This window comes from Acinetobacter portensis (genome assembly GCF_023158935.1).
GTDB classification, from domain to species: Bacteria; Pseudomonadota; Gammaproteobacteria; order Pseudomonadales; family Moraxellaceae; genus Acinetobacter; species Acinetobacter faecalis.
In genome coordinates, this window is sequence record NZ_CP096120.1 from 1,496,972 (window position 1) to 1,727,657 (window position 230,686).

Annotated in this window: 228 protein-coding genes, 9 tRNA genes, 12 pseudogenes and 1 other annotated feature (2 of these 250 cut by a window edge); of the genes and pseudogenes, 107 read left to right on the forward strand and 142 right to left on the reverse strand. The window is 35.9% G+C overall.

Annotation, left to right across the window (positions count from 1 at the left end):
• Together MZO21_RS07465 and MZO21_RS07470 are read left to right on the forward strand one after the other, a co-directional pair.
• A protein-coding gene (locus tag MZO21_RS07465; protein WP_154772794.1) for an LPS-assembly protein LptD crosses the window boundary here: on the forward strand, nucleotides 1-122 show its end. Its footprint begins 2,314 nt before the window's first position; 122 of the gene's 2,436 nt are visible here — the last part of the coding sequence; its start codon lies off the left edge, out of view; the stop codon is at nucleotides 120-122.
• Nucleotides 122-1,429 carry a peptidylprolyl isomerase gene (locus MZO21_RS07470; protein WP_154772793.1) on the forward strand — a complete coding sequence of 436 codons (1,308 nt, stop codon included), beginning with the start codon at nucleotides 122-124 and terminating at the stop codon, nucleotides 1,427-1,429. The genes MZO21_RS07465 and MZO21_RS07470 overlap by 1 nt, the downstream gene beginning before the upstream one ends.
• A gap of 105 nt (nucleotides 1,430-1,534) precedes the next feature.
• Here MZO21_RS07470 and MZO21_RS07475 read toward each other — a convergent pair whose 3' ends face one another.
• From MZO21_RS07475 to tsaE, 5 genes are all read right to left on the reverse strand, one after another.
• Nucleotides 1,535-2,839, reverse strand: a complete 1,305-nt coding sequence (locus tag MZO21_RS07475; RefSeq protein WP_248104251.1) for an IS4 family transposase — start codon at nucleotides 2,837-2,839, stop codon at nucleotides 1,535-1,537.
• Between the two features lie 105 nt (nucleotides 2,840-2,944).
• Nucleotides 2,945-3,460 (reverse strand): RNA chaperone Hfq, encoded by a 516-nt coding sequence (gene hfq, locus MZO21_RS07480; RefSeq protein ID WP_154772792.1) that lies wholly within the window; start codon nucleotides 3,458-3,460, stop codon nucleotides 2,945-2,947.
• A gap of 94 nt (nucleotides 3,461-3,554) precedes the next feature.
• Complete coding sequence (miaA, locus tag MZO21_RS07485) at nucleotides 3,555-4,499, reverse strand: tRNA (adenosine(37)-N6)-dimethylallyltransferase MiaA (RefSeq protein ID WP_154772791.1); 945 nt, start codon at nucleotides 4,497-4,499, stop codon at nucleotides 3,555-3,557.
• Nucleotides 4,500-4,505: 6 nt separating this feature from the next.
• Entirely contained in the window at nucleotides 4,506-6,449 is a 1,944-nt protein-coding gene (gene mutL / locus MZO21_RS07490) for a DNA mismatch repair endonuclease MutL (protein WP_154772790.1), read from the reverse strand.
• The gene (tsaE, locus tag MZO21_RS07495; protein ID WP_154772789.1) at nucleotides 6,442-6,918 is read right to left on the reverse strand and encodes a tRNA (adenosine(37)-N6)-threonylcarbamoyltransferase complex ATPase subunit type 1 TsaE; all 477 of its coding nucleotides are present in this window, start codon (nucleotides 6,916-6,918) and stop codon (nucleotides 6,442-6,444) included. Before tsaE ends, mutL begins: the two co-directional genes overlap by 8 nt.
• A gap of 130 nt (nucleotides 6,919-7,048) precedes the next feature.
• Between tsaE and MZO21_RS07500 the strand changes: the two genes are divergently transcribed.
• Nucleotides 7,049-7,957, forward strand: coding sequence for a pseudouridine synthase (locus MZO21_RS07500; RefSeq protein WP_248103522.1), 909 nt, complete (start codon nucleotides 7,049-7,051; stop codon nucleotides 7,955-7,957).
• Nucleotides 7,958-8,068: 111 nt separating this feature from the next.
• Nucleotides 8,069-8,404: a type II toxin-antitoxin system RelB/DinJ family antitoxin gene (locus tag MZO21_RS07505; protein ID WP_154772787.1), complete on the forward strand. Its 336-nt coding sequence runs from the start codon at nucleotides 8,069-8,071 to the stop codon at nucleotides 8,402-8,404.
• Between the two features lie 171 nt (nucleotides 8,405-8,575).
• Here MZO21_RS07505 and MZO21_RS07510 read toward each other — a convergent pair whose 3' ends face one another.
• A complete protein-coding gene (locus MZO21_RS07510; protein WP_154772786.1) occupies nucleotides 8,576-9,283 on the reverse strand; it encodes a pseudouridine synthase in 708 nt (235 codons plus the stop codon).
• 148 nt (nucleotides 9,284-9,431) lie between these two features.
• On the opposite strand from MZO21_RS07510, the gene MZO21_RS07515 reads away from it, so the two are divergent.
• Nucleotides 9,432-9,884: a DUF441 domain-containing protein gene (locus tag MZO21_RS07515; protein WP_407060865.1), complete on the forward strand. Its 453-nt coding sequence runs from the start codon at nucleotides 9,432-9,434 to the stop codon at nucleotides 9,882-9,884.
• 42 nt (nucleotides 9,885-9,926) lie between these two features.
• On the opposite strand, the gene MZO21_RS07520 is transcribed toward MZO21_RS07515, so the two are convergent.
• Together MZO21_RS07520 and MZO21_RS07525 are read right to left on the reverse strand one after the other, a co-directional pair.
• The gene (locus tag MZO21_RS07520; protein WP_154772784.1) at nucleotides 9,927-10,847 is read right to left on the reverse strand and encodes a LysR family transcriptional regulator; all 921 of its coding nucleotides are present in this window, start codon (nucleotides 10,845-10,847) and stop codon (nucleotides 9,927-9,929) included.
• 207 nt (nucleotides 10,848-11,054) lie between these two features.
• The gene (locus tag MZO21_RS07525) at nucleotides 11,055-13,256 is read right to left on the reverse strand and encodes an OsmC domain/YcaO domain-containing protein (RefSeq protein ID WP_154772783.1); all 2,202 of its coding nucleotides are present in this window, start codon (nucleotides 13,254-13,256) and stop codon (nucleotides 11,055-11,057) included.
• A 413-nt stretch (nucleotides 13,257-13,669) separates the two neighbouring features.
• Between MZO21_RS07525 and MZO21_RS07530 the strand changes: the two genes are divergently transcribed.
• The 3 genes from MZO21_RS07530 to MZO21_RS07540 are packed head-to-tail and all read left to right on the forward strand — an operon-like array spanning nucleotide 13,670 to nucleotide 15,422.
• Nucleotides 13,670-14,248 (forward strand): nuclear transport factor 2 family protein, encoded by a 579-nt coding sequence (locus MZO21_RS07530; RefSeq protein ID WP_248103525.1) that lies wholly within the window; start codon nucleotides 13,670-13,672, stop codon nucleotides 14,246-14,248.
• Entirely contained in the window at nucleotides 14,218-14,718 is a 501-nt protein-coding gene (locus MZO21_RS07535) for a chalcone isomerase family protein (RefSeq protein ID WP_154772781.1), read from the forward strand. The genes MZO21_RS07530 and MZO21_RS07535 overlap by 31 nt, the downstream gene beginning before the upstream one ends.
• A gap of 17 nt (nucleotides 14,719-14,735) precedes the next feature.
• Complete coding sequence (locus tag MZO21_RS07540; RefSeq protein WP_154772780.1) at nucleotides 14,736-15,422, forward strand: response regulator transcription factor; 687 nt, start codon at nucleotides 14,736-14,738, stop codon at nucleotides 15,420-15,422.
• Between the two features lie 44 nt (nucleotides 15,423-15,466).
• Here the strand turns inward: MZO21_RS07540 and MZO21_RS07545 are convergent, their stop codons facing one another.
• From MZO21_RS07545 to MZO21_RS07580, 8 genes are all read right to left on the reverse strand, one after another.
• Nucleotides 15,467-16,792 (reverse strand): sensor histidine kinase, encoded by a 1,326-nt coding sequence (locus MZO21_RS07545; RefSeq protein ID WP_248103528.1) that lies wholly within the window; start codon nucleotides 16,790-16,792, stop codon nucleotides 15,467-15,469.
• A 42-nt stretch (nucleotides 16,793-16,834) separates the two neighbouring features.
• Nucleotides 16,835-17,884: an SAM-dependent methyltransferase gene (locus MZO21_RS07550; protein WP_248103531.1), complete on the reverse strand. Its 1,050-nt coding sequence runs from the start codon at nucleotides 17,882-17,884 to the stop codon at nucleotides 16,835-16,837.
• An 8-nt stretch (nucleotides 17,885-17,892) separates the two neighbouring features.
• Nucleotides 17,893-18,672 (reverse strand): DUF1295 domain-containing protein, encoded by a 780-nt coding sequence (locus MZO21_RS07555; protein ID WP_248103534.1) that lies wholly within the window; start codon nucleotides 18,670-18,672, stop codon nucleotides 17,893-17,895.
• A gap of 35 nt (nucleotides 18,673-18,707) precedes the next feature.
• Nucleotides 18,708-19,904 carry an SAM-dependent methyltransferase gene (locus MZO21_RS07560; protein ID WP_248103537.1) on the reverse strand — a complete coding sequence of 399 codons (1,197 nt, stop codon included), beginning with the start codon at nucleotides 19,902-19,904 and terminating at the stop codon, nucleotides 18,708-18,710.
• On the reverse strand, nucleotides 19,901-20,695 hold the full coding sequence (locus MZO21_RS07565) for a DUF1365 domain-containing protein (RefSeq protein WP_248103540.1): 795 nt from the start codon (nucleotides 20,693-20,695) through the stop codon (nucleotides 19,901-19,903). Before MZO21_RS07565 ends, MZO21_RS07560 begins: the two co-directional genes overlap by 4 nt.
• Before the next feature lie 9 nt (nucleotides 20,696-20,704).
• Entirely contained in the window at nucleotides 20,705-21,991 is a 1,287-nt protein-coding gene (locus tag MZO21_RS07570; RefSeq protein ID WP_248103543.1) for an NAD(P)/FAD-dependent oxidoreductase, read from the reverse strand.
• A complete protein-coding gene (locus tag MZO21_RS07575; RefSeq protein WP_248103546.1) occupies nucleotides 21,991-22,971 on the reverse strand; it encodes an acyl-CoA desaturase in 981 nt (326 codons plus the stop codon). Before MZO21_RS07575 ends, MZO21_RS07570 begins: the two co-directional genes overlap by 1 nt.
• A gap of 145 nt (nucleotides 22,972-23,116) precedes the next feature.
• Nucleotides 23,117-23,677, reverse strand: a complete 561-nt coding sequence (locus MZO21_RS07580) for a lipocalin family protein (protein WP_154772772.1) — start codon at nucleotides 23,675-23,677, stop codon at nucleotides 23,117-23,119.
• A 204-nt stretch (nucleotides 23,678-23,881) separates the two neighbouring features.
• Between MZO21_RS07580 and MZO21_RS07585 the strand changes: the two genes are divergently transcribed.
• Together MZO21_RS07585 and MZO21_RS07590 are read left to right on the forward strand one after the other, a co-directional pair.
• Nucleotides 23,882-24,115, forward strand: a complete 234-nt coding sequence (locus MZO21_RS07585) for a TIGR03643 family protein (protein ID WP_248103548.1) — start codon at nucleotides 23,882-23,884, stop codon at nucleotides 24,113-24,115.
• A gap of 332 nt (nucleotides 24,116-24,447) precedes the next feature.
• The gene (locus tag MZO21_RS07590) at nucleotides 24,448-25,257 is read left to right on the forward strand and encodes a phytanoyl-CoA dioxygenase family protein (RefSeq protein WP_248103551.1); all 810 of its coding nucleotides are present in this window, start codon (nucleotides 24,448-24,450) and stop codon (nucleotides 25,255-25,257) included.
• On the opposite strand, the gene MZO21_RS07595 is transcribed toward MZO21_RS07590, so the two are convergent.
• Together MZO21_RS07595 and MZO21_RS07600 are read right to left on the reverse strand one after the other, a co-directional pair.
• Nucleotides 25,199-26,289, reverse strand: a protein-coding gene (locus tag MZO21_RS07595; RefSeq protein ID WP_085940648.1) for an IS4-like element ISAba1 family transposase whose coding sequence is annotated in 2 segments (ribosomal slippage) — nucleotides 25,199-25,749 and nucleotides 25,749-26,289 — 1,092 coding nt in all. Because the reading frame shifts where the segments join, the coding sequence is not laid out codon by codon here. The genes MZO21_RS07590 and MZO21_RS07595 overlap by 59 nt on opposite strands.
• 296 nt (nucleotides 26,290-26,585) lie before the next feature.
• Complete coding sequence (locus MZO21_RS07600) at nucleotides 26,586-27,701, reverse strand: S-(hydroxymethyl)glutathione dehydrogenase/class III alcohol dehydrogenase (protein ID WP_248104198.1); 1,116 nt, start codon at nucleotides 27,699-27,701, stop codon at nucleotides 26,586-26,588.
• A 316-nt stretch (nucleotides 27,702-28,017) separates the two neighbouring features.
• On the opposite strand from MZO21_RS07600, the gene MZO21_RS07605 reads away from it, so the two are divergent.
• The 3 genes and pseudogenes from MZO21_RS07605 to MZO21_RS07615 form a co-directional block, all read left to right on the forward strand.
• Complete coding sequence (locus MZO21_RS07605; protein ID WP_248104195.1) at nucleotides 28,018-29,292, forward strand: flavin-containing monooxygenase; 1,275 nt, start codon at nucleotides 28,018-28,020, stop codon at nucleotides 29,290-29,292.
• 87 nt (nucleotides 29,293-29,379) lie between these two features.
• Nucleotides 29,380-30,372, forward strand: a complete 993-nt coding sequence (locus MZO21_RS07610; RefSeq protein WP_248104193.1) for a TauD/TfdA family dioxygenase — start codon at nucleotides 29,380-29,382, stop codon at nucleotides 30,370-30,372.
• Between the two features lie 259 nt (nucleotides 30,373-30,631).
• A pseudogene (locus MZO21_RS07615) lies at nucleotides 30,632-31,177 on the forward strand (IS1 family transposase); the annotation flags it as partial.
• A gap of 131 nt (nucleotides 31,178-31,308) precedes the next feature.
• Here the strand turns inward: MZO21_RS07615 and MZO21_RS07620 are convergent.
• Both MZO21_RS07620 and MZO21_RS07625 read right to left on the reverse strand, forming a co-directional pair.
• Entirely contained in the window at nucleotides 31,309-32,433 is a 1,125-nt protein-coding gene (locus tag MZO21_RS07620) for a hypothetical protein (protein WP_248102667.1), read from the reverse strand.
• Nucleotides 32,434-32,538: 105 nt separating this feature from the next.
• Nucleotides 32,539-33,387, reverse strand: a complete 849-nt coding sequence (locus tag MZO21_RS07625) for an ABC transporter substrate-binding protein (RefSeq protein WP_248102670.1) — start codon at nucleotides 33,385-33,387, stop codon at nucleotides 32,539-32,541.
• Between the two features lie 163 nt (nucleotides 33,388-33,550).
• Between MZO21_RS07625 and MZO21_RS07630 the strand changes: the two genes are divergently transcribed.
• On the forward strand, nucleotides 33,551-34,276 hold the full coding sequence (locus MZO21_RS07630; RefSeq protein ID WP_248102673.1) for a class II aldolase and adducin N-terminal domain-containing protein: 726 nt from the start codon (nucleotides 33,551-33,553) through the stop codon (nucleotides 34,274-34,276).
• Between the two features lie 89 nt (nucleotides 34,277-34,365).
• Here MZO21_RS07630 and MZO21_RS07635 read toward each other — a convergent pair whose 3' ends face one another.
• From MZO21_RS07635 to MZO21_RS07710, 15 genes are all read right to left on the reverse strand, one after another.
• Entirely contained in the window at nucleotides 34,366-35,235 is an 870-nt protein-coding gene (locus tag MZO21_RS07635; RefSeq protein WP_248102676.1) for a phytanoyl-CoA dioxygenase family protein, read from the reverse strand.
• A gap of 24 nt (nucleotides 35,236-35,259) precedes the next feature.
• Nucleotides 35,260-36,096: an ABC transporter substrate-binding protein gene (locus MZO21_RS07640; protein ID WP_248102679.1), complete on the reverse strand. Its 837-nt coding sequence runs from the start codon at nucleotides 36,094-36,096 to the stop codon at nucleotides 35,260-35,262.
• A 189-nt stretch (nucleotides 36,097-36,285) separates the two neighbouring features.
• Entirely contained in the window at nucleotides 36,286-37,794 is a 1,509-nt protein-coding gene (locus MZO21_RS15095; protein ID WP_282441532.1) for an amino acid ABC transporter permease/ATP-binding protein, read from the reverse strand.
• 250 nt (nucleotides 37,795-38,044) lie between these two features.
• Entirely contained in the window at nucleotides 38,045-39,181 is a 1,137-nt protein-coding gene (gene argE, locus MZO21_RS07655) for an acetylornithine deacetylase (protein ID WP_248102682.1), read from the reverse strand.
• A 4-nt stretch (nucleotides 39,182-39,185) separates the two neighbouring features.
• Nucleotides 39,186-40,166, reverse strand: a complete 981-nt coding sequence (locus MZO21_RS07660) for a LysR family transcriptional regulator (protein WP_248102684.1) — start codon at nucleotides 40,164-40,166, stop codon at nucleotides 39,186-39,188.
• A 32-nt stretch (nucleotides 40,167-40,198) separates the two neighbouring features.
• Entirely contained in the window at nucleotides 40,199-40,870 is a 672-nt protein-coding gene (locus tag MZO21_RS07665) for a DUF1028 domain-containing protein (RefSeq protein WP_248102687.1), read from the reverse strand.
• An 18-nt stretch (nucleotides 40,871-40,888) separates the two neighbouring features.
• Nucleotides 40,889-41,305 (reverse strand): RidA family protein, encoded by a 417-nt coding sequence (locus MZO21_RS07670; protein WP_248102690.1) that lies wholly within the window; start codon nucleotides 41,303-41,305, stop codon nucleotides 40,889-40,891.
• 286 nt (nucleotides 41,306-41,591) lie between these two features.
• Nucleotides 41,592-42,401 carry a phosphonoacetaldehyde hydrolase gene (gene phnX, locus MZO21_RS07675; RefSeq protein ID WP_248102693.1) on the reverse strand — a complete coding sequence of 270 codons (810 nt, stop codon included), beginning with the start codon at nucleotides 42,399-42,401 and terminating at the stop codon, nucleotides 41,592-41,594.
• Nucleotides 42,402-42,438: 37 nt separating this feature from the next.
• Nucleotides 42,439-43,551, reverse strand: coding sequence for a 2-aminoethylphosphonate--pyruvate transaminase (gene phnW, locus MZO21_RS07680; RefSeq protein ID WP_248102696.1), 1,113 nt, complete (start codon nucleotides 43,549-43,551; stop codon nucleotides 42,439-42,441).
• Between the two features lie 17 nt (nucleotides 43,552-43,568).
• Nucleotides 43,569-44,711 carry an FAD-dependent oxidoreductase gene (locus MZO21_RS07685; RefSeq protein ID WP_407061170.1) on the reverse strand — a complete coding sequence of 381 codons (1,143 nt, stop codon included), beginning with the start codon at nucleotides 44,709-44,711 and terminating at the stop codon, nucleotides 43,569-43,571.
• A 57-nt stretch (nucleotides 44,712-44,768) separates the two neighbouring features.
• Nucleotides 44,769-46,481: a putative 2-aminoethylphosphonate ABC transporter permease subunit gene (locus tag MZO21_RS07690; RefSeq protein ID WP_248102701.1), complete on the reverse strand. Its 1,713-nt coding sequence runs from the start codon at nucleotides 46,479-46,481 to the stop codon at nucleotides 44,769-44,771.
• Nucleotides 46,475-47,638: an ABC transporter ATP-binding protein gene (locus MZO21_RS07695; RefSeq protein ID WP_248102704.1), complete on the reverse strand. Its 1,164-nt coding sequence runs from the start codon at nucleotides 47,636-47,638 to the stop codon at nucleotides 46,475-46,477. The genes MZO21_RS07690 and MZO21_RS07695 overlap by 7 nt, the downstream gene beginning before the upstream one ends.
• A gap of 22 nt (nucleotides 47,639-47,660) precedes the next feature.
• Nucleotides 47,661-48,704: a putative 2-aminoethylphosphonate ABC transporter substrate-binding protein gene (locus MZO21_RS07700; RefSeq protein WP_248102708.1), complete on the reverse strand. Its 1,044-nt coding sequence runs from the start codon at nucleotides 48,702-48,704 to the stop codon at nucleotides 47,661-47,663.
• Between the two features lie 86 nt (nucleotides 48,705-48,790).
• Complete coding sequence (locus MZO21_RS07705) at nucleotides 48,791-49,519, reverse strand: UTRA domain-containing protein (RefSeq protein WP_248102711.1); 729 nt, start codon at nucleotides 49,517-49,519, stop codon at nucleotides 48,791-48,793.
• Nucleotides 49,520-49,741: 222 nt separating this feature from the next.
• Nucleotides 49,742-49,818 (reverse strand) — tRNA-Ile (locus MZO21_RS07710).
• 670 nt (nucleotides 49,819-50,488) lie between these two features.
• On the opposite strand from MZO21_RS07710, the gene MZO21_RS07715 reads away from it, so the two are divergent.
• Together MZO21_RS07715 and MZO21_RS07720 are read left to right on the forward strand one after the other, a co-directional pair.
• Nucleotides 50,489-51,049 (forward strand): 1-acyl-sn-glycerol-3-phosphate acyltransferase, encoded by a 561-nt coding sequence (locus MZO21_RS07715; protein ID WP_154773364.1) that lies wholly within the window; start codon nucleotides 50,489-50,491, stop codon nucleotides 51,047-51,049.
• 231 nt (nucleotides 51,050-51,280) lie between these two features.
• Nucleotides 51,281-52,030: a YebC/PmpR family DNA-binding transcriptional regulator gene (locus tag MZO21_RS07720; RefSeq protein ID WP_154773362.1), complete on the forward strand. Its 750-nt coding sequence runs from the start codon at nucleotides 51,281-51,283 to the stop codon at nucleotides 52,028-52,030.
• A 421-nt stretch (nucleotides 52,031-52,451) separates the two neighbouring features.
• Here the strand turns inward: MZO21_RS07720 and MZO21_RS07725 are convergent, their stop codons facing one another.
• The gene (locus MZO21_RS07725) at nucleotides 52,452-52,922 is read right to left on the reverse strand and encodes an Lrp/AsnC family transcriptional regulator (RefSeq protein WP_152873408.1); all 471 of its coding nucleotides are present in this window, start codon (nucleotides 52,920-52,922) and stop codon (nucleotides 52,452-52,454) included.
• Nucleotides 52,923-53,132: 210 nt separating this feature from the next.
• Nucleotides 53,133-53,897: a glutathione S-transferase family protein gene (locus MZO21_RS07730; RefSeq protein WP_154773360.1), complete on the reverse strand. Its 765-nt coding sequence runs from the start codon at nucleotides 53,895-53,897 to the stop codon at nucleotides 53,133-53,135.
• A 305-nt stretch (nucleotides 53,898-54,202) separates the two neighbouring features.
• Here MZO21_RS07730 and ychF point away from each other — a divergent pair, with 305 nt between their 5' ends.
• Complete coding sequence (ychF, locus tag MZO21_RS07735; RefSeq protein WP_154773359.1) at nucleotides 54,203-55,294, forward strand: redox-regulated ATPase YchF; 1,092 nt, start codon at nucleotides 54,203-54,205, stop codon at nucleotides 55,292-55,294.
• Between the two features lie 181 nt (nucleotides 55,295-55,475).
• Nucleotides 55,476-56,099: a superoxide dismutase gene (locus MZO21_RS07740; protein ID WP_248102714.1), complete on the forward strand. Its 624-nt coding sequence runs from the start codon at nucleotides 55,476-55,478 to the stop codon at nucleotides 56,097-56,099.
• 183 nt (nucleotides 56,100-56,282) lie between these two features.
• Here the strand turns inward: MZO21_RS07740 and MZO21_RS07745 are convergent, their stop codons facing one another.
• A complete protein-coding gene (locus tag MZO21_RS07745) occupies nucleotides 56,283-56,825 on the reverse strand; it encodes a DUF962 domain-containing protein (protein WP_248102717.1) in 543 nt (180 codons plus the stop codon).
• Nucleotides 56,826-56,925: 100 nt separating this feature from the next.
• Between MZO21_RS07745 and MZO21_RS07750 the strand changes: the two genes are divergently transcribed.
• Nucleotides 56,926-57,624 carry a Crp/Fnr family transcriptional regulator gene (locus tag MZO21_RS07750; protein ID WP_248102720.1) on the forward strand — a complete coding sequence of 233 codons (699 nt, stop codon included), beginning with the start codon at nucleotides 56,926-56,928 and terminating at the stop codon, nucleotides 57,622-57,624.
• Nucleotides 57,625-57,668: 44 nt separating this feature from the next.
• On the opposite strand, the gene MZO21_RS07755 is transcribed toward MZO21_RS07750, so the two are convergent.
• Nucleotides 57,669-58,148, reverse strand: coding sequence for a hypothetical protein (locus MZO21_RS07755; protein WP_248102723.1), 480 nt, complete (start codon nucleotides 58,146-58,148; stop codon nucleotides 57,669-57,671).
• Nucleotides 58,149-58,271: 123 nt separating this feature from the next.
• On the opposite strand from MZO21_RS07755, the gene MZO21_RS07760 reads away from it, so the two are divergent.
• The 5 genes from MZO21_RS07760 (at nucleotide 58,272) to dapC (ending at nucleotide 64,600) form a co-directional block, all read left to right on the forward strand.
• Nucleotides 58,272-59,009 (forward strand): AzlC family ABC transporter permease, encoded by a 738-nt coding sequence (locus MZO21_RS07760; RefSeq protein WP_171501332.1) that lies wholly within the window; start codon nucleotides 58,272-58,274, stop codon nucleotides 59,007-59,009.
• Nucleotides 58,999-59,346: an L-valine transporter subunit YgaH gene (gene ygaH / locus MZO21_RS07765; protein ID WP_154773354.1), complete on the forward strand. Its 348-nt coding sequence runs from the start codon at nucleotides 58,999-59,001 to the stop codon at nucleotides 59,344-59,346. Before MZO21_RS07760 ends, ygaH begins: the two co-directional genes overlap by 11 nt.
• Nucleotides 59,347-59,501: 155 nt before the next feature.
• Entirely contained in the window at nucleotides 59,502-60,716 is a 1,215-nt protein-coding gene (gene purT, locus MZO21_RS07770) for a formate-dependent phosphoribosylglycinamide formyltransferase (RefSeq protein ID WP_171501330.1), read from the forward strand.
• A gap of 28 nt (nucleotides 60,717-60,744) precedes the next feature.
• Nucleotides 60,745-63,411: a [protein-PII] uridylyltransferase gene (gene glnD, locus MZO21_RS07775; RefSeq protein WP_154773352.1), complete on the forward strand. Its 2,667-nt coding sequence runs from the start codon at nucleotides 60,745-60,747 to the stop codon at nucleotides 63,409-63,411.
• Between the two features lie 19 nt (nucleotides 63,412-63,430).
• Nucleotides 63,431-64,600, forward strand: coding sequence for a succinyldiaminopimelate transaminase (dapC, locus tag MZO21_RS07780; protein WP_154773351.1), 1,170 nt, complete (start codon nucleotides 63,431-63,433; stop codon nucleotides 64,598-64,600).
• Nucleotides 64,601-64,633: 33 nt separating this feature from the next.
• Here the strand turns inward: dapC and MZO21_RS07785 are convergent, their stop codons facing one another.
• Genes MZO21_RS07785 through msrB form a run of 3 tightly spaced genes read right to left on the reverse strand, consistent with a single transcriptional unit; the run spans nucleotide 64,634 to nucleotide 66,028 of the window.
• A complete protein-coding gene (locus MZO21_RS07785; RefSeq protein ID WP_248102726.1) occupies nucleotides 64,634-65,080 on the reverse strand; it encodes an energy transducer TonB in 447 nt (148 codons plus the stop codon).
• Between the two features lie 52 nt (nucleotides 65,081-65,132).
• Entirely contained in the window at nucleotides 65,133-65,612 is a 480-nt protein-coding gene (locus MZO21_RS07790; protein ID WP_154773349.1) for a glutathione peroxidase, read from the reverse strand.
• A complete protein-coding gene (msrB, locus tag MZO21_RS07795) occupies nucleotides 65,609-66,028 on the reverse strand; it encodes a peptide-methionine (R)-S-oxide reductase MsrB (RefSeq protein ID WP_248102729.1) in 420 nt (139 codons plus the stop codon). Before msrB ends, MZO21_RS07790 begins: the two co-directional genes overlap by 4 nt.
• A 226-nt stretch (nucleotides 66,029-66,254) precedes the next feature.
• Here msrB and MZO21_RS07800 point away from each other — a divergent pair, with 226 nt between their 5' ends.
• The 5 genes and pseudogenes from MZO21_RS07800 (at nucleotide 66,255) to gloB (ending at nucleotide 70,731) form a co-directional block, all read left to right on the forward strand.
• Entirely contained in the window at nucleotides 66,255-67,685 is a 1,431-nt protein-coding gene (locus tag MZO21_RS07800; RefSeq protein WP_154773347.1) for a pyridoxal phosphate-dependent aminotransferase, read from the forward strand.
• A gap of 193 nt (nucleotides 67,686-67,878) precedes the next feature.
• Entirely contained in the window at nucleotides 67,879-68,937 is a 1,059-nt protein-coding gene (locus MZO21_RS07805; RefSeq protein ID WP_154773346.1) for an asparaginase, read from the forward strand.
• Between the two features lie 100 nt (nucleotides 68,938-69,037).
• Entirely contained in the window at nucleotides 69,038-69,442 is a 405-nt protein-coding gene (locus MZO21_RS07810; protein WP_152872730.1) for a transposase family protein, read from the forward strand.
• A gap of 37 nt (nucleotides 69,443-69,479) precedes the next feature.
• Nucleotides 69,480-69,890, forward strand: a pseudogene (locus MZO21_RS07815) (transposase family protein); the annotation flags it as partial.
• A gap of 109 nt (nucleotides 69,891-69,999) precedes the next feature.
• Nucleotides 70,000-70,731 (forward strand): hydroxyacylglutathione hydrolase, encoded by a 732-nt coding sequence (gloB, locus tag MZO21_RS07820; protein ID WP_248104011.1) that lies wholly within the window; start codon nucleotides 70,000-70,002, stop codon nucleotides 70,729-70,731.
• 11 nt (nucleotides 70,732-70,742) lie between these two features.
• Here the strand turns inward: gloB and MZO21_RS07825 are convergent, their stop codons facing one another.
• The gene (locus tag MZO21_RS07825; protein ID WP_248104008.1) at nucleotides 70,743-71,015 is read right to left on the reverse strand and encodes a hypothetical protein; all 273 of its coding nucleotides are present in this window, start codon (nucleotides 71,013-71,015) and stop codon (nucleotides 70,743-70,745) included.
• Nucleotides 71,016-71,392: 377 nt separating this feature from the next.
• Here MZO21_RS07825 and MZO21_RS07830 point away from each other — a divergent pair, with 377 nt between their 5' ends.
• Nucleotides 71,393-71,596, forward strand: coding sequence for a hypothetical protein (locus MZO21_RS07830; protein WP_171501329.1), 204 nt, complete (start codon nucleotides 71,393-71,395; stop codon nucleotides 71,594-71,596).
• A gap of 161 nt (nucleotides 71,597-71,757) precedes the next feature.
• Here the strand turns inward: MZO21_RS07830 and MZO21_RS07835 are convergent.
• The 5 genes from MZO21_RS07835 to MZO21_RS07855 all read right to left on the reverse strand — a co-directional run bounded on the left by MZO21_RS07835 (nucleotide 71,758) and on the right by MZO21_RS07855 (nucleotide 74,493).
• Nucleotides 71,758-71,842 (reverse strand) — tRNA-Leu (locus MZO21_RS07835).
• A 35-nt stretch (nucleotides 71,843-71,877) separates the two neighbouring features.
• Nucleotides 71,878-71,951, reverse strand: a tRNA-Trp gene (locus MZO21_RS07840).
• A 33-nt stretch (nucleotides 71,952-71,984) separates the two neighbouring features.
• A tRNA-Leu gene (locus MZO21_RS07845) sits at nucleotides 71,985-72,069 on the reverse strand.
• Between the two features lie 107 nt (nucleotides 72,070-72,176).
• Entirely contained in the window at nucleotides 72,177-73,007 is an 831-nt protein-coding gene (locus MZO21_RS07850) for a protein kinase domain-containing protein (RefSeq protein ID WP_248104005.1), read from the reverse strand.
• The gene (locus MZO21_RS07855) at nucleotides 72,979-74,493 is read right to left on the reverse strand and encodes a DUF3336 domain-containing protein (protein ID WP_248104002.1); all 1,515 of its coding nucleotides are present in this window, start codon (nucleotides 74,491-74,493) and stop codon (nucleotides 72,979-72,981) included. Before MZO21_RS07855 ends, MZO21_RS07850 begins: the two co-directional genes overlap by 29 nt.
• A gap of 167 nt (nucleotides 74,494-74,660) precedes the next feature.
• Here MZO21_RS07855 and MZO21_RS07860 point away from each other — a divergent pair, with 167 nt between their 5' ends.
• From MZO21_RS07860 to MZO21_RS07875, 4 genes are all read left to right on the forward strand, one after another.
• The gene (locus MZO21_RS07860) at nucleotides 74,661-75,533 is read left to right on the forward strand and encodes an ATP-binding protein (RefSeq protein ID WP_248103999.1); all 873 of its coding nucleotides are present in this window, start codon (nucleotides 74,661-74,663) and stop codon (nucleotides 75,531-75,533) included.
• Nucleotides 75,534-75,748: 215 nt separating this feature from the next.
• Nucleotides 75,749-76,072 (forward strand): ferredoxin FdxA, encoded by a 324-nt coding sequence (gene fdxA, locus MZO21_RS07865; RefSeq protein ID WP_152873250.1) that lies wholly within the window; start codon nucleotides 75,749-75,751, stop codon nucleotides 76,070-76,072.
• A 134-nt stretch (nucleotides 76,073-76,206) separates the two neighbouring features.
• Nucleotides 76,207-76,920, forward strand: coding sequence for a D-Ala-D-Ala carboxypeptidase family metallohydrolase (locus MZO21_RS07870; RefSeq protein ID WP_154773340.1), 714 nt, complete (start codon nucleotides 76,207-76,209; stop codon nucleotides 76,918-76,920).
• A 128-nt stretch (nucleotides 76,921-77,048) separates the two neighbouring features.
• Nucleotides 77,049-77,714 (forward strand): O-methyltransferase, encoded by a 666-nt coding sequence (locus MZO21_RS07875; RefSeq protein WP_154773339.1) that lies wholly within the window; start codon nucleotides 77,049-77,051, stop codon nucleotides 77,712-77,714.
• A gap of 155 nt (nucleotides 77,715-77,869) precedes the next feature.
• Here the strand turns inward: MZO21_RS07875 and MZO21_RS07880 are convergent, their stop codons facing one another.
• The 4 genes and pseudogenes from MZO21_RS07880 to MZO21_RS07895 form a co-directional block, all read right to left on the reverse strand.
• Entirely contained in the window at nucleotides 77,870-78,712 is an 843-nt protein-coding gene (locus tag MZO21_RS07880; protein WP_154773338.1) for a universal stress protein, read from the reverse strand.
• Between the two features lie 105 nt (nucleotides 78,713-78,817).
• A complete protein-coding gene (locus MZO21_RS07885) occupies nucleotides 78,818-79,435 on the reverse strand; it encodes an acyltransferase (RefSeq protein WP_248103996.1) in 618 nt (205 codons plus the stop codon).
• On the reverse strand, nucleotides 79,428-80,027 hold the full coding sequence (locus MZO21_RS07890; protein ID WP_248103993.1) for an IMPACT family protein: 600 nt from the start codon (nucleotides 80,025-80,027) through the stop codon (nucleotides 79,428-79,430). Before MZO21_RS07890 ends, MZO21_RS07885 begins: the two co-directional genes overlap by 8 nt.
• Nucleotides 80,028-80,127: 100 nt before the next feature.
• Nucleotides 80,128-81,285, reverse strand: a pseudogene (locus MZO21_RS07895) (HlyD family type I secretion periplasmic adaptor subunit).
• Between the two features lie 81 nt (nucleotides 81,286-81,366).
• On the opposite strand from MZO21_RS07895, the gene MZO21_RS07900 reads away from it, so the two are divergent.
• A complete protein-coding gene (locus MZO21_RS07900) occupies nucleotides 81,367-82,068 on the forward strand; it encodes an IS1 family transposase (protein WP_152874006.1) in 702 nt (233 codons plus the stop codon).
• 231 nt (nucleotides 82,069-82,299) lie between these two features.
• Here the strand turns inward: MZO21_RS07900 and MZO21_RS07905 are convergent, their stop codons facing one another.
• From MZO21_RS07905 to MZO21_RS07930, 6 genes are all read right to left on the reverse strand, one after another.
• Nucleotides 82,300-83,163 carry an IS982 family transposase gene (locus MZO21_RS07905; protein WP_248129630.1) on the reverse strand — a complete coding sequence of 288 codons (864 nt, stop codon included), beginning with the start codon at nucleotides 83,161-83,163 and terminating at the stop codon, nucleotides 82,300-82,302.
• A gap of 1,238 nt (nucleotides 83,164-84,401) precedes the next feature.
• Complete coding sequence (gene lptB / locus MZO21_RS07910; RefSeq protein ID WP_248104183.1) at nucleotides 84,402-85,145, reverse strand: LPS export ABC transporter ATP-binding protein; 744 nt, start codon at nucleotides 85,143-85,145, stop codon at nucleotides 84,402-84,404.
• Nucleotides 85,145-85,711 carry a lipopolysaccharide transport periplasmic protein LptA gene (gene lptA, locus MZO21_RS07915; RefSeq protein ID WP_154773774.1) on the reverse strand — a complete coding sequence of 189 codons (567 nt, stop codon included), beginning with the start codon at nucleotides 85,709-85,711 and terminating at the stop codon, nucleotides 85,145-85,147. The genes lptB and lptA overlap by 1 nt, the downstream gene beginning before the upstream one ends.
• Nucleotides 85,701-86,246 carry an LPS export ABC transporter periplasmic protein LptC gene (gene lptC / locus MZO21_RS07920; protein WP_154773775.1) on the reverse strand — a complete coding sequence of 182 codons (546 nt, stop codon included), beginning with the start codon at nucleotides 86,244-86,246 and terminating at the stop codon, nucleotides 85,701-85,703. Before lptC ends, lptA begins: the two co-directional genes overlap by 11 nt.
• 39 nt (nucleotides 86,247-86,285) lie before the next feature.
• Complete coding sequence (locus MZO21_RS07925) at nucleotides 86,286-86,825, reverse strand: KdsC family phosphatase (RefSeq protein WP_248104185.1); 540 nt, start codon at nucleotides 86,823-86,825, stop codon at nucleotides 86,286-86,288.
• 3 nt (nucleotides 86,826-86,828) lie between these two features.
• Nucleotides 86,829-87,806, reverse strand: a complete 978-nt coding sequence (locus tag MZO21_RS07930; protein WP_248104187.1) for a KpsF/GutQ family sugar-phosphate isomerase — start codon at nucleotides 87,804-87,806, stop codon at nucleotides 86,829-86,831.
• 238 nt (nucleotides 87,807-88,044) lie between these two features.
• Between MZO21_RS07930 and MZO21_RS07935 the strand changes: the two genes are divergently transcribed.
• Nucleotides 88,045-88,707, forward strand: coding sequence for an IS1595 family transposase (locus MZO21_RS07935; RefSeq protein WP_152875444.1), 663 nt, complete (start codon nucleotides 88,045-88,047; stop codon nucleotides 88,705-88,707).
• Between the two features lie 107 nt (nucleotides 88,708-88,814).
• On the opposite strand, the gene MZO21_RS07940 is transcribed toward MZO21_RS07935, so the two are convergent.
• The 3 genes from MZO21_RS07940 to MZO21_RS07950 form a co-directional block, all read right to left on the reverse strand.
• A tRNA-Gly gene (locus tag MZO21_RS07940) sits at nucleotides 88,815-88,890 on the reverse strand.
• Nucleotides 88,891-88,952: 62 nt separating this feature from the next.
• On the reverse strand, nucleotides 88,953-90,374 hold the full coding sequence (gene cysS, locus MZO21_RS07945; RefSeq protein WP_248104234.1) for a cysteine--tRNA ligase: 1,422 nt from the start codon (nucleotides 90,372-90,374) through the stop codon (nucleotides 88,953-88,955).
• 148 nt (nucleotides 90,375-90,522) lie between these two features.
• The gene (locus MZO21_RS07950; RefSeq protein WP_248104232.1) at nucleotides 90,523-90,678 is read right to left on the reverse strand and encodes a hypothetical protein; all 156 of its coding nucleotides are present in this window, start codon (nucleotides 90,676-90,678) and stop codon (nucleotides 90,523-90,525) included.
• A gap of 20 nt (nucleotides 90,679-90,698) precedes the next feature.
• Here MZO21_RS07950 and MZO21_RS07955 point away from each other — a divergent pair.
• Nucleotides 90,699-91,932: pseudogene (locus MZO21_RS07955) on the forward strand (IS3 family transposase).
• Nucleotides 90,974-91,090: a sequence feature (AL1L pseudoknot), on the forward strand. (Overlaps the previous pseudogene by 117 nt.)
• A gap of 415 nt (nucleotides 91,933-92,347) precedes the next feature.
• On the opposite strand, the gene MZO21_RS07960 reads toward MZO21_RS07955, so the two are convergent.
• The 4 genes from MZO21_RS07960 to MZO21_RS07975 form a co-directional block, all read right to left on the reverse strand.
• On the reverse strand, nucleotides 92,348-93,457 hold the full coding sequence (locus MZO21_RS07960; protein WP_248104137.1) for a beta-ketoacyl-ACP synthase III: 1,110 nt from the start codon (nucleotides 93,455-93,457) through the stop codon (nucleotides 92,348-92,350).
• Between the two features lie 30 nt (nucleotides 93,458-93,487).
• Nucleotides 93,488-97,408, reverse strand: coding sequence for a DUF3418 domain-containing protein (locus MZO21_RS07965; protein WP_248104140.1), 3,921 nt, complete (start codon nucleotides 97,406-97,408; stop codon nucleotides 93,488-93,490).
• A 155-nt stretch (nucleotides 97,409-97,563) separates the two neighbouring features.
• Nucleotides 97,564-98,049 carry a hypothetical protein gene (locus tag MZO21_RS07970; RefSeq protein WP_248104134.1) on the reverse strand — a complete coding sequence of 162 codons (486 nt, stop codon included), beginning with the start codon at nucleotides 98,047-98,049 and terminating at the stop codon, nucleotides 97,564-97,566.
• A gap of 76 nt (nucleotides 98,050-98,125) precedes the next feature.
• Nucleotides 98,126-98,989, reverse strand: coding sequence for an IS982 family transposase (locus tag MZO21_RS07975; RefSeq protein WP_004679438.1), 864 nt, complete (start codon nucleotides 98,987-98,989; stop codon nucleotides 98,126-98,128).
• Nucleotides 98,990-99,366: 377 nt separating this feature from the next.
• Between MZO21_RS07975 and ahpC the strand changes: the two genes are divergently transcribed.
• Entirely contained in the window at nucleotides 99,367-99,930 is a 564-nt protein-coding gene (gene ahpC / locus MZO21_RS07980) for an alkyl hydroperoxide reductase subunit C (protein WP_154773664.1), read from the forward strand.
• Nucleotides 99,931-100,139: 209 nt separating this feature from the next.
• Nucleotides 100,140-100,346 carry a KTSC domain-containing protein gene (locus MZO21_RS07985; RefSeq protein WP_248104125.1) on the forward strand — a complete coding sequence of 69 codons (207 nt, stop codon included), beginning with the start codon at nucleotides 100,140-100,142 and terminating at the stop codon, nucleotides 100,344-100,346.
• Between the two features lie 58 nt (nucleotides 100,347-100,404).
• On the opposite strand, the gene MZO21_RS07990 is transcribed toward MZO21_RS07985, so the two are convergent.
• On the reverse strand, nucleotides 100,405-100,989 hold the full coding sequence (locus tag MZO21_RS07990) for an O-methyltransferase (protein ID WP_248104122.1): 585 nt from the start codon (nucleotides 100,987-100,989) through the stop codon (nucleotides 100,405-100,407).
• Between the two features lie 31 nt (nucleotides 100,990-101,020).
• Entirely contained in the window at nucleotides 101,021-101,242 is a 222-nt protein-coding gene (locus tag MZO21_RS07995; RefSeq protein WP_152874403.1) for a DUF1653 domain-containing protein, read from the reverse strand.
• 288 nt (nucleotides 101,243-101,530) lie between these two features.
• Between MZO21_RS07995 and ahpF the strand changes: the two genes are divergently transcribed.
• The 4 genes from ahpF to MZO21_RS08015 all read left to right on the forward strand — a co-directional run bounded on the left by ahpF (nucleotide 101,531) and on the right by MZO21_RS08015 (nucleotide 105,818).
• Complete coding sequence (gene ahpF, locus MZO21_RS08000; protein WP_248109648.1) at nucleotides 101,531-103,096, forward strand: alkyl hydroperoxide reductase subunit F; 1,566 nt, start codon at nucleotides 101,531-101,533, stop codon at nucleotides 103,094-103,096.
• A 183-nt stretch (nucleotides 103,097-103,279) separates the two neighbouring features.
• Nucleotides 103,280-103,624 carry a hypothetical protein gene (locus MZO21_RS08005; RefSeq protein ID WP_154773668.1) on the forward strand — a complete coding sequence of 115 codons (345 nt, stop codon included), beginning with the start codon at nucleotides 103,280-103,282 and terminating at the stop codon, nucleotides 103,622-103,624.
• A 138-nt stretch (nucleotides 103,625-103,762) separates the two neighbouring features.
• Entirely contained in the window at nucleotides 103,763-104,464 is a 702-nt protein-coding gene (locus MZO21_RS08010; protein ID WP_154773669.1) for a VIT1/CCC1 transporter family protein, read from the forward strand.
• A 142-nt stretch (nucleotides 104,465-104,606) separates the two neighbouring features.
• The gene (locus MZO21_RS08015) at nucleotides 104,607-105,818 is read left to right on the forward strand and encodes a YeeE/YedE family protein (protein WP_248104116.1); all 1,212 of its coding nucleotides are present in this window, start codon (nucleotides 104,607-104,609) and stop codon (nucleotides 105,816-105,818) included.
• 46 nt (nucleotides 105,819-105,864) lie between these two features.
• Here MZO21_RS08015 and MZO21_RS08020 read toward each other — a convergent pair.
• A pseudogene (locus tag MZO21_RS08020) lies at nucleotides 105,865-106,050 on the reverse strand (GNAT family N-acetyltransferase); the annotation flags it as partial.
• Nucleotides 106,051-106,100: 50 nt separating this feature from the next.
• Nucleotides 106,101-106,616, reverse strand: a pseudogene (locus tag MZO21_RS08025) (IS1595 family transposase); the annotation flags it as partial.
• 56 nt (nucleotides 106,617-106,672) lie between these two features.
• Here MZO21_RS08025 and MZO21_RS08030 point away from each other — a divergent pair.
• Nucleotides 106,673-107,698, forward strand: coding sequence for an IS30-like element ISAba125 family transposase (locus MZO21_RS08030; protein ID WP_432613349.1), 1,026 nt, complete (start codon nucleotides 106,673-106,675; stop codon nucleotides 107,696-107,698).
• Between the two features lie 11 nt (nucleotides 107,699-107,709).
• On the opposite strand, the pseudogene MZO21_RS08035 reads toward MZO21_RS08030, so the two are convergent.
• The 7 genes and pseudogenes from MZO21_RS08035 to MZO21_RS08065 all read right to left on the reverse strand — a co-directional run.
• A pseudogene (locus MZO21_RS08035) lies at nucleotides 107,710-107,853 on the reverse strand (IS1595 family transposase); the annotation flags it as partial.
• Nucleotides 107,854-108,019: 166 nt separating this feature from the next.
• A pseudogene (locus MZO21_RS08040) lies at nucleotides 108,020-108,412 on the reverse strand (transposase family protein); the annotation flags it as partial.
• A 37-nt stretch (nucleotides 108,413-108,449) separates the two neighbouring features.
• Nucleotides 108,450-108,854 (reverse strand): transposase family protein, encoded by a 405-nt coding sequence (locus MZO21_RS08045; protein WP_152872730.1) that lies wholly within the window; start codon nucleotides 108,852-108,854, stop codon nucleotides 108,450-108,452.
• A 369-nt stretch (nucleotides 108,855-109,223) separates the two neighbouring features.
• Nucleotides 109,224-110,516: a dicarboxylate/amino acid:cation symporter gene (locus tag MZO21_RS08050; protein WP_248103309.1), complete on the reverse strand. Its 1,293-nt coding sequence runs from the start codon at nucleotides 110,514-110,516 to the stop codon at nucleotides 109,224-109,226.
• A gap of 586 nt (nucleotides 110,517-111,102) precedes the next feature.
• Complete coding sequence (locus tag MZO21_RS08055; protein ID WP_154773455.1) at nucleotides 111,103-111,621, reverse strand: hypothetical protein; 519 nt, start codon at nucleotides 111,619-111,621, stop codon at nucleotides 111,103-111,105.
• 71 nt (nucleotides 111,622-111,692) lie between these two features.
• Nucleotides 111,693-112,472, reverse strand: a complete 780-nt coding sequence (locus tag MZO21_RS08060) for a TIGR03915 family putative DNA repair protein (RefSeq protein ID WP_248103311.1) — start codon at nucleotides 112,470-112,472, stop codon at nucleotides 111,693-111,695.
• Nucleotides 112,472-113,731 (reverse strand): putative DNA modification/repair radical SAM protein, encoded by a 1,260-nt coding sequence (locus MZO21_RS08065; protein ID WP_248103314.1) that lies wholly within the window; start codon nucleotides 113,729-113,731, stop codon nucleotides 112,472-112,474. Before MZO21_RS08065 ends, MZO21_RS08060 begins: the two co-directional genes overlap by 1 nt.
• Nucleotides 113,732-113,934: 203 nt before the next feature.
• Here MZO21_RS08065 and MZO21_RS08070 point away from each other — a divergent pair, with 203 nt between their 5' ends.
• Nucleotides 113,935-114,978: an NAD(P)H-dependent flavin oxidoreductase gene (locus tag MZO21_RS08070; protein ID WP_154773452.1), complete on the forward strand. Its 1,044-nt coding sequence runs from the start codon at nucleotides 113,935-113,937 to the stop codon at nucleotides 114,976-114,978.
• 41 nt (nucleotides 114,979-115,019) lie between these two features.
• Here MZO21_RS08070 and dusB read toward each other — a convergent pair whose 3' ends face one another.
• Nucleotides 115,020-116,045: a tRNA dihydrouridine synthase DusB gene (gene dusB / locus MZO21_RS08075; RefSeq protein WP_154773451.1), complete on the reverse strand. Its 1,026-nt coding sequence runs from the start codon at nucleotides 116,043-116,045 to the stop codon at nucleotides 115,020-115,022.
• A gap of 82 nt (nucleotides 116,046-116,127) precedes the next feature.
• Between dusB and MZO21_RS08080 the strand changes: the two genes are divergently transcribed.
• Both MZO21_RS08080 and MZO21_RS08085 read left to right on the forward strand, forming a co-directional pair.
• Nucleotides 116,128-117,330 carry a DUF1615 family protein gene (locus MZO21_RS08080; protein WP_154773450.1) on the forward strand — a complete coding sequence of 401 codons (1,203 nt, stop codon included), beginning with the start codon at nucleotides 116,128-116,130 and terminating at the stop codon, nucleotides 117,328-117,330.
• Entirely contained in the window at nucleotides 117,297-117,944 is a 648-nt protein-coding gene (locus tag MZO21_RS08085; RefSeq protein ID WP_248103317.1) for an HAD family hydrolase, read from the forward strand. Before MZO21_RS08080 ends, MZO21_RS08085 begins: the two co-directional genes overlap by 34 nt.
• Before the next feature lie 55 nt (nucleotides 117,945-117,999).
• On the opposite strand, the gene MZO21_RS08090 is transcribed toward MZO21_RS08085, so the two are convergent.
• Together MZO21_RS08090 and MZO21_RS08095 are read right to left on the reverse strand one after the other, a co-directional pair.
• Nucleotides 118,000-119,094, reverse strand: a complete 1,095-nt coding sequence (locus MZO21_RS08090) for a fatty acid desaturase family protein (RefSeq protein WP_248103320.1) — start codon at nucleotides 119,092-119,094, stop codon at nucleotides 118,000-118,002.
• A gap of 14 nt (nucleotides 119,095-119,108) precedes the next feature.
• Entirely contained in the window at nucleotides 119,109-120,179 is a 1,071-nt protein-coding gene (locus MZO21_RS08095) for a flavin reductase family protein (RefSeq protein ID WP_248103323.1), read from the reverse strand.
• A 155-nt stretch (nucleotides 120,180-120,334) separates the two neighbouring features.
• Here MZO21_RS08095 and fabR point away from each other — a divergent pair, with 155 nt between their 5' ends.
• Together fabR and MZO21_RS08105 are read left to right on the forward strand one after the other, a co-directional pair.
• Nucleotides 120,335-121,015 (forward strand): HTH-type transcriptional repressor FabR, encoded by a 681-nt coding sequence (fabR, locus tag MZO21_RS08100; protein ID WP_248103326.1) that lies wholly within the window; start codon nucleotides 120,335-120,337, stop codon nucleotides 121,013-121,015.
• A 184-nt stretch (nucleotides 121,016-121,199) separates the two neighbouring features.
• Complete coding sequence (locus MZO21_RS08105; RefSeq protein ID WP_154773445.1) at nucleotides 121,200-121,445, forward strand: hypothetical protein; 246 nt, start codon at nucleotides 121,200-121,202, stop codon at nucleotides 121,443-121,445.
• A gap of 135 nt (nucleotides 121,446-121,580) precedes the next feature.
• Here MZO21_RS08105 and MZO21_RS08110 read toward each other — a convergent pair whose 3' ends face one another.
• The gene (locus MZO21_RS08110; RefSeq protein WP_248103329.1) at nucleotides 121,581-122,033 is read right to left on the reverse strand and encodes a hypothetical protein; all 453 of its coding nucleotides are present in this window, start codon (nucleotides 122,031-122,033) and stop codon (nucleotides 121,581-121,583) included.
• Between the two features lie 251 nt (nucleotides 122,034-122,284).
• Between MZO21_RS08110 and MZO21_RS08115 the strand changes: the two genes are divergently transcribed.
• Nucleotides 122,285-122,360, forward strand: a tRNA-Asn gene (locus MZO21_RS08115).
• A gap of 109 nt (nucleotides 122,361-122,469) precedes the next feature.
• On the opposite strand, the gene MZO21_RS08120 is transcribed toward MZO21_RS08115, so the two are convergent.
• From MZO21_RS08120 to lepA, 9 genes are read right to left on the reverse strand one after another with little or no spacing between them, the layout of a single operon-like run.
• Nucleotides 122,470-123,123: a tRNA-(ms[2]io[6]A)-hydroxylase gene (locus MZO21_RS08120; RefSeq protein ID WP_248103332.1), complete on the reverse strand. Its 654-nt coding sequence runs from the start codon at nucleotides 123,121-123,123 to the stop codon at nucleotides 122,470-122,472.
• 3 nt (nucleotides 123,124-123,126) lie between these two features.
• A complete protein-coding gene (gene pdxJ / locus MZO21_RS08125) occupies nucleotides 123,127-123,855 on the reverse strand; it encodes a pyridoxine 5'-phosphate synthase (protein WP_248103334.1) in 729 nt (242 codons plus the stop codon).
• Between the two features lie 9 nt (nucleotides 123,856-123,864).
• Nucleotides 123,865-124,578, reverse strand: coding sequence for a DNA repair protein RecO (gene recO / locus MZO21_RS08130; protein ID WP_248103336.1), 714 nt, complete (start codon nucleotides 124,576-124,578; stop codon nucleotides 123,865-123,867).
• Between the two features lie 23 nt (nucleotides 124,579-124,601).
• Nucleotides 124,602-124,805 carry an NF038104 family lipoprotein gene (locus MZO21_RS08135; protein ID WP_248103338.1) on the reverse strand — a complete coding sequence of 68 codons (204 nt, stop codon included), beginning with the start codon at nucleotides 124,803-124,805 and terminating at the stop codon, nucleotides 124,602-124,604.
• 30 nt (nucleotides 124,806-124,835) lie between these two features.
• The gene (gene era / locus MZO21_RS08140) at nucleotides 124,836-125,867 is read right to left on the reverse strand and encodes a GTPase Era (RefSeq protein WP_248103340.1); all 1,032 of its coding nucleotides are present in this window, start codon (nucleotides 125,865-125,867) and stop codon (nucleotides 124,836-124,838) included.
• Nucleotides 125,867-126,565: a ribonuclease III gene (gene rnc / locus MZO21_RS08145; protein WP_154773438.1), complete on the reverse strand. Its 699-nt coding sequence runs from the start codon at nucleotides 126,563-126,565 to the stop codon at nucleotides 125,867-125,869. The genes era and rnc overlap by 1 nt, the downstream gene beginning before the upstream one ends.
• Nucleotides 126,537-126,908 carry a DUF4845 domain-containing protein gene (locus tag MZO21_RS08150; protein ID WP_154773437.1) on the reverse strand — a complete coding sequence of 124 codons (372 nt, stop codon included), beginning with the start codon at nucleotides 126,906-126,908 and terminating at the stop codon, nucleotides 126,537-126,539. Before MZO21_RS08150 ends, rnc begins: the two co-directional genes overlap by 29 nt.
• A gap of 18 nt (nucleotides 126,909-126,926) precedes the next feature.
• Complete coding sequence (lepB, locus tag MZO21_RS08155; RefSeq protein ID WP_154773436.1) at nucleotides 126,927-127,754, reverse strand: signal peptidase I; 828 nt, start codon at nucleotides 127,752-127,754, stop codon at nucleotides 126,927-126,929.
• Nucleotides 127,755-127,775: 21 nt separating this feature from the next.
• Nucleotides 127,776-129,593 carry a translation elongation factor 4 gene (lepA, locus tag MZO21_RS08160; RefSeq protein WP_248103343.1) on the reverse strand — a complete coding sequence of 606 codons (1,818 nt, stop codon included), beginning with the start codon at nucleotides 129,591-129,593 and terminating at the stop codon, nucleotides 127,776-127,778.
• Between the two features lie 380 nt (nucleotides 129,594-129,973).
• On the opposite strand from lepA, the gene MZO21_RS08165 reads away from it, so the two are divergent.
• A complete protein-coding gene (locus tag MZO21_RS08165) occupies nucleotides 129,974-130,201 on the forward strand; it encodes a DUF1090 family protein (protein WP_248103346.1) in 228 nt (75 codons plus the stop codon).
• 82 nt (nucleotides 130,202-130,283) lie between these two features.
• On the opposite strand, the gene MZO21_RS08170 is transcribed toward MZO21_RS08165, so the two are convergent.
• Both MZO21_RS08170 and MZO21_RS08175 read right to left on the reverse strand, forming a co-directional pair.
• A complete protein-coding gene (locus tag MZO21_RS08170; protein WP_248103348.1) occupies nucleotides 130,284-130,736 on the reverse strand; it encodes an acyl-CoA thioesterase in 453 nt (150 codons plus the stop codon).
• 133 nt (nucleotides 130,737-130,869) lie between these two features.
• The gene (locus MZO21_RS08175) at nucleotides 130,870-132,255 is read right to left on the reverse strand and encodes a Do family serine endopeptidase (RefSeq protein ID WP_154773432.1); all 1,386 of its coding nucleotides are present in this window, start codon (nucleotides 132,253-132,255) and stop codon (nucleotides 130,870-130,872) included.
• A gap of 227 nt (nucleotides 132,256-132,482) precedes the next feature.
• On the opposite strand from MZO21_RS08175, the gene nadB reads away from it, so the two are divergent.
• Nucleotides 132,483-134,117 (forward strand): L-aspartate oxidase, encoded by a 1,635-nt coding sequence (nadB, locus tag MZO21_RS08180; RefSeq protein WP_248103351.1) that lies wholly within the window; start codon nucleotides 132,483-132,485, stop codon nucleotides 134,115-134,117.
• A gap of 50 nt (nucleotides 134,118-134,167) precedes the next feature.
• On the opposite strand, the pseudogene MZO21_RS08185 reads toward nadB, so the two are convergent.
• A pseudogene (locus tag MZO21_RS08185) lies at nucleotides 134,168-135,043 on the reverse strand (histone deacetylase).
• An 11-nt stretch (nucleotides 135,044-135,054) separates the two neighbouring features.
• A pseudogene (locus tag MZO21_RS08190) lies at nucleotides 135,055-136,020 on the reverse strand (hypothetical protein).
• Between the two features lie 301 nt (nucleotides 136,021-136,321).
• On the opposite strand from MZO21_RS08190, the gene MZO21_RS08195 reads away from it, so the two are divergent.
• From MZO21_RS08195 to MZO21_RS08205, 3 genes are all read left to right on the forward strand, one after another.
• Nucleotides 136,322-136,726, forward strand: coding sequence for a transposase family protein (locus tag MZO21_RS08195; protein WP_152872730.1), 405 nt, complete (start codon nucleotides 136,322-136,324; stop codon nucleotides 136,724-136,726).
• A 148-nt stretch (nucleotides 136,727-136,874) separates the two neighbouring features.
• Nucleotides 136,875-137,537: an IS1595 family transposase gene (locus MZO21_RS08200; RefSeq protein WP_152875444.1), complete on the forward strand. Its 663-nt coding sequence runs from the start codon at nucleotides 136,875-136,877 to the stop codon at nucleotides 137,535-137,537.
• A 49-nt stretch (nucleotides 137,538-137,586) separates the two neighbouring features.
• Nucleotides 137,587-137,913 carry a transposase family protein gene (locus tag MZO21_RS08205; protein WP_178927752.1) on the forward strand — a complete coding sequence of 109 codons (327 nt, stop codon included), beginning with the start codon at nucleotides 137,587-137,589 and terminating at the stop codon, nucleotides 137,911-137,913.
• Between the two features lie 106 nt (nucleotides 137,914-138,019).
• Here the strand turns inward: MZO21_RS08205 and MZO21_RS08210 are convergent, their stop codons facing one another.
• From MZO21_RS08210 to pabC, 4 genes are all read right to left on the reverse strand, one after another.
• Nucleotides 138,020-138,427, reverse strand: a complete 408-nt coding sequence (locus MZO21_RS08210) for a PaaI family thioesterase (protein WP_248103764.1) — start codon at nucleotides 138,425-138,427, stop codon at nucleotides 138,020-138,022.
• A gap of 72 nt (nucleotides 138,428-138,499) precedes the next feature.
• Complete coding sequence (gene tmk / locus MZO21_RS08215; RefSeq protein ID WP_248103767.1) at nucleotides 138,500-139,105, reverse strand: dTMP kinase; 606 nt, start codon at nucleotides 139,103-139,105, stop codon at nucleotides 138,500-138,502.
• Between the two features lie 12 nt (nucleotides 139,106-139,117).
• Nucleotides 139,118-140,170 (reverse strand): endolytic transglycosylase MltG, encoded by a 1,053-nt coding sequence (gene mltG / locus MZO21_RS08220; RefSeq protein WP_407061073.1) that lies wholly within the window; start codon nucleotides 140,168-140,170, stop codon nucleotides 139,118-139,120.
• A 1-nt stretch (nucleotide 140,171) separates the two neighbouring features.
• The gene (pabC, locus tag MZO21_RS08225; RefSeq protein WP_248103770.1) at nucleotides 140,172-140,984 is read right to left on the reverse strand and encodes an aminodeoxychorismate lyase; all 813 of its coding nucleotides are present in this window, start codon (nucleotides 140,982-140,984) and stop codon (nucleotides 140,172-140,174) included.
• 261 nt (nucleotides 140,985-141,245) lie between these two features.
• Between pabC and MZO21_RS08230 the strand changes: the two genes are divergently transcribed.
• The 6 genes from MZO21_RS08230 to MZO21_RS08255 all read left to right on the forward strand — a co-directional run bounded on the left by MZO21_RS08230 (nucleotide 141,246) and on the right by MZO21_RS08255 (nucleotide 146,733).
• A complete protein-coding gene (locus MZO21_RS08230) occupies nucleotides 141,246-142,259 on the forward strand; it encodes a sulfate ABC transporter substrate-binding protein (RefSeq protein ID WP_248103773.1) in 1,014 nt (337 codons plus the stop codon).
• A gap of 24 nt (nucleotides 142,260-142,283) precedes the next feature.
• Complete coding sequence (locus tag MZO21_RS08235) at nucleotides 142,284-142,892, forward strand: alpha/beta hydrolase (protein WP_154773597.1); 609 nt, start codon at nucleotides 142,284-142,286, stop codon at nucleotides 142,890-142,892.
• Nucleotides 142,893-142,972: 80 nt separating this feature from the next.
• Complete coding sequence (gene cysT, locus MZO21_RS08240) at nucleotides 142,973-143,806, forward strand: sulfate ABC transporter permease subunit CysT (RefSeq protein WP_248103776.1); 834 nt, start codon at nucleotides 142,973-142,975, stop codon at nucleotides 143,804-143,806.
• Complete coding sequence (gene cysW / locus MZO21_RS08245; protein ID WP_248103779.1) at nucleotides 143,803-144,687, forward strand: sulfate ABC transporter permease subunit CysW; 885 nt, start codon at nucleotides 143,803-143,805, stop codon at nucleotides 144,685-144,687. Before cysT ends, cysW begins: the two co-directional genes overlap by 4 nt.
• A gap of 11 nt (nucleotides 144,688-144,698) precedes the next feature.
• A complete protein-coding gene (locus MZO21_RS08250) occupies nucleotides 144,699-145,760 on the forward strand; it encodes a sulfate/molybdate ABC transporter ATP-binding protein (protein WP_248103782.1) in 1,062 nt (353 codons plus the stop codon).
• A 49-nt stretch (nucleotides 145,761-145,809) separates the two neighbouring features.
• On the forward strand, nucleotides 145,810-146,733 hold the full coding sequence (locus tag MZO21_RS08255) for a CysB family HTH-type transcriptional regulator (RefSeq protein WP_154773601.1): 924 nt from the start codon (nucleotides 145,810-145,812) through the stop codon (nucleotides 146,731-146,733).
• Between the two features lie 66 nt (nucleotides 146,734-146,799).
• Here MZO21_RS08255 and carO read toward each other — a convergent pair whose 3' ends face one another.
• Nucleotides 146,800-147,531, reverse strand: coding sequence for an ornithine uptake porin CarO (gene carO, locus MZO21_RS08260; RefSeq protein WP_248103784.1), 732 nt, complete (start codon nucleotides 147,529-147,531; stop codon nucleotides 146,800-146,802).
• Nucleotides 147,532-147,834: 303 nt separating this feature from the next.
• Here carO and dapD point away from each other — a divergent pair, with 303 nt between their 5' ends.
• The 5 genes from dapD (at nucleotide 147,835) to MZO21_RS08285 (ending at nucleotide 151,291) form a co-directional block, all read left to right on the forward strand.
• The gene (gene dapD, locus MZO21_RS08265) at nucleotides 147,835-148,656 is read left to right on the forward strand and encodes a 2,3,4,5-tetrahydropyridine-2,6-dicarboxylate N-succinyltransferase (protein ID WP_248103787.1); all 822 of its coding nucleotides are present in this window, start codon (nucleotides 147,835-147,837) and stop codon (nucleotides 148,654-148,656) included.
• Between the two features lie 113 nt (nucleotides 148,657-148,769).
• Nucleotides 148,770-149,480, forward strand: coding sequence for a 7-carboxy-7-deazaguanine synthase QueE (queE, locus tag MZO21_RS08270; RefSeq protein ID WP_154773604.1), 711 nt, complete (start codon nucleotides 148,770-148,772; stop codon nucleotides 149,478-149,480).
• A 110-nt stretch (nucleotides 149,481-149,590) separates the two neighbouring features.
• Entirely contained in the window at nucleotides 149,591-150,262 is a 672-nt protein-coding gene (gene queC, locus MZO21_RS08275; RefSeq protein WP_248103790.1) for a 7-cyano-7-deazaguanine synthase QueC, read from the forward strand.
• A gap of 16 nt (nucleotides 150,263-150,278) precedes the next feature.
• Nucleotides 150,279-150,689: a hypothetical protein gene (locus MZO21_RS08280; protein WP_248103793.1), complete on the forward strand. Its 411-nt coding sequence runs from the start codon at nucleotides 150,279-150,281 to the stop codon at nucleotides 150,687-150,689.
• A gap of 143 nt (nucleotides 150,690-150,832) precedes the next feature.
• A complete protein-coding gene (locus MZO21_RS08285) occupies nucleotides 150,833-151,291 on the forward strand; it encodes a peroxiredoxin (RefSeq protein WP_248103795.1) in 459 nt (152 codons plus the stop codon).
• A 56-nt stretch (nucleotides 151,292-151,347) separates the two neighbouring features.
• On the opposite strand, the gene MZO21_RS08290 is transcribed toward MZO21_RS08285, so the two are convergent.
• Nucleotides 151,348-151,947, reverse strand: coding sequence for a LysE/ArgO family amino acid transporter (locus tag MZO21_RS08290; protein ID WP_154773608.1), 600 nt, complete (start codon nucleotides 151,945-151,947; stop codon nucleotides 151,348-151,350).
• Between the two features lie 106 nt (nucleotides 151,948-152,053).
• On the opposite strand from MZO21_RS08290, the gene MZO21_RS08295 reads away from it, so the two are divergent.
• Nucleotides 152,054-152,950 carry a LysR family transcriptional regulator ArgP gene (locus tag MZO21_RS08295; RefSeq protein WP_248103797.1) on the forward strand — a complete coding sequence of 299 codons (897 nt, stop codon included), beginning with the start codon at nucleotides 152,054-152,056 and terminating at the stop codon, nucleotides 152,948-152,950.
• Nucleotides 152,951-152,992: 42 nt separating this feature from the next.
• On the opposite strand, the gene MZO21_RS08300 is transcribed toward MZO21_RS08295, so the two are convergent.
• Nucleotides 152,993-153,565, reverse strand: coding sequence for a nicotinate-nicotinamide nucleotide adenylyltransferase (locus tag MZO21_RS08300; protein ID WP_154773610.1), 573 nt, complete (start codon nucleotides 153,563-153,565; stop codon nucleotides 152,993-152,995).
• A 101-nt stretch (nucleotides 153,566-153,666) separates the two neighbouring features.
• Here MZO21_RS08300 and MZO21_RS08305 point away from each other — a divergent pair, with 101 nt between their 5' ends.
• The 6 genes and pseudogenes from MZO21_RS08305 to MZO21_RS08330 all read left to right on the forward strand — a co-directional run bounded on the left by MZO21_RS08305 (nucleotide 153,667) and on the right by MZO21_RS08330 (nucleotide 157,781).
• Nucleotides 153,667-154,467, forward strand: coding sequence for an enoyl-CoA hydratase (locus MZO21_RS08305; RefSeq protein ID WP_154773611.1), 801 nt, complete (start codon nucleotides 153,667-153,669; stop codon nucleotides 154,465-154,467).
• Between the two features lie 63 nt (nucleotides 154,468-154,530).
• Nucleotides 154,531-155,283, forward strand: coding sequence for a nitroreductase family protein (locus MZO21_RS08310; protein ID WP_154773612.1), 753 nt, complete (start codon nucleotides 154,531-154,533; stop codon nucleotides 155,281-155,283).
• A gap of 226 nt (nucleotides 155,284-155,509) precedes the next feature.
• Nucleotides 155,510-155,815, forward strand: coding sequence for an IS630 transposase-related protein (locus MZO21_RS08315; protein ID WP_087547287.1), 306 nt, complete (start codon nucleotides 155,510-155,512; stop codon nucleotides 155,813-155,815).
• Between the two features lie 47 nt (nucleotides 155,816-155,862).
• Nucleotides 155,863-156,348: a transposase gene (locus tag MZO21_RS08320; RefSeq protein WP_227557093.1), complete on the forward strand. Its 486-nt coding sequence runs from the start codon at nucleotides 155,863-155,865 to the stop codon at nucleotides 156,346-156,348.
• 4 nt (nucleotides 156,349-156,352) lie between these two features.
• Nucleotides 156,353-156,667: pseudogene (locus tag MZO21_RS08325) on the forward strand (tripartite tricarboxylate transporter permease); the annotation flags it as partial.
• Between the two features lie 67 nt (nucleotides 156,668-156,734).
• Nucleotides 156,735-157,781: an AbrB family transcriptional regulator gene (locus MZO21_RS08330; RefSeq protein ID WP_154772763.1), complete on the forward strand. Its 1,047-nt coding sequence runs from the start codon at nucleotides 156,735-156,737 to the stop codon at nucleotides 157,779-157,781.
• A 2-nt stretch (nucleotides 157,782-157,783) separates the two neighbouring features.
• On the opposite strand, the gene MZO21_RS08335 is transcribed toward MZO21_RS08330, so the two are convergent.
• Nucleotides 157,784-158,098 carry an NGG1p interacting factor NIF3 gene (locus MZO21_RS08335; RefSeq protein WP_154772770.1) on the reverse strand — a complete coding sequence of 105 codons (315 nt, stop codon included), beginning with the start codon at nucleotides 158,096-158,098 and terminating at the stop codon, nucleotides 157,784-157,786.
• Between the two features lie 20 nt (nucleotides 158,099-158,118).
• The gene (locus MZO21_RS08340; protein ID WP_154772762.1) at nucleotides 158,119-158,997 is read right to left on the reverse strand and encodes a LysR family transcriptional regulator; all 879 of its coding nucleotides are present in this window, start codon (nucleotides 158,995-158,997) and stop codon (nucleotides 158,119-158,121) included.
• Between the two features lie 153 nt (nucleotides 158,998-159,150).
• Here MZO21_RS08340 and MZO21_RS08345 point away from each other — a divergent pair, with 153 nt between their 5' ends.
• Nucleotides 159,151-160,893, forward strand: a complete 1,743-nt coding sequence (locus MZO21_RS08345) for an FAD-dependent oxidoreductase (RefSeq protein WP_154772761.1) — start codon at nucleotides 159,151-159,153, stop codon at nucleotides 160,891-160,893.
• Nucleotides 160,894-160,996: 103 nt separating this feature from the next.
• On the opposite strand, the gene MZO21_RS15100 is transcribed toward MZO21_RS08345, so the two are convergent.
• From MZO21_RS15100 to MZO21_RS08355, 3 genes are all read right to left on the reverse strand, one after another.
• A complete protein-coding gene (locus tag MZO21_RS15100; RefSeq protein ID WP_266095563.1) occupies nucleotides 160,997-161,125 on the reverse strand; it encodes a KGW motif small protein in 129 nt (42 codons plus the stop codon).
• 220 nt (nucleotides 161,126-161,345) lie between these two features.
• Nucleotides 161,346-165,182 carry a phosphoribosylformylglycinamidine synthase gene (purL, locus tag MZO21_RS08350; RefSeq protein WP_248102428.1) on the reverse strand — a complete coding sequence of 1,279 codons (3,837 nt, stop codon included), beginning with the start codon at nucleotides 165,180-165,182 and terminating at the stop codon, nucleotides 161,346-161,348.
• A gap of 312 nt (nucleotides 165,183-165,494) precedes the next feature.
• Entirely contained in the window at nucleotides 165,495-166,517 is a 1,023-nt protein-coding gene (locus tag MZO21_RS08355) for a M20/M25/M40 family metallo-hydrolase (protein ID WP_248102425.1), read from the reverse strand.
• A gap of 187 nt (nucleotides 166,518-166,704) precedes the next feature.
• On the opposite strand from MZO21_RS08355, the gene MZO21_RS08360 reads away from it, so the two are divergent.
• From MZO21_RS08360 to ruvB, 3 genes are all read left to right on the forward strand, one after another.
• Nucleotides 166,705-168,045, forward strand: a complete 1,341-nt coding sequence (locus tag MZO21_RS08360; protein WP_154772759.1) for a deoxyguanosinetriphosphate triphosphohydrolase — start codon at nucleotides 166,705-166,707, stop codon at nucleotides 168,043-168,045.
• A 124-nt stretch (nucleotides 168,046-168,169) separates the two neighbouring features.
• A complete protein-coding gene (ruvA, locus tag MZO21_RS08365; RefSeq protein ID WP_154772758.1) occupies nucleotides 168,170-168,772 on the forward strand; it encodes a Holliday junction branch migration protein RuvA in 603 nt (200 codons plus the stop codon).
• Between the two features lie 28 nt (nucleotides 168,773-168,800).
• Nucleotides 168,801-169,808 carry a Holliday junction branch migration DNA helicase RuvB gene (gene ruvB, locus MZO21_RS08370; RefSeq protein ID WP_154772757.1) on the forward strand — a complete coding sequence of 336 codons (1,008 nt, stop codon included), beginning with the start codon at nucleotides 168,801-168,803 and terminating at the stop codon, nucleotides 169,806-169,808.
• A gap of 14 nt (nucleotides 169,809-169,822) precedes the next feature.
• On the opposite strand, the gene MZO21_RS08375 is transcribed toward ruvB, so the two are convergent.
• Complete coding sequence (locus MZO21_RS08375) at nucleotides 169,823-170,530, reverse strand: hypothetical protein (protein WP_248102423.1); 708 nt, start codon at nucleotides 170,528-170,530, stop codon at nucleotides 169,823-169,825.
• 293 nt (nucleotides 170,531-170,823) lie between these two features.
• Between MZO21_RS08375 and MZO21_RS08380 the strand changes: the two genes are divergently transcribed.
• The 7 genes from MZO21_RS08380 (at nucleotide 170,824) to pal (ending at nucleotide 176,457) form a co-directional block, all read left to right on the forward strand.
• Nucleotides 170,824-171,210: a hypothetical protein gene (locus tag MZO21_RS08380; protein WP_154772755.1), complete on the forward strand. Its 387-nt coding sequence runs from the start codon at nucleotides 170,824-170,826 to the stop codon at nucleotides 171,208-171,210.
• Between the two features lie 343 nt (nucleotides 171,211-171,553).
• On the forward strand, nucleotides 171,554-171,961 hold the full coding sequence (gene ybgC, locus MZO21_RS08385; protein WP_154772754.1) for a tol-pal system-associated acyl-CoA thioesterase: 408 nt from the start codon (nucleotides 171,554-171,556) through the stop codon (nucleotides 171,959-171,961).
• A gap of 26 nt (nucleotides 171,962-171,987) precedes the next feature.
• Nucleotides 171,988-172,686: a protein TolQ gene (tolQ, locus tag MZO21_RS08390; protein ID WP_154772753.1), complete on the forward strand. Its 699-nt coding sequence runs from the start codon at nucleotides 171,988-171,990 to the stop codon at nucleotides 172,684-172,686.
• A complete protein-coding gene (gene tolR, locus MZO21_RS08395) occupies nucleotides 172,686-173,138 on the forward strand; it encodes a protein TolR (RefSeq protein WP_154772752.1) in 453 nt (150 codons plus the stop codon). Before tolQ ends, tolR begins: the two co-directional genes overlap by 1 nt.
• Before the next feature lie 3 nt (nucleotides 173,139-173,141).
• Complete coding sequence (gene tolA / locus MZO21_RS08400) at nucleotides 173,142-174,362, forward strand: cell envelope integrity protein TolA (protein WP_248129631.1); 1,221 nt, start codon at nucleotides 173,142-173,144, stop codon at nucleotides 174,360-174,362.
• A 201-nt stretch (nucleotides 174,363-174,563) separates the two neighbouring features.
• Nucleotides 174,564-175,847 carry a Tol-Pal system beta propeller repeat protein TolB gene (gene tolB, locus MZO21_RS08405; RefSeq protein ID WP_171501275.1) on the forward strand — a complete coding sequence of 428 codons (1,284 nt, stop codon included), beginning with the start codon at nucleotides 174,564-174,566 and terminating at the stop codon, nucleotides 175,845-175,847.
• A 40-nt stretch (nucleotides 175,848-175,887) separates the two neighbouring features.
• Complete coding sequence (gene pal / locus MZO21_RS08410; RefSeq protein ID WP_154772749.1) at nucleotides 175,888-176,457, forward strand: peptidoglycan-associated lipoprotein Pal; 570 nt, start codon at nucleotides 175,888-175,890, stop codon at nucleotides 176,455-176,457.
• 87 nt (nucleotides 176,458-176,544) lie between these two features.
• Here the strand turns inward: pal and MZO21_RS08415 are convergent, their stop codons facing one another.
• Nucleotides 176,545-176,727, reverse strand: coding sequence for an NF038105 family protein (locus MZO21_RS08415; protein ID WP_154772748.1), 183 nt, complete (start codon nucleotides 176,725-176,727; stop codon nucleotides 176,545-176,547).
• Between the two features lie 181 nt (nucleotides 176,728-176,908).
• On the opposite strand from MZO21_RS08415, the gene MZO21_RS08420 reads away from it, so the two are divergent.
• The 5 genes from MZO21_RS08420 (at nucleotide 176,909) to MZO21_RS08440 (ending at nucleotide 180,210) form a co-directional block, all read left to right on the forward strand.
• A complete protein-coding gene (locus MZO21_RS08420) occupies nucleotides 176,909-177,883 on the forward strand; it encodes a class 1 fructose-bisphosphatase (protein ID WP_154772747.1) in 975 nt (324 codons plus the stop codon).
• Nucleotides 177,884-177,944: 61 nt separating this feature from the next.
• Nucleotides 177,945-178,721, forward strand: coding sequence for a TrmH family RNA methyltransferase (locus tag MZO21_RS08425; RefSeq protein ID WP_154772746.1), 777 nt, complete (start codon nucleotides 177,945-177,947; stop codon nucleotides 178,719-178,721).
• Between the two features lie 163 nt (nucleotides 178,722-178,884).
• On the forward strand, nucleotides 178,885-179,499 hold the full coding sequence (locus tag MZO21_RS08430) for an RNA polymerase sigma factor (RefSeq protein ID WP_154772769.1): 615 nt from the start codon (nucleotides 178,885-178,887) through the stop codon (nucleotides 179,497-179,499).
• Nucleotides 179,496-179,816 carry a hypothetical protein gene (locus MZO21_RS08435; RefSeq protein ID WP_154772745.1) on the forward strand — a complete coding sequence of 107 codons (321 nt, stop codon included), beginning with the start codon at nucleotides 179,496-179,498 and terminating at the stop codon, nucleotides 179,814-179,816. Before MZO21_RS08430 ends, MZO21_RS08435 begins: the two co-directional genes overlap by 4 nt.
• A complete protein-coding gene (locus MZO21_RS08440; protein WP_154772744.1) occupies nucleotides 179,806-180,210 on the forward strand; it encodes a DUF3106 domain-containing protein in 405 nt (134 codons plus the stop codon). The genes MZO21_RS08435 and MZO21_RS08440 overlap by 11 nt, the downstream gene beginning before the upstream one ends.
• A 65-nt stretch (nucleotides 180,211-180,275) precedes the next feature.
• Here the strand turns inward: MZO21_RS08440 and hda are convergent, their stop codons facing one another.
• Together hda and cxpE are read right to left on the reverse strand one after the other, a co-directional pair.
• Nucleotides 180,276-180,983, reverse strand: coding sequence for a DnaA regulatory inactivator Hda (gene hda / locus MZO21_RS08445; RefSeq protein WP_154772743.1), 708 nt, complete (start codon nucleotides 180,981-180,983; stop codon nucleotides 180,276-180,278).
• 15 nt (nucleotides 180,984-180,998) lie between these two features.
• A complete protein-coding gene (gene cxpE, locus MZO21_RS08450) occupies nucleotides 180,999-182,219 on the reverse strand; it encodes a chloramphenicol efflux transporter CxpE (RefSeq protein ID WP_154772742.1) in 1,221 nt (406 codons plus the stop codon).
• 136 nt (nucleotides 182,220-182,355) lie between these two features.
• Here cxpE and purM point away from each other — a divergent pair, with 136 nt between their 5' ends.
• Together purM and purN are read left to right on the forward strand one after the other, a co-directional pair.
• Entirely contained in the window at nucleotides 182,356-183,426 is a 1,071-nt protein-coding gene (purM, locus tag MZO21_RS08455; protein WP_154772741.1) for a phosphoribosylformylglycinamidine cyclo-ligase, read from the forward strand.
• Nucleotides 183,427-183,436: 10 nt separating this feature from the next.
• The gene (gene purN / locus MZO21_RS08460) at nucleotides 183,437-184,066 is read left to right on the forward strand and encodes a phosphoribosylglycinamide formyltransferase (protein WP_154772740.1); all 630 of its coding nucleotides are present in this window, start codon (nucleotides 183,437-183,439) and stop codon (nucleotides 184,064-184,066) included.
• Between the two features lie 52 nt (nucleotides 184,067-184,118).
• On the opposite strand, the gene MZO21_RS08465 is transcribed toward purN, so the two are convergent.
• Nucleotides 184,119-184,919 carry an alpha/beta fold hydrolase gene (locus MZO21_RS08465; RefSeq protein WP_154772739.1) on the reverse strand — a complete coding sequence of 267 codons (801 nt, stop codon included), beginning with the start codon at nucleotides 184,917-184,919 and terminating at the stop codon, nucleotides 184,119-184,121.
• A complete protein-coding gene (sppA, locus tag MZO21_RS08470) occupies nucleotides 184,916-185,929 on the reverse strand; it encodes a signal peptide peptidase SppA (protein WP_154772738.1) in 1,014 nt (337 codons plus the stop codon). The genes MZO21_RS08465 and sppA overlap by 4 nt, the downstream gene beginning before the upstream one ends.
• A gap of 135 nt (nucleotides 185,930-186,064) precedes the next feature.
• Between sppA and MZO21_RS08475 the strand changes: the two genes are divergently transcribed.
• Nucleotides 186,065-187,006: a lysophospholipid acyltransferase family protein gene (locus tag MZO21_RS08475; RefSeq protein ID WP_154772737.1), complete on the forward strand. Its 942-nt coding sequence runs from the start codon at nucleotides 186,065-186,067 to the stop codon at nucleotides 187,004-187,006.
• On the opposite strand, the gene MZO21_RS15105 is transcribed toward MZO21_RS08475, so the two are convergent.
• The 4 genes from MZO21_RS15105 to MZO21_RS08490 form a co-directional block, all read right to left on the reverse strand.
• Nucleotides 186,996-188,423: a DNA internalization-related competence protein ComEC/Rec2 gene (locus MZO21_RS15105; protein ID WP_282455472.1), complete on the reverse strand. Its 1,428-nt coding sequence runs from the start codon at nucleotides 188,421-188,423 to the stop codon at nucleotides 186,996-186,998. The genes MZO21_RS08475 and MZO21_RS15105 overlap by 11 nt on opposite strands.
• Nucleotides 188,424-188,452: 29 nt before the next feature.
• A complete protein-coding gene (locus MZO21_RS15110) occupies nucleotides 188,453-189,343 on the reverse strand; it encodes a ComEC/Rec2 family competence protein (RefSeq protein WP_282441541.1) in 891 nt (296 codons plus the stop codon).
• 84 nt (nucleotides 189,344-189,427) lie between these two features.
• Nucleotides 189,428-190,111 (reverse strand): ABC transporter ATP-binding protein, encoded by a 684-nt coding sequence (locus MZO21_RS08485; RefSeq protein WP_154772735.1) that lies wholly within the window; start codon nucleotides 190,109-190,111, stop codon nucleotides 189,428-189,430.
• Nucleotides 190,104-191,339, reverse strand: coding sequence for a lipoprotein-releasing ABC transporter permease subunit (locus MZO21_RS08490; protein ID WP_154772734.1), 1,236 nt, complete (start codon nucleotides 191,337-191,339; stop codon nucleotides 190,104-190,106). The genes MZO21_RS08485 and MZO21_RS08490 overlap by 8 nt, the downstream gene beginning before the upstream one ends.
• A gap of 23 nt (nucleotides 191,340-191,362) precedes the next feature.
• Between MZO21_RS08490 and MZO21_RS08495 the strand changes: the two genes are divergently transcribed.
• Complete coding sequence (locus MZO21_RS08495) at nucleotides 191,363-191,935, forward strand: PilZ domain-containing protein (protein ID WP_154772733.1); 573 nt, start codon at nucleotides 191,363-191,365, stop codon at nucleotides 191,933-191,935.
• Between the two features lies 1 nt (nucleotide 191,936).
• Here MZO21_RS08495 and MZO21_RS08500 read toward each other — a convergent pair whose 3' ends face one another.
• Nucleotides 191,937-192,845 (reverse strand): DMT family transporter, encoded by a 909-nt coding sequence (locus MZO21_RS08500; RefSeq protein WP_171501274.1) that lies wholly within the window; start codon nucleotides 192,843-192,845, stop codon nucleotides 191,937-191,939.
• A 9-nt stretch (nucleotides 192,846-192,854) separates the two neighbouring features.
• Complete coding sequence (locus tag MZO21_RS08505; protein WP_171501273.1) at nucleotides 192,855-193,322, reverse strand: YaiI/YqxD family protein; 468 nt, start codon at nucleotides 193,320-193,322, stop codon at nucleotides 192,855-192,857.
• A 249-nt stretch (nucleotides 193,323-193,571) separates the two neighbouring features.
• Between MZO21_RS08505 and MZO21_RS08510 the strand changes: the two genes are divergently transcribed.
• Nucleotides 193,572-194,501: a hypothetical protein gene (locus MZO21_RS08510; RefSeq protein WP_154772731.1), complete on the forward strand. Its 930-nt coding sequence runs from the start codon at nucleotides 193,572-193,574 to the stop codon at nucleotides 194,499-194,501.
• Between the two features lie 646 nt (nucleotides 194,502-195,147).
• Here the strand turns inward: MZO21_RS08510 and serC are convergent.
• On the reverse strand, nucleotides 195,148-196,227 hold the full coding sequence (gene serC, locus MZO21_RS08515) for a 3-phosphoserine/phosphohydroxythreonine transaminase (RefSeq protein ID WP_154772730.1): 1,080 nt from the start codon (nucleotides 196,225-196,227) through the stop codon (nucleotides 195,148-195,150).
• A 193-nt stretch (nucleotides 196,228-196,420) separates the two neighbouring features.
• Nucleotides 196,421-197,836: an aspartate ammonia-lyase gene (locus MZO21_RS08520; RefSeq protein WP_154772729.1), complete on the reverse strand. Its 1,416-nt coding sequence runs from the start codon at nucleotides 197,834-197,836 to the stop codon at nucleotides 196,421-196,423.
• A 149-nt stretch (nucleotides 197,837-197,985) separates the two neighbouring features.
• Here MZO21_RS08520 and MZO21_RS08525 point away from each other — a divergent pair, with 149 nt between their 5' ends.
• Nucleotides 197,986-198,867 carry a LysR substrate-binding domain-containing protein gene (locus MZO21_RS08525; RefSeq protein ID WP_154772728.1) on the forward strand — a complete coding sequence of 294 codons (882 nt, stop codon included), beginning with the start codon at nucleotides 197,986-197,988 and terminating at the stop codon, nucleotides 198,865-198,867.
• 142 nt (nucleotides 198,868-199,009) lie between these two features.
• Here the strand turns inward: MZO21_RS08525 and MZO21_RS08530 are convergent, their stop codons facing one another.
• Nucleotides 199,010-200,311, reverse strand: coding sequence for a dicarboxylate/amino acid:cation symporter (locus tag MZO21_RS08530; RefSeq protein WP_154772727.1), 1,302 nt, complete (start codon nucleotides 200,309-200,311; stop codon nucleotides 199,010-199,012).
• 863 nt (nucleotides 200,312-201,174) lie between these two features.
• On the opposite strand from MZO21_RS08530, the gene gltP reads away from it, so the two are divergent.
• Nucleotides 201,175-202,464, forward strand: coding sequence for a glutamate/aspartate:proton symporter GltP (gene gltP / locus MZO21_RS08535; protein ID WP_154772726.1), 1,290 nt, complete (start codon nucleotides 201,175-201,177; stop codon nucleotides 202,462-202,464).
• A 301-nt stretch (nucleotides 202,465-202,765) separates the two neighbouring features.
• Here the strand turns inward: gltP and MZO21_RS08540 are convergent, their stop codons facing one another.
• The 7 genes from MZO21_RS08540 to MZO21_RS08570 form a co-directional block, all read right to left on the reverse strand.
• The gene (locus tag MZO21_RS08540; protein WP_248104258.1) at nucleotides 202,766-203,917 is read right to left on the reverse strand and encodes an IS4 family transposase; all 1,152 of its coding nucleotides are present in this window, start codon (nucleotides 203,915-203,917) and stop codon (nucleotides 202,766-202,768) included.
• Between the two features lie 133 nt (nucleotides 203,918-204,050).
• The gene (locus tag MZO21_RS08545) at nucleotides 204,051-204,491 is read right to left on the reverse strand and encodes a DUF3887 domain-containing protein (protein ID WP_154772767.1); all 441 of its coding nucleotides are present in this window, start codon (nucleotides 204,489-204,491) and stop codon (nucleotides 204,051-204,053) included.
• An 81-nt stretch (nucleotides 204,492-204,572) separates the two neighbouring features.
• Nucleotides 204,573-207,539 carry a DNA gyrase subunit A gene (gyrA, locus tag MZO21_RS08550; protein WP_248103299.1) on the reverse strand — a complete coding sequence of 989 codons (2,967 nt, stop codon included), beginning with the start codon at nucleotides 207,537-207,539 and terminating at the stop codon, nucleotides 204,573-204,575.
• Between the two features lie 305 nt (nucleotides 207,540-207,844).
• The gene (locus tag MZO21_RS08555; protein WP_228273445.1) at nucleotides 207,845-208,405 is read right to left on the reverse strand and encodes a hypothetical protein; all 561 of its coding nucleotides are present in this window, start codon (nucleotides 208,403-208,405) and stop codon (nucleotides 207,845-207,847) included.
• A gap of 437 nt (nucleotides 208,406-208,842) precedes the next feature.
• Complete coding sequence (locus MZO21_RS08560; protein ID WP_154772723.1) at nucleotides 208,843-209,775, reverse strand: FAD-binding protein; 933 nt, start codon at nucleotides 209,773-209,775, stop codon at nucleotides 208,843-208,845.
• Nucleotides 209,776-209,793: 18 nt separating this feature from the next.
• Nucleotides 209,794-210,546: an electron transfer flavoprotein subunit beta/FixA family protein gene (locus MZO21_RS08565; RefSeq protein ID WP_154772722.1), complete on the reverse strand. Its 753-nt coding sequence runs from the start codon at nucleotides 210,544-210,546 to the stop codon at nucleotides 209,794-209,796.
• Between the two features lie 504 nt (nucleotides 210,547-211,050).
• The gene (locus MZO21_RS08570) at nucleotides 211,051-211,656 is read right to left on the reverse strand and encodes a LysE family translocator (protein WP_154772721.1); all 606 of its coding nucleotides are present in this window, start codon (nucleotides 211,654-211,656) and stop codon (nucleotides 211,051-211,053) included.
• Between the two features lie 113 nt (nucleotides 211,657-211,769).
• On the opposite strand from MZO21_RS08570, the gene MZO21_RS08575 reads away from it, so the two are divergent.
• Nucleotides 211,770-212,264, forward strand: a complete 495-nt coding sequence (locus MZO21_RS08575; RefSeq protein WP_154772720.1) for an Lrp/AsnC family transcriptional regulator — start codon at nucleotides 211,770-211,772, stop codon at nucleotides 212,262-212,264.
• 79 nt (nucleotides 212,265-212,343) lie between these two features.
• Here MZO21_RS08575 and MZO21_RS08580 read toward each other — a convergent pair whose 3' ends face one another.
• The 6 genes from MZO21_RS08580 to MZO21_RS08605 form a co-directional block, all read right to left on the reverse strand.
• A complete protein-coding gene (locus MZO21_RS08580; RefSeq protein ID WP_154773536.1) occupies nucleotides 212,344-212,715 on the reverse strand; it encodes a hypothetical protein in 372 nt (123 codons plus the stop codon).
• Between the two features lie 215 nt (nucleotides 212,716-212,930).
• The gene (xerA, locus tag MZO21_RS08585; RefSeq protein WP_248103302.1) at nucleotides 212,931-213,851 is read right to left on the reverse strand and encodes a site-specific tyrosine recombinase/integron integrase; all 921 of its coding nucleotides are present in this window, start codon (nucleotides 213,849-213,851) and stop codon (nucleotides 212,931-212,933) included.
• 122 nt (nucleotides 213,852-213,973) lie between these two features.
• Nucleotides 213,974-214,819: a diaminopimelate epimerase gene (gene dapF, locus MZO21_RS08590; RefSeq protein ID WP_154773538.1), complete on the reverse strand. Its 846-nt coding sequence runs from the start codon at nucleotides 214,817-214,819 to the stop codon at nucleotides 213,974-213,976.
• Nucleotides 214,820-214,832: 13 nt separating this feature from the next.
• A complete protein-coding gene (lysA, locus tag MZO21_RS08595; RefSeq protein WP_154773539.1) occupies nucleotides 214,833-216,077 on the reverse strand; it encodes a diaminopimelate decarboxylase in 1,245 nt (414 codons plus the stop codon).
• A 24-nt stretch (nucleotides 216,078-216,101) separates the two neighbouring features.
• Nucleotides 216,102-216,329 carry an LPS translocon maturation chaperone LptM gene (gene lptM / locus MZO21_RS08600; protein WP_154773540.1) on the reverse strand — a complete coding sequence of 76 codons (228 nt, stop codon included), beginning with the start codon at nucleotides 216,327-216,329 and terminating at the stop codon, nucleotides 216,102-216,104.
• A gap of 131 nt (nucleotides 216,330-216,460) precedes the next feature.
• Nucleotides 216,461-217,867, reverse strand: coding sequence for an amino acid permease (locus tag MZO21_RS08605; protein WP_154773541.1), 1,407 nt, complete (start codon nucleotides 217,865-217,867; stop codon nucleotides 216,461-216,463).
• A 310-nt stretch (nucleotides 217,868-218,177) separates the two neighbouring features.
• Between MZO21_RS08605 and MZO21_RS08610 the strand changes: the two genes are divergently transcribed.
• The gene (locus MZO21_RS08610) at nucleotides 218,178-219,536 is read left to right on the forward strand and encodes an alanine/glycine:cation symporter family protein (RefSeq protein ID WP_154773542.1); all 1,359 of its coding nucleotides are present in this window, start codon (nucleotides 218,178-218,180) and stop codon (nucleotides 219,534-219,536) included.
• A gap of 69 nt (nucleotides 219,537-219,605) precedes the next feature.
• Here MZO21_RS08610 and MZO21_RS08615 read toward each other — a convergent pair whose 3' ends face one another.
• Both MZO21_RS08615 and MZO21_RS08620 read right to left on the reverse strand, forming a co-directional pair.
• Nucleotides 219,606-220,022 carry a hypothetical protein gene (locus MZO21_RS08615; protein WP_154773543.1) on the reverse strand — a complete coding sequence of 139 codons (417 nt, stop codon included), beginning with the start codon at nucleotides 220,020-220,022 and terminating at the stop codon, nucleotides 219,606-219,608.
• Between the two features lie 35 nt (nucleotides 220,023-220,057).
• On the reverse strand, nucleotides 220,058-220,207 hold the full coding sequence (locus MZO21_RS08620) for a hypothetical protein (protein ID WP_248103305.1): 150 nt from the start codon (nucleotides 220,205-220,207) through the stop codon (nucleotides 220,058-220,060).
• A gap of 4 nt (nucleotides 220,208-220,211) precedes the next feature.
• On the opposite strand from MZO21_RS08620, the gene radA reads away from it, so the two are divergent.
• Nucleotides 220,212-221,597, forward strand: a complete 1,386-nt coding sequence (gene radA / locus MZO21_RS08625; protein ID WP_154773544.1) for a DNA repair protein RadA — start codon at nucleotides 220,212-220,214, stop codon at nucleotides 221,595-221,597.
• 119 nt (nucleotides 221,598-221,716) lie between these two features.
• The gene (locus tag MZO21_RS08630) at nucleotides 221,717-222,727 is read left to right on the forward strand and encodes a Tim44 domain-containing protein (protein ID WP_154773545.1); all 1,011 of its coding nucleotides are present in this window, start codon (nucleotides 221,717-221,719) and stop codon (nucleotides 222,725-222,727) included.
• A 32-nt stretch (nucleotides 222,728-222,759) separates the two neighbouring features.
• On the opposite strand, the pseudogene MZO21_RS08635 reads toward MZO21_RS08630, so the two are convergent.
• Nucleotides 222,760-223,443: pseudogene (locus MZO21_RS08635) on the reverse strand (aspartate/glutamate racemase family protein).
• A 120-nt stretch (nucleotides 223,444-223,563) separates the two neighbouring features.
• The gene (locus MZO21_RS08640; RefSeq protein WP_171501356.1) at nucleotides 223,564-224,748 is read right to left on the reverse strand and encodes a trypsin-like peptidase domain-containing protein; all 1,185 of its coding nucleotides are present in this window, start codon (nucleotides 224,746-224,748) and stop codon (nucleotides 223,564-223,566) included.
• A gap of 168 nt (nucleotides 224,749-224,916) precedes the next feature.
• Here MZO21_RS08640 and MZO21_RS08645 point away from each other — a divergent pair, with 168 nt between their 5' ends.
• From MZO21_RS08645 to MZO21_RS08675, 7 genes are all read left to right on the forward strand, one after another.
• The gene (locus MZO21_RS08645) at nucleotides 224,917-225,675 is read left to right on the forward strand and encodes a Nif3-like dinuclear metal center hexameric protein (RefSeq protein WP_154773546.1); all 759 of its coding nucleotides are present in this window, start codon (nucleotides 224,917-224,919) and stop codon (nucleotides 225,673-225,675) included.
• Between the two features lie 161 nt (nucleotides 225,676-225,836).
• Nucleotides 225,837-226,463 carry a superoxide dismutase gene (locus MZO21_RS08650; RefSeq protein WP_154773547.1) on the forward strand — a complete coding sequence of 209 codons (627 nt, stop codon included), beginning with the start codon at nucleotides 225,837-225,839 and terminating at the stop codon, nucleotides 226,461-226,463.
• A 157-nt stretch (nucleotides 226,464-226,620) separates the two neighbouring features.
• A tRNA-Asn gene (locus MZO21_RS08655) sits at nucleotides 226,621-226,696 on the forward strand.
• A gap of 5 nt (nucleotides 226,697-226,701) precedes the next feature.
• Nucleotides 226,702-226,777 (forward strand) — tRNA-Asn (locus MZO21_RS08660).
• Nucleotides 226,778-227,037: 260 nt separating this feature from the next.
• On the forward strand, nucleotides 227,038-227,229 hold the full coding sequence (locus tag MZO21_RS08665; protein WP_228273469.1) for a hypothetical protein: 192 nt from the start codon (nucleotides 227,038-227,040) through the stop codon (nucleotides 227,227-227,229).
• A gap of 113 nt (nucleotides 227,230-227,342) precedes the next feature.
• Nucleotides 227,343-227,418 (forward strand) — tRNA-Asn (locus MZO21_RS08670).
• 56 nt (nucleotides 227,419-227,474) lie between these two features.
• Complete coding sequence (locus MZO21_RS08675) at nucleotides 227,475-227,927, forward strand: DUF2726 domain-containing protein (protein ID WP_171501357.1); 453 nt, start codon at nucleotides 227,475-227,477, stop codon at nucleotides 227,925-227,927.
• A 58-nt stretch (nucleotides 227,928-227,985) separates the two neighbouring features.
• Here the strand turns inward: MZO21_RS08675 and MZO21_RS08680 are convergent, their stop codons facing one another.
• From MZO21_RS08680 to glnA, 5 genes are all read right to left on the reverse strand, one after another.
• On the reverse strand, nucleotides 227,986-228,210 hold the full coding sequence (locus MZO21_RS08680; RefSeq protein WP_154773549.1) for a hypothetical protein: 225 nt from the start codon (nucleotides 228,208-228,210) through the stop codon (nucleotides 227,986-227,988).
• A gap of 109 nt (nucleotides 228,211-228,319) precedes the next feature.
• Nucleotides 228,320-229,198 (reverse strand): 4-hydroxybenzoate octaprenyltransferase, encoded by an 879-nt coding sequence (gene ubiA / locus MZO21_RS08685; protein WP_154773550.1) that lies wholly within the window; start codon nucleotides 229,196-229,198, stop codon nucleotides 228,320-228,322.
• A gap of 9 nt (nucleotides 229,199-229,207) precedes the next feature.
• Complete coding sequence (locus MZO21_RS08690) at nucleotides 229,208-229,699, reverse strand: chorismate--pyruvate lyase family protein (RefSeq protein ID WP_154773551.1); 492 nt, start codon at nucleotides 229,697-229,699, stop codon at nucleotides 229,208-229,210.
• A gap of 77 nt (nucleotides 229,700-229,776) precedes the next feature.
• The gene (locus MZO21_RS08695; protein WP_154773552.1) at nucleotides 229,777-230,055 is read right to left on the reverse strand and encodes a hypothetical protein; all 279 of its coding nucleotides are present in this window, start codon (nucleotides 230,053-230,055) and stop codon (nucleotides 229,777-229,779) included.
• A gap of 97 nt (nucleotides 230,056-230,152) precedes the next feature.
• On the reverse strand, nucleotides 230,153-230,686 hold the end of the coding sequence (gene glnA / locus MZO21_RS08700) for a type I glutamate--ammonia ligase (protein ID WP_171501358.1). Its footprint extends 882 nt past the window's final position; the window shows 534 of its 1,416 coding nt (coding positions 883-1,416); its start codon lies beyond the right edge, outside the window; the stop codon is at nucleotides 230,153-230,155.

Here is a 230,686-nt window from a genome sequence, read left to right on the forward strand (position 1 = left end):
GTGCTGTTATGGCAGAATTTACATTTAAAGGTTTAGGTGGTTTCAATAATAAACTTGCATCTTTATTAGAAAACCGTATTTTAGGATTTAATAAAGTAAATCAATCGTGGACACAACGTTAATGAAGACGACACAAATAAAATTATTATGTAAAGCAAGTGTTCTTGCGCTGAGCATTTCATTCGCAGCACCCGTATTTGCTCAAAACTCAAATGAAGTTGTGGCTGTCGTTGACAACAATGTAATTCTAAAAAGTGATTTAGCTCAGAGTGTGGCTGAAATTCAGCGTCGCTTCCAAGCACAAAAACAAGAATTACCACCGCAACAAATTCTTGAGCAGCAAGCTTTAGAGCAACTTATTATCCGCCAAGCACAACTTGAACAAGTTGCACGCTTTAATGTTAAGCCTGATGAAAAAGCATTAAATGATGCAGTTCTTAGCGTTGCAAGCCAATCTGGTATTAAAAGCTTAGCAGCATTTCAACAAAAGTTAGATGCTCAACAACCTGGTACCTATGCAGCTGTTCGTAGTCGTATAGCAGAAGACTTGGCAATTAACCGCTTACGTCAACAAGTAGTAATGTCACGTATTAAAATTAGTGACAAAGATGTTGCAAACTTCTTAAAAACACCTCAAGGTCAAGCAGCTCTTGGCAACCAAGTACATGTACTTCACATCCGTGTATCGGGTTCTGGTGATATTCAAACCACTGCTCAACAAATACGTAAAGAGTTCAGCAATAATAATGATGTAAAGGCACTTGCTAAACAGTTTTCATCAAATGATGTAAAAGTTGACGGTGCAGATATGGGCTTTAGAAGCTTATCGAATATCCCTGCTGAACTAGCTGCACGTGTAAGCCCTCTTGACGTTGGTCAAACAACTGACCTTATTACTGTTCCAGATGGTATTCACATTTTAAAACTTATTGATCGCAAATCTAGCGAACAAAAAGCAATTGTTCCACAATATCAAACTCGTCATATTTTAATTCAACCTTCGGAGGTTGTTAGCCCTGAAAATGCAAAACAAACAATTGATAGCATTTATAAGCGCTTAAAAGCTGGTGAAGATTTTGCGGTACTTGCATCAACATTCTCCAACGATACTGGTTCTGCACGTGATGGTGGTAGCCTTGGCTGGGTAACTCCCGGTGTAATGGTACCTGAGTTCGAAGCAAAGATGAAAAGTACAGCCGAGGGACAAATTAGTGAACCATTCCAATCTCAATTCGGATGGCACATTCTAGAGGTTACCGACACACGTCAACAAGATATGACAAGCCAATATCAAGAACGTATGGCACGTCAAATTCTTGGAGAACGTCAATTTGATACTGAACTTGACAGCTGGTTAAGAGAAGTTCGAAATAATGCTTTTGTTGAAATTAAAGACCCAAGTTTAGATCGTAAAAACAACGGTAAATAAACTTCAATTATTCTTAAAAAAAGAGCTTCTATATAGAAGCTCTTTTTTTAAATTGAGCTTTTCTCAAATATAAAAAAGCCTCTCAATTGAGATAATGCCAGTCAGTTAAGAAATTGACTGGCATTTTCTTGGATATTTTTGTGCTTTAATTTTCACTACTCGCGGACATTGCCTTTGCCTTTTTTCAGGTAATACAAATATTTTAGATTGTTCAAATAATTGCGCTAAATGTTTGGGTAGGTTTCCTGCTGATTCTAAAGGTGTGTGCCTTAAGATATTGATAATACTCATGGATGCAATATGGAAACTGATCCTTAAAGGACTCACCTTTGCATGTTCAGCGATAAACCTCATCTGTCTTCTTAAGATATTATATGCAATAAATACCCCCCACAATTCTTGATAGACCAAATCAGGTTGTTTGCTTCTTAAAATCCTTGCATCCTGTAAATCACTTTTAATTTCCCGATAACACATTTCTATTTCCCAACGCTGGATATAAAGCATTGCAAGGTCTTTGAATGGATAAACTTTAGAATCTGTTAATGATGTAATGTAACATCTTATTTTCCCTGCATATTCAACTTCAATTAAACGTGCTTCCCAATAGTCACCCAATGACGGATTTATCTTTTTTGCTCTTGCTGAAACAGGCATTTTGATCTGAAAGTCATGGGCCGCATTATGATGAATCACTTCATAACGCAGGTTGTCCTTTGCTCGCATCAACCAATGACTCTCTTCTGCCTGAGATTGCCAACTCACTAAAAAATCAGCAGAGAAGTAAGCACGATCAAATAGGGTAATACTGCGAACTGGTGCTTTTAATTGACTGGCTAAGGTTAATTCACCTTGATCCATACTGCCAATTTGGGCATCAATCATTTCATGTGTATTGGTATTCACTAGGCAAGTCGCTCTGACTTGTGGGTAAGGGGCAGCTGCTGTTTTGCCTTTGGATGAACCAAAGTGCTTAAAGTTTTCTTCTGTATGAGGCATAGACCAAACCACACCATCTACAGCACAAACGCATAGACCGTGAAAGTTGCTATATTGTTGTTGTGAGTCTTTAAACCATGCCTGACTTAATGTCGAAAATAAAGCACTCATGGGTTCTAATCCTAAGCGCTGTCTTGCTTGTACGGATGCACTCGGTACACAGTATTCTGCCGTACCGAAAACAAGTTGCAATTGTTGAACCACATACCAAATCGGCTGATTTCGAAATAGAGCAAGTCCGATCACCAGCCAAACAACATGTTCAGCAGGCAGTTTTCTTTTTCGAATTGATGCTTTACCTGTTTGGTTTAAGCAATCTTCAATCCAGTTTAAATCAATCAATTCACTGAATTGTGAAAGTGAAGGTAGGGTTTGTTTTAATGTTAAATCTAGATTCTGAGATAAATTCATAAAAAAAGAGCGTATTTACATACGCTCTTTTTACAGCATTTTAACTTTTTTTGCTTAACTGACTGGCATTATCTCAATTGAGAGGCTTTTTTGAGTATTCAAAAATTAACGATTATTTTCGTCTTCTTGAACATCATCAAATTTAGTTTCGCCAGCTTCAAAGCCACCTTGACCACCAAAGCCACCTTGACCACCGAAGCCACCTTGTTGACCAAAGCCGCCTTGTTGACCGCCAAAGCCGCCTTGTTGACCACCGAAGCCACCTTGACCACCGAAGCCACCTTGACCACCGAAGCCACCTTGACCACCGAAGCCACCTTGACCACCGAAGCCACCAGCTTGACCACCAAAACCAGCGCCTTGTTGACCACCAAAACCAGCAGCGCCTTGAGCACCAGCAGGAGCACCAGCAGGACGTGGATTACGTGCAGGAACAACAGTTGAAATTGCATGCTTGTAAACCATTTGGCTTACTGTGTTTTTCAATAAAACAACGTATTGGTCAAATGACTCAATATGACCTTGCAACTTAATACCGTTTACAAGAAAAATAGAAACTGGAATACGTTCTTTACGGAGAGAATTTAAGAACGGATCTTGTAACGTTTGACCTTTAGACATGTTATAACTCCAAAAATTTTAAAAATATCAGCGCAAAAACTATCTTTATTTTTCAATTAAAAATTATCAAAAAGACAGTGGTGTAAATTCTGCTTTAATCGTAAAAGTTTCGCAAGTCTTCTTGTGCTTGCTTTACTGTACAGAATGTTTGAATTGTATGCGTTTTTTGCAAAGATCTTAACCAAGTATATTGACGTTTTGCAAGTTGTCGTGTTGCAAATAAAGCTTTGTCTTCCATCTCTGCTATCTTATTGTGAGATCTATCACCATTTTTAAGAAAATCTAACACTTGGCGGTAACCAACTGAGCGCATTGATGGCAAATTTTCGTTTAAATCGTATTTTTCAATCAAGGACTCAACCTCACTCAAAAAACCGATATCCCACATTATTTTTAGTCGTTGCTCTATTCGCTTGTGCAATTCTACACGATCAGGCATCAATGCGTAGTTATGAAATTTGTAACGATATGGTAAGTTTTTAGGCTGTTCTGCTTGTAATTGTGTAATTGGCTGCCCTGTTAACTTATAAACTTCTAATGCACGAATAATACGCTGCTTATCACTTACATTAAATTTTTGCCCTGCCAATGGATCTATAGCACATAAATCTGCATAAACAACATCCCAACCTTCACTTTCTGCTTTTGCTTCAATTTCATCACGAATAGCTTGGTCTGCATTTGGTAAATTACTTGAAAGACCTTCGAGCAAAGCTTTGAAATACAGCATTGTTCCCCCCACCAAAATCGGTGTTTTTCCCTTCGCATGTATTTGATCAATCAATAAAGATGCATCATCTACAAATTGCGCAGCGGAATAAACTTCAAGAGGTGAAATAATATCAATCAAATGATGCGGATATAGCTCCTGCTCGGCTTTTGTAGGTTTTGCAGTACCAATGTCCATATCTTTATAAACAAGCGCAGAATCGACTGAAATAAGCTCAAAACCACCCTTTTCATATAGCTCACATGCCAAAGCGGTTTTACCACTTGCAGTTGGCCCCATTAAATTGATGACCGGCAATTGATTTGACATGTACAGCTACTCTCCTCGAGCAAAAAGTTTATCTAGTTGAGCCAATGGAAATGCTCGCCAAGTTGGTCGACCATGATTACATTGACTTGCAAATTCTGTTTGCTCCATTTGACGAAGCAATGCATTCATTTCAGACAGGCTTAACAATCGATGCGCGCGTACTGCACTATGACATGCCATTCCTGCCAAAATTTGATCTCGTTTTTGCAATAAAGCTTGGGCTTCATCATTTGGATCTAAATCATTTAAAAGTTCAGGAACAAGTGATTCAAAATCTGCCTTATGCAAAATTGCAGGTACGCCACGTACAATCACTTGATCATCACCATATTGGTCTATTTCAAGCCCCAAACGTGCCAATTGATCTTTTAATTCATCAATACGCATGGCTTGCATACGACTAATATTTATAACTTTAGGAATTAACAATTGTTGCGAAGTCCAAAATTCAGGTTTATCCCAAGCAGATTTCATTTGTTGCAATACAATTCGCTCATGTGCTGCATGCATATCAACAATAATTAAGCCTTCGGTATTTTGCGCAAGAATATAAATACCATGTAGTTGCGCAATCGCAATACCTAAAGGATGCTCATCGACCTTTGGTGCTGCATCAAAAGTACTTAATTCATGATCTGAAGATGTTTGATCTACATTTTCACGCAAAGGTGCTAAATAAGTTTTAAGCACATTATTGAGTTGCTGTGAACCCGCATACGAATTTCGATTTTGCTGAGCATAATGAACAGTAGGCTGACTGGCATTAAATTCGGTTAATAATTCCGTTGATACTTGTGATTCTTGCTCTGATGCCACTTGTTCTTTATGTAATTGGAACTGCTCTTGATAACGTGGTTGTGCTTGATAAGGTTGCGCTTGTTCCGCAACATCCAGCTTCATTGCAGATGATAAATCTGCTGTCGCGGTTTGAAATTGAGCTAATGTATTTTTTGCATAGTGACGAACAAACTCATGAACTTCACGTTGATTTAAAAAACGAATTTCATGTTTAGTCGGATGTACGTTTACATCAATATTTTCAGGTTCAACTTCTAAAAACAACAAATATGCTGCATGTTGATGTCCATGTAAAATACCATCATAAGCCATACGTAGCGCATGAGAGATAGTTTTGTCTTTCACAATACGACCATTCACATAAACATATTGTACGTCTGCTTGTGAACGTGCGTCTGAAGGATGACCAAGCCAACCTGTTAAACGCATAGAAATACTATCGGAATCTATCCAATATGCATTTTCTGTAAAAGCACGTCCCAATAATTGCTGAACGCGCTGATAACGAAGCTCGCCACTATCTGCAATAGGCAAATTGAGCTTTATTGTGCCATTGTGCTCAAGCACGAATCGAATATCAAAATGAGTAAGCGCTAAACGTCGAACTATTTCTTCAATATGACCAAATTCTGTGCCTGGTTTTTTTAAGAATTTACGACGCGCAGGTACATTAAAAAATAAATCTTGCACACGAATATGTGTGCCTTTTGGCGTTGCAACAGCTTGAATTTCTTGACGATCAAATGCTGTTCCATTTACTTCAACCTGATAACCAATACCTTCATCATTTTGGCTACTGGTTAAGGTTAAACGAGAGACTGCTGCAATTGATGCAAGCGCTTCACCACGAAAACCCAAACTTACAATCGCGTGTAAATCTTCAGAAGTTTGAATTTTACTAGTTGCATGGCGCATAACAGCCAAAGATAAATCATTAGGATGAATACCTTTACCGTTATCCATAATTTCTATAAGCGTACTTCCGCCCTGTTCAACACGAATAATGAGTTCGGTTGCACCTGCATCAATTGAGTTTTCAAGTAATTCCTTGACCACAGATGCAGGACGTTCAATTACTTCACCTGCTGCAATTTGGTTGGCTAATGCAGCATCAAGTGTTCGAATACGACGTACGCTTAATTCATCACGCATGCTTAAAAGCACTCTCTAAGGCTTGTTGTAATTCAGAAGATGAAGATGTAAGTGTCACAATACGTGTTAATTCATCTTCAGATTTTTCAATATTAATAATCAATTCTGCTTCAGGAATTTCTTCACCACCTTTCGATGGCCATTCAAATAAAAATAAAGCATTTTCAGTTTCTAAATAATCACGAATACCCATAAGTTCTAGCTCATAAGGATCGTTTAAGCGATATAAATCGAAATGAAAAATATCTTTACCTGAAATATTGTAAGGCTCAACCAATGTATACGTTGGACTTTTCACAGAACCTTGATGTCCCATACTTTGTAGTAAGTATCTGGTAAGTGTAGTTTTTCCTGCACCCAAATCACCAATCAAATAAACCACACCTTTGTTGAAATGTGTTGCCAAAACCTGAGCTAAATTTTGGGTATCATTTTCACTATTAAGCTGTAAATTAAATGAATACTGCATAATACTCACGATATGAAACAAAAGAATAATTATGATAGCATCGCACCGCTTTAAAGCCTATGTAAACGTAGCGAAATGTATAATTTTAATACGTGAAATTTTGACTGAAACACAACAGTTTGATGCCTAAATGATGAATACTCTCGAATTTTCACCACCAATGATTAATGGCGTGAGCGCAAGCAAGGTTTTTTTAGCAAAAATTACCACTGCACCAAGTAGCGTATTCGAATATTTATGTCAGGAATTCCACCATATTTCATCTAATGAATGGCAACAACGCTTTGAAGATGGCTTAATTTATGACGCTTTGGGAAATCGATTAACCATACAATCTGCTTATATTGCAGAATCACATGTGTTTTATTACCGCTTTTTAGCACATGAAATTCACGTGCCATTTGAACATCATATTTTATTTGAAAATGAACATTTACTTGTGGTCGATAAACCACATTTTTTAACCATGAGTCCTACAGGACAATATGTACAAGAAACGCTTTTAGTTCGATTAAAAAAACAAACCAATAATGAATTTTTAACACCAATTCATCGACTAGATAGAGAAACAGCAGGTGTTGTTTTATTTTCTAAAAAAGTTGAAAGTCGTGGGATCTATCAACAAATGTTTGCAGAACGTAATGTTCAAAAAACTTATCATGCAATTGCACCTTATAAAAAAGAACTTAATTTTCCTTTCAATATTCAACTACGAATGGAAAAAGGTGAACCTTTTTATATAATGAAAATTGTAGATGGCACTCCCAATAGCGAAACGGAAATCCAACTTTTAGAACATAACAACACTTGGGCAAAGTATTTATTAAACCCCAAAACAGGTAAGCAACATCAACTTAGAGTTCACTTAAATTCACTTGATATTGCAATTAAAAACGACCCTTTTTACCCAATTCTAAAACATAAAGATGATGCTGACTTTTCACAGCCATTACAGCTTTTAGCAAAAGAAATATCATTTACAGATCCTTTACTATTCACACAAATGCAGTTTAAATCTCAATTTGAATTGACACTGTAATTTCATCGTAATTACAGTGTGTGAAAATAAATACTGTATATTTATTGAAATTACGTTAAGTTCCTTTACAATAAACGCATAAAATTTAAGTAATTTGCCGTTATAAAAATCATGAGAAAAACTGAAGTTTATCAAGTCCGTTTGGACTCACAAGAAAAGAAACAAGCCTTTGCTGTATTCAAACAGCTAGGGATCACACCTGCTCAAGCTGTGCGATTGTTTTTTAAGCAAGTTGTGCTCACGAAATCAATCCCCTTTTCCATTGAAAATCAGAACATCAATCTTGAACAACTGATTAAATTAAGAAAGCTTAAACAAGAACAAAAAGGTTCAGATAATGAATCGGCAAATACATCGGTAAGTAATCATGAACTCATGTTGGATGATGATGACAGCGATTTATTTGAAGAATTAAATGCTTTATTAGGTGATTCTGACAAAGTTTAATATCTAAACTTCATCTAATTTTCTCATATATTTTTATTGTGCTTCATATATGAAATTCTATACATGGAGTAATTTAGAATCCGTCTAAATTACTCCATGTTTTTATTATTAGATTTTAAAACTTCTAAGCATGTTTTAAATCTAGTTTCAAATAACAATACAATTTACAGATTATTCATCTCTTTGCTTAGCGAGTTGAATTTGCTCTTCAGTTAAATAAATCCATTCACCTTCTGCAATATCACCCAAATCAAATTGCCCAATTTGTTGACGATGTAAACTTTCAACTTTATTTCCAACAGCAGCAATCATTCGCTTCACTTGATGATAAACACCTTGATGAACCGTCATTTGTAATTCATTTGAACTTAAACGAGTGACATCTGTTGCTGCAAAAATACCAGTTTCGTTACGCAGCTCTACGCCTGCTTCTAATTGCTGAACTTGCTCATCTGTTATTTCATCAGCCGTAAGCATTTTATAAACTTTAGGGACATGCTTTTTGGGATGTGTTAATGCTTGAAGAAATTGACCATCATCGGTTAACAGCAGCAAACCTGTCGTATCTTGATCTAAACGTCCAACACATTGAATACCACGGTTCATTAAAATGTCATCAAATAAATCGAACACACTAAAATGATGTGTCGCTTGATGTGAACATTCATAACCTTTTGGCTTGTTCAGCGCGATATATACTTTCTCTCGGTAAGTATATTTCTCTTGGTAAACTTCAAACTCTAAATCATCTAGTTTTAATTTTTCTTTAGGATTATCTACAACAACACCATTAATACTTACAGCGCCATTTTTGATCAGTTGCTGACAATGTTTTCGCGCACCAAAACCCTGTGACTGCAACATTTTTTCTAAAAACATAATCAACACCTAAAAGCACATCAACATAAAAATCATGTGCATTCTATACCGAAAAACTTAATTATTCTTATGTTTCCATATCACCACAACATCAACACTAAAAACAGCTACAATTCACTTTAATTTTAACGCCTAAGCCACATTTATGATGTCCAATTTAGATCTGAATTTAATTGTCTTACTTGTATTATTAGCATGTGGAATATTCAGCCACAATACTGCTGTTACAATTGCTGCGGGTGTTTTAATTGTATTTAGAATCACCCCTTTAAGTGAGTTCTTTCCTTACTTGCAAGCACATGGTTTAAATATTGGCATTATTATTTTAACCATTGGCGTTTTAACTCCTATTGCGAGTGGAAAAATTTCAGGCGAAGCGATTATAAATTCTTTTATGAGTTGGAAATCTTTATTTGCTATTGGAGTTGGACTTTTTGTAGCTTGGTTAGGTGGTCGTGGCGTAACATTAATGACGCATCAACCCAATGTTGTTGCAGGCTTACTCATTGGCACTATTGCAGGCGTTGCTTTATTACGTGGCGTTCCTGTAGGACCACTCATTGCAGCAGGTATACTTTCATTGCTCATTGGTAAATCATAAATTTATGATTTACCAACTGAAACGCATCATTTAAAACAAAAATTAAGATGAATAATAAGAACTACGTTTTTGTGAAAATTTCTCAAGATGCTTTAAGAAACCTTCGAAATAATTTTTATCTTTTTCTTCAGTTCTAAAACCTGCATACAGTGTACGGCGTAAACCAATTGGTGAAACACAACTTAAACGCTTAGATGTCACCCATCCCTTTTGTTCATATTCATTGACCACCCAATCTGGTAAAGCAGCAATCCCTCGACCACTTGCAACAAGCTGAATTAACATTTGCGTTAAATCTGTTGTACGAACAGACTTTGGCATAATGTTCGCTGGCAAAAATAGCTTTGCCATAATATCTAAACGGTGCTTATCTACAGGATAAGTAATTAAAGTTTCTTCTGCTAATTCTTTCACGGTAATGTTTTCTGCACGAACCAAAGGATGCGTATTTGAAAGAACTAAGCGAGATTCATATTCAAAAATTGGGAAATATTCAATTCCCTTTAACGCAATTGGATCTGCGGTAATAAGTAAATCAAATTCTGAATTTTGTAATAATTCATGCGGATTTGCTTCAAAGCCTGATGCAAAGTCTAAATCTACATCTGGATATTGATGTCTATACTGATTTAACAAAGGCATTAACCAATCAAAACAACTATGACATTCTGACGAGAAAATAATTCGTCCCGTTTGCCCATGCACAATTCGAGTAATATCAGACTGTGCAAGTTGAATTTGCGGCAAAATATCATCTGCCAACTTTAGTAATCTTTGCCCAACATTTGAAAACGTCACAGGACGACTACGTCTATTTACAACCTCAACACCATACCAATGATCTAATTCTTTTAATTGATGTGAAATTGCAGATGGCGTTAAACATAAGTCACTTGCTGCAGCAACCAATGAACCATGCTCTCTTAAAGCAATAAGCGTTTTTAAATGACGAATTTCTAACATAAAGCAATCCAATTTATCTTGAAGATAAAAAGTTATAAATGAATTTAATTCATCTTATCATATTTTTGGTTATTTTTATTCACAGTAAAATTCACCTGTTGAAATTTGGCTCATTTATTCATTTTCATTCATATTTCCTTATAAGTTTAAGAAATAAAAAAGCCCCTTTTCAGGAGCTTTTTTATTAATCTTTTTACAATTTAAAAATTAAGATACAGCGACAAACTTTGCACGTGCTGCATGTAGTTTTTTATAACTATCAATTAAACGTAAATGACGATCTAAACCTTCAAGTTGCATATTTGTTTCAGTTAAACCATAGAAACGAATGCTTCCATCCATTGAACCAATTACAGCATCCATACGTTCATCACCAAACATACGGCGGAAATTAAGCTCAAAATCATTTAAGTCTAATTCATCATCTAACTCTACTTCTAAAACAACATTCAGACATTGATAGAACAAACCACGTTCAACTGTATTGGTGTTGTATTGAAGGAAAGTTTCTACCAATTCTTTTGCTTCTTCAAATTGTTGTAATGCAATGTAAATTAACAATTTTAATTCAAGAATTGTAAGCTGTCCCCATTCGGTATTTTCATCAAACTCAATACCTATGAGTGTTTTGATTTCAGTGTAATCGTCTACTTCAACTTCTTCTAAACGCTCAACTAAAGCTTCAAGTTGCTCTTCATCTAAACGGTGAATATTTAAAATGTCTTCACGGAATAAAAGTGCTTTGTTGGTGTTATCCCAAACTAAATCTTCTACAAGATAAACTTCAGAATAATCTGGCACTAAAATACGACAAGCCGTTGCACCTAAATGTTGATACACCGCCATATAGCTTTCTTTGCCTAATTCTTCAAGAATTGAGAATAATGTAGCCGCTTCTTCTTCATTGGCATTTTTGCCTTCGCTTGAGAAGTCCCACTCTACAAATTCGTAATCCGAATTTGAACTAAAGAAATGCCAAGACACTACACCGCTAGAATCAATAAAATGTTCTACATAGTTATTTGGCTCAGTTACTGCATTTGAGCTAAAGGTTGGTTTTGGTAAATCGTTTAAGCCTTCGAAACTACGGCCTTGTAGCAATTCCGTTAAGCTACGCTCTAAAGCAACTTCAAGTTTAGGATGTGCGCCAAATGAAGCGAATACACCGCCTGTACGTGGATTCATCAGCGTTACACACATGACAGGGAATTGACCACCTAAAGATGCATCTTTCACTAATACAGGGAAACCTTGCTCTTCTAAGCCTTTAATACCTGCAACAATACCTGGATACTTCGCTAGAACTTCTTCAGGAACATCTGGAAGTGTAAGTTCACCCTGTAAAATTTCACGTTTTACAGCACGTTCAAAGATTTCAGATAAACACTGAACTTGTGCTTCCGCTAATGTGTTCCCTGCACTCATACCATTTGAAAGGTATAAGTTTTCAATTAAGTTCGATGGGAAATAAACCGTTTCACCGTCTGATTGACGTACAAATGGCAAAGAACAAATACCACGTGCCGTATTACCCGAATTGGTGTCGTATAAATGCGTACCTAAAAGTTCATCTTCAGGGTTATAAATTTCTAAAGTGTATTCATCTAAAATTTCTTTTGGTAATTCGCCATTTGGACCTGGTTGGAACCATTTTTCATCTGGATAATGTACGAATTCTGCATTGGCAATATCTTCCCCCCAGAATTGATCGTTATAGAAGAAGTTACAATTCAAACGCTCAATAAATTCGCCCAAAGCCGAAGCCAAAGCACTTTCTTTTGTTGAACCTTTACCATTGGTAAAGCACATTGGAGATTGTGCATCACGAATATGAAGTGACCACACATTTGGCACAATATTACGCCAAGATGCGATTTCAATTTTCATGCCTAAACCTGCCAAAATTGCAGACATATTGGCAATGGTTTCTTCAAGCGGTTTATCTTTACCTAAAATATATGTGCATTTTTCAGAAGCTAGGCTTGGCATAAGTAAAGCTTGAGCATCAGCATCAATGCTTTCTACTTCTTCAATAACAAACTCAGGCCCTGTTTGAATCACTTTTTTAACCGTACAACGGTCAATTGAACGCAAAATCCCTTGGCGGTCTTTTTCTGAAATATCCGCAGGCAATTCGACCTGAATTTTAAAAATTTGTTTATAACGATTTTCAGGATCTACAATATTATTTTGAGATAGACGAATATTGTCTGTTGGAATATCACGTGCAGCACAATAAACTTTTACAAAATATGCAGCGCAAAGTGCAGATGAAGCAAGAAAATAATCGAATGGACCCGGTGCAGAACCATCACCTTTATAGCGAATTGGCTGATCGGCGATTACTGTAAAATCATCGAACTTTGCTTCTTGTCGAAGATTGTCGAGATAATTAACCTTTATTTCCATGCATGCACCTAAATATTCCTATATGTCTGCATCGACATATAAAAATCTAAATTTTGTAACCTAAGCCGTTTCAAATAGATGAGTTTGACTTAAAAAGATGTGACTTATGCGAAATTCAGTTGATTCACCAAATTTAGCATTCGTAATAATGATCGCTATTATAAAGGGATTTGAAGATATATATAACCGTTGTCTGAGAATGAATGTTGTCTATAACTTATGAATCTTAAACTGCCATTTAATCTACAGCTGATACTTTTTATAATACGAACAAAATATGACTTAAATAAAAATGATAAATTTCAATTAAAAAAACAATTTCCATCTTATTTCTTTATTCCAAAACTCTTCACACTCTATTCACACATGCCTACTTAGAATCTTAAAAACAAGCTTAAATGTGGAATATTAAGATGAAACATACAAAGAAAATTGTACTCGCTGCACTGACCATACCCGTACTTTGGCTATCAGGCTGTAAAAGCATTCCAAGTTATTCATCGGACTATCAACAAGCAAGAACTACTATACAAGGCGTAATGTTAGATGATCAAAAAGCCTTTGATATTGGTGCACGTTTCACAACAACATTTGACACTTTAGGTACACCCAATTTCGTTGAAAATGCCACTAACTTGTATGAAGAAAAACTATTTATAAATGACACACTCTCACAGTTTTCTTCACGTGAAAATTTAGTAGAACATTTCAAAGGCATGAACAACCGAGTTAGCAATGTAACGGTTACGCTTCTCAACACTTCATATTATCAAGATTCAGCGTACGTACATTGGTCTATGGCGTATGATTTCAAAATTTTTGGTACAACTCGCACTATGGCATCTCATGGTATTAGCGAAATGAAGATTAATGAAAATAATAAAATTATTTTCCAACAAGATTTTTGGGATCCAGCTGATGGCTTATACCGTTCATTACCATATGTAGGAGGTACTTACTCATGGTTACTCCCTTTCAAAAAATTACCTTAATTTCCAGCATACTGATAGCCTCTGCTATCAGTATGCCTAGCTTTGCCAAAACTGAAAAACAGTGTGGTAATGGTGAATTACTTGTGAGTAAAAAAATTGTAGGTACAGCAACTTACGCAGCTGAAAATTGCAATAAGCCTTGGTTAGGACAGAATATTCAGATGGAATTTAACTATACTGAAAATATTCCTGAATGGGCTTTTAAACGTGCCGCAACACATTTTCTGAAAAGAAATATGAATAACTTAAAAGATGATTCCGCACTTCACCAAGTTACGGCACTTTATCGACCTGTAAAAAAAGGTGATGTATATAAATTATCTTATGTTCATGCAAATCAAACATTAACCTTATCTTTAAATAATCGTGTTTTGGGTAAAGTTAAAGATCCACAAATCCAGCAATATTTCGTAATTTGGCTAGGCAAAGCGCCATTTAGTGCTAAATTGAAACAACAATTGTTAAATTAAGTGCAGAAGCAAAATTTATGTCAAAGCATTTTATTCTTATGGTCGAAGATCATCACGAATTAGCATCTACATTATGTGAATTTTTAGAAGAACATGATTTTGTGGTCGATCATGCACGTAATTTAGATGCAGCACGTAATTTACTAAAACAACGTCCCTATCACATGCTCCTTCTAGACATTAACCTACCTGACGGTTCTGGCTATGATTTGTGTGAATGGTTACGTAATCAAGAAAGTATGGATATTCCTGTATTAATGCTCACAGCACGTGACACCTTAGATGACAAACTGAAAGGTTTTAAATCTGGTACAGATGATTACTTAGTTAAGCCTTTTGACTTTAATGAATTAGTGATGCGTGTTAAAGCTTTAATTAAACGCTCATTAGGCGAAGTTTCAAACCGTGAACTCAGAATTTCAGATTTAGTTTTAGACCCTGGACGCCAATATGTAAGTCGAGCTGGGCAAGCAATTGAGTTACCACCTATTCAGTTCAAATTGCTTAAACTGCTTGTACGAAATGCACCAAATGTCTTAACTAAACAAGAAATAATGATGGAACTTTGGGGCGATGAAGAACCTGAAAGTGATGCTTTACGAAGTCATATTTATAATCTTCGTAAAATGATTGATAAACCTTTTGAGCAAAAATTGATTCAGACCGTTTCGGGTGTTGGATTAAAAATTTCTACAGAAACTTAAATTTAAAGCTGATTAAATCGGTAGACCACTTCAAAGATGATCTTTTATTGATTCAAATACACCACCACAATTAAACCTGTGGTGTTTTCTAAATCTAAATCATGATGTGTATGTAAATAATATTGACGATCAAACAATTCAACACGCCAGCCTAGTTGCTTACAAAGCTTTTGTACCAACTGTAAACCAATTCCATGACCTTTAACTTCTAATTGCAATTGAAGTCCAGATAACTCCTGCACTTTTGCATCATTTGGTAATGGAATACCAATGCCATTATCTGCAATAAGAACTTTATTCTTTTGTAAAATAACGTCTATTTGTGAACCTTGAGAATAATTTAAGGCATTACGCAAAATATTTCCAAACACCATTTTGCTCATAGATGGATAAATTTTACGGAGCTTTTCATCTTCATCACTTTTCAAATTAATTTGAATTCCTTTTAGCTGACTTGAAGAATTTAAATCTTGAACTAGATCATTTAAAAAATCTGAAAGTCTTGCTTCTTCAGCCACCAATGTATTTGTTGTATTTCGTGCAATTGCTAAAAGTGTGTCTACCAATAATTGCATATCTTCAATTGTATTATGCAACCGTGTAAACGATTTGGTTTCGCCATAACGCGTCTGACACAACTGCACATTACCTTTTAAAATGGTCAGCGGTGTTCTAAGCTCGTGACTTACATCTCCCGTAAATTCACGCTCACGGTTAATAAACTCACTTAAAACTTGATGATATTTTTCTAAAGCTTGTTTCAAATATTCAGCCTCCATATTGGAGTCTGTACTAATACCCTGAAATGGAGATGCTTCTTTATTTTGATGTTCCCAATCAATATTATCTAAAGCATTGGCTAAACGTGTAATTGGAGAAAAATAGCGTCTTGCTCTACGGTTCCACCACCAAAGCAAGCTATATAAAACAAATAAGCTGACCATAAGTGGGGCAAGACCAAATAACCAAACAAGCTTATTAACGTTGCTTTCACCAAAGACTAAAAAAACATGCTGACCATTACGTTCGCCATACACAGTCATACGGTCTTTACCATCAATAAAATGACGACTTACACCATAATTTAAATGCATGTTTTGAAACTTAACGGGTACGTCTTTTTCCCAACGATACCCGTATAAATTTTTAGTATCGGGTAAATCTGCATTCGGATTACGCTCCAAACGCTCCCAATAATGCGCCATTTCCTGTTCTAAGGCAGTTTTTAGTAATGTTCCTTTTATCACCCATGCACTACAGGTAATACCAATCACCACCGAAAGTGCAATAAATCCTATTTGTAGCCAGTAATATCTATTAAAAACCTCACCTAAAGGATGAGCGCGTTTGTCGCGAAATAGCTTCAACATAAACTCATCTCTCCAGTGGTTTTTAATAAAAATATTTAATGATTATACGGCTTTATTCTTAAACAAGAAGTGACCAATTACCCATTCGCGACCTTGATCTAAACCGAATAATTCAGCACATGCCATAAAGAAAATACGCCAACGCTGCCACCAAGCCGCAGCATCTTTACCGTAAGTCATTTCAAATAGCGGTTTAAGACTTTGTTCTTGCTGATCCATATTGTCTAACCAAGCATTTGCTGTTCGCTCATATGCTTGACCCGACCATTGCCAGTGCTGTTCAAGCTGTAAATGATCTTGAAAATGCAAGAAGGTAGATGCTGATGGCATTAGACCTCCACTAAAGAAGTACTTAGACATCCAATCATATTCATTTTTAATTTCAAATGGATAATGTAAAAAACGATGGCAGAAAATATGACACCAAAGCAATCCATCTGGTTTTAACCAAGTGCTAATTTTTTCAAATAACTTTTGATAATTACGTACATGCTCAAACATTTCAACCGATACAACACGATCAAAAGAGGCTTGATCAAGTTCTAAAACATTTACATCGCAAGTAATTACGGTCAAATTATTAAAGTTCTTCAGGCGTGCCTGTTCTTGAATATGAGCACGCTGTGTTGCAGAGTTTGAAACAACGGTAATCTTCGCATTTGGATAATGCTCCGCCATCCATAAACTGAGCGAACCCCATCCACAACCAATTTCTAAAATCGCTTGCCCATCTTGTAATTGTGCACGCTCACAATACGTTGCTAAAGCAAATTCTTCTGCTTCATCTAAGGTTGTAGATGCCTTATTAAATAAACTTGCGCTATATTTTAAACGCTTACCCAAAACTGCTTGGAAAAATTCAGTTGGCAATTCGTAGTGCTGTTCATTGGCTTTATCTGTTTCTATGGCAATTTCACTGCTTTTAAGCATGTGTAAAACGTCCATATATCGCTTTGCAGCCAGTTGAGGATCATAACGACCTTCTTGAGTAAGACGCTTTTTACTTAATGCACGAATTGCAGCGCGAATTGCTTGATCTGGAATTTTTCCACTTTCAATTAGCTTTAAACTTTGTTGAATCATAAAGTCCATTTGTTTACCTACTCTTTGGGTTGCCACGGAATAAAAATAGAAGTACGTCTTTGATAATCTTTGTAATTGTCACCACGATGTTGCAAAGCTTGTTGTTCACTAAATGGAATGCCTGTCACATAATATAAAAACAAGAACATTAGAATTGGGTAAATCCAAAGACTATACACACCAGCCGCTAAACCAATAATTGGATAAGCAAACCAATGTAACCATTCAAAAAAATAATTAGGATGGCGTGAATAACGCCATAATCCTTGATCCATTGTTTTCGCTTTATTTTCAGGATTTTGTTTAAAGCGATACAATTGTTCATCTGCCAAACTTTCACCCCAAAATGCCACCAACATAATGATTGCAGCAACTACAAGATAAATTATGGTTGATGAACCCCATTGCTCCATTGGTATATTTAACAATGCCAACATTGGATAAGAAAAAAGAACAATTAGCCCTGCTTGAAATAAAAAGAAAGCTAAAAAACCAAGATGTTGATATTTACCCATAGCACGGCGCATGTTGGCATAACGGGTGTCTTCTTCAGTTTCATGACAATAACGACGTAATAAATGCCATGCTAATCGAAGAAACCATATTCCGCTTGCAACAGCTAGAAACACTCGAACCATAAGCGGTGCTGTTTCAAATATTAGCGATGCTAAAATTACATTGAGCGCAATACCAAATGCCCAAATTACATCAACTAAACCTGCACGTTTGTTATAGCTCACCCATAACCAAGCACAAAGCATCAGAAAAACATTGAGCCATATAAAATTAATAAACATGTGCTACTCCCGATTCATCTGATTTAGCCAATGTATTAATAAGAACTTGCCTCAAATAGCAAGTGAACATCACTAATCACACCTTCTTTAAAGCCACCTTCGCAGTAGCACAGGTAAAAATCCCACATGCGAATAAAGTCTTCATCAAAACCGAGTGCTAAAACTTGTTCACGTTGTGCAAGGAATGCATCACGCCAATAATGCAATGTTTGTGCATAACTTTGACCAATATCTTCTAAATGTTTTAAACGTAATTTTTGTTCAGATGCTGCTTGAGTCATCACGCTAATGCATGGAATAAAGCTGCCTGGGAAAATATAACGCTTAATATAATCAATGGTTTTTAGCGCTTTTTCATAACGAGCATCTTCAATGGTAATAGCTTGAATAAGGGCAAGACCATTTGATTTGAGCAGTTGACGACACTGTTTGAAATAGGTTGATAAATACTGTTCTCCAACGGCTTCAATCATTTCAATGGAAACTAATTTGTCGTATTTGCCTTCTAACAAACGATAATCTTTAAGCTGAATTTCAACACGATGTGAAAGACCCGCTTCTTCTACACGTTTAACAGCTTCATCGTATTGTGCTTGCGAAATGGTAATAGTCGTTACTTTGCAGCCATAATGCTGTGCAGCATAAATTGCAAAGCCGCCCCAACCACTGCCAATTTCAACCACATGATCGAGTGGTTTTAGTTGAAGTTTCTGACAAATAAGTTCTTTTTTATAATCTGAAGCCTGTTCCAAAGTCATCTCTGGATCTTTAAAAACAGCGCTTGAATACATCATGCTTGGATCTAAAAATAATTTGAAAAAATCATTACTTAAATCATAATGATCTGCGATATTTTTACGACTTCCCTCAATTGAGTTTTTACGACTGCTATACCAAGCCTTCAAAAATAATTGACTTACTTTAGAAAATACATTTTGATTCATTCGATCAAGCACATCTCTATTTCGTGCCAAAATCTGAACCACTTCAACTAAGTTTTCGCTTGTCCAATATCCCGAAATAAAACCTTCTGTTGCACCTAACACACCATTACGAAACAACAATTCAATCAATTTTTTATCGTGAACATGAATAACAGCTTTTAAATCACTTTGTTCACCAACCGTGCCATTCCAAACCCCTTTAAATATGATTTGACCATGACGTAATTTAAGCAAATGACGTAAAACAACTGGTAGTGAATCTGATTCACCCATAACAAGTGTCTTCATAGTTTAATCTTTCCATTATCTTTTTTAGGGTGCCGATAAAAAGGAATTTTCTTCTTCCATAAACGAAAGGCATTTATATAAATTCCTATCACCATTTTGAACGGCTCCAGTACACTTGAAATAGCATAATGCGTCTGTTGTGAAGGAAATGTGATGGGCTGTAATGAAAACCGCATAGTTGCATCAAACTGCAAAACACCTGTTTGAAACAACTGCATATGAATAATGGTCTGTTCATCTGAAAAGCTAAATTGCCAACGGTAATCTAAATCCATAGGCATAAATGGCGAAACATGAAACTCTTTTTTAAACTCGAATTGATGACTTTGATAAGATGACTTCTGCACCGCATTTTCACGACAGTCATGAATATAAACTTTACGTTCATTCCAAGGCGTATTGGTAATTTCACTCAATACAAAACATGGGGTTTTGGCATTATCAAAGACTACATAAAACACAACAGAATTAAAGCGAAAGCCGAGCGTTCTAGGCAAAGCTACAACTCGAATTTCCATATCTGGCTTAACAATGAAATCCTTTTTTTTAAGTAAAATTCGTTGAACTTTTTGACGAATATTCCCCGATTCCATATTTAAAAAATCATGTTTATTTATGGTCAACAAATTCCATCGCTTTGTTGACCATAAGTATGATTTTTGACTGAATTCCTCAATTTTATCTGGGTCAAAGCATAGATATTTGAGCTGCGCAGAAAACTCATGTGAATTAGGCAAATAACGTCTATGCCTAATATGACTGTGTGCAATTGCGAGACTATATCTATGCATGTGATGCTCCTATGCTACAACTTGTGTGGTTTTAAGAATGTCATCTACCACCCAAGAAGCACTACGCGCCCCATCTTCATGGAAGCCCCAACCCCAATATGCGCCACAAAATGAACTTCGATTTTGCCCATTAATTTCCATCCAACGTGACTGAGCATCTATAGCTTTTGCATCAAATACAGGATGTCGATAATGTCTTTCTACAAAAATATATTTCGCATCTATATCGAAGTTTGGATTTAGCGTTGAGAAGATTTGTGTTTTGCACTTTAAATTTTGTAGCTTATTCATCCAATAACTAAAACCATAATGGATATTTGAGTTTTGGAATGGCGTTTGCTCTAACGATTTACTTTGAGTCACATGAACATGCCAACTTGCCCACTGTCGCTTAGATTTCGGCATAATATTCGTATCGCAATGTACAACCATACGATTATTTTGATATTTAAAATGTCCAAGAACATCTTGTTCAAGTTCTGTCGCATCTTGCATTAAAGCAAGCGTGTCATCTGCATGACTGGCAAAAACAACCCAATCAAATTGTTCCGTTGCATTATCTGTTTGTATTAACACTTCATCTTTTAAACGTGTAACTGAATTCACACCAAATTGTTTAAACTTAATATTTTTACATTGTGCTTGTATTGCACGAACATAGGTTGAAGAGCCACCTTTCACGGTTTGCCATAAAGGTCTATCTTTAAGTTGCAACATTCTATGGTGCTGAAAAAAGCTCACAACAAATTTATATGGGATATTTCCTGCTTGCTCAGGTGGACAAGACCAAAGTGCACCACACATTGGATACAAATGTTCTTGACGAAATGCTTCGCTATAAGCATTTTCATTTAAATATTCTTCAATACTTAAATCGGCATCGTAACTGCTTACATCAAGGTCTTTATTCGCTGCATAAAATTTAAATAAATCCGACAACATATTGCGGAAATTGGCATTGAGAAAATTTTGTGGACGACACAATAAAGAAAACTTTTTTGAAGGATTATATTGCAAACCCGTCACTTGATTATTTACAGAAAACCCCATATCACTGCTTTGCGCTTCAACACCAAGCTCTGCAATCATTTGGCTAAACAACGGATAATTATGATAATTGAAAACAATAAATCCGCTATCTACAGAAACTTTTTCACCGTTAATATTGAGTTCATGCGTATCTGTATGCCCACCCAAATATGAGTTTTTTTCAAACACCGTGACTTCATGTTTTTGGCTTAATTTCCAAGCGGCATACAATCCAGAAATTCCTGAACCAATAATGGCAATTTTCATCATACTTCCCCAGATTCATTGTTTTTGATGCTTGTCATGTCTTTTTTAAGTCTTCGTTTTTGAGAAATCTTACTTACTTCATAAATTCGTACAGGAATTGGTTTCATTCCCCAAACAAGCCCGAACCAAGACATAATTTTTAAAATGTAATAGGTCACATCAATTTGCCACCAATAGAAACCTTGGCGTGTACTTCCCGCATAAAAATGATGATTGTTATGCCAACCTTCGCCTAAGGTAATAATGGATAAAAATAAATTGTTTCTGCTCTGATCTTGAGTATCAAAATCACGGCGACCATAAAGATGCGCCAAAGAATTAATACATAAAGTTGCATGAATCAGCAGAACTGTAGATACAACAAAACCCCAAACCAGAAGTTGTAAGCCCGATGTTCCCAACTGAGGATGTGCAACAAACAACCACTCACCCAATAGATAAATTGAGCCTGCAGTCAGTATCACCACAATCATACTAAACCGATCTAACCAAATAAGTTCTGGATATTTCAACCAATCTTTAATCACTTCTTTACGCGTGGCAAAGTTATAGTCATTTAAGAACCACCCCACATGACTGTACCAAAAACCATGTGTCGATGAATGTGGATCCTGCTCTGTGTCTGTAAAACGATGATGATAGCGATGATGTGCTGCCCACCACAAAGGGCCACGCTGTGCGCTCATTGTTCCTATTAGGACAAATATAAATTGAATAAGGCGAGAGGTTTGAAAAGTTTTATGCGATAAATATCGGTGGAAAAATGCGGTAATTGAAAACATACGAATGATGTAAAACGCTAGCATGAATAATACTGCAAACCACGATACGCCTACCCAAAACACAGCCAAACAAGCCAAATGCAGTAAAATAAATGGAATAATTCTGACCCATTGAATTTTTGCATTTTCGGCTGAAGTGGTTTGTATAGATGTAGGTATCGACCAACTATCTATCCATCGCATCAGACTATTCAACATGAATCATTCCTAGTTCAAATTGTTGTGTTCATTTTCATAAGTTTAGCGATGAAAAGATGAATTTTATGTGAAGCTAAATTTAGAAATAAAAAAAAGCCGAACTAAAAAAGCATAAGTTCGGCCTATAAAGAGAAAATTATACAAATTAAGGTTGTTGTGGAGTTCTAATCAATTTCTCAACATCATAACCATATTGTTTTGCAGTATTTAAATAAGACTGATATGTCGCATCATCAATTTGAGCATCACGCGACAAAATCCATAAATATTTATCACTTGGCCCGCCAACAAGCGCAACTTTATACTCAGGGTCTATACGAAGAACCCAATAATGACCTTTGGTAAATGGCATCCATCTTAAGCCTTTAGGTAAAAAACTCACTTTCAGTTTGCTATTCCCTTCATTTTGAGAATAAGCCACGCCTTCCGAGCTAATTTTTCCACCATCTTTCGTACTACAACTGTTTAATACAGTCATAGTTTTGTCAGGATTCACGGTATATTGTGCTTTGGTGTTTGCAACACATTTACGTTGAAAATACATAGGTAAATGGGCAATTTCGTGCCATTGACCTGCATAACGCTGAATATCAACTTTATCGACTGCTTGCGGTGTAACTGTCTGGGCTTGTGTAGCTATGGAAATAGCTAAGCCACTTAAAGCCAATGCTGTACCAGCAAAAATTGATTTTATTGCTATTTTCATATTGTTATACCTGTAAATAATATTAGATGACTTTTCCATCTTCAATGTAAAGTTACTGTTGTGAATAAAGTGTGAAGTTACTGAATTTAAATTATTTTAATTAGACTAGCCTTTAAAAATTCACATAATTTTGACGTGCTTCCTATTATTTTTAGTTCAAGTTTATTGTGAATACATATTTTGAATGAAATATAAGGACGAAGAATGTCACAGTCTCAAAAAATATTAGATGCTGATACATCACGTATTATAGAAATGGCTTGGGAAGATCACATTCCTTTTGAAGCAATTGAACGTGAATATCATCTTAATGAATCTGCCGTTATTCAGCTCATGCGTAAAGAGTTAAAATTAAGTAGTTTTAAAATGTGGAGAAAGCGTGTAACAGGACGCAAGGCTAAACACTTAAAATTAAAACAAGATGTAGATGTTGCATAGTATTTATATAAGCTTTGAAAATTAAAAAAGCACTTAGAGCTTTAACCTAAGTGCTTTAAAAATTGGTGTGTCATACAAAAATAAGCATCTAATTTATTGTTTTAAAATTAGTTTATAAAAAATTAAAACACATACATCGAATCTTATTATTTAAATAAATATCAAGTTATTACCTATATTTATCACACTACTTATTAAATCTCTTTTTACTTTAAAAAAAACGAATTAGTACTTCTTAAATTGCGTATTTCTTCGCGCCTACTTTGGTGCTTATATTCTCTTTAACATCAAAACTTAAAGTCCAATGTAAACCTCATTTAGGAGCAGTAAGCATGTTGAAAAATGAACATGAATTATTTGAGCGAGATGGTGTGGTTATCATCCGTGGATTATTTAAAGACTGGATTCCTCTGCTTGAAACGGGTGTAAAAGAAAATGAACAAAATCCAGGACAGTGGTTTCGTGACTACACCCCCGCGCAAACCGAAGGTAAATTTTGGGCTGATTATTGTAATTGGCAACGAATTCATGCTTTCAACACATTTGTAAAAGATAGTCCTGCTGCTGAAATTGTAAAAGCCATTATGGGCTCTCAATCTGTTCGAATGTTTCATGAACATGTATTGTTCAAAGGTGTAGGCTCAGCTAAAGTCACACCTTGGCATCATGATGCTCCTTATTATCCTGTAGATGCCAAACAAACACTTAGTCTATGGATTCCACTCGATCCTATTTCACGTGAATCTGCTATTGAGTTTATTGCGGGTTCACATTTATGGGGTAAACATTTCAAACCACAAAGTTTTAATGGTGAATACTACAATCATGCAGGTTCTAAACAAGAAATGTTACCCGATATAGACAACCATCGAGAAGATTACAATATTTTAGGTTGGGCGCTTGAACCTGGTGATGCAATTGCTTTTAATTATTTAACTATTCACGGCGCGCCTGGAAATTTATCGAAAGAACATTCGCGTCGTGCTGTGTCTTTTCGTTGGTTAGGTGATGACGCTGTTTATATGAATAGAGGTGGAAAAACATCTCCGCAGTATCCTCATTTAACTCTGTACACGACAAATTTCACAGAACCCTTATCCTATCAGGATTCTGCTTTCTTAAAATTGCCAAAATTTCCTTAAACTCTTCTTTTTTCCCAAAACCAATTAAACGCTGAATCGCCATTTGAACATAGTCTAAACCATAGCGAAATAAACTCATTGAGAGTCGTCCATGCTTCTTTATTTTTATCGCTTTTTTTTGATTATGTTGCCATTCACCCGTTAAGTAACACCAACAGAAGCTTATAGCTAACACCGCAATCAATTTTTTCACTCGTCTAGGGTCTGTCAAGCGCGTATTTTCAAGATTAAACCCGCGTCCTTTGAGACAACTGAATAAGGTTTCAATTTCCCAGCGTAATGCATAATCCTGAATAGCATTGGCATTAAACTGAGGAGAAACGACGAGTAAAAGCTCTCCATTTTCTAACTGTAGTGCACTTATATATAGTTTCACCCGACCAACCAAAATCCGTCGTTTACGACATTCAATTTGACCAACTTTAAGATGGCGAAATAAATCACTAATTTTATGATTCTTTCCTAAATGATTGGTGACAATGAAGTTTTTTTAACACGAATGCAGAAGTTGATGTCTTGTTCAATTAACCATGTAAACCACTGCTCACCGATAAACTCTCTGTCTGCGAACACATTCACAATACGGTCTTTACCAAAAATGGCTATAAAGCGTTGAATCAAAGCAATACGCTCTTTCGTATCTGAATTTCCACGTTTATTAAGCAATGTCCAAAGGATAGGTATCGCTATTCCACGATAAACGATTGCGAGCATCAGGATATTAATATTTCGTTTTCCCCATTTCCAATTGGTTCTATCTAAAGTCAGTTGCACTTGGTCGAATGAAAACATATTGAAAATCAACTGAGAAATTTGACGATAATCAAAATACTGACCTGCAAAGAAGCGCTGCATACGTCGATAAAATGATTGTGGTAAACACTTGATGGGCAAGGCTTTAGATGCAGAAGAAAGATTACATGTTTGCTTTAAAATAATCACAAGCATGATGAGCGCAAAGCACTTTAAATGTGACTTGTTCCATTTTAGAGATTTGTTTAAGATAAGATATAACTCATTGAGATGTGTCATAGTATTCGTCGTTAGAAAACAATTATTGTGACATTATTTCAATGAGTTATCTATTTTTGTCGTGTACAGAGCTCATTTAATTAATTTTTTAACAACAGGTGACCCATTACCTGAAGATGAATTTCCTTTTGTCGCTTAGTTATTTTTAAATTTTTTAAGCAAACTTTCCTCCATTTGCTTTCACCAATGTTCTCCCATTTAGAGCATTGGTTTTTTTATATCTGCTATTTTCAATGAAATATTGAGGTAATAAAAAGCCCCAATATTTGAGGCTTTTTAGTTTTATACATAGATGATTAATCTTTAAAATTAATGACAGTACGAATAGATTTACCTTCATGCATTAAGTCGAATGCTTCGTTAATTCTATCTAACCCCATAGTATGCGTTACAAATGGCTCTAGTTGAATTTCACCTTTCATGGCATCTTCCACCATTTTAGGTAACTGTGTACGTCCTTTTACACCACCAAATGCGGTACCTTTCCAAGTTCGACCTGTAACAAGTTGAAACGGACGTGTTGAAATTTCCTGACTTGCACCTGCAACACCAATAATAATCGATTGCCCCCAACCACGATGAGCAGACTCAAGCGCAGAACGCATAACATTTACATTACCAATACATTCAAAGGAATGATCTACGCCCCAACCTGTCATTTCAACAATGACTTCTTGAACAGGTTTATCAAAATCTTTTGGATTCACAAAGTCTGTTGCACCAAATTCTTTCGCAAGCTTAAATTTATCAGGGTTAGTATCTACCACAATAATACGTCCTGCTTTTGCCTGACGCGCCCCCTGTACAACAGCTAAGCCAATACCACCTAAACCAAACACAGCAACAGAGTCACCTTCTTGAACTTTTGCTGTGTTGTGTACTGCTCCAATACCTGTTGTTACACCACAACCTAATAAACATACATGCTCAGGATTTGCTTCAGGATTTACTTTTGCTAATGAAACTTCTGCAACAACAGTATATTCAGAAAATGTTGAACAACCCATGTAATGATAAATTAGCTGTCCATTATAAGAAAAACGCGTTGTACCATCAGGCATTACACCTTTACCTTGCGTTGCACGAACAGAAACACAAAGATTGGTTTTTCCAGATTTACAGAATAAGCATTCACCACATTCTGCTGTATAAAGCGGAATTACATGATCACCCACTTGAACACTTGTCACACCTTCGCCTACTTCTACAACAATACCCGAACCTTCATGTCCTAATACCGCAGGAAAAATCCCCTCAGGATCTGAACCAGACAAAGTAAAAGCATCTGTATGACAAACGCCAGTATGTGTGATTTTTACCAATACTTCGCCTTTCTTTGGCGCTTCTACATCAAGTTCAACAATTTGTAATGGTTCGCCTGGGGCAAATGCAACTGCCGCACGTGATTTCATGTCATATCCTTTTTTATAAAATGACTTTATTGCTGATGCATTGAATAGCGAAGTAAAAATCTTTATTCACTACTCAAATTAGAACAAACAATAAATTTTTAAGCTAAAAAATCTCTTCACTTTTATATGAATTTCAAGCGCCTTAAGCAATTCGGTTTTTTTGATGCAAGCGTTCCGCTTATATGATTTTCACTATTCAATATAGCTATTTATATTGAATCCATCGAAACAGATTTTTAATTTTTGAAGTTTAAATATTTCAAAAAGATAAAACAGCGAATTTAGTTAGCAAGCTTTGGCAAGAAGGATTTATAAAATGAAATTAGATAATTTAAATGTCGATACTGTTGTTGTGGGTGCAGGTCAAGCGGGCGTCGCAATGAGTGAACATCTAACCACTTTAGGTATTTCACATGTTGTACTTGAAAAAAATAGAATTGCTGAAGCTTGGCGTACACGTCGTTGGGATTCTTTAGTGGCAAATGGTCCTTGCTGGCATGACCGCTTTCCAGGTTTAGAATTTAATGCAGATCCTGATAGTTTTGTCCATCACGATAAAGTTGCAGACTATTTTGAAGATTATGCTAAAAAATTTAACTTACCTATTCATACAGGTGTTTCAGTAAATAAAGCTTACAAAGCAGATAAACGATTAGGTTTTACCGTAGAAACGTCAGAAGGAACAATTTATACACAACGCATTGTGTCCGCTACAGGTGCTTTTCAAAAAGCAGTTATTCCACCTGTTGCAGCAAAAGATCCTTCTTTTTATCAAATTCATTCAGATCAATATAAAAACCCACAACAATTACCTGAAGGTGCGGTATTAGTTATTGGTGCAGGTTCATCTGGTGTTCAAATTGCAGATGAAATTAACCGCTCAGGCAAAAAAGTTTATCTATCTGTTGGTCAACATGAACGTCCACCTCGTACTTATCGTAACCGTGACAATGTTTGGTGGTTAGGTGTTTTAGGTGGATGGGACTTTATGCGTACAGACAATGGCCCATTAAAAGGTTTGGCTGTGAGTGGTGCGCATGGCGGTATTAATATCGATTTTCGTGCCCTAGAAAAACAAGGCATTACCTTAGTTGGTATGACAGAATCTTTCGATAACAACATCATCAAATTTAAGGATGATTTAAAGAAAAATTTAGAAGATGGTGATGCCGCGCTTATGGCATTTTATGATGAAGCAGATAATTATGTAGCGAAAAACGGGTTAGATTTACCCACAGAACCACAAGCAAGACATCAATTACCAAACCCCGAATGTGTGCTAAATCCAATTTTAGAACTAGATATGGCTGAAGCAAATATCACCTCTGTGATTTGGGCTTCAGGCTTTAGTTATGATTTTAATTGGCTACAAGTAAATGCTTTCGATGAATTTAACAAACCAAAACACAAACAAGGAATTTCACCAGAGCGTGGCGTGTATTTCTTAGGTTTACCCTATTTAACAGGTCGTGGTTCTAGCTTTATTTGGGGCGTTTGGCACGATGCAAAACATATTGCTGAACATATCGATATTCAACGTAAATATCTTGAATACACAACTGATAAAAACTTACTCAAAAATACAGCCTAAACCTTAATTCAATATGCACATATCTACCTTGGTGATATGTGCATTTTTATGCACGACAAACAAATACATTCATGAGGATTGGGGAAAATGAATACAATATTAAAAGAAAAAATTACCGAAAAATGTGCATGGATTGGTAGCGAAATAGCGAATAAGACCAATTGGATTTACCACCTTAGCCCACATGTTTTAAATATTCTTGATGCCGCTCAAGCAAAATTAGAAGCGAATAATTTAGTTGCGCCTCATTTTGTGAAAGAAGATGCATTAATTGAAGACCCAGAATTTTTATTCCAAATAGATTACATTTCAAATGAACTTGAAAATGGTTATGGCTTTATTGTTATACGCGGCTTAGATGCCAATAAATACAACGAAAACCAACTTGCAAATATCTACTATATTTTAGGTTTGCATATGGGTAATTCGGTTACTCAAAATACTCGCGGTGATTTAATTGGTTATGTTGAAAACATTGGCGATAAAACACAAAAAATGACCCGTGTTTATGAAACCAATGACTATTTACCCTACCATGCAGATTTAAGTGATGTAGTAGGTTTGCTTTCAATTCGTAAGGCTAAACAAGGTGGACTCAGCAGTATTGTCAGTTCATCTACAGTATATAACCGCATATTAGAAGACTATCCTGAATATTTAGGTTATTTCTACCATCCTGCTTGGTACGACCATTTAGGTGAAATTGAACCGTCTTTATCGCCTATTTTTAGTTATTTTGAAGGCAAGTTAGCATGCCGATATTTACGTTATTATATTGAACTTGGACATGACCGCCGTCAAATTCCACTTTCTCAAGTGCAAATAGATGCTTTAAATATTTTTGATAAAGTAAGCCAAGAATCTAGTCTTAGACTTGATATGATGCTTGAACCTGGTGATATTCAATTCTGTAATAATTATTGTGTTATGCACTCACGCTCTTCTTTTGAAGATTATGATGAGGTTGAAAAGCGTCGTAAATTATTGCGTTTATGGTTACAAATGCCGAATGCGCGAAAACTCGCAAAAGACTTCCCAGGTCGTAACGGTATTCCAAAAGGATTAGGTCAAGCAGCTTAAATTTTAAGTACAAAAAAGAGGCTTAATGCCTCTTTTTTAACTACTTAAGTTGTCTAAGTCTGCTTTTGGCGAACCCACCAAAACCATAACTGATAAGACAATATTGTATAAGTAAAGAGATAGCTATACTTACAAACAAAATCCATAATGGAAGTGTTGCAAGCAATGAATTTATTAGCTCTTTTACAACATCAAAATTAGGTGGTGTTTCAAAAAGTATGCTGAAAAAAAACAGGTTGGCTTTTGATAAAATAGTGAGATGCAAATAACACTAGAAATCAAATGTCCAACCTGTCGAAGTGACAGTATAAAGAAAAATGGCTTCAAACTAAATGGTAAGCAAAACTATCAATGTAAAAACTGCAAGCGTCAGTTTATTGGGGATCATGCTCTTAGTTACCGAGGTTGTCATTCTGGTATAACAAATAAAATACTCCACCTGATGGTTAGAGGGGGTGGTATAAGAGATATTGCAGAAACCGAGCGTGTCAGCATAGGTAAGGTTTTACGAACATTAAGTAAATCCACTTATAAAATTCGCCCTAAGCAAAATTATTATGAATCTATTGAGGTTGATGAGTTTTGGACTTTTGTAGGAAATAAAAAGAATAAACAATGGCTTATTTACGCATACCATAGAGAAACAGGTGAAATTGTTGCTTATGTTTGGGGTAAACGAGATCTGGCGACAGTCCAACGATTGAAGGCAAAGTTAAAGCAATTAGGTGTTCACTACACCCGAATTTCAAGTGATCACTGGGATAGTTTTGTGACTGCCTTTAAAAACTGTAAGCAAAGTATTGGTTTGCACATTAATAACCCTCTTTTAGGGATGCCTGTTCCGCAAGACTTAAATTATTGGGATAGGTTTAAAACCTAAAAAAACACCGCGTAAATTCCTTTTACACGGTGTCTAATATAAAACTAAATAAAAACTTAGAAGTTATAATACAGCTGTAAGTTCAATAATTTCTCTGTGCCGTCGTTGGTGCCTTCAGCATAAGAATTGCTTGGACCGCCAATCAAGAAATCATTTTTACCCATAATATATTCAGCAACAAACGTTATATCTTTATAGTAAGCAGCCATACCTACTAAATTACGAGAAGAAGTTTTAAAGCCTGCTTCATCTTTATCGTAACTACTGTACATCGCATAAGTACTAATAGAGTCAAATTTACCTACATTTTTGAAGCTGTATGAAACATCTGCTGTATAGAATGTTCCTTTGTTTGCGACAAAGTAATTATCATCAAAAGACCCCATTAACGACGTTATCGAATTGTTTGGGTCTTTATTATCAACATCATTCTGACCGACTGTAACAGCCAGTGCTAAATCGTTATAAGCAAGGTTACCAAATAGTGCCCAAGCTTTACGATCACCTGTTGTGTTGTAAGTTTTATTATCAATATCTGAATACCAATAAGATGCACCTACATTAGAACTTAATCCTTCAGGCAATCCACCAATATCTTGTTGCACACGAGCAACGAACATATTGGTTTCATCTAAATACGTATGATCTGTATTTTCAGGTTTTACATAGTTAGATGTATAACGGCTCGCATCCTTTGAATATGGACCGCCATAAGTACCGCCATCATTCGAGAAATAGCCCAATTCAACTTTGGTACCTGAATCAAATTTACCTTGATATTTCACACCCACGTTGTGAGCATCTTCCAGACCAATTTGAGTGACTACCCCACCATAATAATTGCTTTCCCAAAAGCGCCCCGGACCAAATGGAACTGCTTGCAAACCCGCTTGAATGAGATGTTTATCGTTGATGTTATAACCTGCGTATGCATCTACAAGTGTAGAAAAATCACATAATTCATCAAACTGATAGCAACGATATTCAATATGACCAAATATCTTTGGAGACTTATAATCGACATTGATTTTAGCTGCATCAAATGTCAATTTATTATCAGACGTACTGTCCCAGCTTTTATCTTGAAATTTTGCACGCAAGAAGCCAGAAACTGATAACTCACCCAAATCTGTTTCTGGATTACCAATTTTCAAATCTGCTGCAACTGCTGGTGTCCCCACACACCCAAGAACCACGAGTGCGACACATATATTTAACGCTTTTTTTTGCATAATAATGTTCTCATTTAAGAGCGGATTAAAAACTTATGTAAAGGTGAATTAATATTATTTAGGCATATATTTCTGAACTTCTTCGTCAGACGGTGCTTGCAAGTTATATTTCGCAATAAGCTTGTCGTACTCCCCAGATTTTTTCATTGCTTCTAAGCCTGACTTCACTTTTTCAAGCATTTCAGTATTGCCTTTTGGTACTGCAATACCACCAAGTACAGGGAAGAATGGCTCTGTAGAACTAATTTGGACACGTCCCTTTAATTTATCTACCGTACTTTTCGCCACGCTTGCATCGTCATAATGTGCATCTACAGCTTTTGACAATAATGCTTGTACAGATTCAGGTGATGTATCAAATTCACGAACTGTAATTGCCTTTTTACCTTTGGCAACACAGCTTTCCGCAGACATGTCATGTAATTGTTTTGGGAACATTGATCCTTTTTGCGCAGAAATTGTTTTTCCACACAAATCATCACGTGTTTTAGGTTGATAAGGAGAATCTGAAAGTGCAATTAATGCTTCCGTTGTCATGTAATACGGAACCATATCTACTTTTTCTAAACGCTCTTTGGTGATGTAAAGCGCAGACATGACTAAATCGAATTTTTTCGCTTCTAATCCTGTAATTAAGTTAGAAAAGCGACTATCAATAAACTTCGCAGACTCACCTGAATTTGCAAAAATTCCATTGGCAATATCAATGTCAAAACCAACAGGTTGATCATTTTCAATTGATTCAAATGGAGGAAAAGTCATATCACTACCAATTTGATAAACCTTTGCTGAAGCTTCAGCTTTAACATCATCCTTTGATTCAGTTTTGTCGCTACATGCAGTTAAGCCCCAAACTAAACATACTGCTGCAACTAGTGGTTTCATCTTTAACATTGCATACATTTTGAAACTCCCATGACACATTTTTAATTGGCTTAAAAATGTTATACGTGAGTTTTTTTAATAAAGTAATTTTGAATTTCCGTGCTAGTAATCTAAAAAAAACGATGCAAAATTCAACATAAAACCAATTAGACTTTTCTTATATTTCAATGAGATAAGTTAAATGAAAAATGAATCACAAATACGCATAGATTTAGCAGCTTCGCTTCGTTTAAGTGCGAAATTGGGCATGCATGAGGCTGTAGCAAACCACTTTAGTGCAGCAGTTTCTGAAGATGGCAAATCATTTTTATTGAACCCTAAATGGGTGCATTTTTCTAAGGTCAAAGCGAGCGATTTAATTTTGGTAAATGCCAATGATGCAGCAAGTTTTGAGAAAGGAAAAATAGATTCAACCGCTTGGGCAATTCATGGACAAATCCATAAATTACGCCCAGACATAAAAGTCATTATGCATTTGCACCCTATTTATGCGACTTCATTATCTTGCTTAAAAAATCCAAGCATGTTGCCTATTGAACAAAATAGTGCACGTTATTTTAATCGTGTTTCTTACGATTCAAATTATAGTGGTATGGCTGATCAAATTGCAGAAGGTCAGCGACTTGCAACATTGCTTCAAAATAATTCAAGACTATTAATGGGAAATCACGGTATTTTAATTGGTTCACACAATATTGGCATTGCTTTTGATGATATGTACACCTTTGAACGCGCAAGCCAAATTTTAATTAATGCATATTCAACAGGACAAACGCTGAATATTTTAGGTGATGATGTTGCTGAAAAAACAGCTCAAGATTGGGAAAAAATCGAAGATTTCAGCATTGCCCATTTTGAAGAAATGAAAGAAATTCTCGCGCAAGAAGACCCAAGTTTTATGGATTAAAATTTTCTCCATTTTATGTAATTAACACGTAAAAAAAGAGCTTCAATTGAAGCTCTTTTTCTTAGAGAACTTTGTATAAACTCTATGGCTTAAGCCATTTCTAAACCTGCTTGTTGTACAAAGAAAGAGGCACCTTTAGGTTTTTGTGGCAGTTTTAATTGATTTACAGACATACGTACTTGACCACTTTCCACGCCATAAACCAATTGCCCTTGATGTACGCTTGGTAATGGATTATCTGACAATGCCACTGCATCTTCCGCAGCATAAACCGTAATAAACAAATAGCGCGGTAACTCGGTATTATTTGCACCTGAAGCATGTAGTAAACGCGTATGCATGAAGCAAACAGAACCTGCTGAACCTACGCATGAAACATAATTTTGGCATTGTTCTGCTTCTACAGAATCTTCAACTTTTCCTGTGAATCGTCCATCTTGCCAATGGTTATAAAGTTCACCTTTATGACTACCTGGAATAACCTGCAAAGGACCATTATCTGCTGTTACTTCACCCACCATAAGCAATGCGGTAATCATGTCGTCATTGGTATGTGGAGTAAATGGAAAATCTTGATGCCATTTTACCGTAGTTGCAGTATGTGGAAGTTTTGCATTCACTTTACTGTGGTGAAAACGTGTTCCACTTCCACCAATAAGCTGACCAGCCATTTCAGCCATACTTGAATGAATTGCTGTTTCAAAATAAGCATCTGAAATTTCAGTTGGTGAACTTACACGTCGTAAAGCAGGATGATCTGTACTATGGTCACTCGGGTCTACATCAAAGCGTGAACGGCCATCAATTGTTTCACCATAAGCTTCTGTATAATCTCTGCTTTCATCTACCCAAGATTCAAGTTGTGCTCTTAAACCTGATAATTCATCTTGGCTTAAAACATTTTCAACAACTAAAAAGCCATCTTTATGAAATTGTTCTATTTGCGCTTGGTTTAGCATTTTAGATTCCTTATCACTTAAAAATTATTTATTCATCACTGCCGCAATATCTTCATCTGTTGGTGCTTTTAAACCATAAGATGCTAAGATTTTTTCAAAATCACCAGATGCTTTAATTTTATTAATACCTTCTTCAACTAATTTATAAGTTTCTGTGTCGCCTTTACGAATACCAATACCACCCACTGTTGGGAAAAACTCTTCCGTAGATGTGATTTTAACTTTACCTGCCAAATTGCTTTCAGCCGCTTTAAGTACCGCAGCATCGTCATATTGAATTTCTACGGCATGTGCAAGTAATGCTTGAGTTGTTTGTGGCGATGTTTCAAATTCACGAATTTTGATTGCGGGTTTACCTTCAGCAACACAACGTTCTTTTGAAATTTCATGAACTTGTGCTGAAAATGCTGTGCCTTTCATTGCACCTACAGTATGACCACACAAATCATTTGGCCCTTTTGGATTTAACATAGAATCGTTTAATACCAACAGTGAAATATCTGTTTTGTAGTATGGAATCATGTCAATTTGTTCAAGGCGTTCTTTGGTGATATACATTGATGAAAATAAAATATCGAATTTTTCACCTTTCAAACCAGGAATTAAATTTGCCCAACGCGTATCTACCCATTCAGCTTTATACGTGCCATCTACTTCAGCAATTTTTTCCATAATTTCAACACTAACACCACTTGGCACGCCATCTTTCAAATACTCATATGGAGGAAATGTTAAATCTGAACCTACAGTGACAGATTTTTTAACAGTCGATTCAGTTGAAGCGGCTTCATCTTTTTTTGCACATGCTGTTAAAAATAGGCTACTCACAAGTGCACTAACTAAAATTGATTTATTTTTCATAACATTACCCCAAAGTTAAGTATTCATTTATTCTGTAATTAAAATATAGAGCATTATTTTTAATAATCCGATTAGGCTTTTTTAATGCAAAGCTTTATAAAAATAAAACTCAAAAAACCAAATATAAAAATACAAATATTAAAAAATTAAAAGCAGCTCTATAGCTGCTTTTAATAAAATAAGGAGCATTTATTCTTTCGAAATAAATCTTTGGAAGCGTTCATTATCTGATTTTTCCAATACTTCAGGAGCATCATTTAAAATAACATGTCCACCTTCCATAAATACCACACGATCTGAAACTTTAAACGCAAAGCGCATTTCATGCGTCACAATAATCATCGTTAGACCTTCACTTGCTAGCTCTTCAATCACTTTTAATACTTCATTTACCAGCTCTGGATCTAATGCAGACGTTGGTTCATCAAATAAGATAATTGAAGGTTGCATTGCCAAAGCTCGAGCAATTGCGACACGTTGTTGTTGCCCTCCCGAAAGTTGGTGCGGATATTTATTGGCATGTTGCTTCATGCCTACTTTTTCAAGCATCGCAAGTGCTGTAATTTTGCTGTCTAACACTGTTCCTAAGTTATGATACAAAGGCGCAAGCATCACATTTTCTAGAATTGTTTTATGCGGAAATAAATTGAAGCTTTGGAAAACCATTCCTACATGAATAATTTGTTTTTTATATTCAGGTGAATGTTCTGTAATTTCCTGATCTTTTAAAAATGCTTGCCCGAGTAAATTTACAGTCCCCTTATTTAACGTTTCTAAACCATTTAAAGTACGAATAAGTGTCGTTTTCCCTGAACCAGATGGCCCAATAATTGAAATAACTTCGCCCCATTTCACATTTAAATTAATCCCTTTTAGAACTTCTTGGTTTCCATAAGATTTATGAATATCTGTTGCTTCGAGTGCATATTCACCAACTTGCTCTGTTGAAATTTCTTTACGTGCACGTACCGATGCAATAGGAAGCATATTTAAAGGATCATTTTCCTCTAACAAACCTGGTTTACGATTAGTAATATCAATTTTTCGTTCAAACCAACCAAGTAACCAACCAAATAAAGTCACAATTAAGACATAGTAAAAGGCAACTGCAAGCATTGTTTCCATCACAAGAAAGTTTTGCGTATATAAACGTTGCCCAACCAATAAAATTTCAGTTAAAGAAATAACAGAAACTAAAGATGTTAATTTCACAATTGAAACATACTCATTTCCAAGCGATGGTAATGCAACACGAAATGCTTGTGGAATAACAATAAGACGTTGAATACCTGAATATTTAATACCTAATGCTTTACCTGCTTCAATTTGACCTTTATGAATTGCTGTTAAACCACCTCTGTGAATTTCTGCAATGTATGCAGCTTCGCTTAAGGTCATCGCAATTAAGCCAGCAATAAATGGCGATGCTAAAACAATGCTAGATGCAGGAAAAATTTGCGGTAAATTATATGTAAATACAAGCAATACTAATAACGGCAGGCTTCTAAAAAACCATATATATAAATCACTTGCCCATGCTACAGCTTTGAATTTGGATTGTTTTGCAAAAGCTAAAATAAAACCTAAAACAATACCAATAACCCAGACTAAAACACTAAGCTCGATCACTGTCCACGTTGCAAGCCAAAAACTTTTATGTGAAAACAAACTGAATGTGTATGCCCAATTAAAATCCATTCAAAACCCCACTTACATGATTCTTATCTCTTACCTTTGTTATATCGGAATTTATGAAAATAAGTAATTTTGAAAAATTGATGCATTAATATTGTTTTTTTTAAGCAATAAAAAAGACCAATATAATAATTGGTCTTTCACTTTATAATATAAAATATAATTCAATAATACTTAAAAATTAATTTAAATATAATATTTTTCAATATTTATACAGATAAACATTTATATATACAAGCACTATTTTAAATAATCATAATTTTAAGCTTATTAATAATTTCTCCAAGAAAGCATCGCATAAATTTAATTGCTCTATAGATACATACTCATCGGGTTTATGCGCAACTGCGATATCTCCAGGCCCACAAACCACCACAGGACAATTTAAAGCACCTTGTAACAAACCGCCTTCTGTACCAAATGAAATATTTCCAACAGACGTATTTTCAGGTAATAGTTTTTGAATAAATTGAACGGCTTCAATGGTTGAGGATGTTTTTAATCCTGGATACTGATTCACTTCTTCAACATCAATATGCACTTTAAAATCTTGCTTAATATTTTCAATGATTTGTTGTTGAATATCTTGGCTGCTATCTTGTGCTAAATGCCGAATTTCATAATCTACAACACAGGCGTTTGGCACAATATTTAATGCCGTTCCCCCTGCAATTTTCCCGACATGTACCGTGGTGTATGGAATATCATAGCCTGTGTCCTGTTGCCCCTGCTCTCTTAAATATTGCTGAACATTTTGTAAAGACTCTACCAACTTACTTGCTACATGAATGGCATTCACATAATTAGGTGCTAAAGCCGAATGTCCTTCTTCTCCACAACATTGTGCTCTAAAGACTGTTTTTCCTTTATGCGCCAATGCAAGTTGCATCATCGTTGGTTCGCCAATCACACACATAATTGGAGAAAGAATGGTGGATGCAAGTTGATCTAAAATTCCACGCACCCCAATACAACCAATTTCCTCATCATAAGAAATACATAAATGGAGAGCTCTTTTTAATTCTATTTTTGAAGCTTTTAGCATGGTAATCACAGCACATGCCAAAAAACCTTTCATATCTGCTGTGCCACGACCGTAAATGTTGCCATCTTTTTGCGTAGCTTCAAATGCAGGTGTATTCCACTGTTGCCCTTCTACAGGCACAACATCTGAATGTCCCGATAATAAAATTCCTGCTTGATCTATGGGACCAACACTTGCCAATAAATTTGCTTTATTTCGTTCCGAATTAAAATTTAACTCAACAGCAATCTGATTTTGCTCGAACAATTCTTTAATAAATAAAATGAAATCTAAATTGCTCTTATAAGATGTGGTATCAAATGCTATAAGCTTGGACAAAAGAGCAATACTGTTCAAATCGTTCATCAATTTAAACCTCCTCTGCTACACGCTTCATGCGCACATGCGGATCGAAGAAATGTGCATCTCCCATTCCAGGAATATATTGATTAGATAAAAATGCCCGACAACGGCTAATAAATGCCTGACATACTGTATTTAAAGTTGCATTTTTTGCTGTGGCTAATCCTATTTTCATAGGACGATGTTCACCTGCTAAACGCAAACGAACAAGCCGTTTTCCATCGAGTGAATAATTATTTTTTGGACGTACATTTAAAATGGTATAACCCAAATTATTCGCAACCATTGAACGTACAACATCTACATGTCGAGATGAATGTGCAACCTGCGGACTTAATTTGTGATTACGAAACAGCGAAATAAAATAGTCATTACTAAATGGCATATCTAGCAACACCATTGGATGTTCCGCTAACTCTTCCAAAGTTACCGCAACATTTTTTGCAAGTGGATGTGCTTCACTGACCAATACATGCGGTGGTAAAACAGCTAAAGATTCAAAATTCACTAAGTCATGATCAATATTTAAATCGTAAGTTAAAACGACATCCAACTCATTTCGAACCAAGCTATTTAATAAAACTTGTTGATCATCTTCACATAATTCTAAATTGACACTTTTATATAAATTCGTAAAACCATGAATAATTTCTGCATAAATCATTGGAGAAAATGCACTAAAACATCCTAGTTTTAATGGTCCACGAATAGACCCTGAAAAGTCTGCTGCTAAAGAATATAAGTTCCCCGCCTGACTTAAAATGTATTTGCATTCCTGCATAACTTTTTCGCCAATTGCTGTAACGCTTAAACCTTTAGCATGTTGACGAATAAAAAGCTGAACCTGTAATTCCGATTCTATATGTGCAATTGCGGCTGAAATAGAAGGTGAAGAAACATGTATTTTCTCTGAAGCAATAATAATGCTACCGCTTTCAGCGGTAGCAACGAAATATTGCATTTGACGTAATGAAATTCTGTTTAGCACTGTTGCATCCTTAATAAACACTCAGTGAAGAATTATTCGTCGCCTGGTACTCCATAACTTGGAGAACTTAATGGATTTAATGCCCGAACAACATAATCTTCAACTTGTGGTTCATAAACTTTCCAAAGTTGATACAAGTCTTCAATTGGAGTTTCCGACCAATCAACTCGTAAATTAATTACAGGCCATTCAAGTTTATCGACCACTAAAAGACCTGCAGAATGAACTGGACCCGCTTCTCCACCTACTGCCAAACCTGCTTGTAGCGCAATCATCAAACGTTCAGCCAAACTTCCCGTCGCTTGATGAAAGGCATCTACCATTGCTTTTGGAACATCTTCATTTTCAAGAAGATTTCCTGCACCAACAGCATGTTCACCAATGCACTGCGAATGAACACCTAATGTATGCTTGCCACTAAATGCGGCAGGTTTTTCGTTTGAATTGATCACTGAAAGCTGACGATACTCAATAAAGTCAGTATTTTTGACCAATTCTGCAATAGATTCTTCTGGAGCCAGATCATACTTGATCATATCTAGCAAAATGTTTGCCAAGTATGGATCTGTAATGTTCTGAGATGTAGCAACACCTACACCTGCTTTTGCCTGAATGCACCGCGCTGCAACAGCTGGAGAGGAAGAGCTAATCGCTCCTCCAAATTGCCCCGTTTTATGGCAACGGGCAATAATTGAAAATGTCATCGACAACTTCCTTTATTTTTATTTGTCTGGAATCACTGCTGTTGCATCAATTTCGACCAACCATTCAGGTCGAGCGAGTGCTGAAACCACAATTCCTGTTGATACTGGGAAAACACCTTTCAACCATTTTCCTACAACACGGTAAACATCTTCACGGTAACGAGGGTCAATAATATAAATTGTGATTTTGCAAATATCTTCTAATTCGCCACCAGCTTCTTCGAGTAACATTTTAATGTTGTACATCGCTTGCTCAGCTTGACCTGCCACATCACCAATACACACGCTTTCTGATGTATCTAAATTTTGACCAATTTGTCCGCGTAAAAATACCGTACTGCCTCGTGCTACAACAGCTTGGCATAAATCGTTATCTAAGTTTTGTTCTGGGTAAGTTACTTTTGTATTGAAAGTTCTAATGCGTGTATGTTTCATTTGAGATGTTCCTCTTTTCGGTACAATCTCAGTATGAATTAAAGATGAATTAAGGCAATTTCCCTTTTCCGTGGCATTAATTCAAGTTTTCCTTATTAATATTTATTATCACGCCTAATACGTAAATGACTCGAATATCGTTTATTTAAATGGTTTTTAAAATGCAAAAAGCACTGAGAAGTTATTCTTCTAAGTGCTTGAAAAAAATGAGCTACACGATATAGCTCATTTTTTTTAAAGATAAAGTTATAGAATTACATCAATCAATAATTTTAAAATCTTTGTATTAAGGTTTTTCACCTTTATTTAAACGTGCTTCAATTTGATCAAGTACTTTTGGTAAATCAGCGATTGTGTCAATTACATAATGTGCGCCGCTACTTTGCATTTTGCTATACGCTGTTACTTTAAGTTGCTCTTGTTCTTCGCTTGAACAGTTCTGCCAATCTTGATATGACAAGCCTACTTCATTACCGCTCACCGCAAGTCCAACCGTCCAACAACCTGCATTAAGTCCTTCATGAATTCCCACAACCGTATCATCCACTTTCACTACAGTTTTAATATCAGATACATTCAATTGAATAAGATTTTTCCATAACATATCTGGATATGGACGACCACGTGTTACATCACTCGCTGTCACAATACAATCTGGCACATAACCTTGTTGCGCAGCTTTTTCAATTAATTCTGGCATCATCATGCTTGCATAACCTGTATTACTACCAATTTTAATATTACGCGCACGTAAATCTTTAAAGGTTTCTAATGCACCCGGAATTAAATCTGAACATTGTGGAACAGCCTTAAGTTGATAAGGAATAAAGTCTTGATACAAGCGGTCAATATCTGCTTCATTTGCAGGCTGACCATGCACGACTTTCCATGCTTCAGCAATACGTGGCATGTTTAATAACGCTGCAATATGATCACGTTTTTCCAAACCCATTGGCGCACGTGCTTCACTCACTTCAATTTCAACACCTTGATCTAAAAACAAACGCTGAAATGCTAAAATTGGCGCACAAGAACCAAAATCAACAGTAGTACCAGCCCAGTCAAAAATAATAGCTGTGATAGGTGATGTATTCATGTTTTTTCTCTTTAAATTAAATATGGATAAGTTGGGCTTAGACGTTTGCGCGATAGCGTGTAATGGCTTGTAAAAGGCGTTCAATATCATCAAGATAAACTTCACCAATATTACCTATACGGAAGCATGCTAAATCACTGATTTTTCCCGGATAAATTACAAATCCTGTGCTTTTCAGATGGTAATAAAATGCCTCAAAACTAAAATCATCTTCAGGGTATAAAAAAGTAGTGATAATTGGAGATTGATATTTGTTTTGTTCAATCACACACTTAAACCCTAGCGCTTGCATACCTTTCGCTAAAGTATTTTGACTTGTTAAATAGCGTTGGTAACGTGCAGCAATGCCACCTTCTTGTTCTAATTCTAATAAAGCATAATGAAAAGCATGAACCACATGCGTTGGTGATGTAAAACGCCATTTTCCTTGTTGCTGTTCCATCGTGAACCATTGATCGTACAAATCTAAGCTCACTGAACGTGCCTGACCTTGGCACTTTTCTAGCTGTTCACGTTTTGCCAATACAAAACCAAAACCAGGTACGCCTTGAATACATTTATTTGCGCTTGAAATAAGGAAATCAATGTTCCAATCGGCAATATCAAGTGGTACACCGCCAAATGAACTCATAGCATCAACAATCCAAACTTTGCCTTGAGCTTTAACTAAAGCACCAATCTCTTGAATTGGATTAAGCATGCCTGTTGTCGTTTCACAGTGTACACATGCCACATGGGTAATGCTTGTATCAGATAAAGTCGTAGCAATTTCATCTAAATTTGGAACTTCGGTTTCCGCATAGGCTAATTCAACCACATTAAGCTTTAAACGCTTAGCCATTTGCACCATACGTGCGCCATATGCACCATTATTAATAATTAAAATTTTGCCATTTTCAGGTACACAAGTACCCAAAACCGCTTCTACTGAAAAGCTACCACTGCCTTGCATCAACACGGCTGTGTAGGCATCAACCTGAGTAGTCGCAAGCGCAACTAAGCGTTGACGAATATCTTGAACTAACTGATTGTATTCTTGATCCCACGTACACCAATCACGTTGCATAGCACTACGTACACCACGTGAGGTAGATAAAGGACCTGGCGTCAGTAATAAATATTGGTTCTCTAGCTCAATTTTTGCGTTCATGATTGATTATTCCTAAATTAAAAAATATGTTGTTGTAATTGATGTTTGATCCAACCGGGACCTGTAGTCATCCCTTTCCCTGCAATGGCATTTGCCAAATAAATATTCGATTCTGCTTCTAAGAAACAGGCTGATTGTTCAGGATGAGATAAATACTGCCCTTGCCAACGCTTAAGTAATGGTGGCAATTTAAATCCGAGTTGATCAGCACAATAAGTCTGAATAAATTGATAAATCTGTTCTTGCTGCTCAAATAATGCAGCTTCATCTAATGCGGTATATTCATGACTATCGCCAACAATAATTTGCCCAAGATGGTTTTGTTTGAGTAAGACGTGAATGCCATAGCGTTTCACAATTTCATCTTGTGGCTCAGCTAATAAATCTTGAAAACTTGGACAAATTGAAAATCCAGGATAGCGTGCAATCGATAAACCTGAATAAATTGAAGCATTTAATTGATACGGAAGTGCTTCCGTAATTGCCATATTTAAATGGCAACGTTGTACACCTAAATTTTGTAATGCTTTTGGATAAAGAATCTCAGTGGTTGCCCCATGACAAATCAGTAATTTTTTTGCCTCAAAGCATTCGCCTGTCGCCAATTGAATCTGAGTCGTTCCATGATCTGAATATGCTTTCACTACACAAGCACTTTGGTAAACCTCAACGCCAATTTGCTTGGCATAATCCGTTAAGCGCAAAGCGGCTTGGTCTGGCTCTAAGCTATATTCATCGTCTAAGGTTAATGCACCATATAGCGCTGCATCTGCATTCAAGTAAGAATATCGTTCTAACAAAGTCTCTCGATTAAGATATTTTGCATGAATATTGTATTGCGCTGCTTCTTGTTGAAATTCCTGTAAAACTTTTGCTTGTAAACTATTCGTTGCTAAATATAAGCCTGTACGTTTATTGCAGGAAATATCCATCTGATTTTGAATCGAGTTATAAAATTCCAAACTGTCTTTGGCATAGACATTCCAACAATCATCAGGACGACTGAGCGTTGCACTTCCTAATATTCCAAAATTACGTCGTGTTGCACCAATTGGCGTTGGATCTTTTTCAAAAAGTTTAACGCTTAAACCCTGTTGTTTTGCTTGAATTGCGGCTGAGAGTCCTAAAATCCCTCCGCCAACAATATGTAAATCAGTCATCATAATTATGTTCTAACTTCAATTAATCTATCTAAATATCTAAGGGTTGAGTCTTTTTTATGCGGAGTTACGTTCGCGCCAACGCTCTGTACGGCTTAAATACTTTTTACTAAAAGCCCAATGCAGTAACTTCACTAAGCAAGATGTCAATAGAATCACTACGCTTAAAGCCACAGCAGAAACGGTATCTCCAGCATCATCCATATTTAAAATATCGACAGCAGCTAAACTGGTTTCTGGTGAATATAGAAAAATAGCAGCAGATACAGTGGTCATTGCATTAACAAACAAGTACACCCAAACATCACCTAAAGCAGGCAACATGATTGGAATATAAACTTTAGACAATAATTTAAAACGTGATGCACCCAAAGTCGCAGCAGCATGATCAAGTTGTTGCGGAATTTGTTGCATGCTTTGAGTTAAGGTTAAATGTGGCACAGTGTAGTAATGCATTAAGGTTGAAATGACTAACAACGTCATCGTACCGTAAAGCACCGCCAAAGGATTCGCAGGATTATTAAAAAATAGAATATATGCGATACCTAATACTAAGCCCGGAATGGCAAGTGGTAATAAAGCCAACATGCGAACATACTGTTTTAATTGTGCAGATGTATTAAGACGTTCAATTGACCATACTGTTATAAAAATCAAGAACGTTCCTACTACACTCGTCCAAAAGGCCAGTTGTAAAGAATTCCAATAACTGCTCCAACCGCCATTCACATATTCAAAACGATAGTGAATTAAAGTTAGCGACAAATCATACGGCCAGTAGCGAATTAGAGATGCCAAAATTGCAGTAATCAAAATAAGTAAGATGCTTCCCGCAACAACACTACAAAATCCTAATAAAAACTTATCAAAAATTGGATGCTTCGGCATTTGGTAAGGTTCAGCGATATTTTGCTGACGAAGTTGTTGACGGCTGGCTTGATAACGATCAATAAAAAAGGCAAATAAGGCAGGACATAGCAGTAAAATTGAAATTACCGCGCCCATATTTAAATTTTGTTGCCCAATAATTTGCTTATAAACATCAAGTGCCATCATATTAAATGAGCCACCAATGACTTTTGGAATACCAAAGTCAGTAACTACATAAGTGAATGCAACTAAGCTTGCACTTACAATACCGTACTGAATTGCTGGGCGTGTCACATGCCAATGGGTCTGCATGGTATTTTTACCAAGTGTTTGCGAAGCTTCAATTAAACGGCGATCCACTTGACGAAATGCACCCAACATCAAAATGAATACGGCGGGAAATAACCAAAAGCAATAACTAATTAAAATACCAATTGGGCCGTAAATATTAATATCACCTAAGATATCTTTGAGCACACCTTGTTGCCCAAATAAGTACACCAAAGCTAAAGCAGGTAAAATTGACGGTGCTAAAATTGGTAAAAAGGCAATTGCTTTAAACCATGCTTTCCCTGGCATTTGAGTGTTACTAATTGCAAAGGCATAAATACCTGCCACAGGCACAGTAATTAAAATAGCAAGTACCGCAATCCATAGAGAATTGCCAATTGATGACATCAAAGCTGGATTAGAAAAATAATTACTAAAATTATCCCAACCAATAAAATTGGCATCTGCATCTAAAAAAGCACCGCGTAACAATAAAAGCAATGGAACAAGCAAGCACAAGGTAAAAATTGTTGCGACTACGCCTAACAACACATTGGCACGTAATGAAAAATAACTGCGTTTATATGTGCCATTTTTAAGAATCGAAGTCGCTGTATTTGTAGTTAGCATCTAACACGCCCCGCTTCATCAAAAAGATATAAATGATGTGAAGCAACACTCAACCACATGTCATTATTCAAACTACTGGTATTTTGATGTTCTAAATCGACTTGTAAGTCAATTGCTTGACCATTGCCTGTTTGCATTTGACAAAATACACGTTTTTTCGCACCTAAAAATTCTGTATGAATAGGACGAACTTTAATAACTAGACCTTGAAAATCTACAGGACGCTCTAGACTTAACGTGGCATTTTCAGGTCTGAAACCCACTTCAAATGCAGCTCCTAATGGCATACGATGCTGACGAGTCACAACAGACTCAGACTCAAGCAATTTCAGCGTATGATTTTGTTCAACTTTGCCCGCTAAAAAACTCATATTGCCAATAAATGCAGCAACAAAACGTGTTTGTGGCGCATAGTAAATATTATGCGGAGTATCGAGTTGCTCAATTTTTCCTGCATACATCACAGCAATACGATCAGATATGCTTAAGGCTTCTTCTTGATCATGCGTCACTAAAATTGTTGGAATATTGAGTTGGCGTTGAATTAAACGAATATTTTGTCGTAGTTTGACCCGAACTACTGCATCGAGTGCAGATAATGGTTCATCTAATAACAACAAGTCTGGCTTTGCCGCCAAAGCACGCGCAAGTGCCACACGTTGTTGCTGTCCACCCGATAATTGATAAGGATAACGTGCAGAAATATCAGGTAATTCAATTAAATCTAACAGCTCATTAACACGTTCTGCTTTTTGAGCCTTTGACCATTTTTGATCATTTAAGCCAAATGCAATATTGTCTGCGATGGTTAAATTTGGAAACAGTGCATAGTTTTGAAATACCACACCACACTGACGTTTAGCAGACTTTAAACGAGTTATATCCTGCCCTTTTTTAACAATTTTTCCATAATCTGGTTGTTCTAAACCCGCAATAATGCGTAAAAGTGTGGTCTTACCACAGCCAGATGGACCTAGAAAACTGATCAATTCACCGGCTTTTAAATCTAAATTAATATGCTCCAATACACGCTTATCTTGATAAGCTTTTTGAATATCGGCAATTTCTAAAATGGCTTTCCCCTGCTCGATGACATAGGTACTCAATTGTGATTTGCCATGTTCACTGACATGCTGTAAAGCTGATGGAATATTCATAATATTATCATTTAAGTCAAAATTAATGTTCAAATTGAGCAGACCAGCGTTTTAAAATACTGTCTCGTTGTTGTGCTGCCCAATCAAAATTGTGTGGAATTAATTTTTCTTCGAGATCTACAGGCATCCCCTTATGTTGAGGTTTGACCTTTTGATGCGCGACTAGTCCAAAGTTTTGTGCATAAAGTTCATTCGCTTCTTCACTCACTGTCCAATCAATGAATTTTTGTGCACTACTTAAATGTTTTGTACCTTTTACAATCGCAGAAGCTTCCATCTCCCAACCTAAACCTTCTTTAGGATAAACCAGCTCTAATGGAGCACCTTGTGCTTGAAGCTTTAAGCCTGGATATCCAAATGAAATACCAATTACAGCTTCGCCTTGAGCTGCCATTTTGCATGGCTTAGAACCTGAGTGGACATATTGGGAAATATTGCGGTCTAGATCTTTCATATATGGCCAAGCTTTCTGCTCACCAAAAATTTGAATCCATGCAGTAACATCTAAATAGCCTGTGCCACTTGATGCTGGATTAGGCATGACAATCAAATCTTTGTATTGTGCTTTGGTTAGATCTTGCCAAGATTGCGGTACAGGTAAATTACGTTTTTTTAATTCAACCGTATTTACACATAATGCAGATTCCCAAGCAGTCATGCCTGTCCACGTTGGAATAGTTTTTTGACTATAAAAGTTCGGTTTTAATGCTTCTATATTTTTAGGTCGATAAGGATGAAGTAAGTTCTCTTGATCCATAACCAAAAGACTAGTTAAGGCTAACCCCATAACCACATCAGCTTGTGGTTTATTTTTTTCAGCTAAAAGTTTTGCGGTCACGATTCCTGTTGAATCACGTACCCATTTAATTTTAAGTTCAGGATGGGCTTTTTTTAGTGCCCATTGATAGCGGCTAAGCTGATCTGTTTCTACAGCGGTATATACGGTTAATTCTTCTTGCTTTTGACTCACGCTATTGGTGGTACAACCAGAAAGTAACAATGAACTTAATAGTGGTACTACACAGAACCAACCGTATTTTTTTTGATTTAACTTGTTCAGACGCATGGCACATTCCCGATGAATGTAATTCTCTTATGCGTCTAATTTAATCAGTAATTTATGACAGTTTAATTAATCTGGTTTAAACCAGTTTATTGTGCTTCGAAATGTAAATCTAAAATATCATGTAACCAATATTCTTGATTAACATCAGTAATTACACCAAATTGATCACGATTTGTTCTTGAAATATATAATCCCATACTACCTACATTTACATGTAAGGCTCTAGCCTGTTGCTCGGCCAATGCAGCAGGATACAAATGTATATGTGCTCGTGTTAAATATCTTTGGTAATTCTTCGCCATTAATTCAGTCATGGATTGGCTTAAATCATGCGTGAATAAATCAGGAAAAATTTGCGTTTTAATTCGCAAATGCTCCACCACAACAGGGCGACCATTAATACATCTTTTACGCCAAATTGAATAAATATCTTGACCTAAATCTACATCAAGATGTTGTGCATCCCATTCTGTAGCAGGTAAACGTTGCATGGAGAGCACTTCTGTACTTGGTAATGCACCTTGTTCAGTGACGTATTGATTAAAGCTTTTTGTCGATTGAGGGCTATAAATAATGCGTGGTGAACGCACAAACCAACCTCTACGATCTAAACGGTAAATGAGCCCTTCCATCTCCAACATTAATAAGGCTTCTCTAACCGCAACACGTGTGGTTGCTAGCGTTTCAGATAATACACGTTCTGAAGGTAACTTTTCATTGCTTTGCCGTTGACCTGATTCTATTTGATGAGCAAGAGCATCGCGAATAGGCATGTATTTGGGGATACGTTGCAAAGGTGAAGTTAAGTCAGACATAAATTATCTGTAAATTAAAATAAAAGTGATGATAACAAAATATATTGACGTGAATATGACTTTTCTGGATTAGATCTAAAGTCTGAGTGCTTTATTTTTATAATTTTGCGAACATTTTTAGCATGAAAGATATCGTTTAATAAGCCTGCTTACATAGTGCTTACATGGATTTTACTATAAAAAAAGCACCTAAGAGAATCGCTCTTAAGTGCTTCATAAATTTGGTGGGCCCAGACAGACTTGAACTGTCGACCAACGGATTATGAGTCCGCTGCTCTAACCAACTGAGCTATAGGCCCTATATATTGAGTTTATTGATACAATAAGTTCAATCGCCAAGAATACTAACCAAGTAAAATACAAAATACAAGTAATTTAGAAAACAAGTGAATATTAATAGAACAATAATAAGATCATGAATTTAAATGATTTGTTTGTTTTTCAAGCACACCATTTTAAAAATATAATTATTAAAAAATTTAAATAATTGAACAATCAATTTACAGAGAAAAAATAATAAGTAACATCAATATGTTAAAAAATAAACTCCAAAAAATTAAATCTCTTTAGAATCTAAAAACTCTTCTTTTTTACGCTGTAGAGTAAATTCAACAACAGACCATAGCACCACTATAGAAAACATTACCATAATAAATAGTGAAAAATATGTCATCTGCGACTCCAAAGTCTAATTTAAGATAAATAACCAAGAGTTTTAATTTGCGACGAAAGTCTAATAACTATTTCTAATTTTGGATAGTATTAAACCAAAATTTTTTAATATTTATTTCTTATCAAACAATACTTTAATTATCTTAATTATAATTTTCTTCATAAAAAATCACATTCCAACCTTTCTTTAATTCTAATTTTCAAATCAATCTAAGCACCTTTTATAAATTTAATGTTGACTGTTTTTAATAATAAGTAGAAATTAGGCATGTTAAATTTATGTGTTATTTCCCTATTATGCTTAAAAAATTTATTGGTGATGCTGCTTTCAAAGTATCAGGTTGGACATACAAAGTTGAAGAAAATGTACTTGAAGATAAACAAGTTATTGTCGGCTTTGAACATACGTCTATGATGGATGCTGTACTTTCTATTGCACTATTCCAAATTTACGATTTGAAAATTCACACTCTAATAAAAAAAGAATTATTCAAAGGGCCTTTTAAGCCACTTTTAGATGCTGTTGGTGGTATTCCTGTAGACCGTAAATCTAGTAAAGATATCGTGTCACAAATGGTTGAGCTTTTTGAAAAAAATGACAAGTTCAACTTAGTCATTGCACCTGAAGCAACACGTGCGAAAAATGGTGAAGAACGTCGCCCTATTCGTACAGGTTTTTGGCATATTGCAAAAGCTGCAAATGTTCCAATTGTTTTAATGTATGCAGATTCTAAAAATAAACGTGGCGGTATTTTAGGAAAAATTTATCCTACAGAAATCAACCACGATTTGGCGCTACTAAAACAGCTTTATAAAGATAACGTTGGTTTAGATATTGTTATTCCAGAAGCTAAATAATAAATAAGGGATATAACGTTTATATCCCTTTTTAATTTTGTATTTTTAAATGCTTTAAATCTAGAAATAACCTTTGATATTTTCTATTTTGTTACAAAGGCACATATTTCAAAAAAAAGTTTAACCAAACTGAACAAATCTTGATTTTAAACTCTTTATCCGAAAAAACGGCTTATGGTAGAATTTGCACAATTCGATCGGCATACAGCCAATCTACAAGGAGCATTTCGCATGGCGGGTCATTCCAAGTGGGCCAATATTAAGCATCGTAAAGCAAAACAAGATGCTAGCCGAGGTAAACTTTTTACCAAATACATCCGTGAATTAACAACTGCTGCAAAACTCGGCGGCCCAGATGCAGGAAGTAACCCTCGTCTACGTGCTGTTGTGGAAAAAGCATTGTCTGTAAATATGACACGTGATGTCATTAACCGTGCTATTCAACGCGGTGCTGGTGGCGATGACAACGACGATTTAAAAGAAGTAACTTACGAAGGTTACGGTGTTGGTGGCGTAGCAGTTATTGTTGAAACAATGACAGACAATCTAAACCGTACTGTTCCAGATGTTCGTCACTGCTTCTCTAAAACTGATGGTAACTTAGGTACTAACGGTTCTGTTGCATTCTTATTCACAAAACGTGGTGAGATTACTTTTGAAGATGTTTCTTTAGAAGATCAAATCATGGAAGTTGCATTAGAAGCTGGCGCAGAAGACATTGAAGTTGATGAAGATCAAATCTTAGTCATTACAACACCTGAAGCATTTGGTGATGTTCAAGATGCTTTATCTGCTGCTGGTCTTAAATCAGACAATGCAGAAGTTGTGATGAGCCCTTCTACAAAAGCTGAAATCACAGATATCGAACAAGCGAAAAAAATCTTAAAAATGATTGATATGTTTGAAGATCTTGATGATGTTCAAAACGTTTATACAAACGTTGAATTCTCTGATGAAGTTCTTGCAGAATTAGATGCATAATCTCTTTAAGTAAAAAAACGCACCTGTAGGTGCGTTTTTTATGCTTTTTGAAATACAGTGATACATTCCAATGCCTTATAACGGCCATTCCATCGCAACATGAAAACTCAATGTAATAACTAAATAAATTGGCAAAGTAATCGCCCAAAGAATAAAAGCAGTGAATAGTCTAAATCCATATTTTTTGATTGTTATATGCTGTTTAAATAATACTAAACTTCCCCACAGCCATAATAAATACGTCAACGCATACCAAAGTAAATCTAAATATTTTGAATATATATACGGCACTTTAAAGTGGACATAAAAAGCATCTAGCCCTATCCACAAGAAGGCAATTAAAATACCTATACAGAAAAATCGAATAAAGAATTTCATCTATTAGATGTTACCTGAATTTAACAATGAAATTTAGCCAAAGCTAAACTCCACTGAGCAATCCACTACAATTAAATACGTTATATTCTTTAATCACAAAGCTCGAATGTAGCGCAACAACGTGTTCTATTTTTCCAATTCTACGCAGCAACACTTCACTATAATTTTCCATGTCTTTTGCAATCACTTCGACAATAAAATCTGCCGATTGCCCCGTCACTAAAAAGGCATTAATTACTTCAGGAATACTTTCAAGTTCTTCTAAGAATTTTGCAAAAGTATCTGTGTCATGTTTACTGAGCGAAACTTGTAGTAAAACATGTAAACTAAAACCTAATTTTTGGTAGTTAATATCACGTTTTAAACCTGAAATAACTTTAGTATCTATTAAATTTTTAATACGTCGATGTACCGAGCTGACAGATAGATTAATACGCTCAGACAGTTCATTTAGATTGACATCTTCATTGGTTAGAATTTCCAATATATGCTTATCGTAACGATCTAATTCCATCATATCCTCCTGTTATTTTTTATGTTTTGCACAATTCGATAAGATTGACATTAGGTATAACATAGTTAATTGAAAAACTTTTCATTTAAATTACTTTTCAGCGTATTTTTTTTGATCATTAAACTATATTTATAAAAAAATCCGTACTTTTTTTCAAAAATACGGAATTATTCTAAGAATGAATTATGAAAATTTGAAGACTTTAAAAATTTAAACGCCTCGCCAATCTACTCGAGCGTTACGTTCAGTTTGATAAATTCGAAGCACATATTGCCCCAAGGGCATATCCGTTAAAATTGCTTTAAATTTTCTAAACTCTTCAGATGATATTTCACCATATTCTTTTTCCCAAGGCGTCGCTTCAATTTCTAAAATTGGTGCAAGCATTGAACAAACAGCAATATCGGCTAAACCCAATCGATCTCCGACAAAATAGCGCCCTTGTTGATCAATTAGTTTTTGATTTAAGGTATTTACCAAATCATCCATTTTAAGTTTTGAAGCTTGTATTTCTGCTTCATCTAACTTTAAACCTTTAGAAACTAAGCTTTTCATAATGGGTTTTGAATATTTTTCAAATTGACGTAAATAGCCTTTTTCACCAATTAAAAGATCCAAAGATTCTTCATCTTTTGATAATGCATGTGCCATTGTCCAACGGCGGACATGACGTCCTAATTCATTTGCCAAATCATTAATTTCTAAAGCTTCGGTTCGTTGTAATTTTTCTGCACGTAATAATGTTCTTTCTGGGTATATCTCATCTAAATACAAAGCAATTTCTGTACTGTCTGCAATCCATCTTTCCTGATCATGCAAAATAGGCAGTTTATATTGCCCTGTTTTTAATTTGGCAAATGCACGATGCACAATTGGGACTAAATTATGCGCCACATATTCCAGTTCTTTATGATCAAGCATCCAACGTGCTTTTTCACAAAAATGTGATAAAGGAAACTGGTACAAAGTTCGCATAAATTCTCCGTAATCATAAAATACAACTTGTTCTTATGTTCACTACTTTAGACATAGCCTTTATAAAATACAATGTCCAAATAATTTGTATTGGCGATTACCACTTCATCAAACCTCAATTTATATAAATTAAAAATATGAACTCATTTGAAGGTAAATCATTTTCTTGCTTTTAGATAAACGGAAAATATAAAAGTCTTTATTCATCACACTTTGCAAAAAAGCGACCAGCCATGACCTGACTTTGTCATGGCTTTCATGTAAAATCATTCACAATTTTTATATAACACTTTGTGAGTCATTTCATGGGTTTTAATTGCGGTATTGTCGGCTTGCCGAACGTTGGTAAATCTACTCTTTTCAATGCATTGACTAAAGCTGCTATTGCTGCAGAAAACTTCCCATTCTGTACTATTGAACCAAACACAGGTATTGTTCCTGTTCCAGATCCACGTTTAGACAAACTTTCTGCAATTGTAAATCCACAACGCGTACTTCCAACAACAATGGAATTTGTGGATATCGCAGGTTTAGTTGCTGGTGCATCTAAAGGCGAAGGCTTGGGTAACCAATTCCTTGCTAACATTCGTGAAACAGATGCAATTGCACACGTAGTTCGTTGTTTTGAAGACGAAAACGTAATTCACGTAAATGGTAAAATTGACCCGTTAGATGATATCGCAACTATTAACACTGAACTTGCACTTGCAGACTTAGAAACAGTAACTAAAGCAGTCACTCGTTTAGCTAAATCTGCAAAAAGTGGCGACAAAGAAGCTGTTGCAACCAAAGCCGTTTTAGACAAAATTCTTCCATTATTAGATGAAGGCAAACCTGCTCGTGCAGCTGACCTTGATGATGACGAACGTAAACTTGTACGTGGTTTTGGTTTAATGACTTTGAAACCAACAATGTACATTGCTAACGTTGCTGAAGATGGTTTCGAAAACAACCCTCATTTAGAAGCTGTTAAAAAATTAGCTGCTGAAGAAAATGCGATTGTTGTTCCACTTTGCAACCAAATTGAAGCAGAAATTTCTCTACTTGAAGATGAAGATCGTGCTGAATTTTTAGAAGCAATGGGCATGGAAGAACCTGGTCTTAACGTAGTTATTCGTGCGGGTTATTCACTTTTAGGTCTGCAAACTTACTTCACAGCAGGCGTACAAGAAGTTCGCGCTTGGACTGTTAAAGTAGGTGCTACAGCACCTCAAGCAGCTGGTGTAATTCACACAGATTTCGAAAAAGGCTTTATTCGTGCTGAATGTATTGCTTACGATGATTTCGTTCAATACAACGGTGAAGCTGGCGCGAAAGAAGCTGGTAAATGGCGCTTAGAAGGTAAAACTTACATCGTTCAAGATGGTGACGTTTTACACTTCCGTTTCAATGTATAAATTATATTGAACAAAAAGCCCCGACTCGGGGCTTTTTATTATCTAAAACTTATTACCTATGCCAAATAGCCAAATAAAAATAAATCTCAAACAATAATAATTATCATTAGTGTTTACACAGCAATAAGATTCCCCTAAACTCATTCCAACTAAAATACCAAACTATAAATAGGATGAATCCATGGCTTATTCTCTACCCGCTTTGCCTTATGCATATAACGCACTTGAACCAAATTTAGATACTAAGACAATGGAAATTCATCACACAAAACATCATCAAACTTATATCAACAATATAAATGCAGCAATTGAAGGCACTGAGTGGGAAAAGCTTTCTGTTGAAGAGTTGGTTTCAAAAGTAAATGAAGTTACTGCTGAGTTAAAAAATACTGTTATTAATAATGCGGGCGGTCATGCCAACCACTCTCTATTTTGGACAGTTATGAGCTCAGATGGTGGTGGTCATCCTTTTGGACAAGTGTCACTTGCAATTGAACAAGAACTTGGTGGCTTTGAAAATTTTAAAGATGCTTTTACAAAAGCTGCAATCAGCCGTTTTGGCAGTGGTTGGGCTTGGCTAAGCGTAACACCTGAAAAGAAACTAATTGTAGAAAGCAGTGCCAATCAAGACTCGCCTCTCATGCATGGCAATACTCCTATTTTAGGCTTAGACGTTTGGGAACATGCCTATTACTTGCAATATCAAAACCGCAGACCTGAATATATTGCAGCTTTTTATAACGTTGTGAATTGGCAAGAAGTGAACCGTCGCTATTTAGCAGCAATGCAATCAAATCAACAATGACAAATACGCTTATGCCGCCCTTAAAAGTCATTCGATTTTATATAGGAATATTCATTTTATTATTTGGATCTTTTCTACTTTTAAAATCTATTTGAGACATCTTGCAACATCTTTCATATTCAAAATAAAAGCTCCAAATTTGGAGCTTTTATTTCTATAAAAGATATTCATAAATACAGAATATTAATCTGCATTTACAACTTTAATAGATTTTTGATCCATCTCTGAACGCAACCTTTTAGCCTCTGCTAACATTCTTTCTTCAAGTGATTTTCTTAAACCAATTAAGAAAACCAATTCAGCCAATACGAACAATGGCCCTACTGCTAAACCTACAATATCATCCATAAATGCGGGTTTTTTCTTTTCATAAAAATGACCAATGAACTGAAAAACCCACCCTATTACAAAAGTTGCAATGCTAAATGTAAACCAATGCATCATAGACATTTCTGTAATAATTAATGCATATGGGTAAGCAATTGCAAAAATTGCTGCCATCACCACACCAAATATCACATCCAAACTTAAGTAATAAATCACGCTAACAACAATAATTAGTAATGCCAATGTAACTGGAAAACCTGCCACAACAAATCCTGCTTTTGCAGTTAAACAAATAATTGCAAACACAATAAGTGGGATGCCAATAAAATGCGTCAATATATTTTTACGATCTAAATGATAAGCTGCATATTGGCTTAATAATTTTTCTAATTTAGTCATAGCAATCTCCTTGCTTATATTCTTCTTACAATATATAAGATAATAAACAAGCAAGTTGTCGGTTACCCGACATTTAAAATTATAAGAAAAAGGACGTTTTATGTTAGATGCACTCTATGTAAAACAATTAGAAAATAACGTATGGTTTTCTGAACTTCCCTCTATTTTTCAAAACTTTATTTTAGATAAAGCCCAACTTTTACATATTAAAAAAGATCAAAATATTTTTCTTTCAGGCGATACATTTAATGGTATTTATGCGGTTTTAGAAGGAACAATTAGATTAGGCTATATTAATATTCAGGGAAAAGAAGCTGTTGCAGCAATTGTTGAACCTATTATGTGGTTTGGCGAAATTTCATTGGTCGATCAACAACCTCGTTCACATGATGCTATTGCAGTAAGAAGTGCAATTATTTTACATATTCATGCACAAGATTTAATTCAGCTTTTAGAACAACATTCACAGTTTTGGTTTTATATTGCAAAACTTACAACTCAGAAATTACGTTTCGCATTTTTAGAACTCATTTCTATTCAAACGCAAACGATTTATCAACGACTTGCGCAGCGCTTAATCACCATTCTTGGTGGATATGGAAATTTACTACATATTGAAAATAACATCATTCATTTATCTCAAGAACAACTTGCACAAATGCTTGTATGCTCCAGACAAACCATTAATCAAGAGTTACACAACTTAGAAAAAGAAGGCATTATTCAAGTTTCATTTAAGAAAATAGAAGTAATTGATTATCAAAAACTTCAAAATATTGCTTACAACCTAAATGATTAAGAAGCAGAACCTTATGTTCTGCTTTTTTTGAAGTTACTTAGAAATTAAACACCAATTTTTTTCGGGTCTGTATTACCTAGTTCAGGATTATCAATTGCACCCTTACACTGTGCTTTATCTCGTTCATAATCTGCTTTTTTCTGAGCAACATCACTTGATTGATCAATCGTTTCACGTGCCCAAATTTCTAAACTAGTCAATGCTTTACGACATAAAGCATATTTACCTTCAGTCACAGAATCTGTCATTTTTACATTAATGCGCCAATCTGTACTTAATTTACGTGCAGGTTTACGTACTTGTTCTTCTAATTGATCAACCTTATTTGCATAAATAAGTGGATCAACTTGATTTATAAATTCCCACGCAGCATGTGCATAAGTGGTTGCATCATTGGTTAACTTAGGTGCAGCCTTAATTTCAACTGTTTGATCTTTCGATTCATTATTGCCACACGCTTGTAATAAGAACCCACTGCTCAACAAAGAAACTATTAATAAAGAACGAACATTAAACTTCAACATTTTACGCATGCTACCCAAAACAATCAGGCACTATGCTAGTAAATTCGGCTAGAATACTCAATCTACATTTATTTATTTGTTTAATACTTTGTAAGGTGTAATGTGTCTTTGGGAAAAACAACAATTTTAAAACCCGCAGGATTTTGGCAAGGTGCTAAAGATAGCCAAGCCATTATTTTTACCTATCTTCCTGTTTCATTTGCATTTGGTGTTTCTGCTACGCAATTTGGCTTTACCGCGTGGGAAGCACTATTTCTGTCATGCTCTATGTATGCAGGTGCAAGTCAGTTTTTAGTTGTCGCACTTTTAGGAAGCGGAACATCTATTTGGATGACTGCCCTGACCGTTATTGCCTTAGATATTCGCCATCTTTTATATGGCCCAGCCTTACAAAACTTAATTCAAGATAAACTCAATTTAAAGAAAACAGCCATTTGGTCTTGGGGTTTAACAGACGAAGTTTTTGCTTCAGGTATGATTAAACTATCACAGCGTCGTCAAGAATGGTCTGAATCTTGGATGTTGGGTTTAAGTTTATTTAGTTGGATGTCTTGGGCTTTAGGTTCTTTTTTAGGTGGTTTATTTGCAGATCAAGTCAGTAACTTACCGCAATTTTTACAAGCCGCTTTAGATTTCTTACTACCTGCACTATTCCTTAGTTTCTTATTGGCAGCTTTTGAGCGTAAACATACATTTGTGGTTGCAATCACCATTATTGTTTCTGCAATTTCGTGTTATTTCATCGACCTTTCAGCAGCAATTTTTATTGGTATTACATCAGGTATTTTAGCTGGTTTATTTAAACACTATATTTTAAAGCAACCCGATGCAGCACTTGTAGGAGATCATCATGAGTCTTGAGATTATTCTTGTTGGTATTCTTGTTGGTATTGCGAACTTTATTTCTCGTTTTGGACCATTTTACGTTATTCAAAAACGCCAAGAAGGCTCACAAAAACGTGGTTCACTTTGGATTAAAATTGCCTTAGGTAGTATTGGTATTGCTGCTATTAGCTCAATGCTTGTGGTTGCAACATTGCCACCACTATTAGAAACCCCAAACAAAAGCTTTGCAATGCTTGTGGGCTTTACCGTACTTACAGGCTTATATTTCAAATTTAAGCAAATTGTACCCGCAACGCTAACGGCTGCCTTAGCATATGGCTTGGTTTATACATATTATCCAATGCCTTTTTAAATGCTTCTGAATTAAAAAAATCATATATTTTAAAGATGATATTGTTTAATAAACTTATAAAAAAAATTGTTAGACAATATCATTATTTTATGTGAATCCGCGCTTAATACTTGTTCTAGTTCTGCTATGCTAAAAGTCCATAAAATCAAGCATGGATGATTTACATGAGCGTGACTATTGGTACCCCACTTCAATCTTCTGCTGTTAAAGTTTTACTTTTAGGTTCTGGTGAACTGGGTAAAGAAGTGGTGATTTCACTACAACGATTAGGCGTAGAAGTACATGCAGCAGACCGCTATGACAATGCACCTGCAATGCAAGTCGCACATCATGCTTATACAATTAATATGGCAGATGCCGAAGAATTAAAAAAACTCATCCAGCAAGTAAAACCCCATTTAATTATTCCTGAAATTGAAGCAATTGCGACGGAAGTTCTTGTTGAAGTAGAAGAACAAAATATTGCAACAGTCATCCCTTCTGCTAAAGCTGTAAACCTCACAATGAACCGTGAAGGAATTCGTCGCCTTGCGGCAGAAGAACTTGGCTTACCTACTTCAGCTTACCGTTTTGCCAACACCTTAGAATCTTTCCGTGCTGCATGTGATGACATTGGTTATCCAAATTTTGTTAAGCCTGTAATGTCATCTTCAGGTAAAGGACAATCTCGCGTAAAAAGCTTTAGTGAAGTCGATGCTGCTTGGGAATATGCGCAAACAGGCGGTCGAGTGAATCAAGGTACGATTATTGTTGAATCACAAATTGATTTCGATTTTGAAATTACTTTATTAACAGTACGCTCTAAAAATCCAGAAACAGGTGTAATTGAGACTTCTTTCTGCGACCCAATTGGACATCTTCAAGATTCAGGCGATTATGTAGAAAGCTGGCAGCCTCAAGCCATGACGCCTGCCGCTTTAGAAGAAGCAAAACGCATTGCACATAAAGTGACTGCAGCCCTTGGTGGATGCGGGATTTTTGGCGTTGAGCTGTTTGTAAAAGCAGAAAAAGTATGGTTTAGTGAAGTATCTCCTCGCCCGCATGATACAGGCTTAGTTACGCTTGCTTCACAATTCCAAAGCGAATTTGAATTACATGCTCGTGCCATTTTAGGTTTACCTGTAAATACTGCTCGACATAGTGCCGCAGCAAGTGCTGTAATTTATGCAGGTGTTGATGACCACAATTTGTCTTTTTCTGGCTTAAATCTTGCTTTATCAAATCCTAATACAGACTTAAGATTATTTGGTAAACCAGAAGGCTTTAAACGTCGTCGTATGGGTGTTGCAACAGCTCGTGCAGAATCTACAGATCAAGCACGTGAACTTGCAAAAACCACAGCAAGTTTAGTCACTGTAAACAAAAATTAAGTTAGAGATACAACAACGGATACTGTTCATGATCAATACTTTACCTTTAGAAAATTACGTTAAAAGTAACCACGATATTAAAGCGATTAATCAATGGCGTTCAGACGTGGAAAATCAGCTTCAAGCGTATTTTGATCAAGGACAGTCTATCCGCGAAGTAATTCTTGCGCGTTCTAACTTAATTGATGAAGCACTGAAATTTTTATGGCAACATGCCGAACTTCAAACCACTAACTTAGGCTTATTTGCCGTAGGTGGTTATGGACGTCGTGAAATGTTGCCGTATTCAGATGTCGACATCATGATTCTATCTGAACAAGAAATTTCAACAGAACAAGAACAACTTATTTCGACGTTTATTTCATCTTTATGGGATGTCGGAAATTTTAAACCTGCTATTAGCGTTCGTACCATTCAAGATTGCGTAACTCAAGCAACAAATGACTTAACCGTTGCAACTGCGCTTATTGAAGCACGCCTCATTACAGGAAATGCACAATTAGCAAAATGGCCACGACGCATTGTTTCGCAGTCTTGGACAGATAAAACTTTTTTTGATGCCAAAATGGAAGAGCAAGCAAAACGCTATGCTCAACATAACCACACAGAAAGCAATTTAGAACCTGATATTAAAAATGCACCCGGTGGTATTCGAGACATTAACCAAATTGGTTGGATTGCAAAACGACATTTCCGTGTAAATCGTATTTACGATTTAGTGCATTTAGGTTTTATTTCAGAATTTGAACTCAGTGTTTTAGAAGAAGCTGAATGTTTCCTTTGGGAAATCCGTCATTATTTACACCTAATGACCAAACGAGATGAAAACCGTTTATTGTTCGATTATCAACGTGATATTGCAGCAATATTTGGCTATGAGCGTGCAGAAGATCAATCGGCAAATTATCCTATTGAACAATTCATGAAACGCTACTACAGAACAGCGCAGCAAGTTACAACGCTCAATGAAATACTTTTAGCTTATTTTAACGAATCTGTTATTACTCCTCGCTTGCCAGATTACGAACGTAAAATTGAAGAAATTAACGAAAATTTCAAAATTGTAGATGGTAAATTAGCGGTTCAACATCACAAAGTTTTCTCTGAAAACCCAAGTGCAATTTTAGAAATTTTCTATTTATTGGCAAATAGACCAAATATTGAAGGAATTCGAGCACGAACGTTAAGATTGCTCACACTTTCATCTAAATATATCGATCAAAATTTCCGAGATAATCCTGCACACCAAGCATTGTTTATGTCAATTATCCGATCTCCAGATCGTTTATACGAAACAATGAATGCAATGAAACGTTACGGCGTTTTAGGTAATTATATTCCTGCATTTGGGCAAATTATGGGGCTTATGCAATATGACCTGTTCCATATTTATACGGTAGATGCGCACACATTATTATTATTACGTAACTTAAATCGTTTTAAAGATCCTGAATTTACAAAGGATTTCCCTGTTGTAAGCTCTGTTTTCCAACGTCTTGCAAGACGTGACATTGTTTATCTTGCTGCCATTTTCCACGACATTGCAAAAGGTCGAGGTGGTGATCATAGTGAACTTGGCGCATCCGATGCCATTTCATTCTGCCGTGCACATGGCTTAACAGAACGTGAATGTAATTTAGTGGCTTGGTTGGTGAAAAACCATTTAGGTATGTCTGTTACAGCGCAAAAGCGTGATATTTCCGATCCTGACATCGTAAAACTTTTCGCTGAAAAAATGGGAGATATGGAGCACTTAGATTATTTATATGTGCTCACAGTTGCCGATATTAATGCAACAAATCCTACGCTCTGGAACACTTGGCGTGCCTCGCTCATGCGTCAACTTTATACTCACGCACGTGATGTTATTCGCTCAGGTTTAGGTCGCCCTGTCGATTATCAAATGCTTATTGAAGACACCAAATTTGAAGCAAGTGAATTATTAGTCAATGACTTTTCATTGTTTGATGTTGAAAAAGTTTGGCAAGAATTGGGCGATGAATATTTCCTAAAAGAATCTGCCGATGAAATTGCATGGCATACACGTGCAATTTTACAACATGGCGATAACGCATCACCACTTGTATTAATGCGTGCGCACCGTAAATATGCACAAGATGCTGTGCAAATCTTTATTTACACGCAAGATCAACCCAATCTTTTTGCAACAACGGTGGCAATTTTAGACCGCATGAATTTGGATGTTCAAGATGCCCGTATTATTACAGCAAGTACAGCATTCAGCTTAGATACTTATGTAGTGCTTGACCGATTTGGCACATTGCTCACAGACCCTGAGCGTGAAGAAACAGTGGTAGAGGCATTGGTTAAAGCACTTAGCCAGTCAGATAAATACCCTGGTTTAATGCAACGTCGAATTCCACGCCAATTACGTCACTTTGACATTGAAAATAAAGTCGAAATTACTTTCAATGAAGCACTCAATCAAAATATGGTTGAAATTGCGACACTCGATCATCCAGGTTTACTCGCTAAAGTTGGTGGTCTATTTATGATGCAAGGCTTAGATATTCATTCTGCAAAAATTGCGACCCTTGGTGAACGTGCGGAAGATATTTTCTATGTGACCAAAAAAGATAGCATCCCAATGACAGATGAAGAATCTCAAACTTTTGCTGCACAACTTAAAGCAGCACTAGACGAAGCTTCTCATCAAGTTTGTATACAACATTAATTTAATCGGTATTCGCTCCATGAACTCTAGTTTGTCTTTATTACACCCTTATCCATTTGAAAAATTAAATAAACTTTTTCAGGATGTAAAAACTGCCGATTTACCGTTAATTCCTCTGTCTATTGGTGAACCAAAACACCCTGCACCAGAATTTGTAAAACAAGCAATCATTGATAATTTTCACCATCTTTCTACCTATCCAAATAGCAAAGGCTTACCTGAATTACGTGAAAGTATTGCACAATGGTTAAGTCGTCGTTTTAAACTCAATAGCATTAGCGCAGAAACTCACGTACTCCCTGTTTCAGGTACACGTGAAGCGATCTTCTCTTTTGTTCAAGCTTTAGTAAAACGTGAAGATGCACCTTATGTAGTCATGCCAAATCCGTTTTATCAAATTTATGAAGGTGCAACACTACTTGCAGGCGCAAAGCCTTACTTCATCAATTGCACAGAAGAAAATAATTATTTAGGCGATTTTGATGCCGTTCCTGTCGAAGTTTGGGAAAAAACAGCGCTTCTTTTTGTATGCACACCGGGAAATCCGACAGGTGCTGTTCTTTCAAAAGAACAGTTGAAAAAGCTAATTGCACTTTCAGATAAATATAACTTTGTCATTGCATCTGACGAATGTTATTCAGAACTTTGGTTTGACGAAACACCTGTTGGATTACTTGAAGTTTGTGCTGAAATAGGACGTGATGACTACAAAAATTGCGTGGTTTTCCATTCACTTTCTAAGCGCTCAAACTTGCCAGGTATGCGTTCAGGTTTTGTTGCAGGCGATGCAAACTTACTTAAACCCTATTTGCAATATCGTACTTATCACGGTGCTGCAATGCCTGTACAACATCAACTTGCTTCTATTGCTGCTTGGGATGATGAAGCACACGTAGAAGAAAACCGTAAACTTTACCGTGCGAAATTTGAATTATTCCAAAATGAGTTAGGCCATTTACTTCCATTACAAAAACCAGATGCAGGTTTCTACTATTGGTTAAAAGTAGATAATGATGAAACTTTTGCTAAATTATTAATGGAAAAAGCGCATATTAAAGTTTTACCTGGTCGTTATTTATCTCGTGATACAGAGCAAGGAAATCCAGGTGAAAATCATGTACGTCTTGCATTGGTTGCAGATATTGCTCAATGCGAAGAAGTCGTAAAACGTCTTAAAGCGATTCTTTAAGCTGAAATAATACGCATTAAAAAACCACTGTTCTTACAGTGGTTTTTTAATTTCAAAATCATGTATCAACTGATAAGTAACGGTTTTATCAACATGTGGAATTTTACTTAAACGAGCCAGTTTTACAGCATCGAGTACTTTTATATCTATAACTTGAGAGCCTGAACTTTTTAGCACAACAGCATCTGCAATATAGCCAGTACTTGCAATCACCGTCATTTTTACTTTTATTGACGATTTATACGCTTTAAATTCTTGTGCTGTAATCTTAAATTGAGGATGGGATGCCCAATCTACCTCATACTCGTTTTTATATAATTTAGGATCAATTTTATAATCATCTTTGGGAACTTCATATTGAGCTTGTGGCGTTTCTAATGCTTTTAAAAGTTGCTCGTACTTGTCTTCAGCATAAACAGATGAAAAAGAAATGAATCCTCCCAAACTTAGGATTAGAAATACACGAGAAATATTTTGCATTATTCAACCACCAATAATTTAAGGCAATCTTTCGATTGCCTTATTGAATCATCTATTTCAACGCTTTTTCAATTTCCTCTTCCAACGCTTCAGGTTTTGTCGTTGGAGCAAATCGATCTAGCACAGTGCCATCTTTTCCAATGAGAAATTTCGTGAAATTCCACTTAATTCCATTACCTAAAACACCTTTGCTATTATTGGTTAAATAGCGAAATAGCACATGTGCTTCTGCACCTTTTACATCTACTTTGGCAAACATCGGAAATGTTACACCATAGTTTTTTTGGCAAAAACTTTCAATTTCTTCATTAGAACCAGGATCTTGCCCACCAAATTGGTTGCAAGGAAATCCTAAAATTAGAAATCCTTGATCTTTATATTTTTGGTAAAGCTTTTCTAGCCCCGAAAATTGTGGCGTAAAACCACATTTACTTGCTGTGTTAACAATCAATAAAACCTTGCCTTCATAGTCAGCAAAAGATTTATTTTGACCATTTAACAACTCAGCATCGAATTGATAAACATTTGTCATGGATAAGTATCCTCATCATTTTTTTCTTGTGTTTTTAATTCTAATGATGCCGAATTTACGCAATAGCGTAGTCCTGTCGGCTCTGGTCCATCTGGAAAAACATGCCCTAAATGCGCATCACAATGATGACAAAGAATTTCTGTTCTTAGCATGCCATGTGACGTATCTTCTTGTTCTTCAATTACAGAAGTCGTAATTGGCTTATAAAAGCTAGGCCAACCACAACCACTATCAAATTTAGTTTCTGAAGCAAATAATGCTTCACCACAACAACGGCAATAATAAGTCCCTTCTTGCTTAGTATTCCAATATTTACCCGTAAAAGGTGCTTCCGTGCCTTTTTGACGTGTTATACGAAATTCCTCAGGTGATAACTCTCTTTGCCATTCTCTGTCTGTTTTATTGAGTTTTCCCATGATTACGTACCTTTCCAACAAACTATTTTAAATAGGATAAACCTATATTTACGTGATTCATCTTTAAATTTCTAGTCTTTATTCAACATTTTACAAAAGATATAAAATCCTAAAAAGCAAAAAGTAAGCAAATAACCCAAATAAAGTAAGCAAATTTAGTAACAATCACTTTTTTGTAAGCAAAATTAGTGTTAATCTTGATCACATTCTTGTATAGGATACAAAAATGTCGCAAAAGAAAAGCGTTCTGTTTAAAAATCTATTGCCTGTGATCAAACAATATCAACAAGCAGGATTTACGCATGAAAAAATAGTGACCCTACTGAAAGATGAACACCATCTTGATTTAGTGAGCACAGAGACATTTAAAAGCTATTTATACCGTTATGCAAAAGTGACTACCACTCATTCCGAGAACATCAAAATGTCTAACACATTACAAACCCGTCGCGAAATTAAAAAATCATCTAAACTCGAGCACGTATGCTACGACATTCGCGGACCTGTGTTACGAGCGGCCAATGAGATGGAAGAAGCAGGTCACAAAATTATAAAATTAAATATTGGTAACCCTGCTCCTTTTGGTTTTGAAGCACCGCAAGAAATTATTAACGATGTTGCATTAAACCTACCAAATGCAGTTGGCTATACCGATTCAAAAGGTATTTTCCCTGCGCGCAAAGCCATTTGTCAGTACTACCAACAAAAAGGCATTTTAAATATGCATGTCAACGACGTGTATATTGGCAATGGTGTCTCTGAATTAATTGTAATGGCAATGCAAGGTTTATTGGACGATGGCGATGAAATGCTTGTTCCTATGCCTGACTATCCACTTTGGACAGCAGCAGTCAACTTATCTGGTGGTACAGCAATTCATTATAAATGTGATGAAGAAAATCACTGGTATCCTGATATTGTAGATATGGAAAGTAAAATCACACCAAGCACACGCGGTATTGTGATTATTAACCCAAACAACCCAACAGGTTCTGTATATCCACGCCACGTTTTAGAGCAAATTGTTGCACTTGCTAAAAAACACGACCTTATTTTGTTCGCAGATGAAATTTACGACAAAATTATTTACGATGGAATTGAACACGTTTCAGTTGCAGCACTTGCAGGCGATCAACTTTGTGTCTCTTTTAATGGTCTATCAAAAGCATATCGTATTGCAGGCTACCGCTCTGGTTGGATGGCAATTACAGGCGATAGATCACGTGCTTTAGACTACATTGAAGGTCTAGATATGTTGGCATCTATGCGCTTATGTGCAAACCATCAAGCACAATACGCAATTCAAACAGCGTTGGGTGGCTACCAATCCATTAATGACTTAATTCGTCCTGGCGGTCGTTTATACGAACAACGCAATATTGCATGGGAAATGCTAAACGAAATTCCAGGCGTGTCTTGTGTGAAGCCTGAAGGCGCAATGTATTGCTTCCCTAAACTTGATCCGAATGTTTACCCTATTCAAGATGACGAACAACTTATGCTTGATTTATTGAAAGCTGAAAAAGTTCTGCTTGTTCAAGGTACAGGTTTCAACTGGCCAACTCCAGATCATTTCCGTGTTGTGTTCTTACCTGCCGAAAATGAATTACGTGAAGCAATTACGCGCTTAGGTCGTTTCTTATCAAAAATGCGTTAATCATCATTTAAAAAAGATTAAGCCAAGTGTTCGCACTTGGCTTTTTTATTGCATTGCCTTTGATATCAATATTCATCATTTCAAATGATGATTATTAATTTGATATTTAGATTTGACTATATCCTGAATAGATTTCTTTCGTTAAGTTAATTGCTCAGGATGTTTTACAAATGACAACAAACAAGGAAATGTAATGAAAAAAACTTTTACCACCTTAGCGCTTTCTTTAAGCTTACTTATTCCAATTTCATCTTTTGCAAAAAACAATGTTGTCGTTGTTGCAACGGGCGGTACCATTGCAGGTGCTGGTGCAAGTTCAACCAATAGTGCAACCTATACAGCTGCCAAAGTTCCTGTTGATGATTTATTAAATGCTGTTCCGCAAATTCAGAATTTAGCCAATGTAACAGGTGTTCAAGCCCTCCAGATTGCCTCTGAAAGCATTACAGACAAAGAACTTTTAAGCATTGCACGCCAAGTAAATGACTTAGTGAAAAAGCCATCTGTGAATGGCGTTGTCATTACACATGGTACAGATACTGTAGAAGAAACTGCCTTTTTCCTCAGCCTCGTTATTAAAACAGATAAACCAATTGTGCTTGTCGCTTCTATGCGTCCACCTTCAGCGCTTTCAGCAGATGGCCCACTGAACTTATATAGTGCTGTTGCACTTGCAGCTTCAGATAGTGCAAAAGGTAAAGGCGTAATGATTCTAATGAATGATGGTATTTTTGCAGCACGTGATGTGACCAAATCTATTAACATTCATACAAATGCATTTACAAGCCAATGGGGTGCTTTAGGTACTCTTGTTGAAGGCAAACCATATTGGTTCCGTAATGTCGCAAAACGCTTCAATAATGCCTCAGAATTTAATATTGAAAACATTAAAGGTGATGCTTTACCACTTGTACAAATAGTTTATGGTTCAACAAATATGTTGCCTGATGCTTATCTTGCTTATCAAAAAGCAGGTGCAAAGGCGATTATTCATGCAGGTACAGGTAATGGCTCTGTAGCGAAATACATTGTACCTACACTTAATCAATTACAAGCAGATGGCGTACAAATTATCCGCTCATCACGTGTCCCGCATGGTTTTGTGTTACGTAATGCAGAACAACCAGATGATAAATACGGTTGGGTTGTTGCACATGACTTAAATCCACAAAAAGCAAAAATTCTAGCAGCCTTGGCTTTAACAAAAACCAAAGATGCAAAAGAAATTCAACGCATGTTCTGGGAATATTAATTTAATGATTCAATAGACTTCCGTCATAAATCAAAAACGTACAATTTATTTGATCTTAAATTAATCAGCAAAATTATTTAATCCAAGGGATAATCCTTGGATGAAATTCAAAGATATTCAAAAATTATCAGACGTTAAGTTTCGTAGGCTTACCGGTGTTAGTTGGGCTACATTTAACCTCATGTTGGCCGAGCTAAATAAGGAGTTACCTTGTCATATTGGTAAAGGACGACCACATAAATTACCGTTGGAAGATCGTTTGCTCTTATGTATAGAATATTGGAGAGAATATCGAACATTTTTCCATCTTGGTATGAGTTACGGTGTATCTGAAACGAGTGCAATTCGTATCACACGCGTTATTGAAGATACCTTAATCCGTTCTGGAAAATTTAACTTGCCAAAACAACTTCCTAATCGAGATGAAGTGGATTGGGAAGTTGTTGTGATTGATGCAACTGAAATATTAGTTCAACGTCCAAAAAAAACAGAAGAAATGGTATAGCGGTAAAAAAAAGCGACATACCTTTAAATTTCAGCTATCTATGCACTATACAACAGGTGAAATACTGAGTGTATGTGGAAGTCATGGAAGCATGCATGATTTTAAAATATTTAAAAAAAGCATGAGGAAATTAAAATTTAAGCCCTTTTTTATCGTTGATAAGGGGTATTTAGGGATAAAGAAATTGGGTTTTGGATGCCTCATGCCATCTAAAGCAAAGAAAACTGAAAAACTAGATTCTGAATTAAAAAAGTTAAATAAAGAGATTGGTCGTAGACGAATTCAAGTAGAGCATGTATTTGGAAGGATGAAATGTTTTAAGATTTTATCTTGTGTATATAGAAATCGTCGTAAACGATTAAACCTGCGGTTTAATTTACTTGCTGGCATATACAATTTAGATTGGGTGAAAGATAAACAATTAAATTGGTTGAAAAATGATTTATGAAGGAAGTCTAATAAAAATGCGCCTTTTATGGCGCATTTTTTTAATACACATACCATCTTTAAAAAGGTACTATTAATGCGAAGATATTTCTCAATTCTGGTGAGTGCATATGACCTATAAAGTTCATTTTATTGATGTTAAAAATCAGCTTCAGAACTATATATGGTTAATTGAACACACACCGTCACAAGAAATCATTTGTGTTGATCCTACTGATGCCAAGCTTGTAGAAAGCTTTTGCACAGAACATCAATTAACACTCTCTCAAATATGGCTAACACATTGGCATAAAGACCATATAGGCGGTGTTCCTGCATTATTAGCAGTTAGAAACATTCCTGTTTATGGCCCGCGTGATGAACTCAGTAAAATTCCTTTTATCACTCACCCACTTTCACATGAAAATCATTTTAAATTTCACGACTTGAAAATAGATATTATTGCTGTTCCTGGTCATACACTCGGACACATTATCTTTTTTGCAGATGCAATTGATAGCCTATTTTGTGGTGATACTTTATTTGCGATGGGTTGTGGACGCGTATTTGAAGGTACATTTGAGCAAATGTATCATTCACTTAATCGACTTTCTGCATTACCTCCACATACCAAAGTCTATTGCACACACGAATACACACTCTCCAATGCTAAATTTGCGTTACACGTAGAACCCAACAACCTAGAAATAAGTCAACGTGCACAAGAAATTGAAGATTTAAGACTGTTGAACAAATGTACGTTACCAAGCACCATTGAACTAGAACTTAAAACAAATCCTTTTTTAAGAGCTAATTCAGTCAGCGAGTTTCAAAAATTACGTGAGTTAAAAGATAATTTCTAACGTAAAAACAATTACAGAATTTGATGTGTTGCTGCAAATGCATCAAGTTCTGCTTGTGTAACGACACGCACACAATTCATCTCATCAACACGCACCAGCAATAAGCCACCTAAAGCAGGCTGATAACGTCTTGCACTACCAAATGGCGTATACGAAACTTTAGATTGCTCAGAAAATACTAACCAGTCTTCATGACCAATAAATACAGCTACAGGAACTTGACCTTGTTTTTGCATTTTTTCAATAGTTTGAGTTACGTATACTTCTATTGTTTGTTCAGTCATAGTGAATATCTAAGTCGAAGATTGAGTTAAATATTAATAGAAATTTCATTGTTTTACATAAGTTCAGCTTTCTTATGCTTATATTCCAACCAACTATTCTTCAATACTAACGCCCCACATTGAATGTTTACAAAATATTTCCACTTTACACAAAATAACTTTTATATTCCCAATCTCAATAATTAATATATTTATTATTCATATTAAATTTCAATAATTTATTTCATGTTTTATTTTTCAATATGTAGAAAATGTCCTTAATTTTTCGGTTTAGATATAAAGAAAAATCTACATATTTAAAAATTATTTAATTTTATCCTTTAAAAAATTCGAACTATCCCTATTATTATATTTAGGGATAAACAAGGAGCTTTCTCGTGAAAAAAGTTGTTAAGGCAAAAAATTTAATTGCATTTCGTATTTGGTTAGAAAAGTTAGGCTATTCAGTCAAAAACTTAACAGATAACCGTGGTTTTACATTTAGCTTTAAAAAAGAATATGGTTTAGTGACTTGTGAACTTGCAGGTAATGCCCTTGCAGTTCAATTAGGTGAGGAGTTTGAAGACCACTTAAAAGCTTAGTGTAAAACTTAAGTCCTTACTCGATAAAGTGAAAACGGATTTTCATGTGCCCATTTTTTAATGGGCATTTTTATACCTAAAATTTTATTTCATTTATAATTCTATATTTACTAAATTTCAGGCAATAAAAAAGCAAGGACAATACCTTGCTTTAATATTGATGGTGGGGACGGAGAGACTCGAACTCTCACACCTCGCGGCGCTGGAACCTAAATCCAGTGCGTCTACCAATTTCGCCACGTCCCCATCATAGGGTACTAACATAGTGTTAGATTTCAAGTTGGCAGAGGATCAAGGACTCGAACCTTGACGAACGGTTTTGGAGACCGTCATGCTACCATTACACCAATCCTCTATTGCCTAATTACCAATATTACTTAGTAATTATTGGTGGGGACGGAGAGACTCGAACTCTCACGCCTCGCGGCGCTGGAACCTAAATCCAGTGCGTCTACCAATTTCGCCACGTCCCCAATGGCTGTGTATATTATAGAGATCACTTGATGATGACAAGCCCTTTTTATTAAAAAACACATCGATTGTTTAAATATAAAACAAAACCATATTTTTTGGTTTTTTCTTATACATTTTCAGTAATTAAGCCTATTTTCAATGCCGAAATATCGCTCAACCTAAGTTTTTTTTGCTTATGTAACATCTCATTTAATGTTGATTTGAAGCATAAATATGCTTCTGGCAATTCAATTTCTAACTTTTGGCAATGTAAAACAGCCCAATCATAATAATTATTTGCAAAAAGTCGTTCTTGTTTTAACCATTCATAAAAAATAATACCTAAAGCGTAAATATCACTTTCAATACTTTTAGCCTCTGCATGGAATAATTCAGGTGCCATATAGCGTGGAGTAGCATTTAAAGCTTTCGTATTTTGCACATCTTCTATTTTTATACTTTGCTCAAAATCAATAAGTTTTGCATATGAATTATCTTCAACAAAATGTTCTGCTTTTAAATCTGCATGCAGCCACCCTGCTTTGTGCAAGTTTTCTAATACAGAAAGTACCTGAATCATCTTATGTTTAATTTGATCAATACTGAGTGTTTGTGGGCTTTCTACAAATAGACATTTTGCATGTGGCAAAACTAACAAAGGCATGGCGATATTAAAATGATTTATTTCCGCTGAATGGCTCAAGATTTGATAAGGTAACGTAATATTTTTAGCTTGTTGATGCGTTAAAGATAAATAAAATTCAAGCTCGTTCTGAAACGAATCTTCTAATACTTTTTCACTTTTTAACGTTTGCGTTTTCAACCAATATTGTTGATGCTCTTCAAACCAATAAAATACACGGCGACCTAAAGCCAAACTTTTTGGCTTTGTTGCACAAATGAGTTTTTTTGAGCATAAATCTTCAAGATTAAACTTGAATGAATTCTGAACCTGCATGTTGGGCTTTGTCTTGCTGATAAGTGAGTAGCTCTAAACAGTGTTGAATGGTTTTACCCACACGTGCATGAACTTCAATAGATGAAATTTTTGGCCATGTTGCACGCTCGCCTTCTCGTTGCAACATCTTAAATAAATGCTCTTTAGGATTTTGTAGCATATAACTATAATGTCGCAAATTAAAATGACCTACAATATTCACATTACCATAGTAGCGTTGATCTATTACACCATAACCATGATCGAGCAAACGTCTAACCGCAGGAACACTTCCCACACGCTCACGGGCAAAATCCATCATACCTCTTGAAATAACCTTTCCTTGTCGGCGAACAATACGTTCAGGCCAACTGAGCATATCTTTACGGAAACGCTCTTCATCACTTTGCATAAAAGGTACAACGTGTGGATTCACCTGACTCGCAATGGTGTAATTTAAATTATATAAGCGCGCCATTTTCTCTTGTGGGAAATCACTACGCACACTTCCATCTACCCAAGTTGTTGTTGCCATATACGGTGTATATTTTCCATCAAGGCGCTTACTGGTTAAACGTACAGGTGGAAACAACACAGGAACAGCACAAGAAGCCAATACCGCACTCCAAACCAATAAGTCTGGCGCTGTATAGGTATTCATAATACGCGCATCTTGTGAGGCATCATAAGGTGCTACAGCAACATTAATGTGCAAGCCAGATTGGGCATAAGCTTCTGCAAATGTTAAATCACCTAAATTTTTCTTTAAAAATTGTTTGAGGAACTTAACATCTGCAATACCACCATTGCCTTTAATAATTTCACGCCAATCTCTAAATTTAAAAGCTTCGTTAAAGAAACTATCACCATTCAAAATTTGTTGTATTTCTGAAGGTTTAGAAACGCCAAGCATGGCAGTCATAATTGCACCTGCACTCGAACCTGACATTACTTTTGGCATTAAATCTTGCTCTAATAGCGCTTTACATACACCTGTATGAAACAAACCTAATGTTGCACCACCAGAAAACATTAAAGCAGGTTGACCATAGGCTTTTTGGCAAGATTGGAAAAATGTGATTTTTTCTTCGTGAGGAATACTCTGGCATTCTTCAGATGCTACAAAAGCCAAACTGTTACTGACTTCTGAAACATAGTCTTCAATTATTTTTTTTGTGCCAACCAAAGTTGCAGTAAACAACATTGGATGTGCAATATTGGCAATATCGTAAGTTAAGCCTTCACGTAATATATGCATTAAATCTAAAATACGGTTTTGCGTTCTATAACGACGTAACAACGTTAAACGATGCGTAATAATAGCAGCATCGAAATACGGAGATGAATTGTCATACTTCCAACTTTGCGCACCTGTTTCTTCGTCTATTTTTAGTGCTAAGTGTTTCCATTCCTCATAAGATTCAGCATGTTCTATCTCTTTTTTTAATGTTTTAATCCGTTTAGATTGATGCGGATTCATGCTATTTCCAAAATCTTTGAACAACATTATGTTCCTCTGCTGTCATTTTTATCTTTTACATTTTCACTATGCAGAACTTCTGTAAATAGTTCAATGACTAAAACGTGTTTTAGTTGGCAATGTATTATCGTTTGGTATACATTCTTTTAAGCAACATCTCGCCTCTTCTGTTTGGAAATATAAGCTGAAAAATCATGGCACTAATTGATTTACCTGAAAATATTCTTAATTTAATGACCACTGTACTTCAACAAGTACAACAATCTTTACCTGAGCTTCAAAAAAGTCCTGACTTTTCGGCTGCTGCTTATAAATGGCAAAACAAACAGTTAAAGCCCATTGCTCAAGCCAAAAAAATATATTTAGATGACTTAAAAGGTATTGAACGTCAAAAAGAAAAAATCATTCAAAACACTTTGCAATTCTTAAAAGGCTTACCTGCAAATGATGTTCTTTTAACAGGCTCTCGCGGTACAGGAAAATCATCTATTGTGCGTGCCCTACTTACAGAATATGAATCTCAAGGTTTAAGACTGATTGAAATTGAACGTGATGATTTATCTGACTTACCTTTAATTCAGGACATTATTAAAGATCGACCTGAAAAATTTATTGTGTATTGTGATGACCTTGCTTTTAATGCAGAAGATGAAAATTATCGTAGTTTAAAAAGCGTATTAGATGGTTCATTACAATCTGGTTCAGGTAATTTTATTATTTATGCGACCAGTAACCGTCGTCATTTATTGCCTGAATTTATGCATGAGAACACACCTATCATGCGAGCAGATGTTCCTCAACATAAAGAATTGCATCCTCAAGAAGCAATTGAAGAAAAAATTTCTTTATCTGACCGTTTTGGTTTATGGCTTTCTTTCTATCCAATGGATCAAAATCTTTATTTAGAAATTGTAGAAAGTTATTTAAATAAAGCCAACATGGAACTTAATACAGAAGCACGCGCAGAAGCTCTCAGATGGTGCCAAGCACGTGGACAACGTTCAGGTCGAGCTGCTTATCAATTTTCAAAACATTGGATTGGCTCTCAACAGCTTAAAAATAGTTAATTTTTTAAACTCACTTCGCGATATTGAACTTTATATACCTTATAAATCGATATCGCTAAGTGATATTAATTATCATTTATCAAGAAAAATCATATCATTTCCCCTTTTCATAGATTTAAATAATAAATATCAATAAAAGGAATTGTTTGTTTGATGTGTTTTTGCCTAAAATACATCATTAGTTATTAGACCAAATTTTTTAGGTAGCCGTCGCCATGACATTTGTTGTCACAGAAAATTGTATTAAATGTAAGTATCAAGACTGCGTTGAAGTTTGTCCTGTTGATTGTTTCTACGAAGGTCCAAACTTCCTTGTTATCAATCCAGATGAATGTATTGACTGTGCGCTATGTGAACCAGAGTGCCCTGCAAATGCAATTTTCTCTGAAGATGAGTTACCTGCAGGTCAAGAAGTGTTTATTGAGCTAAATGCAGAGCTTTCTCAAACATGGCCAAATATCACGCAAATTGGTGATCAACCTGCTGACCGTGAAGAATGGAACGGTAAAGAAGATAAATTACAATATCTTGAAAAATAAGTTTTAAAAAAAAGATCAGCAAATGCTGATCTTTTTTTATCCACAAAAGACACATTTCATTTCAATATTTTCTCATTAATTATCATTTTTTAGATTATGATGTTTCTGATTTTAATAAACTTCTGATTTAAATAATGAAGCATTTTTTGAAAGCATTGCTTTCGTTTAGTTTTATTCCACTTGTTATGGTTGGATGTTCGTCTAATCCTAATCAAGGTTCAGGTTCTCATCCGGGTAAAAGAATTTTTATCCCTCATGAAAATGTTACTTTTGATCGCAAGGTTCCGCCTAAAGTTATTCCTTATGCGTATAACTCTTGGACTGCCGTAAGTGATAATTTAAAACAAATACGTGATTATGAAATATTCTTAGAAAAAAATGGCGTAGGAAATATTATTCCAAGCTATGAATTATTACGTACAGCACGAGATTGGCAAAAATGTGGTCGCTCTGAATACATGGTGCCAAGTCGTGAATTGTGGGCAAACCAAGTTCCTACTTTAAAAATATTTAAATATCTTATTGCCTCTAAAGTGCTTACAGACTTTACCGTAACTTCGGTTTATCGCGATTTATCTTTAAATCAATGCGCTGGTGGTGCAAGTTCATCTCGTCATTTATTTAACTCTGCAATTGATTTTCGTATTGGTCCTGCTACTCCGCAACCAGAAGATTATGCATATATTGAATACACAAAATTCAAACTCTGCCAATTCTGGTCACAATACGGCAGCAGCTTAAATATGGGCTTAGGCTTGTATTCTTCAGGTCAAATTCACATAGATTCTCAAGGTTTCCGCACATGGGGACCTAATTTATCTCGTAGTTCTTCTATGTGTAATTACTAAATTAAAATATTAAAAAAAGAGGTCAATTGACCTCTTTTTTACATCTAAAATTTATTTTTTATCTTTTAAAATTGCAGTCTGAGCATAAAGGTATAAAATGCACGCAACGCAACAAAGGTAAATGAACTATGCAACAAATGTGGACAGAAATTGATAGTTATATCGAGTCACATTTAATTCCTGAAGATCCTATTTTGACTCAGACTTTAAAAAATACTGACGATAAAGGTTTTCCAGATCATCTTGCTGTTGCGCCAAACCAAGGCATGCTTTTGCAAATGTTAATTCAAATGAATAACTGTAAACGCATTCTTGAACTTGGAACTTTTGCTGCTTACAGCACAATGTGGTTAGCACGCGCGCTTCCTGAAGATGGCTACATTTTAACAATGGAAGGTCGTGATACTCACGCTGCTTTAGGTCAAGAAAATATTGATAATGCGAAACTTAAGCCAACTGTAGAACTTAAATGTGGTCGTGCAGCAGATATTTTACGTGCATTACCCGAAGATACAGAACCTTTCGATTTTATTTTCATTGATGCAGACAAACAAAGTTACCCTGAATATTTAGAATTAAGCTTAGGTCTTTCACGCTCGGGTACAATTATTTTCTTAGATAATGTGATTCGTGCTGGTGAAATTTTAAATCCTGAAAATCAAAAACCAAGTATTGTTGGCCTTCGAGATATGTTTAAAGCGATGCAAAATCATCCTAAAATTCTATCTTGCACAGCACTTCAAACTATTGGCAGTAAAGGACACGATGGCTTCGCTTTGGCAATTGTTAAATAATCTTTTAACACTGCCCAAAAAACAACCTTAGTTTTTTACTTTTTATTTTTTATATAGTTACACATACTATCCATATAGTTATCCACAATAAATGAGGATAACTATGGATAGAAATAAATCAGTTTAAATCATCAAGCTAAACAATAACTTCAGCCTTATTTCACAACGAGCAATGGTACCGTTGAGTTTCTAAAAATAGCGGTGGTAATGCTACCTAAAAAGAATTGCTTAATTTTACTGTGGCTAAATGCGCCCAATAAAATGAGCTGAATTCCATGCTCTTTTTGATATTCCAAAATATTCTCTGAAACATCGCCATATCTATATTCAGTAACTACATCTAAACCTGCTTGCTTTAAGAACTGTTCAGGATCTTTAAGCACTTCAGGATGATCCCCTACATACAGTAAGTGACATTGTAATATTCGAAGTAAATCACTTTGCGCAATTCGATGCATCATTTTCACGCAAGTTGGTGAATATTCATATGCAAAAATGAAACGTGTTGGTGGCTTGAAGGTATCACCTACGGTCATTACTGTACAATTTGCGCTACGAATAAAGTTTTCAACATTACTACCTATTGGTTTTTTACGTTCGGCAGAACGTTCACCCAAACGTCCAATAAGTGCAATATCATCTTCATGAAGAACACTTAAACTTTGTTCTAAAAAGTCGCCTTTTTCTTGAATACGTGTAGGGACTATTCCGTGTTTTTCTTGAATTAATTCTGAAATATGATTGAGTAAATTATTACTATAATCGAGTGCTAATTCACTTTGTTTTTGCTCAAGTTCAGCAAGCTCTTTTAACAGCATTGCATTACTTTCAAAGCCAATTACACCACTAATTTCCCCCAAATGATAACTTGCTGGGTAATAATCTAGAACTTGCAAAAGCACCAACTCACGGTTGGTTTTCTTTGCAATCCAAGCAGCCGCTTCTGCGAGTGCATTAATACAAGGGGATGAATCAATACAAGCTACTACACGTTTCATAAAGCCCTCCTTTTATCCCACATTTTTAATTCATTGTTGTTATTTTTAAATTAGCACATCTTTATTATAGTTTTCATCAAAATATGTAAGTTAAAACATTATCCTTTATTTTCTATAACGTATTAACTTTGCAGGATTTCCTGCGACAATTTCATTTTCTTCGACATTTTTTGTCACCATACTGTTCATACCAACTACAGCATGATTGGCAATTTTCACCCCATCTTTAACACCAACATGCGCACCTAACCAAACATCCTTACCAATTTCGATGCCTTGTGAACGTACAGGTTGTTGATAAATCGGCGTATCTAATTCCATGCCATGATCAAAGGCATATAAATGACAATAAGCCGCAATTCGAACTTGATCATGCAATTTAATACCTACTCTGCCACCATCTAAAATACAGTGATGATTAATCGCAACTTCATCACCAATTTCTAAAGGTCCGTGCAAAGTGCAATCGGCAGCAATAAAAGTATTATCGCCAATAATAATTTTACGGCCAGGTTCTGCAAAAATATGAGCCAAGGGTGAAATAAAACAGTTTTCACCTATTTCAACCGTTTCCATAGACATCAAATACTCTTGGTATTCTTTTTGCCACTGTTCTGCCCAAACACGATTTTTCGGCTTAAGTGACCAATATAACCAAGGCATGTAATTTAGACGACGTTTATGCTGTTCACGATATTTTAATAATGGATCTATATCAGTCATTATTAGGCTCCTCAATAATTTTGAGTTGTTCACGCCCTCGGGTTAAATCTTGAATTTTATTGGCTAAAGGTTCAATTTGATGAACTTGTACAAGCGCATTTACATGAACGCCTTCTACTGTATAACTTTCTTTATATTCAATTTCGTTTTGTTTTAGTTCATATTGTAAAATTGACCATTCATTGAATAAGCATTCAAAATAGATTTTTTGCTTTTTAATAAGTTCTATTTTTTCAGCAAGTAATAGACATTGCCCTGCACAGCCACCATAAGCACGTACTAATCCACCTGTACCCAGCTTTACACCGCCATACCAACGATTCACCAATACAAGTACATTTGTAAGCTCATTGCCCTCAATAGTTGCAAGTATTGGACGCCCTGCTGTGCCTGAAGGCTCGCCATCATCGTTAAAACGTACATCATGTCCAATTTTCCACGCCCAACATTGATGTGTTGTAGTGTGATCTTTATTGGCTTCTAAAAAATCTTTAACTGCTTGTTCATTTTCAACAGGCACAGCAATCACCTGAAAACGGCTTTTCTTTATATCTTCTTCAAACTGTACAGATTCAGCAATGGTAAATGGCATAAACAAAAAAACATAAGCAATTGACTAATTATAACGTGTTTTAAGGCTAAATTTGGCAATAAAAAACCTCTTCGAAAAGAGGTTTTTACTTCAAACTGATTTAACGTTCACGTAAAGCTTCACTTGCTTTATTAAATGGTTTAACCAAATATTCAAGCACAGTTTTCGAGCCGGTTTTAATATCAACAGTTGCTACCATACCTGGAGTAATACTAAATTGCGTACCTTCTTTATTGGTGAGCTTATCGGTATTAGTACGGATATAAACACGATAATAGAACTGATCTTGCTTCACTTCATCACGTGTTGTATCTGGTGAAATAACCGCAACTTTACCTTCTAAACCACCATAAATTGCATAGTCATAAGCTGTGACCTTAACCAATGCATCTTGTCCAGGATGAATAAATGCAATATCTCTTGGTGATATACGCGCTTCAATCAACAGCTGATCATCTAAAGGAACAATGGTCATGATTTTACCATTTTGAGGAATAACCCCGCCAATCGTCATGACATCAATTTCTTTCACAATACCACGCACAGGCGACTTAAAAACTGTACGGCTTAATGTGTCAGATTTACCTTTTACGACCTGTTGCTGCGTTTCAATATCCGTATTGGCTTTCGCTAATTCTTCTCGAGCTTTCACATGATATTGATTTTTTATATCGTTCATTTGATTAAGTAAATCATTCGCTTCACGCTTTAAACGAAGTACTTCAACATCACTTGCTGCACCTTTAGCAACCAATGGCTCAGTCATGCTTAATTCTTGCTTCACCAAACTTAAAGCTTGCTGTAAACCCGCCAATGATTCTTCTAAATTTGCACGTCTTGAATTATAGAGTGCTGTTTCTTCAGCTACTAATTTTGTCTCTTTCAAAACTTCAGCAGGAAATGACAATGGCGTACCACTCACTTCTGCACGTAAACGAGCGGCTGTAGCTTTAGATGACATGAGCAATGAAGCCGTCTCACCCACATTCGACTCAAATCGTGTTGGGTCTAATTGTGCAAGTGTTTGACCTCTATTTACAATTTGACCTTCTTTCACATGAATCTTAGTCAAAATACCACCATCTAAAGACTGTACAATTTGCTCTTTGGATGTTGGTACAACTTTACCTGTGCCTGTTGAAACTTCTTCAAGCTTAAAAAACCAAGCCCATACAAGTAAAACCAAAAGCCCAACACAAACAATTCAAATCAGCTTACTTGCGCTTGGTAATGGCGGCTCAAGCTCAGTTACAGTCATATTACTTTTTAGATTAATCTTTGGTGGTGTTTCAAAAAGTATGCTGAAAAAAAACAGGTTGGCTTTTGATAAAATAGTGAGATGCAAATAACACTAGAAATCAAATGTCCAACCTGTCGAAGTGACAGTATAAAGAAAAATGGCTTCAAACTAAATGGTAAGCAAAACTATCAATGTAAAAACTGCAAGCGTCAGTTTATTGGGGATCATGCTCTTAGTTACCGAGGTTGTCATTCTGGTATAACAAATAAAATACTCCACCTGATGGTTAGAGGGGGTGGTATAAGAGATATTGCAGAAACCGAGCGTGTCAGCATAGGTAAGGTTTTACGAACATTAAGTAAATCCACTTATAAAATTCGCCCTAAGCAAAATTATTATGAATCTATTGAGGTTGATGAGTTTTGGACTTTTGTAGGAAATAAAAAGAATAAACAATGGCTTATTTACGCATACCATAGAGAAACAGGTGAAATTGTTGCTTATGTTTGGGGTAAACGAGATCTGGCGACAGTCCAACGATTGAAGGCAAAGTTAAAGCAATTAGGTGTTCACTACACCCGAATTTCAAGTGATCACTGGGATAGTTTTGTGACTGCCTTTAAAAACTGTAAGCAAAGTATTGGTAAGTTTTTTACTGTAGGTATTGAAGGAAATAATTGTAAAATAAGGCATCGAATTAGACGTAGTTTTAGGAAAAGTTGTAATTTTTCGAAAAAGCTTGAAAACCATTTTAAAGCCTTCGACTTAACCTTCTTTTATATCAATAATGGCTTCATTTAATTTCAGCATACTTTTGGAAACACCACCGAATATGTAAGAGTAGAGTCATTCTGCTCATGTATGCGTATGAGTAATATTGAGGACACAAAAGAAAAATCTAATTATTGCGCTAATCGAGCTAGTAGATAAATTTTTGAGAGTTTTCTAAGTTTAAACACCTTTTTAGGGTGTTTTTTTGTGCCATTGAAAAAATGGTAAATACTAATGTAACCTGAGTTCGATGAAATCCACTTAACCTTTTAGCATATTTTGGAAAGTTGGCTTATTGGGGTTCAAACAATAAGCCACTACAGCAGCCATGATATTCACCATGAAGTTATTTACCGAACGATGACGTGAATGTTCAAGTTGATGTAAATTTTTTAATTGATCATTCACTGTTTCGATCAATCCTCTTCTGCAAAGTAATTGTTTTTCTTCTTCAGTTTGGATGGGTTTATTTTTCATATTCCGACGTGATGGGGTCAATATTTTCAGTCCTCTTGCTGCTAAAGCTTCGGCTTTTGCTTTGCTCAAATAGCCTTTGTCTCCGAGTAGGATCCCTTTTAATTCTTGAGTTAAAGATTCTAATATAGCAACATCATGAACATTTCCCGATGTCAGCTTGAGATTAATAATTTCACCTAAATTATTGATAACGAGATGTAATTTAAAACCATAAAACCAACCCGTGCTACTTTTTCCACGACCGGCCAAGCCTTTAAATACACGATGCCTTTTAATCCGAAGATTATGGCAAACTACCAATTTAGTGGAGTCAATGATACTGATTCCCGTATCTTTTCCTTTCACCTGATGGAAGAAACTACTCAGAGCTTGCAAACAACGGAGCATGATTTCAATAAATCGGTTGTAGCTAAGCAGTTTAGGAAAAGCAGATTTCCAGAATGGAACGATCATTTGGCAATAAAAATATTTGAAGAATCTAAAACCGGATTGATGAAATAAAATGACAATGGTCATTGCTTCAGACAAGCATAAAGCTGACTTTTTCAACCTGGTTTTTTGATTAGAAATTAAAGCTTTCTCTAAAGATTCATTAAATTTTTTGCAGAAATCATCCAAAATACAAAATAATTCGGTAATATGATCCATTGAGAAGCCTTGTTTTATAACATTTTGTCTTGAGAACCAATATGTTACAAAAACAGGGCTTTTTTTCTACTCTTTTTTTATATCGAACTCAGGTTAATGTAGGCCACCTTTCGGTAGGCTTTTTAATTGAAAAGTAAACTATATTTGATTAATTATTGTTCGTTATATATATTAATAATGTTATTTTATGAAAATAAATAACAATAATCTTAGTCAGCGCAAAGTTAAGATTACCCCCGTAGTGATACGGGGGTATTATGATTAATTGAAGTGTAAAAACAAAAAAATAAGGAGAATAATGTGACTCCAACAGAAACACTTATTATTATTTTTTCAGCTTTAATTCTAACATTTATTGTCTATGAATTAGGGTATATCACAATGTCGTTTTAAGTTAAAACTAACTCTAAATAAAAGCTCAAGATTATGTCTTGGGCTTTTTTGTTGTCTGAAGAAAACTAAAAACTCAACTCATAGGTGATCTTATGAAATAACGTCAGCCGATTGGCAACTTGGATTTGTGAAGCTAGATAATTCGTTGTTTAGCTAAAAGCGCAAACGGTGTGATGCAGAAACCAGCCGTATAAGTGGTTTGAATCCAGTGTGATTTCGTCACACACTGAATGAGCCTTAGAGTAAATTACAAAATTAGGGGTGACACCCCGACCTTGAAACGATTGAAAACCAATAAATCAAATTGATAGCTCATTGCGAGATGATGGATTGGTGAGTAGCGGTAGATCAGTTGCCGAGCTGGTTAATATCGTAATCTAAGGCTAGCGACTTCCTTTTCATCTCGAATCATAATTTCTATGACTTTGTCTTTAAAATCTTTTGAATATCCCATATCTCTATTGTTCTATAGTTTTTAGGATTTGGCTATAGTTCATTGATATTGACCTGATTAAACTCAGTCTTACTTTTGGGAATTATGATATTTTTAAAAGATTGCTTAGTGGAATTAAATGACTCTTGTAAATCTATATTTTGCGCTTGAACACTTCCACTGCCATGAACAACAATAATAAAGGATCCGAAACCTTTCAAAAAACTAAATTTATTTAATTTTGCATTTACCATTATTCAAACCAGAGCTAATGAGCGGCTTCATATAATGTAAAGTATTTTAATAGGATTTAGTTGAAAAATATTTTATTTCGCATAGTTTTGTTATTAAATTTATCAATTTACATTTCATGCAAATATTCACGTTAGATATTTGCATGAAATGAATAACTCTATACCTTAAAGTCATCGCCCAAATAAACTTGGCGCACAGTTTCATTGGCTAAAACATCTTCAGGAGAGCCTTCTGCAATGACTGAACCTTCGCTCACTATGTAAGCTCTTTCACAAATTGCCAATGTTTCACGGACATTATGGTCTGTAATAAGTACACCTATACCACGGTTTTTAAGCGTACTAATAATATCTTTAATATCACCTACTGAAATTGGGTCTACACCTGCAAAAGGTTCATCAAGTAGCATGAACTTAGGATCAGCCGCTAAAGCACGTGCAATCTCTGCACGACGTCGCTCACCACCAGACACACTCATACCCAATGAATCTTTAATATGCGTAATTTTAAAATCTGCCAATAATTCAGCTAAGCGTTTTTTACGTTGTTCTTTGTTTAAATCTTTACGAGTCTCAAGAATTGCCATGATATTGTCGGCAATTGTCAGCTTTCTAAAAATAGACGCTTCTTGCGGTAAATAACCAATACCTTTTTGCGCACGCTCGTGCATGGCTAAATCGGATAAATCCAAATCATCTAAATGAATTTCGCCTTTATCCATACGCACAAGACCAACAACCATATAGAAACTTGTAGTTTTACCTGCACCATTTGGCCCAAGTAAACCTACAATTTCACCACTTTGCATGGTAAAAGATACGTCTTTTACTACCCAACGTTTATTGTAGTTTTTCGCTAAATGCTTAATGCATAAAGTTTGTGGTTTTTGCTGTTGATCCATTAATCACGTGCTCCTGGGAAAGACTTAGAGCTTGTTGGTGGAATCACAATTTTCACACGGCCATCTGAACCAGAACTATTTGGAGTACCAATCGCTTCAACATCGCCTTTATTCATGCTGTATCTTAATGTTGCACCACGAATACTTGAACCATCTTGTTCTAACAGTGCATTACCTGTAAGCGTGATGATTCCTGTTTGTGCGTTATACACAATTTTTTGTGCCTGCCCCTTTGCTAGACCTTTTGCAGTATCAAGCTGTTGCTGAAATTTTGCAGGGCTACCATTTGCAGTAATAACACTAATTTGTTTATTCGCATCGAGATTTGCAACAATTGAGCTTGCTTGAAGCTTCATTGTTCCTTGCTCAATAATGACATTACCTGAATAAGTCGTAACACCTGTTTTTTCATTAAACGTTGCTCTATCTGCAAGCAATGAAAGTGGTTTTTGACGATCTGATGGTAATGCATATACAGCACTTGAAAATACAACAGCTAAACTAGCAACCAATACCGATTTTCTAGCTAAAAATTTTAATGTATTAATCTTAGAATTATCGTTCATAGATGCCTCGAATATTAAAGAATTCGTATTGTCCGTTGTTAAAGTTTGCTTTCATTCCACGGCTCATGAAGTTAGCTTGTGGAGATTCAACGGTAATTTGCTTATCTGTTTGCAACTCTCGTGTTTTCGGATAGCCCGTTAGCTCGGTCGTCTTAAACACCATTTTTTCACCATTTTCTAACAAACGTGTAGCAACAACCTCATCAGACATAATCACTTTTGTGTTGTCATCATATGAATTTGCTACTTTTGCATAGAAAGTTCCATCGGGTCTCGAATTTTGAAAAGTATAAGCATGTAAGTTATCTAAACGAGAGGTCTGCTTTTGCATATCTTGTTCCAGACGATCTGCTTGTGCCTTTAAAGATACCAAACCCTTTTCATCTGTTCGTGTCAAATTAATTACTTCAGCAGAATAGGTCATACTTCTAGAAGAATCGACTTCTAACTTCTTACTTTTTCCGCCAAAATAATAATAGCCACTACTTATAGCTACAATAATTAAAGCTGTGACATATAACTTTTTTGTATCCATAAGTGTGATTTCAACTCAAGCTTTTGAATGTATATAACATTATTTTGGAGCAGTTACGTATTTTTCAAGTAACTCTTCGTATACGCCTTTCGATAACAAGATCATATCGCAAACCTCACGAACAGCACCTCGACCACCCATTGCCTGAGTAACCAAGTCTGCACGACGACGTACTTCAACATGTCCATTTGGCACAGTCACTTTCATTCCTGCAATTGCAAATGCAGATAAATCAGGCCAATCATCGCCCATGTATAAACAATCTTCAGGTTTAAGATTAAATTGTGCACATGCTTCTTTCAGTGCAACACCTTTGTCTTCACGACCTTGAAATACTAAATCTACGCCTAATGCAGACATACGTGTTTCTACAATATTACTTTTTCGACCTGTGATAATAATAACTTTGACACCCGCTTGCTGCACAAGCTTCATGCCTAAACCATCACGAATATCAAAAGATTTAATTTCATCACCAGTATTGGTAAGTGTTACAAAGCCATCACTTAAAATACCATCAACATCTAGAACTAAAGCCTGAATATGACGCGCCTGTTCTAATAAAACATATGATGCCATTATTTATTTTACCCCAGCTTGAATTAAATCATGCATTCCAATTACACCAATTACTTTGTTGTCTATGTCTACCACAACAAATTGATTGATTTTATTTTCATTCATTTTATCTAAAGCAATGACAGCACGAGAATTTTGCCCAATTGTGATTGGATTTTTTGTCATGACTTCAGATACTTTCAAATGAACATCAAAACCTTGTTGTTTATCAATAAGTCGACGTAAATCACCATCAGTAAAAATACCAAGTAAAGCATCGTTTTCATCGACAATTGTTGTCAAACCAAGACGCTTACTAGAAATTTCATACAAGACTTTATTCATTGGCGTATCTGGCGATACTTTTGGTAACTCATCACCTGTATGCATTAAGTGTTTTACATCTAAAAGTAAACGCTTTCCTAATGCACCAGCAGGATGTGAACGTGCAAAATCATCTGCTGTAAAACCACGTGCTTCAAGTAAAGCTACTGCTAAAGCATCACCTAAAGCCAAGGTTGCTGTTGTGCTTGATGTAGGTGCTAAACCAAGTGGACACGCTTCTTGAATATTACCTAATGTAAGTGCAACATCTGCATTTTGCGGCATCGGACCTTTATTGTCGCCACTAATCGTAATTAAAGGTATACCAAGATGTTTAACTAAAGGCACTAACATCATAATTTCATCACTCTTACCAGAGTTAGAAATTGCAATAAGCACATCACCACGAACCAGCATGCCTAAATCGCCATGCCCTGCTTCACCGGGATGCATAAAAAATGAAGGTGTTCCTGTTGAAGCAAAAGTTGCTGCCATTTTGCGACCAATGTGACCTGATTTCCCCATACCCGTCACAACTAAACGACCTTTGCATTGCAAAATAATTTCACAAGCTTGCATAAAACGATCATCAATTTGTGTCGCAAGAACTTGTAATGCATGTTCTTCTATTTTTAATGTTTCTAAAGCAACGCTTTGAAAATCAATTTGATTTGGCATGTTTTCTGAATTCAACTTTAAGACCTTGCCCTATAAGAGCCATTCATATGTATTTATGCTTAATTTTCGCAATTTTACCATATCTATTCAATCACAATGGTTCAAAATGTGTAAGAAATCTCTTTTTTAAACCGCTGTTAAGCATTCGGAATACATCTATTAGCATTGAATAAATAAAGTATTTGACTGTAATTATTTTGGCTCTAGACTAGCAGAATAGATATGTTAGTCTAGAATCATGATAGAAAACAGTAAATTAAGTCACTATAAGATTAAAAAAATTATTCAGTGCTTTTGCATTGATATTCCTGCTTCTAAAACAGCCTTATTGCTTAACTTGAACCGTAATACCATCAACTATTGGTACATGCTTTTTAGAGAAGCAATCTACGATCATCAAACAGATTTAAGAGCAAAGTTTGTAGGTTCTATTGAAGTTGATGAGAGCTATTTTGGAGCAAAAAGACAACGTGGTTTTCATGGGAAATTGAAGCGAGGTCGAGGTACTTTAAAACAACCTGTATTTGGAATATTTGAAAGGAATGGTCGAGTTTATACAGAAATAGTCCCTGATTGTAAAAAGACTACATTACAACAAGTTATCTTAGGTAAAGTTGCACTTGAAAGTGTAATTTATAGTGATGGTTGGCGTGGATACAATGGTTTGGTAGATGTTGGTTACTCAAAGCATTTTAGAGTAAATCATGGAGCGAATGAATTTGCCAGAGGACAATGTCATATAAATGGAATAGAATCATTCTGGAGCTTTTGTAAAAGAAGGCTAGCAAAGTTCAACGGTATATCAAAAGAGTATTTTGATTATCATCTTAAAGAAACAGAATGGCGTTGGATGAGGGAGCCTAATGAGCTAGCAACAGAGTTGTGGGACCTCATTAGGTAAAACTAAGTGCAAATCTGCTAGTCTAGAGCCTTATTTTTAGACAGCAGCGTAATATATTTAGGCATAAAAAAAAGCGCCTATCTTTCGATAGGCGCTTTTTCGTATTCTGGAGCGGGAAAGGAGACTCGAACTCCCGACCCCAACCTTGGCAAGGTTATGCTCTACCAACTGAGCTATTCCCGCAATGAGGTGAATTATAGAGAGTTTTATGATGATGTCAACTCTCTATAATTTCATTTGATCAATTAATCAGCACGACGCCAAATTGTCCCTTGACGCGTATCTTCTAAAACTACACCTTGATCGAGTAAAGATTGGCGAATTTCATCTGCACGCGCAAATTCTTTCGCTTTCTTTGCGTCGACACGTTGTTGAATCAAATCTTCAATTTGTTCAGCAGATAAACCCAAGGCTTCTTGACCAATATCTGACTTTAAAAAATCATCTACATTGTGCTGAACTAAACCTAAAATATTGGTTAAATGACGTAAAGTTGCATAGTAAACAGCTGCTTGCTCTGAATTTTCATCTTTAACTGCACGGTTCAATTCTTTGTTAATTTCAAATAAAACTGCAATCGCTTCTGAGGTATTAAAGTCATCTCGCATTGCAGCATTAAACCGTTCAACCAGTACTTCATCATACGCTGCAACAACGTCCGTACCATAAGTTTGCTGGTATGCTTTGAAAGAATGATAGAAACGTGACAGTGTATTTTTCGCTTCTTTTAACGCAGTATCTGAGAAATTTACAGGGCTACGATAGTGCGATGATACGATGAAATAACGAATAACTTCAGGATGAAATTTATCCATCACATCACGAATAGTAAAGAAGTTGCCTAAAGACTTAGACATTTTCTCACCATCAACATTAATGAAACCAACATGCATCCAGTAGTTTACATATTGTTCATCTGTTGCAGCTTCTGATTGTGCAATTTCGTTTTCGTGATGTGGGAATGTTAAGTCTGAACCACCGCCATGAATGTCAAAATGATTTCCTAAGCAGCAAGTCGACATTGCTGAACACTCAATATGCCAACCCGGACGACCATTCCCCCACGGTGAAGCCCATGAAGGTTCATTTTCTTTCGCATGTTTCCAAAGTACAAAATCGAATGGATGTTTTTTCTCAACCTCAACATCTACACGTTCAGATGCACCTGCTTGCATATCTTCAAGTTTACGACCTGAAAGGCGTCCATATTTTGCAAATTTTTCAACTTCAAAATAAACATCACCATTTGCAGATGGATAAGCTGTGCCTTTATTGACAAGCGTACCAATCATATTTTGCATTTGATCAATATAATCTGTCGCACGTGGTGCTTCATCTGGATGTAAGCATCCTAAATTTTCAGCATCTTCGTTCATTGCTTTAATGAAACGGTCTGTTAAAGCGGTAATGCTTTCACCATTTTCATTGGCACGTTTAATAATTTTGTCGTCGATATCTGTAATATTACGAACGTATTTTACGTTCCAACCTTGGCTACGTAAAAAGCGAATAATGTAGTCAAATGCAACCATTACGCGAGCATGACCAATATGACAGTAATCGTAAACTGTCATACCACACACATACATGTCGATATGTCCTTCTTTACGTGGAACAAATTCAACTTTTTTACGTTGCTCTGAATTGTATAGAACAAATGGTTGCATAGGTTTTCATAAGTGCTTTTATAAAAGATGGCTCATCTTAACCTAAGCACTATTTTTCATAAAGTTTTAACATTAAATTTTATGGTTTTTACATAAAAAATCCCAAACCTAAGTTTGGGATTTTTTCGTTTAACGTCAGAAATAGAAATTAGAAAACGATTTGATTATTTTGCAACAGCTCATCTAAAGTCACAAATTTTTCAAGATCAGCCAGCGTTAAATATTCTGCCATGTCGTATTGAGATGATGATGCACCATCTCGATCTATTGAAATTGAACCGTACCGGGTTTGTCGGAGAGTCAATATTCTGAGAGACTATTCCGATGAAAAAACCAAACTATACCCCCGAAATTAGAGAAAGAGCGGTTCAATTACTAATTGAATCTGAAAAAGATTATCCATCGAATTGGGCAGCAGTTTCCGCAATTGCTCCTAAAATTGGCTGTACTCCTGAAACACTACGTGTTTGGTATCAAAAATACTTAGATCAACAAAATCCAGCCAAAGTACAACAGGTATCTGACCAAGAAAAAATGAAGCAAATGGAACGTGAAATTAAAGAATTAAAACGTGCCAATGAAATTCTACGTAAAGCAGCCGCTTTTTTCGCCCAGGCGGAGCTCGACCGCCCACACAAATAATGGTGGATTTTATCCATAACAATAAAGATCGATATGGTGTTGAAGCGATTTGTAGAATTTTACCGATTGCAGCTTCGACCTATTATCGGGCTTTAGATCTCGTTGATAACCCAGAACATCGAGCGAAACGTGCTCTGCATGATTTACATCATGCAGAGCAAATCAAACGTATTTGGAAAGAAAGTTCAGGTCGATATGGTGTACGTAAAGTTTGGCAACAATTGAAACGTGAGGGTTATGTTATTGCACGTTGTACAGTTGCTCGATTGATGCAAAAGCTAGATATACAAGGTGTTTGGCGTGGTAAGAACAAACAAACTACCCGCAGCCGAGATGATCAAAAACGGGCAAGTGATTTAGTGAAACGGAATTTTAGTGCTGATCGACCTGACCCTTGCGAAGCAGTGCTTCTCAGGTCAGTGACTTTACGTATATTCAAACCAATTCTGGCTGGGTCTACACCGCATTTATTATTGATGTGTTCTCACGAGCAATTGTTGGATGGAAAGTATCTACACGGATGAATACAGATATGGTGCTCGATGCATTGGAGCAAGCATTGCACGATCGAGGCATGCCAAAGAATGTAATTCATCATTCCGATAGAGGTGTTCAATATCTTTCTATTCGCTATACCAATCGTTTAGAAGCAGCAAATTTACGAGCATCAGTCGGTACAACGGGTGATTCATACGATAATGCTTTGGCTGAAACGGTGAATGGCTTATACAAAACAGAGGTGATTGAATATTTAAAAGCAGATTGGCAAGGTTTAGCAGATGTACAACTTGCGACATTAAATTGGGTAGATTGGTTCAACAAAAAGCGTGTACACGGTGCACTGGGTTATGTATCGCCTTTTGAGTTTGAAGCAATGTACTATGATAAGATTAATCCGTTAGGTCAGGTGGCCTAACTTAAATAAAAAAGTCTCCGACAAACCCGGTACGGTTCACTTTATTTATCAGATTAATTTTCACGTTACAATCGTATGTTTTTTGTATGGTTTTAATAGATGAAAATTACTATCATTACCACTTGAGTTTAAGTCAATGATTTTTAATATAATTTATAAATTACCATTATTAAATTAAGCTAAATAATAATATAAATTATTGTTTATTAAGGTTTTTTTAATTATCAATTTTATTTACAAAATAATATACAAAAGCACACTAAATGTTGCATTAGTACACATTATATTAAAAAACAATATATTTTACCCATAAAAAATACAATACTCCCCCACAAGAAATACAAAACTTTTCAATAAAAAAGGCTGAACAATAGTTCAGCCTTTTTTATATTTAATTAACAATTTTGTTCAAATACTATTTCTTCTGCACTAAAATAGAGCCTACTGAATACCCAGCACCAAATGAACATAGAACACCATACTCACCATCATTGACTTCATTCGCTGTACGGTGCAAAGCAATAATTACACCCGCAGATGACGTATTTGCAAACTCATCAAGAATAATAGGTACAAGTTCAGGCTTCGCTTCAGCGACTTCCTTACCTACAAGCAATTTCAAAACAAGTTCATTCATGCTTGCATTGGCTTGGTGCAACCAAAAACGCTTCACATTTGTTGGCTCAATTTCATTTTTAACAAGTTGCTTCGCAATCATTTTTGCAACAAGCGGACAAACTTCTTTAAATACTTTACGACCATCTTGGCTAAAGCGCTTGTCATCTGCATTCGTTGTTTCACTTGGGTTTAAGAAACCAAAATTATTACGAATATTATTTGAAAATTGCGTAAATAAATTAATATCTAATACTTCAAAACCAGCTTTAGTTTCTGTTTCTTCAATAATAGAAGCTGTCGCAACATCACCAAAAATAAAATGGCAATCACGTGAACGGAAATCTGTATGACCCGATGTAATTTCTACGTTTACAAGTAAAACTCTACGTGCGCCTGCTTTAATCGTGTCAAAAGCCTGCTTAATACCAAATGTTGCAGCAGAACAAGCAACATTCATGTCGTATGCATAGCCCTGAATACCAAGTGCAGTTTGAATTTCAATTGCTACAGCAGGATATGCACGTTGTAAGTTAGAACAAGATAAAATAACAACATCAATATCTTCTGCTGTAACGCCTGCATTTTCCATTGCTTGCTTAGCGGCTGCTACGCCCCATTCAGCTTGAATAGACAATTCATCATTTGAACGTTCACGTAGGTTAGGACGTAAACGATTGATATCCAAAATACCTGTTTTTTCTGAAACATAGCGACGTTTTACGCCTGAAGCTTTTTCGATAAACTCAGCACTTGAACCACGAAGTGCTTCTAATTCACCTGCGGCAATTTTTTCAGCATTATCTTCGTTATAACGTTCCACATAAGCATTTAAACTATCGACCAATTCTTGGTTGGTGATAATATCTTCTGGATGATAAAGGCCAGTACCTGTAATGCGGATGCCCATGTAAAACTCCTATTCGAAATTACTTATATATTAACTGATTCCAAGCTTATCCCATACTTTTTGTATGCGCGTTGGAGATATTGGCATCTTGGTTTTCATTGGTTGAGCAAATAAAGAAATTCTCAATTCCTCAACCATAAAGTAGACTTCTTTAAGTCGCACATCATTTTTGTATTTAAATAGTTTTTCCATCCACGGATCAACATCTACAATGGCGGCATTATCTCGCGTTAAGTTATTTGGCAAACGCTCTAAACGCTGTACCAATGCTTTTAAATAACGAGGAAACTCTTGCCATACATCTGGTGATTTTTCATATACAAAATTAGATAACATCATTAAATCAAGTTGATCTTCAACATCATCAATATTCTTTCCAAAAATTGAATCATCTAGAACCAAAAGCTTTCGACGAATATCCTGCCATTGAATATAAATATCACTCATCATGCTTAAAGCAGTTTGACCGTGCGTTAAGAAATTTTTCTTCACATCTAACACAAGTTTTTGGAATTCTTCTGCATTTACAGGAAGAGATTGAATAGACATTTGCAAGGTTGCATACACGAGCATTTGTTCAAGTTTGGCTTTATCGCCCAAGGGTGAATATGCCAACGCAAGCGGTTTAGATATTTGCTTTTTCAATTGGCGTGTTAAATCGCCTAATTGCATATAAATCAAATGAACAATACCGTCACGATGTTTTTTAATTGCCTCAAACTGATCATTAAAAGTTTGAATGACCACGCCCGATTCATCTTTCTGTTCTAAATTCGCAAAAGTTTTGCTTGGTACTAAAGCTTGATACTGCTTAACAATCACACCTGTAACTTTTTGCGATGCTTCAAACACAAAACTTTCTGGGAAGGTTTTAAACTCACCTTTTAGTTGCTTAACAGGACTATGCGTTTCTGTACGACAACGTGATTTTAACTCTGCTAAATCACGCCCTTGTTCAATCACACGACCCTTTTCATCAATCACTTTTATAAATGGCAATAAATATTCATCTATGCGCTCAAATGAAAAGTCTTTTTCACTAATTTGATCGCCACGTAACTGAAATGCCAAGAAATTAAAAATGTGCTGATTAAGATGCATTGCATCTACACGCGACATTAGCTTGCGAGCTGTGTCAGGAATTGGAACTAAATTACGTCGCTTATCTTTTGGTAAAGCTTTCAATAAAGCTTCAATTAAATCTTGTCGCCAACCCGGAATACCCCAAGACCAAATCGCCTCATCCACTTGTGGAAGCGCTTGCACAGGAATTTTAACCGTCGCACCATCTTGATCATGACTAGGGTCAAAACGATACGTTGCCGCTAAGCGCAATTCGCCATTACGTAAAAAATCTGGGAATTGTTGCGTAGTCGGACGGTCGTTCAACCAAAGTGCATCATCTTCCACAAATAAATAACGTGGATTTTTCGGTTCAACCGTAGCTCGCCAATCTTCAAATGTTCGTCTACTTGCAACTTCAGGTGGCACTTTAGATGCATAAAATTGATAAATTGTTTCTTCATCGACCACTAAATCACGACGACGTAATTTATCTTCAACACGCTCTACTTCTTCAAGTTTGAGTAAATTGTGTTTTAAAAATGGTGGTGTAATACCCAAATTACCCGTGGTTAAACCATCACGCAGGAATATTTCATGCGCAGCTTCTTGATCCACTTTTTCATAATTTACCTGACGCTTAGGCTCAATAATTAAACCAAATAATGAAATTTGATCGTAAGCATTCACCACGCCAGATTTTTTAGACCAATGCGGTTCGAAATAGTGATGCTTCAGTAAATCACCCGCAGCCAGTAAAATCCATTCAGGTTCAATTTTCGCAAGCGTACGAAGATAAACTTGAGATGTTTCAACCATCTCAAATGCCATGACCCAAGGCGTATTGGTTTTATGTAATGCCGATGCAGGGAAAATTCGTGCCTTTTGCTGACGTACCGCCATAAACACATTTCGTTCATCTGTTTTATTGGCAATAAAGGACAATAAACCTGTTAAAAGCGCGCGATGTAAATTTTCATAATTGGCTTTCTTTTCATTAAATGAAAGATTCAAACCTTTGGCTAAATCGACCAATTGTTCATGCGTTTTTTTCCATTCACGTAAACGTAACCAACTTAAGAAATGGTTTCGTGCAAATGTACGACGTTTATTTTCGCTCATTTCACGATTTGAAACTAAGGTTTCCCAAAGTTTGATGTAGAACAGAAAGTCTGAATCTTCTTCACGGAACAAAGCATGCTTTTGATCGGCTTGCATTTGCTTATCTGCAGGACGTTCACGAGGATCTTGCACAGCTAATGCTGCAACAATAATTAAAATTTCATTCAACACGCCAAAATGTGCCCCACCCAAAATCATTCGAGCAAGACGTGGGTCAATTGGCATTTTTGCCATTTTCTGACCAATTTTAGTGAGGGAATCTCCAGCCTTAATATCCCCCCCTTTACCAAAGGAGGAAGAAGTTGCTGATTTTTTTTCATCAGTAAATTTAGGTAGATTTTCTTTCGAATTGAATGATTTCTTCTCCACCATCGCCCCAAGCTCAATTAAAAGCTTGCGACCATCATTCACTAAACGATGATCAGGTGGTTCAATGAAATCGAAATCATCAAATGTGCCTAAACCCAAACTTTGCATTTGTAAAATTACAGAGGCTAAGTTCGTACGTTTAATTTCAGGTTCTGTAAATTCAGGTCGACCTTGAAAATCATCTTCAGAATACAAACGAATACACACACCTGGCGCAATACGCCCGCAACGACCTTTACGCTGATTTGCAGATGCTTGAGATACAGCTTCAATAGGCAAACGCTGCACACGAGAACGGTAGTTATAACGTGAAATACGCGCAAAACCGCTATCAATGACATAACGAATATTCGGTACAGTTAAAGCTGTTTCGGCAACGTTAGTAGCAATAATAATGCGTCGACCACCACCCGTTGGATTAAAGATTTTTTGTTGTTCTGCTAAAGCCAAACGTGCATACAAAGGCAAAATTTCTGTATGTCGTGGACCAAATTTCTGTAAAGTTTCTTGAAGCTCACGAATTTCTTGTTCTGTACTTGCAAAAATAAGCGTATCTGCATATTCAGGATGCCCTTTATCTTTCGCGTCCTGAAAACATTCTTCTACTGCGGCAACAACAGCGCGAGGTAAATTTTCCTCAAAATCATCAAATTCATCGTCATCACTACCAACAATGCTCATTTCTGAAATTGGACGATAACGCACTTCTACAGGAAAACTACGCCCTTCCACTTCAAAAATTGGTGCACCATTAAAGTAATTACTAAAACGTTTTACATCCAAAGTTGCAGAAGTAATGATTACTTTTAAGTCTTTACGACGAGGTAAGAGCTGTTTTAAATAGCCCATAATAAAGTCGATATTGAGTGAACGCTCATGCGCTTCATCAATAATAATGGTGTCGTACTTTGTTAAAAAGCGATCATGAGATAATTCTGCAAGCAAAATACCATCCGTCATTAAACGTACGATAGAGTCCTGCGAACCTTGCTCATTAAAACGAACTTTAAAGGAAATAGATTCCCCTAGTTTTTCGCCTACTTCTTCTGCAATACGTTGTGACACGCTACGCGCAGCTAAACGTCGTGGTTGTGTATGGCCAATTAAACCTGTTAAACCACGACCTGCAAGCATTGCAATTTGCGGTAATTGCGTTGTTTTACCCGAGCCCGTTTCACCTGCCACAATAATCACTTGATGCTTTTGAATTGCTTCAATGAGCTTGTCTGCCGATTGAGTTACAGGTAAATCTTGATTGAGTTTAATATTCGGAATGCGTGTAATACGTTCACGTACTTTTGCATTTGATTTTTCTAATAATTCTTGATGTTGTTTTTCGTTGGCGTCTTTACCTTTACGCAATCGATTCAAACGGTGAAGATCTTTTGCCCTCACCATATTGTCTACATTTAAATCTTTCGCAACCAAGTGAACGCCCTACAGCTTAACTAAAAGAGAATATTCTACTCGTTTTCAAATAGATTCCCAATTGTTGCACGACAATGTTTTCACAATAATTGTTCAATAAATTTTAAAAGTTTCATTTTGGAGAATTAATTACTTTTATAAATCCAATGCTGTGCAATTTCCTTAAAGCTATTTTCATGCACAAAATAATAGACTTTTTCACATTGATAAGGCTTTGAACTTCGACTTCCTGTTACAACCAACAAGCGACTATTATTTTGAAACTCATAATCTCTGCTTATAAAACCATGAGTTTGACTATAACAATCTGAAAAGTTTTGTGGATGTAAAAAGCCATAACCCGTTTTAGCATTATATGTTGCAAGCACCTGACAACCGCCACCACAACCAAAAGAATCTAAAACATAATGACCTGCAAAATTTATTTCCTGCTTTGAAAGCTCAGTAAGTAAGGTTCTATATTTTTGATTTTTACCTTTCAAAATAATGTTCTTTGCGAAAACATCTTGGGTATTTTGAACAGGATAATCTTCAAAATTTATGCTTTCAGCCTTTACAGATGTTTGAATTACAACAACCATCAAACCAACTATTAATACATTATTTTTCATGTTTTACGTATCTCTCACTTGGAATAAAAATTAAGTAATATCAATTATTACTTAACCTGAGTTCGATGAAATCCACTTAACCTTTTAGCATATTTTGGAAAGTTGGCTTATTGGGGTTCAAACAATAAGCCACTACAGCAGCCATGATATTCACCATGAAGTTATTTACCGAACGATGACGTGAATGTTCAAGTTGATGTAAATTTTTTAATTGATCATTCACTGTTTCGATCAATCCTCTTCTGCAAAGTAATTGTTTTTCTTCTTCAGTTTGGATGGGTTTATTTTTCATATTCCGACGTGATGGGGTCAATATTTTCAGTCCTCTTGCTGCTAAAGCTTCGGCTTTTGCTTTGCTCAAATAGCCTTTGTCTCCGAGTAGGATCCCTTTTAATTCTTGAGTTAAAGATTCTAATATAGCAACATCATGAACATTTCCCGATGTCAGCTTGAGATTAATAATTTCACCTAAATTATTGATAACGAGATGTAATTTAAAACCATAAAACCAACCCGTGCTACTTTTTCCACGACCGGCCAAGCCTTTAAATACACGATGCCTTTTAATCCGAAGATTATGGCAAACTACCAATTTAGTGGAGTCAATGATACTGATTCCCGTATCTTTTCCTTTCACCTGATGGAAGAAACTACTCAGAGCTTGCAAACAACGGGGCATGATTTCAATAAATCGGTTGTAGCTAAGCAGTTTAGGAAAAGCAGATTTCCAGAATGGAACGATCATTTGGCAATAAAAATATTTGAAGAATCTAAAACCGGATTGATGAAATAAAATGACAATGGTCATTGCTTCAGACAAGCTTAAAGCTGACTTTTTCAACCTGGTTTTTTGATTAGAAATTAAAGCTTTCTCTAAAGATTCATTAAATTTTTTGCAGAAATCATCCAAAATACAAAATAATTCGGTAATATGATCCATTGAGAAGCCTTGTTTTATAACATTTTGTCTTGAGAACCAATATGTTACAAAAACAGGGCTTTTTTTCTACTCTTTTTTATATCGAACTCAGGTTACTTAAATAATGAACTATAAAATTTACGAAATTATTTTAATTTTTGCCCTTGATTTTTAGTTGCTACGGCTCCATCTTTAATAACAAGCATAAATGAAGATTCTTGTCATATCAGCATCATATATGTTCTGTTAAATGATAAGAAATATCTACTTGTAGAAACAGTAAAATCTTTCAATTCGGTTTTTCCGATTTTAGTTATGTAAAAATACTGTTTCAGCAAGGCTAAAAATTTCTATAATCTTATGGAAAACCAAGACTCACCTCAATCATGGAGACAATGATGAGCTTAATTAATACTGAAGTTAAACCGTTCAAAACAACAGCATTCCAAAATGGTCAATTCATTGAAGTTACTGAAGCTGATCTTAAAGGCAAATGGTCTGTAGTATTCTTCTACCCAGCTGACTTTACTTTTGTTTGCCCAACTGAACTTGGTGACCTTGCAGACAACTACGCTGAATTCAAAAAATTAGGCGTTGAAATCTACTCAGTTTCTACTGACACTCACTTCACTCATAAAGCATGGCACGATTCTTCTGACGAAATCAAAAAAATCGAATATGTAATGGTTGGTGATGCTAACTGGACACTTGCTAAAAACTTCGACGTATTAATTGAATCTGCTGGTCTTGCTGACCGTGGTACTTTCGTTATCGATCCTGAAGGTAAAATCCAAATCGTTGAAATCAACGCTGGTGGTATTGGTCGTGACGCTCAAGAACTTCTTCGTAAAGTTAAAGCAGCTCAATACGTACATGCTCACCCAGGTGAAGTATGCCCTGCTAAATGGAAAGAAGGCGACGCAACTCTTGCTCCTTCAATCGACTTAGTTGGTAAAATCTAATTTTAATTAGATCGTACTGATTCAAAAAACCACGCTTTTAGCGTGGTTTTTTATTGTTAAGCATTTCATTCATTATTCAAAAAATAAATAAAAATCTTACATTTATACGTTGATTCATTCCACAATTATGATATACATAAATAAAACTTATTTATAAACAACAATAAAGTTTTAACACAACATAAAACATGATAATAACGAGGTTGCTTATGGAAAAAACAATCGCTGTTACTTTTTACAAATACAATGCCACATCTAGATATTTAAAAATTTTTTACAACAATGGACGTGCCGATTTGTTCCATCCAGTTCCTGAATTTATTTACAATAATTTAGTTCGATCTGACGATAAAGCATCATTTGTTCATAGATATTTAGAATATGACCTCAGCTTCAAACGTGTTTCTATGCAATAAATAAAAAAGCGATCAATGCTAAAATTGATGGCTTTTCTTTAACGATGCTTTTTATCAATTAGTTATATGTCACTAAAAATAGTCCCGCACCAATAGGCAAAATTGTTGTACTAAATTTTGGATTATCACGGACTAAATTTAAAAAATCATTCACTTCAGATTCATGTGAAACCACATTATCTACAACAAGCAAACCGCCTTTTTCTTTTAAGATTTGCGGTAAGTAATTCCAATAATCACAATATGCATCACGTTCTGCATCCAACAAAATAAAGTCGAACTTTTCTGTGGTTTGACGCAAATAATCTTGTGCATCAGAAACTAAAAACTCAACAAAACGATCAAGTGAAAAATCGACTGCATTTTGATGTGCAAGCTCCGACCTTTCAGCATCAATTTCCAAAGTAGTAATTTTTGCTGAAGTTGATTCTGCCGCATGCGCCAGCCATAAAGTGGAATAGCCTGTAGATGTGCCAATTTCTAGAATGCGCTTAGATTGTTGTGTCCGAATTAAAACATTTAACAATTCTGCAGATTCAGGTTCAATATTTCGATAACGACTTAAACGATCCGAATATGCTTGATCATGTGCTTGAAAATGTTGATACAACACATCTATTTTTGCTAAGAATTCCAAGCTCATTTACATTCCTTTTCACTTAATGTTCTTTTAATTATTCCGTTTCTTGAATTAACTTAAAGCGTTCAATTTCACGATCATCTGCTGTTGTAATGGTTTCAGTAAACATAGTTAATGGTCGCACCCACATAGAGTAATCACCATATAAACATTGATAAACAACGACTTGCTCTCGTGTTTCACTATGCGTTGCCACATTAAATACTTGGTACAGGTTGCCTTTATAATGCTGATAAATTCCTTTCTTTAAACTCACGCTTAATACTCTCTATTTACAAGATTCATTACCTTAATCAGATTATTATTATTTTCATAAAATTCATACTTTTTTCACTTTAAATGCTCAGTATTACTTGAAATTTACCTTTTCTACCCCATTCTTACATGAAGCTATACACGAATATACTGTTGATTAATTGTACTATTTTGCATTTTAATCCAAAAAACCGATTATCAGGATAAAAACAAACTGTTTCCTCAATTTAATAGTTTGTTCTATGATTCTCTCATCAAATAAACATTTACTCCTTTGGAGACGTTAGCAATGTTAGATCAAAATACTTCAGCTCAATTAAAAACACTTCTTGAACGCCTTGAAAGCCCAATTGAAATTGTTGCAACTTTAAATGGTTCTGATAAATCAGACAAAATTAAAGAGCTTGTTTCAGAAATTGCAGAGCTTTCTAGTTTAGTGACTGCTCGTTTTGACGGTACTAACTCTCGTGCGCCAAGTTTTGGTATTGCAAAAGTAGGTGAACAACCACGTGTAAACTTCGCAGGTTTACCAATGGGTCATGAGTTCACATCTTTGATTTTGGCATTGTTACAAGTTTCAGGTTATGCACCAAAAGTATCTGATGAAGTTCTTGCTCAAATTAAAGGCTTAGGCATTAAAGCTAACTTCGACGTATTCGTATCTTTAAGCTGCCATAACTGCCCTGACGTTGTTCAAGCATTGAACTTAATTGCCATTAACAACCCTGGCACTACAGCTACCATGATTGATGGTGCATTCTTCCAAGAAGAAGTTGAAGAACGCAAAATTATGGCTGTTCCAATGTTATTCCAAAATGGTGAACACATTGGTCAAGGTCGTATGACACTTGAAGAAATCATTGCTAAGTTAGATACAAACTCTGCTGCAAAAGATGCTGAAAAATTAAATGCCAAAGAAGCATTTGATGTACTTGTAATTGGCGGTGGTCCTGCAGGTAATACATCTGCTATCTATGCAGCACGTAAAGGGATTAAAACAGGTATCGTAGCTGAGCGCATGGGCGGTCAGGTGATGGATACTATGGATATTGAGAACTTTACTTCTATCCAAAAAACACAAGGTCCTAAGTTTGCTGCTGAAATGGAAGCACACGTTCGTGAGTACGGTGTAGACATTATGAATTTGCAACGTGTATCTGACATTAAAGGTGCAGATGCAACAGCAAATGGTCTTGTTGAAGTGACTTTAGAAAATGGTGCAAAACTAGAATCTAAAACTGTCATCCTTTCAACAGGTGCGCGTTGGAGAGAAATGAACGTTCCAGGTGAGCAAGAATACCGTACACGTGGTGTTGCATACTGCCCACACTGTGATGGTCCATTGTTTAAAGGCAAGCGTGTTGCAGTGATCGGTGGTGGTAACTCTGGTGTAGAAGCAGCAATTGACCTTGCAGGTATTGTTGAGCATGTAACGCTTGTTGAGTTTGATACAAAACTTCGTGCTGACCAAGTACTTCAAGACAAATTGAACAGCTTGCCAAACACAACTGTAATTAAAAATGCGTTATCTACTGAAGTTGTTGGTGATGGTTCACAAGTGACTGCACTTAAATACAAAGACCGTGCAACTGATGTTGAACACACTGTCGAACTTGCAGGAATTTTTGTACAAATTGGTTTATTACCAAATACAGATTTCTTAAAAGAAACAGATGTTGAACTTTCAAACCGCGGTGAGATTGTAATTAACGAGCGTAATGAAACCAATGTAAAAGGTGTATTTGCTGCTGGTGACTGTACAACTGTTCCGTACAAGCAAATCATTATTGCGACAGGTGAAGGTGCTAAAGCTTCGTTATCTGCTTTTGATTATATTATTCGTAGTGGTAACTAAGTCGTTAGATAAGCGAAAAATCACAAAAAAAGGTTTAGCATCGAAAGATGCTAAGCCTTTTTTTTCACAGAAGTTTTTATAAAAAAATTACATTTCATAAACAATAATGAATATTTATATATCAGAAAAATAGATTATATTTTGAACTAACCCGCATTTGGGGATAACAAAAGGAAAATCAGAATGAATAAGTTATTTATTGCTTTAGGTCTTGTTGCTACTGTTGCACTTGTGGGTTGTAACAAAGATAAAGCACCTGAAACGGGTGCAACTACAGGTGAACATTTAGAAAATGCTGCATCTCAAGCAACACATGATATTGCTACAGCAACTGATCATGCTGCATCTGAAACTAAAGCTGCAACAGATACTGCTACTGCAAAAATTAACGAAGCTGCTGATGAAGCTGCCGCTAAAACACAAGCAGCTGCTGCTGATGCCAAAGCAGCTGTAAAAGATGCAACTGCACATGTTGCAGGTGCAGTTGAAAAAGGCGCAGCTGATGTTAAAGAAAAAGCCGAGCAATAATTTTTTAAATATTTAAAAATAATACAAAGAAGCCTCAATATAATTGGGGCTTCTTTGTATTTACCGATGTAATTCACTTGATTAATCAATCATACATTCGCTATGGTTAACCCAAAATTAAATATAAGAGCGCTATAAATGTATTATTCACATCATCAAGAAAAACACCTTATTCAACGTGCAGGCTGGTTACGTGCTTCTGTTTTAGGTGCAAATGATGGAATTATTTCGGTAACCAGCTTAATTATGGGGATGGCTGCAAGTGGTGCATCTACACAAACTTTATTAATTACTTGTGTGGCAGGTTTAATTTCTGGTGCAAGCTCCATGGCTGCGGGTGAATATATTTCTGTGAAATCTCAAGTAGATATTGAAGAAGCAGATTTACATACAGAACGTAATGAATTAGAAAAAAATCCAGATTTAGAACTCAAAGAACTGACTCATATTTATGTTTTACGTGGCTTACAGCCAGATTTAGCGCACGAAGTTGCAGTCCAACTTACTGCTCATAATGCACTTGAAGCACATGCACGTGATGAAATTGGGATTCATGAAAATACATCAGCCAATCCATTACAAGCTGCGGGTTCTTCTGCCCTTGCCTTTTCTTTGGGTGCATTATTTCCTATGTTTGCCATATTACTAAGCCCCGAAGGCTTCGTTGGTAAAACAGTAATGATTGTAGGCGTATTATCTTTAGCAATTCTAGGTGCAGTTTCAAGTTACTTTGCAGGCACGTCTATTATTCGTGGCAGTTTACGTGTGACCATATGGGGTGTTATTGCGATGGCATTTGCAAGCTTCATTGGCTCATTTTTTAATGTAAGTACGTTTTAACCAAAAATTCACATATGAATATAATTGATTTATTAAATCAATTATATTCAGCATTAATTCATATTTCTAAGCTTTTTCCAACTTCTTATTATTTTAAATACTTTAAAATAGTCACACTATTGTTAGTTTTACTATTTCTCCCATGTCTATTATTGCAGCACCTGCAAACCGTTCAAATGTATCGGTTTGGGTGGCCTTTATTTTATTAATTCTTGGTACTTTAGGTACTTATCAAGTTGTCAGCACAAATCAAGCACTTTTGTTTTTGATTGGTGGCGCACTCGGTATGACTTTGTATCATGCCTCTTTTGGTTTTACATCTAGCTGGCGTGTTTTTATTAAAGAACGTCGTGGTCGTGGGCTACGTGCTCAAATGATCATGCTTAGCCTTGCCGTTTTACTATTTTTCCCTGCTTTAGGTGCAGGTGAATTATTTGGTAATCCTGTAAAAGGCAATGTTAGCCCTGTCTCTATGTCTGTGATGATTGGTGCCTTTATTTTTGGTATTGGTATGCAATTAGGCGGTGGGTGTGCTTCAGGTACGCTTTATACAGTTGGTGGCGGTAGCGCGCGTATGATCGTGACACTTGTTTTCTTCTGTTTAGGTTCTTTAATTGCAACTTCGCATATTGATTGGTGGTTTAATCTTCCACATTTAGCACCTATTTCACTTGTATCTAGCTTAGGTGTCGCACCTGCTCTGTTCATCAATTTTGTACTTTTTGCCTTGATTGCTGCCATTACAGTTTTTGCTGAGAAAAAACGTCATGGTTCACTTGAAATTGAACCTAGAAGTGAATACCAAGGTTGGAAGCGTTTTATTCGTGGACCTTGGCCACTCATTTGGGGCGGTATTATTCTTACCTTGCTTAACTTCGCAACGCTAGCACTTGCTGGTCGTCCTTGGGGGGTAACTTCTGCACTTGCTGTTTGGGCTGCTAAATCTGCAAGTTTTGTAGGTGTTGATGTTGCATCTTGGGCATATTGGCAACAACCAGGGAATGCTAAAGCTTTAGCAGAATCTTTATGGTTTGATATTACCTCAATGATGAACTTTGGCATTATGATTGGTGCTTTATTTGCAGCAAGCCTTGCAGGTAAATTTGCACCTAATTTCAATATTCCTAAGCGTTCATTAGTTGCTGCAATTGTAGGCGGATTATTGTTAGGTTATGGCGCTCGTTTAGCATATGGCTGTAACATTGGTGCGTACTTCAGTGGTATTGCTTCTGGCAGCTTGCACGGTTGGTTATGGCTTGTTTTTGCTTTCATTGGTAATAGTGTTGGTGTAAAACTTCGCCCTATTTTCTTCCCAAATGAAAAACCAAAACATGAGCAACTAACTGGTTGTTAATTTAAAAAGCTAAATTATTAAAAGCCTATCTTATGATGGGCTTTTTTTAATTCTTATTTTTAATCCATGCACTTAGATGCTGAGTAAAACCAACTTTTGGGTAATAACCTGTAGCTTGGGGTGCAGCGAATAAAATAAGATTACAATTAGATTGTAACTGTTCCATGGTTAAATCAATTAATTTTTTGCCGATACCATATTTCTGAAAATGCTCAGAAACAGCTAAATCCGATAAATAACAACAATAATAAAGGCTCTAGACTAGCAGATTTGCACTTAGTTTTACCTAATGAGGTCCCACAACTCTGTTGCTAGCTCATTAGGCTCCCTCATCCAACGCCATTCTGTTTCTTTAAGATGATAATCAAAATACTCTTTTGATATACCGTTGAACTTTGCTAGCCTTCTTTTACAAAAGCTCCAGAATGATTCTATTCCATTTATATGACATTGTCCTCTGGCAAATTCATTCGCTCCATGATTTACTCTAAAATGCTTTGAGTAACCAACATCTACCAAACCATTGTATCCACGCCAACCATCACTATAAATTACACTTTCAAGTGCAACTTTACCTAAGATAACTTGTTGTAATGTAGTCTTTTTACAATCAGGGACTATTTCTGTATAAACTCGACCATTCCTTTCAAATATTCCAAATACAGGTTGTTTTAAAGTACCTCGACCTCGCTTCAATTTCCCATGAAAACCACGTTGTCTTTTTGCTCCAAAATAGCTCTCATCAACTTCAATAGAACCTACAAACTTTGCTCTTAAATCTGTTTGATGATCGTAGATTGGGCAGAGTAAAACTTGAAGTGCGACATAAACCACCTAATTAATTTAAAGGGTTTATGGAGTATATAAAATTGTCATACCATCATCTTAACTTTGAAGATCGTACTGCATTAATGCTTGAGTCAAGAAAAGAAGGCTTTTCACCCAGAAAATTTGCTGAACTCATTAAAAGACATCCTAGTACGATCTATCGTGAGCTTAAAAGAAATAGCATCAATGACGTTTATCAAGCTCAATATGCTTCTGATAACACCTTCGCTAGACGTAGACGTGGTCACAGAAAACTCAAAATCGATTCAATCCTCTGGAAATTTATTGTTGAAGCGATCCGTTGTTTATGGTCTCCTCAGCAAATAGCAAAGCGTTTAAAGAGATTTCCTGATTTGGATCAAACAATGAATGTAAGCCATACAACGATTTATTCAACGATACGAGCATTACCAAAGGGTGAGCTGAAAAAAGACTTACTATCCTGTCTGCGTCATGAAAATAAAAAGCGAAAAGCTAACGGTGAACCTAAAAAAGATTCTATATTACAGGATATTAAAACTATTCATGAGCGCCCAACCGAAGTTCAAGAAAGAAAAATACCGGGTCATTGGGAAGCCGATTTAATTAAAGGTAAAGACAATAAAAGTTCGATAGCAACACTTATTGAACGAAATACACGGCTCTGTATCTTGGCAACATTACCTGATGCAAAGGCAGAATCAGTGCGCAAGGCTTTAACTGAAGCTCTGAAATATTTACCCGCAGAACTGCGTAAAACATTGACCTATGACCGTGGACGTGAGATGTCAGAACATAAAATCCTCGAAGAAGATTTAGGCATAGATGTATATTCCTGTGACCCACATTCGCCATGGCAGAAAGGCACATGCGAAAATATGAATGGTTTAATTAGGCAATATTTACCTAAAGGGATTGATTTAAACCAGGCAGATCAGCATTATTTAAATCAAGTTGCCATGTCACTGAATACTCGCCCTAGAAAAGCGTTAGATTGGCTTACACCATTAGAGAAATTTGATCAGCTTGTTGATTATCATAAGGCTTTTGAAACTGTCGCACCTCATGTTTGAATTCGCCTTGCTTCTCTAAAAAGCATGTACCAATAGTTGATGGTATTACGGTTCAAGTTAAGCAATAAGGCTGTTTTAGAAGCAGGAATATCAATGCAAAAGCACTGAATAATTTTTTTAATCTTATAGTGACTTAATTTACTGTTTTCTATCATGATTCTAGACTAATATATCTATTCTGCTAGTCTAGAGCCTAATAAAAATCTGTGACAGATCTAGATACCCCTATCAACTTTCTATCTATCCAAGCCGATACAATTAGATTCGAGTTTTTTAACATTCCTTCAATACATTAGACTTCCTTCATAAATCATTTTTCAATCAATTTAATTGTTTATCTTTCACCCAATCTAAATTGTATATGCCAGCAAGTAAATTAAACCGCAGGTTTAATCGTTTACGACGATTTCTATATACACAAGATAAAATCTTAAAACATTTCATCCTTCCAAATACATGCTCTACTTGAATTCGTCTACGACCAATCTCTTTATTTAACTTTTTTAATTCAGAATCTAGTTTTTCAGTTTTCTTTGCTTTAGATGGCATGAGGCATCCAAAACCCAATTTCTTTATCCCTAAATACCCCTTATCAACGATAAAAAAGGGCTTAAATTTTAATTTCCTCATGCTTTTTTTAAATATTTTAAAATCATGCATGCTTCCATGACTTCCACATACACTCAGTATTTCACCTGTTGTATAGTGCATAGATAGCTGAAATTTAAAGGTATGTCGCTTTTTTTTACCGCTATACCATTTCTTCTGTTTTTTTTGGACGTTGAACTAATATTTCAGTTGCATCAATCACAACAACTTCCCAATCCACTTCATCTCGATTAGGAAGTTGTTTTGGCAAGTTAAATTTTCCAGAACGGATTAAGGTATCTTCAATAACGCGTGTGATACGAATTGCACTCGTTTCAGATACACCGTAACTCATACCAAGATGGAAAAATGTTCGATATTCTCTCCAATATTCTATACATAAGAGCAAACGATCTTCCAACGGTAATTTATGTGGTCGTCCTTTACCAATATGACAAGGTAACTCCTTATTTAGCTCGGCCAACATGAGGTTAAATGTAGCCCAACTAACACCAGTAAGCCTACGAAACTTAACGTCTGATAATTTTTGAATATCTTTGAATTTCATCCAAGGATTATCCCTTGGATTAAATAATTTTGCTGATTAATTTAAGATCAAATAAATTGTACGTTTTTTGATTTATGACGGAAGTCTATTGTCGATTTGTTATTGGGCGTCTATCACCTAAACTTGTTGTAGATAACAAATCAATATAATCATCCACTGTAATCTTAAAATTGACCTTATAAATTATCGCATCCACAAAACTATCCTAAAATATAAATCCTGTTATATAGGCATATATACTCATATTTATATCAATAAAGATATTCCTTATAATTTTTAGAATCTTTCATCACCACAATATATAAGTTTTAATCTTTATTTATTCTAGCCACAAAAAAAAGCCCCGAAGGGCTTTTTTAAATTCTTAGATTAAGCTTTCTTTTTTAAAGTTTCATCTAATACTTCTTTATCTAAAGCATTATCCCAACGCGCAACAACAATAGTCGCACACGCATTACCAACTAAGTTTGTTAATGCACGGCATTCTGACATGAAACGGTCAATACCAAGAATCAATGCCATACCTGCCACAGGAACTGCTGGAACTACTGATAATGTAGCCGCAAGAGTAATAAAGCCTGCACCAGTTACACCTGCTGCACCTTTAGAACTAATCATAGCAACTAATAACAATGTAATTTGCTCACCTAATGAAAGATCAATATTACATGCTTGTGCAATGAATAATGCCGCCATTGTCATGTAGATGTTTGTACCATCAAGGTTAAATGAATAACCTGTAGGAATAACCAAACCTACAACAGACTTTTCACAACCTGCTTTTTCCATCTTATTCATTAAAGTTGGTAAAGCTGCTTCAGAAGAAGATGTACCTAATACAAGCCATAATTCATCTTTGATATAACGGATTAAATCAAAAATAGAGAAACCATTGTATTTAGCAACCGCGCCTAAAATTACACTCACAAACAATAATGACGTGATGTAGAAGGTCGCGATTAATAGCATTAAGTTACCAATACTTGAAATACCATAAGCACCAATGGTGAATGCCATAGCACCGAACGCACCAATAGGAGCGAACTTCATTAACATACCTACTAATTTAAATACAGGTACAGTTAAATGATTCAAAAATTCTGTAACAGGTTTGCCCTTCTCACCAACGCTTGCAATAGCCAAACCAAACAATACAGCTACAAATAGAACTTGAAGAATATCACCAGCAACCAATGGACTAACTAAAGTCTTTGGAATGATATTCATGAAGAAGTCTACAATAGAAGCATCGTGAGCTTTTTCAACATAAGTTGCGACTTTATCGCCAGCAAGTTGAGCAGGATCAATATTTAAACCTTTACCAGGTTGAATAATATTGGCTACAACCATACCTACAATAAGCGCTAAAGTAGAGAAAGTAATGAAGTAAAGCATTGCTTTACCTGTTACACGCCCCACAGAACCCATATTGGTCATACCAGCAATACCAGTACATACCGTTAAGAAGATGACTGGAGCAATAATCATTTTAACAAGTTTAATAAAAGCATCACCTAACGGTTTTAAGCTTTCACCAAGATCGGGAGCAAAATGACCTAATGCAATACCCGCTAAAATAGCAAAAATTACTTGCACATAAAGAATTTGATAAAACTTTTGTTTCTTTGGTGGCTGAGCATGCTCATCAACATGAATATCCATGGGAGGCCCTTCTCTTAAATTCTATAAATTAAAAAAGTTATGTTTGCAGTAAATATAAACAAAAACTACAAAAAATTACCGCTAAAAACTTCGGGAATCTTAAAGAAAAGCAAGTATCAAAGATAGACAACTATATACACCTTTAGTCTAATATTTATAAATAAAATATATATCTTTTTCATATACTTAACTTTCATTGCCCATTTCACAATCAATATTAAGAGTCATTTGAATATTTATTGATCAAAAAATAATAAGCTAAATACAACTACATTTTTCACATAATAATTATAATTTTATATTAAACAATAATTTAATTTTAACAAATCAATATAAAATGACTTAAATATCTCTTTATTAAAAAATAGCCTTAATTACTCTATAGCTTCTATCTATTATTTTTTATATTTATTTAGACCAATGACTCATTAAGACTTCTTATCAATTAAATTATTTAATATTCTAATTTCTAATCATTTAAAATTAACTACACATTTTTTGCAGAAAAAATCGTCTTTTTTCATTTTTATGATTCCTTAAAAGTATAAAAAACCTACATGAAAGTAGGTTTTTTAGGCACTTTATATTATCTCAAGGCTTCTTTTAAATTACAGCCATATCCCATTATTTGTTGGACTTGTCTATATGTCGTATAACGATTCAAAATGAAGTCATAAAATTGATCAGAAGAAGAGAAATTTGTCTGAAGATTTTCATTTCCTGCATTTGGCAATTTAACATCTTTTAGCAATTGTAGATTGTAGTGTCCTAAACGATACATCTCTGTAAAGTAGCCATTCATTAAATCGCAATATGCCAATTTTGTTGGTTTTAAAGATGTACTCGCAACCAAATGCATATTCAATGTTTTTAAATTATTTACATCGAGTGGAAGCTGCTGTGCAAAAGCCATACTTTCTGTTTGTTTAAATTTCTTAAAATCGGTAGCAAGTTTTCCATTTAATTGTTCAAAGCGTGTTTGTAATGTCGCAACATCTTTCACTTTATATTGGCTTTCATTTACAACAGTTTTCGCTTCTTCTGTTTTAGAACAGCCTGTAAAAACAATACTTGCAATTAAAGTCGTCCAAAGCAACGGCTTCATTCGTTTTCTCACATTCAATTTTTTAATATAAGCACCATTATGCATATATTAAAAAATTTGGCTTTAACTATTTAAAGTGTCTTTTCATTCATATAGCGCCAATATCTTTTTGGTACATATTGAATATGAAGTTTCATATTTTTTCTTGCCTTAATATTCACGCTATTAAAGTAATCTTTCCACAATTGATCATAAAGTACTTCGTCATCATCCAATTCAATACTAAAATTTTGGCTATGCCCTACTTTCAATTGCGTATCTATTTCATGTGCATTCATTTCAATTTGATGCACAGTATCTAAATCATAATAAATACCAAATTTACGTTGCTCATCATAAATGAGCCACTTCTGGTCTTGATAACGTGATTTAAAATGCTTTTCAATGAGTGGTAAAACATTAAAATCTGGTCTGACCAAACTTAAAAATAAGCCATCTTTACACTTTTTAAAACGAACAAAAGCTTCCATTCTGTGCTTTTCACGACCAACTTGTTTTGCCCATTGTGAAATCCCTAAAACATCAACATGACCAAAATTTCGATCAATAGGTTTTTGCGACTGAAATACATAAATTGCGAAATTCAAACAATGCTGAAAAGCTTCGTCTTTTTCCGACAAAAAACTGTAATAAAAATTTCTTAGACTATTTGCAGATGTTTTTTGTTTTAATCCCTGCCAAACACGCTGTGCATGTTCATCATTTGAAGCAACTTCAATAAAGTCATCAAATAAACCATTTTGGCTTTTAGAATTTGCAGTAACATTCACATCAAATTCTTTAAATTGAAAACAACGAAATACACAACTTAAAAGCCCTGTAAATGTTCCGTCAAAACAATACGTCGCCATTAAAAACCAAAGCCTAATTGTGGTGAAAGTTGCTGAGTATATTTCGATTGTCCAGATTGCAAAATTTGCCTACGAATTTGTGCTGAATGTTGTTCCTTTTGGAATTTTGGCGTATCTGCACAACGAATAAAATGTTGCGCTCTATTATAAGAAACACCCATACGCTTTAATTGATCAATATAAATTTTGCCAAAACGGCGCGCTTTTACAATTTTTTTAGCAGACTTCACCCCTATTCCAGGCACGCGCAAAATCATTTTGTAATCTGCTTGGTTAATATCTACAGGAAATGCTTCAGGATTCCTCAGCGCCCAACTTAATTTTGGGTCTACATCTAAATCTAAATTTGGGTGTTCATCATCTACAAGCTCATTGGCATCGAAACCATAAAAACGCATTAACCAATCACTTTGATATAAGCGATTTTCACGCAATAAAGGTGGTGCAGAACCAATTGCAGGCAATGCTTTTTCTTCCTCATTAATTGGAATATAGCCCGAATAATAAACGCGCTTTAATTTAAAAGCTTTGTAGTGATGATCTGCCATTAAAATAATGTCTTTATCAGATTCATTATGTGCGCCTACGACCATTTGCGTGGTTTGCCCCGCAGGAACAAACTTAGGTGTCGAACGAATAATTTGCCTATCTTCTTTAAGCTGAATGAGTTTATCTCGAACAATCCCTAAATCTTTTTGCACTTCTGAATGCGATTTTTCAGGCGCAAATTTTTGTAAGCCTGCTTCTGTTGGCATTTCTAAATTAATGCTCATTCTATCTACATATAAACCAGCTTCTGTAATAATTTCCTGAGATGCTCCTGGAATGGTTTTTAAATGGATATATCCATTAAAATTTTCTTCTAAACGCAATTTTTTAACCACTTGAAGCATGCGCTCCATGGTGTAATCTGCGGATTTAAAAATCCCTGAACTTAAAAACAGCCCTTCAATATAATTACGGCGATAAAAGTTCATGGTTAAATCAACCACCTCTTGCACCGTAAATGCTGACCTTTTCACATCATTTGAACGACGTGATACACAATAAGCGCAATCGAAAATACAAACATTTGAAAATAAAATTTTAAGCAAAGATACACAGCGACCATCTTCTGTATAGCTATGACAAATTCCTGAGCCGGTATTGCCCAGACCTTTATCTTTATTTTTACGATTACTACCACTCGATGAACATGAAACATCATATTTGGCAGCATCGGCTAAAATTTGCAGTTTTTCACGGATACGATCAGACATGAGAGATGTAATTTAAGAGAAAAGTTGATTATAAAATTTATGTGAAAAATGCGATGTCCAACCATCTCCACAACGACAGAGCTTGTCGCTTGAAATGTAAAACATCTGCTCTTTTTAATTCTATTTATAAAGTAAATAACGAATATTATTTGCCAAATTTTTCTAGCTTGGGCAAAGTGTAAGAAGCAATAAGGAGTATGCAAATGAGTTTATTAGACACATTAGGAATTCAACATCCTATTTTCCTTGCCCCAATGGCAGGCGTTTCAACACCTGAATTAGCGGCTCAAGTATCGAATCAAGGTGCATTTGGCTCTTTAGGTTTGGGAGCAAGTACTGTTGATGCTGCTCGAAAGCAAATTTTGCATACTCAAGAATTAACAGATAAGCCTTTTCAGGTGAATTTTTTCTGTCACGAAAGCCGTGATTTAAATAGTGAAATTTCACAAAACTGGATTGCTCTTTTTGCTGACAAATTTAAAGAATTAGATGCAGAAGTACCAACAAGCTTAAATCGTATTTATCCAAGCTTTAAAGATAATGACGACTTCCTTAATTTAGTTTTAGAAACTAAGCCGAAAGCTGTTAGTTTCCATTTTGGTATTCCACACGTACATCAAATTAAAGCTTTAAAAAATGCAGGAATTATCACTTTAGTTTCAGCAACAAATTTAGCAGAAGCTAAAGCCATTGAAGCAGCAGGAATCGATATTATTATTGCGCAAGGTATTGAAGCTGGTGGGCATAGAGGTATCTTTAATGAAATCTTTGATGCAGCCATCCGTACCGAAGACTTAGTTCAGCTTATAAAACAAAATTGCACGCTTCCTGTCATTGCCGCAGGTGGCATTATGAATGGTCATCAAGCCAAGCAGTTTTTAAACTTTGGTGCAGATGCAGTACAACTCGGCACAGCTTTTGTGCAATGTAAAACCTCTAGTGCAAACGATGCCTATCGAAAAGCTTTATTTGACCAACCGCTAACACAAATTACGGCAAGCATTTCAGGTCGACCTGCACGCGGTTTAATTAATCATTGGCATAAAGAAGTAGATACGCCTACTCGTCCACAAGTACCACCTTATCCTTATACATATGATTTAGGCAAACAACTTCATGCTGCTGCAAGTCAACAAGGCGATTCAGGTTATGGCGCATTTTGGGCAGGTGCTAATGTTGCACAAATTCGTGAATTAGAAGCAACCGATTTAATTAATCAGCTTGTTCTCGAAATAAATGTAGATTAAATATCAATAAAAAAGCTTCCCTTATGAGAAGCTTCTTTACTTTATTTCGTTTCAAGTAAGTTGACTTGTTCTACTTGAACATCACTCATAATTTCACCATGCATAAGCAGGTTATTAAAGTAATCTTCAACAACTTTATATTGCTCTACAGTCGATTCGACTTTATACATATTTTGACGGAATTCGTTACTTGAGCGTAAACCTTTGGTGTACCACGCAATATGTTTACGTGAAATACGACATCCTGAATATTCACCATAAAATTCATAAAGTTCTGCTAAATGTCCAAGTAAAACCTCTTTTACTTCTTGAATGTTTGGTGCAGCCAAGTGCTCGCCTGTTTGTAAATAATGTGCTATTTCACGAAAAATCCAAGGTCGACCTTGTGCAGCACGTCCAATCATGACTGCATCTGCACCTGTATAGTCCAAAACATATTTTGCTTTTTCAGGACTGTCGATGTCGCCATTGGCAATCACAGGAATGCTGAGCATGTCTTTCACATCTTTAATTAAAGAATAACGTGCAGTATTTAAATACATATCTTCACGTGTACGACCATGCAAAGCCAATGCCGCAATACCCGCTTCTTCTGCACGTTTGGCAACGCGCATAATATTTTCATGACCATTTAAAAAACCTAAACGGGTTTTTAACGTTACAGGTACATCAACTGCGGTAACAACGGTATCTAAAATACGTGCAACTAAATCTTCATCTTGTAAAAGTGCAGAACCAGCTAATTTATTACATACTTTTTTAGCAGGACATCCCATATTAATATCAACAATTTGTGCGCCATTTGCCACCTGATATCTTGCAGCTTCTGCTAAATCGGCAGGATCTGAACCTGCAATTTGCGCTGAAATTGGGGCAAGCTCACCATCAAAGTTGGCACGATATAAGCTTTTCTTACTCATACGTAAGGTCTTATCAGACGTCATCATTTCACTAACAGCGTGCCCTGCACCAAAGTACTTGCATAGCGTTCTAAATGGACGATCTGTAACACCTGCCATAGGAGCGACAATCAAATTATTTGACAGTTGATAAGGACCAATATACATATATATTCTTAACGTTGACGACTTGCATAGTATACTTCATCTACCCTATAGGCTCATCACCTCTAAACGAGTTTTCCTAAATATGAAAGAAAAAGTTGTTTTTTCAATGCTTAAACCTTTATCTGTTTTAGCTTTATCTATTGGATTAACCGCGTGTGGTGATAGCTCTTGGTGGTCTAGCGACGAACCAACTTTAAAACAAGAACAAGTAAAACGATTATTACCCAATCGAGTAAGTGATCGAGATTCTTGGTCTAAAGATATTTACGATATTGCCGAACAATTTGGTATTCCACAAACCAAAGAAAACATGTGTACCATTATTGCCGTGGTCGATCAGGAATCTAATTTCCATGCAGACCCTCAAGTTTATGGTTTGGGTGAAAAAGCAGTTAAGGAAGTTCAAGAACGCTTAGAAGAGAAATTTACAGATAAATTGGGCGATACCATTGGCGCTCCTATTGCAGGTTATTTCCAAGACGTTTTGAAAAATCAGCCTAGCCCTGAAGATAACTATTTAAGCCAAATGCGTCGTGTTAAAACAGAACGTCAACTTGATGAATTGTACCGTGAAATTTTCGACTATATGTCTAAGCATTATCATGTCAGCGCATTAACAGGTGCAGCGAAATTAGTCGGGCAAGATATTGGTGAAAAGATGAATCCGATTACGACCTTGGGTTCTATGCAAGTTCATATTAGCTATGCCAAAGAACATAAACGTAAAAGTGGCAGCATTGCAGATTTACGTACCGACTTATACAGCCAATATGGTGGCTTATATTATGGTATTCATCGATTAATGATGTATTCCGCAGATTACGACAAGCCACTCTACCGCTTCGCAGACTATAACTCTGGAATGTACTCAAGCCGTAATGCAGCCTTTCAAAGTATGCTAAATGACTTAACAACAGCAGAATTGGATTTAGACGGTGACTTACTTCTTTACGATAAAAATGGCTCACCTAAATCTGCAAAAAGTCAGTCTGAACGCGAACTAATTAATGTATTCACACAACATAATATTTTAGTTACGCCACGCCAAATTCGTTCAGATTTAAAGAAAGAAAAAGAAAAGAAATTTGAAGATACAGCAACATATAGAGCCGTTGCTAAACTTTATAAAGAAGCAACAAATAAAGAACCAATCTATGCAATTATGCCTGAAGTTGTTATTACGGGACCAAAATTAAGCCGTGACTACAACACGAATTGGTTCGCAACTCGCGTAAATGGACGCTTTGAAACATGTATGAGAAAAGCAAAAAGTATAAAAATTTAGCCTTATTCGATTTTGATGGAACCTTGTGTACGATAGATAGTTTCACAGGGTTCATTTTTTACGCTTTATCTAAACGGCATATTATTAAACAAGGTTTTAAAATACTACCTTGGATTCAAGCCTATTACTTAAAGGCTTATCCTGCACATGCCATGCGTCCTAAGCTATTCCATGCCATGTTTAAAAATGCCAAAGTTAGTGAAATAGATAACATTGCACAAGAGTATGCACAGCAAATTACCCCAAATTATAACTCTGAATTATTGGATAGATTACGTACACATCAAGCCTTAGGTGATGATGTTATTTTGGTTTCTGCAACGGTTGATGTTTATTTAAAATACGTTGCAGAATCTTTAGGCGTTGACTTAATTTGCACAGAAACAGAAATCATTAATAGTCACTATACAGGGCACTATTCTTCAGCAGATTGTAGCGCTCAACAAAAAGCAATTCGTGTTTTAGAAAAATATCAATTAAGCCAATATCAACATATTTATGCTTATGGAAATAGTGATGAAGATCTTGCTATGCTTAATTTGGCGCACTATTCCTATTATGTTGGGAAAAGCACTCATCTTCCTATATTAGAAAAAGCTAAAGAATTGGCTTAGTTATACCTATAAAAAAAGCCACTAATCAATAGTGGCCTTTTTAGCTTTTCAATTATTACTTTTTAAATGGAAATGCATATTTCACAATACGTTTAATCACACTTCCGTATTGCTTAACCAAACTTGCATTGTTGTAATTCAAACCATATTTTTCACAAACTGCTTGTACTTTTGGTGCCATTTGGCGGTAACGACGTGCAGGAATATCAGGATATAAGTGATGTTCAATTTGGTGACTTAAATGACCTGTCAAAATATGGAATGCTTCTGAACCTGTTAAATTCGAAGAACCACGAATTTGACGCATATACCAATGACCGCGACTTTCATCCTTTAGAACATCTTTTGAGAACACTTCAACATCTTTTGTAAAGTGACCGCAGAAAATAATACTGAATGTCCAAATATTACGAATACCATTTGCAACACAGTTACCCGCCAAAACAGGCAACGCTGCAGGGCCAGCAATTACAGGGAAAAATACGTAATCTTTCACTAATTGTTTGGTGATTTTCTTTTTCATTGGTGCAAAACGTTGCTTGAACTCTTCTTTGGTCATACGCCCTTTCAGATATTTACCAATTTCAAGGTTTTGAATTGCAACGCCCCACTGGAAAAGCAAACAGAATGGAATGCTATATAAAGGCTGTAATAAATAGCCTTTTTTCCAGCGTTGTTCTGGGAATAAACGTAATACGCCATAGCCAATATCATCATCCATACCTTTAATATTGGTATAAGTATGATGTTTATAGTTATGTGTTTGACGCCAATCGTCTGCGGTACCAACAATGTCCCACTCATATTTAGTACCGTTGAATTTAGGATCATTCATCCAGTCGTATTGACCATGAATGACGTTATGTCCTAATTCCATGTTTTCCATGATTTTTGAAAAACCAAGTAAACCTGTACCTAACAACCATGCCGGTGGAAACCATCCTGCAAATAACAAACCACGACCAATAATTTCTGAATACTTCACTGTTGAATATACACGGTTAATATATTTAACATCTTTTTCACCAAGATCATCTAAAACTTCTTGGCGAATCGCATCAAGTTCACGTGCTAACTCATCTTGCTCGGCTGGAGTTAATTCACGATTTTTTGGGTTTTTAAAATATTCTAATTTGACTGGCATATTCATATTTATAGCCCCTTTTATAAATCTATAACTAAGTCAGTTTGTGCCGAGTTAACACAAATTTTAAGTAAATTTCCTGGTTCATTATTTTGTGAACCATCTACTAAATTTTTAGTAGAACCTTCAGCTTTATTGCATGCGCACTTATTACAAATACCCATACGACAGCCATGTTTAGGCTTAACATTTTGTTGCTCTAAACCTAATAAAATTGGCTGACCTTTAGGAATTGCAATGACTTTATTAGATTGCGTTAGCGTAACATTCACAAAACCAACATCATCATAAACAACAGGACTCATACTAAAAGCTTCTGTTTTTACAGCATTTGCATGAGCAAATAAGGCTTCAACATTTGTCGTAAAACCTGATGGTCCACATGCATATACAGTGCTTTCTTCAATATTTTTTAAAGCTTGTAAATGCGATTCGTTTAAACGCGAAGCTGGATATTCAGAATCTTGCGTATAGAAAAATGCAACACTGAAGTTTTCATACTGTGATGCTAATTGTTCAAACTCTGCTTTAAATGCTGCATCTGCTTGAGTTTTTACCCAATACAACAATGTTACAGGCAAATTTTTAATTTTAGATGAAGCTACCAAAGCCTGAATTAAACTATACATAGGTGTGATACCACTACCCGCTGCAAGCAAAATCAAAGGTGAATTATTTTCTGGAAGTTGCATATCACCATAAGGGCGACCAAACTCCAGAACATCTCCAACTTTAGATTGTTCTAACAACCAATTACTCGCAACGCCATTCTCAACTTTCTTAGCAACAAGTAGCACTTTTTTAGCACTTACTTGCGTCAAACTGTACGTGCGTTCGTAACGAATTCCTTTTACAACAACAAATACTGGATGATGCTGTCCTGCTTCACCCACGTTAAATTTACGATTAAATTCAATCGTTAAAGCAACTGTGTCATTTGCAATAATTTCTTTTTTAACAATTGAACCAAGCGCCTGATTTACAGACCATAAAGGATTCAACTTTTGAAGCCAGAAATTTGCTGAATATGGATCTATCACCACATCTACTAATGCAGATAAAGGAGATTTCGTTTTTTCGATTGCATGCATAGTTCGTTCACCACGCCTTTGAATTTTCAATTATTATACACATGTATATATATTTGTATATACAGTTGTATTGTATCCAATCATTTCAAAGTGTAGCCGTAATGGTTATAATGATTTAAAGCTATTTTGCCCCCAAACACATGACTGAAAAATCAATGAAAATAAGCAGTGACGCTACTTCACATGAACCTAAAAATGTTCAGGAAACACTTCCTGCACGCACAGTTGGGCGTAAAGCAACAATTACAAAAGAAGAACTTTTCCAAGCTGCACTCAATTTAATTGGTCCACAAAAAAGTATTGCATCATTGAGTTTGCGTGAAGTTGCACGTGAAGCAGGCATTGCACCAAATAGTTTTTATCGTCATTTTAAAGATATAGATGAATTAGCTATTGAACTGATTGAACGTTCTGGTGGTGTATTACGTAAAATTTTGCATCAAGCGCGTTTAAAAGCATCGAAGCAAAGCAGTATTATTCGCACATCTGTAGAAGTTTTTATTGAACAGCTTAATGCAGATGAAGGCAATTTAAGCCTTTTATTACGTGAAGGTTATACAGGTTCTAATTCTTACAAATTAGCAGTAGAACGTCAGCTTAACTATTTCCAACAAGAATTACGTGATGATCTTGTACGTTTAGAAAAAGAAAATAACAGTAACCTCACTCATCCTGAAATTGTTGCCAATGCGATTACTCAGCTTGTTTTCAATATGGGTGCCAAAGTTATTGAAATGCCTATGGAGCAACGTAAAGAAGTTGCTGAACAAACCATGATTATGATTCGTATGATTTTAGAAGGTTCACGCCATTTAGGTGAATCTAAAATTAATTGATTTTTAATCTTTAAATTACAATTTTTATTGAGTTAAATTTAAACTGCTTCAATATTAAAATTGGGGCAGAAAATACTTTTATAAACTTAATAATAGCTTTGTACATATTGATACTTTTTAATTGTAGATACTTGATTCTTCACGTTCTATTATGTGTCTATATTTTTTTTGTAAAGCCTCTCTCATGCGTTACCAAATTATAGATGTCTATCAAACAGAGAACTTAAAAAGATATATCGCAAAATGCCTAAAAAAGCATTCACCTCAATTTATTGTTATTGAAAGTAAACGAACCCTTTGTCTTAATCTAGATATTATTCTTGTTAACTCACAGCATACATCTGCAACATCTATTACAGGCGAAGATATTTCACTTAAAATATTAAATAAATTTGATACTTTTGATAAAACTTATATGTCTAGACTCTAAGCATAAAGAGAAATAAGAAAGAAATTCTTATACTCGCATAACGGTAATTTTCACACATGTTCAATTATAAAACTAAAATCATCAATTCATTTTGAGCGCTAAATTAGAACTAATTTGCGCTCATTATATGAGAAATTAAATTGCAGATTTCAGCTTTTCTGCGCTATTAAAAGTTTGAATAGGACGTGAAAGCCCTTTAAATACGCAATAAAATTGAAAAATTGAACCTACCGAAATATCAACCGCCTTATTTTCACTTCTTGACCAAGCAGTTGAACTATCCTCACCTGAAATCGAGCTACCTTTAATCTCATAAACAAATAAATCTTGTTCAGTTTGATCTAAAGTTTTATCTCTTAAAATGGTGTTGATGAGAAGCTTTCTCTTGTTATCTACAGTCCATTTACCAGCAAACCAAAGTTGCAATAAATCGCCTAAAAATAACTGATGCGCTGTTAATGGCCAAATTTGTACTTCAGCACCTTGCACAGGCACGTAGTATTGATCTGGGTTATTGATAATTGAAATGTAATTTTCTTTGTAAAAAGAGAAGTTTGCAAAAATTTGAGGGATAGTGAGCGTATTCATTCGCTTTCTCCTATTTAGCCATTTTAGTGCTGGCAAGTTGGGGTTAAATCCACACTGTTTAAGCTTTCGCTCAAACGCTCTGTTGTTAATATCAGACTACCAATTGATTTTTTTCTTTGCAAGCCCTTCAATCATTTTTTCTTTATTCTTTTATTTTTTGTTCAAATAAAAAGCATACAGATGAAAAATGTAAGAAAGATGACAGTTTTCCCTTGACCCTCTTTGAAATGTCCTTATAATCGCATGCAGATTCTCCAATAGCTCAGTCGGTAGAGCGACGGACTGTTAATCCGCAGGTCCCTGGTTCGAGCCCAGGTTGGAGAGCCAAATACTAAAAAGCCCACTCATTATGAAGTGGGCTTTTTTCTGTTTTGAATAAATAAATTCATAAAAAATCCCTCATCTAGAGGGATTTTTTTTACAGCTTCAAACTACGTTATGCAGCCTTCACAGGTACACCGCTATGGAAACGGAAAAGCTCATCTGGCGTTAAAATCAGATTCTTTTCTACTTCGCGAATGTGCTCAATACGCTGTTGAATATCCTCTTCAGGATTTTTCAATTTAGAAGTTTTTGCAACATCCACAGCCAATGCTAAGTAATCTTCATAATGTCTAGATTCAGACTTTAATAAGTAACGGTAGTAACGTCCTAATTCATCATCTACAAGCGGTGCAAGCGCATAAAAACGCTCACATGAACGTGCTTCAACAAATGCACCAATTACCAATACATCAATCAATGCTTCAGGCTCATAAGTACGAATTTCTTTGCGTAAACCACCTGCGTACCGCCCTGCGCTTAAATTTTGCCAAACTTGTCCACGCTTATTCATAAGCCCTAAAACTTGTTCGTAATGCAGCATTTCTTCACGCACAAGCTGAGCAAGCTTTACTTGTAAATCGACATAATAGTTATAGCGAAACATCAAGTTCATTGCTGTACTTGCTGCTTTTTTCTCACAATTTGCATGATCTTGCATCAAAATTTCTAAATTATTTAATGCTTCATCTAGCCAAGGCTGTGGCGTTTTACAACCTAAGAAACCAATCACGGGTTCCATAAGTTCATCATAATTAATTGTAGACATAACTTACTTACGTGCCGCCTTAATAACCGCTTTCATTTGTTTTACTGCTTCTGCTAATCCAATAAATACAGCATCAGCAATAATTGAATGACCAATATTTAATTCATGAATTTGTGGGATTTGAGCAATTGGAGTAACGTTTTCAAGATGCAAACCATGCCCTGCATTTACAACCAAGCCTTTTGAAGCAGCATATTCAACACCTTTCACAATGCGCTCAAGTTCAGCTTGCTGCTGTTCAGGTGTTTCCGCATCTGCATACGCACCTGTATGAATTTCAATTGTTGGTGCACCACAAGCAACGGCTGCATCAATTTGGGCAAAATCAGCATCAATAAATAATGAAACATCACAACCAATTGCTGTTAATTCTTGCGTAGCTTTTCTTACATCTTCAAAATGCCCAACAACATCTAAACCACCTTCAGTCGTTACTTCTTCACGCTTTTCAGGCACAAAACAAATATGATGTGGCTTTACATTTTTAGCAATTTCAATCATTTCATCGGTTACTGCTATTTCCAAATTCATACGTGTTTTTAAAGCTTTACGCATGCGATACACGTCTGCATCTTGAATATGACGACGATCTTCACGCAAATGCAAAGTAATACCTTCTGCACCCGCTTGCTCACAAATTAATGCTGCACTTACAGGATCTGGATAAGAGGTGCCACGTGCTTGTCGCAAAGTTGCAACATGATCAATATTCACACCTAATAATGCAGCCATAATACTTTCCTACTGACGATGAGTTTGAGCGTTTTGAACCCACAATTGTCTACTTTTTAAAGGGCGATCCCCTAAAAGTGAAGTAATCACTTGTCGATATAGCTTAGTGAGCAATTGTAACTGCTCTAGATTGAATTCCCCACCTTTTTCATACTTCATCATGGTTTTTATTAAAGCACCCGATACAGCTGATCTAGATGCTTGGGCAGTGGCAAGAAATCCATCATTTAATTGGAATTGATAATTCATTTCACTAGAAATTTCTTCTTGGTTTGAATCGACTGAAAAATCAATTGCATAACCAAGGTCTTCTAATAATTCATGTTCAAACTGACGTAAAATTTGGCGTAAAAATAAGTTTTGATCTGATTGTTGAGAAAGCTTTTGTAATTGTTCTAAAGTTTTTGAATATTGAATAAATGTTTGTGGCATTTCCACTTCAAGTGGACAAAGTCTTAATAAAACTTCATTTAAATAAAAACCTGAAAAAAATGCATCACCATGAAAAAAAATCGGCTGATTTACAATTTCTAATTTACTAAAATTTTTGAGTTCAGATTTACCTGAAGCTTGAAGGCATATAGGTTGATATTGTGGAGGAGGTGTTTGTCTCAAAATTCCATCAACACGACCATGCTCTTGCGTAAATAAATGCACAATATGGCTACGGTCACGATATTTTCTGTGATGAATTAAATAACCATGCAAAATTTCATTGCGCATGACAGAAGTTCTTAATCCTTAAATTATTTTTTTTGATTATCTTCATCATCTTCATTTGAGTCAGCGTCATCATCTCCATCCGGAATGACAGCTCCAACCACTGCTGCTGTGCCCTTTACAACACCTTTTGTTGTTTTATAGGCAACCTTAACAGGGACTGTAACAATTTTAGTAATACAGCCTTGTAGAAATAAAGCACATATTCCTATAGCAAAAACTTTTATCATTACAGCCCCCTAAGGTATCAATAAGCGATATTAAATATCGCTATATCCTAAGCTTTTCAGTGCACGTTCATCATCAGACCATCCACCTTTCACTTTAACCCAAAGTGTAAGCATGATTTTCTGTTCGAACATTTTTTCCATGTCCACACGGGCATCCATACCAATTTTCTTCAATTTCGCACCGCGCTCACCAATCACAATTGCTTTTTGGCTTGGACGGTCTACAAAAATTGTTGCATCAATATATGTACATGCCGCTTTTGGACGACCTGTTTTTGGACTAATGGTTGCTTCTTCCGTTTTAAAAGATTCAATTTGAACAGTTAAATCGTATGGAAGTTCTTCACCCAATTGACGCATAATCTTTTCACGAATTGTTTCAGATGCTAAGAAACGCTCTGAACGATCTGTGATTTGATCCATTGAATATAGCGGTGGTTGGAACGGCAAATAACGCTCAATCGTGTCGCGCAAGTGATCTAAGTTAGAGCCACGCAATGCAGACACAGGAACAATTTCGGCAAAGTTCATGAGCTTTGCACGTTCTTGAATAAGTGGTAATGCTTGATTCTTATTTTCAAAAGTATCAAGTTTATTGATGACCAAAATTACTGGCATTTCTGCATTTTGCAGTTTTTCCAAAACCAAATCATCGTTTGGCGTCCACTTTTGAGCATCAACAACAAACAAAACTAAGTTTACATCACGTAATGCAGAGTGTGCAGCACGGTTCATCATTTTGTTAATCGCACGTACTTCTTTTTTGTGCATCCCTGGTGTATCTACAAATACAGCCTGAGATTTTTCACGTGTATCAATCCCCACAATTTTATGACGCGTTGTTTGTGGTTTACGTGAAGTAATAGATAACTTTTGACCCAATATATGGTTCATAAGTGTAGATTTACCCACGTTTGGGCGACCTACAATTGCAACAAATCCACTTTTATAATCGGCAGGAATTTCTGTTCCTTGCGAACTAAAAAATTGACTAATTAAGTCGTTACTGTCGCTTTCTTGCGACTCGTGATCAGCATCGATGTGATCGGAATGAGTAGTCATTAAGACTTTATCTCCAATAGTTTTAAGATATCTGCCGCTACTGATTGTTCAGCAAAGCGACGGCTAGATCCTTCTCCATACTTCACAGGTAAGCCCTGAACCAAGCACTCTACTTTAAAGTGTTGATTAGGCGCATCACCCTGAATATCCACAACCTCGTAAACCGGGAGAGGTTTTTTACGTGCTTGTAAATACTCTTGTAAGCGGGACTTAGGATCTTTCAGTTGATCTGTTGGTTCAATATGATCTAAATAAGGTACATACCATTTTAAAACAATAGGTTCTAATATAGTTAGATCATTACAATCTACATAAATAGCACCAATAATTGCTTCTACAGTATCTGCCAAAATAGACTCACGGTGATGACCACCAGACTTTAATTCACCCGTACTTAAAATTAAATTTTGGCTTAACTTTAAGTCGTTGGCAATTTTTCCTAGCGCTTCTTGTCGCACTAACGTTGCACGCATACGCGTTAAACGACCTTCATTTTCATGAGGATAAGCACGATAGAGATAATTGGCAATAATCATCCCTAACAATGAATCGCCTAGAAATTCTAGGCGCTCATAGTTTAATTTATGGCTCACCGAGCGGTGGGTCAATGCCAGTTGCAACAATTCAGGTTGTTTAAACTGATACCCGATACGACTCACTAAACGACTTTCATTTAGCTTGGACTGAGCTTTGATCAAAATTTTTCTCGAACTTTAACACTAAATCTATATTTAAGAAGAAAGGCTTTCTTACTTCGTAATTCTTTTTAACAACCAATTGATTATCTTTCGTTACTTTTGCGATGTCTTCAAATTTCACATCGATATTATTCATCGAAAAACGTTGATTCATTTGGGTATTAAGTTTCAATGGCGTTATATCTGATGGGCTATTTTTAAGCACTTCTGATATTTCACTATCAATCATTCTATCATCAAAATATGGTCCACCAACAGCAACCAAAAACTTTGCAAGTAATACAAAAACAATCACTGCAAATAAAATTGAACTATACGAAGCCCCACGCTGAGATTTACGCATAAATTTCCCCTAATTGTTTTAATCAATTGCCCCATTACGACCAAAAGATGGAATGTTTAACCCAGGTTCTTTATGCATCCATTTATAGAATGCGCGACCTGTTAGATTTTCTTCTGGCACAAATCCCCAAAAACGACTATCAGCACTTTGATCTCGGTTATCACCCATTGCAAAGTATTGACCTTCAGGAACTTTTACTTCCCAATATAAACCATTTGTAGTTGAATACTTACCATTTTCTACGTAGTTAATAAATGGTGCTTGGCGTGCAACATTTACGTCCTCTAACTCACGCATGGTGAACGTATGCTCACCCAATGTTTCTTTGTGATAAATAGAGGTTGGTGTATCTAAAGCATCTTTTTCACGGCTAAATTCCACAGGAACTTTAGCAACTTTTGTACCATTAATGGTGAGCTGACCATGATCATAAACAATATGATCACCAGGAACACCGACTACACGCTTAATATAGCTAATTGTAGGTTGTGGTGGATAACGAAATACAATCACATCACCACGCTCAGGTTCGCCAACATCAATAATTTTCTTATTAATAATTGGTAAACGAACGCCATAATCGAATTTATTCACCAAAATAAAATCACCTGTTTCTAAGGTTGGCACCATAGAATCTGACGGAATATTAAATGGTTCATATAAAAACGAGCGTAGAATTAAAACAACCGCTAAAACAGGCCAAAAGTCATAAGCCCATGTGATAATGAAATTTTCATTTCCACGCCCTTTTGTTTGTCTTTGTTTAAAGACAAACTTATCTAATAGCCACACAAAAAAGAATACAAGTGTGGCTGGTACGAGGATTAAATTAAAATCAAAATCCATGAGCTAAATGACCTCTGTGTTTTATCTTTCTACTTTTAATACAGCAAGGAACGCTTCTTGTGGGATTTCAACACTACCCACTTGCTTCATGCGCTTCTTACCTTCTTTTTGTTTTGATAGAAGTTTCTTCTTACGTGAAACGTCACCACCATAACATTTAGCCAATACGTTTTTACGCATCGCTTTTACTGTTGAACGCGCGATAATTTGTGCACCAATTGCAGCTTGAATTGCAACATCAAACATTTGACGCGGAATCAAATCTTTCATTTTTTCAACAAGCGCAATACCGCGATGACGAGCATCTTGACGATGACAAATCATAGCTAAAGCATCTACTTTATCGCCATTGATCAACACGTCAACTTTAACTAAAGATGAACTTTCAAAACGTACAAAATTGTAATCTAGTGATGCAAAACCACGCGAACAAGATTTCAATTTATCAAAGAAATCCATTACAACTTCAGCCATTGGGATTTCAAAAGTAATCGCAACTTGATTACTTACAAACTTCATATCTTTTTGAATACCACGGCGTTCAACACACAATGTCATTACATTACCCAAGTATTCCTGAGGAACGAGAATATTACATTCTGCGATTGGTTCGCGAAGGTCTTCTACTGTAGAACCATCTGGCATTTTAGATGGGCTATCAATATAAATGGTTTCACCATTTTTCATAACAGCTTCGTAAATTACCGTTGGAGCAGACGAAATGAGGTCTAAATCGTACTCACGCTCTAAACGCTCTTGTACAATTTCCATATGTAGCATACCTAAGAAGCCACAACGGAAACCAAAGCCTAACGCATCTGAACTTTCTGGTTCAAAGAATAATGCAGAATCGTTAATTTGTAATTTCTGCAATGCATCACGGAATGGTTCAAAATCACTTGCGTCAATTGGGAATAAACCTGCATAAACCTGCGGCTTAACCTTTTTGAAACCTGGTAACGTTTCAACTTCAGGCGTAGTAGAAAGCGTAATTGTGTCACCTACTGGCGCACCAAAAATATCTTTAATACCCGCAATCACAAAACCAACTTCGCCTGCTTCCAACATTCCTGTTTCAGTATGCTTTGGATTAAAAATACCAACGGAAGTGATGATGTGCGTTTGACCTGTTGATTTCATCAACATTTTATCGCCCTTACGCACACGACCTTGTTTAATACGTACTAACGATACAACACCTAAGTAGTTGTCGAACCAAGAGTCAACAATCAAAGCTTGTAACGGTGCTTCGCGATCACCTGCTGGTGCAGGAATAATATTTACAAGTGTTTCTAAAACACCTTCAATACCTAAACCTGTTTTAGCAGAACACGTTGGTGCTTCAGTTGCTTCAATACCAATAATATCTTCAATTTCTTGAATAACACGCTCAGGCTCTGCTTGAGGCAAGTCAATTTTATTAAGTACTGGAAGAACTTCTAGACCTTGTTCAATTGCTGTATAACAGTTTGCTACAGATTGAGCTTCCACACCTTGAGCAGCATCGACCACAAGCAAAGCACCTTCACAGGCAGCAAGTGAACGAGACACTTCATAAGAGAAGTCTACGTGTCCAGGTGTGTCAATGAAGTTAAGTTGATATTCTTCACCATTCGGATGTGTGTAATACAAAGTTACCGATGTAGCTTTAATTGTAATACCACGCTCACGCTCCAATTCCATAGAATCAAGAACTTGTGCTTGCATTTCACGGTCTTGCAAACCACCACAGGTTTGAATAAAACGATCGGCTAGAGTCGACTTTCCGTGATCGATATGCGCAATAATCGAAAAGTTACGAATGTTTTTTATATCAACAGATTTTTTAGCTTGCGCCATGGGCTACCTTGGAAATAAACGCGCTATGCATGCAATAATTTATGCACAGCAAAAGCAGAATAAAGTTGCGGAATATTATAGCAGATGGTTTTTTCAAAGTATTCATTATAATCATTTAGTTTTAAGCTTTCTCAGCCTAACCACATCTGCATATTTTCTATTTTTTCGATAAATAAAGAATCAAATTAAATAAAAGATGATCTTTCCAAAACTATCAAAAACTAAACTTCAATATAAGTTTTGACTTTTCTTTGAACTTAGTTTGTTGAGCTCTGTCAAATTTACAGGATATTACATAGACTTGCCTTTATTCACACAATTTTCTACTAAGATAATCTAAATTAACTTTTTAATTTTTGTTATATTTTTTGGATCACAATATGTTGTTTAAATCATTATTAATTACATCTATTTCTTTAATTTCATTTCAGGCATTTGCCCTCGATTATAAATCTTGCCAAATTAAAAAAGAAAAACTACAACAGCAAATTGCATATGCGAAAAAATATAACAATACAAATAGGATTAAAGGTTTAGAAAAAGCACTTGCTCGAATCGGTCAACAATGTGCTCAAATTAAAGCAGATCAATCATCTTACTCTAAATAATTTTCACACTTAGTTTCACTATATTTTTTAATTCTATGTTGAAAATTTACTTCTTATTCAACATAGAATTGATCTAAGAAATCTAAGAAGCATCATATTGTGTAAAATCAAATGGATCTTTTTCATTTGAAATTGGCTGATAGGCTTGTGTAAAGGTTGGAGACATTCTTTTTGGTCTACCTGTATCTATTTCAATACACGCCCACTTTGTATTTCCCACAAACAATAAAGCTTTATCTGATGGTCGATAAAAGGCGTATTGTCTAAATAAATACAGTGAATTGATATCATTTAGCCACGTTCTTAATACTATAGTTTCGCCTTCTAAGGCAGCTTTGCGATATTGCACATAATGCTCTACAGCAACCATTGCATGTTTCAATTCAATATATTCTTTTAAGCCTAAACCTAACTCTTCAATATGCGCCAATGCAACATCTTGCATCCAATGCACATACATCACATTATTTACATGCCCCAAAATATCAATATGTTCTGGCTTTACTGTTAGTCTTAAATCAAAAATATCACTCATTACGTTCTCTAAATTTTATTGCCATAACATTTGCATTAGTCTAACGAAAATTCAGCTTAGAATAAAAATAAAAACCGCCCTATAAAAAGCGGTTTTTATTGCTATCAATATCTATTGAATTGATGAAAGATAATTATTGAATACGAACACCAACAATTGCACGCTGTCCATCACGAATAATGGTCATACGTACAACATTGTTCTTTTTGAATTGAGCAACTGTTTCTACAAATTCAGATGCATTTTTTACATCTCGACTATTCACTTGAACAATGATATCGCCCGGAATTAAGCGAGCTTGTGATGCAGCACCACCACGTAAAACATCTTGCAATAACACGCCACCTTTAACCGATAAACGACTTTGCTCTTGTGCTGTTAAGTCTCGAATACTTACACCTAAAACAGGCCCTTTATTTTGCGCATTTCCAGCTTTATTTTTGGCAGGTGTATCATCTGGTGCTGTTGATAATTTTGCTGAAATATTTTGACGTTTATCATCACGTAATACTTCAAATTGTACAGTTTGACCTGGTACAAGTCGGTTCAAATAACTAAATAACTCAACTGTTCTTAAAATAGGTGTCCCATTAATTTTTAAAATCACATCGCCCGATTTTAAACCTGCTTTTTCTGCAGGAGAGTTTGGTGCAATTTGTGTGATCAATGAACCTTCAGGTTTTGGCAGTTTATAAGATTCTGCCAAATCTCGGTCAATATCTTGTAAGCCTAAACCTAAATAAGCACGTGTTACTTTACCGTTTTTCTTCAATTGATCTGCAATATCCATCGCAACATCAATTGGAATAGAGAATGAAAGTCCCATGTATCCCCCCGTACCACTAAAGATACGAGAGTTCACCCCAACGACTTCACCCTTTTGGTTAAATAATGGACCACCTGAGTTACCAGGGTTTAAAGCCACATCTGTTTGAATAAATGGAACTGAGGTTTCACCTGTCATATTACGCATTTTTGCACTGACAATACCCGCAGATGCTGAATACTCAAAACCAAATGGTGAACCAATGGCAAGTACAGGCTCACCTACTCTTAAATTATCTACATTACCTGTTTTTAATTCAGGGAAGTTTCCACCTGAAACTTTCAGTAAGGCAACATCGGTACGCTCATCACTTCCGACAACAGTTGCATCTAACTCACGACGGTCATTTAAAACAACGGTGACTTTCGATGCATTTTCAACAACGTGATGGTTTGTGAGCAAATAACCATCTTTACCAATAAAAAATGCGCTACCAAAGCCTGTTTTTTCTTGTGGTGCTTTTTGCTGAGGAATAACAATTTGATTACCAAAGAATCTGCGTAAAATTTCAGGAACCTGTTGTTGCATGAGCTCTTCTTGAGACATCTTTTTCACAACGTTTACACTCACAACTGCAGGACTTACATTTTCCACCAAATTAGAAAAATCGACTGGTGTCCCTGCATTTGTCTGCACAGCCGCCATTGTAAAAACAGCAGCATAAATTCCTTTTTTTAATTCATTAGTCTTCATATTAAATGTTCACTCGACCGGTTATTTAAATGTTATAGATAATTTTTATCACAAAGAAATATATTCTTGCGTAATAAAATGTTTCTTTATATGTTTTATAAACAATAACTTAAATATTCCTTAATTTTTTAAAATTCATAATTTTATTTCATTACTCTAGACCAAATAGCACTTGTATTTTTATGTGAAAAGCGTTCTGATGTTCGGACTTTTCTCAAAATTAGCTAATGGATATGTCTAATTTAGATACTTCTCATCAATATGATGTGATTATTGTGGGGAGTGGCGGTGCAGGCTTAACACTTGCTTTATCATTGCCACAACATTTTAAAATTGCTGTTTTAGCAAAATCATCACTCACCGATGCAAGCACCTATTACGCTCAAGGTGGTGTTGCTGCTGTTTTAGATGAAACAGACTCTATTGAACAACATATAAATGACACCATGATTGCAGGTTCATTTTTATGTGAAAAAGAAGCAGTTCAACAAACGGTTGAAGGCGGTCAAGCTTCTGTCGATTTCCTATTAAAGCAAGGTGTTCAGTTCACTTTAGATGAACAAGATCAACTTCATTTAACCCGTGAAGGCGGTCATTCTCAGCGCCGAATTATTCATGCTGCCGATGCAACAGGTAAAGCTATTTCAACGACATTAGTTGAACGTGCTAAAGAAAAACAAAATATTCAAATTTTCGAAAACTTCATTGCAATTGATGTCATCACATCACAAAAGCTTGGTTCATTAAATGAAAACCGTGCTTTAGGTTTATATGTTTTAGATGAAAATACAGACCAAGTTCATACCTTTTTAGCACCATTTACTGCACTCGCTTGTGGTGGCGCAATGCGTGCATATTTACATACATCAAACCCTGACATTGCAACAGGTGATGGTATAGCAATGGCTTATCGTGCAGGTTGCCGCGTTGCCAATATGGAGTTTAACCAATTCCATCCAACTTGCTTATATCATCCGCAAGCACGTTCATTTTTAATTACAGAAGCTATGCGTGGTGAAGGTGCTTATTTGCGTTTACCCGATGGTGAACGTTTCATGTTGCGTTTCGATGATCGTGCTGAACTTGCACCTCGTGACATTGTAGCAAGAACAATTGATTATGAAATTAAACGCTTAGGTATTCGTCATGTTTGGCTCGATATTACCCATAAGCCAAAAGAATTCATTAAAGAACATTTCCCAACGTTATACGAACGCCTTTTAGAACTTGGTATTGATATCACTAAAGAGATGATTCCTGTTGTTCCTGCTGCACACTACACTTGTGGTGGCGTTATGGTGGATGAACACAGCCAAACAGATATTGAAGGTTTGTATGCCATTGGTGAAACATCGTATACAGGTTTGCACGGTGCTAACCGAATGGCTAGTAACTCACTTTTAGAATGCTTTGTTTATGGCATGAGTGCAGCAAAACATATTCAAGCCAATTTTAAAGATAACTACCAATCACCTACTGTTCCTGCTTGGGATGACTCTCAAGTAACGAATCCTGATGAAGATGTGGTTATTCTGCAAAACTGGGATGAGTTGCGGCAGACTATGTGGAATTACGTTGGTATTGTACGTACTAACAAACGTTTAGAACGTGCACTACATCGTATTGAAATGTTAAAGAACGAAATTTCTGAATACTATCAAGACTATAAAGTTAGTAAAAACCTCATTGAATTACGTAACTTAGTCCTTGTTTCAGAAATGATTGTTCGATGTGCTATTAAACGTAAAGAATCCCGTGGTTTGCATTACACACTAGACCATGCTGAACAGTTAAATGATTTACAAAGAACTGTACTTAACCCTAAAGATTCAATGATTCGTTCTGAGAAAATCAATCTCTAATATCTGTTATTTCTAAAAAAAAGAGCAACTTTTAACGTTGCTCTTTTTATTTAACCTGCTGAATAAAATACGCGATGTGCAATTTCAAAGGTTTTTAAATGTAGGGAAACCAATTCTGGCAAAGGCTGATATCCACCCGCCATAACAAACATAATTGGAATGTTATGTCTTTTGGCTAAACTAAAAACTAACTCTTCACGTTTTTCGATAAGTTCAGTCGTTAACCATTTTGAACCAAATGGATCATGTTGATGACAATCCATTCCTGCTTGATAAACAATAATATCGGCTTGCCAATCAATTGCACGTTGAAAAGCCTCATAAATAGCCATGGTATATTGAGCAAAATTACCTGAGGTTTTATGTATAAGATGTGACGCCGAGCGCTCATTTGCAGTTACGCCAAGTGGAAATCCATAAATTGAAAAGTTAAATAAATTGTCAATTCAGCTTGCCAACTCTACAGTGCCATCTCCCATGTGCTGATCGCAATCTAAAACAAAAACTCGCTTAGATGGAAAGGCTTTTGCAATGAGTGCTAAACCATTAAAAGTACAAAATGAACCACCAAAGTCGTATGTTGCATGATGAAAACCCTGAGCAATATTGGCTGAAATTCCATGCTCAAATGCTAATTCTGCTGCCCGAATTTGACCTGCATTAATACTTAGTACTGCATTCTTTAACTGCTCACACCACGGCTTAAACCCGGCTATTGTTGCTAATTTTGTTGGCTCACCTGTTAAGACCGCATTTACGTATTTTTCTGAATGAATTTCATAAAGCAAATTACAATCTAAATCATCAGGCTCATGAAATTTTACAAAATCACCTAATGAAAGTTGATCTGCAATTGCTTTAAGTTTTTCCATACTATTGGTATGTGTATGCGCAAAATATTTTGGAGAATAGCAAACATTAAGCATTTTACTTCTCCTTATAGTTGAGCCTTTGCCACATCAATCAATTGACTAAGCTGTGTTGTATCTGGGCTAAATAAACCATTTACAACTTGTTGATCATAATGCGTACTAAATGCACGTTTACGATTCTCAGGTGAAATTGCTAATGTCGTTAAGCGTAAAAACCAAAAGCCTGGAAACTCCGTATAAGGAATAACAAACCCTTTAAATTGCTTATTTAGGCGCTTATTTTGAATTTGTTCAACATCATAATTTACAGAAAACAATGATCCCGCAGGGATACGAATACCATTCATCACTAAAGTTTGTAAGCTTATACATGAATGATTATCCCCCATATTCACTTTTTCCATGAGCAATGGACGATCATATTCATCAACAATGATATTAATTTGACCATGGCGTAATATCGTACCGTGAGCAATTTTTAGAAAGAATTTTTCTGCCAATGGACATGAACCAACCTTAGGCTTCTCAACCAAAGATTTGAGTTCGATCAGCTGAGATGTTTCGGGTAAAATAGGTAAAATAACATCCGCAAGCATTTGGCATAAAACTTTACTTTCTTCTAATTCGACCTTTTCATAACATTTGCGTAATGAAGACTGTATATGCGCTTGCTGTTTTAAGTTCAATACATAATCATCTTCTTTAGGTTGATTATTTAAGAATTCATCTACATCTGAATTTTGATCCAAATTTCGCCAATTTGAAATTTCTAATCCATACAAAGACTTATTATCTAAAATTTTTCGAACACTTTTCTATGAATAATCTTTAAAAATTTTAAGATCTGTTAAATCTTTTTCCTGACGAGAAAAATTCACATAATCGGCAAGTAAACGTGTGGCTTGTGTATAACCACACCCCCGACGCTCTGTTTGATGGCTAAAATGCTCATTCAACATTTCTGTAAACTTATCTGATAATGGAAAAACATTATCCTGAAAAGTTTTTACAACTTCGTGATCTATTCCCATAAGTATCACTATCTCTAAATTATGCTTTTATTATAAATTTGGATTGATAAAAACAACTTCATAATTCAAGCTATTTGATTAATCAATATTCGATCAGCACCAAGTTTCAATAAATCTAAGCAATTGAATATATTAATTTAAATATTATTAAAATTTTAATTGATGCGTAATCACACATCTTATTTTTATATATTTAATTCCCCCCTTATAGAATAGACTTCCGTCATAAATCAAAAAACGTACAATTTATTTGATCTTAAATTAATCAGCAAAATTATTTAATCCAAGGGATAATCCTTGGATGAAATTCAAAGATATTCAAAAATTATCAGACGTTAAGTTTCGTAGGCTTACCGGTGTTAGTTGGGCTACATTTAACCTCATGTTGGCCGAGCTAAATAAGGAGTTACCTTGTCATATTGGTAAAGGACGACCACATAAATTACCGTTGGAAGATCGTTTGCTCTTATGTATAGAATATTGGAGAGAATATCGAACATTTTTCCATCTTGGTATGAGTTACGGTGTATCTGAAACGAGTGCAATTCGTATCACACGCGTTATTGAAGATACCTTAATCCGTTCTGGAAAATTTAACTTGCCAAAACAACTTCCTAATCGAGATGAAGTGGATTGGGAAGTTGTTGTGATTGATGCAACTGAAATATTAGTTCAACGTCCAAAAAAAACAGAAGAAATGGTATAGCGGTAAAAAAAAGCGACATACCTTTAAATTTCAGCTATCTATGCACTATACAACAGGTGAAATACTGAGTGTATGTGGAAGTCATGGAAGCATGCATGATTTTAAAATAGGCTCTAGACTAGCAGAATAGATATGTTAGTCTAGAATCATGATAGAAAACAGTAAATTAAGTCACTATAAGATTAAAAAAATTATTCAGTGCTTTTGCATTGATATTCCTGCTTCTAAAACAGCCTTATTGCTTAACTTGAACCGTAATACCATCAACTATTGGTACATGCTTTTTAGAGAAGCAATCTACGATCATCAAACAGATTTAAGAGCAAAGTTTGTAGGTTCTATTGAAGTTGATGAGAGCTATTTTGGAGCAAAAAGACAACGTGGTTTTCATGGGAAATTGAAGCGAGGTCGAGGTACTTTAAAACAACCTGTATTTGGAATATTTGAAAGGAATGGTCGAGTTTATACAGAAATAGTCCCTGATTGTAAAAAGACTACATTACAACAAGTTATCTTAGGTAAAGTTGCACTTGAAAGTGTAATTTATAGTGATGGTTGGCGTGGATACAATGGTTTGGTAGATGTTGGTTACTCAAAGCATTTTAGAGTAAATCATGGAGCGAATGAATTTGCCAGAGGACAATGTCATATAAATGGAATAGAATCATTCTGGAGCTTTTGTAAAAGAAGGCTAGCAAAGTTCAACGGTATATCAAAAGAGTATTTTGATTATCATCTTAAAGAAACAGAATGGCGTTGGATGAGGGAGCCTAATGAGCTAGCAACAGAGTTGTGGGACCTCATTAGGTAAAACTAAGTGCAAATCTGCTAGTCTAGAGCCTAAAATATTTAAAAAAAGCATGAGGAAATTAAAATTTAAGCCCTTTTTTATCGTTGATAAGGGGTATTTAGGGATAAAGAAATTGGGTTTTGGATGCCTCATGCCATCTAAAGCAAAGAAAACTGAAAAACTAGATTCTGAATTAAAAAAGTTAAATAAAGAGATTGGTCGTAGACGAATTCAAGTAGAGCATGTATTTGGAAGGATGAAATGTTTTAAGATTTTATCTTGTGTATATAGAAATCGTCGTAAACGATTAAACCTGCGGTTTAATTTACTTGCTGGCATATACAATTTAGATTGGGTGAAAGATAAACAATTAAATTGGTTGAAAAATGATTTATGAAGGAAGTCTAATGTTCACTATAAAGAATTTTAAATATATCAAAGTTTGTTCAAATACTTGGTCTACTGTTTGGTCGTTATTCCATTCCTATATTTAGTTATTATATTTAAGGAATGGCATAGGTCGCTGTTACATGTGCAACAGGATCATCCATACCCATCGAATAAATCCAGACTTCCCCTACAATTAGACTGCGCCCGACTTTTATTAAACGACACTCGCCTTTCAAATTTTGATTACCTACAGGTTTTCGTAAAAAATTAATATTTAAACTGGTTGTTACTGCTAAAGCAATAATACCTATTTCACCTAAAATTGCGACATAAAGTGCTAAATCTGCAAGCGTCATCATCGTAGGGCCAGATACCGTTCCACCAGGTCTGAGCTGTTCCTGATCAACTTTATAAATCAGGCGAGAGCCTTTCGAAAAGACATCTTCAATTTCACAATTAACCAAACTTTGTGGAAAATCATGTTTTAAAAATTCAATAATTTCCGCTTTATTACTTTTCATTGTTATTAAAAAATCCCTTATAGAATCTTTACTATAAAGGATTTAATGAAATAGCTAGATATTAAAATTTGACTATGCAGATTTTAAATATGCCAAAGCTTGTTCAAAAACTTGATCTGCTGTTTGCGTCGCATCTAAACGCTTAATACGTTCAGGATGACGCTCTGCTAGAGTTGCATAACCCGTTCTTACTTTCTCAAAGAAAGTAACTTTCTCTTGTTCAAAGCGATCAAGTGCGCCACGCTCTCTTGCACGAGTCATACCAATTTCAATAGGCGCATCTAGCCAAAATGTAAAATCTGGCATACGCGTTACAAAGTTTTCATTTAAAAGTACAAGTTTCTCCTGGCTTAAACCTCGACCTGCACATTGGTAAGCAAAACTTGCATCTGTAAAGCGATCGCAAAGTACCGTTTTTCCTGCATTTAAAGCAGGTATCACCACCAAATCTAAATGCTGCGCTCGTGCTGCATACATCAACAAAAGTTCTGTGTCATTACACATTTTTTCTTCGTGATTTACAGACAACAATAGCGAACGAATTTGTTCTGCCATTGGTGTTCCACCCGGCTCACGGGTAAGTACAATATCTTTATTTTGTTGTTCTAAATATTCATAAATACGGCGAATTAACGTTGTTTTACCAACACCTTCTGTCCCTTCAAAACTAATAAACATTTTTATTCCTCATTATTTAGATCTGATGACAGCCAAATATTCTTGAACCGCACGATTATGGTCAGCTAAATTACTGGTAAATTTATGACCGCCTTTTCCTGTTGCCACAAAATAAATATTGTCTGAATTATCTGGATGCAACACCGCTTCAATTGCTTTTTTACTTGGCAAAGAAATTGGCGTTGGCGGTAAACCATTAATTCTATAGGTATTGTATGGCGTCATTGTGCGTAAATCATTACGTGTAATATTACCTTTGTAACGATCACCCATTCCATAAATAACGGTTGGATCTGTTTGCAGACGCATCCCCAATTTTAAACGACGTTCAAATACACCTGAAACTTGTGCAAGCTCGCTATCTACATTGGTTTCTTTTTCAATAATTGAAGCCATAATCAGCACTTCATATTTATTTTTATAAGGCAGATTCTCTTCTCTATTTTCCCACGCCTCATCTAAAGCTCGCATTTGACGTTTATATAAATCGAGTAAAATGGTTTTATCAGACTCGCCTTTATCATAGAAATACGTATCTGGCGCAAATAAGCCTTCAGGGTGGTCAAAAGGAATATCTAAAGCTTTTAAAATTTCTGCATTTGATAAATGACTCACTTCATTTTTAACCAAAGGATTTTTTCGAAGTGAGTTAATTAAATCCTTAAAAGTGGTTCCCTCAATGACTTGAACACGATTCATGTCCGCATTATCAATATTAGAAATCATATCTAATACTTGACGCACACTCATGCCTTTACGAACTTCATAAACACCTGCTTTTAAAGTGTCATGAATCATAAACTTTTGATAAAGCTTCAATACAATTGGGAAATTTACTTTGCCTTCATGCGCTAAATCGTCAATAAGACCTGTGTAAGTATCGCCATTGCTAATAATAAGTCTTTGTTTTGGAGCATCTACAGGATAATCCTTAAATAGACTACTCCAAAGTACACCCGCCACTACAACAGCACAAAAAAGGGCTGTCATTAAAATAGTTTTAGCTGAAACGACTGATGATGATTTTGTCGTTTTCTTTTTAACTTTTGGCTTTGGTTTAGACATATTAGAGAATCTGGTTTAATTGAAGATGGTGAAATAAATCAATACAAGCTTGCGTATTTAACTGTTCAGTATTCAATTCTGTCACTATTTTCATAGGACTCAATGCATTGCAGAAAAATAGGCTTTGAATATTTGGAATTTCATTCTGATCTATACGGCGTTGCTCACAAGAGATTCCTTGTTGCTTCATGCGCTGAAGAATTTCCGTGCGCATAATACCATGAACGCCATTATAGCGAAGTTCTGGTGTAATCCACGTGTTGTTTATTCGCACAAAGCAATTACTGCTCACACCTTCAATCACAGAACCTTGAATATCAGTTACTAAAGCTTCTGCCCATTTTTTTTCATCTGCTTCTTTTTTTAAGAGCACTTGTTCTAAACGATTTAAGCTTTTCACGCCAACCAAATTTGGTGCAAGCAAACCAATAGATTGCGTTAAAACACCTGCTTGTATTAATTCGTACTGAAAGTCTTGAGTTTCTTTAGAATAAAAATAAAACCAAAAATCCGCTTCATGCTCAGGCAAGCTATATCCACGTTGCCCTTCACCTCTGCTTATTACAATTTTAAAAGTTCCATTTAAAGTTTGATGTTCTAGTTTTAACTTTTCTATACTTTGATTAATTAGTTTTAAATTGACATTTAAATGAAGTTTTTCACACGCAAGCTTTAAGCGCGCTAAATGTAAGTCTTCTAGTTCAATGACATTGTTTCGAATACGACCTGTGGTAAAACAACCATCACCATAATGAAATGCACGATCTAGCAATGAAATATCTAAAACTGGTTGAGCATTTTTAAAACATTGCATATATCGCATATCCCATAAATCTTTAGATGTTGAACCTGTTTAGAAATGACCAATTCATTTCTTACTTACACATACATTTAACTAAGCTATTTTTGCCTGATATTCACATATTATTCAAACAATTTTAAAAATAAGCATTTTTTACACGCACTTACTTTATCTTTTTTTTTCATATAAAATTCATTTTAAATTATTTTTTCTGCATAAAGATAATCGCTATTCTGCACCCATGTTTAAAACATTAATAATATTGAGGTTGTCATGAGTGTTTCATCAAAATTAAAACTAGGTTTACTTGCCGCTGTCATTTCTGCAACTTCATTTTCTGTTGCTGCGAAAGACTTTTTAAACGTGTCTTATGATCCAACTCGTGAATTATACGAAGACGTAAACAAGCAGTTTGGAAAATACTGGGAAAGCCGTACAGGTCAAAAAATTAACTTCAAACAATCACACGGCGGTTCGGGCAAACAAGCACGTGCTGTAATTGATGGTTTAGATGCTGACGTTGTGACTTTAGCTTTAGCAGCAGATATTGATGTAATTGCAGAAAAAGCAAAATTATTACCTTCAGATTGGCAGAAAAAACTTCCTCAAAACTCGACACCTTATACATCTACAATTGTTTTCTTGGTGCATAAAGGCAACCCTAAAGGCATTAAAGATTGGGGAGACTTAGTTAAACCAAATGTTGGCATTATTACACCTAACCCTAAAACTTCAGGTGGCGCACGTTGGAACTATTTAGCCGCTTGGGCTTGGGCAAAACATCAAGCAGGTGGAAATGATCAAACTGCTCAAGAATTTGTACGTAAAATTTATAAAAATACAAAAGTACTCGATTCTGGCGCACGTGGTTCAACCACAACATTTGCAGAACGTGGTATTGGCGATGTTCTACTTGCATGGGAAAACGAAGCACATTTAGCAATTCGTGAACAACCAGGTAAGTTTGAAATTGTGACACCATCTCTTTCAATTTTGGCAGAACCACCTGTTGCTATTGTAGAAAAGAATGCTGCGAAAAAAGGCAATTTAAACTTAGCAAAAGGCTATTTAAATTACTTGTACTCACCTGCAGGTCAAGAAATTGCTGCACGTAACTTTTATCGTCCACGTAATACAACAACTTTAGCCAAATATAAAACCACTTTTAGACCATTAAAACTTGTAACGATTGATAAAGAGTTTGGTGGCTGGGAAAAAGTTCAAAAAGCGCACTTTGAAAATGGCGGTGTGTTCGATCAAATTGTTAAAGCAAATAGCGCGAAGTAATGCACTGAGTTAAGGAGCAAGATCATGACACATACCGTAATTGTTCCAGGTGTTGGTGGTAGTGAACACAACCATTGGCAATCTATATTACAAAGACAGCTCATGTCATCTTGCTCTCGCGTTCAACAAAGCAATTGGAATTTACCCATTTTAAAAGACTGGGTTGCAGAGTTTGTTAAAACTGTTGCACCAATTAAAGATGATATTCAAATTGTTGCACATAGTTTTGGTTGCTTAACGACTGTTGCTGCATTAGCACAACATCCTGAACTAAATAGCAAAGTGAAAAACTTAGTTTTAGTTGCACCTGCAAACCCTGCACGTTTTGGAAATGCAGGCTTTGCACGAGATAGCCAAAACGACTATCAAGCTTATTTTCATCAGTTAAAGATACTTGCGCCAACACATTTAATTATTAGTGAAAATGATCCGTGGTTAGAATTTCAAGATGCTTTGCAATTAGCTAAGGCTTGGAATTTAAACCCCGTGAACTTGGGTCAAGTTGGACATATTAATGTTGCATCTGGTTTTGGTGCTTTTCCTGAGTTAGAAAAATATCTCATTTCAGAAAAGCCACCGAAACATATCAATATTTCTGATGTAAACAAGTATTTTTTTAAATTTGCTATTTAAAGCCTGCAAACTATGCTTGTTTTCAATTTATTTATTTCACTGACTCATTTTAGTCAGTTCTCTCTTTTTGAGGAGTAATCATGTCGCAGCGATCCCGAGTGCTGCCAGGATTTGGTCTTTCCCTAGGCTTTACCCTAGCTTATTTGTCGTTAATTGTTCTTATTCCCCTGTCTGCGGTTTTTATAAAATCAATGGGTATCGGATGGGATGGTTTGTGGGAAATCTTAACATCTGAACGTATTTTAAAATCATTACAACTCAGTTTTAGCGCAGCCATTATTGCTGCCGTAATTAACGTTGTTTTTGGTTTATTACTCGCTTGGTGTTTAGTGCGTTATAACTTTCCTGGCAAACGTATTGTAGATGCTTTAGTCGATTTACCTTTTGCACTCCCAACTGCGGTTGCAGGTATTGCACTAACATCGCTTTATGCACCTACAGGTTGGATTGGTCAATATCTTGAACCAATTGGTATTCAAGTGGCTTATACCCCTATTGGTATTACCCTTGCGCTTATTTTTATTGGTATTCCTTTTGTTGTACGTACAGTTCAACCTGTACTTGCAGATTTAGAAACTGAACTTGAAGAAGCAGCTTCTGCTTTGGGGGCAAGTCGTTTCCAAATTATTACTAAAGTGATTTTACCTATTTTATTCCCTGCACTTATTACAGGCTTTGCTCTAGCATTTGCTCGTGGTGTTGGTGAATATGGTTCGGTAATTTTCATTGCAGGTAACCAGCCATTTAAAACTGAAATTTCGCCACTCATGATTATTTCTCGTTTAGAAGAATATGATTATGCAGGCGCAACAACAATTGCAGTGGTTATGCTTGTGCTTTCATTTGTAATTTTGTTCTTTATTAACTTATTACAAGCTTGGGCAAGTCGTCGTACAGGGAGAACTGCTCGATGAATACGAACAGCTTTGCTTTAGCAGAAAAGTTACAGTCGCGTGATGCAACACGTGAACCAACTTGGGTACGTTATACACTGCTCACAATTGCTCTTATTTTCTTTTTAAGTTGCTTAATTCTGCCGTTAATATTGGTATTTGTAGAAGCATTTAAACAAGGTGTTGGCGTTTATTTCCAATCACTTGTGCATCCAGATACTTTATCTGCTGTGAAATTAACGCTCCTAACTGCGGTTATTGCAGTACCAATGAACGTTGTATTTGGTGTAGCAGCGGCATGGTGTGTTGCGAAGTTTAACTTCCGTGGTAAATCTATTTTAACCACAATTATTGATATGCCTTTCTCTGTGTCACCTGTTATTGCAGGCTTAATGCTTGTTCTCATTTTTGGTACACAAGGTTGGATGGGCGGTTGGCTCATGGACAACGACATTAAAATCCTATATGCCGTTCCTGCCATTGTTCTTGCAACTGTATTTATTACTGTTCCTTTTGTTGCCCGTGAACTTATTCCACTTATGGAAGCTCAGGGTACAGAAGAAGAAGAAGCTGCAATTGTCCTTGGTGCTTCAGGTTGGCAAACTTTTTGGAAAGTAACCCTACCAAATATTAAATGGGGTTTAATCTACGGTGTCATTCTATGTAATGCGCGCGCAATGGGTGAATTTGGTGCGGTGTCTGTCGTTTCAGGGCACATTCGCGGTGAAACCAATACATTGCCATTACACGTAGAAATTCTATATAACGAATATACATTCAGTGCTGCATTTGCTGTTTCTTCACTGTTGGCGCTACTCGCAATTGTGACCCTAATTTTGAAAACATGGGTTGAGATTCGCCAAGAGAAACAAGATAAACGCAATGAAGATGCACAAGCTTAAGGAATGACCTCATGAGTATTCAAGTTAAAAATATTGAAAAACATTTTGGTGCATTCCATGCACTTAACAACATCTCTTTAGATTTTCCAGATGGTCAATTGGTGGCACTGCTTGGTCCATCTGGCTGTGGTAAAACAACATTACTTCGTATTATTGCAGGTTTAGAATCTGCAGATGGCGGTCAGGTTATTTTAGAAGGTGAAGATGCAACCAATGTTCATGTTCGTGAACGTGAAGTTGGTTTTGTATTCCAACATTATGCATTGTTCCGTCATATGACTGTATTTGACAACATTGCTTTTGGTTTACGTGTTCGCCCACGTGCAACTCGCCCTTCAGAAGCTGAAATTAAAAAGCGTGTAACTCGTCTTTTAGACTTAGTGCAACTTGGTTTCTTGGCAGATCGTTACCCTGCTCAACTTTCAGGTGGTCAGCGTCAACGTATTGCGCTTGCACGCGCTTTAGCTGTTGAACCTCGCGTACTTTTACTAGATGAACCATTTGGCGCGCTCGATGCTAAAGTTCGTAAAGAGTTGCGTCGTTGGTTACGTACATTACATGATGAACTTCATATCACTTCTATTTTCGTAACACACGACCAAGAAGAAGCACTTGAAGTTGCAGACCAAATTATTGTGATGAACAAAGGTAATGTTGAGCAAATTGGTTCACCTCGTGAAGTTTACGAAAAACCTGCAACACCTTTTGTATTCGACTTTTTGGGTCAAGCAAACCGTTTTGAAGGACACAACCAAAATGGTGTGATTCAAATTGGTGAAGATCGAATTCAACTTGACAGCTTAAACAAAGCACCTGAAGGTAGTGTGATTGCTTTTGCTCGCCCAGATGAATTACGTATTCATGCACAGCCTCAAGACAATGCCATTCAAGCAACTTTCATACGTGAAGTTTGGATTGCGGGTAAAGTCATTGCAGAATTAAACGATCGTCAAGGCAATTTAATTGAAATTACATTAACACCTGATGAAGCAAAACGACACCAATTCCGCCCTAACCAAACTGTTTGGTTAAGCGCAACAGCATTGCATTTATTTGAAAATCAAGTCGCTTAAGACTTTAGAGTGGGGCTAAAACCCCACTCGCATAAAGGGAACAAAGATAATGAATTTCCAACAACTACGAATCATTCGAGAAACGGTAAGACAAAATTACAATCTTACCGAAGCTTCTGCAGCTTTATACACTTCGCAATCTGGCGTGAGTAAACACATTAAAGATTTAGAAGATGAATTAGGCGTACAACTTTTCATTCGTAAAGGTAAACGCTTACTTGGCTTAACAGAACCTGGTCAATCTTTACTTGGTATCGTAGAACGAATGTTGGTAGATGCAGACAATATTAAACGTCTTGCAGATGATTTTAATAGAGTGGATGAAGGTACGCTGACCATTGCAACAACGCATACTCAAGCGCGTTATGTGTTACCGCCTATTGTAAATAAATTCAAAAAAGAGTTCCCTAAAGTTCACTTAATTTTGCAACAAGCAAGCCCTGTTGAAATTACAGAAATGTTATTACAAGGTGAAGCCGATATTGGTATTGCAACAGAGTCTTTAACCACTGAAAGTAATCTTGCTAGTGTTCCATTCTATAACTGGCAACATAGTATTATTACGCCGCAAAGCCACCCATTGGCTCAAAAAAATGATATTTCAATTCTAGATTTAGCCGAATATCCTATTATTACTTATCATGGTGGTTTCACAGGTCGCTCTAAAATTGATAAAGCATTTGAAGAATCTGGTGCAGATTTTGATATCGTAATGTCAGCTTTAGATGCCGATGTAATTAAGACTTATGTTGAACTTGGTATGGGCGTTGGTATTGTCAACGATGTTGCATATGATGCTGAACGTGACCACCGCTTAAAACAAATTCCAACCGATATTTTTGGTGTAAATACAACATGGATTGCGGTTCGTAAAGGTCATTTACTTCGTGGATATGGCTACGAATTTATTTCTTTATGCTCACCAGAAACAGATATAAAATCATTAAAGAAAATGGCTTATCCTGAAGATTAATCCTATTTCTTTAAATATAAAAAAGAGGCTAAATAGCCTCTTTTTTATTGCGTAAAAATTTCTAAATTACCAATAGAAATTCACACCAACTTTACCAACGGGTAACCAAGCATATTTATCATCGTTGGCAATTTTTTGCTGTTCAGCCTTTAAATCTGCTTCAGCACTACCACCCTTTGCATTAATAAAAGTACCGTCTGCATCTAGATTAACTGTTGGATTCCCAGTGTAGTAGGCACCAATTTCACCAAATACACCCCAGTTTTTACCAAATTTAGGTGCAATACCAACACCTACATAAGGTGCGATATTGTTTTTATAGTTCATTTGACCGCGTAGCTCACCATTGTAACTATAGTTTGTTCCATTGAGTTTCACATTACCATCTTTAGAACGCTGAGATAAATCATAGTCATTATCTAAGTATGCTACACCTGCCGCAAAGTATGTACCTTGAGCCCAACGATTATCGCTTGTGCCCCAAGGATGAATTTCCGCATTTAAGTAAACGTTATTATTGTCCATATCGACATCATATTTAGTGCCGTTTACGGATAAATCATCACGCCAAGAAATATTACCACCGTTATAACCCAGCGAAAGACCTACATAAGGGCTTGCAGTCCACTGAATTGCTCCACCGTAGCCCGTTGTACCAACTTCAGCACGCGCACCCGTTGGAATTAATTTATTCTGTTCGAAAACATAACCATCTTTAATTACTGCACCGTCAGCCATTGTAGTACCTGCTGCCGTTGTTAAAACCGATGCAACTAAAGCTGTTTTTAAATATTTCATTTAATACTCCATTAAGTGCAAAATTGTCTTAAATCTGGATTCATGTGAATAACCAACAAATTTACTATAGATTATAAAAAGCTATTTTTTGATCACCTTTTGCTTGTTTTTTGTTTCCATTTACGTGATTAGTATACTTTTTCGTACAATTATGAAGAAATATAGAGCATCGAACCTTATTCTGTTTTATACCTCTAAAAAATAAAAAACTTACGAATAAATTCAAAGCGAATACTGTTTTAGAACATTTTCTTGATCAATTTAGTGTAAAATCTTTGAAAATTTTTTTCTGGAACGAAGATCATGTCTCAGCTTTCAACTATCATTGAACAAGCGTTTGAAGACCGTGCCAATTTTACAGCAACGGATTGCTCTACTGAAATTCGTCAAGCTGTTGAAGAAGTTATTGCTGGCTTAGATAACGGCTCTTTACGTGTCGCTGAAAAAATCAATGGTGAATGGGTTGTTCATCAATGGATTAAAAAAGCAGTATTATTATCTTTTAAATTGAATGACAACAAACCAATGGAAGCTTGTGATCTTCGCTTCTATGATAAAGTTGATACTAAATTTGGCGATTGGACTGAAGAGCAATTTAAAGCTGCTGGTGTACGCGTAGTACCTCCTGCTGTTGCTCGTAAAGGTTCTTTCCAAGCTAAAAATGTTGTACTTATGCCATCTTACGTAAACATCGGTGCTTATGTTGATGAAGGCACAATGGTAGATACATGGGCAACTGTTGGTTCTTGCGCTCAAATTGGTAAAAACGTTCACTTGTCTGGCGGTGTTGGTATTGGTGGTGTTCTTGAACCGCTTCAAGCGAACCCTACTATTATTGAAGATAACTGTTTCATCGGTGCGCGTTCTGAAATTGTTGAAGGCGTAATTGTTGAAGAAGGTTCTGTAATTTCAATGGGCGTGTTCATTGGTCAATCGACTAAGATTTATGACCGTGCAACAGGTGAAGTTCATTACGGACGTGTTCCTGCGGGTTCTGTTGTTGTTTCTGGTAGCCTTCCATCTAAATGCGGTACTTACAGCTTATACGCTGCAATTATTGTGAAAAAAGTAGATGCGAAAACTCGTGCAAAAACTAGCTTGAATGACTTATTACGTGAAGATTAATCTTCTTCATTAAATAGATTGCGGAACTTTAACTGTTCCTCGTCTCTACGATCAGACATGATCGTAGGGATTTTTATTTTTATAGTGCTACATCTTCCTTGGTTAATTTTGTTATGACTACTCTCCGATCTTCCGCTATTCCTGTTTCTGATCCGTCTGCGGGGTTACGCATTACGGAGATTTTTTATTCATTACAAGGTGAAGCAAATGCAGCAGGTTTGCCAACTGTATTTATTCGCTTAACAGGTTGCCCTTTACGTTGTACTTATTGTGATACAACGTATTCATTTGAAGGTGGTGAGCGCCAATCTTTAGATGAAATTATTCAAACAACATTAGATTTTAAAACACCGTATATTTGTGTAACTGGTGGCGAACCACTGGCACAACCAAATGCTTTACCATTAATGCAACGTTTAGCAGATTTAGGCTGTGAAGTATCTTTAGAAACAAGTGGTGCTTTAGACGTTTCTAAAGTTGACCCACGTGTATCTAAAGTTTTAGATTTAAAAACACCAACTTCTGGTGAAGTTGCACGAAACTTGCTTTCAAATTTAGATCACTTAACTCAACATGACCAAATCAAATTTGTGATTTGTAACCGTGAAGATTATGAATGGTCTAAACAACAAGTTGAGCAATATAAACTAAACGAAAAAGTAAGCACTGTTTGGTTTTCCCCTGCTTTTGCAGTAGAAAAAGGTGCTGTTCGCTTACCTCAACTTGCCCGTGATTTGGCACAATGGATTTTAGAAGACCATCTCCCTGTTCGTTTCCAATTACAGTTGCATAAACTACTTTGGAATGACGAAACTGGTCGTTAATAGACTTTTTTCATAAAGTTTGTATTCTTTTTTCCATGCTTATTCAGTGAAAAAATTAAAGAATTTTATGAAAGAAATCTGAAACTAATTTATTTTTTTGGAGATTTAATATGCGCCCTCGTGCGATTGTATTGTTGTCAGGTGGTTTAGATTCAACGACATGTTTAGCTTGGGCTCAAGCTCGCTATGAATGTATTGCACTAAGCTTCATGTATGGTCAACGTTCAACGACAGAATTGGTTGCTGCTCAAGCATTAACTGAACGCGCAGGTGTAGAACATCGTATTATTAATATCGACCTAGGAAATTTAGGTGGTTCTGCGCTTACAGACCATAATATTTCTGTGCCTGATCATGAACAAGAAGGCATTCCAATTACTTACGTTCCTGCACGCAACACGATTTTCCTTTCTTATGCTTTAGCGGCAGCGGAAGTGTTTGAAGCAGAAGCAATTGTTATTGGTATTAATGCTGTAGATTATTCAGGTTACCCAGACTGCCGTCCTGAGTTTATTGAAGCTTTTGCGAATATGGCTCGCCTTGCTACAAAGGTAGGCGTAGAAGGCAAACCGCTTAAATTTGAAACACCGCTTTTAAACCTATCTAAAGCAAATATTATTAGATTAGGTGTAGAGCATGGCGTAGACTATAGCCAAACCGTATCTTGCTACCAAGCAGATGACCAAGGACGAGCTTGTGGTGTATGTGATAGCTGCCGTTTACGCAAACAAGGTTTTGTAGAAGCAGGCATTACAGATCCAACTCGTTATATTCCAGCTTAATAGGAATTCCAACCTTATGAAATCAAAGATTTTTCTTTCAAGTGTTCTTGCTATTTCTGCACTTTTCTCAGCTGCTAGCTTCGCAGCTCCAGCAGCAGATCAACAAGCAAAAATGGCTGCTGCTTATAAAAGTAATAACATCAAACAAGGTTTAATTGGTGTTTGTGTAGATGAACAAACTAAAGCTGGCGCTTTAAAAGCATTAAGCAAAGAAGAAGTGAATAAGCTTTGTAAATGTAATGTTGAATCTCAAGGTCGTATGTCTCAATCGCTACAATGGGAACTTCAAGGTGCCCAAAATGCGAAAGATCAAAAACGCTTTGCAACAGCGATGCAAGGTTTCGCGAAAACTGAGCAACCAAAAATTAAAGCGTGCTTAGGTACAGCTTTAGAAGCTAAACTTGCTAAGTTACAACAACAGAAATAAGTTATGCTAAAAAAGCCACATCATGTGGCTTTTTTAATGTCTAAATAAAATATTTTAGAATAAAAATTATCTGAAAAGTCTTACCAATTTTAAGCTACATTCAGTATGATCATTACCATAATTCAGAATTTTAGAGTATTCATATGTCATCTCAATTAAGTTTGCTTAATCAAGTTCTCCCTACAACTACGGGTGAAATTAATTTAACTGAAGTGCCTACAGAATGGTTAATTGTTTATTTTTATCCTAAAGATTCTACTCCAGGTTGTACTACGCAAGCCGTTGGTTTTTCTTGTTTGAAAGATCAATTTGATGCTTTAAATACTACTATTTTTGGTGTTTCTCGTGATTCTGTTAAAGCGCACCAAAACTTCACAGAAAAGCAAAATCTCACGATTAATTTAATTAGTGATAAAGAAGAAGCACTTTGCCAGCATTTTGATGTAATTAAAGAAAAGAATATGTATGGCAAAAAAGTGATGGGTATTGAGCGTTCTACGTTCATTTTCCATAACGGTAAATTGGTTAAAGAATACCGTAAAGTAAAAGCAGCAGGTCATGCTGAACAAGTTTTAGAAGATTTAAAAGCACTTCAGGCTTAATAAAATCACCCTTTTAAATAAAAAAGCAGGATAACTCAATGATCCTGCTTTTTTATTTAAGAAACCAACGAATACGCAATTCCCCACATCAAGAAACCAACGCACACATCTAAAACTTTCCAAGCTCTATAATCTTTAAACAATGGCTGTAAAAATTTCGCCCCATAACCCAAACTAAAAAAGAATATAAATGAAGCTAAACTCGCCCCGACTGCAAAATGTGTTTTATCACCATTAATTTGTGTAGAAATCGCACCAATTAAAATGACTGTATCCAAATACACATGCGGGTTTAACCATGTAAATGCTAAACAAATGAGCAAAACACGAAGTAAACTAGATTCATCTTTACCGCCCGCTTCTAAGCTATGCTTTTTAACAAAAGCTTGATAAAAATGCTGTAAACCGTATAAAAATAGAAAAATTGCACCTGCGTATTTTGCAATATCTACCCAACCCGTATGACTTTGAACAACTTGCCCAAAACCAAAAACACCTGAAAAAATCAAAATGGCGTCTGACATTGCACAAATTAAGCAAATCCAAAAAATATGTTCTCGTTTTAAACCTTGCTTCAACACAAATGCATTTTGCGCACCAATTGCAATAATCAATCCAATGCTGACTAAAAATCCTTGAAGAGCTGTACTTAGCATTTTGTTCACCGTCATTTTAATATGCGACGGATTATCTCGTAATTTTTTTAAAATTAAGTATTATTAAGAAAATATCAACATAACTAAATATTTTTAAGGATTAGTAATGCTCCCACACAAATCTTGTGAAGCTTTTTTAGCTGTAGTTGAAACAGGAAGTTTTGAACAAGCTGCAATCCGCTTACACATTACCGCCTCCGCTGTCACGCTACGTGTTCAAAGCTTAGAAAAACAACTGGGTCATACACTTATTTTAAGAGAGCGCCCTTGTCGAGTAACCGCAATGGGTCAAACTTTGCTTGAGCATTTACAACATCAACGCCTCATGGAGCAAAATTTATTACAACAACTCAAGGGCAAATCTGAAGATTCATCCTTTTATAAACTGAATATTGCAACCAATGCAGATTCACTTGAAACATGGCTATTAGCTACTATTCAACCCACCTTAATACAAGAAAAAATTACCATCAACCTTATGATTGATGATCAATCACAAACACATCAACTGATGGAAACAGGCGTTGTGAATGCATGTATTAGTTCTGAAGCAAGTAATATGAAGGGTTGTATTACGCATAAGCTTGGTGCAATGCGATATTTAATGGTCGCAACGCCAGAATTTCAACGCATATGGTTTAAAAATGGTGTAACTCGTGAAAGTTTAAGACATGCACCTGCTGTTATTTTTAATGATAAAGATCAATTACATTCAGATGTTATTGTGAAATTATTTGGCTTAAATATACAAAGTTATCCTTATCATTTTATTCCTTCTGCTGCGGCATTTTCAGAAGCAATTTCTTTGGGTTTAGGCTTTGGAATGGTACCTGAAATACAAATTCAAAATGAATTAAAGCAAGGTAAACTCATTAACCTTATTCCAAGTGCAGAAACGGATGTTAATTTGTATTGGCACCATTGGAAACAACAGTCTGAACCATTAAAAATTTTAACTCATGTTTTGGTACAACAAGCGCAAAATATTATGATTCAAAACTAAAAAAGCCATCAATTCAGATGGCTTTTAAAGGGTATTTAAAAGTTATTCGGTAATATTCGATTTATCTTGTGTGCCAAATTTCTGTGCTAATTTTTCATAAATTTTAGTTTTTTGAAATTGTTCTAAAAATTGAATTGTGCCTTCAGGAAATGCATCTTGTTGAATTTCCCCACGATAATACGCTTCTCGTACAGGTGTTGCAGACATTGAACCTTCTAAACTTTCAAGCTCAACCATCTCCCATTCAGGGAAAAACTTTAAGTAATAAGATGAATCATCTTTAAAGTGCCCAATGAGTCCAACTTTTGAATGTCCGCCAATCACATCTGCAACTAAAGATTTAACTAATTTCTGCCACTTTTCATCATTATAAACATCAATAACATGAACAAATTTAATGCGCTTTTGATCTACCTCCGAAAAGTTAGACAAAATCATTTTTTCACGTTCAGTTGCTAAAAAAGGGTTTTTAATATTTCGTTCATTTTGTGCCGAACCCAACGCCAAAACCACGTTTTGACTGTGTTCTAATGCAATTTTAATGGTTTCCATGTGCGCCAAATGAAAAGGCTGAAATCGACCAATAAAAACGAGATAATCAAATTTATAATTCATAGCAGATCTGACTTTTTATGACTCATGAGTTGTGTCCATATTTAAAATATGCGACATAATGAGCGATAAAATTAAATTAAGTTTAAAGCAAGGATAGTACGATGACACTCAGTTGTATTCAACAGCCTCATCAACATTTAAATGCCACTTTAGAAAATGGTGTACTGACTTTAGCCATTAACCGCCCAGAAGCAAAGAATGCTGTTTACGGCGAATTATATTTAAAAATTGCCGAAGCTTTAGATCAAGCAGATTTAGATAATGCTGTTCGTGTTGTTGTTTTACGTGGTCAAGATGCCGACTTTAGCGCTGGCAACGACATGCAAGATTTTATGAGATTTATTCAATCTCCACTACAAGGTAAAGCAGGCGATGCTCCTCCTTTTGTAGTATTAAAATCTGCTGCTCGTTTTTCTAAACCTTTAATTGCTGCTGTTCGTGGTGTAGCTATTGGTATTGGTGTGACTATCCTTTTACATGCAGACCTTGTTTATAGCGATAATACTGCCCTATTCCAAATTCCTTTTGTAAGCTTAGGTTTATCGCCTGAAGGCGCTTCAAGTAAATTACTGATTCAACAAGCGGGCTATCATAAAGCTGCCGAATTATTGTTTACAGCGCAGAAATTTAATAGCGAAAAAGCAGTAAATGCAGGCATTGTAAATAGCATTGAAGAAGATGTTTATGCAACAGCTCAAAAGCAAGCACAAACATTAGCAGCATTACCATTAGCTTCTTTACGTCAAACAAAAGCTCTTATGAAACATAATTTAGAAGAAATTGTAGGTTGTATTGATCATGAAGCTGAAATTTTCATGCAACGTGTTTCATCACCTGAAATGAAAGAGGCGGTTGCTGCATTTATGCAAAAGCGCAAACCAGATTTTTCTCAATTTAATTAATCTTTTCATGCACCAAAGGTTTATGCTTGAGGTGCATTTTTTGTTGAGTGATGTTTAAAACTTATGTCTAATACTGAAAAGAAACGCTATTACGAAGCTGCCCCACAAGATATTGATGTTGATAACTTCCGTAAAGTTGTAGAAAGTCGACGTTCTGTGCGTAAATTTACAGACAGGCCAATTCCTGAAGATGTATTAAATGCATGTTTAGATTTAGCTTTACTTGCACCTAACTCATCAAACTTGCAACCTTGGACTTTTTACGTTGTTCAAGATGCAGCAAAGAAAAAGCAAATTGTTAAAGCATGTTTGGGGCAACTTGCTGCAAAAACTGCATCTGAACTTATTGTTTGTGTTGCACGTACAGACCGTATAGATGAAATGGCAAAACGTAATATTAACGAGTTCCCATTGCCTGAAGTTCCTGCAATGGTGAAAAAATATTACACGTTTATTCCCTACAACTATAAGACTGGTTACTTTAATTCACTAGGTAACTTTAAGAAAGTAGCTTTCAAATTAGCACGTACTTTAGATAAACAATTACCTGTTACAGCATTTAGTACAGATGATGCAAAACTTTGGGCAACTAAAACAACTGCTTTAGCTTGTGAAAACTTAGTTCTCGCTTTACGTGCTTATGGCTTTGACAGTTGCATGATGGAAGGCTTCGATGAGCCTTTAGTTGCTAAAACGCTAAAACTAAACCATCAGCAATATCCTATTATGGTTATTGGCGCTGGTGAACGTGCGGATGATGGCGTCTTCTTCCCGCAATATCGTTTTGACAGAAGCTTGTTTATTCAAAAAGTCTAAATTAAAAGACCTATAATTAAAAAATATAGGTCTTTTTTTATGCTCAATTTAACTTAACTATTTTAAATGATTTTTCATTTTTCTAGAAAATAATGGGGTTTTCTAGATTAAATTTATTCACTCAAGTCAAAACCACTTCTGATTAAAATTAAAACAAAATAAAATTTATTTTTCACTTATTTTTTGTTCTATAGCCAAATCCTAAAAACTATAGAACAATAGAGATATGGGATATTCAAAAGATTTTAAAGACAAAGTCATAGAAATTATGATTCGAGATGAAATGTCTGTGCGAAAAGCAGCACAGCATTTTAACATCTGTATACAGACAATTCAGAACTGGAAAAAGTCCACTACAAACAAACCTATTCCTGGCCGTCCAGCTAAAATTAGCAGAGAGCAAATATTGAAGGATGTTGAACAATATCCTGATGATTATCAGTATGAGCGAGCTGAACGTTTAGGAGTAAGCACTCATGCGGTATTTAATGCGTTACATGCCGCAGGAATATCGCGTAAAAAAAGACGTTAAAGCATCCTAAAGCAGATCAAAATCAACGTCAGCAATTTCAAAATCTCATAGAGTGTTTAGAAGGGAAATTGCCTCTGATTTACATAGATGAAAGTGGTTTTCAAAGTGAAAGTACCAGAACTCATAGTTATAGCCTTCAAGGAACACGTGCTGAAGGTAAATTTAACTGGCAGTTGAAGAATTGCAGTAATGTGATCGGTGCAATCATTGAAAATAGATTGCTGACAGTTGGTGTGTTTAATTGTTCAGTGAACACAGAAGTATTTGAATGTTGGATTGAACAGGATTTATTACCTAAGTTGAAAGAAAGCAGTGTTTTGATTATGGACAATGCGACCTTTCACAAAGGGAAAAGACTTCAGGAGTTGGTACGTTGTGCGGGCCATTACATTGTGTGGCTTCCTAGATATAGTCCAGATTTAAATCCAATAGAAAATATGTGGTCGCGAGTCAAGGCGATTCGAAATAAGTTTAGAGTTAAAGATATTGATAAATTATTTAAAGATTACTGTAATGATTTATTTAGTATTTAGCTATATTGCAACGGTTAGCTTTGTTGGTGTTTACGCCATTCACAGCACAGTATTCGACCTTGTATTAATGGTGGTATTAGGTATTTTCGGTTACTTCTTAAGAAAAATGAACTTCCCACTTTCTGCTTTAATTCTAGGTTTCGTACTTGGCGAACTCATGGAATCTAGCTTAAGACGTGCACTTTCTATTTCTCATGGTGATCTGTCTATTTTATTCAACGGATCTATTACAAAAGTACTTTGGATTCTTGTGGGTTTAATGATTGTATTACCATTATTCCGCTATTTCCGTAACCGTCGTAACGCGACTTCAGCTTAATTAAAAATGAGTATCAATATACAAACTGTATGTTGATACTCCTCTTTAAACTGCGTATAAAAACTACATGCTTTATTTCAAATATTTCTATAGTTTTTGTTTTGCCCTTTGTGGTGCATTTATAGCACAACAACTCAACTTGCCTATTCCTTGGCTCCTTGGCCCTTTATTTGTAACTGCACTTTTAAAAATCAACAATGTACCTATCGAGTGTCATAAATCTGCACGTCAAATTGGTTTACTCATTATTGGTTTATCTTTAGGTTTATACTTCACACCAGAAATGATTCATGTGGTTTTAAGCCACTGGGCAGTACTTATTTCGGGTTTAGTTTTTGCCTTGTTTTTAGGTGCACTTAGCGCATGTATTATTTATAAATGGGGAAATGTAGACTTTAAAACAGCTTGGTTTGCATCTGCTGTGGGTGGTGCAAATGAAATGTCTAACTTAGCAGAGCAATATTCCGCACGTGTAGATAAAGTTGCTTCTACACATGCTTTACGTGTAATGCTCGTTGTTGTGTTTATTCCATTTTTTTATAAATTTATGGGATGGCACGGTACAAATACATCTGCTATTTCAAGCATTCCTGTAAATTGGTTCAATTTTCTTATTCTATTTGCCTTATGTTTATTGGGCTGTTTTATTTTCAAAAAGTTTAAACTTCCAAACCCTTGGACTTTTGGCCCCTTACTTGTTGCTGTTCTTTTAACTGCCAATAGCATTCAATTATCTTCTATTCCACCATCAATTTTGCATTTAGGTCAGGTATTTTTAGGATGGTCATTGGGCAATAAATTTAGTCAGAGTTTTTTCAGAACTGCACCACGTTATATGTCTGTTGTCGCTTTTGCCAATGTATTAAGTATTTTATTCGCCTTTATATGCGCCTATGTTTTATTGTTTTTTGTAGATATTCCATTACCTACTTTAATTTTAGGTTTAGCGCCAGGCGGTGTTGCAGAAATGACACTTACTGCCAAAATTTTACATTTAGGCGTACCAATGGTAACTGCATTTCATGTGGTTAGAATGATTGGTGTAATGAGTACAGTCGGACCTTTATACAACTACATTCAAAAGAAATTTAAGCTAAAAATAGATACTGAATAAAACTAATTTATTTCTATAATTTGTAAAAATTCAAAGGCAGGCTCTTCGTAGGGATGGCTTGCTTTTAGGGCCTTAGCTACCGCAGATGCTTTTTCTTCAGGCACAATGGTTTCTACTCGCCATTCAGGTAATTGTTCCAACTTATTAAGTTCACCAATAAACGGATTTGCACATTTTACGGGTTTAAATTGCCCTGTTCCTAGCACTTGCCAAGCACAATGTTCGTAGTTACCTAAACCACCTGCCCCTGCTTCGAAAATAGCAAGTTTGGTAGATTCAAGGTGAGATTCTGGAACAAAATAAATCAGTTTGAACATCATATTTTCTTTACCACCTTTTACTCTTCGACTTTTGTTAAGGCACGATGAAGCATATTTAATGCAACATTATTTGATGACCGTGAATAACTAGCATATAAACCCAATTGGGGTAAAGAAATATCAGTTGGAATAATTTTCACAGTATCATTTAAAAATTTCAATAAATATTCGGGAACAAAACTCAATCCCATTCCCATATTAATGAGGTTTAAATGCTGCATCACATTTGTTACCCAAAGTATTTGATCGTGTCGTAGCTGATCAAAAACAATCAATGCGTTCAATGCATCATAAAAAACTGGAGAGGAATTTTGTTCACACATAATAATGGTATGATTTTTCAATTCTTGTAATTTTAACTCACGATCAGACGGATGCAGACTCGATGCACCTACTAAATAAATTTGCTCTTTAAGCACCTGAATATTTTCAAAATTTTCATGCTTTAATTCGTATCGTGTAAAGCTTACATCCAATTCTGCATTTTTCAGCTTTTGAATTTGCTCTGTACAAGTCAAACTATGTAAATGTATTTTTAAATTCGGCATATTCAGTTTAAGTTGCTGCAAAATACTTGGCATTACCTTTAATTCAGCCACATTTAAAAACCCAATATGAATTTGATTGTTTTTTGCCTGTGCAACTTGTCTAGCCGCAGCAACTGCTTGTTTTGCATTTTCTAAAGCTGCTTCAGCATAGGTTAAAAATGCATGTCCCTCATCGGTCAGCAAAACATTTCGTGCTGAACGTTCAAATAATTGAACACCTACTTCTTGTTCTAAATCTTTAATTTGCTGACTTAACGAAGGTTGAGCGGTAAATAATTTTGCTGCTGCTTTGGTAAAGCTCTGCTCTTGAGCCACCATCATAAAATAGCGTAAATGTCGCAACTCCATGCCTAACTCTCCCAAATAACTATATGATTTAAACATGCAGTCAAAATACCAATGCATGTATAGTTTAAATCAATACACATACAACTCTAAAGTACATTTCCCTAAACTGAGCACAATTTCAAATGTGCTTTTACTATAAATGAGGAGTTTAGGATGCCCCAACATTACGACACAGATGTACTAATTATTGGTACAGGTCCTGCAGGTGCAACCTTAGGTTTAGCCTTAGCCAATTATGGCATTAAAGTTCAATTATTTACCCAATTTAGTTGGCTAGCTAATAGTCCACGCGCACATATTACCAATCAACGTGCGATGGAAGTTTTACGAGATTTAGGTATTGAAGAACAAGTCAAAGAAATTGCCACTCCTTGGGATCAAATGGGTGAAAGCTTAATCACCACAAGTTTAGTTGGTGAAGAAATTGCACGTATGAGTGCTTGGGGCACAGGTGATGAGCGTCACGGCGATTATATTAAAGGAAGTCCTTGTCCATTAGTGGATTTGATACAACCTAAAATGGAAGCATTATTGGTTAAAAATGCAGGTGAACGTGGTGCAATTTTTAACTTTAATACTGAATATCTATCCCATGAGCAAGATGAACATGGGGTTACAGCCACATTTTTAAATCACATTACCAACACTGAATTTCATTTACGTGCAAAATATTTAGTGGGGATGGATGGTGCGCGCTCTAAAGTGCTTGAACAGCTTGAACTCCCGCTTGAAGGTGTGATGGCACGTGCAGGTACAGTATATGTGACGTTTAAAGCTGATTTGTCGCAGTATGTAAAAAATCGACCTGCCATTTTGCAATGGATAGTCAATCCTGAAGCGAGCTTTGGTGATCTTGGCATGGGCTTACTACGTGCTATCACCCCTTGGAATGAATGGATTATGGGTTGGGGTTTCGATATTTCAAAAGGTGAACCACAAGTTACAGAGGAACAAGTTCGTGCACGTCTTAATGCTTTTGTTGGTGCAGAAATACAAGATGTAGAAATACAAAAGTTATCTTATTGGTATGTAAACCAAACTTGGGCGACAGAGTACTCAAAAGGTCGAGTATTTTGTGGTGGTGATGCCGTACACCGTCATCCACCATCAAGTGGTTTAGGTTCAAATACCTGTATGCAAGATGCATTTAACTTAGGTTGGAAATTGGCTTATGCTCTTAAAGGGTGGGCTCAAACATCATTATTAGATTCTTATACGGATGAGCGTGCACCTGTAGGTAAACAAATTGTAGCGCGTGCTAACCAGTCACGTTTTGATTATAAGCATTTAAAAGAAGTTTTTGGCTTTGATCAAGGCGTTACCACCCAAGCACAGATGATGGAACGTATTTTTGCTGAAAATGAACAAGGTGCAGAAATTCGTCAAAAACTGTATAAAGCTCTAGAAATTAAAAACTTTGAGTTTAATGCTCAAGGTGTTGAACTAAACCAACGTTATAGTTCAAGTGCCATCATTAATGAATCACAACCTGAAATCTTTGAAAAAGATGAACAATTATACTTACAAGCAACAACACGTCCGGGTGCCAAAGTACCTCATACATGGTTAATTGATTCCAATGGAAATAAACTATCGACTTTAGATATTACAGGTCATGGACGTTTTACTTTACTGACTGGCCTTTCAGGCAAAGGTTGGAAACAAGCAGTTGAAGCATTGAATTTACCATATTTAGATGTCATTCAAATTGGTTCACGAAATTACCGTGATGTATATGGTACTTGGAATACAAAATCTGAAGTTCATGAATCGGGTGCTGTATTAGTACGTCCAGATGGTTATGTCGCTTGGCGTTATCAAGATAGTACCAACAATGCTTTTGATTATGAAAATACCTTAAAAGCTATTTTGAAACAAATTCAACTTGAAATTTAAATAAAAACTCAAGACCACCTAAAGGTGGTCTTGAGTTTTACAAAAATAAAATAGACTATCTATAACAAGAAAATGATTGCTCAATAATAACTAACAACCAAGTTTAGAAACTATTCAATATATAACTTGCACTTAGTAATACGGTCTGAATAACAATAACAGCTCCGAATAATTTCCAACCTTTTTGCTTAAACTCAGCCTTATTATCCATAATTTTAAAAGTTTTCGTCATGACATCACCTCATACCTGAGTGTTGATACTGAAATTGTTTAGTTATCCATCTTTCTTTTATATTGCGACTAAAATGTGCATAAATCACACAAATACTTATTCACTACCATATAAAAGCAAAATCTAAACCAAGTCCAGTGGGAGAATTAAAAAAAGAAATTTAAATTGAAACAAAATAAAAAAGCCACCCGAAGGTGGCTTTTTAAAAACTTAATTAAAATTAGCCAATAAACTTACGTGCATTACGGAACATACGTAACCAAGCACCGTCTTGATCCCAATCTTCAGGTTTCCAAGAGTGCTGAACTGCACGGAAGTTACGTTCTGGATGAGGCATCATAATCGTTGCACGACCATCTGTAGATGTCACACCTGAAATCGCTTCAGGAGAACCGTTCGGGTTCATTGGGTAATGTTGAGTTGGGTTACCTTGGCTATCTACATAACGCAAGATCACTTGATTACCAGCATTTAATGCAGCAATGCTAGATTCAGGTGCAACCACACGACCTTCACCATGTGCAACAGCGATTGGTAAAATCGAACCTTCCATACCTTGTAACAATACTGAATTCGATTTTTCAACGCGAACGTTTACAGCACGAGCTTCAAACATTTCAGATTCGTTGCGGTGGAAACGTGGCCAGTTATCTGCACCCGGAATGAGTGGTGCAAGTTGTGACAACATTTGACAGCCGTTACAAATACCTAAAGAGAACGTTTCGTCACGGTTGAAGAACTTCTCGAATTGATCACGAAGTTTAGGGTTGAACAATACAGATTTAGCCCAACCACCGCCTGCGCCCAATACGTCACCGTAAGAGAAACCACCACAAGCTACTAATCCTTCGAAATCATCTAGGCTAATACGACCTGCAAGTAAGTCGCTCATGTGAACGTCAACAGTGCTGAAGCCCACTTTATCGAATGCAGCAGCCATTTCTACATGACCGTTTACGCCTTGTTCACGTAAAATCATCATGTTTGGACGGCGTGAATTGATATACGGTGCTTCAATTTCTTCGTTCAAATCAAATGTAGGTTTTGCAATTAAACCTGCGTGAGATTTATCTGTAATTAAAGCAAATTCTTCTTCCGCAGTTTTTACGTTGTCACGTAAACGTTGGATTTGGTAAGACACTTCAGTCCAAGCAACTTGTAAATCTGCACGGTCAAGGCTTAAACCATTCACAGTTAACGTATCTGTATTGTTTACAGTACCTACAACTGCAATGGCATCTTTCAATGTAGAGGCTGCAACTTCTGCTTCTAATGCTGCCCAATCTGCTTTAGAAATTTGTAATACCGCACCAATTTCTTCTGCAAATAATGATGCAACTGATTGATCTTCAAGCGCTACACCTAAGCGTGAAGCAAACATCATTTCTGCAACAGTCGCAACTAAACCACCATCACCAATGTCATGGTAAGCCTTAATCAAACCACGGTTGTTCCAGTCTTGCACCAATGCAAAGAATGCTTTGAAATCGTCAAAGCTATCTACGTCTGGAGTTACAGAACCAATTGCTTTATAAACTTGAGCTAAAATCGAACCGCCTAAACGGAACTGACCTTTAGATAAATCGATACGTACAAGTACAGATTCAATATCTTTAAGTTCAGGTGTTAATGTTTTACGAACATCTGTTACAGGTGCAAATGCTGTAATTACACCTGTCATAGGAGATGTTACAGATTTATCTTCGCCTTCATCATTCCAAGTGGTACGCATAGATAAAGAATCTTTACCTACAGGAATTGCGATACCCAAAGCAGGACACATTTCCATACCAATGGCTTTTACGCCTTCGAATAATGCTTGGTCTTCACCCGGTTGACCTGCTGCAGCCATCCAGTTCGCAGACAATTTAATGTCGCTAATTTGGTCAATTTTTGCAGACATGATGTTGGTAATAGATTCAGCTACAGACAAACGTGCAGATGCAGCAGGATTTAACAATGCAACTGGAGGACGTTCGCCCATTGCCATTGCTTCACCTGTGTAACCCACTAAGCTTGTTGTTGTAACAGCAGCGTCCGCTACAGGAACTTGCCACTTACCAACAAACTGATCACGTGCAACCATACCTGTAATAGAACGGTCACCAATAGTGATTAAGAACGATTTAGATGCAACTGTTGGGTTCTTAATAACGCGATAAATCGCATCTTTAAGATCAGTAACTTTAGCAGCATCAAAGTCATCGCCTTTACGTTCAATTGTTTCGTATGAACGGCTCATGCGAGGTGTACCACCAAGCATAACTTGCATAGGCATATCTACAGCTTTATTACCAAATAATGGATCTTCAACTGTTAAATGACGTGCTTCTGTTGCTTCACCTAATACAGCAAACGGGCAACGCTCACGTTCACAAATAGATTCAAACAATTCAAGTGATGATGGACGAATTGCAAGTACATAACGTTCTTGTGCTTCGTTTGACCAAATCTCCATTGGAGACATGCCAGGTTCTAAAGATGGAATCTTACGAAGATCAAGTACAGCACCTAATTCATGGTCATTTACAAGTTCAGGCATTGCATTTGATACACCGCCCGCACCTACATCATGCACAGACACGATTGGGTTGTAATCTTCCATGCGCCAGCAAGTATCAATCACTTCTTGACAACGACGTTCCATTTCTGGGTTTTCACGTTGTACAGAAGCGAAGTCTAGGTTTTCACCCAATTTACCGCTATCTACAGAAGAAGCTGCACCACCGCCTAAACCGATCAGCATTGCAGGACCACCAAGAACGATTAACAAATCGCCTGGTTGAATTGCATCTTTTTCTACATGATCAGGACGGATGTTACCGTAACCGCCAGCAATCATAATTGGCTTATGGAAGCCTTTTACATCGCCATTTACATTTTGTTCGAATGTACGGAAGTAACCATTTAACGCAGGACGACCAAATTCGTTGTTAAATGCTGCACCACCTAAAGGACCATCAATCATGATCTGAAGTGGAGAAGCCATACGAGATGGTTTACCGTAGTTTTCTTCCCAAGGTTGTTCAAAACCAGGAATGTTTAAGTTAGAAACCGTAAAGCCTGTTAAACCAGCTTTTGGCTTACCACCACGACCTGTTGCGCCTTCATCACGGATTTCACCGCCTGAACCTGTCGCAGCACCAGCAAAAGGTGCAATTGCAGTCGGATGGTTATGTGTTTCTACTTTCATAAGAATATGAGCAGCTTGGCTCTTATACTTATAAACGTGTTGACCCGTTTCAGCATCTTGTTTTGGATAGAAGCGCTGAGTATCGAAGCCCACAATTACAGAAGCGTTGTCTTTATATGCCGACAATACATCTGTAGGAGATTCTTTATAGGTGTTCTTAATCATTTGGAACAATGACAATGGTTGTACTTCACCATCAATTGTCCATTCAGAACCAAAGATTTTGTGACGGCAATGCTCAGAGTTCGCTTGCGCAAACATCATCAATTCGATGTCATGCGGGTTACGACCCATTTTAATGAAAGCGTCAGTTAAATAATCGATTTCTTCATCTGAAAGTGCAAAACCAAACTCAGAATTTGCTTTAACTAAAGCTGCTTTACCTTCACCCAAAATATCAATTGAGTTTAAAGGTTTTGGTTCAGTTTCAGAGAATAATGCAGCAGCATCTTCAATTTTATTGAATACACTTTCTGTCATGCGATCATGTAATGCCAAAATTACGTCTTTAGAAACGTCTTTTAGACCTTTCAACGTAAACAAAACACCGCGTTCAAGGCGGTGTATTGGCGTATTACAGTTGGCAAAAATATCAGTCGCTTTAGAAGACCACGGAGAAATTGTACCCACGCGTGGTGTAACTAATATTTGAACTTCATCACTTGCAGCTTGGCGTAGTTCAAAAGATTGACCATCGTTTAGTAGCTGTAAAGCAGATTGCTGTTGTTGCTCATTCAGCGCTTGGTCAAATAGATAAACCCATTGGCTTTCTATAGATTGAACAGAACTAATTGAAGATAGACGTGTTAATAGTTGCGTTTTCTTAAAAGAAGAGTGTGCTGATGCACCGGCCACGATAAACATGCTGATTTTGGCTCCACGGGCAGGTCTTTTGAACCTTGCCACAATGTGACTTGAAGAGAGCGCATATTCTACTGTGTATTGGCTAAATCGGCTAGATGCTAATAGATATTTATCAGGTGAAATTTTGCAACAAATTCAAAGAATTTCTTAGTTTTCAAATAAAATTTTTGAATGCCCTTTGATTTTACTCAACAAAAAGCTTGTATCTAAATAATTCTAAAGGAAGTTCTACACATTATTTAATTCTTCATGAGAATTTGATTTCTCTTCAAAGCGAAAACAATGCGTAAAACTTTCTTTAAAATAGATGATTTATTGAATATTTTTTAATAAATACACAACTGCATCACCTGCAAGCTGTAAAGATTTTGGATCGACCTGTTCAATTGTGTCACATGCTTTGTGATAACACGGCGCAAATTCTAATTCGTCACCATTCATTTTTTCATTGAACATAATAATAGAGGTAACAGGTACTTTACCTAAAAATGGTGCAGTATCACTTGCTGTTAAAGTAGATACATCTTTTTTCAATGTTACTTTTTTATCTTTAAAAAATGCCGATAACATATTTTCTAAAGCAATATCACCTGCATGTGTTGGAACACTGCGCATACCATCTAAAAGTGGTTTGTAATCACTTTCTGCCATACCACGTTCTTTCAGCATTTTTTCCATATCATCTACAGAAGACTTAGTTGCATCTGCAATCATGACATCAGGGTTTTTTGTACCTACCATATCTACATTAATATACGCCTTAATGCCTTTAAGTTGCTCTGGGCTCAACTTTTTCACGTAATCTTGTGAGCCTGCAATACCTGTTTCTTCAGAATCCCAAAATGCCAAGACAATAGTATGTTTAGGCTGAGTTCTTTCTGCTTTTAGCTGATGCATTAAATCTAAAAGTAAAGCAACGCCCGAAGCATTATCATTAATACCTGGTCCCATTTTTACAGAATCATAATGTGCGCCAATTAATACAACCGATTCATTAGTTTGACCTGCAATTTCCACAAAAATATTTTGACCTACAACTTTTTCACGGTTTTCAAATGGCAACATTTGCGCCTGTAAACCTGCTTTTTTAGCTTCATCTATAATATATTTTGCAGAAGCCAAACCACCTTTTGTACCTACAGCTCGGTTCCCACCATTGTCTTTTGCAATTTTTTCAAAAGCTTGTAAATGCTGCATCATATTAGCAGCGTTCAATTGCACAGAAGCAGATTCAACACTTGGTGTTTTAGCTTGATTAAATTGAATAGATTGACATCCCCCAAGTACAAACATTGAAGACAAAACACATGCAGTTAGAATTTTAGGCACAAACATGCAATAGGCTCTTTAGGTTATTTATCTTTAGTTTATCTTAGTTTTATTCAGCCACTGTAGCTGTTCAGTTTTGTAATTTAACCAAGCTCTAAAGTTAAAATAATAAGACAAGCTATGTCGTTTTCCTCTAGAGCTTTAGCCTATTTTTTGGCATGATGATAAACAAGACAAGAGCGAATAACGATAAATGACTCAAATGAGATGGTTAGACCTACTTTCAACAGTTCGTTTAGGTAGCAAAAAACAAAGTACAGAACAAGCACGAAGCCCGTTTCATAAAGACTATGACCGCATTATATTTTCGCAAAGTTTTAGACAACTCAATAGAAAAACTCAAGTACATCCGCTCACTCAGCACGATGGTATTCACACACGCTTAACGCATTCTCTAGAAGTGTCTTGTATTGGACGCTCATTGGGTATGCTTGCAGCCGAAAAAATAAAAGATGAACTTCCACCTTGGATTAGCCCTGCCGATGTGGGTGCAATTATTCAAGCAGCCTGTTTAGCACATGATATTGGCAACCCTCCTTTTGGACATGCAGGTGAATATGCCATTCGTGAATGGTTTGATGATGCATCACATACAGATTTCTTAAAAGATTTAAGTCCCGAACAAGAAGCCGATGTTCGTCAATTTGAAGGCAATGCACAAGGTTTACGCCTACTTACGAAAATTGACTATCACCCTAATGATGGCGGTATGCGTTTAACCTACGCAACTTTAGGGGCTTATTTAAAATATCCTTGGCTGTCTAAAACCATTACATCTCAAGGGAATATTCCTGCAAGCAAGCGTGCTAAATTTGGTTGTTATCAATCTGAAAAAGAAATATTGGTACAAATTGCAGAACAACTTGGCTTAATTCAATTGGGTGAATATCACTATTGCCGTCATCCACTCACCTATTTATTAGAAGCTGCAGATGATATTTGCTACGCCTTAATTGACCTAGAAGACGGCATTATTTTAAATATGCTGACTTATGAAGAAGTTGAACCTATTTTCTTAGACTTAATTGGCGAATATGGAACACCTGAAGAACTTGCAATGAGCACTACTACATGGCAACAAAAAATTGCGGCTTTACGTGGTCGTGTAATGAAGCGTCTTGTAGAAGAAGTAAGTACCGCTTTTGCACGAAAACATGGTGAAATTTTAGCTGGTCAGCTTACAGGAAGTTTATTGCAATATTGTTCACCAGATATTGAAGATGGAATTAATAGAGCAAAAGACTTGGCACGCAATAAAATTTTTGAACATCCACAAAAAGCGGGTTTAGAAATTATTGCACACCAAAGTTTGCAACATATTTTAGATGCATTTATTCCTCTAACTACGCCAAATAAAACACTCAGTTTTAAAGAACAAAGATTGTTTACTATATTGGCGCGTGCAGGCACTCATTTTTCAGATGACCACTATGACAATATTATGCAAGTGCTCGATTTAATTTCGAAATTTTCAGATCATCAAGCTTATAACCTAGCCCAAGAACTACAAGGTAATAAAGCAGGTTTAATGTAAAAACAGAAATTCTCTAAACCTAACTGTGTTTGGATAGAATATCTGCAAATAACAAGTAGGAACTTTTGCCTTTAAAAGCAATCACCTCTACTATTGAGCAATCAACAAATAAGTGAAAACAAAGATGATCGGATGTTTAATTGGTGAAGTTTTAGCATTAGAAGCACCAACAGTTGTACTGAATGTAAATGGAATTGGTTATGAAATTGACACGCCACTTTCTACATTTTGCCAATTACAGAAAGGTCAAAAAGCCACTATTTGGACGCATTTAGCTGTTCGTGAAGATGCTCAACTTCTTTATGGCTTTTTAGATGCACGTGAAAAAACCATTTTTCGTACATTACTTAAAGTAAATGGCGTTGGTCCTAAAATGGCGCTCGCAATTTTATCTACTTTAAGTGTAGAAATGCTCATTCACACGGTTGAACATGAAGATATAAACACACTTGTAAAAGTTCCGGGTGTAGGCAAAAAAACAGCGGAACGTTTGATGATTGAATTACGTGACCGCTTTAAAACCATGTCTACAAATAGTCAGCCGACAAATTCAACTGTAGAACAAATTCAATTTACAGGTAATTCTGCTGTTGCAGAAGCTGAAGCCGCTTTACAATCTTTAGGCTACAAGCCACTTGAAGCGCAAAAGCTGATTAATGCGGTTAAAGGTGATTACACAGAAGCAGGCGAAATTATCCGTGCTGCACTAAAATCAATGAATAGATAATTAGCCGATTAGAGAAGACTCAGAATATATGCAAGACCGTATTATTAGTGGCTCTGAAAAACCTGAAGATCATTTTGATCGTGCCATTCGACCAACCTCACTCGATGACTATATTGGTCAACCCGTTGTACGCGAACAAATGGAAATTTTCATTGGCGCAGCACGTGGACGTGGTGAGGCACTCGATCACACGCTTATTTTTGGACCACCGGGTTTAGGTAAAACCACTCTTGCCAATATTATTGCCCGTGAAATGGGGGGTAACTTAAAGTCTACTTCTGGCCCTGTTCTTGAACGTGCAGGCGATTTGGCAGCCATGCTGACCAACTTAGAAGAAGGTGATGTTTTATTTATTGATGAAATTCACCGTCTTTCACCTGTAATTGAAGAAATTCTTTACCCTGCAATGGAAGATTACCAACTCGATATTATGATTGGTGAAGGTCCTGCTGCACGTTCTATTAAATTAGATTTACCGCCATTTACTTTAGTAGCTGCAACCACGCGAGCAGGCTTACTCACCTCTCCGCTTCGTGACCGTTTTGGTATTGTTCAGCGTTTAGAGTTTTATTCAGTTGAAGATTTAACACACATTGTTTCTCGTTCTGCAAACTTGATGGATGTGCCAATGACAGACGATGGTGCAAAAGAAATCGCCCGTCGTGCGCGTGGTACGCCTCGTATTGCAAACCGTTTATTACGTCGTGTTCGTGATTACGCACAAGTAAAAGGTACAGGCGAAGTAACCCAAGAAATGGCGCAACTTGCCTTAGATATGTTGAAAGTCGATAAAGATGGTTTAGATACTTTAGACCGTCGTTATTTAAGTATGTTGCTAGAGCGTTTTGATGGCGGGCCTGCGGGTGTTGAAGCTTTAGCTGCGGCTATGGCGGAAGATTCGGGTACGCTTGAAGATGTAATTGAGCCTTATTTAATTCAGCAAGGTTATGTAATGCGTACCGCACGTGGTCGTATTGCAACAAATATGGCGTATTTACAGTTTGGTTTAACACCGCCAGAACCTAAAGATAAATGATTTAAAAAAGCAGCTTAGGCTGCTTTTATCTCACTAATACTATGAGTTATCACAATCTCTAATTTCTTTTGAATTTGAAGATTTAATTTTATAAGATCCACCCATTGTTCATTAGTCATATTTTGCTCACGGGTCCAATTACTAGAAATATCAGTTAATTGGCTATAAAATTGTTTCAAATCCGAATCTACATCCTCTTTCATTAACAAATTAGTTTTTAAGTCTAATCTAATTTTAAATATTCTTTTATTAATAGCACCAATGCCTAATCGAATCGCTTTAATAGTATCTATATCACACCCCTTAAAACTTTTCGAACAATAAACTCTAAGCTCGTTCAAAATTTCAAAAACCTCACAATCCAAGCTAGCTACCTCATTAGCAAACCCAGATACCCAATTTTGCATAAATTTCTTCTTATATCCTAAATTTTTTAATTTATATTGAGCTTCAATAATATCTGCATTCACTTGTCTATTTAGTATTGCTGCTTCCTTAATATCATTACTGACCGTCCTAAAAGACATTTCCGTTAATTTAAAACTTTTCCGACCATACCAAATTACAATAATTGTGGCTGAAATCCCCAATATAAAAGCAACTACCATCGCGATAACAAAAGACCAAATTGCTGTTGTATCTGTCGAATGCTGTAAGTCCAAATGTACCATTTGATCTGTCGGCTGTTGTAAAACTACAGCTTGCGTATTTTGTTGTGTCACATTTTTCTCAATATTATTTTCCCCACAGCCAACCTACAAAACCAAACAAACAAAATCAATCACCTACAACAACTAAATCTGTGTTCCTACCGAAAACATAAAATAATTCGGGCTTGTTACAAAAAACGGTTTGATCATTTTTTAATCTAAAGGTATTCTCTATAATGTGCTTTAAATCACACTTAAAATCATAAGCACAAAACAAATAAAACTAAAATGCAAATAAACGAACAAAGTAAACAATAAGTAAAAATGAATGACTTACTGCATTCAAATAAAAATAGGATACGGTTATGAAAAATATAATTACTGTAATTTGTGTCAGTATTTTCCCCACATTACTTTGGGCGAATACATCATCTTGGCAATGTAAAAACACTATTAATGAAGTTAAATGCAAAAATAAAACTTGCCATTCAGGTGCGGTTTTAGATTCTTCTTTCAAAGTTTCTATTCAAGACCACTCAAAAGTAAAAGTATGCACTCAAAATAAATGCTGGAATGGTCAAGCTGTTTCTCAAAAAAAATCTCACCATGCCTTATATACAATTAAACAATTTGGTTGGACAACCCAAAATAATCCAAATGCAGAATATACATTGGGCGTAAACCACAACACTAATAGCTTATATCTTCAAGGTGAAAACCAAGCGCATCCGCTTCAATGCCAACTTGTATAAATTAGGCACCGATTCATTTTTTAGTAAAATAGGTAATGGATTTTTTATCCATTTAAATGTCTATGTATGCTTTAGAATAAAAAAATTGAACGTGAAATATCATCATAATAAAAATTAAAATCATAAAATTTTGAATCTTTTAAATATGTCTAACTCAACTGAAATAGTCCTTTGAGGAATGGTGTAAGTTTGAAACCTTGTGCCATAGGACAAAAAAGTCATTATGATAAAATTCTCAGCCTGCAAAACACGGCTTTTATCAAATATTTTCGTAATAGATTAAGTTAAAATTTGAAGCAAAAGCCCCTCTATACAATTTGAAATAAATAAGTGGAATACCAAAATGGCGAATAAATTCGAATTCAACATTCGTGTGTATATTGAAGATACTGATGCTGGTGGCATTGTTTACCACGCAAATCATATTCGCTTTATGGAACGTACTCGTACAGAATGGCTTCGTGCTTCTGGTGTAGATCATTATTGGCACCAGAAAGATTACAACTTTGTTGTGCACAAAATTAGCTTAAAATATTCACGTCCAATTCTTATGGATGATTTAATAACAGTCACTGCAAGTGTTGTTTCTTGTAAAGCTTCATCTTTTGTGTTGCAACAGAATATTTATCGTGGTGAAATTATGCTTGCATCTGGTGAAGTAGAATTGGCATGTATTAATGCAGATATGCGACCAACTCGCCTACCAGAAGAAATTCGTGAACTAATTCTAAAAGAATTGGAACAAGACTAAAAAAAATTAATTGGCTCAATGTAATTATGGCAACACAAATAGAATCTACCTTGCACGTTTCTGATTTAATTCTCCAAGCAAGTCCAGTTGTACAAATAATTATGCTTATGCTTCTTTTAGCATCTTTATTTAGCTGGTACTTAATTGCCAAATTACATATGAGCTATAAAAAAGCCCAAGCTGAAGATGATCATTTTCAAAAAATCTTTTGGTCTGGTGCTGAATTAAATACACTTTATAACAATGCTCAGCTCAACTCTAAACGTGTTGGCTTAGAAGATATTTTTTATCAAGGTTTAGGTGAGTTCCTTAAACTTAAAAAACGCAATGCATCTCAAAACCAAACCATTGAAGGCACAGAACGTATTTTACGTGTTGGCTTAAGCCGTGACCAAGGTCATTTAGAACAAGGTATTGGTACGCTTGCGAGTATTGGCTCTGTTGCACCTTATATTGGTTTATTTGGTACAGTTTGGGGCATTATGAATGCCTTTATTGGTCTTGCAGATGTAGACCAAGTGACACTTGCGACTGTAGCTCCTGGTATTGCAGAAGCTCTTATTGCAACAGCAATTGGTCTTTTTGCCGCAATTCCTGCTGTACTGGCATTTAACCATTTCACAGCAAAAGGCGAATCTATTTATTCAGATCGTGCTTTATTTGCTGAAGAAATGATTGCTCTATTACAACGTCAATCTTTAGATTCAAATCAGGATCAAAAATAATGGCGATTCAACGTTCAGGACGTTTCGAGCGTATCAAAAAACCACTAAAAAGTGACATGAACGTCGTACCCTATATTGACGTTATGCTTGTGCTTTTGGTGATTTTTATGGTGACTGCACCCATGATCACCAGTGGTATTAAAGTCGATTTACCAGAGGCAAATAGCACGCCTATGGAATCTAAAGATGCGCCTGCTATTGTCAGCTTAGATAAAGATGGTCAATATTTCTTACAATATAAAGATCAAAAAGCAGATCAACCATTAGCACTAGCAGAACTTACCGCTATTTTAAGTGATGCACAACAAACAGCAAAAACTGAAAATAAAGAACTTAATGTGGTGATTGAAGGTGAAAAAACACGTTCATATGGTGAAGTAATGTCACTGATGAACAGTCTTCAAGAAGCAGGTCTTACTCAGGTAGGTTTACTTACAGAGCCTTTAAAATAATTTATGAAAGATTTCAACAAGCCTCCTTTCAAACAGAATTCAATTGCAATAGGCTTCACACTAGGTGTGCATGTTATTGCAATTATAGGCTTGCTTTATTTGGGCATGAGCAAAGCACCAGAACCACCAAAGCAAATCAAAACTGTTTTAATAAAGCCTGAAGATTTAACTCGTGAAGTAACCGAGTTTGAAGAAACTGCGCATACCAATGTAAAAGAAGAAATTACTCAGACAGCTGAACCAAGTGTTAATGCTCCTGTTATACCGACTGCACCACCAGTAGATACTCAAAAAGCCAAACAAGAATTACAAAAAGTAGAAGAAAAAGCGACTGAAGATGCAAAAGCCAAAGCAGCAAATGATGCTAAAGCGAAAGCTGCTGCTGACGAAAAAGCTAAAGCTGCGAATGATGCTAAGGTGAAAGCTGCTGCCGATGCGAAAGCCGAAGCTGCGAATCATGCTAAGGCGAAAGCTGCTGCCGATGCAAAAACTAAAGCAGCGAATGATGCTAAGGTGAAAGCTGCTGCCGATGCAAAAGCTAAAGCAGCGAATGATGCTAAGGTGAAAGCTGCTGCCGATGCAAAAGCTAAAGCAGCAAATGATGCTAAAGCCAAAGCTGCTGGCGATGCAAAAGCCAATGCAGCAAATGACGCTAAAGCTAAAGCCGCTACGGATGCAAAAGCCAAAGCAGCAAATGACGCTAAAGCTAAAGCCGCTACGGATGCAAAAGCCAAAGCAGCAAATGACGCTAAAGCTAAAGCCGCTACGGATGCAAAAGCCAAAGCAGCGAATGATGCTAAGGCGAAAGCTGCTGCCGATGCAAAAGCCAAAGCCGACGCTGATGCTAAGGCGAAAGCTGCTGCTGATGCGAAAGCCAAAGCCGACGCTGATGCCAAAGCGTCAGCTGCAAATAAAGCCGCTGAAGAAGCAGCAACTAAAAAGGCTGAAGCAAAACGTATTGCATCATCTGCGAAAAGAGATTTTACCAACAAAATTGAAAGAGCTTGGAATACTCCTTCAGGTTCTTCTGGTAAAAAAGCATCTGCACGTGTCACATTGAGTGATAGTGGCGCAGTACTTTCAGTAGTTGTAAATGCATCTGACCCAGATATGAAAGCGAGTATTGAAGCTGCAGTTCGCTCTGCTGCGCCATACCCTATGCCTTCAGACCCAGATGCACGACGTGAGGCAAGATCATTTACCTCAAGTTTTACATCTAAATAGTGTCTTGATTCACATTAAATAAAGCCATAAAGTTGAACTATGGCTTTATTACATAAATATTTTTTTATTTTTTGCTAATTTTTCAGACGGTTTCATACACTTTTAACAGTTCTTAATAATCATGTACTTTAAATAAAATGAAATCGTGCCATTATGTAGAACAAACAAAATAAACCATTTGATTTGAGTTAATAACGAATGATGGAAAAAACTCGTAAACATCTACTCTGCCTAGCTATTCTTACATCTTTAAGCGCAACAATTTCTATTCCTGCACAAGCTCAATTGCATTTAGAAATTGTAAAAGCAGCAGAAGAAGCTCCCAAAATTGCAATTATTCCTTTCATGAATGATTCTAGTCTTTATCCAATTATTGAAAATGACTTGAACCGTTCTGGTAAATTTTCAAGTGCTTCTCAAAATTTGCCCGCGACAGCAAGCATGAATAATCCTAATGCTACTGCTTGGCAAAGTGCTGGAGTTCCTTATGTTGTAACAGGAACAACCAAGCAAAATGCTGAAGGCGCTTATGAAATTCATTACCAACTATATGATGTTAAAAAGCAACAGTACCTATTGAATGAGTTACTCACAGTACCAGCTTCACGCCTACGTGCAGCAGGACATATGATTAGTGACACCATTTATGAAGCATTAACGGGCATTAAAGGTGACTTTAGTGGACGTATTGCTTATGTGCTACGTAACCCTGCTACACCAAATGAGCGCTATACATTGCAAATTGCAGATACAGATGGTGCTCAACCACGTACCATCCTCACCTCTCGTGACCCTATTTTGTCGCCTGCTTGGACACCCGATGCGAAAAAAATTGCTTATGTGTCTTTTGAAACCAAGCGACCTGCAATTTATGTTCAAGATTTAGCAACAGGTCAGCGTGAAAAATTAGCAAGCTTCCGTGGTTTAAATGGCGCACCAAGCTTCTCTCCAGATGGTCAAAGCATGTTGTTTACCGCATCTATGCACGGCAACCCTGAAATTTATCAAATGAATTTGCAAACTCGCGAACTCAAGCGCATGACAAATGACAGCGCAATTGATACAGAAGCACGCTACGCACCAGATGGTAAATCATTTATTTTCACTTCTGACCGTGGTGGATCTGCACAAATTTATACCTACAATTTAGATACAGGCTCAACCAAACGCCTTACCTTCCGTGGTGCATTTAATGCGCGTGGAACTTTAAGTGCAGATGGTAAAAAACTTGCTTTAGTTCACCGTCCTAGCGGAAGTAACTACAAAGTTGCAATTCAAGACCTGAACTCTAGCATTACCAATATCTTAACACCTACAAGTTTAGATGAATCTCCAAGCTTCTCGCCTAATGGGCAAATGGTGGTCTATGCAACACGCGAAGGCGCTCGTGGCTTGCTCGCTATTATGTCTTTAGATGGTCGTTTCCGTATGAATTTACCAAGTGAAATAGGTGAAGTTCGTGAACCTGCTTGGGCACCTAAGTAATTTTTAAAGTTTCTAACCTACTTTTATAGAGATGAATAATATGAAAACAGTTAAATTTTTAGCGTTACCATTATTAGCAACAGCTTTAGTTATGACAGGCTGTGCAAGTCGTAAACCTGCAAATACAACAGATGCAACACAATTCCCAAGTGGTGCAGGCACGGTTAACACTCAAGGTTTAAGTGAAGATTCAGCATTAAATGCACAAAACTTAGCAGGTGCTTCATCTAAAGGTGTAACTGCTGAAAATAAAGCATTTTTAGCAAAACGTGTTGTTCACTTTGACTATGACAGCAGCGAATTAACAAACCAAGATTATCAAACACTTCAAGCACATGCACAATTCTTAATGGCAAATGCAAACTCACGTGTTGCACTTACAGGTCATACAGATGAACGTGGTACACGTGAATACAATATGGCACTTGGTGAGCGTCGTGCAAAAGCGGTTGAAAGCTTCCTTGTAACAACAGGCGTTAGCCCAACTCAACTTGAAGCTGTTAGCTACGGTAAAGAAATGCCTGTAAATGCAGGTCATGATGAAAATGCGTGGAAGGAAAACCGTCGTGTAGAAATTAACTACGAAGCTGTTCCACCACTTTTAAAATAATTTTTTGATTTTTTAATTAAAATTTCAAAATAAAAAAGCACTTCATTTTTGAGGTGCTTTTTTTATTTCTGCAAATTTACGATAAATTCAAGGTTGCGAATCTTTTTCAGAGCTTTGCATGGCTTCAATTAAATCGTGTTTATTTACTTTTTTGTACTCAGGTTTCGCTTCATAGTCTTTCCACGCAGCTTTTACGCTATCTACTGAAATATCATCAAGCTTAATCGCCTCATTTGGCGTTGGAGTCTTATCAAATTTTAAAGTTGTCATTTTAACTCTCCAATATTTATCAACCATTTATAACAACATAGCAGTTTCTAAAAGAGTTGCAAGGGCAAAATCACGTCAAATAGTGTAGTTTAATTTTTCTTTTAGCTCGTTCTGCTCTAAAATAGCCAGCAATGTTGTTTTTGATAAATCTTATCAATCCTATTTTCGGAGTTTCCCCATAATGTCATACCTCACCCTAGCCCAATTCTTACAAAAACAAAGTGGTAATTTAACACCTGAACTTTCTCAAGTTATTGAAACAATTGCCAATACTTGTAAAGATATTGATCAGCTTTTACAAAAGGGTGCTTTAGCTGGCGTACTTGGTAGTGCACAAAATGAAAACGTGCAAGGCGAAGAACAAAAGAAATTAGACGTTATTTCGAATGATTATTTAATTGATGCACTTAAAGTACATCCTCATGTTGGCGGTTTAGCTTCTGAAGAATTAGACGAATTCACTCCTGCTCAAGAAAATGGTGAATATCTTGTTTTATTCGATCCATTAGATGGTTCAAGCAACATTGATATTAATATGTGTGTAGGTACAATTTTCTCGATTTTGCCTGCTAAAAATGCAGTAACAAAAGCTGAAGACTTCATGCAAGCAGGCGTGAACCAAGTTTCTGCAGGTTATGTACTTTATGGCCCATCTACAATGATGGCGTTAACTGTTGGTGCAGGTACTGTATTCTTCACTTTCGACCCTGAATCTAAAGAATTCCTACTTACTTCAGACAACATTCAAGTTGCTGCAGACACTAAAGAATATGCAATTAATGCATCAAACCAACGTCATTGGGAAGCACCAGTAAAACGTTATATCGACGAATTACTTGCTGGTAAAACAGGTCCTCGCGAAAAAGATTTCAACATGCGTTGGGTTGCGTGTATGGTGGGCGATATTCACCGTATTCTTTGCCGTACAGGTATTTTCATGTATCCATACGATACGAAAGATCCTCAAAAAGCAGGTCGTTTACGCTTAATGTATGAAGCAAACCCAATGAGTATGCTTATGGAACAAGCTGGTGGTGCTTCAACAACTGGTCGTTTACGTATTTTAGATATTCAACCAACTGATCTTCATCAACGTGTTCCAGTGATTATTGGTTCTAAAAACGAAGTTGATCTTGTAACTCAATACCACAACTAATTTCAAAAAATGAAAGTAAGTGATGCAAACCGCATGCTTACTTTCATGGATAAAATCTCCCATGCCAGCTTTTTTTCTAGATTCTAAAGACAATCCAAAAATTAAACACTTACGTGCTTTAATTGAACAAAATGCTTATCGTAAAAAGAACCGCCAAACTGTACTTGAAGGCACACATTTAAGTCTTGCTTGGTTAGAGCAAAAGCGTTCTATTACTTCAATTTTTACAACTGAAGCTGCGTATAGCCACCCAGATTTGGAAAAAATTGTTTCTTTGTATGATGGTAATGTTTTCGTTCTGAGCGAATCTTTATATAAAGATTTAAGCACTTTAGGTACATCTTTGGCTTGTCTTGCAATTGTAGATTTACCTACATCTCGCGAAGCGCTTAACTTTGCAGAAGACACGCTTATTTTAGACAACATTCAAGACCCAGGTAATGTAGGCACATTATTACGTTCTGCTGCAGCGGCAGGTATTGAACAAGTTGTTTGTACTAAAGGTTCTGCTTCTATTTGGTCGCCACGTGTTTTACGTGCAGGTATGGGTGCACATTTTTCATTAAATACTTATGAAAATGTTGAACTTGAAGATATTTTAAGTAAATTCACCATTCCTGTTTATGTAACAAGCTCACATCAATCTGAAAGTTTATATAGCAAAAACTTAAGAAAACAGTGTGTGTGGATTTTAGGCAATGAAGGTCAAGGCGCATCTAAATATGCTTTAGAGAAAGCTGAAGCCGTTGCTATTCCACAACCAGGTGGTCAAGAATCTTTAAACGTTGCAATTGCAGGTTCTATTTGCTTCTTTGAAATGGTTCGTCAACGTCTTTAGGAACAGCGTTATTTTATTTTAAATAAGCTAACTCTTGTTTAAAAATAGATTACACTAGAAAAATAATAACTTGTAATGTCAACCCAACCATTATTTTCAACGTTATATAGAGTATGAACTTGTTAATAATGGTGGGGATCCAATGACAGGATTTTCCATCTCTATGGACTCAGCACCCAAACAGTCTCGGACAGAAACACCAAGTGCTTTAAAAAGCACAGCCGAACTGCGTCTAAAAAACTTCATGAATGAAGTTACAGGACGTGCTTTAGTCATGATGGAAAGTGCAACTCAAGGGCATCATGGAATTGCAATGGATTTGGTACAAGAGGCATTTATCTCTTTACATAAGTCCTATTCAGACAAAACTACAGATGAATGGTATCCCCTTTTTTACACCATTTTAAATAACAAATTACAAGATTGGCGTCGTAAAGAAGCAAGTCGAGCACAACCCTTTTCTTTTTTTAAGAAAGTTAGCTTAGACGATGATGATATCGAACAACTCGATATTGTTGATGAAAGTACGCCCAATCCTTTTGATTTTTTAGATCAAGCACTTAGCGCCGAAGAAATACAAGAAGCAATTGCTCAGCTACCAACACGCCAGCAGCAAGCTTTTATGCTTCGAGCATGGGAAGGTTTTGATACTAAAACCACTGCACAAATTATGAGTTGTACTGAAGGTAGTGTAAAAACCCACTATCACCGTGCAATTCAAGCTTTGCGCTTAAGTTTGTCACATATGAATCCATATAAAGGAGGATCATCGGAATGAAACAAGATGATTTCTTAAAACAAGTTTCTTCTAAACTTGATGGACTCGCACAGCATCATCAAAATAAACCTGCTGTGATGAATCATGTTTTGGAAAAAATCCAAGATAAAAAATTATCTAGATATGGCTTTTTCAAAATGTCTGGATATGCCCTAGCAGCAGCAATTACAGGATTTGTTGTTATTCCTAATGCTTTAGACATTTCAAATCAACCTGAAAATCAGGCAATTGTGACGCCAAAACTCTCTCCACAAATGGTTGAAGATTTGGAAATGTTAATGGTGATGGGCGAGGATAAAGTTCCACATGGTAGCTAAAAAAAGATTAGTTCTTACCTTTTGTATACTTGGCTTTTTACAAACAAGCTTTGCTGGTTTTGATCGTTTTTGGATTTTATCTAAAGATGCAAATACTCAAATTGGTGATACTTGGGACAGTATGAGTGATGAAGAACAACAAGCGCTAATTAAACGCTACCAATCTTTAAATAAAGAGCTACCTGAATCTGCCCGTAATTCATTACAACAACGTATGGATTGGTTTAGTCAACTTCCAGATGCAGAGAAACAGCAGATGCGTGAAGCTTGGCAAAAAATGAGCACACAAGAACGTAAGGAATTAAGCCAGCGTTTACAAAAAGCTGAACCTGAAAATCGTGCGCTTATTCGTGAAGAATATATTCAAAAATATAAAACAATTTATAATAACTAAAAATGTTGGTGAATATACTGCAAATAAAAAGGTCTCAATTGAGACCTTTTTAATACTAAATTGAACTATGAATCATATTCATCAATGAGTGCATAAATTTGACGAATATTAGAACCACTCAATTTAGTTTTTTCGCCTTTTAATAGCTGAATTAATTTATCTATCAATTGCAATAAAACCGAAGTTTGATGTGGGCCATGTGCCAATAAATGATCAACTATCTGATGATCCATATGCACACCACGGCGTTCTAAAATTGAATTTACTAAAGCAAGTCGATCGGCAAATAAACTTCCACTAGGAACTTTCACACTTACGGCTTGAGTTAAACGTGATTGCAAATCTGGAAGTTCTAATTTTAGTTCAATTGGGGCAAATCTTGAGGAGAAAACAAGCTGACCACCCATTTCATCACTATAGTTAATTAAATGAAATACCGCACGTTGCCAATGTGGTACGCCACTAATTGCTTCAATATCATCTAATGCAACTAAGTCATATTGATCAAGCGAGGTAATTGCTTCTGTTGGCGCATCTAACAGTTCAAGCAATGAAACATGAATTGCAGTTTTACCAATTTCTAAATAAGAGTCGCATATGGCAGAAAGCAAGTGACTTTTCCCTGTACCAGCCCCGCCATATACATAGAATCGATTCAAAAGACCTGCATGCAATTGTCTTACAGCATCTACAACATGCCCCCAACCCGGACCCGAAAAATCACTAATTCGGGCATCAAGTTGTGGTTCAATGTCTAGCTGCAATTGACGCATAAATATATTATATCCTTAAGAATCTTTATTATCTGAAGCTTCAATATTACCCGATTTTTCACTCTCATGCAGTGCTTTTACTTGAGGCTTTTTCAGTTCTATATCTACATCAATTTCTTGTGTTTCTATATGAATAGAATCTGTCTGCGCATCTTGTGAAACAGCAACTAATGGCTGATACATTTGGCTGTGTTCGTAGTAATCTCGAAGATGCTTTAACAAGACAACAATTACCGCAGCAACAGGTAATGCAAGTAGCATCCCTAAGAAACCTGCGAGCTGTGCACCTGCCAATACGGCAAAAACAACAGCAACTGGAGATAAACCAATTTTATCGCCCAATAAAAATGGTTGAAGAATATATCCTTCTACAGCTTGACCAATCATAAAGACAATAGCAACGAGTAAGAGCTGCATCCAATCCATACCAAATTGGAAGAATGTTGCAACTGCTGCGGCAATAATTCCAACAGCAAAACCTAAATAAGGAATAATACTTGCAAGTCCTGCAACCATTCCAATAATCAGACCAACTTCCAAGCCAATTAACTGCAAACCTACAGCATAAATCACGCCTAAAAGGAACATAACAAGGAACTGTCCTTTCACAAAGGCACCCAAAATATTATGGCATTCACCTACTATTTTAAGTGTCGATTTTTCATAAGGACGAGGAATTAAACGGCGTAAATTTTCAAGCATTTTGTCCCATTCTAATAGGAAATAGAATGTGATAATTGGAATTAAAACAACCGTCCCTCCCACTTGAATAAAACTCAATCCAGACTGGGCTAATCGAGCAATAACACTTTGAAGACTATCTGCACTATAGTTTGTTTGGATATATTCCATGACAGCAGCAGAAATTTGATCTACATCTAATTCCATTGGCACCAAATCGAATGTTTCTGATGACCAAGGCAAAAATGTATAATTAACCCAGTGAATTCCGGCAGGAATACTCGATTTTGCATACATTAACTGTTGCCAAACCAGCGGAGCTAAGTACCACATTGCCCAAGTCACAACGAGTCCTATTCCTATAAACACCACACTAATTGCTGCCCAACGTGGTAAGCCAACTTTATGAAGCTTATCTACCAATGGGCTAAATAAATATGCAATTAAAAATGCACCAATAAATGGAATGAGCACGGGCTTTAATAAATATAGAACCCAAAGAAGTAATGCAATGCCAACAAGGATAAAAATACGACGTAAGGTGCGATCTACCATAGGAACTCGCCTTTTTTCAGTATATTCATTATAGAAAAGTAAAATATTTCGATAAAGATAACATTTTAAGGAATAAATAACATAAGAGTTTCGTATATTCAGGTTATAATCCCCGCGCGAATGCGGAGACTTCAATATGAGCAACTCAACTTCTACCCCAAACACTGGTTTAAGCTACAAAGATGCAGGTGTCGACATTGAGGCGGGCGACGCTTTAGTCGATCGTATCAAATCTGTCGCTAAGCGCACTGCACGTCCTGAAGTAATGGGCGGTCTAGGTGGCTTTGGCGCACTTTGTAAAATTCCTAAAGGTTATGAAGAACCTGTTCTTGTATCTGGCACAGATGGTGTTGGTACTAAATTACGTTTAGCATTGAATTTGAACCGTCATGACACAATTGGTCAAGACTTGGTTGCAATGTGCGTAAACGATCTTCTCGTGTGTGGTGCAGAACCATTATTCTTCCTTGACTACTATGCAACTGGTCACTTAAATGTTGATGTTGCTGCAAATGTGGTAACTGGTATTGGTGCTGGTTGTGAACTTGCAGGCTGTGCATTGGTTGGCGGTGAAACTGCTGAAATGCCAGGCATGTATGAAGGCGAAGATTACGATCTTGCAGGTTTCTGCGTAGGTGTAGTTGAGCAAAGCAAAATTATTGATGGCTCAAAAGTTAAAGCGGGCGACGTTTTAGTTGGTGTTGCATCATCTGGTGCTCACTCAAACGGTTACTCACTGCTTCGTAAAATTTTAGACGTTAAAAACGTAGACCTTACTCAAAATGTAGATGGTCGCCCTCTTGCAGATGTTGCAATGGAACCAACACGTATTTACGTTAAATCTATTCTTGAACTTCTTAAACACGTAGATGTTCACGCAATGGCGCATATTACTGGTGGCGGTTTACCTGGTAACCTTCCACGCGTATTACCAAATGGCGCACAAGCAATTGTGAATGAGTCATCTTGGGAATGGCCAGAATTATTCAAACTTCTTCAAAAAGAAGGTCGTGTTGAACAATTCGAAATGTACCGCACATTTAACTGTGGCGTAGGGATGGTTCTTGTTGTAGATGCAAATGAAGCTGACAAAACTGTTGAATTACTTAACAGTCTTGGTGAAAAAGCATGGGCAATGGGTCACATTGCAGAAAATGCTGAATCAGTTGCAGGCGCTGACGAAAAAATCCGTGTGATTTTCGCTTAATAGATATCTCATGATTAAAATTGCTGTACTTGTTTCAGGTAGTGGTAGCAACCTTCAAGCCTTGATTGATGCAAATCTATCAGGGCAAATTGTTGGTGTTATTTCTAACAAGCCTGATGCATATGCTTTAGAACGAGCAAAAAAAGTTGGTATTCAAACAGCAGTTATTGAACATAAACAGTATCCTACTCGTGAAGCTTTTGATGCCCTAATGCATCAACAACTTCTAGATTGGAATGTTGATTTAGTGATTCTTGCTGGTTTCATGCGAATTTTAAGTGCCAAATTTGTGCAGTCTTGGGAAGGGAAAATGGTCAACATCCACCCTTCTTTATTGCCAAATTATAAAGGCATGCATACGCATAAACGTGTATTAAATACAGGTGATGTATTTCATGGATGTACAGTTCATTATGTAACTGCTGAACTTGATGCAGGTCAAGCACTGGCTCAAGGCGTTGTAAAAGTAGCGCATAGCGATACAGAAATTACACTTGCAAATCGTGTACATGAACTTGAGCATATTATTTATCCTCAAGTTGTTGAATGGATTTGCACAGGAGCGTTAGAACATACTTCCAATGGTGTGATTTATAGAAATCATCCAATGAAAGAGCCTGTTCAATTTTGTAAGTTCTAAAAATTAAAATCATAAAAAAACGCATCCTCGGATGCGTTTTTTATTTTAAGAATTAAGTATTTTGTTTAATGAGATCTTTCAACATTTGCGCAACTTCAATAGGTCGCTCAAGTGGGAACATATGCCCCCCTTTTTCGATCCTAAAAGGAATACCAAATTTCTTCTGAGTAATTTGTGGGAATTTACGTGCTAAGAATGGTCCATCTTCCGCAATTACTAATTGCACTGGAACTTTTGGTTTTGCTTGTGGCAACCACCATAAAGATGGATTGGTACGAAATATTTCCACTTCATCTTCACGTGAAATTGTCAGTTCAACACCACCACGAAGCACATCATCTTTCAAAGCATATTGAATATAGGCATTAAAACAATCTACATCGAAATGTTGATAAAAACCTTTCGGACGTAATAACTCAGCAGCTTGCTCACGCGAATCCCAATGATCACGACGACGCTTAGAGAGCCCCGCTGGAGACATTTTATCTAAAGCTTTTAGTTTAAGTAGCTTTGCAATATGAAAAGCAAAACCATCTTTACCGACAATTAATGGCGGATCCAACATAATCACTTGTTCAAATAATTCAGGACGTTGTAATGTTGCCTGAAAAGTAAGAACCGAGCCCAATGAATGTCCTAAGCCAATCACTTTACGACCATTTGCTTGACGAATAATGCTATCAATAACTTGTTGAGTTAAACTTTTCCAGTGATTATCAATTGGATAACGCTTATCTGGCCCAAGTAATGGCACATAAATAATGTCGTAATCATCTTTCAGTGCATCAAACATTTTTTGATACACCTTAGATGGCACGCCATTCGCGTGCGCAAAATGAATTAATGGCTTCATTGAATTTTCGCACTTTGCTCAGTTTGAATTTGCTTAGACAAAGAAGTTGCAAATCCCTCACCAATAGAAGCTCCCATACGATCTAAAATGGAATCGAATGGACTATGCTCAATGGTGTAGTCTAGAGCTGTATCAATTTTTAAATCACGTTTTAGTGTATTCAAACTACCTGCTTTATCTGCAAGACCCAATTGAATTGCCTGCTCACCTGTCCAGAATAAGCCTGAGAAAATTGCAGGATCTTGCGATTTTAATTTCGCACCACGACCTTCTTTTACAGCATTAATAAAGTGATTATGAACATTATCTAGTACACCTTGAACATGCGCTTTTTGTGCTGCATCTACAGGTTGTGTCATTGACAATAATGCTTTGTTCTCACCAGATGTCATGGTTCTATCTTCAACACCAAGTTTTTGTAGTAATTGATTTACACCATAATTTGGCATAATTACACCAATTGAACCCACAAGACTTGATGGATTTACAATAATCTCATCTGCTGCAGAAGCAATATAATAAGCACCTGAAGCACCTGTATCGCCAATTACTGCATAGATCTTTTTATCTTTATATTGTTTTTTCAGATATTGAACTTCTTGCCAAATTTCATCTGACTGAACAGGAGAACCACCGGGCGAGTTGATATTCAAAACAACCGCTTTACTATTTGTATTTTCAAATGCTTTTCGTAATGATTTAATTGTATCGTTACTATTCACACTTTGTTTATCTGCCGCAATTGTTCCAACAATATTAACAACTGCAATATGTGGTTTTGATGTTGGCGCAGACGCAGTATTTGTACTACAGCTTTTCCCCATAATCACCAACAGTAAAAAAATATAACCAAAGGTTAGAAATTTAAAGAAAATTCCCCAACGACGTGCTTTGCGTTGTTCATCAACAGACACCAAAATTACCTTTTCGAGTAACTTCCATTCCTCACCCGTAGGTTGTTGCTGAATTTTCTGATTCTCTTCCTGTGGTTTTGGTGGCCAATCCGACATAAAAACATTCCAAAATTTATTAATATTGCCAACATTATATACAATGATGGCGCGTTCTATATTTATACATCACAAATTCCCTTATAATAATTGAAATCTTTTCATGCTTTGATGCGTTCTACAAAATCTAAGACCATGGCTCATAAAAATTCAAATTTTTCACGTTTAATTAATTTTGTAAGCCGCCAACCTTTGAGCGTTGCTCGTTTTACAGCAAAAATTTTAGCTTTATTGGTAAACACTTTTAAGTTAACCAAAACTGCGCATATTATTCGCTTGAATTTAGCAATTGCATTGCCGCATCTGAGCCAAATTGAAAGAAATAAAATTGGTCAAAATGCGATTCAAAATGAAATGATTTCATATTTTGAGTTTTTTCATATTTGGGGCGCAGAGAATCAAAAGAATATAAAACGTATTAACCAAGTTCATAATGAACATTTATTTCATAATGCACTTGCTGAAAATAAAGGTTTAGTTTTAGTTATGCCGCATTTTGGCACATGGGAAATCATGAATGCGTGGCTTGCTCAACACACCCAAATGACCATTATGTATAAACCTATTAAAAATAAATCTGCAGATGATTTTGTTCGTAGTGCACGTAGTCGAGATCAATCTGTATTAGTACCAACAGATGAGTCTGGTGTACGTCAAATTTTTAGAGCGCTGAAACAAGGTGGTACAACGGTTATTTTACCCGATCACTCTCCTGATCATACAGGTGAACTTGTTCCTTACTTTGGCATCCCTTTGTTTTCAAGTAATTTAAGTGCAAAACTCATTCAAAAAACTAAAGCTGCAACATTATTTATGTACGCACTTCGAAATGAAAATAGTTCATTTGATATTTTTATAGAGGAAATTGATTCTGCAATCTATTCACTTAATGCAGAACAAGGTACTGAAATTATTCATAAAGCTATTGAATCCTTAATTACTAAAAACCCAGAAAACTATCATTGGAGCTATAAACGGTTTAGTGCAAACCCTGCATTAAGAAAGGTTTATAACATTTCAACAGATGAAGCTTTGGCATTGGTAGAAAAAGTACGAAATAACGAGATTAATCACTAAAATCTCTTTTTAGCCATAGTCTTGTATCTCGCTGTTTATTGATTTCTAAATCGTTATTTTGATGCTGTAAAAACTGGATAGTTCCATTATTAATTGTACTTAGTAATGGTATATTTAATTCTTTCAAGCGTGCTTGTACAATTTCACTTGGATGACCATAACGGTTATTAAAACCTGCTGAAACAATCGCAATTTCCGGCTGTAGTTTTTCTAAAAAAGCATAAGAAGAACTATGTTGACTACCGTGATGCCCAAGCACAAGAACATCTACTTTTAAATGTGGATAATCCTGTAAAATTGCATATTCTGTTTCCCAGCCTGCATCGCCCATTAGTAAATAGTTTTGATATTTTTTTGCATTCAAAACTTGAACATATAACACACAGGAATTTTCATTTTTATTGTATTTTGCCAAATCTAATTGTTCTTCTTTAGGCGAAAGAACTTCAATTTTTACATGATGATTAATATTAAAGTTTTGACCTTTCTTACAATATTCAAATTTTGAATTTGGCAATACTTCTACTTTCTCATTTGAATAAACTTGCTCAAATTTCACCTTGTTTTTCAAATAATCAAATGCACCACTATGATCTTGATCCAAGTGTGTTAAAAACAAATAATCTATTGTTCTCACCCCATTTACAGATAAAAATGGCTGAATAATCTGCTGACCTACGCTAAATTTAGTTTCATCATAATATCCACCTGTATCTACCATTAAAGTTTTGTTTTCACTACGAATAAAAATAGATTGCCCTTGCCCTACATCTAATACTGAAAGCTCAAATAGATAATTTTTATTGTCACTCCAAAGCAGTGGAAATAAACAAATTCCTGCCCATGCTTTTGGCATAAGCCCCTGTGGTGAAAATAGAATAATCAGCGATAAAATAATACAAATCATGCTCCAAAAATTCATAGCAACAGGTATTAATTGTGGATGAAAAATTTGATCAATACTTTCCATCATAAACAGCAGCAAACCAATACAAAGATTATTTATTTGAAAAAAAAGCTGACTTAATGGTTCGAATAAAAAGTAACTCATCCCCGCTAAAACATCTAAAGGCACAATAACCAAACCAATAAATGGAATTGCGAAAAGGTTGCTTAGTGGCGTAATCCAAGCGATTTGTTTAAAGAAAATAATCATGAGTGGAAATAATGCGATAAATATTTTCCACTGAGATTCCACTAAAATTTTAAGCGCACTTATGCTCTTTTGTATTAAAGATTGCTGTTCGAAATTCTGTTCTTGTATCGTTTGATAGATTCTTAAAAGTACAAAGCATGCGCCATAGGACAACCAAAATGCGGCTGATAAAATACTGAAAGGATCAAATATTAATAATAACGAAGCACTTAACAATAACAAGCTTAAAGCTTTAATTGGATATTTAAATAAAATCCACACACTCGCAAGTAAAGTAACAAGCAAAGTCCTTAATGCGGGAATTTCAAATAAATTTTAGGACAATATTTACGAATTATTCGATGCATTAACCAACACATCATACAAGCAAAAATAAGTACATGCGGGCCAGATATTGCAAGTAAATGGCTCATTCCAAAACGCTGAAATTGTTCTTCTATTTGCTTATTCAAAAAGCTTTCATCGCCTGTTAAAAGTGCAAGCGTTAAGCCCTTATGTTGTATTGGTTGTTTCTGAATAAAATATCGAATATCTAAACGTTGAAGCTCCACCCATCTTTTAAATTTTGCTGTAAAACTATTATTTTTCTTTATATAAGATGCATACCCTAACGCCTTTACTTCATCTTCAGATATAAGCTCAACATGCTTAATCTGAAAATTTCCCATCCAATTTTGCTGGATATACCATTGCTCAATATCAAAAACACCTGCTGTTGCATAACTATGAATAGGTGAAACTTTTCCTTGTAGCCGATAATATTGCCCAATTTTAAGTGGTTCATGCTGTTCAATTTTAAGTGAGCTATTCCAAAGAACTGTTTTTTCAAATTGATTGAGTACAACCAATTGCTGCTGAATCGTTTCTGGCTTTAACTGGTTAATTGAATTAACAGCAACAATAATTTCAACTTCATTGCTTTGTTGTACGCGATATTTCAAACGCTCCATTAATTGATCATTCGAATAATTCAGACCAATAATGCATGCAATAAAAAATGCAAAAACAGCATTTAATAAACGTAAAACAATAGCTTTTATTCGTAGATGGACTACAAACAAAAAAATAAGAAGTGCAATTAAAAGATAAAAACTGATTGAGGAAAGTTGTAAGTAATTTTCAATATTTTTGCCTAAAAAACTAATGCCGAATATCCATCCTGCACAAATCATTTGAATCATTATTATTAGCTGTATTTTAATTATTATGCGCAATAATAAAGCCCACCTAAGTGGGCTTCAAGGTTACTTGTCGTATTTCTACAATTATTCGTTTACCCAAACACCATCTTGCATATGCAAAATTTTATCGGCAGATTGAGCAAGTGCTTCATCATGCGTCACAATCAGCATTGCCATATTAAACTCATTACGTAAATCGCTTAATAATTCGAAAATCTTAACCGCTGTTTTACGATCTAAGTTACCTGTTGGTTCATCTGCAAGCATTACCGCAGGCTTAGCAACCAATGCACGCGCCATAGCAACACGCTGACGTTCACCACCCGAAAGTTCACCCGGCTTATGTGTTAAACGATGAGATAATCCCACGCGATCTAATAAATATTCTGCCTGCTCTTTTACTTTCTTGTAGCTTGTACCATCACGAAGCATTAAAGGCATTGCAACGTTTTCTAAAGCTGTAAATTCAGGTAATAAATGATGGAATTGATAAACAAAACCTAAATGTAAGTTTCGCTGAAAACCACGTTCAGATTCGCCTAAATTATCAAAACGCTGTCCATTTAAAAATACCATACCTTCTGTTGGGCACTCTAAGCCTCCTAACACATGCAATAAAGTACTTTTACCTGAACCACTTGAACCAACAATAGAAACGAATTGACCTTCTTCAACTTTTAAATCTAAACCACGGATCACTTCAACTGTGGTTTTACCATCAGTAAAGTGCTTCGATACATTCTTCGCTTCAAGGACTACTTTATTCATAACGTAATGCCTCTGCGGGTTGAATTTTTGCAGCACGTAAAGCTGGGTAAATGGTTGCTAAGAAGCTTAAAATTAAAGATAAGCTCACAATAACCACAACATCTTGTAACTTTAAATAAGATGGCAAATAGTTAATGAAATATGCATCAAATAGATTTAAGCCAAATACGCTACTAATCCATCCCACAATACTACTAATACTTGTTGCTAAAATAATCCCTAGAATTGCACCAGAAACAGTACCAATAACACCAATAACTGTTCCTTGAACCATAAAGATTTTAGTAATTGTGGCAGGTGAAGCACCTAAAGTTCTTAAAATAGCAATATCAGATTTTTTATCGGTAACAACCATCACCAATGAAGACACAATATTAAATGCTGCAACCAATACAATAAGGAATAAAAGCAAGCTTACCATTGCCTTTTCCATTTGAATTGCACTAAACAAATTACCGTGTGTAAATGTCCAATCTGAAGCATAAAAATTAGATGGCAAATCACGCACTATTTCATTTGAAACAATCGGTGCTTGGAAAATATCATCTAGCTTCATGCGTACGCCTTGAGCGCCATCTGGAAGGCGTAAAAGTGTTGAAGCATCATTGAGTGCGATGTAGCCCATCATTGAGTCAACTTCTGCGCCAATACTGAAAATACCCACAATTTTAAAGCGTTTGAAACGTGGCACCACACCTGCTGGAGATGGCGTAGCTTCTGGTAAAACCAGGGTCACGTTATCATTTAGACCTAAGCCTAATGAATCTGTTAATTGCTTACCTAAAACAATACCAAATTCACCCTTTTTTAGGCTATCGATACTGCCATCTACCATATGGTTTTGTATGATAGAAACCTTCTTTTCATACTCAGGTTCTATGCCTGTAACCATAATGCCAGACACTTGCCCTTGTGCTGTTAACATCCCCTGTAATTGCGTGAAAGGTGCTGCACCTGTCACATGTGGATGTTGCTCAATTTTTTTTGCAAGTTCAGGCCAATCTGTTAATATTTGGGTTGAAGAAACAGTAGCTTGCGGTACCATACCCAAAATACGATCTTTTAGTTCCCGATCAAAACCATTCATTACAGAAAGAACTGTAATGAGTACGGCAACACCTAAGGTAAGGCCAATCATTGAGACCAAAGCAATAAAAGAAATAAAATGGTTACTGCGCCGTGCGCGAGTATATCTCAACCCTATATATAGCGAGATTGGTTTAAACATACCATCAAGTCCGAGGTAAGATTATGGAAAAATTTCAGCATCAACCAGGTCAAAATGACCGTCGTGTAATGTCGCGTATCGATGCTGCCTTGAGGGTCAACTATCAGGTCATTTCTGAACATGTTGCGCTAAACGACCCTTATGATCCTAATTTTGTGTTGCCACGTTATTTTCTTCTACTTGCAGAATTAGATCAGTTTGATCTTGCTTTAGACCACGAAATAGAACAAATATCTGAAAAAGATCAACAGATTGCACGCATATTATCTTTATTTAATCAAAAGTTAAACCTCATCACAGGTACTTTATACGATGCAATTGTACAATCCTTGTTACCAGTGCCTGCAAATGTGAATATATCTGAAGGTGGTCTTAGCTTCTATTCAGATCATTTAATTGCAGAGAATACTTATATTCATATTACCTTAAGTCATCCAGATAACTTCTTCCATATTGCAGCAATTGCGCAAGTAATTCATTGCCGCGAAGAAGATAACGGAAAATATAAAACTGGTGCTTATTTTATTACTTTATTGCCTCAAGATCGAAGCAAATTAAGTGAAGCTTTAGAGATTATGCACGCACAACAAAGCTGAACTAGTCTCTAGATTCAGCTTTTTTATTCGTACGGCTTTGCATAAAATCTTTATAGAAATAGACTGATAAACCTGTGAGTAAAACGATTGTTCCTAAAAAAATCATGCCTGTGAGTTTTTCATTATTCAATAAAGCGCCAAACATCAATGCGAGTAATGGCGTCATTACTGTGGTTAATGACAATGTTGTCGCTTTAATATTCTGTACCAATTTAAAATAACAAAACATTGCAAGTAACGAAGCCATAATGACCGCATAAAACAAACCAACTAAAGATTTTGTACTTGGAATATGTGTGGGTGCGTACTGCCAAATAAACGGCAACAAAAACAAAGCAAAAATACTTGAAACTATAATAGAACCTGAAGCCTGAGCCATAGGTTCAAGCGGTGCATTAATTTTTTTAATCCAAAAAATAGACATGCAATAAACAAAAACACTGATCAGCATTAAAACAATGCCTATAGGCTGTATATGATGATCGCTCCCCCCCATACAAATAATGCTTAAACCCAGCACTGCAATGCACATACCTATCCATTGCATACGGTGTAAACGAATATTAAATACGAAGCGCCCAATAAGCCCTGCCATAATTGGTGCTAAACCAAACATCAGCGCAATAATGCCCGAACTTAAATAATCTGTTGCCAAATAAGTAAAAATTTGCGAACCAATAAAACTAAAAGCACCTGCAATATAGCTATGAATAGAAATTGCATTGAATTTTAAATTTACTTTTAACAATAAGAGCAAACCCAAAGACAAAGGCAATGCAATAAAAAAACGCAAAGCTAAAGCCCATAAGTTGTGAATGTCTGAAACACTCCAAACTATGGCAAGAGGTGTTGTCGACCATATGAATATAAGTAACACATAAGTCGACATTAAGTTCGCTTTAGACGGAATCATAAATAATTAGGCTGTTTTACGTTTTTGTTTTTGAATGGTTTGATCTAACGAACTTGAAAACTCACGCTTGTCTCGCTCAGCAAGCGGTGGTGGACCACCTGTTTGTACACCTGCACCACGTAAAGTATCCATAAAATCACGCAAATGCAGACGTGCTTTAATATTAGATATTGTGTACACCTCACCACGCGGGTTAATTGCCACACCACCTTTTTCAATGACCTGCGCTGCTAAAGGAATATCTTGTGTAATGACAATGTCGTGCTCTTTCATTCGATCAACAATTTCTTGATCCGCCACATCTGCACCACTAATGACTTGAATTGAGTTAATACGAACAGATGGTGTAATGCCGACACTTTGATTTGCAACAAATGTAACTTCCATTTGATAACGATCCGATGCACGAATAATTACATCTCTTAAAATACGTGGCAGAGCATCAGCATCAACCCAAAGTTTAAATGGCAGCACAAGTGATTCCTAAATATTACGAATGGTCAGTTTATCAAATTTGTTCAACGCACATCATTGATAATCTCTTTCAAAACCTTATATGTAGATTTGTATATGCACTTGCCATCAAATCAAATTTTCATTAGTTTTAATGTGAATCTTTTGTTACTTAAAAAAGATAATTTCAGTTTCTTCAAGTCTTTGACTTGAAAATTCCGAATAACCCTCGATCTAATAGATAAATACAACCCGAAATCAATTGTGCATATGAAAAATCAAAATAGTCCTGAACGGATCACCATTGAAGATCAAAGCTTCGGTAGTCATGTAGAGCATTGGAATTTACTAACAGACCAACCTGCCACAGATGTACCTAAATGGCTTGGTTTGGCACTTGATGCTCCAATTATGCCCATGGGTTTGTGTAAAGAAGAATGTGAAATGGATGCGCAATCTTGGCTAATTCAAGGTCCAAGCAAAGCAGCCATTTTACTTAACCAAGTTATTGACGTTGAAAATAATAAACCCAAAGCAGTTAAAACGGCATTCCCAACATTTGAAAGCCCGTACAAGGTAGATGCGAAAATTGAACGCATTATCTGTGGAAAATCGAATACGCAAGCCGTTTTACAACTCAATGTAGGCGCAGGCGTTGCTTATGCATTTGACAATTTATATAGCGTAAACCACTTACAGTACGACAAAGAACAAACCTATAACGTACAATTTAATGGTTGGGCATATGAATTAGAAGCAGTATCTGATCATGAACAAATTGTTGTTGATGATCCTGCATCTATTAAACACCACCGTGCACTAAATGATATTTTGGCGGAAAATGGTGGCGTTGCTCCTGAAAACTTACAGGAGTTATTAGATGCATGGGAACCGAAAAATGACGATGACAAAGAACCTGTAACTGTCGATTTTTCAAAAATGGTTGCTTATCTTTATGGTGAAACAATGGGACAAGAAGATGAAGCTTGGTTCCAAAGTAAGATTGTTGGCAAAACATCTATGAATTTCATGGATAATGAATATACGCTGTACGATGTCACACTTTTCTTAGAAGAAAATCAACCTGCTGTTCTTGCGCGTATTGCTACAAAAAACCAAGACTATCGCAACTTTGAAATAGGACAATACATTCGTGGAAATATTTGGCTTCAAGTCAATATTTTTAATAAAAAACAATAATTTATATAAATAAAAAATCTCGGTTTTGTTTTGCTTTTGCATAAATAAATACCGAGATTTTTTTATTACTTAATATGAGTGAATAAATTAAATATTGTTTATTTGATTATTTTATCCACAATTTTGGATTATTTTTTAATCATTTTAAATTCAAAAAATAATAGCTTATCCACAGGTTTAAATTCAATTTCTTGTTTTTAAATTCAAATAATTGTGGATAATTTTTATTCTAATTTATTTTTATAAAGATAATCTGAAAGCCTGAATTTACTTGGTTTTTTATAATAATTTGAAATTAAATCTATAAAATAATAACTTTATTAAGTTAATTTGAAATAGTACTTTATTTAATCAATATTTTATGTTAAAAATATGACAAACCAATGGAATCAACGATAAATAGATCATCGGAAATAATATCTATGAGAATCGTGCAAGAAGAAAATTTACAGCAAGTAGAACATCGAATTGGAAATCGTTACCAGTTAGATCTTATGTCATGCCTATTTTTTGTATTGGGGATGTTTGTTTCTGCTTATTTATTACACACCTTCGTTTTCTAAGACGTTATTTTTCTCGTCTAGATTCGACCAGATATAAAAAAGCCCATCATTTGATGGGCTTTTTGCAATTCTAGTTCATTTGATTAAGCATTGCGTTTCGCAAAGTCATCCATGAAGTTTACAAGCGCTTGTACGCCTTCTAATGGTACAGCGTTATAGATACTTGCACGCATACCACCAACAGAGCGGTGACCCGCTAAGTTAAGAAGATTATTTTCTTCAGCTTCTTGCAAGAATTGTTTTTCCAATTCTGGTTTAGCCAAAGTAAATGGAACATTCATAATTGAACGGTTTGCTTTAGCAATTGGGTTCGCATAGAAATCGCTTGCATCAATGTAACCATAAAGTAATTTAGCTTTCGCCATATTCGCTTTATGAATTGCTTCCACACCACCCTGCTCTAATAACCATTCAAATACTAAGCCAGATAAATACCATGCATAAGTAGATGGTGTATTTACCATTGAATCATTTTTTGCTTGATCGCTATATTTCAAAATGCTTGGAATTTCAGGTTTTGCTTGATCAAGTAAATCTTCACGAACAATAACAAGTGTTAAACCTGCTGGCCCAATATTTTTTTGAGCACCCGCATAAATTAAACCAAACTTTGTTACATCAATTGGTGCAGACAAAATACTTGAAGATAAATCTGCAACTAAAGGTTTATCTGTTTCAGGAATATTTGCAAATTGGATACCACCAATTGTTTCATTCTCAGCATAATGAACATAAGCTGCATCTGCAGATAAGTTCCACGTGCTTTGATCTGTAATTGCAAGCTTACCGTCAATTGTTGTACCTGCTTCAATAACATTGATATCGCCATAACGCTGCGCTTCTTTCAATGCCTTTTCAGACCAAATACCTGTATGAATGTAATCTGCTTTATTATTTTTCCCTAAAAGATTTAATGGAATTGCAGAAAACTGTAGCGATGCACCACCTTGTAAGAACAATACTTTATAGTTCTCAGGAATATTCATGAGTTTACGTAGATCTGCTTCTGCTTTTTCAGCAACCGCAACATAGTCTTTACTACGATGGCTCATTTCCATGATCGAAAGACCTTTACCTTGCCAATCAAGCATTTCCGCTTGAGCTTTTTCTAGAACAGCAGTAGGTAATGCAGCAGGACCAGCACAGAAGTTGTACGCGCGCATGATTTTTCCTTTCAGAGTGAAACACAATAAAATGATGGCATTTAACCACATCTAGGCTATATGTGCAGTAGTTAAAGCTGAAGAAATTTCAATCCTACCGGATATTTACAATCGAAATTTCAATCAAAATGCTTTGATCACTTTATTGTGTTTATAAAACATAAAAGCAACTTACGGTAGTAAAGATAAATAATTAAACAGATTGTTTCGGTTTAACCATATTATTTACAGCCATAACATCCGCTAATATTTGATCTGACAATAGATTTTCAGCTTTGATCAAAGCTAAAACACTTTGACCTGTTTCATTTGCCAGTTTGGCAATGCGTGTTGTCGTTTCGTAACCCAAATATGGATTGAGTGCTGTAATAATCCCAATCGAATTATCAACATTTTCCTGACAATGTTCAGCATTTGCACGTATAGTTTCGATACACTTATGTTGGAACATTTTCATCGCTTTACCAAGTAAATCAATTGATTCATACAATTTAAAAGCAATTAAAGGCTCCATCGCATTTAACTGTAACTGCCCTGCTTCTGCTGCTAATGTTATGGCTAAATCATTCGCAATAATTTGATAACATGCAAGATTCATAGCTTCAGGAATCACAGGATTCACTTTACCAGGCATAATTGAGCTACCTGGTTGACGTGGTTCTAAATAAATTTCATTTATACCTGTACGCGGTCCACTAGAAAGCAAACGTAAGTCATTGGCAATTTTTGATAATTTAGTCGCGGTACGTTTTAACAAACTAGACAATAAAACGAAATCACCCATATCTGAAGTAGCTTCAATTAAGTCGGGTGCGCTGCTAATATTTCGTTGCATAATTTCAGATAATGATGCAATTGCAAGCTCACGATATTTAACTTCTGTATTAATACCAGTTCCAATTGCTGTTCCACCCAAATTCACCACACTTAAAGCATCTGGCATAATTTGATTAAGCTTATTCAAATCATTTTGTAATGTTGTTGCAAAAGCACCAAACTCTTGCCCCAAAGTCATTGGTACGGCATCTTGCAATTGGGTACGCCCCATTTTTAGAATATTAGAAAACTCTTCAGATTTGCGTTTAAAACTCTGAATCAAATTTTCAAATGGCGTATTTAATTGATCAATTGCTGTAATTAAACCAATTTTAATAGCAGTAGGATAAACATCATTTGTAGATTGAGACATATTTACATCATTATTTGGATGTAAATATTGATAATCTCCTTTTGCATATCCTAAATGCTCTAAACCAATATTAGCTAGAACTTCATTAATATTCATATTTGTTGATGTTCCAGCCCCGCCCTGAATCATATCTATCGGAAACTGATCATGATATTTATAATCAAGAATTTGCTGACAAGCATATTGAATTGCATTATTTTTATTGTCATCAAGATGATTAAGCTTAAAATTAGCTTGCGCGCATGCTGATTTAACCATTGCAAGTGCATTAATAAAAATAGGAAATTGATTTAATTTATTATTACTAAGATTAAAGTTTTCTACAGCTCGAAACGTTTGAATACCATAATAAAAATTATCTGGAATTTCTTTATTACCCAATAAATCTTTTTCTGTACGTGTATTAATCTTAATATTCATTTAAATAAACTCTAATTTATATTAAACTTATATTAAAATGTATTATTCATTTTCTCTAATGTAAAAAAATATTCATGTATGCATTTTTTGCATAATAGGATTATAATTTGAAAATGTATATGCTTAAAAGTATGTATTAAGGGTTTTTTATGACACTAGAAATTCGATGGATCGAAGATTTACTTGCTCTTGAACAAGAAAAATCTATTTCTCAAGCAGCAGCAATACGCCACGTTACCCAATCTGCATTTACACGTAGAATTCAAAATATTGAAAGTACACTTGGTTTTCAAATTCTAAAACGTCATAGTAAAAACATTGACTTTACTGAAGCTGGTCAAGTTTTGCTCGCATCATCAAAAAATATTAAAAATCAACTAAATACAACAATAAATTATTTAGAAAAAAGTGTAAAAAACAATGAACTAACGGTAAAATTTTGTGTATCTCATTCATTAATTACGCAATTTTTTCCTCGGTTTATCCATGAACTCTCCACCAACATGGAAGATCTAAAACTAGAAATTATTGCAGTAAATCTTAAGCAAGGTATGCGCTTACTGAATGATGGCTCATGCGATTTTTTAATTGGCTACTCTAGTCAGAAAAACCTACAACTACTTGATCCTTCTTTATTCTTATTCCAGAAGATTTTTGAAATGGAAATATTACCAATAACTGCATTAAATGATGATGGTACTCCTAAATACTCACTTGAAAAATCATTTCCGTTATTAGCTTACAGTAAACAAGCATATTTAAGAAGTTGTGTAGATGAAGTCATTGAAAATGTTTTAGATTATAGAGTTTTATATGAAACAGATAATGCGAGTGATTTAAAAGAATTAGTTTTGCAAGGTTTAGGGATTTCATGGCTACCTAAACTTTTGGTCGAAAAAGAGATTATTGAAAATAAATTAAAAATAGTTGATTGTGAAAAATATAATATATTTCAAGATGTATACATTATTAGACGAAAAATGATATTTACAAACAAGATTAATTACATTTGGAATGAACTAACAAAATAAAATAGCAAATATCAATTTAAATAAAATCATACAATTAATTATTAAATTAGAATTCATTATAAAAATAACACAGCATAAGATAATAATGGCATAACCCATAGAATGAGCTATACCATTAATCTTTATTTTAAACGCTTAAAATTTAATTATTATCTGCCAATCGATTGATAGGTATGAGTTTATCTTCTACAGCAATAACCTCTTCCTCTGGAAGATCATGTTTATTACCTTCTGTACGCGCAATAACAGCAGTAGCGATACTATTTCCTATCACATTTGTTGCAGTTCTTCCCATATCTAAGAATTGGTCTACAGCAAGAAGTAATAAAATACCCGCTTCTGGAAGTTTAAACATCGCAAGCGTTGAGGCAATCACCACAATAGATGCACGAGAAACACCGGCAATTCCTTTACTCGTAATCATTAATGTCAATAATATCAATGCTTGTTGAGCAAAACTCAAATCAATATTATAGGCTTGTGCAATAAATAATACAGCAAATGCCATATACATCATCGAACCATCAAGATTGAATGAATACCCTAAAGGAAGAACAAAACTAGTAATACGCTTCGGCACGCCAAACTTATCTAAAGCTTCCATTGTTTTTGGATATGCAGATTCACTACTTGCTGTTGCAAATGCCAGCATTGTTGGCTCTTTTACCACGCCCATTAATCTAAAAACATCTTTTTTCAAAAATACATAACCAATAGTGATTAAAATTGTCCAAAGAATTAGTAAGCCAACATAGAATTGTCCGATAAAAATACTGTAATCGAGGATGAGTTTAGGTCCTTGAACAGTAATAGCTGAAGCAATTGCTGCAAATACAGCAATAGGTGCTAAAGCCATTACATAATCAGTAATACGGAACATAACTTTACAAAGCTCATCAATAATTCGACCAATTACTGTAGAACCACTGCTGTGTTGAACAAATGCTAATGCTGAACCAAAGAAAATTGAAAATACTAGAATTTGTAATATTTCATTATTTGCCATCGCTTCTGCAAAACTACGCGGGAAAATATGCGTAATGAAAGTTTCTAAGCTTAGGCTACTTGCACTTACCCCAACATTTACAGCTTCTTGCGGGATACTTAAATTCATACCTGAACCTGGTTGGAAATAATTTGCTAACCCCATTCCAAGCAGTAGTGAAATAAATGATGCTCCAATAAACCAACTCATCGCCTTTAGTGTAATTGATCCTAAAGAAGATGATTTACCCATTGATATTAAGCCAGAAACAATTGTTGCAAATACCAACGGAGCAATAATCATTTTAATTAATCTTAAAAATACATCTGTAATAATTTTTAAGTAGCCTGCAATTTTTGATATTTGCTCAGGTGACAAAATACTGTGAAAGATCCAACCAATCAGAATTCCTGAAATCATTGCGATCAAGATATATTTGAGCAATTTTTTTTGGTTCATTAAAATAGTTCCTTCTTCAATCTTTTTTGTATTAAGTTGATAGCCTTAATAACAAGGCATTGATGACTTTCCATGTTGATCAATTTAAGTAAGCTTCATTCTATGAAGCTAGGTGAAAATTTATTGATCCAGTAATTAACTGTGGCAAGTTTCACTTTTTTTTGAAGGAAAGGATAATGCAAAATTTTATTGCACCATGCAAAAAATGCATGTTTTTAGTATTATTCTTATGAATCGAATAACCAATTTACTTCTCATGTTATTAATTTTTACTAATCTATCTCATACATTCTTCTTATTAAATTTATAAAATAATTCAAATATTCAATACCTTATATTGTTTTACCAGTGAAACTTTTTACAACGTCCCTTTTGCATATTTACAGCATCAACCAAAATACGATTTTCATCAATTTACAAAAACGTAATTTATTACATTTAAATTTTTTTGATATTTACCGCTATAAATCAAATAAAAATACAAATCATTTACCGAGCTTTACTCGTATTATATGTGCGCTTCTAAATAAATTAACTTTGCCTTTCAAAATTTCTATTTCAAATAAATCGCCTGAAAAGCATATCCGTTTGTAATCAATAGTTGCTGATTCATACGAAAATTAATTTAATAAACTTATTAAGGTTAAAAGAATAATCGAATTATCAACTTAAACTGTTAAATAATTAACCAAACGATCAGCGGTTTACTAAAAACAACAGCCTATTTGTTAGATTAACTGCAAAAATACACCCCATCCGAATTCGCTTACATATTTCACATAATATCTTCTTATTTTATAAGAAATCATGATGTGAATTTGCTACGGAATTCTTTTACCTAATCTATATTTTCAGAGCTGAGTATGAAAAGAATTAAGATTAGCCTTGCTTGGCAAATCGTAATTGCCCTTATTGTTGGTGTATTGGTAGGCTCTTTCCTACATTATTCTCCTGAATATCGCGATGATTTAGTAACGAATTTCTTGAATCCTTTGGGTTCAATTTTCATTACGCTCATTAAAATGATCGTTGTTCCACTTGTTGTATCTATGTTAATTCTAGGTATTGCAAATAGTCACGGTCAGAGTCTTGGTAAGCTTGGTTTCAAAACAATTTTATATTTTGAAATTATTACAACAATCGCAATTGTTGTTGGTCTTGTTGCTGCAAACGTATTCCAGCCTGGTGCTGGTATTGATATGTCTTCACTAACACAGGTCGACATTTCTAAATATGCAGAAACAACACATCAAGTTAGCGAAGCACATCATGGTTTAATTCAAACCATTCTTTCAGTGATTCCATCAAACTTCTTTGCTGCTTTAACTAGCGGTCAAATGCTTCCGATTATTTTCTTCTCGGTAATGTTTGGTATTGGTTTAGGTGCACTTGATCGAGAAGTTAAACAACCATTACTTAATGTATTAAACGCTGTTTCTGAAACAATGTTTAAAGTTGTTCACATGATCATGAAGTTTGCACCTATTGGTGTATTTGGTCTAATTGCTGCAACTGTTGCTAACTTTGGTTTCTCATCATTACTTCCATTGTTAAAACTTGCACTGCTTGTTTATGGCGCAATCTTCTTCTTTATTTTTGCTGTTTTAGGTGTTGTGGCTAAAATTTGTGGCTTCAGCATTTGGACGATTATCAGAATTCTTAAAGATGAATTGATTCTTGCTTATTCAACTGCAAGCTCTGAAACCGTTTTACCACGTATTATGGAAAAAATGGAAGCTTATGGTGCGCCAAAACCAGTTACAAGTTTCGTAATTCCGCTTGGTTATTCATTTAACCTCGATGGTTCAACTTTATATCAAAGTATTGCGGCAATCTTTATTGCTCAGCTCTATGGTATTGATTTAACATTAACTCAAGAAATTACCCTTGTTTTAACTTTAATGATTACTTCTAAGGGTATTGCAGGTGTTCCTGGTGTTTCTTTTGTTGTGTTATTGGCAACTTTAGGTAGCGTAGGTATTCCACTTGAAGGTCTTGCTTTCATTGCTGGTATTGACCGTATTTTAGATATGGCGCGTACTGCGTTGAACGTTATTGGTAATGCTTTGGCAGTACTTGTAATTAGTAAATGGGAAGGCGTATTTGACCAAGATAAACGTAAAGAATATGAGCTTGAGTTAAACAGCAAATAATTCTTTGTGTAATAAAAAAAGGATGTTTAGGCATCCTTTTTTTATTATTTTCTTAAATTGATTGTCACATATTAAGTTTGATTGTTACGAAAAAATTGTTATTCACCAATTAAAATGTTATTGCGTACAAAAAATCTAGATACTTTATTTCTAGATTTTTTAATGATTTTTCACATTTCACGGTCATCAAGCAATTAATATTTCTCAAAATTATTTATAAATCCTTAAAAAACCATCAGAGCATCATGCCAAGTATGAATAACAAAAAAGGACGCTTCAGCGCACTGCTGTCCCACAATTTTTATAAGAGGAAGCTCACATGAGCTTCCTCTTGTTTGATGGGGATTTTATCGGGTGAAAATAACGCTTTTAAGGTTTTTATTTCAAATAAATTCACCTGAATTATTCTGAGTAAGCGCTGAACTGTCCAGCCTTTTTTCCCTAAATGTTGAGCGAAACTTACTAGTAAATAGGCGATCATCGCAATCCAGATTTGTGTCTGAATTGCGTTCCTGCTGCGGCCTAGAAACGCTTTTAATTTGAGATTTTGCTTAATCGCCTTAAAGAACAGCTCAACTTTCCAACGATCTTTATAAATCGCCGCAATGGTGGAGGCGGCTAAATGAAAGTTATTGCTGAGAAAGCTAAAGTGCTTGCCACTTTGCTGATCTCTATATTCAATTCTTCTTAACACTGGGGCTTTTCTTTTTAGGGCATGTGCGCTATTCAGCTGAATGGTTTCATCTTTTAGAATACCTTTGGATTCAAGCACTGGATGTTGCTGGATCACCTGATACACAGATTTAGGCCTAAAACGTGTGACAAATCCAATGTTTTGAGCAGTCAGATTTGCATACCATTGGTAATCGACATAGCCTTTATCAAAAACTACAATGCTGCCAGCAGGAAACTGGAATTTGCGGCCTTGTACCATGTCATTTTCTTTGCCATTTTCAACTGCAACAAACTCAGGAATATCATTGCTGTGATTCAATCCTATGCTGAGTTTCATGCTGGCTTTTGAGTCGTGAACTTTGGCCCATTCACATAAGGAAAGCGACAGGTCAATATGACTGGCATCCAAGGAATACAAGGGATTCTTAAAGCGAAATTTATGAGCTACTTTTGAGTGTTCATAGTATTTAAGCAACTTGTAAAATAGCTGTTGATACAAGGCAGCAGGCTGCTGCTCATTGATTCGTGCCAGTGTACTTCGGGGTATAGACTTTGCTCCGAGATGACTCAGTTTTTCCTGCTGGCACTCCAGATTGGATTGAATATCTCTCAGACTTTGCCTGCAGGAAAGTTGAGACATCAATATGGCAATAAACTGATCCCATCTTGAGGCCGCTCTAAATTTCTGTCCAACATGGTGTACTTTAGCAAGTTGTTCAAAATCCTGTCGCACGACGGGTTTAATCAGCTGATGAAATACGGTATTCTGATGTGACAAAACCTGAATCCTGGTCGTTAAAGTGTTGGTTCGTACTCATATTTTAACTGTTAGGACTCAGGTTTTTTATTTAAATCAAACTATGGGACAGCAGTGCGCTTCAGCGTCCTTTTTTACAAACCATATTTCATTATTAGTTGGTAGATTCACCAAATACAGCAACGTTCAATTTACGAATTTTCGTACTGCCATTTGGCTTATCAAAACTTACATCATACTGAACCAAGTTTTTATCATAACTATATTCATAAGTGACCGTATATAAACTTGGCTTATCTGTAGATTTTTCAATTTTCTTAGACACAATTTTCTTATGCTTAAGCTCAGACTTTGGCAAAACATAAGAAAATTTACGTAAAGTTTTCGTATCTTTATTAAACTCTGCTTGTAATTCAGGTTCCAAATACGTCAGAAACTCATCAAAATTTTTATCACGTAAATCATTATAAGCATCTACTGCAACCTGTTCCTGTGCAGGACTCGGGTTAGGAATAGCATCCATTGCCTTTTGACCAAGCTTGTCACAACCTGCTAAAGCAAACAGACTACTTAAAAGCAATATTTTTACTTTCATCATTTACACTTTTCATTGAATTTACTATTGCTAAGTATATAAAAAAAGGACGCCTAAGCGTCCTTTTTTACACAATAAAACTTAATCTTCTGATGGATTTACATCAGTTTCAATTTCAGCTTCATTTACATTTGTTGTTTCAACTTCTGAAGTTTCACCCTCAACATCTTCAATAAAGTCATCTTCTTCTACAGCTTCTACAGAAACCACACCAACAAGAATTTCTTCATTTCCAAGACGAATTAAGCGAACACCTTGAGCATTACGACCCGTTGTTGCAACTTCAGATGCACGTGTACGTACTAATGTACCACCATCTGAAATAAGCATTAACTCTTTGCTTTCATCAATTGAAACTGCACCAACCAACTCACCATTACGTTCAGATGTCTTAATTGCAATAACACCTTTACCGCCACGTTTCTTCGTTGGGAAGTCGCCTACTGGCGTACGTTTACCATAACCATTTGCACAAGCACAAAGTACTTCACCAGTTTCTGGAACAACAACCAATGAAACTATACGGCTAATGAATGCTGAATCTGTATCTTCATCATCTGAATCTACATCTGTTTCAACATCATCTTCTACAATAGATGCTGCAAATGTTACGCGCATACCACGTACACCTTTTGCAGAACGCCCCATTGAACGTACATCTGTTTCAGCGAAGCGAATTGCTTTACCTTCGTTAGAGAACAACATAATTTGCTGTTCGCCATCGGTAATTGCAACACCAATTAAGGTATCTTCTTCTTTCAGCTCAATTGCACGTAAACCATTAGAACGAACATTACTAAATTGTTCTAATTCAACACGTTTAATTGTGCCCGATGCTGTTGCCATAAATACATAGAAGTTTTTACGTACAGCTTCAGCTTGCTGAGCAAAGTCATTAACAATTTCATCGTCAAGATCGGTTGTAGATAACTCCAAACCAAGCTGTTTCAACTGAATGCGTAATGCATCAGAAATATCATCAGCACCATCTTCAGACTCAGTTAAGGCTGCTTCAAGCTCTGTATAATGACTATTAATCACTTCGTTTGTTTGCAATGTTGCAGCATTAGTTTTCACAAATGCTTTGAAATCTGCCAAACGTTCTTTAAATTTCTTCGGTGCATCAACTACAGGTAAAATTGCTGTAATTGTCTCGTTTTCATCCAGTGGTAATAAGTTCACCATTGGGCGACCTTTTGAACCACGAGATGCTTGAGGCACATCATACACTTTCAGACGGTACACTTTACCTACGTTGGTAAAGCAAAGAACCGTTGCATGGTTAGATGTCACAATAAGATGTTGAATGTAATCATCTTCTTTCATTGACGTTGCAGACTTACCACGACCACCACGACGCTGTGCGGCATAGTCAGACAATGGTTGAGTTTTCGCATAACCCGTCTTAGAAACGGTAAGCACCATTTGTTCTTCAGGAATCAAATCTTCACGAGAGAAGTCGATACGTGATTCTACAATTGCTGTTTTACGTGCATCACCATATTGCTGAAGAATAAGTGCTAATTCTTCACGAATAACATCCATCAATAAATTGAAGTCATTCAAAATTGCAGTTAATTCAGCAATTGTTGCAAGAATTTCGCTATATTCTGCATGTAACTTGTCTTGTTCAAGACCTGTTAAACGATGCAAACGAAGTTCCATAATCGCATTAACTTGCGCTGGTGATAAACGGTATACATTGCCCGCTAAACCAAATGGACGACTTGGATCTTCACCTTCAATTTCGTCAGGACGAATTGAAATTGAGCCTGCTTTTTCAAGTAGCGCAACAACACCACCACCAGCCCACTCACCCGCTTGTAAACGCTCACGTGCTTCTTGCGGATTTGCAGATGTTTTGATGGTTTCAATAATTTCATCAATGTTTGCTAAAGCAACTGTCAAACCTTCTAAGATATGACCACGCTCACGTGCTTTACGTAATTCAAACATCGTACGACGTGTTACCACTTCTTGACGATGACGAATAAATGCAGCAATGATATCTTTCAAATTCATCAACTTAGGTTGACCATTATCTAGGCAAACCATGTTAATGCTGAATGAATTTTCTAACTGAGTATTTTGGAATAAGTTGTTCACAATTACTTCAGCATTTTCACCACGTTTTAAGTCAATGGCAATTCGCATGCCATCTTTATCTGACTCATCACGAAGCTCTGAAATACCTTCAAGTTTTTTCTCTTTAACCAATTCAGCAATACGCTCAATGGTTTTTGCTTTGTTTACTTGATAAGGGATTTCAGTAAACACGATCGTGGTACGACCTGTTTTTTGATCTTCTTCAAAATGGTATTTGCCACGGATATGTAGACGACCTTTACCTGTACGGTAAGCATCTATAATGCCCGATTTACCATAAATAATGCCGCCTGTAGGGAAATCTGGACCAGAAATGTGTTCCATCAATCCTTCAATGCTAATATTTGGATTATTGGCATAAGCTAAACACGCATTCACAACTTCAGTCATGTTATGCGGTGCCATATTCGTTGCCATACCAACTGCAATACCTGTTACCCCATTGATGAGTAAGTTAGGTACACGTGTTGGCATTACTTGAGGAATACGCTCAGAACCGTCGTAGTTGTCTTCCCATTCAACAGTATCTTTTTCAAGATCTGCCAAAAGTTCATGGGTAAGTTTACGCATACGAACTTCGGTATAACGCATTGCTGCTGCACTGTCACCATCGACAGAACCGAAGTTACCCTGACCATCAACCAATTGATAACGTAAACTAAAATCTTGTGCCATACGAACAATTGTTTCGTATACAGCAGAATCACCATGCGGGTGATATTTACCGATTACGTCACCCACCACACGAGCAGACTTTTTGTACGCTTTGTTGTAGTCGTTGCCCAATTCGTGCATTGCGAAAAGTACACGACGATGAACTGGTTTTAAACCATCTCGTACATCAGGCAAAGCACGTGAAACAATCACGCTCATTGCATAATCGAGATATGAGCTTTTAAGTTCATCCTCAATGGCAATCGGTCTAATTTCCGATACGCTCATGCATACTCCTTGTTATACAAGCAGAATTCTGCCCGCATTTATATATCGTCAAATCAGTAAAAAGTTAGCCTAAAACAGACCAACTAAAAAATAAAAACATAGCCAGATATTATAGCATAGACACTCTTTTTTGTGTGTTCTGACACCAATTTATCTTATCAATTTTCTTAAATATTTAGATGTTTTTTATACAATATTTTGTATTTTTCACTTAGTTATTTTTTTCCGTGAGTAAGTTCAAAAATTTGTAATCTAGATAAAAAAACATGCGCCAAATTTGCGCATGTTTTTATCACATTTTTTAATTATTTTTCGAATTTAAAGTTTCTATAACTCAATACAGCCACAATAAGTAAAACTGGCAATAACATCTCAAAAGACTCTTCCGCAGTCATAATGGCAACCTGTGTAGAACGAATTAACTGAATATCAAACAATTCGTTTAACTGAGATGTCATACGGTCTAATACCTTACTTAAAGCCGCAATACCTATCGTAAACACAACATAAATATATGAAATATCTAAATCTTGTTTAATGTTACGTAAAACTTTATAAAAACGTTTCGCTAAAGCCACAAGAACATAAATCATCACCATTAACAGTGTAAAACCTAGTAATTTATCTGTTAATGCAATATCAGGGCTTTTATAGAAGTTGGTTTTAATGAAGCTCATTTCAAACAAGCTTTTATGCAAATCCATTTCGCGCAAACCAAGCATAAGCGCAGCAAGTGCTGTCAATATCCGCGTACTAAATTGCAACTTAAGCTTCACAAGACAAAGAAACGCCAATACAAACCACAATAAAGGGCTAAATACTTCATACGCCCCTTGTTCACTAAATAGATATTCTGTAACAACCAAAGGCGCCGTAAAAGCAGTATGGAGAGAAATACCTATATATATAAATATTAATAATAAAGAGATACCAATAACGCGGAGTAAATTTACAGACATTTGTAATAAGTGATATAAAAGAATTTAAGTAATTGTAACATATTTGTATTGTTTGTTTTAAAATCAATAAGAGTTAAAAGTATTACTCGTTTAAAATCAATAATTTAAATAAAAAACAACCTTAAGGAAATAAAAACCAATTAGAATTAGATTCTAGTGACTCAACAAATAAATCGACTTAACTATTTATTTAAATTAAAGAATAATAAGAAAATTTAAATTATGAGATGTATGTATTTATTCGTTTCCCCCCAATAAATACGGTAAAAATTTATGTCTCAATTTTATTTTCACAACAAAAAAAGCACTCAAAAATGAGTGCTTTTTTATACATTATTCAAGAATTAGATTTTAGAAACCAATTCAGGAACAACAGTATTCAAGTCGCCTACTAACCAGTAATCAGCTACTGAGTTAATTGGCGCTTCTTCGTCTTTGTTAATCGCAACGATTACTTTAGACTCTTTCATACCTGCCAAGTGCTGAATTGCACCTGAAATACCAACAGCGATGTACAAGTCAGGAGCAACGATTTTACCTGTTTGACCAACTTGCATATCGTTTGGTACAAAGCCTGCATCTACCGCAGCACGTGAAGCGCCTTGAGCAGCACCAAGCTTATCTGCTAATGGATCAAGTACAGCGTGATAGTTCTCACCTGAACCTACACCACGACCACCAGACACAACAATACGAGCAGCTGTTAATTCAGGACGTTCTGATTTAACAATTTCTTCGTTAATGAACTTAGAAATACCTGCGTCGCCTTGTGAAGTAGCCGCTTCAACGCTAGCTGCACCACCTTCAGTAGCAACAGGATCGAATGCTGTACCACGAATAGTAGCAACGACAATTGCTTCACCAGATTCTACAGTCGCAATTGCGTTACCTGCATAAATTGGACGTTTGAAAGTTTTAGCACCATCAACAGCAATTACATCAGTAATCATGCTTACATCAAGAAGCGCAGCCGCACGTGGAAGTACGTTTTTGCCTGTTGTTGTAGAGGCAGCAAGAATATGCGTATAACCTTTGCCTAATTCAGCTACTAATTTAGCTACGTTTTCAGCCAATTGGTTTGCGTAAGCAGCATCATCAGCAAGTAAAACTTTGCTTACACCAGCAACTTTCGCCGCTTGATCAGCAACTGCTTGAGCGCCAGAACCAGCAACCAATACAGTGATATCACCACCAATTTTTTGCGCAGCAGCAACAACGTTTAAAGTTGCACCATTAAGTGCTTTGTTGTCGTGCTCAGCGATAACTAAAATACTCATGATTTTTATCCTTCTGTATTAGATCACTTTCGCTTCGTTTTTAAGTTTTTCAACAAGCTCATCTACAGACTTCACTTGTACGCCAGCTTTACGTTCAGCAGGAGCTTCAACTTTAACTGTTTTAAGTTTAGTTGTAGCTGTAACGCCAAAATCAGCAGGTGACTTAGTTTCAAGCGGTTTTTTACGCGCTTTCATAATGTTTGGAAGAGCTGCATAACGTGGCTCGTTCAAACGTAAGTCAGTTGTGATGATTGCTGGAAGCGCAAGTTCAACAGTTTGTAAACCACCGTCAATTTCACGAGTAACTTGTACTTTGTCGCCTTCAACTTTAACTTCTGAAGCGAATGTACCCTGACCTGCACCAAGAAGTGCACCAAGCATTTGACCTACTTGGTTAGAGTCATCATCAATTGCTTGCTTACCAAGAAGAACCAATTGAGGTTGTTCAGCGTCTACAACGCCTTTAAGAATTTTAGCAACTTCAAGAGCACCAAGTTGGCTGTCATCAGCTTCAACTAAGATACCGCGGTCAGCACCAAGTGCCATAGCCGAACGGATTTGTTCTTGAGCTTCTTTAGGACCAATAGAAACAACAACTATTTCTGAAACAGTTCCTTTTTCTTTTAAACGAACCGCTTCTTCCACTGCGATTTCACAGAATGGGTTAATTGACATTTTAACGTTAGTAAGGTCAACCCCACTATTATCTGGTTTAACGCGAACTTTAACGTTGGCATCAACCACACGTTTTACAGCAACAAGAGCCTTCATGTAATCCTCGGCTGTTTTAGCAAATGTAAATGTTGAGAAGAATTTTACAACTCTTCACTTAAATTTTTTAGGTGTCCTATCTTGCAATGCGTATGGCATTTCGGTCAAGTCACAATTCAATAAAGACCTGTAAAAATGCGTAAAAATCCTTGAACGATGCGTTCACACTTTTATTTTGGTGATATTTTAAAACGAGAAATAATAAATTTAGCTAATTTTTAACCATTGATTTATATTATGTTTTTATTTGATTTACCTCATCAAAACTATTGATTCATTTAAGCCACAAAATACATCTCATTTAATATCTTTTAAAACTAAAGCTTTGGCAGAAAAAGCAAATCAACATTTTTAGACTCATTTATTTATATTGAGCATCCTATTTTTCTAACTAAAAAGAATATCTTCCAGTTTTGTTCGCTTGCATAACTTCATTATTCTGCGACCAAACAAAAAAAGCACATCATGATTGATGTGCTTTTATACTATTTCTGTTTCTTCGGCTTAATTAATAATGAGCCATGTTGCCGCGGCTGCCAATAATCCACCAGAAGTTCCATCAATTATTTTTTGTTTACGTTCATCTATTTGAGTTTTTTGCGTAATTTTGGCGAAAATAACACTTAAAGCGCAATACACCACAAATATCAATGTAATGAAAATTAAAGATAAAATTAAACCTTGGCTCACTGTATTCCCGGACTTATCTATAAATTGCGGTAAAATTGCAAAATAAATAAGCATGCCTTTGGGGTTTAAAAGCGCAGTGAAAAAACCTTTCTTAATTGGGTTAGATGTACTTTTTTGCTCAATCTTTAGTTTCTTGGTGCTAAATACAGATTTAAGTAAATTCGCAGATAAATAAAGAAGATAAGCGATACCTAACCAACGAATTGTTTCGAACAAAATAGGAAACGAAACAATGATGGCTGCAATACCTAAAGCAACTAAAATCGAGTGTACCAAATAGCCTGAACATACACCTACAGTTGCCATCATGCCCGCTTTTGCATTCTTACCCATCACTTGTGACAGGATAAAAAGCATATCTGGTCCTGGTGTGAAAATAAGTGGAATTACCGTTAAGGCAAACAATGCAAATACAGACATATCCTTTCCCTTTATCAAACGTCTGAAAGTTGAAATAGTATCTGCGAAAAGCTTTAAAATAGGATTTCAAATATTCTATAATTAATATTATTTTTCGAATTATATTCTAATTTATGAAGATTATATCTAAGTCTATTTCAGTAAAGCTTGATCGAATCGATAAAAGTATCATCTCTGAACTACAAAAAAATGGTCGCATCCAAAATAATGATTTATCTCGTGAAATTGGCTTATCGCCATCTTCATGTTTACGCAGAGTAAAATTATTAGAGGAAGCAGGCGTAATTCAGGGTTACACCACAATTGTCGATCAACATAAAATTGGTTTTAAACTCATTTTATTTTCTCGCATTTGGTTGGTTGCACAAGATGCTGAAACCATTGATACCTTTATTGAGGCAATGAAAGAGCTTCCTCAGGTAATGGAATGCTATATTATTTTAGGTGAGTGTGATGCAATGCTAAAAGTCATTGTTCCCGACTTAGAAAGTTACCGTAAATTTCAATCGACACATTTAACCAAAAAGAATGGCATCACTAGTGTAAAAACAGATTTACCAAGTCAAATTATTAAACAAAGTACAGAGCTACCACTTAATGACCTTTAAAGAAAATGAATGATCATCAAAACAAAAAAAGCATAGTTTGAACTATGCTTTTTATTAAATATTTATTAAATAGATTGAATTACGCTGTAACCGACTCTAAAAAATCACGATGCACATGACTTAAATCGATAAGTTCATATTGTTCTAAACCAAAAGTTTCCCAAACTGCAATCGCATCTTCTTTTAAATCAATATTTTCAGTTGCAATAGGACGTTCTTGCCAATTTAGGTCTGAAATCCACAAATATGTTTGCTTTGTAACTGGATTAATTGCTTGAACTTTTCCTTCAGCATTAATTCCTTGAACCTGCGCGCCATCAGGTAATGCAGCCTCAATTTTAGGCAAGCTAATTTCAACAAAATGCTTCACTTGACGTAAGCCATAACCAACAAAAATTTCTTTTTGCGCTGGTGATAATTGATCATACTTTTCTTGAACGTCTGAAATCATTTTTATACCTTGTTTTAAAAACAATTATTTATCAATACATCCAGTGGAACGAAAAAACTATAGTCATGTTTTATGCAACCACTTTCACTAATACCTTTATACCTTAAAAATTGACTTCTTTTTATTCTACGTTAGTTCAAAAAGCCATCTTTTCTGACTTTTACAATAACATTACTTTTATTTAAATAGCACCGACAAAATTTGTTTATTTGTTACTATTTTTTAGCTTGCGCTCTAGGATGTGCTTGATCGTAAACATGCGCCAAATGGTCAAAATCGACATGCGTATAAATTTGTGTTGTGGTTAAATTACTATGTCCAAGCATTTCTTGTACAGCACGTAAATCCCCACTATTTGACAACATATGACTTGCAAAACAATGTCTTAATAAGTGAGGATGCAAATCTACATTAACACCTGCCCTTTGCGCTTGGAATTTCACACGATTTTCAATTTGTCTTGCACCTAAAGGATTTCCTTTTTGCGTAATAAATATATTGGCTTCAGGTACAAAATCTCCATGCCAAGATGGATACAATTGCAACCATTGTATTACTGCATTTTTCGCTTTATCACCAAATGGAACAACGCGGGTTTTATTGCCTTTACCTGTAATTCTAAGCAATTGACGATTAAAATCGACATCTCGAATAGTTAAACCCTGAACTTCCGCCAAGCGTAAACCACTCGAATACAACAACTCTAAAATCGCTTTATCTCGAATCCATAATTGTTTTTGAACTTCAGATTCAGGTTCTGGCTGATCTAAAATTTGATTAATCGTTTCAATATCAATCATACCTGGCAAAGGTCGTGGCTGACGCTTGAGCTGAAAATCGTCCGTTGCATTAAAAGCTAAATATTGCCCTTGCTCTGCCCACTTCATAAATTGTCGAATAGATGAAAGCATGCGCTGCAAACTACTTGAACTTAATTGATGTCGTTCAACTTTATTTGCCAAGTAACTACGTAAATCTGTTGTTTCTATATTATTTAATTCTAATTTTTGATTTTCACAATAATTTAAAAAGTCAGACACATCTCGAAAATATGCTTGCAATGTATGTTTAGATTGATTTTGAATTTCTCGTTCTTTTAACCACATGGAGAGTAGTTGCATAGCTTGTTGTTGCATCTAAACATCCTCCATTTCAATCTAATTTAATATAAAAAGTGAGTGTAACAAATTTATATCTAGTTCATTTTTATTTCATATAAAAAAGCCCCGAGAAATCAGGGCTTTTTTAATACTTTTAATTAAGGTTGGAAATAACGTAAATCTATACGTCCTTCAAAAACAGTTGCTGTTGGACCTGTCATCCAAACAACATCTCCTTCTTTCCATTCAATTAAAAGCTTACCACCCGCTAATTCAATTTCAACTGAGCTTGCTAACAAACCACGGCGCATACCTGAAACAGCAGCAGCACATGCCCCTGTACCACAAGCAAGTGTTTCACCTACACCACGTTCAAACACACGTAAACGTGCATGTTTTTCATCAATAATTTGCATGAAACCCGCATTTACACGCTGTGGAAAACGCTCATGAGATTCAACTTGTGGTCCAATAGTAGCTACATCAGCAGTTAACACATTTGGAACAACTGTAACCGCATGCGGATTTCCCATATTTACAACATCAATGGTCAACTTTTCATTATTGAGCAAATCTATGTCATAAAGATTTTCAGGCTCATCTGCAAAAAATGGAATTTCTTGCGGTAAAAATTTTGGGTAACCCATATTCACACGAACCCAGCCATTTAGACCAAGTTCAGGCTCAACAATGCCTGCTTTCGTTTGAACTTTAATTTTGGTTTTTGTTGTTAATTTTCGCTCATGCACAAAACGAGCAAAACAACGTACACCATTACCACATTGCTCAACTTCAGAACCATCTGCATTAAAAATACGATATTTAAAATCTGCATTTGGTACATCTGGTGGTTCAACAATTAATAGTTGATCGAAACCAATACCAAAATGACGATCTGCTAAACGCTGAATAGTCACCGTATCTAAAAATGCTTTTTGGCTAATGAGGTCAATCACCATAAAATCATTGCCTAAGCCATGCATTTTAGTGAATTCTAATAACATTTAGAATTACTCCTTAAGGCAATAAACGTTCATTTTCCCATAATGATTCAATTGTTTCACGTTCACGAATTACGTAAGCTTGATCACCACTCACCATAATTTCTGCTGCACGTCCACGACTGTTATAGTTCGAACTCATTACAAAACCGTATGCGCCTGCACCTAAAACTGCAAGAACATCATTTTCTTGAAGTGCAAGCTTACGCTCTTTACCTAAGAAATCGCCAGTTTCACAAATTGCACCTACAACATCCCACTCTTTGGCTTCAACGTCTGTACGTGGTGTAACTTCTTGAATATCCATCCAAGCTTCATACAAAGCAGGACGAATTAAGTCATTCATTGCAGCATCAATAATGGCAAAGTTACGATGATTCGTTGGCTTCAATAAGTCCACTTTAGTTAGTAGCACACCTGCATTTGCAGAAATACTACGACCAGGTTCCATATATACTTTTAAGCCTAACTTTTCTAAAGCTGGTTTAAGTGCGTTGGCATATTCTTGAACTGTTGGCGGAGTTTCATCTTTATACGTCACACCTAAACCACCACCAATATCGATGTGTTTAAGCTCAATACCCATTTCTTTAAGCTTATCGATCATTACAATTACACGATCTAAAGCATCTACAAAGGGTTGAGTTTCAGTCAACTGAGAACCAATATGGCAGTCGATACCAACCACATCTAAGTTAGGTAAAGATGCTGCATATTTGTATGTTTCAAATACTGTATCAGATGGAATACCAAATTTATTTTCTTTTAATCCTGTAGAAATATAAGGATGTGTTTTTGCATCTACGTCTGGATTCACACGTAATGAAATCGGTGCTTTTTTACCTAATTCAGCAGCAACTTTTTGAATGCGATCAAGTTCTGCATAAGATTCTACATTAAAACAGGCAATACCTACTTCTAATGCTTTTTTAATGTCTGCTTCCGATTTACCTAAACCAGAAAATACAATTTTAGATGCGTCGCCGCCCGCTTTTAAAACACGAGCAAGCTCACCACCTGTCACAATATCAAAACCCGCACCAAGCTTGGCTAATACATTTAATACCGCAATATTTGAGTTTGATTTAACTGCAAAACAGATTTGATGATCAATAAAACTAAACGCACGATCCATGTCTAAAAAATGTTTTTCAAAAGTTGCTTTTGAATAAACATAGAGCGGTGTACCAAATTGCTGCGCTAACGATTGTAATGAACATTGCTCTGCGTGCAATACCCCATTAATGCGGGTGAAACTCATGAATGTATCCTTGCGTTGGTTGAGTTAAGGTGTTTGTGTATCAGAATTTGATGGAGCAGCAAACTGTTGCTGTACAGGTACTTCAACTTGTTCTTTTTTCTGTTCTTTCAATTCAGAATCTGAATAAATTAAATATTTTGCACGTTTATCATAATTTTGATCTTTGGCTAACTGCAATGCACCAGATTGACCACAACCCGTTAGCGCGAAACTTGTCACTAAAACACCGATGCCGCAAATGACTAAACGCATCTGACCACCTATCCATTAATTTTGATAAAGTATACCGTGATCATGTCGATGACCAAAGCATTAAACGTAAGAGATTATCTTTAGAAATAAAAAAACGCCAGCGAAGTACTGACGTTTTTGAACATTTAATTTTATTTATTTCGAGGTTTATAGAAACCGAAATAACCAATAATTAAAATAATGAACCAAATTGGGCTCACCATTAATGCTTTACGCGTATCTTCTTCAAGTGCAAGAATTCCTATCGTACCAATAAAGAACACCACAACCACCGCACAAGTGAACAAACCACCAGGCAATTTGAATGTAGATTTTGCATGAAGCTCAGGACGTGTTCTGTAATAAACCACATAGCTCCAAATAATCATCAACCAAACACAAATAAATAGAATTGTTGATAATGTAGTTGCTAAGGTAAATGCCAAAACTGTATTAGGAACAAAGTATTGAAGCGCTGCACCCAATAACAAACATACTGTAGAGAAATATAAAGCATTTGCAGGAACAGCACGTTTATTCAATTTACCCAATGCATCTGGTGCCTGATTTTCACGAGACAAACCAAACAACATACGGCTTGTAGAGAAAACTCCACTGTTCATAGATGACATTACTGATGAAAGAACAACAAAATTCATAATAATGGCAGCAGCAGCAATACCTGCTTGGCTGAATAAGTTTACAAATGGACTAATTGACGGATCAATTTTATTCCACGGAGTTACAGACATTACAATAACCAATGCCAAAACATAGAAAATAATGATTCGGATTGGAATAGAGTTTACTGCTTTAGGTAAATTCTTTTCAGGATCTTTAGTTTCAGCAGCTGTTGTACCTACAAGCTCTACACCCACAAAGGCAAATATGGCAATTTGGAAGCCTGCTAAGAATCCAGTAAAGCCTGTTGGGAACATCCCGCCATGACTCCACAAGTGTCCAAATGAAGCAACCTCACCTGCTGTAGATGTAAATCCTGTGAAGATCATCCATCCACCAACAGCAATAAGGACAATAATCGCAACGATTTTCACCATTGCAAACCAGAACTCCATTTCACCAAATAGTTTTACTGTTGCTAAATTCAGACAAGTAATAAATAAAATCGAAGCGACGCTAATTAACACACCTTCTAAAGGTGAGAATGAGACGCCCCCATTAAAGAATTGTAAATAATAAATAATGGCTGACAAATCTGCGATACCAATCGTGATCCAGCATAACCAATACGTCCAACCTACAAAATAACCAGCCCAAGGGCCAATTAAATCAGTTGAAAAGTCGATAAATGATTTGTAATTAAAGTTTGAAAGTAGCAATTCTCCTAATGCACGCATTACAAGAAAAACCATGAAACCAATAATCATATAAATAAATAAAATAGATGGTCCAGCTAAACTTATTGTTTTCCCTGAGCCCATGAAAAGCCCTGTTCCTATGGCTCCACCAATCGCAATCAACTGTAAATGTCGATTAGATAAACTTCTTTTTAAATCGCCGTCTCCTACGGCAGGCGAATTTATTTTTTGCTCTGTCATTTTTTAATTCACCTTCAATGTATAGCAAGATTAACTTAAATTTTGAATAAAACAAAAGAAATTAACTTATGATCTGTTTTTCCCTATTTATAGTCTTTATTGATTTATTTTACTTATCTGAATTTTTTAGTGATTAGTACAACTATATTTTATTTTTTAAAGTGCACGCCCTCTTGTAATCTTCGTATATCTGTGTAAAAACTAAACATATATAAAGTTATTCAAGCTACTTTATATGTGCATTAAATAATAAATTGGCATAGTGATTGCTTTAATTAAATAACGAATAATCAGGATGAGAATAATATATATGCAAAATTTACAATCGTTTATGGAAACACTAAGTGGTTTGGTCTGGGGACCATATATGTTGGTACTCATTGTAGGTACTGGTATATTTTTAACCTTCCGACTACTTTTTTGGCAATTTAGAATGTTGCCTTTAGCATTCAAACAAGTTTTTGGGAAACATCCAGATAAAAAAGATTCAGGTGATATTTCACAATTTGCATCACTCATGACTGCGCTATCTGCAACCATTGGTACAGGTAATATTGCAGGTGTAGCAACAGCTTGTGTTTTAGGTGGTCCTGGTGCTGTTTTCTGGATGTGGATGACTGCATTATTTGGTATGGCAACAAAATACGGCGAAGGTGTTCTCGCTGTTAAATATCGTCATAAAAATGAAAAAGGCGAAATGAACGGTGGTCCGATGTATTACATCGAGCGTGGCCTTGGTTCAAAGTGGAAATGGCTTGCTGTTTTATTTGCCTTATTTGGTACCTTAGCTTCATTTGGTATTGGTAGCTCTGTTCAATCAAACACTGTAGCACTTGCTGTTGAAAACAGTATGGGTATTGAAACTTGGATAACAGGTGTCGTAATTACTGCTTTCTCTGCCTTGGTTATTTTAGGTGGTATTAAAACCATTTCTAAAGCATCTTCTGTCATTGTTCCTGTTATGGCAATTGGTTATGTAGCTGGTGGTTTGGTTATTATTTTCAATAATCTAGAGTTAGTTGCGCCTGCACTTAAAATGATTTTCACATATGCATTTACAGGTGAAGCTGCCGTTGGTGGTGCGATTGGTGCTGCAATTCGTTACGGTGTTGCACGTGGTGTATTCTCAAATGAAGCAGGTATGGGTTCTGCACCTATTGCCGCTGCTGCTGCAAAAACTGACCACGCTGCCCGTCAAGGCTTAGTGTCTATGACAGGTACTTTCATCGATACGATTATTGTTTGTTCTATTACAGGTATTGTGCTTGTAATGGGCTATATCATGGCTGGAAATACATTTGGTGGAGAAACAGGTGCGGTTCTTACCATTCACGCCTTCGATAAGCTATTACCTGGTGTTGGTGGCTGGGTTGTGACTTTCGGTATTATTTTCTTCGCATACTCAACTATTTTAGGCTGGAGCTACTACGGCGAAAAATGCTGTACTTACCTATTAGGTGAAAAGTATGTATTAATTTACCGTCTTATCTACATTGCTTCTGTATTTGTAGGATGTGTAGCAACGCTTGACCTTGTATGGCTATTTGCAGATACATTCAACGGCTTAATGGCTGCACCAAACTGTATCGCTTTATTATTACTTTCAGGCATTATTGCCAAAGAATCGAAAGACTTTATTGCAAAACGCAAATCAGGCGAATTGTATTAAGTTTAAAAGCGAATCTAAATATTAAAAAAGCCACCTTCCGGTGGCTTTTCTTTTATATCAACTTCTATTTTAAGATGGCGTACCGTTCCAAGTATCATCTTCAAAATCTGTATCTGCATTCATGACACGTTCAGCTTGAAGTTCAATGGCTGTTTCTAAATATAAAACAAAGAAATAGACACCTTCAATTTTCATTACACCTTCTTCATCTTCCAAGTAATCGCTCAGAATTTGATATTGCTCATTCTCTAAATCAAATGGCACATCAATATAAATATCGCCCCAATAGCTATCGATTGAGCCTTCTTCTTCAAGTCCCATACATTTTTCATAAGGAATGTTATTTTGCTCTAACCAGCTCAATACATCTTGACGATTTGAATCTGGGTTTTGTTCATTCTCTTCATAATCTTCAAAATGTACAAAAAGTACATCACGGTTCTTTTCGCGTGCGATCGCATCAATATGTTGCAACAATTGCGGCATGATGTATTTTCCATTTCAAAATAATGAGGCACATATTATAGAACGTGGTGAGCACTTAATGTCAGATCAATTTTGTTTAAACGCCAAAGCTTGTCGCAAATCGATATTTTTTCATACGAAAGACTTGGTTTTAATCTACGTTCACCGCTATGCTGTTCAATAATTTCGAACAATAACTTCATCATCATTATGGCAAAAGCAAAAAGTGTTTATCGTTGTGAGCAATGTGGTACAGACCATCCCAAATGGGCAGGTCAATGTTCAGATTGCGGCGAATGGAATTGCTTAACTGAAGTCAGTATTGCACCCACTGTTACCCACCGTGCTCAATCTAAAATGGGTGGCGGTTATGCAGGACAAGCCGCAAATGTTACAACATTAAATCAAATTACTGTTTCACATGAATCACGTTTAGCTACAGGTATTGGCGAGTTTGACCGTGTATTGGGTGGTGGTTTAGTTACAGGTTCTGTTGTTTTAATTGGCGGTGACCCTGGCATTGGTAAATCAACTATTCTTTTACAAACTGCAACTCATATGGCTGCGGCAAAAAATTCTGCGCTTTATGTAACAGGTGAAGAATCATTATCTCAAGTAGCTTTACGTGCAAATCGTTTAGACTTACCTACAGATAAACTTCGTGTGATGGCTGAAACTTGTGTTGAACGTATTTGTGATGTTCTAGCACATGAACGCCCTGCTGTTGCCATTCTAGATTCTATTCAAACTTTATATACAGAAACTTTGCAATCTGCTCCCGGTGGCGTATCGCAAATTCGTGAATCTGCGGCAATTTTAACGCGCTTTGCAAAAAATAGCGGAACTGCTTTATTTATTGTCGGTCATGTAACCAAAGAAGGATCTCTTGCAGGCCCTCGTGTTTTAGAACACATGGTCGATTGTGTTTTATATTTTGAAGGTCAGTCCGATTCGCGCTACCGTATGATTCGTGCCGTTAAAAACCGTTTTGGTGCAGTGAATGAACTTGGCGTTTTTGGCATGACAGATAAAGGTTTAAAAGAAGTTGCGAATCCATCTGCCATTTTCTTAAGTCGTTACGATGAAGCGATTCCCGGCTCTATTGTAATGATCAGCCGTGAAGGAACTCGTCCGCTTTTAGTTGAAGTACAAGCTTTAGTTGATGATGCTCACGGTCAGCCAAGACGTGTTGCGCTTGGTTTAGAACAAAACCGTTTAAATATGCTACTTGCCGTTATGCATAGACATGGCGGTGTACAAACATCAGGACAAGATGTTTATGTCAACGTTGTAGGTGGTTTGAAAATTACCGAAACTGGTTCGGACTTAGCTGTTCTTTTAGCATGTGCTTCAAGTTTACGCGGCAAAGCCTTACCACAACAGCTTGCTGTATTTGGTGAGGTTGGGTTATCAGGTGAAATTCGCCCTGTTCCAAACGGTCAAGAACGCTTAAAAGAAGCGGTAAAACATGGTTTCAAATATATTATTTTACCAAGAGGCAATGCGCCACAAAAACCAATTCCAGGTGTTCAAATTATTGCAGTTGCACGTTTACATGAAGCACTCACTGAAGCCATTAATTTAAACGATGAGTAAAACCCATATTGATTAAATTACAATCAATCTAAAAAATATTCATTATTAGTTGTTGAAAAACTTCTAAAATGACTGCATAAATACAAACGTATTACTTATTATTTTATTAGGAAACTTTAATGGAAGTTCGACAGCGTGGTTTGATTGCTGGTTTTTTAACAGCAGCATTATTGGTAGCACCTTTAGCAGCAGAAGCAAAACGTGCAGGTGGCGGTAAAAGTCATGGCATGAGTCGTCAAGCAGCTCCTTCTCAGTCTTACCAACAACCTCGTCAAGCGACTCCTGCTCAACAGCCTGCTGCTCCAGCGACTGCTCCTGCTAAATCAGGCCCAGGTGTTGGTGGCATGGTTGCGGCTGGTGTTGCTGGTGCTGCTATTGGCGCAGTTGCTGCAAATGCTTTAGCAGATGATAAAGCACCTGCCGCGTCAGAAGCTCAAGTAGCTCCTCAACAAGAAGAGGAAAAAGGCGGTATTCCAAGTTGGATTTGGATCTTACTTGCTGCAGCTGCTGCCTTCTTCGTTTTCCGTAAGATGGGCGCAAAAAAAAAATTAGCAGCTAACAACCCGTATGCGCCAAATAGCGGTACAAATAATGCACCGTTTGGTCAAGCACCAACTGCAGGTCGTCCATCAAACGACAACAGCAATATTTTTGGTCAAAATGTAGGTGGTTCTGCGCCAACAAATAATGCACCATTTGGTTCTGCTCCTGTAAACAATGCTCCTTTTGGTGCTGCGTATACAAATAGTGGCAACCAATTACCTGATGGTTCTGAACCTGCAACGTTCTTACGTGTTGCTCGTCAGCGTTTTAATCATATTCAATCTATGAATACGGCTAGTAATATTGCAGAAATTCAGCGTTACTTAACGCCTGATCTTTACCAGTCTATGTATAACGACATTATGGCGAATCAAGATCAAGACGTTGCTGAGTTTTCTAACTTAAATGCAATGGTTGCAGATTCAGCAACAGAAAATGGTCAATATGTTGTAAGCGTTCGTTTTACAGGTACTGTAAGCGAAGACTTAAACAGCTTGCCACAACCATTTGCTGAAGTTTGGCATTTTGTTAAACCTGCTGGTTCAAGCCAAGAATGGTTAGTTGCTGGTATTCAACAAGAAAGCTAAGTCTATTAATAAATAGATCAAAAAAAGCGAGCCTAGAGCTCGCTTTTTTTATTCATCATTCCAATAAAATCGACCAATTTATTCACATGAATTTCCGTTGAATCAAAAAGAGGAATAGAAACACCATCTTTAGACAATAGCATACCAATTTCCGTACAGCCCAAAACAACACCCTGCACGCCATCTGCAATAGCATCATGAATAATTGAAATGTAGTCTTGTTTAGACTTTTCCAATATTTTACCTAAACATAACTCATCATAAATAATGGAATGTACAATTTTTTGTTGATTCATATTCGGAACAACAACCTCAATGCCTTTCAAATTCAACTTATTTTTATAAAAGTCTTTTTGCATTGTAAATTTTGTACCTAACAATAAAACTTTGGTTTTATTCGCCTGATTTATCTGGTCTGCAACAGCATCAGCTATGTGAAAAAACGGAATAGAAATATGATTTGATATTTCAGGGGCAACTAAGTGCATTGTATTGGTACATAAAGCAATCGCATCAACACCTATGAACTCAAGCTTTTGAGCAATTTCTTTTAAATATGCAGCTGCATCATTCCAATGACCTTGTGATTGCATGTGCTCTATTTCTTGAAAATTCACACTATATAAAATGAGATGTGCCGTATTTAAACCGCCCATTTTTTCATTGACCAATTTATTGATTTTTTAATAATACAAATCTGATGACTCCCAACTCATCCCACCAATCAATCCAATTTTTTCATTCTTTTTCACCCTCTACTTAATAAATATATTTGTAATAAAAAAGCTCCTATTTAGGAGCTTTTAAAATTTGATAAGATCTAATTTACATGATATTTACTGTTTAGGCAGTGGTATAAACTGCTTATCTTTATTGCTTTGAGATTTACGCTCACCAATAACAACAGATAAAGTTAGGCTCTCATCGCCACGGTTAACAACGACAGAAACGGTACTGGTAGGTACTTGAAGTGCAACATAATTAATTAACTGTGCTGGTGTAGAAATTGCCTCACCATTCACACTCATAATAATATCACCACGTTTCAATCCCGCTTTTGCCGCTGGGCCATCTCTTAAAACATCGGCAACCACAACACCATTTTGCTCAGGGACTAAAATATCATCTTGCTTAGATGGCAATAAGCTTATACCTAACCATCCACGAACAACACGACCATCTTTTAAAATTGAGTTTAAAACTTGCTGACAAATTTTAGCAGGAATGGCAAAACCAATTCCCATAGAACCACCAGATTGCGAGAAAATTGCAGTATTTACACCAATTAAATTACCTGCAACATCAATTAAAGCACCACCCGAATTACCTGGGTTAATTGCAGCATCGGTTTGAATAAAATCTTCATAGGTATTAATACCTAAATCTGAACGACCTGTTGCAGAAACAATACCTTGAGTGACTGTTTGTCCAACACCAAATGGATTTCCAATGGCTAAAACAACATCACCTACCTCATTACCACTTAATTTAAATGGCAATACAGGTAAATCATCTAATGCAATTTTAATCACTGCTAAATCTGTATCTGGGTCTGTACCTATTACTGCAGCAACAGCACGACGACCATCATGCAATGCAACAACAATTTGATCTGCCTGAGAAATCACATGATTATTCGTTAAAATATATCCATCTTTACGAACAATAACGCCAGAACCTAAACTATTTTCGTTTGGACCTTGTTTAAGCTGATCGGGTAATTCATTACCAAAAAATTCGCGAAATGCAGGATCGTCCAATAAAGGATGATTCATTTGCTTCACTTTTTGCGTTGTAAAAATATTAACAACCGCAGGTGCAGCAACTTTCACTGCTTCACTATATGAAACCACACCACCAGTACGTGTTGTGTTAATCAGTGGTTCTACTTTTTCTGCTGGCATTTTTATCCCATCTGAAGCGATAGGTGCTTTTGGCTTCTGCATAAACTGCCAGCCTAAAAAGCCCAAAATGACAATAATAAGTAACACCCACGGTAACCAAGTCAATGTACGGCGCACGGTTTTGTCCTCTTAAATATTTTAATTCGTTGATGACTAAAGTAATTTATGCACTATTGTAAAGCGAAACACAATTAGATACATAAAAAAGCCCAATAGTTTTGTCTTGCTTTAGTTACAATTTAAACTGTATGTTGATCGTTATATTTTTTAAGGCTTTATAAATTTATGGCAAAGCTGAATGACATTATTAATTGGTGTAATAGCACATTAAAATCTTCGGAATTTAAAGATTACGCACCAAATGGTCTTCAAATTGAAGGCGCTCAAGAAGTGACTAAAATTTTATGCGCAGTAACCGCCTCGCAAGATGCTATTGATGCAGCTATTGCACAAAATGCAGATTTACTTTTAGTGCATCATGGCTATTTTTGGAAAGGCGAAGCCTACCCAATTACAGGAATGCGCGGCAATCGTATTCGCAGCTTAATTAAAAATGATATTTCTTTAGTTGGCTATCACCTGCCTTTAGACTCACATCCTACTTTAGGAAATAATGCTGCTATTGCAGAAATTCTTGAACTCGAAAATATTGAAGCTTTAGATGAAAGTGAACGACATCCTATTGGAAATATTGGCTATTTAAAACAAGCCATGACACCTGAAGGCTTTAAAAAATATTTAACTGAACGTTTAGGATTTGACACAATTCATCTAAATGCTGACAAAAACACCATCCAAAAAGTTGGTTTTTGTACAGGTGCAGCACAAGACTATATTACGAAAGCATATGAACAAGGTTGTGATGCTTTTATTTCTGGCGAAGTAAGCGAACGTACTTTCTATGAAGCTAAAGAATTGAATGTTCATTACTATGCTTGTGGACATCACGCTACAGAAAGATACGGTGTTCAACGCTTAGGAAAAGCAATTTCAGATCAATTTAATATCGAATACAGTTATTTCGAACTGAATAATCCTATTTGATAAAAAAGCATCAAATATTTTTACAATAAGCTACCCTTATTCGAATATATTTATGCTTTATTCTCTATTGTTATTAGCACTCAATGCGCAATTTTAGCTAAGAATCTATTACAATAAGACCACTAACTGTCAAAACCCAGCAAAATGCAAGGAATTGAAAAATGACTACGATTACTTTACCAGCATTACCATATGGCTACGAAGATCTTGCTCCTCATATCAGCAAAGAAACTTTAGAATTCCATCATGACAAACACCACAATACTTATGTTGTTAACTTAAACAACTTAGTTAAAGGTACTGACCTTGAAGGTAAATCTTTAGAAGAAATCATCACTGCTTCTGCTGGCGATGCTTCTAAAGCAGGTATTTTCAACAATGCTGCACAAGTTTGGAACCACACGTTCTACTGGAACTGTATGGCTAAAAATGGCGGTGGTGCTGCAACTGGCGCTTTAGCTGCTAAAATTGATGAAGCTTTCGGTTCTTACGAAAAATTTGCTGAAGAGTTTGCTGCTGCTGCAACAACTCAATTCGGTTCAGGTTGGGCTTGGTTAGTTGCTGATGAAGTAAACGGCAACCTTTCTATTCTTAAAACTGCAAATGCTGATACACCAATGGCTCATGGTAAAGTTGCTGTATTAACAATTGACGTTTGGGAACATGCTTACTACATCGATTTCCGTAACGCACGTCCTGTTTACATCAAAACTTTCTTAGAAAGCCTTGTAAACTGGGATTACGCAAACGCTAAATATGCAGGTCTTGCTGCTGGCGTTGAAAAATAAGATTTAAATATTTCTTATTTTTAGTCTAAAAAATCACCCTTTTCGGGTGATTTTTTATTTTTTAAGCAATAAACGAATACTTATAAAGCAAACAATACATTTCTTTAGATTCTCTGGTTGACGGCTTGTCATTTCATCCCTAAAATGCGCATCAGATTCTCCAATAGCTCAGTCGGTAGAGCGACGGACTGTTAATCCGCAGGTCCCTGGTTCGAGCCCAGGTTGGAGAGCCATCTATTCTTCCATAGCTCAGTCGGTAGAGCGACGGACTGTTAATCCGCAGGTCCCTGGTTCGAGCCCAGGTGGAAGAGCCAAGATTCTAAAAAGCCCAAGCATTATGACTTGGGCTTTTTTTATATCTATATATTTAGGTACCTTTCTAATAACAGCTCTATATATTGTTCATTTCTTGCTTTTTCGCTATCTTAAAAATAATCAATAAAATGAATGATTAAAAATTATGGATACACCTTGGTTAAAGTCTCTTATTTTTTGGGCGATTGTAATTACCGTTATTTTTGCAGTTTTTCAATGCTAGCAAAAAACAGAAAATAATAAACAAGCCTCTGCCCTCATGTATGAACGTCTGTACCAATGTACACGTGACTTAAAAACTGAACATAAAGTGCTACTAAATTCTATTCAGCAAAAATTAACAGAAAATTTAAACCAGCAAGACATGGTAAAACTCATTAATGAATGTAGAAAAGTAAATCCATCCAAACCACGTGAATATTATATTCAAGCTATTAAATCGAGTAATTAAGATCATTAAATTGTCGTTGCGTTTACTTTTAAATCAATTAATTCAAAAATATGGTGTTTTTTCCAATTCTTGCTTGACCTTGTAGCATTTGCCACATAGAATTCGTTTCAGATTCTCCAATAGCTCAGTCGGTAGAGCGACGGACTGTTAATCCGCAGGTCCCTGGTTCGAGCCCAGGTTGGAGAGCCAAATTCTAAAAACCCACTCATTACGAAGTGGGTTTTTTATTGCTTAAAGATCCTGCCGTGTTTGAATCAATTCAATTTACTTTCTTTCTTATAGGATGTATTGCCTCTTTGGCTTTATTTATCCTTGTTGTTCAGCGCTATGTGCGACCAACTCAAAAATATTACCCCCGTCCTGTAATTACAAATTTTGAAAGTAAGATGTTTGCTCGTCTTAACCAAAGTTTTCCTGAATATCACATACTTGCACAAGTTGCATTTAGTGCGCTTATCACCCATCACAATATGAAAGTTCGCGCTAAGTTCAATCGTAAAGTAACCGACTTTGTAATTTTAGATAAGAAGTTGCAAGTCATTGCAATCATCGAACTGGATGATCCAACACATATAGGCAAAGAACAAGAGGATGCTGAACGTGACGCTATGCTTTTACAAGCAGGCTATCAAGTTTATCGCTATACCAATATCCCAAGTCCACAAAGCTTAAGACGCGACATCTTAAATCACTCTTAATCTTTTATAGATATAAAAAAAGCGACCTTTAAGTCGCTTTTAAAATTTCATAAAATTATTAATCAGCCTTTGCTAAAGCTTCAGAAGCAGCACGCTCTCGCGCTTCCCTTTCTTTCACTTTTTGCATAATTTCTTCACGTTGCTGTTTATACTTTTCCTGATTCTTTGCATCACCATTTACCGCAAGAAATGCCATACCAACCAAAAACAAAGGAATAATTAATCCTAAGCTTGCTAAAAATATTGTCTTTTTAGAAAGTGGCTTCTTTGTAGATTGCGTCATTTAAAATCCAGTATGCAAGGAACAAAAGGTTATTCAATATACTTGAAACAAAATATCATTCAATAAAAAAGCATCCTTTTTAGAATGCTTTTCTTTAAAAATTCGCTGCTTATTGTAAAGCGACAACAATACCAATAAAAATGATTAACCCTACCCATCTATTGTGTCTAAATGCCCAAAAACACAATTGTGGATCTCTATCTTTCGTTTTCGTCCATTGATAAATAAAATCGGCAGCAACGCATAATAATGCGATTACACCAAATGGAATAAGTAAGTTTTCGATATATAACGCTGTACCAATTAAAATAATACTGAGTAACTGTAGCAGTGAAATAATTTCAATGTCGTACTTACCAAATAAAATTGCGGTAGATTTCACACCAATTTTTAAATCGTATTCACGGTCTGTAATGGCGTACTGCGTGTCATAAGCCACTGTCCAAGCCAAATTACCCAAATAAAGTAACCAACAAGTTAAACCTAATTCAGCCCCTACAGCGGTATATGCCATAGGAATAGACCATGAAAAAGCAGCACCTAAAAATACTTGTGGTAAATGTGTGTAACGCTTCATAAATGGATAAATAAACGCTAAAAACAATGCACCAAATGAACAATAGAACGTTTCTATTGGTAAAAAGAACAACATACATGCGCTTGCAGCAACTAGAAATAGAAACACATAAATAGCTTCTTTTGCGCTAATAATTCCTGTTGCAAGTGGTCGATTTTTCGTGCGTTCTACCGCACCATCTACCTTTCGGTCTGCAAAGTCATTAATTGCACAACCTGCTGCACGCATAAAAATAGTCCCTAAAATCATTGGAATTAAAATTCCAATTTCAGGCATACCTTTATTTGCAATCCAAAGCGCCCACATGGTTGGCCAAAACACCAACTCTGTACCAATTGGCTTATCAAAACGGCACAAATAATAATAAGCTTCTAAACGCTCACGCCATGTGATCTGCTGCGCAACAGACATATATATCCTTTAACCTTGCTGAATAAACTGCTCAAAGGCAGGTAAAAACGTTTCTTGAACTATAAATTTACAATCGTGCCAAGTATAGCAACTTTGGCGTGTCCATCCTTCATCTAATAAAATTACGCGTCTTTCACAGCTTGGGTTAGTTCGATCAAATAGGAATTTACCAATTGGTTTTTTTCCAATATGTTGAAATAGTCGTGCTTTACCCTGCAAACTTAAAATCGGAAATATGCTTTTTGCTTTTACCCAAGCTTCAGCTTCAGAACCATATAATAAAGTTTCACGAACCCAAGATGTATGATGTATTGGAGACTTCATCCACATCGCATCTTCACGTTTTAATCGCTGGAAATACTCTTTCGTTGGTTGTACTTTAAATTGTCCTTTCCCCAACTCTGTAAGCTGTTGAGTCAGTGAACCTGATGCATACAACCAATGACGTAATTCAGGCGAAATTCTTTTATCTTTAAGTTCAAGTTCTCGCTTATTACGCATATATTCACAGCTCTTCAAAATATTCTATTTAATCTAATACAACACATTTCAAGATATTTTCATCTTAAATAATGTATTTAGCTTGCTTCTGTTTTAGCAATAACCTGAAATTTACCTTGTGCATTTTTAATTAAAATTAAGCCTTCTGCACTTAAATAAAACTCTTCAGGATAATCAAACTCTAAAGCCAATTCAGGATGACGAAGCGCAATAAACTGCGCGTGCTTATATCCCTCTAAAGTACGCCCTACTTCTAAATAAGTAACTTCTGAAAAATTTAGCTTAAAACCTTTTTCCTGATCTTGCGGATCTATCCAAGGAAAAAAACTCGTATGCTTTTTACGTGGTTTCGCCATAATGACTTTAATTCAATAATCTTTTCATTATATTAACCCAAGATACAAAAAAACCCGCAACTCGTGCGGGTTTTTTACAGTGAAATTCTAAAAAGAATTACAAGCTGTAGTACATATCAAATTCAACTGGGTGAGTTGTCGTGTTCAAACGACGAACTTCTTCAGTTTTAAGCTCGATATAAGCATCTAGCATTTCTTTAGAGAATACACCACCTTTAAGCAGGTAGTCATGATCCGCTTCAAGAGCTTCAAGAGCCATATCTAAGCTGTGAGCAACTGTAGGGATTTTCGCTTCTTCTTCAGGAGGAAGATCGTACAAGTTTTTGTCAGCAGCTTCACCTGGGTGAATCTTGTTTTGAATACCGTCAAGACCAGCCATTAACAATGCAGCGAAACCTAAGTACGGGTTCATCATTGGATCTGGGAAACGTGCTTCAATACGTTTGCCTTTAGGGCTAGAAACGTAAGGAATACGAATAGAAGCAGAACGGTTACGTGCTGAGTAAGCAAGCATAATTGGTGCTTCGAAATGCGGAACTAAACGCTTGTACGAGTTTGTAGAAGGGTTAGTTAATGCATTCAATGAACGAGCATGTTTGATAATACCACCAATGAAGTACAACGCCATTTC

Excerpts from the sequence above, each read along its gene's own strand:
- MZO21_RS07905 (WP_248129630.1), bottom strand. The coding sequence starts at position 83,163 with ATGGATCATATTACCGAATTATTTTGTATTTTGGATGATTTCTGCAAA.
- MZO21_RS07625 (WP_248102670.1), bottom strand. The coding sequence starts at position 33,387 with ATGTATGCAATGTTAAAGATGAAACCACTAGTTGCAGCAGTATGTTTA.
- radA (WP_154773544.1), top strand. The coding sequence starts at position 220,212 with ATGGCAAAAGCAAAAAGTGTTTATCGTTGTGAGCAATGTGGTACAGAC.
- fabR (WP_248103326.1), top strand. The coding sequence starts at position 120,335 with ATGAAAATAAGCAGTGACGCTACTTCACATGAACCTAAAAATGTTCAG.
- MZO21_RS08015 (WP_248104116.1), top strand. The coding sequence starts at position 104,607 with ATGTCTATTATTGCAGCACCTGCAAACCGTTCAAATGTATCGGTTTGG.
- pal (WP_154772749.1), top strand. The coding sequence starts at position 175,888 with ATGAAAACAGTTAAATTTTTAGCGTTACCATTATTAGCAACAGCTTTA.
- MZO21_RS08235 (WP_154773597.1), top strand. The coding sequence starts at position 142,284 with ATGACACATACCGTAATTGTTCCAGGTGTTGGTGGTAGTGAACACAAC.
- MZO21_RS07515 (WP_407060865.1), top strand. The coding sequence starts at position 9,432 with ATGTCCAATTTAGATCTGAATTTAATTGTCTTACTTGTATTATTAGCA.
- dapF (WP_154773538.1), bottom strand. The coding sequence starts at position 214,819 with ATGTTATTAGAATTCACTAAAATGCATGGCTTAGGCAATGATTTTATG.
- MZO21_RS07790 (WP_154773349.1), bottom strand. The coding sequence starts at position 65,612 with ATGACAAATGTTTATCAATTCGATGCTGAGTTGTTAAATGGTCAAAAT.
- MZO21_RS08650 (WP_154773547.1), top strand. The coding sequence starts at position 225,837 with ATGACTACGATTACTTTACCAGCATTACCATATGGCTACGAAGATCTT.
- MZO21_RS08305 (WP_154773611.1), top strand. The coding sequence starts at position 153,667 with ATGACACTCAGTTGTATTCAACAGCCTCATCAACATTTAAATGCCACT.
- MZO21_RS07665 (WP_248102687.1), bottom strand. The coding sequence starts at position 40,870 with ATGACATTTTCAATTATTGCCCGTTGCCATAAAACGGGGCAATTTGGA.
- MZO21_RS07690 (WP_248102701.1), bottom strand. The coding sequence starts at position 46,481 with ATGCTAACTACAAATACAGCGACTTCGATTCTTAAAAATGGCACATAT.
- MZO21_RS07505 (WP_154772787.1), top strand. The coding sequence starts at position 8,069 with ATGAGAAAAACTGAAGTTTATCAAGTCCGTTTGGACTCACAAGAAAAG.
- MZO21_RS07965 (WP_248104140.1), bottom strand. The coding sequence starts at position 97,408 with ATGGTGAGGGCAAAAGATCTTCACCGTTTGAATCGATTGCGTAAAGGT.
- MZO21_RS08005 (WP_154773668.1), top strand. The coding sequence starts at position 103,280 with ATGAATAAGTTATTTATTGCTTTAGGTCTTGTTGCTACTGTTGCACTT.
- glnD (WP_154773352.1), top strand. The coding sequence starts at position 60,745 with ATGATCAATACTTTACCTTTAGAAAATTACGTTAAAAGTAACCACGAT.
- MZO21_RS08610 (WP_154773542.1), top strand. The coding sequence starts at position 218,178 with ATGCAAAATTTACAATCGTTTATGGAAACACTAAGTGGTTTGGTCTGG.
- MZO21_RS07745 (WP_248102717.1), bottom strand. The coding sequence starts at position 56,825 with ATGACTAAATTAGAAAAATTATTAAGCCAATATGCAGCTTATCATTTA.
- lepA (WP_248103343.1), bottom strand. The coding sequence starts at position 129,593 with ATGGCGCAAGCTAAAAAATCTGTTGATATAAAAAACATTCGTAACTTT.
- MZO21_RS08105 (WP_154773445.1), top strand. The coding sequence starts at position 121,200 with ATGCGTTACCAAATTATAGATGTCTATCAAACAGAGAACTTAAAAAGA.
- lptM (WP_154773540.1), bottom strand. The coding sequence starts at position 216,329 with ATGCGTTTAGTCATTTGCGGCATCGGTGTTTTAGTGACAAGTTTCGCG.
- MZO21_RS08090 (WP_248103320.1), bottom strand. The coding sequence starts at position 119,094 with ATGAATATGCCAGTCAAATTAGAATATTTTAAAAACCCAAAAAATCGT.
- MZO21_RS07975 (WP_004679438.1), bottom strand. The coding sequence starts at position 98,989 with ATGGATCATATTACCGAATTATTTTGTATTTTGGATGATTTCTGCAAA.
- MZO21_RS08605 (WP_154773541.1), bottom strand. The coding sequence starts at position 217,867 with ATGACAGAGCAAAAAATAAATTCGCCTGCCGTAGGAGACGGCGATTTA.
- MZO21_RS07880 (WP_154773338.1), bottom strand. The coding sequence starts at position 78,712 with ATGAAACGTGTAGTAGCTTGTATTGATTCATCCCCTTGTATTAATGCA.
- MZO21_RS07875 (WP_154773339.1), top strand. The coding sequence starts at position 77,049 with ATGCAACAAATGTGGACAGAAATTGATAGTTATATCGAGTCACATTTA.
- recO (WP_248103336.1), bottom strand. The coding sequence starts at position 124,578 with ATGCGCAATGAAATTTTGCATGGTTATTTAATTCATCACAGAAAATAT.
- nadB (WP_248103351.1), top strand. The coding sequence starts at position 132,483 with ATGGATATGTCTAATTTAGATACTTCTCATCAATATGATGTGATTATT.
- MZO21_RS08150 (WP_154773437.1), bottom strand. The coding sequence starts at position 126,908 with ATGCGTAAATCTCAGCGTGGGGCTTCGTATAGTTCAATTTTATTTGCA.
- MZO21_RS07565 (WP_248103540.1), bottom strand. The coding sequence starts at position 20,695 with ATGCATAGATATAGTCTCGCAATTGCACACAGTCATATTAGGCATAGA.
- sppA (WP_154772738.1), bottom strand. The coding sequence starts at position 185,929 with ATGTCGGATTGGCCACCAAAACCACAGGAAGAGAATCAGAAAATTCAG.
- MZO21_RS08380 (WP_154772755.1), top strand. The coding sequence starts at position 170,824 with ATGAAAAATATAATTACTGTAATTTGTGTCAGTATTTTCCCCACATTA.
- MZO21_RS07535 (WP_154772781.1), top strand. The coding sequence starts at position 14,218 with ATGGTTACTCCCTTTCAAAAAATTACCTTAATTTCCAGCATACTGATA.
- MZO21_RS08200 (WP_152875444.1), top strand. The coding sequence starts at position 136,875 with ATGATAGAAAACAGTAAATTAAGTCACTATAAGATTAAAAAAATTATT.
- tmk (WP_248103767.1), bottom strand. The coding sequence starts at position 139,105 with ATGTTTATTAGTTTTGAAGGGACAGAAGGTGTTGGTAAAACAACGTTA.
- MZO21_RS07575 (WP_248103546.1), bottom strand. The coding sequence starts at position 22,971 with ATGTTGAATAGTCTGATGCGATGGATAGATAGTTGGTCGATACCTACA.
- MZO21_RS07800 (WP_154773347.1), top strand. The coding sequence starts at position 66,255 with ATGTCGCAAAAGAAAAGCGTTCTGTTTAAAAATCTATTGCCTGTGATC.
- MZO21_RS08430 (WP_154772769.1), top strand. The coding sequence starts at position 178,885 with ATGGACTCAGCACCCAAACAGTCTCGGACAGAAACACCAAGTGCTTTA.
- MZO21_RS07510 (WP_154772786.1), bottom strand. The coding sequence starts at position 9,283 with ATGTTTTTAGAAAAAATGTTGCAGTCACAGGGTTTTGGTGCGCGAAAA.
- MZO21_RS08205 (WP_178927752.1), top strand. The coding sequence starts at position 137,587 with ATGAGGAAATTAAAATTTAAGCCCTTTTTTATCGTTGATAAGGGGTAT.
- MZO21_RS07870 (WP_154773340.1), top strand. The coding sequence starts at position 76,207 with ATGAAGCATTTTTTGAAAGCATTGCTTTCGTTTAGTTTTATTCCACTT.
- MZO21_RS08435 (WP_154772745.1), top strand. The coding sequence starts at position 179,496 with ATGAAACAAGATGATTTCTTAAAACAAGTTTCTTCTAAACTTGATGGA.
- mltG (WP_407061073.1), bottom strand. The coding sequence starts at position 140,170 with ATGTCTAAACCAAAGCCAAAAGTTAAAAAGAAAACGACAAAATCATCA.
- MZO21_RS07525 (WP_154772783.1), bottom strand. The coding sequence starts at position 13,256 with ATGGAAATAAAGGTTAATTATCTCGACAATCTTCGACAAGAAGCAAAG.
- cysW (WP_248103779.1), top strand. The coding sequence starts at position 143,803 with ATGAATACGAACAGCTTTGCTTTAGCAGAAAAGTTACAGTCGCGTGAT.
- MZO21_RS07805 (WP_154773346.1), top strand. The coding sequence starts at position 67,879 with ATGAAAAAAACTTTTACCACCTTAGCGCTTTCTTTAAGCTTACTTATT.
- MZO21_RS15110 (WP_282441541.1), bottom strand. The coding sequence starts at position 189,343 with ATGATTCAAATGATTTGTGCAGGATGGATATTCGGCATTAGTTTTTTA.
- MZO21_RS07560 (WP_248103537.1), bottom strand. The coding sequence starts at position 19,904 with ATGAAGACACTTGTTATGGGTGAATCAGATTCACTACCAGTTGTTTTA.
- MZO21_RS07475 (WP_248104251.1), bottom strand. The coding sequence starts at position 2,839 with ATGAATTTATCTCAGAATCTAGATTTAACATTAAAACAAACCCTACCT.
- MZO21_RS15095 (WP_282441532.1), bottom strand. The coding sequence starts at position 37,794 with ATGGATTTTAATTGGGCATACACATTCAGTTTGTTTTCACATAAAAGT.
- MZO21_RS08465 (WP_154772739.1), bottom strand. The coding sequence starts at position 184,919 with ATGAAGCCATTAATTCATTTTGCGCACGCGAATGGCGTGCCATCTAAG.
- MZO21_RS08065 (WP_248103314.1), bottom strand. The coding sequence starts at position 113,731 with ATGTCTGATCGTATCCGTGAAAAACTGCAAATTTTAGCCGATGCTGCC.
- MZO21_RS07470 (WP_154772793.1), top strand. The coding sequence starts at position 122 with ATGAAGACGACACAAATAAAATTATTATGTAAAGCAAGTGTTCTTGCG.
- ahpC (WP_154773664.1), top strand. The coding sequence starts at position 99,367 with ATGAGCTTAATTAATACTGAAGTTAAACCGTTCAAAACAACAGCATTC.
- purT (WP_171501330.1), top strand. The coding sequence starts at position 59,502 with ATGATTTACATGAGCGTGACTATTGGTACCCCACTTCAATCTTCTGCT.
- MZO21_RS08355 (WP_248102425.1), bottom strand. The coding sequence starts at position 166,517 with ATGTTTGTGCCTAAAATTCTAACTGCATGTGTTTTGTCTTCAATGTTT.
- MZO21_RS07755 (WP_248102723.1), bottom strand. The coding sequence starts at position 58,148 with ATGTTGAAGTTTAATGTTCGTTCTTTATTAATAGTTTCTTTGTTGAGC.
- MZO21_RS08495 (WP_154772733.1), top strand. The coding sequence starts at position 191,363 with ATGGAAAAATTTCAGCATCAACCAGGTCAAAATGACCGTCGTGTAATG.
- MZO21_RS08310 (WP_154773612.1), top strand. The coding sequence starts at position 154,531 with ATGTCTAATACTGAAAAGAAACGCTATTACGAAGCTGCCCCACAAGAT.
- MZO21_RS07960 (WP_248104137.1), bottom strand. The coding sequence starts at position 93,457 with ATGGGCATCCGCATTACAGGTACTGGCCTTTATCATCCAGAAGATATT.
- MZO21_RS08085 (WP_248103317.1), top strand. The coding sequence starts at position 117,297 with ATGTATGAGAAAAGCAAAAAGTATAAAAATTTAGCCTTATTCGATTTT.
- MZO21_RS08420 (WP_154772747.1), top strand. The coding sequence starts at position 176,909 with ATGTCATACCTCACCCTAGCCCAATTCTTACAAAAACAAAGTGGTAAT.
- MZO21_RS07890 (WP_248103993.1), bottom strand. The coding sequence starts at position 80,027 with ATGCCATTTACCATTGCTGAATCTGTACAGTTTGAAGAAGATATAAAG.
- MZO21_RS07570 (WP_248103543.1), bottom strand. The coding sequence starts at position 21,991 with ATGAAAATTGCCATTATTGGTTCAGGAATTTCTGGATTGTATGCCGCT.
- MZO21_RS07590 (WP_248103551.1), top strand. The coding sequence starts at position 24,448 with ATGTTGAAAAATGAACATGAATTATTTGAGCGAGATGGTGTGGTTATC.
- MZO21_RS08060 (WP_248103311.1), bottom strand. The coding sequence starts at position 112,472 with ATGGCGACGTATTGTTTTGACGGAACATTTACAGGGCTTTTAAGTTGT.
- MZO21_RS08210 (WP_248103764.1), bottom strand. The coding sequence starts at position 138,427 with ATGAAAAGTAATAAAGCGGAAATTATTGAATTTTTAAAACATGATTTT.
- purM (WP_154772741.1), top strand. The coding sequence starts at position 182,356 with ATGAGCAACTCAACTTCTACCCCAAACACTGGTTTAAGCTACAAAGAT.
- MZO21_RS08475 (WP_154772737.1), top strand. The coding sequence starts at position 186,065 with ATGGCTCATAAAAATTCAAATTTTTCACGTTTAATTAATTTTGTAAGC.
- MZO21_RS08295 (WP_248103797.1), top strand. The coding sequence starts at position 152,054 with ATGCTCCCACACAAATCTTGTGAAGCTTTTTTAGCTGTAGTTGAAACA.
- MZO21_RS08425 (WP_154772746.1), top strand. The coding sequence starts at position 177,945 with ATGCCAGCTTTTTTTCTAGATTCTAAAGACAATCCAAAAATTAAACAC.
- MZO21_RS08045 (WP_152872730.1), bottom strand. The coding sequence starts at position 108,854 with ATGAAATTCAAAGATATTCAAAAATTATCAGACGTTAAGTTTCGTAGG.
- MZO21_RS08360 (WP_154772759.1), top strand. The coding sequence starts at position 166,705 with ATGACTCAAATGAGATGGTTAGACCTACTTTCAACAGTTCGTTTAGGT.
- MZO21_RS08230 (WP_248103773.1), top strand. The coding sequence starts at position 141,246 with ATGAGTGTTTCATCAAAATTAAAACTAGGTTTACTTGCCGCTGTCATT.
- MZO21_RS08575 (WP_154772720.1), top strand. The coding sequence starts at position 211,770 with ATGAAGATTATATCTAAGTCTATTTCAGTAAAGCTTGATCGAATCGAT.
- MZO21_RS07740 (WP_248102714.1), top strand. The coding sequence starts at position 55,476 with ATGGCTTATTCTCTACCCGCTTTGCCTTATGCATATAACGCACTTGAA.
- cysT (WP_248103776.1), top strand. The coding sequence starts at position 142,973 with ATGTCGCAGCGATCCCGAGTGCTGCCAGGATTTGGTCTTTCCCTAGGC.
- MZO21_RS07785 (WP_248102726.1), bottom strand. The coding sequence starts at position 65,080 with ATGCAAAATATTTCTCGTGTATTTCTAATCCTAAGTTTGGGAGGATTC.
- MZO21_RS08615 (WP_154773543.1), bottom strand. The coding sequence starts at position 220,022 with ATGCCGCAATTGTTGCAACATATTGATGCGATCGCACGCGAAAAGAAC.
- gloB (WP_248104011.1), top strand. The coding sequence starts at position 70,000 with ATGACCTATAAAGTTCATTTTATTGATGTTAAAAATCAGCTTCAGAAC.
- ruvB (WP_154772757.1), top strand. The coding sequence starts at position 168,801 with ATGCAAGACCGTATTATTAGTGGCTCTGAAAAACCTGAAGATCATTTT.
- MZO21_RS15100 (WP_266095563.1), bottom strand. The coding sequence starts at position 161,125 with ATGACGAAAACTTTTAAAATTATGGATAATAAGGCTGAGTTTAAGCAA.
- tolQ (WP_154772753.1), top strand. The coding sequence starts at position 171,988 with ATGGCAACACAAATAGAATCTACCTTGCACGTTTCTGATTTAATTCTC.
- mutL (WP_154772790.1), bottom strand. The coding sequence starts at position 6,449 with ATGCGTGATGAATTAAGCGTACGTCGTATTCGAACACTTGATGCTGCA.
- MZO21_RS07810 (WP_152872730.1), top strand. The coding sequence starts at position 69,038 with ATGAAATTCAAAGATATTCAAAAATTATCAGACGTTAAGTTTCGTAGG.
- MZO21_RS08415 (WP_154772748.1), bottom strand. The coding sequence starts at position 176,727 with ATGACAACTTTAAAATTTGATAAGACTCCAACGCCAAATGAGGCGATT.
- ruvA (WP_154772758.1), top strand. The coding sequence starts at position 168,170 with ATGATCGGATGTTTAATTGGTGAAGTTTTAGCATTAGAAGCACCAACA.
- MZO21_RS08165 (WP_248103346.1), top strand. The coding sequence starts at position 129,974 with ATGTTGTTTAAATCATTATTAATTACATCTATTTCTTTAATTTCATTT.
- MZO21_RS07730 (WP_154773360.1), bottom strand. The coding sequence starts at position 53,897 with ATGCGAACTTTGTACCAGTTTCCTTTATCACATTTTTGTGAAAAAGCA.
- MZO21_RS07530 (WP_248103525.1), top strand. The coding sequence starts at position 13,670 with ATGAAACATACAAAGAAAATTGTACTCGCTGCACTGACCATACCCGTA.
- MZO21_RS08170 (WP_248103348.1), bottom strand. The coding sequence starts at position 130,736 with ATGAGTGATATTTTTGATTTAAGACTAACAGTAAAGCCAGAACATATT.
- hda (WP_154772743.1), bottom strand. The coding sequence starts at position 180,983 with ATGCGTCAATTGCAGCTAGACATTGAACCACAACTTGATGCCCGAATT.
- miaA (WP_154772791.1), bottom strand. The coding sequence starts at position 4,499 with ATGTCAAATCAATTGCCGGTCATCAATTTAATGGGGCCAACTGCAAGT.
- MZO21_RS08290 (WP_154773608.1), bottom strand. The coding sequence starts at position 151,947 with ATGCTAAGTACAGCTCTTCAAGGATTTTTAGTCAGCATTGGATTGATT.
- ygaH (WP_154773354.1), top strand. The coding sequence starts at position 58,999 with ATGAGTCTTGAGATTATTCTTGTTGGTATTCTTGTTGGTATTGCGAAC.
- MZO21_RS07630 (WP_248102673.1), top strand. The coding sequence starts at position 33,551 with ATGAAAAATGAATCACAAATACGCATAGATTTAGCAGCTTCGCTTCGT.
- MZO21_RS08525 (WP_154772728.1), top strand. The coding sequence starts at position 197,986 with ATGACACTAGAAATTCGATGGATCGAAGATTTACTTGCTCTTGAACAA.
- MZO21_RS07930 (WP_248104187.1), bottom strand. The coding sequence starts at position 87,806 with ATGCCAAATCAAATTGATTTTCAAAGCGTTGCTTTAGAAACATTAAAA.
- pdxJ (WP_248103334.1), bottom strand. The coding sequence starts at position 123,855 with ATGGCTGCATTATTAGGTGTGAATATTGATCATGTTGCAACTTTGCGA.
- tolR (WP_154772752.1), top strand. The coding sequence starts at position 172,686 with ATGGCGATTCAACGTTCAGGACGTTTCGAGCGTATCAAAAAACCACTA.
- lptC (WP_154773775.1), bottom strand. The coding sequence starts at position 86,246 with ATGGATACAAAAAAGTTATATGTCACAGCTTTAATTATTGTAGCTATA.
- hfq (WP_154772792.1), bottom strand. The coding sequence starts at position 3,460 with ATGTCTAAAGGTCAAACGTTACAAGATCCGTTCTTAAATTCTCTCCGT.
- MZO21_RS07610 (WP_248104193.1), top strand. The coding sequence starts at position 29,380 with ATGAATACAATATTAAAAGAAAAAATTACCGAAAAATGTGCATGGATT.
- MZO21_RS08315 (WP_087547287.1), top strand. The coding sequence starts at position 155,510 with ATGGGATATTCAAAAGATTTTAAAGACAAAGTCATAGAAATTATGATT.
- MZO21_RS07600 (WP_248104198.1), bottom strand. The coding sequence starts at position 27,701 with ATGAAATCACGTGCGGCAGTTGCATTTGCCCCAGGCGAACCATTACAA.
- MZO21_RS08135 (WP_248103338.1), bottom strand. The coding sequence starts at position 124,805 with ATGATAAAAGTTTTTGCTATAGGAATATGTGCTTTATTTCTACAAGGC.
- cysS (WP_248104234.1), bottom strand. The coding sequence starts at position 90,374 with ATGCAACCATTTGTTCTATACAATTCAGAGCAACGTAAAAAAGTTGAA.
- era (WP_248103340.1), bottom strand. The coding sequence starts at position 125,867 with ATGACTACTCATTCCGATCACATCGATGCTGATCACGAGTCGCAAGAA.
- MZO21_RS07990 (WP_248104122.1), bottom strand. The coding sequence starts at position 100,989 with ATGAGCTTGGAATTCTTAGCAAAAATAGATGTGTTGTATCAACATTTT.
- pabC (WP_248103770.1), bottom strand. The coding sequence starts at position 140,984 with ATGCAATGTTTTAAAAATGCTCAACCAGTTTTAGATATTTCATTGCTA.
- ychF (WP_154773359.1), top strand. The coding sequence starts at position 54,203 with ATGGGTTTTAATTGCGGTATTGTCGGCTTGCCGAACGTTGGTAAATCT.
- ubiA (WP_154773550.1), bottom strand. The coding sequence starts at position 229,198 with ATGTCTGTTGCGCAGCAGATCACATGGCGTGAGCGTTTAGAAGCTTAT.
- MZO21_RS07725 (WP_152873408.1), bottom strand. The coding sequence starts at position 52,922 with ATGGAATTAGATCGTTACGATAAGCATATATTGGAAATTCTAACCAAT.
- MZO21_RS08070 (WP_154773452.1), top strand. The coding sequence starts at position 113,935 with ATGAGTTTATTAGACACATTAGGAATTCAACATCCTATTTTCCTTGCC.
- msrB (WP_248102729.1), bottom strand. The coding sequence starts at position 66,028 with ATGGGAAAACTCAATAAAACAGACAGAGAATGGCAAAGAGAGTTATCA.
- MZO21_RS08300 (WP_154773610.1), bottom strand. The coding sequence starts at position 153,565 with ATGAATTATAAATTTGATTATCTCGTTTTTATTGGTCGATTTCAGCCT.
- MZO21_RS07605 (WP_248104195.1), top strand. The coding sequence starts at position 28,018 with ATGAAATTAGATAATTTAAATGTCGATACTGTTGTTGTGGGTGCAGGT.
- queC (WP_248103790.1), top strand. The coding sequence starts at position 149,591 with ATGCGCCCTCGTGCGATTGTATTGTTGTCAGGTGGTTTAGATTCAACG.
- MZO21_RS08175 (WP_154773432.1), bottom strand. The coding sequence starts at position 132,255 with ATGAAGACTAATGAATTAAAAAAAGGAATTTATGCTGCTGTTTTTACA.
- MZO21_RS08695 (WP_154773552.1), bottom strand. The coding sequence starts at position 230,055 with ATGGCGAAACCACGTAAAAAGCATACGAGTTTTTTTCCTTGGATAGAT.
- tsaE (WP_154772789.1), bottom strand. The coding sequence starts at position 6,918 with ATGCAGTATTCATTTAATTTACAGCTTAATAGTGAAAATGATACCCAA.
- MZO21_RS07850 (WP_248104005.1), bottom strand. The coding sequence starts at position 73,007 with ATGCAGGTTCAGAATTCATTCAAGTTTAATCTTGAAGATTTATGCTCA.
- dapC (WP_154773351.1), top strand. The coding sequence starts at position 63,431 with ATGAACTCTAGTTTGTCTTTATTACACCCTTATCCATTTGAAAAATTA.
- carO (WP_248103784.1), bottom strand. The coding sequence starts at position 147,531 with ATGAAATATTTAAAAACAGCTTTAGTTGCATCGGTTTTAACAACGGCA.
- MZO21_RS08630 (WP_154773545.1), top strand. The coding sequence starts at position 221,717 with ATGGAAGTTCGACAGCGTGGTTTGATTGCTGGTTTTTTAACAGCAGCA.
- MZO21_RS07545 (WP_248103528.1), bottom strand. The coding sequence starts at position 16,792 with ATGTTGAAGCTATTTCGCGACAAACGCGCTCATCCTTTAGGTGAGGTT.
- MZO21_RS08565 (WP_154772722.1), bottom strand. The coding sequence starts at position 210,546 with ATGAAGGCTCTTGTTGCTGTAAAACGTGTGGTTGATGCCAACGTTAAA.
- ahpF (WP_248109648.1), top strand. The coding sequence starts at position 101,531 with ATGTTAGATCAAAATACTTCAGCTCAATTAAAAACACTTCTTGAACGC.
- gyrA (WP_248103299.1), bottom strand. The coding sequence starts at position 207,539 with ATGAGCGTATCGGAAATTAGACCGATTGCCATTGAGGATGAACTTAAA.
- MZO21_RS08520 (WP_154772729.1), bottom strand. The coding sequence starts at position 197,836 with ATGAATATTAAGATTAATACACGTACAGAAAAAGATTTATTGGGTAAT.
- queE (WP_154773604.1), top strand. The coding sequence starts at position 148,770 with ATGACTACTCTCCGATCTTCCGCTATTCCTGTTTCTGATCCGTCTGCG.
- MZO21_RS08440 (WP_154772744.1), top strand. The coding sequence starts at position 179,806 with ATGGTAGCTAAAAAAAGATTAGTTCTTACCTTTTGTATACTTGGCTTT.
- MZO21_RS08285 (WP_248103795.1), top strand. The coding sequence starts at position 150,833 with ATGTCATCTCAATTAAGTTTGCTTAATCAAGTTCTCCCTACAACTACG.
- MZO21_RS08280 (WP_248103793.1), top strand. The coding sequence starts at position 150,279 with ATGAAATCAAAGATTTTTCTTTCAAGTGTTCTTGCTATTTCTGCACTT.
- MZO21_RS07825 (WP_248104008.1), bottom strand. The coding sequence starts at position 71,015 with ATGACTGAACAAACAATAGAAGTATACGTAACTCAAACTATTGAAAAA.
- MZO21_RS08645 (WP_154773546.1), top strand. The coding sequence starts at position 224,917 with ATGGCAAAGCTGAATGACATTATTAATTGGTGTAATAGCACATTAAAA.
- MZO21_RS08665 (WP_228273469.1), top strand. The coding sequence starts at position 227,038 with ATGTATGAACGTCTGTACCAATGTACACGTGACTTAAAAACTGAACAT.
- MZO21_RS08330 (WP_154772763.1), top strand. The coding sequence starts at position 156,735 with ATGCTTTATTTCAAATATTTCTATAGTTTTTGTTTTGCCCTTTGTGGT.
- tolB (WP_171501275.1), top strand. The coding sequence starts at position 174,564 with ATGGAAAAAACTCGTAAACATCTACTCTGCCTAGCTATTCTTACATCT.
- MZO21_RS08010 (WP_154773669.1), top strand. The coding sequence starts at position 103,763 with ATGTATTATTCACATCATCAAGAAAAACACCTTATTCAACGTGCAGGC.
- MZO21_RS07925 (WP_248104185.1), bottom strand. The coding sequence starts at position 86,825 with ATGGCATCATATGTTTTATTAGAACAGGCGCGTCATATTCAGGCTTTA.
- MZO21_RS08110 (WP_248103329.1), bottom strand. The coding sequence starts at position 122,033 with ATGAATACGCTCACTATCCCTCAAATTTTTGCAAACTTCTCTTTTTAC.
- MZO21_RS08345 (WP_154772761.1), top strand. The coding sequence starts at position 159,151 with ATGCCCCAACATTACGACACAGATGTACTAATTATTGGTACAGGTCCT.
- MZO21_RS08255 (WP_154773601.1), top strand. The coding sequence starts at position 145,810 with ATGAATTTCCAACAACTACGAATCATTCGAGAAACGGTAAGACAAAAT.
- lepB (WP_154773436.1), bottom strand. The coding sequence starts at position 127,754 with ATGGATTTTGATTTTAATTTAATCCTCGTACCAGCCACACTTGTATTC.
- MZO21_RS07705 (WP_248102711.1), bottom strand. The coding sequence starts at position 49,519 with ATGTCTGACTTAACTTCACCTTTGCAACGTATCCCCAAATACATGCCT.
- MZO21_RS07885 (WP_248103996.1), bottom strand. The coding sequence starts at position 79,435 with ATGACTGATATAGATCCATTATTAAAATATCGTGAACAGCATAAACGT.
- MZO21_RS07900 (WP_152874006.1), top strand. The coding sequence starts at position 81,367 with ATGCAAATAACACTAGAAATCAAATGTCCAACCTGTCGAAGTGACAGT.
- MZO21_RS08530 (WP_154772727.1), bottom strand. The coding sequence starts at position 200,311 with ATGAACCAAAAAAAATTGCTCAAATATATCTTGATCGCAATGATTTCA.
- MZO21_RS07520 (WP_154772784.1), bottom strand. The coding sequence starts at position 10,847 with ATGTTAGAAATTCGTCATTTAAAAACGCTTATTGCTTTAAGAGAGCAT.
- MZO21_RS07970 (WP_248104134.1), bottom strand. The coding sequence starts at position 98,049 with ATGAAAAATAATGTATTAATAGTTGGTTTGATGGTTGTTGTAATTCAA.
- lptA (WP_154773774.1), bottom strand. The coding sequence starts at position 85,711 with ATGAACGATAATTCTAAGATTAATACATTAAAATTTTTAGCTAGAAAA.
- dusB (WP_154773451.1), bottom strand. The coding sequence starts at position 116,045 with ATGTATATTGGTCCTTATCAACTGTCAAATAATTTGATTGTCGCTCCT.
- MZO21_RS07700 (WP_248102708.1), bottom strand. The coding sequence starts at position 48,704 with ATGCGTCTGAACAAGTTAAATCAAAAAAAATACGGTTGGTTCTGTGTA.
- MZO21_RS07860 (WP_248103999.1), top strand. The coding sequence starts at position 74,661 with ATGGCACTAATTGATTTACCTGAAAATATTCTTAATTTAATGACCACT.
- MZO21_RS07640 (WP_248102679.1), bottom strand. The coding sequence starts at position 36,096 with ATGAAAAATAAATCAATTTTAGTTAGTGCACTTGTGAGTAGCCTATTT.
- MZO21_RS08030 (WP_432613349.1), top strand. The coding sequence starts at position 106,673 with ATGGAGTATATAAAATTGTCATACCATCATCTTAACTTTGAAGATCGT.
- MZO21_RS07935 (WP_152875444.1), top strand. The coding sequence starts at position 88,045 with ATGATAGAAAACAGTAAATTAAGTCACTATAAGATTAAAAAAATTATT.
- MZO21_RS07985 (WP_248104125.1), top strand. The coding sequence starts at position 100,140 with ATGGAAAAAACAATCGCTGTTACTTTTTACAAATACAATGCCACATCT.
- MZO21_RS08545 (WP_154772767.1), bottom strand. The coding sequence starts at position 204,491 with ATGAAAGTAAAAATATTGCTTTTAAGTAGTCTGTTTGCTTTAGCAGGT.
- MZO21_RS08120 (WP_248103332.1), bottom strand. The coding sequence starts at position 123,123 with ATGTCTACAATTAATTATGATGAACTTATGGAACCCGTGATTGGTTTC.
- tolA (WP_248129631.1), top strand. The coding sequence starts at position 173,142 with ATGAAAGATTTCAACAAGCCTCCTTTCAAACAGAATTCAATTGCAATA.
- MZO21_RS08620 (WP_248103305.1), bottom strand. The coding sequence starts at position 220,207 with ATGATGAAGTTATTGTTCGAAATTATTGAACAGCATAGCGGTGAACGT.
- MZO21_RS07670 (WP_248102690.1), bottom strand. The coding sequence starts at position 41,305 with ATGAAACATACACGCATTAGAACTTTCAATACAAAAGTAACTTACCCA.
- MZO21_RS07750 (WP_248102720.1), top strand. The coding sequence starts at position 56,926 with ATGTTAGATGCACTCTATGTAAAACAATTAGAAAATAACGTATGGTTT.
- MZO21_RS08560 (WP_154772723.1), bottom strand. The coding sequence starts at position 209,775 with ATGAGTATTTTAGTTATCGCTGAGCACGACAACAAAGCACTTAATGGT.
- MZO21_RS08490 (WP_154772734.1), bottom strand. The coding sequence starts at position 191,339 with ATGTTTAAACCAATCTCGCTATATATAGGGTTGAGATATACTCGCGCA.
- lysA (WP_154773539.1), bottom strand. The coding sequence starts at position 216,077 with ATGAGTTTCACCCGCATTAATGGGGTATTGCACGCAGAGCAATGTTCA.
- MZO21_RS08080 (WP_154773450.1), top strand. The coding sequence starts at position 116,128 with ATGAAAGAAAAAGTTGTTTTTTCAATGCTTAAACCTTTATCTGTTTTA.
- MZO21_RS08050 (WP_248103309.1), bottom strand. The coding sequence starts at position 110,516 with ATGGATATTCATGTTGATGAGCATGCTCAGCCACCAAAGAAACAAAAG.
- MZO21_RS08195 (WP_152872730.1), top strand. The coding sequence starts at position 136,322 with ATGAAATTCAAAGATATTCAAAAATTATCAGACGTTAAGTTTCGTAGG.
- xerA (WP_248103302.1), bottom strand. The coding sequence starts at position 213,851 with ATGCAACAACAAGCTATGCAACTACTCTCCATGTGGTTAAAAGAACGA.
- serC (WP_154772730.1), bottom strand. The coding sequence starts at position 196,227 with ATGCGCGCGTACAACTTCTGTGCTGGTCCTGCTGCATTACCTACTGCT.
- MZO21_RS07720 (WP_154773362.1), top strand. The coding sequence starts at position 51,281 with ATGGCGGGTCATTCCAAGTGGGCCAATATTAAGCATCGTAAAGCAAAA.
- MZO21_RS07855 (WP_248104002.1), bottom strand. The coding sequence starts at position 74,493 with ATGTTGTTCAAAGATTTTGGAAATAGCATGAATCCGCATCAATCTAAA.
- MZO21_RS07585 (WP_248103548.1), top strand. The coding sequence starts at position 23,882 with ATGTCACAGTCTCAAAAAATATTAGATGCTGATACATCACGTATTATA.
- phnX (WP_248102693.1), bottom strand. The coding sequence starts at position 42,401 with ATGAATACATCACCTATCACAGCTATTATTTTTGACTGGGCTGGTACT.
- MZO21_RS07550 (WP_248103531.1), bottom strand. The coding sequence starts at position 17,884 with ATGGACTTTATGATTCAACAAAGTTTAAAGCTAATTGAAAGTGGAAAA.
- MZO21_RS08055 (WP_154773455.1), bottom strand. The coding sequence starts at position 111,621 with ATGAAGCCGTTGCTTTGGACGACTTTAATTGCAAGTATTGTTTTTACA.
- lptB (WP_248104183.1), bottom strand. The coding sequence starts at position 85,145 with ATGGATCAACAGCAAAAACCACAAACTTTATGCATTAAGCATTTAGCG.
- cxpE (WP_154772742.1), bottom strand. The coding sequence starts at position 182,219 with ATGGTAGATCGCACCTTACGTCGTATTTTTATCCTTGTTGGCATTGCA.
- MZO21_RS08690 (WP_154773551.1), bottom strand. The coding sequence starts at position 229,699 with ATGCGTAATAAGCGAGAACTTGAACTTAAAGATAAAAGAATTTCGCCT.
- MZO21_RS08095 (WP_248103323.1), bottom strand. The coding sequence starts at position 120,179 with ATGCATGCAATCGAAAAAACGAAATCTCCTTTATCTGCATTAGTAGAT.
- purN (WP_154772740.1), top strand. The coding sequence starts at position 183,437 with ATGATTAAAATTGCTGTACTTGTTTCAGGTAGTGGTAGCAACCTTCAA.
- MZO21_RS07715 (WP_154773364.1), top strand. The coding sequence starts at position 50,489 with ATGCTTAAAAAATTTATTGGTGATGCTGCTTTCAAAGTATCAGGTTGG.
- fdxA (WP_152873250.1), top strand. The coding sequence starts at position 75,749 with ATGACATTTGTTGTCACAGAAAATTGTATTAAATGTAAGTATCAAGAC.
- MZO21_RS07500 (WP_248103522.1), top strand. The coding sequence starts at position 7,049 with ATGATGAATACTCTCGAATTTTCACCACCAATGATTAATGGCGTGAGC.
- MZO21_RS08580 (WP_154773536.1), bottom strand. The coding sequence starts at position 212,715 with ATGATTTCAGACGTTCAAGAAAAGTATGATCAATTATCACCAGCGCAA.
- MZO21_RS07580 (WP_154772772.1), bottom strand. The coding sequence starts at position 23,677 with ATGAAAATAGCAATAAAATCAATTTTTGCTGGTACAGCATTGGCTTTA.
- gltP (WP_154772726.1), top strand. The coding sequence starts at position 201,175 with ATGAAAAGAATTAAGATTAGCCTTGCTTGGCAAATCGTAATTGCCCTT.
- MZO21_RS08335 (WP_154772770.1), bottom strand. The coding sequence starts at position 158,098 with ATGTTCAAACTGATTTATTTTGTTCCAGAATCTCACCTTGAATCTACC.
- MZO21_RS08250 (WP_248103782.1), top strand. The coding sequence starts at position 144,699 with ATGAGTATTCAAGTTAAAAATATTGAAAAACATTTTGGTGCATTCCAT.
- MZO21_RS08510 (WP_154772731.1), top strand. The coding sequence starts at position 193,572 with ATGAAAAATCAAAATAGTCCTGAACGGATCACCATTGAAGATCAAAGC.
- MZO21_RS07555 (WP_248103534.1), bottom strand. The coding sequence starts at position 18,672 with ATGTTTATTAATTTTATATGGCTCAATGTTTTTCTGATGCTTTGTGCT.
- MZO21_RS07695 (WP_248102704.1), bottom strand. The coding sequence starts at position 47,638 with ATGAATATTCCATCAGCTTTACAGCATGTCAGTGAACATGGCAAATCA.
- phnW (WP_248102696.1), bottom strand. The coding sequence starts at position 43,551 with ATGAACGCAAAAATTGAGCTAGAGAACCAATATTTATTACTGACGCCA.
- ybgC (WP_154772754.1), top strand. The coding sequence starts at position 171,554 with ATGGCGAATAAATTCGAATTCAACATTCGTGTGTATATTGAAGATACT.
- purL (WP_248102428.1), bottom strand. The coding sequence starts at position 165,182 with ATGTTTATCGTGGCCGGTGCATCAGCACACTCTTCTTTTAAGAAAACG.
- MZO21_RS07540 (WP_154772780.1), top strand. The coding sequence starts at position 14,736 with ATGTCAAAGCATTTTATTCTTATGGTCGAAGATCATCACGAATTAGCA.
- MZO21_RS08680 (WP_154773549.1), bottom strand. The coding sequence starts at position 228,210 with ATGACGCAATCTACAAAGAAGCCACTTTCTAAAAAGACAATATTTTTA.
- MZO21_RS07635 (WP_248102676.1), bottom strand. The coding sequence starts at position 35,235 with ATGCTAAACCAAGCGCAAATAGAACAATTTCATAAAGATGGCTTTTTA.
- dapD (WP_248103787.1), top strand. The coding sequence starts at position 147,835 with ATGTCTCAGCTTTCAACTATCATTGAACAAGCGTTTGAAGACCGTGCC.
- argE (WP_248102682.1), bottom strand. The coding sequence starts at position 39,181 with ATGAACGATTTGAACAGTATTGCTCTTTTGTCCAAGCTTATAGCATTT.
- MZO21_RS08570 (WP_154772721.1), bottom strand. The coding sequence starts at position 211,656 with ATGTCTGTATTTGCATTGTTTGCCTTAACGGTAATTCCACTTATTTTC.
- MZO21_RS08340 (WP_154772762.1), bottom strand. The coding sequence starts at position 158,997 with ATGGAGTTGCGACATTTACGCTATTTTATGATGGTGGCTCAAGAGCAG.
- MZO21_RS08485 (WP_154772735.1), bottom strand. The coding sequence starts at position 190,111 with ATGAATAAAGTAGTCCTTGAAGCGAAGAATGTATCGAAGCACTTTACT.
- MZO21_RS07685 (WP_407061170.1), bottom strand. The coding sequence starts at position 44,711 with ATGACTGATTTACATATTGTTGGCGGAGGGATTTTAGGACTCTCAGCC.